The sequence below is a fragment of the Bacillus sp. z33 genome, assembly GCF_058313615.1.
The window spans coordinates 230,686-461,371 of sequence record NZ_JBZFQN010000003.1 but is presented as its reverse complement, the minus strand read 5'-3'; the positions used below and the strand labels follow the sequence as shown (position 1 = coordinate 461,371).

Annotated in this window: 198 protein-coding genes, 1 tRNA gene, 1 other RNA gene, 3 pseudogenes and 2 riboswitches (1 of these 205 cut by a window edge); of the genes and pseudogenes, 43 read left to right on the top strand and 160 right to left on the bottom strand. The window is 38.1% G+C overall.

From position 1 onward, the window contains the following. On the bottom strand, positions 1 to 31 hold the 5' portion of the coding sequence (locus AC4G3L_RS13980) for a YkuS family protein (RefSeq protein ID WP_491077586.1). 212 nt of this gene lie to the left of the window's left edge; the window shows 31 of its 243 coding nt (coding positions 1–31); it begins with the start codon at positions 29 to 31; the stop codon falls past the left edge of the window. 201 nt (positions 32 to 232) lie between these two features. Between AC4G3L_RS13980 and AC4G3L_RS13975 the strand changes: the two genes are divergently transcribed. After that, positions 233 to 511, top strand: a complete 279-nt coding sequence (locus AC4G3L_RS13975; RefSeq protein ID WP_491077739.1) for an AbrB/MazE/SpoVT family DNA-binding domain-containing protein — start codon at positions 233 to 235, stop codon at positions 509 to 511. A gap of 372 nt (positions 512 to 883) precedes the next feature. On the opposite strand, the gene AC4G3L_RS13970 is transcribed toward AC4G3L_RS13975, so the two are convergent. The 10 genes from AC4G3L_RS13970 to desA all read right to left on the bottom strand — a co-directional run bounded on the left by AC4G3L_RS13970 (position 884) and on the right by desA (position 11,475). Next, on the bottom strand, positions 884 to 2,632 hold the full coding sequence (locus tag AC4G3L_RS13970) for a glycine betaine ABC transporter substrate-binding protein (protein ID WP_491077585.1): 1,749 nt from the start codon (positions 2,630 to 2,632) through the stop codon (positions 884 to 886). Continuing rightward, entirely contained in the window at positions 2,629 to 3,837 is a 1,209-nt protein-coding gene (locus AC4G3L_RS13965) for a quaternary amine ABC transporter ATP-binding protein (RefSeq protein WP_491077584.1), read from the bottom strand. The genes AC4G3L_RS13970 and AC4G3L_RS13965 overlap by 4 nt, the downstream gene beginning before the upstream one ends. Positions 3,838 to 4,015: 178 nt before the next feature. Then, positions 4,016 to 4,930: a UDP-N-acetylmuramate dehydrogenase gene (gene murB / locus AC4G3L_RS13960; protein ID WP_491077583.1), complete on the bottom strand. Its 915-nt coding sequence runs from the start codon at positions 4,928 to 4,930 to the stop codon at positions 4,016 to 4,018. Between the two features lie 305 nt (positions 4,931 to 5,235). Further along, entirely contained in the window at positions 5,236 to 5,898 is a 663-nt protein-coding gene (locus AC4G3L_RS13955) for an amino acid ABC transporter permease (protein ID WP_491077582.1), read from the bottom strand. Positions 5,899 to 5,910: 12 nt separating this feature from the next. Beyond that, complete coding sequence (locus AC4G3L_RS13950; RefSeq protein WP_491077738.1) at positions 5,911 to 6,546, bottom strand: amino acid ABC transporter permease; 636 nt, start codon at positions 6,544 to 6,546, stop codon at positions 5,911 to 5,913. Positions 6,547 to 6,611: 65 nt separating this feature from the next. After that, positions 6,612 to 7,418, bottom strand: a complete 807-nt coding sequence (locus tag AC4G3L_RS13945; protein WP_491077581.1) for a transporter substrate-binding domain-containing protein — start codon at positions 7,416 to 7,418, stop codon at positions 6,612 to 6,614. A 15-nt stretch (positions 7,419 to 7,433) separates the two neighbouring features. Continuing rightward, on the bottom strand, positions 7,434 to 8,162 hold the full coding sequence (locus AC4G3L_RS13940; protein WP_491077737.1) for an amino acid ABC transporter ATP-binding protein: 729 nt from the start codon (positions 8,160 to 8,162) through the stop codon (positions 7,434 to 7,436). A 480-nt stretch (positions 8,163 to 8,642) separates the two neighbouring features. After that, positions 8,643 to 9,242 (bottom strand): response regulator, encoded by a 600-nt coding sequence (locus tag AC4G3L_RS13935; protein WP_491077580.1) that lies wholly within the window; start codon positions 9,240 to 9,242, stop codon positions 8,643 to 8,645. Continuing rightward, positions 9,239 to 10,372, bottom strand: a complete 1,134-nt coding sequence (locus AC4G3L_RS13930) for a sensor histidine kinase (RefSeq protein ID WP_491077579.1) — start codon at positions 10,370 to 10,372, stop codon at positions 9,239 to 9,241. Before AC4G3L_RS13930 ends, AC4G3L_RS13935 begins: the two co-directional genes overlap by 4 nt. Positions 10,373 to 10,464: 92 nt before the next feature. Next, positions 10,465 to 11,475, bottom strand: coding sequence for a Delta(5) desaturase DesA (gene desA, locus AC4G3L_RS13925; RefSeq protein WP_491077578.1), 1,011 nt, complete (start codon positions 11,473 to 11,475; stop codon positions 10,465 to 10,467). A 430-nt stretch (positions 11,476 to 11,905) separates the two neighbouring features. Here desA and rsgA point away from each other — a divergent pair, with 430 nt between their 5' ends. Both rsgA and AC4G3L_RS13915 read left to right on the top strand, forming a co-directional pair. After that, a complete protein-coding gene (gene rsgA, locus AC4G3L_RS13920) occupies positions 11,906 to 12,946 on the top strand; it encodes a ribosome small subunit-dependent GTPase A (protein ID WP_491077577.1) in 1,041 nt (346 codons plus the stop codon). Between the two features lie 528 nt (positions 12,947 to 13,474). Then, positions 13,475 to 14,119: a DUF4272 domain-containing protein gene (locus AC4G3L_RS13915; RefSeq protein ID WP_491077576.1), complete on the top strand. Its 645-nt coding sequence runs from the start codon at positions 13,475 to 13,477 to the stop codon at positions 14,117 to 14,119. 65 nt (positions 14,120 to 14,184) lie between these two features. On the opposite strand, the gene AC4G3L_RS13910 is transcribed toward AC4G3L_RS13915, so the two are convergent. The 10 genes from AC4G3L_RS13910 to AC4G3L_RS13865 all read right to left on the bottom strand — a co-directional run bounded on the left by AC4G3L_RS13910 (position 14,185) and on the right by AC4G3L_RS13865 (position 27,226). Then, on the bottom strand, positions 14,185 to 15,093 hold the full coding sequence (locus AC4G3L_RS13910) for an SDR family oxidoreductase (protein ID WP_491077575.1): 909 nt from the start codon (positions 15,091 to 15,093) through the stop codon (positions 14,185 to 14,187). A 216-nt stretch (positions 15,094 to 15,309) separates the two neighbouring features. Then, positions 15,310 to 16,566, bottom strand: coding sequence for a CYP152 family fatty-acid peroxygenase CypC (cypC, locus tag AC4G3L_RS13905; RefSeq protein ID WP_491077574.1), 1,257 nt, complete (start codon positions 16,564 to 16,566; stop codon positions 15,310 to 15,312). Between the two features lie 173 nt (positions 16,567 to 16,739). Next, a complete protein-coding gene (locus tag AC4G3L_RS13900) occupies positions 16,740 to 17,138 on the bottom strand; it encodes an acyl-CoA thioesterase (RefSeq protein WP_491077573.1) in 399 nt (132 codons plus the stop codon). An 18-nt stretch (positions 17,139 to 17,156) separates the two neighbouring features. Then, a complete protein-coding gene (locus AC4G3L_RS13895) occupies positions 17,157 to 18,317 on the bottom strand; it encodes an iron-containing alcohol dehydrogenase (protein WP_491077572.1) in 1,161 nt (386 codons plus the stop codon). A 431-nt stretch (positions 18,318 to 18,748) separates the two neighbouring features. Next, positions 18,749 to 20,206 carry an N-acetylglucosamine-specific PTS transporter subunit IIBC gene (gene nagE, locus AC4G3L_RS13890; RefSeq protein WP_491077571.1) on the bottom strand — a complete coding sequence of 486 codons (1,458 nt, stop codon included), beginning with the start codon at positions 20,204 to 20,206 and terminating at the stop codon, positions 18,749 to 18,751. 123 nt (positions 20,207 to 20,329) lie between these two features. Beyond that, the gene (locus AC4G3L_RS13885) at positions 20,330 to 20,800 is read right to left on the bottom strand and encodes a PTS sugar transporter subunit IIA (RefSeq protein WP_491077570.1); all 471 of its coding nucleotides are present in this window, start codon (positions 20,798 to 20,800) and stop codon (positions 20,330 to 20,332) included. A gap of 228 nt (positions 20,801 to 21,028) precedes the next feature. Further along, entirely contained in the window at positions 21,029 to 22,465 is a 1,437-nt protein-coding gene (locus AC4G3L_RS13880; protein ID WP_491077569.1) for a PH domain-containing protein, read from the bottom strand. Further along, positions 22,462 to 22,980 carry a PH domain-containing protein gene (locus AC4G3L_RS13875; RefSeq protein ID WP_491077568.1) on the bottom strand — a complete coding sequence of 173 codons (519 nt, stop codon included), beginning with the start codon at positions 22,978 to 22,980 and terminating at the stop codon, positions 22,462 to 22,464. The genes AC4G3L_RS13880 and AC4G3L_RS13875 overlap by 4 nt, the downstream gene beginning before the upstream one ends. 167 nt (positions 22,981 to 23,147) lie before the next feature. Further along, complete coding sequence (locus AC4G3L_RS13870; RefSeq protein ID WP_491077567.1) at positions 23,148 to 23,993, bottom strand: aldose epimerase family protein; 846 nt, start codon at positions 23,991 to 23,993, stop codon at positions 23,148 to 23,150. Positions 23,994 to 24,130: 137 nt separating this feature from the next. Then, positions 24,131 to 27,226, bottom strand: a complete 3,096-nt coding sequence (locus AC4G3L_RS13865) for an efflux RND transporter permease subunit (protein WP_491077566.1) — start codon at positions 27,224 to 27,226, stop codon at positions 24,131 to 24,133. A 110-nt stretch (positions 27,227 to 27,336) separates the two neighbouring features. Here AC4G3L_RS13865 and AC4G3L_RS13860 point away from each other — a divergent pair, with 110 nt between their 5' ends. The 3 genes from AC4G3L_RS13860 (at position 27,337) to AC4G3L_RS13850 (ending at position 29,606) form a co-directional block, all read left to right on the top strand. Next, entirely contained in the window at positions 27,337 to 28,173 is an 837-nt protein-coding gene (locus tag AC4G3L_RS13860) for a TetR/AcrR family transcriptional regulator (protein ID WP_491077565.1), read from the top strand. A 210-nt stretch (positions 28,174 to 28,383) separates the two neighbouring features. Continuing rightward, positions 28,384 to 29,016, top strand: a complete 633-nt coding sequence (locus AC4G3L_RS13855) for a YesL family protein (RefSeq protein WP_491077564.1) — start codon at positions 28,384 to 28,386, stop codon at positions 29,014 to 29,016. Positions 29,017 to 29,186: 170 nt separating this feature from the next. Then, positions 29,187 to 29,606 (top strand): hypothetical protein, encoded by a 420-nt coding sequence (locus tag AC4G3L_RS13850; protein ID WP_491077563.1) that lies wholly within the window; start codon positions 29,187 to 29,189, stop codon positions 29,604 to 29,606. A gap of 263 nt (positions 29,607 to 29,869) precedes the next feature. Here the strand turns inward: AC4G3L_RS13850 and AC4G3L_RS13845 are convergent. The 4 genes and pseudogenes from AC4G3L_RS13845 to AC4G3L_RS13830 form a co-directional block, all read right to left on the bottom strand. Next, positions 29,870 to 30,251, bottom strand: a pseudogene (locus AC4G3L_RS13845) (YciI family protein). A gap of 197 nt (positions 30,252 to 30,448) precedes the next feature. Beyond that, complete coding sequence (locus AC4G3L_RS13840) at positions 30,449 to 31,270, bottom strand: carbohydrate ABC transporter permease (protein WP_491077562.1); 822 nt, start codon at positions 31,268 to 31,270, stop codon at positions 30,449 to 30,451. A 15-nt stretch (positions 31,271 to 31,285) separates the two neighbouring features. Further along, positions 31,286 to 32,164: a carbohydrate ABC transporter permease gene (locus AC4G3L_RS13835; protein WP_491077561.1), complete on the bottom strand. Its 879-nt coding sequence runs from the start codon at positions 32,162 to 32,164 to the stop codon at positions 31,286 to 31,288. A gap of 71 nt (positions 32,165 to 32,235) precedes the next feature. Next, entirely contained in the window at positions 32,236 to 33,531 is a 1,296-nt protein-coding gene (locus tag AC4G3L_RS13830) for an extracellular solute-binding protein (RefSeq protein ID WP_491077560.1), read from the bottom strand. Positions 33,532 to 33,669: 138 nt separating this feature from the next. On the opposite strand from AC4G3L_RS13830, the gene AC4G3L_RS13825 reads away from it, so the two are divergent. The 3 genes from AC4G3L_RS13825 to AC4G3L_RS13815 all read left to right on the top strand — a co-directional run bounded on the left by AC4G3L_RS13825 (position 33,670) and on the right by AC4G3L_RS13815 (position 37,764). After that, the gene (locus tag AC4G3L_RS13825) at positions 33,670 to 34,869 is read left to right on the top strand and encodes an ROK family transcriptional regulator (RefSeq protein WP_491077559.1); all 1,200 of its coding nucleotides are present in this window, start codon (positions 33,670 to 33,672) and stop codon (positions 34,867 to 34,869) included. Between the two features lie 79 nt (positions 34,870 to 34,948). Continuing rightward, positions 34,949 to 36,553 carry a glycoside hydrolase family 43 protein gene (locus AC4G3L_RS13820; protein ID WP_491077736.1) on the top strand — a complete coding sequence of 535 codons (1,605 nt, stop codon included), beginning with the start codon at positions 34,949 to 34,951 and terminating at the stop codon, positions 36,551 to 36,553. A gap of 287 nt (positions 36,554 to 36,840) precedes the next feature. Continuing rightward, complete coding sequence (locus AC4G3L_RS13815) at positions 36,841 to 37,764, top strand: aldo/keto reductase (RefSeq protein ID WP_491077558.1); 924 nt, start codon at positions 36,841 to 36,843, stop codon at positions 37,762 to 37,764. A 278-nt stretch (positions 37,765 to 38,042) separates the two neighbouring features. On the opposite strand, the gene AC4G3L_RS13810 is transcribed toward AC4G3L_RS13815, so the two are convergent. The 10 genes from AC4G3L_RS13810 to secG form a co-directional block, all read right to left on the bottom strand. Next, positions 38,043 to 38,660 (bottom strand): hypothetical protein, encoded by a 618-nt coding sequence (locus tag AC4G3L_RS13810; RefSeq protein ID WP_491077557.1) that lies wholly within the window; start codon positions 38,658 to 38,660, stop codon positions 38,043 to 38,045. Then, entirely contained in the window at positions 38,660 to 39,244 is a 585-nt protein-coding gene (locus AC4G3L_RS13805) for a hypothetical protein (RefSeq protein ID WP_491077556.1), read from the bottom strand. The genes AC4G3L_RS13810 and AC4G3L_RS13805 overlap by 1 nt, the downstream gene beginning before the upstream one ends. A 76-nt stretch (positions 39,245 to 39,320) precedes the next feature. Next, positions 39,321 to 40,112, bottom strand: coding sequence for a hypothetical protein (locus tag AC4G3L_RS13800; protein ID WP_491077555.1), 792 nt, complete (start codon positions 40,110 to 40,112; stop codon positions 39,321 to 39,323). Positions 40,113 to 40,624: 512 nt separating this feature from the next. Further along, positions 40,625 to 40,987, bottom strand: a transfer-messenger RNA (tmRNA) gene (gene ssrA, locus AC4G3L_RS13795). Positions 40,988 to 41,124: 137 nt separating this feature from the next. Beyond that, complete coding sequence (gene smpB / locus AC4G3L_RS13790; RefSeq protein ID WP_491077554.1) at positions 41,125 to 41,589, bottom strand: SsrA-binding protein SmpB; 465 nt, start codon at positions 41,587 to 41,589, stop codon at positions 41,125 to 41,127. A gap of 66 nt (positions 41,590 to 41,655) precedes the next feature. Further along, a complete protein-coding gene (locus AC4G3L_RS13785) occupies positions 41,656 to 42,033 on the bottom strand; it encodes a RidA family protein (protein ID WP_491077553.1) in 378 nt (125 codons plus the stop codon). Between the two features lie 179 nt (positions 42,034 to 42,212). Continuing rightward, a complete protein-coding gene (locus AC4G3L_RS13780) occupies positions 42,213 to 43,595 on the bottom strand; it encodes an L-cystine transporter (protein ID WP_491077552.1) in 1,383 nt (460 codons plus the stop codon). A gap of 218 nt (positions 43,596 to 43,813) precedes the next feature. Next, on the bottom strand, positions 43,814 to 46,177 hold the full coding sequence (gene rnr, locus AC4G3L_RS13775) for a ribonuclease R (RefSeq protein ID WP_491077735.1): 2,364 nt from the start codon (positions 46,175 to 46,177) through the stop codon (positions 43,814 to 43,816). Between the two features lie 49 nt (positions 46,178 to 46,226). Then, the gene (locus tag AC4G3L_RS13770) at positions 46,227 to 46,973 is read right to left on the bottom strand and encodes an alpha/beta hydrolase (RefSeq protein WP_491077551.1); all 747 of its coding nucleotides are present in this window, start codon (positions 46,971 to 46,973) and stop codon (positions 46,227 to 46,229) included. Positions 46,974 to 47,116: 143 nt separating this feature from the next. Beyond that, the gene (secG, locus tag AC4G3L_RS13765; RefSeq protein WP_491077734.1) at positions 47,117 to 47,350 is read right to left on the bottom strand and encodes a preprotein translocase subunit SecG; all 234 of its coding nucleotides are present in this window, start codon (positions 47,348 to 47,350) and stop codon (positions 47,117 to 47,119) included. Between the two features lie 162 nt (positions 47,351 to 47,512). On the opposite strand from secG, the gene AC4G3L_RS13760 reads away from it, so the two are divergent. Further along, positions 47,513 to 48,046: a hypothetical protein gene (locus tag AC4G3L_RS13760; RefSeq protein ID WP_491077550.1), complete on the top strand. Its 534-nt coding sequence runs from the start codon at positions 47,513 to 47,515 to the stop codon at positions 48,044 to 48,046. 111 nt (positions 48,047 to 48,157) lie between these two features. Here AC4G3L_RS13760 and AC4G3L_RS13755 read toward each other — a convergent pair whose 3' ends face one another. Both AC4G3L_RS13755 and AC4G3L_RS13750 read right to left on the bottom strand, forming a co-directional pair. Continuing rightward, a complete protein-coding gene (locus AC4G3L_RS13755) occupies positions 48,158 to 48,763 on the bottom strand; it encodes a nitroreductase family protein (RefSeq protein ID WP_491077549.1) in 606 nt (201 codons plus the stop codon). 54 nt (positions 48,764 to 48,817) lie between these two features. After that, the gene (locus tag AC4G3L_RS13750) at positions 48,818 to 49,666 is read right to left on the bottom strand and encodes a VOC family protein (protein WP_491077548.1); all 849 of its coding nucleotides are present in this window, start codon (positions 49,664 to 49,666) and stop codon (positions 48,818 to 48,820) included. 176 nt (positions 49,667 to 49,842) lie between these two features. Between AC4G3L_RS13750 and AC4G3L_RS13745 the strand changes: the two genes are divergently transcribed. Further along, the gene (locus AC4G3L_RS13745; protein ID WP_491077547.1) at positions 49,843 to 50,178 is read left to right on the top strand and encodes a winged helix-turn-helix transcriptional regulator; all 336 of its coding nucleotides are present in this window, start codon (positions 49,843 to 49,845) and stop codon (positions 50,176 to 50,178) included. Between the two features lie 294 nt (positions 50,179 to 50,472). Here the strand turns inward: AC4G3L_RS13745 and AC4G3L_RS13740 are convergent, their stop codons facing one another. Continuing rightward, a complete protein-coding gene (locus AC4G3L_RS13740) occupies positions 50,473 to 52,101 on the bottom strand; it encodes an Ig-like domain-containing protein (RefSeq protein ID WP_491077546.1) in 1,629 nt (542 codons plus the stop codon). Positions 52,102 to 52,314: 213 nt separating this feature from the next. On the opposite strand from AC4G3L_RS13740, the gene putP reads away from it, so the two are divergent. The 3 genes and pseudogenes from putP (at position 52,315) to AC4G3L_RS13725 (ending at position 55,181) form a co-directional block, all read left to right on the top strand. Beyond that, positions 52,315 to 53,781, top strand: a complete 1,467-nt coding sequence (gene putP, locus AC4G3L_RS13735) for a sodium/proline symporter PutP (RefSeq protein ID WP_491077545.1) — start codon at positions 52,315 to 52,317, stop codon at positions 53,779 to 53,781. A 124-nt stretch (positions 53,782 to 53,905) separates the two neighbouring features. Next, positions 53,906 to 54,244 (top strand): annotated as a pseudogene (locus AC4G3L_RS13730) (beta/alpha barrel domain-containing protein); the annotation flags it as partial. Between the two features lie 94 nt (positions 54,245 to 54,338). Continuing rightward, positions 54,339 to 55,181 carry an aldo/keto reductase gene (locus AC4G3L_RS13725; protein WP_491077544.1) on the top strand — a complete coding sequence of 281 codons (843 nt, stop codon included), beginning with the start codon at positions 54,339 to 54,341 and terminating at the stop codon, positions 55,179 to 55,181. Positions 55,182 to 55,239: 58 nt separating this feature from the next. On the opposite strand, the gene srtB is transcribed toward AC4G3L_RS13725, so the two are convergent. Further along, on the bottom strand, positions 55,240 to 55,986 hold the full coding sequence (gene srtB, locus AC4G3L_RS13720; RefSeq protein WP_491077543.1) for a class B sortase: 747 nt from the start codon (positions 55,984 to 55,986) through the stop codon (positions 55,240 to 55,242). Between the two features lie 326 nt (positions 55,987 to 56,312). Between srtB and AC4G3L_RS13715 the strand changes: the two genes are divergently transcribed. Next, a complete protein-coding gene (locus AC4G3L_RS13715; RefSeq protein WP_491077542.1) occupies positions 56,313 to 56,879 on the top strand; it encodes an Ltp family lipoprotein in 567 nt (188 codons plus the stop codon). A gap of 116 nt (positions 56,880 to 56,995) precedes the next feature. On the opposite strand, the gene eno is transcribed toward AC4G3L_RS13715, so the two are convergent. The 9 genes from eno to AC4G3L_RS13670 form a co-directional block, all read right to left on the bottom strand. Beyond that, positions 56,996 to 58,291 carry a phosphopyruvate hydratase gene (eno, locus tag AC4G3L_RS13710; protein WP_491077541.1) on the bottom strand — a complete coding sequence of 432 codons (1,296 nt, stop codon included), beginning with the start codon at positions 58,289 to 58,291 and terminating at the stop codon, positions 56,996 to 56,998. Positions 58,292 to 58,346: 55 nt separating this feature from the next. Then, a complete protein-coding gene (gene gpmI / locus AC4G3L_RS13705; RefSeq protein WP_491077540.1) occupies positions 58,347 to 59,882 on the bottom strand; it encodes a 2,3-bisphosphoglycerate-independent phosphoglycerate mutase in 1,536 nt (511 codons plus the stop codon). Continuing rightward, positions 59,879 to 60,637 (bottom strand): triose-phosphate isomerase, encoded by a 759-nt coding sequence (tpiA, locus tag AC4G3L_RS13700; protein ID WP_491077539.1) that lies wholly within the window; start codon positions 60,635 to 60,637, stop codon positions 59,879 to 59,881. Before tpiA ends, gpmI begins: the two co-directional genes overlap by 4 nt. A 36-nt stretch (positions 60,638 to 60,673) precedes the next feature. Then, positions 60,674 to 61,858 (bottom strand): phosphoglycerate kinase, encoded by a 1,185-nt coding sequence (locus AC4G3L_RS13695; protein WP_491077538.1) that lies wholly within the window; start codon positions 61,856 to 61,858, stop codon positions 60,674 to 60,676. A 171-nt stretch (positions 61,859 to 62,029) separates the two neighbouring features. Further along, entirely contained in the window at positions 62,030 to 63,037 is a 1,008-nt protein-coding gene (gap, locus tag AC4G3L_RS13690) for a type I glyceraldehyde-3-phosphate dehydrogenase (RefSeq protein WP_491077537.1), read from the bottom strand. 59 nt (positions 63,038 to 63,096) lie between these two features. After that, complete coding sequence (locus AC4G3L_RS13685; RefSeq protein ID WP_491077536.1) at positions 63,097 to 64,128, bottom strand: sugar-binding transcriptional regulator; 1,032 nt, start codon at positions 64,126 to 64,128, stop codon at positions 63,097 to 63,099. A 143-nt stretch (positions 64,129 to 64,271) separates the two neighbouring features. Continuing rightward, on the bottom strand, positions 64,272 to 64,511 hold the full coding sequence (locus AC4G3L_RS13680; protein ID WP_491077535.1) for a glutaredoxin family protein: 240 nt from the start codon (positions 64,509 to 64,511) through the stop codon (positions 64,272 to 64,274). Between the two features lie 46 nt (positions 64,512 to 64,557). Further along, a complete protein-coding gene (rpoN, locus tag AC4G3L_RS13675) occupies positions 64,558 to 65,850 on the bottom strand; it encodes an RNA polymerase factor sigma-54 (RefSeq protein WP_491077733.1) in 1,293 nt (430 codons plus the stop codon). Between the two features lie 177 nt (positions 65,851 to 66,027). Then, positions 66,028 to 66,099 (bottom strand) — tRNA-Arg (locus AC4G3L_RS13670). Between the two features lie 250 nt (positions 66,100 to 66,349). Between AC4G3L_RS13670 and clpP the strand changes: the two genes are divergently transcribed. The 3 genes from clpP to AC4G3L_RS13655 all read left to right on the top strand — a co-directional run bounded on the left by clpP (position 66,350) and on the right by AC4G3L_RS13655 (position 71,410). Continuing rightward, positions 66,350 to 67,015: an ATP-dependent Clp endopeptidase proteolytic subunit ClpP gene (gene clpP / locus AC4G3L_RS13665; protein ID WP_491077732.1), complete on the top strand. Its 666-nt coding sequence runs from the start codon at positions 66,350 to 66,352 to the stop codon at positions 67,013 to 67,015. A 420-nt stretch (positions 67,016 to 67,435) separates the two neighbouring features. Beyond that, positions 67,436 to 68,860, top strand: coding sequence for an amino acid permease (locus AC4G3L_RS13660; protein WP_491077534.1), 1,425 nt, complete (start codon positions 67,436 to 67,438; stop codon positions 68,858 to 68,860). Positions 68,861 to 69,031: 171 nt separating this feature from the next. Next, on the top strand, positions 69,032 to 71,410 hold the full coding sequence (locus AC4G3L_RS13655; protein WP_491077533.1) for an immune inhibitor A domain-containing protein: 2,379 nt from the start codon (positions 69,032 to 69,034) through the stop codon (positions 71,408 to 71,410). A 75-nt stretch (positions 71,411 to 71,485) separates the two neighbouring features. Here AC4G3L_RS13655 and AC4G3L_RS13650 read toward each other — a convergent pair whose 3' ends face one another. From AC4G3L_RS13650 to hprK, 20 genes are all read right to left on the bottom strand, one after another. Beyond that, positions 71,486 to 71,743, bottom strand: a complete 258-nt coding sequence (locus AC4G3L_RS13650; protein WP_491077532.1) for an HPr family phosphocarrier protein — start codon at positions 71,741 to 71,743, stop codon at positions 71,486 to 71,488. Positions 71,744 to 71,790: 47 nt separating this feature from the next. Then, positions 71,791 to 72,732, bottom strand: coding sequence for a DNA-binding protein WhiA (gene whiA / locus AC4G3L_RS13645; protein WP_491077531.1), 942 nt, complete (start codon positions 72,730 to 72,732; stop codon positions 71,791 to 71,793). Between the two features lie 36 nt (positions 72,733 to 72,768). After that, complete coding sequence (locus tag AC4G3L_RS13640) at positions 72,769 to 73,764, bottom strand: gluconeogenesis factor YvcK family protein (protein WP_491077530.1); 996 nt, start codon at positions 73,762 to 73,764, stop codon at positions 72,769 to 72,771. Beyond that, positions 73,739 to 74,665 carry an RNase adapter RapZ gene (rapZ, locus tag AC4G3L_RS13635; protein ID WP_491077529.1) on the bottom strand — a complete coding sequence of 309 codons (927 nt, stop codon included), beginning with the start codon at positions 74,663 to 74,665 and terminating at the stop codon, positions 73,739 to 73,741. Before rapZ ends, AC4G3L_RS13640 begins: the two co-directional genes overlap by 26 nt. Positions 74,666 to 74,668: 3 nt before the next feature. Beyond that, a complete protein-coding gene (locus AC4G3L_RS13630) occupies positions 74,669 to 75,133 on the bottom strand; it encodes an 8-oxo-dGTP diphosphatase (RefSeq protein WP_491077528.1) in 465 nt (154 codons plus the stop codon). Positions 75,134 to 75,427: 294 nt separating this feature from the next. Further along, positions 75,428 to 76,381, bottom strand: coding sequence for a thioredoxin-disulfide reductase (gene trxB / locus AC4G3L_RS13625; protein WP_491077527.1), 954 nt, complete (start codon positions 76,379 to 76,381; stop codon positions 75,428 to 75,430). A 127-nt stretch (positions 76,382 to 76,508) separates the two neighbouring features. Continuing rightward, entirely contained in the window at positions 76,509 to 77,999 is a 1,491-nt protein-coding gene (locus AC4G3L_RS13620) for a tetratricopeptide repeat protein (protein ID WP_491077526.1), read from the bottom strand. Between the two features lie 1,153 nt (positions 78,000 to 79,152). Next, positions 79,153 to 79,821 (bottom strand): bifunctional phosphoribosyl-AMP cyclohydrolase/phosphoribosyl-ATP diphosphatase HisIE, encoded by a 669-nt coding sequence (gene hisIE / locus AC4G3L_RS13615; RefSeq protein ID WP_491077525.1) that lies wholly within the window; start codon positions 79,819 to 79,821, stop codon positions 79,153 to 79,155. Beyond that, positions 79,818 to 80,576, bottom strand: coding sequence for an imidazole glycerol phosphate synthase subunit HisF (hisF, locus tag AC4G3L_RS13610; protein ID WP_491077524.1), 759 nt, complete (start codon positions 80,574 to 80,576; stop codon positions 79,818 to 79,820). Before hisF ends, hisIE begins: the two co-directional genes overlap by 4 nt. Further along, positions 80,573 to 81,319: a 1-(5-phosphoribosyl)-5-[(5-phosphoribosylamino)methylideneamino]imidazole-4-carboxamide isomerase gene (gene hisA / locus AC4G3L_RS13605; protein ID WP_491077731.1), complete on the bottom strand. Its 747-nt coding sequence runs from the start codon at positions 81,317 to 81,319 to the stop codon at positions 80,573 to 80,575. The genes hisF and hisA overlap by 4 nt, the downstream gene beginning before the upstream one ends. After that, positions 81,319 to 81,957: an imidazole glycerol phosphate synthase subunit HisH gene (gene hisH, locus AC4G3L_RS13600; RefSeq protein ID WP_491077523.1), complete on the bottom strand. Its 639-nt coding sequence runs from the start codon at positions 81,955 to 81,957 to the stop codon at positions 81,319 to 81,321. The genes hisA and hisH overlap by 1 nt, the downstream gene beginning before the upstream one ends. 18 nt (positions 81,958 to 81,975) lie before the next feature. Further along, entirely contained in the window at positions 81,976 to 82,563 is a 588-nt protein-coding gene (gene hisB, locus AC4G3L_RS13595) for an imidazoleglycerol-phosphate dehydratase HisB (protein ID WP_491077522.1), read from the bottom strand. Further along, complete coding sequence (gene hisD / locus AC4G3L_RS13590) at positions 82,560 to 83,843, bottom strand: histidinol dehydrogenase (protein ID WP_491077521.1); 1,284 nt, start codon at positions 83,841 to 83,843, stop codon at positions 82,560 to 82,562. Before hisD ends, hisB begins: the two co-directional genes overlap by 4 nt. Positions 83,844 to 83,859: 16 nt before the next feature. Continuing rightward, complete coding sequence (hisG, locus tag AC4G3L_RS13585; protein ID WP_491077520.1) at positions 83,860 to 84,492, bottom strand: ATP phosphoribosyltransferase; 633 nt, start codon at positions 84,490 to 84,492, stop codon at positions 83,860 to 83,862. Beyond that, positions 84,492 to 85,679, bottom strand: a complete 1,188-nt coding sequence (locus AC4G3L_RS13580) for an ATP phosphoribosyltransferase regulatory subunit (protein ID WP_491077519.1) — start codon at positions 85,677 to 85,679, stop codon at positions 84,492 to 84,494. The genes hisG and AC4G3L_RS13580 overlap by 1 nt, the downstream gene beginning before the upstream one ends. Positions 85,680 to 85,873: 194 nt before the next feature. Further along, positions 85,874 to 86,404: an acyltransferase gene (locus AC4G3L_RS13575; RefSeq protein ID WP_491077518.1), complete on the bottom strand. Its 531-nt coding sequence runs from the start codon at positions 86,402 to 86,404 to the stop codon at positions 85,874 to 85,876. Then, on the bottom strand, positions 86,401 to 87,045 hold the full coding sequence (ppaX, locus tag AC4G3L_RS13570; protein WP_491077517.1) for a pyrophosphatase PpaX: 645 nt from the start codon (positions 87,043 to 87,045) through the stop codon (positions 86,401 to 86,403). Before ppaX ends, AC4G3L_RS13575 begins: the two co-directional genes overlap by 4 nt. Continuing rightward, positions 87,014 to 87,982, bottom strand: coding sequence for a nucleoside recognition domain-containing protein (locus tag AC4G3L_RS13565; protein WP_491077516.1), 969 nt, complete (start codon positions 87,980 to 87,982; stop codon positions 87,014 to 87,016). The genes ppaX and AC4G3L_RS13565 overlap by 32 nt, the downstream gene beginning before the upstream one ends. Positions 87,983 to 88,063: 81 nt before the next feature. Further along, the gene (lgt, locus tag AC4G3L_RS13560) at positions 88,064 to 88,864 is read right to left on the bottom strand and encodes a prolipoprotein diacylglyceryl transferase (RefSeq protein ID WP_491077515.1); all 801 of its coding nucleotides are present in this window, start codon (positions 88,862 to 88,864) and stop codon (positions 88,064 to 88,066) included. A gap of 21 nt (positions 88,865 to 88,885) precedes the next feature. Continuing rightward, the gene (gene hprK / locus AC4G3L_RS13555; RefSeq protein WP_491077514.1) at positions 88,886 to 89,809 is read right to left on the bottom strand and encodes an HPr(Ser) kinase/phosphatase; all 924 of its coding nucleotides are present in this window, start codon (positions 89,807 to 89,809) and stop codon (positions 88,886 to 88,888) included. Between the two features lie 146 nt (positions 89,810 to 89,955). Between hprK and nagA the strand changes: the two genes are divergently transcribed. The 3 genes from nagA to AC4G3L_RS13540 all read left to right on the top strand — a co-directional run bounded on the left by nagA (position 89,956) and on the right by AC4G3L_RS13540 (position 92,803). After that, the gene (gene nagA, locus AC4G3L_RS13550) at positions 89,956 to 91,131 is read left to right on the top strand and encodes an N-acetylglucosamine-6-phosphate deacetylase (protein WP_491077513.1); all 1,176 of its coding nucleotides are present in this window, start codon (positions 89,956 to 89,958) and stop codon (positions 91,129 to 91,131) included. 17 nt (positions 91,132 to 91,148) lie between these two features. Then, positions 91,149 to 91,877, top strand: a complete 729-nt coding sequence (gene nagB, locus AC4G3L_RS13545; protein WP_491077730.1) for a glucosamine-6-phosphate deaminase — start codon at positions 91,149 to 91,151, stop codon at positions 91,875 to 91,877. A 218-nt stretch (positions 91,878 to 92,095) separates the two neighbouring features. After that, a complete protein-coding gene (locus AC4G3L_RS13540; RefSeq protein ID WP_491077512.1) occupies positions 92,096 to 92,803 on the top strand; it encodes an N-acetylmuramoyl-L-alanine amidase in 708 nt (235 codons plus the stop codon). 48 nt (positions 92,804 to 92,851) lie between these two features. On the opposite strand, the gene AC4G3L_RS13535 is transcribed toward AC4G3L_RS13540, so the two are convergent. The 6 genes from AC4G3L_RS13535 to AC4G3L_RS13510 all read right to left on the bottom strand — a co-directional run bounded on the left by AC4G3L_RS13535 (position 92,852) and on the right by AC4G3L_RS13510 (position 100,348). Beyond that, the gene (locus tag AC4G3L_RS13535) at positions 92,852 to 93,190 is read right to left on the bottom strand and encodes a phage holin family protein (protein ID WP_491077511.1); all 339 of its coding nucleotides are present in this window, start codon (positions 93,188 to 93,190) and stop codon (positions 92,852 to 92,854) included. A gap of 14 nt (positions 93,191 to 93,204) precedes the next feature. Then, the gene (locus AC4G3L_RS13530) at positions 93,205 to 93,399 is read right to left on the bottom strand and encodes a PspC domain-containing protein (RefSeq protein WP_491077510.1); all 195 of its coding nucleotides are present in this window, start codon (positions 93,397 to 93,399) and stop codon (positions 93,205 to 93,207) included. A gap of 36 nt (positions 93,400 to 93,435) precedes the next feature. Further along, positions 93,436 to 94,536: a DUF4097 family beta strand repeat-containing protein gene (locus tag AC4G3L_RS13525; protein WP_491077509.1), complete on the bottom strand. Its 1,101-nt coding sequence runs from the start codon at positions 94,534 to 94,536 to the stop codon at positions 93,436 to 93,438. Between the two features lie 529 nt (positions 94,537 to 95,065). Further along, positions 95,066 to 97,936: an excinuclease ABC subunit UvrA gene (gene uvrA, locus AC4G3L_RS13520; protein ID WP_491077508.1), complete on the bottom strand. Its 2,871-nt coding sequence runs from the start codon at positions 97,934 to 97,936 to the stop codon at positions 95,066 to 95,068. Between the two features lie 7 nt (positions 97,937 to 97,943). Then, a complete protein-coding gene (gene uvrB / locus AC4G3L_RS13515; RefSeq protein WP_491077507.1) occupies positions 97,944 to 99,923 on the bottom strand; it encodes an excinuclease ABC subunit UvrB in 1,980 nt (659 codons plus the stop codon). Positions 99,924 to 100,120: 197 nt separating this feature from the next. Next, a complete protein-coding gene (locus AC4G3L_RS13510) occupies positions 100,121 to 100,348 on the bottom strand; it encodes a CsbA family protein (RefSeq protein WP_066106119.1) in 228 nt (75 codons plus the stop codon). A 259-nt stretch (positions 100,349 to 100,607) separates the two neighbouring features. On the opposite strand from AC4G3L_RS13510, the gene AC4G3L_RS13505 reads away from it, so the two are divergent. The 4 genes from AC4G3L_RS13505 (at position 100,608) to AC4G3L_RS13490 (ending at position 106,091) form a co-directional block, all read left to right on the top strand. After that, complete coding sequence (locus AC4G3L_RS13505; protein WP_491077506.1) at positions 100,608 to 101,894, top strand: ABC transporter substrate-binding protein; 1,287 nt, start codon at positions 100,608 to 100,610, stop codon at positions 101,892 to 101,894. 102 nt (positions 101,895 to 101,996) lie between these two features. Then, positions 101,997 to 103,292: a carbohydrate ABC transporter permease gene (locus AC4G3L_RS13500; protein ID WP_491077505.1), complete on the top strand. Its 1,296-nt coding sequence runs from the start codon at positions 101,997 to 101,999 to the stop codon at positions 103,290 to 103,292. Continuing rightward, positions 103,293 to 104,114 (top strand): carbohydrate ABC transporter permease, encoded by an 822-nt coding sequence (locus AC4G3L_RS13495; RefSeq protein WP_491077504.1) that lies wholly within the window; start codon positions 103,293 to 103,295, stop codon positions 104,112 to 104,114. A 36-nt stretch (positions 104,115 to 104,150) separates the two neighbouring features. Further along, the gene (locus AC4G3L_RS13490) at positions 104,151 to 106,091 is read left to right on the top strand and encodes a glycoside hydrolase family 15 protein (RefSeq protein ID WP_491077503.1); all 1,941 of its coding nucleotides are present in this window, start codon (positions 104,151 to 104,153) and stop codon (positions 106,089 to 106,091) included. Positions 106,092 to 106,266: 175 nt separating this feature from the next. Here the strand turns inward: AC4G3L_RS13490 and AC4G3L_RS13485 are convergent, their stop codons facing one another. Continuing rightward, entirely contained in the window at positions 106,267 to 106,446 is a 180-nt protein-coding gene (locus AC4G3L_RS13485) for a hypothetical protein (RefSeq protein ID WP_491077502.1), read from the bottom strand. After that, positions 106,406 to 106,564 (bottom strand): hypothetical protein, encoded by a 159-nt coding sequence (locus tag AC4G3L_RS13480; RefSeq protein ID WP_491077501.1) that lies wholly within the window; start codon positions 106,562 to 106,564, stop codon positions 106,406 to 106,408. The genes AC4G3L_RS13485 and AC4G3L_RS13480 overlap by 41 nt, the downstream gene beginning before the upstream one ends. Positions 106,565 to 107,208: 644 nt before the next feature. Here AC4G3L_RS13480 and AC4G3L_RS13475 point away from each other — a divergent pair. After that, entirely contained in the window at positions 107,209 to 108,153 is a 945-nt protein-coding gene (locus AC4G3L_RS13475; protein WP_491077500.1) for a cation diffusion facilitator family transporter, read from the top strand. Between the two features lie 167 nt (positions 108,154 to 108,320). Next, complete coding sequence (locus tag AC4G3L_RS13470; RefSeq protein WP_491077499.1) at positions 108,321 to 108,644, top strand: helix-turn-helix domain-containing protein; 324 nt, start codon at positions 108,321 to 108,323, stop codon at positions 108,642 to 108,644. A gap of 138 nt (positions 108,645 to 108,782) precedes the next feature. On the opposite strand, the gene AC4G3L_RS13465 is transcribed toward AC4G3L_RS13470, so the two are convergent. From AC4G3L_RS13465 to AC4G3L_RS13360, 22 genes are all read right to left on the bottom strand, one after another. Then, positions 108,783 to 108,908 carry an anti-repressor SinI family protein gene (locus tag AC4G3L_RS13465; RefSeq protein WP_491077498.1) on the bottom strand — a complete coding sequence of 42 codons (126 nt, stop codon included), beginning with the start codon at positions 108,906 to 108,908 and terminating at the stop codon, positions 108,783 to 108,785. A 34-nt stretch (positions 108,909 to 108,942) separates the two neighbouring features. Then, positions 108,943 to 109,025, bottom strand: a riboswitch (cyclic di-GMP riboswitch). Between the two features lie 129 nt (positions 109,026 to 109,154). Further along, positions 109,155 to 109,364 (bottom strand): hypothetical protein, encoded by a 210-nt coding sequence (locus tag AC4G3L_RS13460; RefSeq protein WP_491077497.1) that lies wholly within the window; start codon positions 109,362 to 109,364, stop codon positions 109,155 to 109,157. A gap of 643 nt (positions 109,365 to 110,007) precedes the next feature. Continuing rightward, complete coding sequence (locus tag AC4G3L_RS13455) at positions 110,008 to 111,183, bottom strand: PDZ domain-containing protein (RefSeq protein ID WP_491077496.1); 1,176 nt, start codon at positions 111,181 to 111,183, stop codon at positions 110,008 to 110,010. 454 nt (positions 111,184 to 111,637) lie between these two features. Beyond that, a complete protein-coding gene (locus AC4G3L_RS13450; protein ID WP_491077495.1) occupies positions 111,638 to 113,074 on the bottom strand; it encodes a S41 family peptidase in 1,437 nt (478 codons plus the stop codon). A 53-nt stretch (positions 113,075 to 113,127) separates the two neighbouring features. After that, on the bottom strand, positions 113,128 to 113,292 hold the full coding sequence (locus AC4G3L_RS13445; RefSeq protein ID WP_491077494.1) for a hypothetical protein: 165 nt from the start codon (positions 113,290 to 113,292) through the stop codon (positions 113,128 to 113,130). Between the two features lie 29 nt (positions 113,293 to 113,321). Next, positions 113,322 to 114,431, bottom strand: a complete 1,110-nt coding sequence (locus AC4G3L_RS13440) for an AimR family lysis-lysogeny pheromone receptor (RefSeq protein ID WP_491077493.1) — start codon at positions 114,429 to 114,431, stop codon at positions 113,322 to 113,324. A 224-nt stretch (positions 114,432 to 114,655) separates the two neighbouring features. Beyond that, positions 114,656 to 115,927 (bottom strand): murein hydrolase activator EnvC family protein, encoded by a 1,272-nt coding sequence (locus AC4G3L_RS13435; protein WP_491077492.1) that lies wholly within the window; start codon positions 115,925 to 115,927, stop codon positions 114,656 to 114,658. Positions 115,928 to 116,025: 98 nt separating this feature from the next. Continuing rightward, positions 116,026 to 116,919 carry a permease-like cell division protein FtsX gene (ftsX, locus tag AC4G3L_RS13430; protein WP_491077491.1) on the bottom strand — a complete coding sequence of 298 codons (894 nt, stop codon included), beginning with the start codon at positions 116,917 to 116,919 and terminating at the stop codon, positions 116,026 to 116,028. Beyond that, a complete protein-coding gene (ftsE, locus tag AC4G3L_RS13425; protein ID WP_491077729.1) occupies positions 116,909 to 117,595 on the bottom strand; it encodes a cell division ATP-binding protein FtsE in 687 nt (228 codons plus the stop codon). Before ftsE ends, ftsX begins: the two co-directional genes overlap by 11 nt. Positions 117,596 to 117,937: 342 nt before the next feature. Then, positions 117,938 to 118,312: a c-type cytochrome gene (locus AC4G3L_RS13420; RefSeq protein WP_491077490.1), complete on the bottom strand. Its 375-nt coding sequence runs from the start codon at positions 118,310 to 118,312 to the stop codon at positions 117,938 to 117,940. Positions 118,313 to 118,337: 25 nt separating this feature from the next. After that, complete coding sequence (locus AC4G3L_RS13415; protein ID WP_491077728.1) at positions 118,338 to 119,210, bottom strand: YitT family protein; 873 nt, start codon at positions 119,208 to 119,210, stop codon at positions 118,338 to 118,340. Positions 119,211 to 119,367: 157 nt separating this feature from the next. After that, positions 119,368 to 120,324 carry an ABC transporter permease gene (locus tag AC4G3L_RS13410; protein WP_491077489.1) on the bottom strand — a complete coding sequence of 319 codons (957 nt, stop codon included), beginning with the start codon at positions 120,322 to 120,324 and terminating at the stop codon, positions 119,368 to 119,370. Further along, positions 120,321 to 121,250 (bottom strand): ABC transporter ATP-binding protein, encoded by a 930-nt coding sequence (locus tag AC4G3L_RS13405; protein ID WP_491077488.1) that lies wholly within the window; start codon positions 121,248 to 121,250, stop codon positions 120,321 to 120,323. The genes AC4G3L_RS13410 and AC4G3L_RS13405 overlap by 4 nt, the downstream gene beginning before the upstream one ends. 147 nt (positions 121,251 to 121,397) lie before the next feature. After that, a protein-coding gene (gene prfB, locus AC4G3L_RS13400; RefSeq protein WP_491077487.1) for a peptide chain release factor 2 occupies positions 121,398 to 122,499 on the bottom strand; the annotation gives its coding sequence in 2 pieces (ribosomal slippage) (positions 121,398 to 122,426 and positions 122,428 to 122,499; 1,101 coding nt in all). A gap of 160 nt (positions 122,500 to 122,659) precedes the next feature. Continuing rightward, positions 122,660 to 125,164, bottom strand: a complete 2,505-nt coding sequence (gene secA, locus AC4G3L_RS13395; RefSeq protein WP_491077486.1) for a preprotein translocase subunit SecA — start codon at positions 125,162 to 125,164, stop codon at positions 122,660 to 122,662. A 593-nt stretch (positions 125,165 to 125,757) separates the two neighbouring features. After that, a complete protein-coding gene (gene hpf / locus AC4G3L_RS13390) occupies positions 125,758 to 126,309 on the bottom strand; it encodes a ribosome hibernation-promoting factor, HPF/YfiA family (protein WP_491077485.1) in 552 nt (183 codons plus the stop codon). 177 nt (positions 126,310 to 126,486) lie between these two features. Then, positions 126,487 to 126,840, bottom strand: coding sequence for a flagellar protein FliT (gene fliT, locus AC4G3L_RS13385; protein WP_491077484.1), 354 nt, complete (start codon positions 126,838 to 126,840; stop codon positions 126,487 to 126,489). Positions 126,841 to 126,909: 69 nt separating this feature from the next. Further along, complete coding sequence (locus AC4G3L_RS13380) at positions 126,910 to 127,347, bottom strand: YaaR family protein (protein WP_491077483.1); 438 nt, start codon at positions 127,345 to 127,347, stop codon at positions 126,910 to 126,912. A gap of 18 nt (positions 127,348 to 127,365) precedes the next feature. After that, positions 127,366 to 128,190 (bottom strand): flagellin N-terminal helical domain-containing protein, encoded by an 825-nt coding sequence (locus tag AC4G3L_RS13375; protein ID WP_491077482.1) that lies wholly within the window; start codon positions 128,188 to 128,190, stop codon positions 127,366 to 127,368. Positions 128,191 to 128,209: 19 nt separating this feature from the next. Next, positions 128,210 to 128,635: a flagellar export chaperone FliS gene (locus tag AC4G3L_RS13370; protein WP_491077481.1), complete on the bottom strand. Its 426-nt coding sequence runs from the start codon at positions 128,633 to 128,635 to the stop codon at positions 128,210 to 128,212. Positions 128,636 to 128,672: 37 nt separating this feature from the next. Next, positions 128,673 to 128,972: an EscU/YscU/HrcU family type III secretion system export apparatus switch protein gene (locus AC4G3L_RS13365; RefSeq protein ID WP_491077480.1), complete on the bottom strand. Its 300-nt coding sequence runs from the start codon at positions 128,970 to 128,972 to the stop codon at positions 128,673 to 128,675. Next, the gene (locus tag AC4G3L_RS13360) at positions 128,969 to 131,188 is read right to left on the bottom strand and encodes a hypothetical protein (RefSeq protein WP_491077479.1); all 2,220 of its coding nucleotides are present in this window, start codon (positions 131,186 to 131,188) and stop codon (positions 128,969 to 128,971) included. The genes AC4G3L_RS13365 and AC4G3L_RS13360 overlap by 4 nt, the downstream gene beginning before the upstream one ends. Positions 131,189 to 131,414: 226 nt before the next feature. On the opposite strand from AC4G3L_RS13360, the gene AC4G3L_RS13355 reads away from it, so the two are divergent. Further along, positions 131,415 to 131,618, top strand: coding sequence for a hypothetical protein (locus tag AC4G3L_RS13355; RefSeq protein WP_491077478.1), 204 nt, complete (start codon positions 131,415 to 131,417; stop codon positions 131,616 to 131,618). A gap of 47 nt (positions 131,619 to 131,665) precedes the next feature. Here the strand turns inward: AC4G3L_RS13355 and fliS are convergent, their stop codons facing one another. The 19 genes from fliS to AC4G3L_RS13260 form a co-directional block, all read right to left on the bottom strand. Beyond that, a complete protein-coding gene (gene fliS, locus AC4G3L_RS13350; RefSeq protein WP_491077477.1) occupies positions 131,666 to 132,067 on the bottom strand; it encodes a flagellar export chaperone FliS in 402 nt (133 codons plus the stop codon). Between the two features lie 22 nt (positions 132,068 to 132,089). Beyond that, complete coding sequence (gene fliD, locus AC4G3L_RS13345; protein WP_491077476.1) at positions 132,090 to 134,051, bottom strand: flagellar filament capping protein FliD; 1,962 nt, start codon at positions 134,049 to 134,051, stop codon at positions 132,090 to 132,092. 12 nt (positions 134,052 to 134,063) lie between these two features. After that, positions 134,064 to 134,426: a flagellar protein FlaG gene (gene flaG / locus AC4G3L_RS13340; protein ID WP_491077475.1), complete on the bottom strand. Its 363-nt coding sequence runs from the start codon at positions 134,424 to 134,426 to the stop codon at positions 134,064 to 134,066. A 130-nt stretch (positions 134,427 to 134,556) separates the two neighbouring features. Then, a complete protein-coding gene (gene hag, locus AC4G3L_RS13335) occupies positions 134,557 to 135,450 on the bottom strand; it encodes a flagellin Hag (protein ID WP_491077474.1) in 894 nt (297 codons plus the stop codon). A gap of 120 nt (positions 135,451 to 135,570) precedes the next feature. Next, positions 135,571 to 136,449 carry a flagellin Hag gene (gene hag / locus AC4G3L_RS13330; RefSeq protein WP_491077473.1) on the bottom strand — a complete coding sequence of 293 codons (879 nt, stop codon included), beginning with the start codon at positions 136,447 to 136,449 and terminating at the stop codon, positions 135,571 to 135,573. Between the two features lie 169 nt (positions 136,450 to 136,618). Beyond that, a complete protein-coding gene (locus AC4G3L_RS13325; protein WP_491077472.1) occupies positions 136,619 to 136,804 on the bottom strand; it encodes a carbon storage regulator in 186 nt (61 codons plus the stop codon). Between the two features lie 344 nt (positions 136,805 to 137,148). Further along, on the bottom strand, positions 137,149 to 137,385 hold the full coding sequence (csrA, locus tag AC4G3L_RS13320) for a carbon storage regulator CsrA (protein ID WP_491077471.1): 237 nt from the start codon (positions 137,383 to 137,385) through the stop codon (positions 137,149 to 137,151). 3 nt (positions 137,386 to 137,388) lie between these two features. Next, complete coding sequence (gene fliW / locus AC4G3L_RS13315) at positions 137,389 to 137,829, bottom strand: flagellar assembly protein FliW (RefSeq protein WP_491077470.1); 441 nt, start codon at positions 137,827 to 137,829, stop codon at positions 137,389 to 137,391. 281 nt (positions 137,830 to 138,110) lie between these two features. Continuing rightward, on the bottom strand, positions 138,111 to 138,986 hold the full coding sequence (gene flgL / locus AC4G3L_RS13310) for a flagellar hook-associated protein FlgL (RefSeq protein WP_491077469.1): 876 nt from the start codon (positions 138,984 to 138,986) through the stop codon (positions 138,111 to 138,113). Positions 138,987 to 138,997: 11 nt separating this feature from the next. Then, positions 138,998 to 140,602: a flagellar hook-associated protein FlgK gene (flgK, locus tag AC4G3L_RS13305; protein ID WP_491077468.1), complete on the bottom strand. Its 1,605-nt coding sequence runs from the start codon at positions 140,600 to 140,602 to the stop codon at positions 138,998 to 139,000. A gap of 21 nt (positions 140,603 to 140,623) precedes the next feature. Then, on the bottom strand, positions 140,624 to 141,118 hold the full coding sequence (locus AC4G3L_RS13300) for a flagellar protein FlgN (RefSeq protein WP_491077467.1): 495 nt from the start codon (positions 141,116 to 141,118) through the stop codon (positions 140,624 to 140,626). A gap of 60 nt (positions 141,119 to 141,178) precedes the next feature. Continuing rightward, positions 141,179 to 141,442 (bottom strand): flagellar biosynthesis anti-sigma factor FlgM, encoded by a 264-nt coding sequence (gene flgM, locus AC4G3L_RS13295; RefSeq protein WP_491077466.1) that lies wholly within the window; start codon positions 141,440 to 141,442, stop codon positions 141,179 to 141,181. A gap of 213 nt (positions 141,443 to 141,655) precedes the next feature. Further along, complete coding sequence (locus AC4G3L_RS13290) at positions 141,656 to 142,066, bottom strand: TIGR03826 family flagellar region protein (RefSeq protein WP_491077465.1); 411 nt, start codon at positions 142,064 to 142,066, stop codon at positions 141,656 to 141,658. Between the two features lie 66 nt (positions 142,067 to 142,132). Further along, positions 142,133 to 142,825, bottom strand: a complete 693-nt coding sequence (locus tag AC4G3L_RS13285; protein WP_491077464.1) for a ComFC family protein — start codon at positions 142,823 to 142,825, stop codon at positions 142,133 to 142,135. After that, entirely contained in the window at positions 142,822 to 144,204 is a 1,383-nt protein-coding gene (locus AC4G3L_RS13280; protein WP_491077463.1) for an ATP-dependent helicase ComFA, read from the bottom strand. The genes AC4G3L_RS13285 and AC4G3L_RS13280 overlap by 4 nt, the downstream gene beginning before the upstream one ends. A 59-nt stretch (positions 144,205 to 144,263) precedes the next feature. After that, on the bottom strand, positions 144,264 to 145,112 hold the full coding sequence (locus AC4G3L_RS13275; RefSeq protein WP_491077462.1) for a DegV family protein: 849 nt from the start codon (positions 145,110 to 145,112) through the stop codon (positions 144,264 to 144,266). 111 nt (positions 145,113 to 145,223) lie between these two features. Further along, a complete protein-coding gene (locus tag AC4G3L_RS13270; protein WP_491077461.1) occupies positions 145,224 to 145,730 on the bottom strand; it encodes a GNAT family N-acetyltransferase in 507 nt (168 codons plus the stop codon). Positions 145,731 to 145,873: 143 nt separating this feature from the next. Continuing rightward, positions 145,874 to 146,560, bottom strand: a complete 687-nt coding sequence (locus AC4G3L_RS13265) for a response regulator (RefSeq protein WP_491077460.1) — start codon at positions 146,558 to 146,560, stop codon at positions 145,874 to 145,876. Positions 146,561 to 146,677: 117 nt separating this feature from the next. Then, positions 146,678 to 147,832 carry a sensor histidine kinase gene (locus tag AC4G3L_RS13260; protein ID WP_491077459.1) on the bottom strand — a complete coding sequence of 385 codons (1,155 nt, stop codon included), beginning with the start codon at positions 147,830 to 147,832 and terminating at the stop codon, positions 146,678 to 146,680. A 310-nt stretch (positions 147,833 to 148,142) separates the two neighbouring features. Between AC4G3L_RS13260 and AC4G3L_RS13255 the strand changes: the two genes are divergently transcribed. After that, positions 148,143 to 148,775 (top strand): YigZ family protein, encoded by a 633-nt coding sequence (locus AC4G3L_RS13255; RefSeq protein ID WP_491077458.1) that lies wholly within the window; start codon positions 148,143 to 148,145, stop codon positions 148,773 to 148,775. A 557-nt stretch (positions 148,776 to 149,332) separates the two neighbouring features. Continuing rightward, on the top strand, positions 149,333 to 152,416 hold the full coding sequence (locus AC4G3L_RS13250; protein ID WP_491077457.1) for a S8 family serine peptidase: 3,084 nt from the start codon (positions 149,333 to 149,335) through the stop codon (positions 152,414 to 152,416). A 433-nt stretch (positions 152,417 to 152,849) separates the two neighbouring features. Here the strand turns inward: AC4G3L_RS13250 and AC4G3L_RS13245 are convergent, their stop codons facing one another. From AC4G3L_RS13245 to AC4G3L_RS13185, 13 genes and pseudogenes are all read right to left on the bottom strand, one after another. Next, a complete protein-coding gene (locus tag AC4G3L_RS13245; RefSeq protein ID WP_491077456.1) occupies positions 152,850 to 155,609 on the bottom strand; it encodes an SH3 domain-containing protein in 2,760 nt (919 codons plus the stop codon). 420 nt (positions 155,610 to 156,029) lie between these two features. Continuing rightward, positions 156,030 to 156,809: pseudogene (gene tagH / locus AC4G3L_RS13240) on the bottom strand (teichoic acids export ABC transporter ATP-binding subunit TagH); the annotation flags it as partial. An 18-nt stretch (positions 156,810 to 156,827) separates the two neighbouring features. Beyond that, positions 156,828 to 157,634 carry an ABC transporter permease gene (locus AC4G3L_RS13235; protein ID WP_491077455.1) on the bottom strand — a complete coding sequence of 269 codons (807 nt, stop codon included), beginning with the start codon at positions 157,632 to 157,634 and terminating at the stop codon, positions 156,828 to 156,830. 59 nt (positions 157,635 to 157,693) lie between these two features. Beyond that, positions 157,694 to 158,890, bottom strand: a complete 1,197-nt coding sequence (locus AC4G3L_RS13230) for a CDP-glycerol glycerophosphotransferase family protein (RefSeq protein ID WP_491077454.1) — start codon at positions 158,888 to 158,890, stop codon at positions 157,694 to 157,696. Next, positions 158,883 to 159,281: a glycerol-3-phosphate cytidylyltransferase gene (gene tagD / locus AC4G3L_RS13225; protein ID WP_491077453.1), complete on the bottom strand. Its 399-nt coding sequence runs from the start codon at positions 159,279 to 159,281 to the stop codon at positions 158,883 to 158,885. The genes AC4G3L_RS13230 and tagD overlap by 8 nt, the downstream gene beginning before the upstream one ends. 243 nt (positions 159,282 to 159,524) lie before the next feature. Continuing rightward, positions 159,525 to 161,846 (bottom strand): bifunctional glycosyltransferase/CDP-glycerol:glycerophosphate glycerophosphotransferase, encoded by a 2,322-nt coding sequence (locus AC4G3L_RS13220; RefSeq protein WP_491077452.1) that lies wholly within the window; start codon positions 161,844 to 161,846, stop codon positions 159,525 to 159,527. Positions 161,847 to 161,892: 46 nt separating this feature from the next. Next, positions 161,893 to 163,071 (bottom strand): CDP-glycerol glycerophosphotransferase family protein, encoded by a 1,179-nt coding sequence (locus AC4G3L_RS13215; RefSeq protein WP_491077451.1) that lies wholly within the window; start codon positions 163,069 to 163,071, stop codon positions 161,893 to 161,895. Positions 163,072 to 163,113: 42 nt separating this feature from the next. Beyond that, positions 163,114 to 164,286, bottom strand: coding sequence for a CDP-glycerol glycerophosphotransferase family protein (locus AC4G3L_RS13210; RefSeq protein ID WP_491077450.1), 1,173 nt, complete (start codon positions 164,284 to 164,286; stop codon positions 163,114 to 163,116). A 31-nt stretch (positions 164,287 to 164,317) separates the two neighbouring features. Beyond that, on the bottom strand, positions 164,318 to 165,349 hold the full coding sequence (locus AC4G3L_RS13205; RefSeq protein WP_491077449.1) for a ribitol-5-phosphate dehydrogenase: 1,032 nt from the start codon (positions 165,347 to 165,349) through the stop codon (positions 164,318 to 164,320). Next, complete coding sequence (locus AC4G3L_RS13200; protein ID WP_491077448.1) at positions 165,342 to 166,058, bottom strand: IspD/TarI family cytidylyltransferase; 717 nt, start codon at positions 166,056 to 166,058, stop codon at positions 165,342 to 165,344. Before AC4G3L_RS13200 ends, AC4G3L_RS13205 begins: the two co-directional genes overlap by 8 nt. Positions 166,059 to 166,400: 342 nt before the next feature. Further along, a complete protein-coding gene (locus AC4G3L_RS13195; protein ID WP_491077447.1) occupies positions 166,401 to 168,773 on the bottom strand; it encodes a glucosaminidase domain-containing protein in 2,373 nt (790 codons plus the stop codon). 371 nt (positions 168,774 to 169,144) lie between these two features. Beyond that, positions 169,145 to 170,320: a DHHW family protein gene (locus AC4G3L_RS13190; protein WP_491077446.1), complete on the bottom strand. Its 1,176-nt coding sequence runs from the start codon at positions 170,318 to 170,320 to the stop codon at positions 169,145 to 169,147. Positions 170,321 to 170,332: 12 nt separating this feature from the next. Beyond that, on the bottom strand, positions 170,333 to 171,751 hold the full coding sequence (locus tag AC4G3L_RS13185; RefSeq protein WP_491077445.1) for an MBOAT family O-acyltransferase: 1,419 nt from the start codon (positions 171,749 to 171,751) through the stop codon (positions 170,333 to 170,335). A gap of 355 nt (positions 171,752 to 172,106) precedes the next feature. Here AC4G3L_RS13185 and AC4G3L_RS13180 point away from each other — a divergent pair, with 355 nt between their 5' ends. After that, complete coding sequence (locus AC4G3L_RS13180; RefSeq protein WP_491077444.1) at positions 172,107 to 172,841, top strand: WecB/TagA/CpsF family glycosyltransferase; 735 nt, start codon at positions 172,107 to 172,109, stop codon at positions 172,839 to 172,841. Between the two features lie 297 nt (positions 172,842 to 173,138). Continuing rightward, complete coding sequence (locus tag AC4G3L_RS13175; RefSeq protein WP_491077443.1) at positions 173,139 to 174,212, top strand: glycosyltransferase family 4 protein; 1,074 nt, start codon at positions 173,139 to 173,141, stop codon at positions 174,210 to 174,212. Between the two features lie 216 nt (positions 174,213 to 174,428). Here the strand turns inward: AC4G3L_RS13175 and AC4G3L_RS13170 are convergent, their stop codons facing one another. From AC4G3L_RS13170 to AC4G3L_RS13160, 3 genes are all read right to left on the bottom strand, one after another. Further along, positions 174,429 to 175,442: an LCP family protein gene (locus AC4G3L_RS13170; RefSeq protein ID WP_491077442.1), complete on the bottom strand. Its 1,014-nt coding sequence runs from the start codon at positions 175,440 to 175,442 to the stop codon at positions 174,429 to 174,431. A gap of 168 nt (positions 175,443 to 175,610) precedes the next feature. After that, positions 175,611 to 176,225: a class D sortase gene (locus AC4G3L_RS13165; protein ID WP_491077441.1), complete on the bottom strand. Its 615-nt coding sequence runs from the start codon at positions 176,223 to 176,225 to the stop codon at positions 175,611 to 175,613. Further along, positions 176,222 to 177,403, bottom strand: coding sequence for a processed acidic surface protein (locus AC4G3L_RS13160; RefSeq protein ID WP_491077440.1), 1,182 nt, complete (start codon positions 177,401 to 177,403; stop codon positions 176,222 to 176,224). Before AC4G3L_RS13160 ends, AC4G3L_RS13165 begins: the two co-directional genes overlap by 4 nt. A 187-nt stretch (positions 177,404 to 177,590) precedes the next feature. Between AC4G3L_RS13160 and AC4G3L_RS13155 the strand changes: the two genes are divergently transcribed. After that, a complete protein-coding gene (locus tag AC4G3L_RS13155; protein WP_491077439.1) occupies positions 177,591 to 179,720 on the top strand; it encodes an LTA synthase family protein in 2,130 nt (709 codons plus the stop codon). A gap of 58 nt (positions 179,721 to 179,778) precedes the next feature. On the opposite strand, the gene AC4G3L_RS13150 is transcribed toward AC4G3L_RS13155, so the two are convergent. Continuing rightward, positions 179,779 to 180,810: a DUF6270 domain-containing protein gene (locus tag AC4G3L_RS13150; RefSeq protein ID WP_491077438.1), complete on the bottom strand. Its 1,032-nt coding sequence runs from the start codon at positions 180,808 to 180,810 to the stop codon at positions 179,779 to 179,781. Between the two features lie 140 nt (positions 180,811 to 180,950). Continuing rightward, positions 180,951 to 182,849: a S8 family peptidase gene (locus AC4G3L_RS13145; RefSeq protein ID WP_491077437.1), complete on the bottom strand. Its 1,899-nt coding sequence runs from the start codon at positions 182,847 to 182,849 to the stop codon at positions 180,951 to 180,953. Positions 182,850 to 183,019: 170 nt separating this feature from the next. Here AC4G3L_RS13145 and AC4G3L_RS13140 point away from each other — a divergent pair, with 170 nt between their 5' ends. The 5 genes from AC4G3L_RS13140 (at position 183,020) to tagU (ending at position 188,474) form a co-directional block, all read left to right on the top strand. Continuing rightward, a complete protein-coding gene (locus AC4G3L_RS13140; RefSeq protein WP_491077436.1) occupies positions 183,020 to 184,273 on the top strand; it encodes a C40 family peptidase in 1,254 nt (417 codons plus the stop codon). Positions 184,274 to 184,400: 127 nt separating this feature from the next. Beyond that, entirely contained in the window at positions 184,401 to 185,369 is a 969-nt protein-coding gene (locus AC4G3L_RS13135) for a glycosyltransferase family 2 protein (RefSeq protein ID WP_491077435.1), read from the top strand. After that, positions 185,335 to 185,745 (top strand): GtrA family protein, encoded by a 411-nt coding sequence (locus tag AC4G3L_RS13130; protein WP_491077434.1) that lies wholly within the window; start codon positions 185,335 to 185,337, stop codon positions 185,743 to 185,745. The genes AC4G3L_RS13135 and AC4G3L_RS13130 overlap by 35 nt, the downstream gene beginning before the upstream one ends. 40 nt (positions 185,746 to 185,785) lie before the next feature. Next, complete coding sequence (locus AC4G3L_RS13125; RefSeq protein ID WP_491077433.1) at positions 185,786 to 187,309, top strand: DUF6056 family protein; 1,524 nt, start codon at positions 185,786 to 185,788, stop codon at positions 187,307 to 187,309. A gap of 226 nt (positions 187,310 to 187,535) precedes the next feature. Then, complete coding sequence (gene tagU, locus AC4G3L_RS13120) at positions 187,536 to 188,474, top strand: polyisoprenyl-teichoic acid--peptidoglycan teichoic acid transferase TagU (RefSeq protein ID WP_491077432.1); 939 nt, start codon at positions 187,536 to 187,538, stop codon at positions 188,472 to 188,474. A 40-nt stretch (positions 188,475 to 188,514) separates the two neighbouring features. Here tagU and AC4G3L_RS13115 read toward each other — a convergent pair whose 3' ends face one another. Both AC4G3L_RS13115 and wecB read right to left on the bottom strand, forming a co-directional pair. Then, on the bottom strand, positions 188,515 to 188,676 hold the full coding sequence (locus tag AC4G3L_RS13115; RefSeq protein ID WP_491077727.1) for a YwzD family small protein: 162 nt from the start codon (positions 188,674 to 188,676) through the stop codon (positions 188,515 to 188,517). Between the two features lie 118 nt (positions 188,677 to 188,794). Further along, positions 188,795 to 189,937 (bottom strand): non-hydrolyzing UDP-N-acetylglucosamine 2-epimerase, encoded by a 1,143-nt coding sequence (gene wecB / locus AC4G3L_RS13110; RefSeq protein WP_491077431.1) that lies wholly within the window; start codon positions 189,935 to 189,937, stop codon positions 188,795 to 188,797. Positions 189,938 to 190,385: 448 nt separating this feature from the next. Here wecB and AC4G3L_RS13105 point away from each other — a divergent pair, with 448 nt between their 5' ends. Then, a complete protein-coding gene (locus tag AC4G3L_RS13105) occupies positions 190,386 to 190,706 on the top strand; it encodes a hypothetical protein (protein ID WP_491077430.1) in 321 nt (106 codons plus the stop codon). Between the two features lie 394 nt (positions 190,707 to 191,100). On the opposite strand, the gene galU (AC4G3L_RS13100) is transcribed toward AC4G3L_RS13105, so the two are convergent. Continuing rightward, positions 191,101 to 191,979 (bottom strand): UTP--glucose-1-phosphate uridylyltransferase GalU, encoded by an 879-nt coding sequence (galU, locus tag AC4G3L_RS13100; protein ID WP_491077429.1) that lies wholly within the window; start codon positions 191,977 to 191,979, stop codon positions 191,101 to 191,103. Between the two features lie 192 nt (positions 191,980 to 192,171). On the opposite strand from galU (AC4G3L_RS13100), the gene AC4G3L_RS13095 reads away from it, so the two are divergent. Next, complete coding sequence (locus tag AC4G3L_RS13095; protein WP_491077428.1) at positions 192,172 to 193,215, top strand: acyltransferase family protein; 1,044 nt, start codon at positions 192,172 to 192,174, stop codon at positions 193,213 to 193,215. A 368-nt stretch (positions 193,216 to 193,583) separates the two neighbouring features. On the opposite strand, the gene AC4G3L_RS13090 is transcribed toward AC4G3L_RS13095, so the two are convergent. Next, positions 193,584 to 199,547: a DUF4350 domain-containing protein gene (locus tag AC4G3L_RS13090; protein WP_491077427.1), complete on the bottom strand. Its 5,964-nt coding sequence runs from the start codon at positions 199,545 to 199,547 to the stop codon at positions 193,584 to 193,586. Positions 199,548 to 199,748: 201 nt separating this feature from the next. Between AC4G3L_RS13090 and AC4G3L_RS13085 the strand changes: the two genes are divergently transcribed. The 3 genes from AC4G3L_RS13085 to AC4G3L_RS13075 all read left to right on the top strand — a co-directional run bounded on the left by AC4G3L_RS13085 (position 199,749) and on the right by AC4G3L_RS13075 (position 204,760). Further along, positions 199,749 to 200,906 carry a HupE/UreJ family protein gene (locus tag AC4G3L_RS13085; protein ID WP_491077426.1) on the top strand — a complete coding sequence of 386 codons (1,158 nt, stop codon included), beginning with the start codon at positions 199,749 to 199,751 and terminating at the stop codon, positions 200,904 to 200,906. 142 nt (positions 200,907 to 201,048) lie between these two features. Beyond that, positions 201,049 to 201,138: riboswitch (cyclic di-GMP riboswitch) on the top strand. A 16-nt stretch (positions 201,139 to 201,154) separates the two neighbouring features. Further along, entirely contained in the window at positions 201,155 to 201,286 is a 132-nt protein-coding gene (locus tag AC4G3L_RS13080; protein WP_491077425.1) for a hypothetical protein, read from the top strand. A 228-nt stretch (positions 201,287 to 201,514) separates the two neighbouring features. Beyond that, positions 201,515 to 204,760, top strand: a complete 3,246-nt coding sequence (locus AC4G3L_RS13075) for an immunoglobulin-like domain-containing protein (protein ID WP_491077424.1) — start codon at positions 201,515 to 201,517, stop codon at positions 204,758 to 204,760. 252 nt (positions 204,761 to 205,012) lie between these two features. Here the strand turns inward: AC4G3L_RS13075 and AC4G3L_RS13070 are convergent, their stop codons facing one another. The 21 genes from AC4G3L_RS13070 to AC4G3L_RS12970 all read right to left on the bottom strand — a co-directional run bounded on the left by AC4G3L_RS13070 (position 205,013) and on the right by AC4G3L_RS12970 (position 230,633). After that, the gene (locus AC4G3L_RS13070; RefSeq protein WP_491077423.1) at positions 205,013 to 206,680 is read right to left on the bottom strand and encodes a hypothetical protein; all 1,668 of its coding nucleotides are present in this window, start codon (positions 206,678 to 206,680) and stop codon (positions 205,013 to 205,015) included. After that, positions 206,677 to 207,513: a hypothetical protein gene (locus AC4G3L_RS13065; RefSeq protein ID WP_491077422.1), complete on the bottom strand. Its 837-nt coding sequence runs from the start codon at positions 207,511 to 207,513 to the stop codon at positions 206,677 to 206,679. Before AC4G3L_RS13065 ends, AC4G3L_RS13070 begins: the two co-directional genes overlap by 4 nt. A 109-nt stretch (positions 207,514 to 207,622) precedes the next feature. Beyond that, positions 207,623 to 208,426, bottom strand: coding sequence for a retron St85 family RNA-directed DNA polymerase (locus tag AC4G3L_RS13060; RefSeq protein ID WP_491077726.1), 804 nt, complete (start codon positions 208,424 to 208,426; stop codon positions 207,623 to 207,625). After that, complete coding sequence (locus AC4G3L_RS13055) at positions 208,369 to 208,551, bottom strand: hypothetical protein (RefSeq protein WP_491077421.1); 183 nt, start codon at positions 208,549 to 208,551, stop codon at positions 208,369 to 208,371. The genes AC4G3L_RS13060 and AC4G3L_RS13055 overlap by 58 nt, the downstream gene beginning before the upstream one ends. A gap of 1,098 nt (positions 208,552 to 209,649) precedes the next feature. Then, positions 209,650 to 210,675 (bottom strand): UDP-glucose 4-epimerase GalE, encoded by a 1,026-nt coding sequence (gene galE, locus AC4G3L_RS13050; RefSeq protein WP_491077420.1) that lies wholly within the window; start codon positions 210,673 to 210,675, stop codon positions 209,650 to 209,652. Between the two features lie 788 nt (positions 210,676 to 211,463). Further along, positions 211,464 to 212,975, bottom strand: a complete 1,512-nt coding sequence (locus AC4G3L_RS13045) for an MATE family efflux transporter (RefSeq protein ID WP_491077419.1) — start codon at positions 212,973 to 212,975, stop codon at positions 211,464 to 211,466. A gap of 47 nt (positions 212,976 to 213,022) precedes the next feature. Continuing rightward, positions 213,023 to 214,069, bottom strand: coding sequence for a polysaccharide pyruvyl transferase family protein (locus tag AC4G3L_RS13040; protein ID WP_491077418.1), 1,047 nt, complete (start codon positions 214,067 to 214,069; stop codon positions 213,023 to 213,025). Continuing rightward, positions 214,062 to 215,090 (bottom strand): glycosyltransferase family 2 protein, encoded by a 1,029-nt coding sequence (locus AC4G3L_RS13035; protein WP_491077417.1) that lies wholly within the window; start codon positions 215,088 to 215,090, stop codon positions 214,062 to 214,064. Before AC4G3L_RS13035 ends, AC4G3L_RS13040 begins: the two co-directional genes overlap by 8 nt. Before the next feature lie 498 nt (positions 215,091 to 215,588). Continuing rightward, positions 215,589 to 217,040 (bottom strand): O-antigen polysaccharide polymerase Wzy, encoded by a 1,452-nt coding sequence (gene wzy / locus AC4G3L_RS13030; RefSeq protein WP_491077416.1) that lies wholly within the window; start codon positions 217,038 to 217,040, stop codon positions 215,589 to 215,591. Between the two features lie 121 nt (positions 217,041 to 217,161). Further along, positions 217,162 to 218,310, bottom strand: coding sequence for a glycosyltransferase family 1 protein (locus AC4G3L_RS13025; protein WP_491077415.1), 1,149 nt, complete (start codon positions 218,308 to 218,310; stop codon positions 217,162 to 217,164). A 402-nt stretch (positions 218,311 to 218,712) separates the two neighbouring features. Further along, the gene (locus AC4G3L_RS13020; RefSeq protein ID WP_491077414.1) at positions 218,713 to 219,525 is read right to left on the bottom strand and encodes a glycosyltransferase family 2 protein; all 813 of its coding nucleotides are present in this window, start codon (positions 219,523 to 219,525) and stop codon (positions 218,713 to 218,715) included. Positions 219,526 to 220,017: 492 nt separating this feature from the next. Continuing rightward, positions 220,018 to 221,007: an SDR family oxidoreductase gene (locus AC4G3L_RS13015; protein WP_491077413.1), complete on the bottom strand. Its 990-nt coding sequence runs from the start codon at positions 221,005 to 221,007 to the stop codon at positions 220,018 to 220,020. A 2-nt stretch (positions 221,008 to 221,009) separates the two neighbouring features. Further along, complete coding sequence (locus tag AC4G3L_RS13010) at positions 221,010 to 222,392, bottom strand: nucleotide sugar dehydrogenase (RefSeq protein WP_491077412.1); 1,383 nt, start codon at positions 222,390 to 222,392, stop codon at positions 221,010 to 221,012. A 17-nt stretch (positions 222,393 to 222,409) separates the two neighbouring features. Then, a complete protein-coding gene (locus tag AC4G3L_RS13005; RefSeq protein ID WP_491077411.1) occupies positions 222,410 to 223,516 on the bottom strand; it encodes a glycosyltransferase family 4 protein in 1,107 nt (368 codons plus the stop codon). Between the two features lie 23 nt (positions 223,517 to 223,539). Beyond that, positions 223,540 to 224,439 (bottom strand): SDR family oxidoreductase, encoded by a 900-nt coding sequence (locus tag AC4G3L_RS13000; protein WP_491077410.1) that lies wholly within the window; start codon positions 224,437 to 224,439, stop codon positions 223,540 to 223,542. Between the two features lie 28 nt (positions 224,440 to 224,467). Continuing rightward, positions 224,468 to 225,097 (bottom strand): sugar transferase, encoded by a 630-nt coding sequence (locus tag AC4G3L_RS12995; RefSeq protein WP_491077409.1) that lies wholly within the window; start codon positions 225,095 to 225,097, stop codon positions 224,468 to 224,470. 155 nt (positions 225,098 to 225,252) lie between these two features. Next, entirely contained in the window at positions 225,253 to 227,082 is a 1,830-nt protein-coding gene (locus tag AC4G3L_RS12990) for a polysaccharide biosynthesis protein (RefSeq protein WP_491077408.1), read from the bottom strand. Between the two features lie 57 nt (positions 227,083 to 227,139). Then, positions 227,140 to 228,015, bottom strand: a complete 876-nt coding sequence (gene galU / locus AC4G3L_RS12985; protein WP_491077407.1) for a UTP--glucose-1-phosphate uridylyltransferase GalU — start codon at positions 228,013 to 228,015, stop codon at positions 227,140 to 227,142. A gap of 338 nt (positions 228,016 to 228,353) precedes the next feature. After that, positions 228,354 to 229,118: a tyrosine-protein phosphatase gene (locus AC4G3L_RS12980; protein ID WP_491077406.1), complete on the bottom strand. Its 765-nt coding sequence runs from the start codon at positions 229,116 to 229,118 to the stop codon at positions 228,354 to 228,356. 83 nt (positions 229,119 to 229,201) lie between these two features. Next, the gene (locus AC4G3L_RS12975; RefSeq protein ID WP_491077405.1) at positions 229,202 to 229,900 is read right to left on the bottom strand and encodes a CpsD/CapB family tyrosine-protein kinase; all 699 of its coding nucleotides are present in this window, start codon (positions 229,898 to 229,900) and stop codon (positions 229,202 to 229,204) included. Then, the gene (locus AC4G3L_RS12970; protein WP_491077404.1) at positions 229,890 to 230,633 is read right to left on the bottom strand and encodes a YveK family protein; all 744 of its coding nucleotides are present in this window, start codon (positions 230,631 to 230,633) and stop codon (positions 229,890 to 229,892) included. The genes AC4G3L_RS12975 and AC4G3L_RS12970 overlap by 11 nt, the downstream gene beginning before the upstream one ends. Positions 230,634 to 230,686 lie beyond the last annotated feature (53 nt).

Genomic DNA, 230,686 nt, shown 5'->3' with positions numbered 1-230,686 from the left:
ATAAAGATTGCTCCACACCAATTTTAGCCATAACATCCACCTCCTTCTTCTGTAAATTGTCCATTTGTACGACAATTTATTCAAAGTTAAGTCGAATGATCAGCCTATAAATAACATTATATCTAACAAAGTATCTTTGTATTACAATCTTGTTAATATTTGAGCAAATCCATTTACAATTAACCAAAATAATACTATTATTCTATAAAAAGGAAAGAAGAGTGGTGTGAAGATGAAATCTACAGGGATTGTTAGAAAAGTGGACGAACTCGGAAGGATTGTACTCCCGATTGAACTAAGAAGAACTCTGGATATTAACATAAAAGACTCTATCGAGATTTTTACGGATGAAGATAAAATTATCCTACAAAAGTACACTCCAGGTAAAGCATGTGCCATTACCGGAGAAGTGAGCAATCAAAATATTTCCCTCGCCAATGGAAAACTTATATTAAGCCAGGAAGGTTTACGAATTTTAGGTTCTGAATTAAACCGAATCATGGAACGGTAAAAGACATTTTTTTCGCCTTTTACCTCGAATTCAAGAGACTTTTATACCGCCCTTATCGTCCACCAATGGAAATTCCAGGATATAAAATAAACCTTGATTCGTTAATTTAATTTGCGGATTAACTGGCAGTGCCAAAAATTGATTCTGAGGGTTTATCAATACATGAAGCATTAATAGAGTAATCAATATACTATGCCTTAAGGTCAAATAGAGTTTATTTATTAAGATAGGTATATGATGAAGCAAGTTAATCAACAAAAATGGGTCTATAGAAAGGCAAATAAAAAAAGCATGAGTTCAGTAAAATACCGTACTCATGCCTGCATTTCATCTATCTGATAAAATCCATTTAATTCTCTTTGACTATAAAAATTACTTTTCCTCTTTTTTTATCAAATCTTCAATTGAATCTATATCCATATAAGTGGGAACAACGAGTCCAAGCTTGGTTCCTTTAAGATTTGGACCCAGATCGATTAAATCTTCCTTATACTTGTCATAGAATGCCTTTGATGTAGTTGGCAGCCAGGCTGCAACCATGGCATCTGCCTTTTGGTTGGCAATCGCTGAATACATCGGGCCAATTTCCACCTGTTTTAATTCTGGATTATAACCATGCATTCTTAATACTTCACTAATAACATTTGTTGATGCAATCTCTGACTCCCACGCAACATAGACCAGACTAATATCTTGCCCATTGCCCTTCTCTGCACCTGTCAGCCATTGATCTACCTTGTTTGGATATTTTTCAATCCATTTGGAGGCTGCCTCTTTTGGTTTCATTCCCTTTTGTACATACATCATAACTTCTTCCATATCAGATGCTGTCCAGTAAAATTGATCTAGAATTTGTTCTGCTCCAGGCAGATCTTCTTCGAGGCCTTTTCGAACGATCGTATGGATGTTTTCACCCTGGCCATAGACACCCTTAGGATCATCTAGATATTTTAAATCATATGTCTGGAACATCCAGTGCGGTGTCCAACCTGTCAGGATAATTGGATTTTTAGTATCATAAGCTTTTTGAAGCTCTGCACCCATAGCAGCAGATGATCCTTCCTGTAATGTCCAATCTTCTTCGAGGCCATACACCTTCATTACTTCTTTTGTAGCAGTCATAAGTCCTGCTCCAGGCTCTATGCCTACAATCTTATAATCTACTTGATCGCCCGCATAGGCAGCATCTTTCGTACCTGTTTCTGCAGATGAAGATATCGCTATATAGGCATATCCTCCAAGAAAAACTAAAACCATTAAACTATATGCCCATTTCTTCGCTATTATTCTTTGATATGCAGGAGTTCTGAGATTTTGCGATACTCTGTCTAAAATAATCGCGATGATAACAATTGCTAGTCCAGCTTCAAAACCTTCTCCAACTGCTATTTGTGAAACAGCCCGGTATACCTCGGCACCCAATCCAGGCGCACCTACAAGGGATGCCATAACTACCATGGATAAAGATAGCATAATACTTTGGTTGATTCCTGCCATAATTGTTGAAACAGCCAATGGCAATTGGACCTTTGTGATTTTTTGCCATGTAGTGGAACCAAAGGCTTGTGAAGCTTCTATTAAATCTTTCGGAACCTCTCTGATTCCTAAATTCGTCATCCGTATCGTCGGCGCAACAGCGAAAATGAAAGACGCCACGATTCCAGGAACGACTCCAATTCCAAAGAATAGGATGGCAGGAATTAAGTAAACGAAGCCCGGCATCGTCTGCATGAAATCGAGAATTGGCATAACAATTCTCTTCACAGTATTACTTTGTGATGCCCAAATACCAATCGGGACTCCGACAATAATCGTAATCAGCACAGCTGCCAAGACTAATGCTAATGTTTGAATCATCGCATCCCATAATCCCAGATTATCAATCAGTAATAATCCTATAAACGTTAATAATGCCATGCCCCAATTATTTGTATATAAAACGAGCAGAGTAATCAGGACAATCAACACGATGGAGGGCCCTAAGCCCAGTACCTCCACACTAGTATCGATAATAGTTTGGATGACAATGGATATCCAATTAAAAAATGGTCCGCATACCTCTGTTACCCAATCAACAAAACGATCCACTCCAGCAGCTATTGGTAATTTTTCTAGGTTCATTGACTTTCCTCCTTATCATGGAGTATATCTTTGTTGCCAGCCAATGCTCCAATGACAACACCACGTACCAGTACACCCTTCAACCTGTTAGCCTCATCAACGACCGCTAAAGGGATTTGTGCATTTGCCATATCGTCGAGCAGATCAGATAGAATCGTATTTTCTAATACTTTTGGTACTTCTTTCGTCATAACTTCATCTATAGAGATTTTCTGCAGTATAGCTTCTCTTGCCTGATCGGCAGATAATGCCCCAAGCAGTGTCTGTTTGCGGTCTACGATAAATATACTGGAATATCCCCTGTCCTTCATAATTTGTAAGGCAACACGAGGTCCTCTGTCGATTGTAATACGTTCCGCCCGAGTCATAATCGTAGATGCAGTCAGAACATGCGATAAATCGATTCCTTCAATAAAACGTTCAACATAGTCATTGGCAGGATTCATCATGATTTCTTCAGGAGTTCCCACTTGAATTACCTGACCATCACGCATCAAGGCAATCCGGTCTCCTATTCTTAAAGCTTCATCCAAATCATGTGTAATAAATACAATCGTTTTTTTGTAATTATCCTGGATTTCTAGCAGTTCATCTTGCATGCTTTTGCGGATAAGAGGATCGAGGGCACTAAACGCCTCATCCATAAGAACAATATCTGTATCGCTGGCTAAAGCCCTCGCAAGCCCGACACGCTGCTGCATACCGCCACTTAATTGAGATGGATATTGATTTTCATATCCTTTAAGACCAACCACTTCAAGTGATTCCATTGCCTTTTGTTTTCGTTCCTCTTCAGGCATTTTTTGAATTTCCAATCCATACTCAGTATTCTCAAGGATCGTTTTATGAGGGAATAGGGCGAAGTTCTGAAACACCATACTAATTTTCTTTCTTCTGGTTTCACGTAATTCAGCCGGTGACATATTGACTATATTCTCATTATCAATCAAAATCTCACCGGATGTCGGGTCAATAAGACGATTTAACATCCGAATTAATGTGGATTTCCCACTCCCCGATAACCCCATTACTACGAATATTTCTCCTTCATAGATATCGAGATTTACTTTGTTAACACCAATGGTACATCCCGTTCTCTTTAAGATATCTTTTTTTGAACAACCCTGTTTCAATAGATCCATTGCAGATTGCGGAGATTTACCAAATACCTTTATGACATTTTGTATACTTATTTTTGGCTGCAAACAACCACTCCTTCTATGTATTTTATTTAGACAAAATTTAATTACCTCACTTATTACTATAACCCATTAAGGGAAAATCTAAACTTTTATGCTCTTTAATACCCTTTTTCTTATACATTGACACTAAAAAAGCCCCTCTTTTATGAGGGGCCAGACAGTCAATATATTCGAATTTTATTTATTCTTCTTCACCAATTATTTTTACTTCTGTTTCCAGGCTGACACCAAAATTAGCTTTAACTGTATCCTGCACATGTTTAATTAATGCCAGATAGTCAGTAGCCGTTGCGTTGCCAGTATTGATGATAAAACCAGCATGTTTTGTAGATACCTGAGCTCCGCCAATTTGAGCACCTTGCAGATCGCTATCCTGAATAAGTTTACCTGCAAAATAGCCAGGAGGTCGTTTAAAAACACTTCCGCATGAAGGGTATTCAAGCGGCTGCTTGGACTCCCTTAAAAATGTTAACTCATCCATTTTATCTTTAATTACGTCCACATCTCCCGGAACCGGTGCAAAACGGGCCTCAAGAACAATGTAATTATGTTTAGCTATCAAACTGCTGCGGTACGTAAGCTCCATCTCATCTTTTGTCAGTGTAAGAAGCTCACCCTTCTCATTTAATACGACAGCTGACTCAATGACCTGTGAAATTTCTCCGCCATAGGCTCCGGCATTCATATAGACCGCTCCACCGACTGAGCCAGGGATTCCGCATGCAAACTCAAGGCCAGTTAAGTTATGCTCTAAAGCAAATCTGGATACATTAATAATGGTTGCACCACTCTGGGCTATAATTTTTCCGTCTTCCATATAAATTTTATCTAAATGACTTAGAATCAGGACAATCCCTCTGATTCCGCCATCTCTAATAATTAAATTAGACCCATTTCCTAAAATGGTCAGCGGAATATCATTCTTACGGGCATATAGAATCGTATTTTGTACCTCTTCATAGGTTGTCGGCAACACTAGAAGATCAGCATTCCCACCTGTTTTAGTAAATGTATATTCACATAAAGGCTCATCCTGTTTAATATGTTCTGCCTGAATAATCTGTTGCAATTCTTCAACTGTTTTTTGTTTATTCATACTCTCAACCTTCTGAATTTTTATTTGTCGTATCTTATTATATACATGAATCATGATAGAAAATCATTGCAAATGGTTGGAAAATCATCTTCACATGATCCTGATATTTAGCCATACCATTAGTCACTATATTAACCCCAATGATTATCATACTATAAATGTAGCTGATTAAAAAACAGTATATTTTACAATCATTAAAATCCTATAAGAGGACTGTTTTCTTTAAGTATATGACAATGATTAAATCTAATGAACAAATGAAAAACAGCATCATCCTCAAGGATGATGCGGCAATCGTATTCCTTTTAAGCCCTCTTAAGCTCTAATCTTCTTGCAATCTGTGATAAACCATAATTAACTACAAAATACATAAGTGCTACGAGGATTAGGATAGGATAAATATAATTGGTGCTTTGCGCAGAAATAATCTGTCCATTATGCGTCAGTTCAGGCAGTGCGATAATAACCGCCAATGATGTATCCTTTAATAAGGAAATAAACTGACTGACAATAGGCGGAACCATATTGCGTAAGGCCTGTGGCAAAATAATATGAATGAGTGTCTGCATATAATTCAACCCTGATGAACGGGCTGCCTCTATTTGACCTTTTGGGATGGAGTTTAAACCGCTTCGGATAATTTCCGATATCATAGAAGATTCAAAAATCGTCAACGCCAGAATGGCAGCGGTCGTTACACTCATATCCAGTGACCAGCTTCTGCTAGGATCCTGTAAGCCAAAATAAACAAAGAAAATAATTAAAATTAATGGCAGATTCCTTATTGTTTCCACCAAAACCGCGACAACATTTGATAAAACCGGTATTTTAGCATAACGGATGATTCCAAGTATCCCTCCTATAAGAAAGCTGAGAATAATTGAAATAAAAGCAACCTCTAGTGTAACAAGAAAACCATCGAATAAAAATTTAAGATTATCGGGCGTATATGCTCCTGCAAAATCCATGATTACGCCTCCTTACGAACTTTTAGCCAGGTGTTTTTCTAAATACCCAACACCTAAACTGAGTGGTATGGTTAAAATCAAATAGAATATAGCAACAAAAATATAGACATCAAACACGACAAATGTATCGGAAGAAATCAAATCAGCCTGATACATTAATTCACCTCCGGCAATGACAGCCAGAATTGATGAATTTTTAACTAAATTGATAAATTGATTTCCTAATGGAGGAATTACTATTTTTATAGCCTGGGGCAAGATAACCAATCTCATAGCCTGTCCATAGGATAAACCCGAAGAACGTGCTGCCTCCAGTTGCCCTTTATGTACGGATAAGATCCCTGCTCGAATAGACTCTGCAATAAACGCAGCCGTATAAATCGTTAATGCTAGTGAACCTGCCATAAAGCCTGACATTTGTGCTCCATAGTGAAAAATAAAAGCAATAATCAATAAAGGGATATTCCGTACAAACTCTACATAGGCTGTACCAATCCAATTCAGTGGTTTGAATGGAGCAATCCTCATCACCGCGATAATCGCTCCTATCAAAAAGCTTCCCACGAGAGCCAATAGACTAATTTGTATCGTTTTGTAAAAACCGTCTAAATACGTATCTATATTATCTGCGAGTATCGAAAAATCCAGCAATTATTTCACTCCTCTTAATCAATCAGGATGAGCTTTCTGCCCATCCTGATTGGAGAAATTATTTATTTTTTAATCCATTTGTTAAAAATCTCATCATATGTTCCGTTCTCTTTAATCGTTTTAAGTGCTTTATTTAATTCATCCACTAATTCTTCATTGCCCTTTTTAACTGCAATTCCATATGGCTCTTCTGTAAATTGTCCACCAACCAATTCATAGGAAGGGTCTTCATCAACCATTCCATACAGGATAGAATCATCCGTAGTTAGAGCATCACCTTGTCCTGATTTAAGAGCAGAAAAGGCTTCAGCGTAGTTTTCATATTGAAGAACTTCTGTATCTGGTGCTTTTTCAGCGATATTAACAGCAGACGTAGAACCTTTCACCGCAAGAACTTTTGTACCTGCTTTTAAATCATCGACACTTTTGATTTTACTTCCCTTTTTAACAAGTAAGGATTGCCCTGCTTCAAAATACACATCTGTAAAGTCCACTTCTTTTTTACGTTCCTCTGTAATTGTCATTGTGGCAACAACAGCGTCAATCTTTCCATTTTGAAGAAGCGGCACCCGAGTTTTAGAGGTTACTTCCTTAAATTCGACTTTATTTTCATCTCCAAGAACCTCTTTAGCCAGTGCTTTGGCTATATCAATATCAAAGCCTTCTACTTTGCCAGTGCTTGTATTCTTTAATCCAAACAGACGAGTATCATTTTTCACGCCAAAGATGATTTTATCCTTATCCTTGATTTTATCCAGACCCTTTTCTGAGGATCCTCCTGTTGTTTCGTCATCTTTCCCGCAAGCTGCCAACATGAATACAGCTATGATGGAAATGATGGATACCTTCCAAAACTTTTTTAATGACATTCTTTTTCCCCCTTATTAATGATTTAATATACGGCTTAAAAACGTACGAGCCCTTTCTTCTTCCGGGTTCGTAAAAAATTCAGCCGGTGTAGATTCTTCTAAAATTTTCCCTTCATCCATAAAGACAATCCGATTGGCTACCTCTTTCGCAAAGCCCATTTCATGTGTAACGACAACCATCGTCATGCCTTCCTTCGCCAATGCCTTCATAACATCCAATACTTCGCCAATCATCTCAGGATCGAGAGCAGAGGTTGGTTCATCAAAGAGCATAATTTCCGGATTCATCGCCAATCCTCTCGCAATGGCTACACGTTGTTGCTGTCCACCGGAAAGCTGAGCTGGATATGCGTTCGCCTTATCCGGAATACCTACTTTTTCAAGATAGATTTTTGCAGTTTTAACGGCTTCCTCTTCAGATTTACCTAAAACCTTCATAGGAGCCAATGTGATATTTTGAAGGACGGTTTTATGCGGATACAAATAAAAATGCTGAAAAACCATTCCAATTTCACGACGGATTTTATTGATATCTGTCTTCTTATCATTGACCGAAATATCATTCACTTTTAAGGTACCGCTATTAATACTCTCCAGTCGATTAATACATCTAAGCATCGTACTTTTACCAGACCCTGAGGGACCAATTACTACTACTACTTCTCCCTTTTCAACTTGAAGATTTATATCTTTCAAAACATGAAAATCTCCAAAATACTTATTTACCTGATCAAAAACAATCAACATTCTTCCCCCTTGCCGATGCTCATCTCAATATTTTTTATTTTCAGAAATTATACGGGTTATTTAGAATTATATGTATATAAAGTTAGTCCGTCAATCAAATTAATCCAAACTTTCCATTTTTAGGGGTAATTATACATACTGTCCCTTTTAATATTTTGTTAGAATCTATATATAATATTGTTTTATTATCATGGAATACATATTTGTGTATTTCTTGTAAGTTGAGGGAATTTTCATTTCATTGAAGCTAGAAATCTGTTTCGTTCGGGTGCAGCTTGTCGTACCGGGAAGTCTCTTACTCTGAAGTGATTAAAGTGTGGGTATAATGAGGGTCTAGTGAAAATAAATTAAAAAGTAAAATAGAGCGACAAGGTAACTAAATTGTCCAATCCTATTCTACCTTTCATTCATCACATATTTTAAATTTTACTGTCAAATTATAACATTATCAATTATATTTTAAAAAAATATTCAAAATTACTTAAACCAACCCTTTTCTTTAAATCGAGAGATGGCTTCTATACGATTACTGACGTCTAATTTATCGAGAATAACAGATATATAATTACGGACTGTTCCTGTCGTTATATATAATTGTTTGGCAATTTCCTTTGTGTTTTTTCCATCCGCAATTAATCCCAAAACTTGTTGTTCGCGCTCCGTCAGAGGGTTTTCCTCCTCGTAGATTATGTCAACAAGTTCAGGTGCATAGATACGCCGTCCATCCATGATAATACGAATAGAATTAGCCAGTTCTTCACTCGGGCTATCCTTTAATAAATAACCGCGCACATCAGCTTTCCGCGCTCTCTCAAAATAACCTGCTCGCGCAAAGGTAGTTAAAATAATCACTTTACATCCTGTTTCTTTTAATTCTTCTGCGACATCTAATCCACTTTTACCAGGCATTTCAATATCCATCACGCAAATGTCAGGACGATGCTGCTTAATCATGCAGAGGGCTTCGTCTCCATTTTTCGCTTTACCGACCACCTTCATATCTGCTTCTAAATCTAATAGTGCGCCCAATGCACCGAGCAGCATTCTTTGATCTTCAGCTATTACGATTTTAATCATGCCATTACCTCCTGGTGAACAGGCTGTTCTATCAAGGGAATTCTAAAAGTTAGTTCCGTCCCTGATTCAGCTTGAATATCAAGACTCCCATTTACAAATTCAAGCCGCTCTCTCATTCCCTTTAAGCCATTTCCCTTATTCATTTCTTTTTCGACAATCCCTACTCCATTATCCTGAATGATCATCGTTACTTCAGTTGCCGTTTTTTTAATATACAATCTGCATACAGTGGCACTGCTATGCTTCACGATATTGGTGATAGCTTCCTTTAAACACATTCCTATAACATTTTCGACAAGCAGCGGAATCTTATGGAAACTTTTCTCTCCTTCAACATAAAACTCCATTTGAGCAGCCTTCAATATCTGCTTGACCCGGATTAACTCTTCTTCCAATTTGGTGCCTCTCATATCAGCCACTATTTCACGTACTTCTTTTAATGCCACTCTCGCAGTGACTTGAATATCATGCAGTTCCTGCTTAGCTTGTTCAGGATTTATTTGTATCAGTTTGCCGGCCAAGTCACTCTTCAAGCCGATTAAGGAAAGTTTCTGCCCAAGAATATCATGTAAGTCTCTGGCGATACGCTGCCGTTCCTGAAGCTTAATCAAATCTGATATTTGTTGGTGGGCATCTTTCAGCTGAGCCTCCAGCCTTTCTCTTTTATGAATACTATAGGAACTCCACGGAAGTACAATAACGCCGATTACACTTATTAAAATAAAGGGAAACTGCGAAAAAAACAGCGGATTCTGAGTAATGAAACCCCAATTAACCGTCAAAATTGTACCACTAACATGAATGCCATATAAAATAAAAAATCCTACTTTATTTTCAATATTCCCAATAAAATAAGCCAGAAAGAGTGAAAAATAAACAAAGTTGAAAATTAAAGACATGGCGATACATATTGCCATTTGGAGGCCCACCCAAAAATAAACATAGCCACCTTTTGAAATAGCTGAAACGCGATTACTCACAAAAAATAGCAGTATAAGAAGGAGACCTATAACAATCATAAACAATGATTTTGTATTAAAAATAAAATAGAAAGGAAGAATACAAAATACAAGCCAAATATAGAGATTCAGCCCTATGTTTGTTGGAAATAACTGATACAGAGCTTTCATTTGCTCTTTCCTCCCTCCAATAATTTACTCCAGCATATACCAATAAAAACAAAAAATACAGTAGATCTACTGTATTTTTTGATGTACCTTAATTATGGCTTCACTTTGCCAGAACGTGCATTTAAATCTTTAAAACTCACAAATCCCTTCCCCTTTTCGTCCCATAATCGAAAACGGATAGCTTTTAAACTTGTGGAGATTGTAATGGTCGTAGCCTCCTGTAAAGGAGCAGTCTCATTATGGACTGTTTCAAGATGATAATTTGGCACTCTTGGACTTAAATGGTGGACATGATGAAAACCTATATTCCCCGTTACCCATTGAAGTACTTTAGGAAGTTTATAATAGGAACTTCCGTCAATTGCCGCTTTTACATAATCCCAGTCCTCTTCCTCTTCAAAATACGAATCTTCAAATTGATGCTGTACATAAAACAACCAGATTCCTAAAGCCCCGGCAATAAACAGGATTGGCAATTGGATCAATAAAAATTCCTTCCATCCGATGAGCAAGCACATCGATGCATAAATGACGACGATCGATAGATTAGTAATATACATATTGATGCGTTCTTTCTTTCTAGCACCCTTACGATTAAATCGATTGGTAATTAAGAATAAATAGATTGGACCAAATCCGAACATAACAATTGGATTTCTGTACAAGCGATAGATTAATTTTTCTTTAAACGATGCCTCTTTGTATTCTTCAACCGTCATAATCCAAATATCTCCGGTTCCCCGCTTATTTAAATTACTGCTCGTCGCATGATGAATAGAGTGGCTTCTTTTCCACTGTTCATATGGAAACATAGTGATAATTCCAGTTATTGTCCCCCATATATCATTCCATTTCCTATTTTTAAAAAAGGATTGATGGCAGCAATCATGGAAGATAATAAATAATCTAATGACAAACCCGGCTGTAAGTACCGCAAAAAACAATGTTAACCAATATGATATCTCCAAGCTTTGATAGGCTGCAAACCAAAAAATCAGAAACGGCAGAAAGGTATTTAGAAGTTGTTTTATACTTGATTTGGTGTTTGCCTTTTCATAGGGAGCAATTTGTTTTCTTAAGGCTATATTTTTCTCCTTCGACATTATCTTCACCTCTAACCTATTATTTATCTTTAATGCTATACAATTAAGCGACTTCAAAACAGTCATAAACGTCAATAAGAAAACATGACAAATGTCATATAGAAACATTTTGAAAAAAATGAATAATATGTTTACAAACCGTACACACTTACACTATAGTAAATGTAATCACTTACATGAAGGAGGAATGTTTTATGAATAATCATTTTTTACAAATAGCCGATATCAATTTCATATCACAGCCCTCTGGTAAGGATGCTTAAATTCCGTATGTTTAATATGATTGAATTTGCATATATTCCATGGGCTGTGCGAAGCCCATGGTTTTTATTTGTCTGATTTGTCTATGTACAGATCTGACAAGAAGGAGACCGGCATGTTCGGTCTCCTTTTTATTTGCAATCACATACAAACATTGGAGGAATTTAAATTGAATTTAAAACAATTAGGTTGGAATCAATTTTTTGTAGATGCTTTTAAACCATATGTGAATAAAGGATATACAGCTGGCCGGATCGCCCTGGAGCATAAAGGAATGTATCGTGTTTTTTGCGAAGATGGAAATCTTTTGGCTGAAGTAACAGGAAAAATGCGACATGAAGCAAAGGAAAGTTCCGATTATCCTGCAGTCGGCGACTGGGTCGTCATCACTTCCAGAAAAGAGGAACATAAGGCTACCGTCCATGCCGTACTGCCCAGAAAAAGTAAGTTCTCAAGAAAAAAAGCTGGTGTGACTACTGAAGAACAGCTCGTTGCTACCAATATTGATACAGTGTTCCTAGTTAATGCACTAAATACCGATTTTAATTTACGCAGACTGGAACGATATTTACTAATGGCTTGGGAAAGCGGAGCAAATCCAGTCATTATTTTGAGTAAATCTGATCTATGCAATGATATTGAGCAAAAAGTTAAAGAAGTAGAAAGAATTGCTTTAGGGGTGCCTATTCATGCAATCAGTGCTGAAAAAAAAGAAGGTTTGGAGCAGTTAGACTCTTATATTCAAGATGGAAAAACGATTGCATTACTAGGTTCATCCGGTACGGGTAAATCAACATTAACCAATGTCCTGTATGGTGATTCCATTCTAGAGGTGAATTCTATTCGAGAAGACGATGATAAAGGCCGACATACAACCACACATCGAGAACTTGTACTCCTGCAAAATGGCGGAATTATCATTGATACTCCCGGTATGAGAGAATTGCAACTATGGGATGCTGATGAGGGGATCAGTCATAGTTTTACGGATATTGAAGAATTAACATTATACTGTAAATTTACGGACTGCAAACATGACAGTGAACCAGAGTGTGCTGTACAACAAGCACTATTAAATGGAACGCTGAGTAAAGAACGCTTTACCAGCTACCTAAAACTCCAACGCGAACTCGCCTACCTAAACCGAAAAGAAAACCAAAAAGCGGCCCTGGCTGAAAAGGCAAGGTGGAAAATCAAAAAGCTGAGGTGACTTGCCCAGCTCCGACAAGCATAAGGGGAAGCACGCAGGGAGGTGCACTTCCCTCCCGCAGTGACTATCCTTATGACCTCGAGGAGCTAGGAGCCGAAGCTAGACTATAGAAAAAAGCTGAGGTGACTTGCCCAGCTCCGACAAGCATAAGAGGAGGCACGCAGGGAGGGGGAAGGAACAAAGAATAAGAACGCCACATCCTGTGGTAACGTCTTTGTGACCGACATCTTTGACCTTTGATATGCAAAGAGAAGCACGCAAATTTGCGTGCTTTCTTTTTTACATTTTCTTTTTTTGTGCAGACATTAAGAGACCTTTTCTCCTTTCCTTTTTCCTTTCTACTTAACTTACTTCCTCTTTAAATTTTCCTTTTTATAAGCTCTCTTGCTAAATAAACTGCGCATACATTTCCACCATGTGCAGAACACTCAATGTTTCAACCAAAATATGTTAAAATCATCATATTGAAAATGCTCTTCTAGTCTTAAGTAAGATAAAAGTCAGGTATGGTACAGAAAGGGGATACAAATGAATAGTCCAATAGGAAGAAAAAAAAGGACAGAAAAAATGCTGAAAGATATGGGAATCCCTATAAATCATCACCTACATACATTAGAAAATGCGTGTAACCTGAGTTTAAAAGATATGGATGAAGTGATTAACCGTATCATTGCCATTACTATTGTTTCGGCTAAAGGAAGCGGCGCCCCTGATGATACGATTGATACATTCATAGAAATTTACAATGCGAAGGAATTATTTTCTCCGGATGAAAAAGATTTCATCGAGAATGAAGATCCCGATCAGGATGAATATAATACCTACTCTTGGAAAATCGAATGTAACTCTGTCCTATTATGGGCCATCAATCTGGTTCCTGACTTACCCTTTCCACATACTATTTCCGATGTAGAAACACTGTATAGCCTTGTCTTAGATTCTACGAAGGAAGACTTGTTGAAACGCGCTTTCTATCGAGACAAAAATGAAATTCTTGATGCCCTCGATATTTTGTACAGACTTCATTGGGCAATTGTTGAAACTCGTATGAACAATGATGAATTTCCAATCGAAATAAGCCCTGGTGTTGTTTATGAGAGGAGATATGCTCTAAATTGGTTGGTTAATATCCTGGATGAGGAATGGGACGATATCTCGATGAATACCATCTGACACTTTGGTATATTAGAGTGATTAACATGGGGGGTGCCATGGCTTTCATATTCGTCTCTCCTCACTTAAGAACTTACCATATCTCCTCCATTTGGATGAAGAATTTGCCCGGACATGTAGCTAGAGTCATCCGATGCTAAAAATACATAGCTGGTGGCTATTTCAAACGGCTGTCCCGCTCGCTTCATCGGTACTTCAGGAGTTCGTGTTCCAAAAGTCTTCACCTCTTCAGCTGAAAAAGAAGACGGAATCAGCGGCGTCCAAATAGGTCCGGGAGCTACGCCATTAACCCGAATTCCTTTTTTTAGTAAAGAAAGGGAAAGCGAACGCGTAAATGTGACAATTGCCCCCTTTGCAGCTGAATAATCCAATAAATTAGGATGGCCATTATAAGCAGTTACTGAGGCAGTATTTATAATGGCAGCCCCTGATTGTAAATGTGGCAGTGCAGCTTTCACCATGAAAAAATAGGAATAAATATTCGTACGAAATGTTAGATCAAGTTGTTCTTCGGTGATATCTTCAATCCGTTTTTGAACAAACTGTACAGCATGATTATTAACCAAAATATCAATCTTCCCAAATTCATCCAAACATTGGTCGATAGCGTCCACTGAACTATCCTCATGAGTCAGATTCCTGCATATAAGCAGACATTTTACCCCTAATTTCTCAATCCTTTCTTTTGTTTCCTGGGCATCCTCATGCTCATATAAATACACAATCGCAATATCGGCACCTTCCTTCGCAAAAGCATAGGCTACCGCTCTTCCTATACCAGAATCTCCTCCCGTTATGATAGCCGTCTTCCCTTTCAGCTTTCCGCTCCCTTTATAATATGGATTTTCCGAAATGGGTCTGGGGTTCATCACATATTCCAGCCCCGGATGCTGCGTTTGATGTTGAGGAGGAAAAGCAATCGGCACATCCTTACAGTACTTTTTATACCCTAAGAATTTATAGTATGGATACATCCTTCAAACCTCCCCATTTTAAACCTCTCTACTATGCGTATAGTAAAGATCTGTCCTATATGCGTCTGCATGGTTATATATTTAGTTATTTAAGTCAGCTTAGCTCCCAGAAGCAGGGGCATTCCGACAAAAAAAGACACCCATTTGGTACTGACCCCTAAAAGTTAGAGTAAAAAACTAACTTTTGGGATACAGCACCTTTAGGGCATCTTTAATTTAAATTCTTTTTACATTTTTAATGATGAATCCACTCTTTGGATAGGTGGGGATTCTAGACATATTGATGGTTAAATCCTGCTCCGGTACTTCATATTCTACCGCTTTAACTAGAAAATCAGTCGTTGCTTGCATGATCTTGACGGTTGCCCATTCCCCTGCGCACCGATGTCCTTTATCATAATCACCGCCGCCTTGTGGTATATAGCTAAACGGACTGCCTTTCCAATCTCTAAATCGCTCAACCTTGAAAGAATCCGGGTCATCCCAATGATCCGGATGATGGTTTGTTCCATATAGGTCCAAAATGACTAATGTTCCTTTTTTGAATGGATACTCATTCCAATAAAAATCTTTCCGGACCCTGGCACCTAAAAATGGAGCAAAGGGATAGAAGCGACGCACTTCCTGCACAAACATTTTATTGTAAACTTCATTATTTGTTTTCAGTATTTTACACACTTCAGGATGATTATGTATCGCCAAAGCACAGAACACGGCAAAATAACAGTTAGCTACGATTGGTCTTATGATATTAATCAGTTCAACCGCAGCTGTTTCCGAATCCAACAATACTCCATTCAGATCATGATGATAAGCTATAATGGAAAGAGCAGTACCTGGCTCTGCACTAAGCTTTCCTTCACGTACTTGTTCAATTATATCGACAATCCATTTATCAGACTTTTTGCGTGCCCTTCTTCCCTTTTGGTATCTCGGGCCCACTCCACCAATAGCATCGACTAAATCGAATAGGTCTTCCGCTCTTTTTTTAACTTCCTTCTCTTTTACAGGAACACCTGCCCACTCGCAGGCTATTCGGCACAGAACTTCTGTTGATTCTTCCAACAGGTTCACCTTTTTACTCTTTTCCCATTTAGGAATAACCGACTCCCACTGTTTCTTTGTAATTTCCTGGAGTTTGTCCAAGCTTTGATGAGTCATAATCGACATAAACATCCCTTTACGATGTCGGTGCTCTTCCCCATCCATTGTTTGCACACCGTTTTCGCCAAAAAGAGATTTTTGAATTCTCTTTGGAATTGCAGGTTTACGAATAAATCGTTCTTCATCATAGAATGCTCTTCCAGCTTCTTCTCCAGTTATGCAAATAACCTTCTGGCCAAGAAGGCGAGTCTGGAATATATCCGAGTTGAAATACTTTTGCCTGTTTAAAATAAATTCATACCCCTCAGACAATAGCGTAAGAGTGTTATCTACCGTTTTTTCACGAGGAATTTCTTTTACACTACTCATGCCAACAGCTCCTCATCTAAAATAGTCCTTAATAAGGATACCCAGCAGAAAAGTATATAAACATACTATTCACACAAGTCTTTTCCCCCGCATGAAGTTATAGAATACCAGAGATTCGAACTATCCGAACTGTGATACAAAAATAAGACTTACGTGATCTATAAGTCTTCAAATCATTTTTTCACATACATATGTCTGGATAATTCCACTTTTAAATATTGGGGAATAGGCTCTGTTTTTTGAGTTTCTAAGTTAAAATTAACATAGACAACTGTCCCTTTTGCACAAAGCTGACCATTTTGGTGGATTTCTTCATATAATTCTAAACTCGTATTTCCAATTCGTTTAACCCATGTACAAACTTCAACATTTGTACCGAAATATATTTGTCTACTATAATCTATATTCATATTTAAAATGATTAATTTCCAGTTTTGAAATGAGAGATCTGGAGTAAACAGCTTGAAGATTGGATTCCTTGCTGCTTCAAACCAAATCGGTATGGTCGTATTATTCACATGGCCTATGCCATCCGTTTCAGATACTCGCGGTTCTATCATTGTTTGATACATACGTAGCCTCCTCTCTTATTAACATGGCACCCCATTATAGGCATGCTGATAAATTTTAAAAATATCATTCTTGTTTAAAGGCAATGGACTTCTAGCCAATAACCTCGTCTGTTTGATAGCATCATCGGTCAAGTTTAACAAGGAACCTTCCTTCATTCCATATTCCCTCAATGTAACAGGCAAGCCAACATCCGCCACCACTTGCTGGAACACTTCTTTTACCGGTCGCTTGTCACCTTCCAAAATTCTTATTACATAATCCATTTTCTCCTCGCAACCGGCCTTTATGTAGTCCATTACATACGGCAGCAATACGGCGTTAGATTCCCCATGAGGCAGTTTGAATTGGCTTCCAAGTGGATAAGCAAGTGCATGGACGCCGGCTACGCCTGCATTGTAAAAGGATAAGCCAGCCAAATAGCTGCCGTGGCTCATCGCTATTCGTGCTTCTCTATCCTCTCCATTTAGAACAGCCCTCCTGATTGAATCTCCAATAAGCTTGATTGCTTGCAGGGCAATCCCATCGGTCACATCATTCGAATGGACTGAAAGATAGGATTCTACCGCATGTGTCAACGCATCAATACCCGTCGCAGCCGTAATACGCTTTGGTACAGAAACCGTCAGCTGCGGATCGACGATGGCCAGCTCAGTTAACAAATAATCATGAGCAATAACATCCTTTGTTCCATCGAGCGATAGAACGGCAATATCCGTCACCTCACTTCCAGTCCCTGAAGTAGTCGGAATTAATATTTTTTGTTTCCCCTTATGGATGATTTTTCTTGTCCCATTTAAATTCAAATAATCAGCAACGTCCCCTTCATTTTCTGAGATGACTGCCGCCAGTTTAGCTAAATCCAATACCGATCCTCCGCCGATTCCAACAATGCAATCAAAATCTCCTTCTCTTGTAAACTCGACCAATCGTTGAGCACATGCCAGCGTTGGTTCCGACTCCACATCCGTATAGATTTCAATTGTATATTTTGATTCTAACGGGGTAATAAACGGTGTAAGTAATCTTATATCCAGAAACATCTGATCCGTGATTAGCAAGACTTTTTTACTTTTCATAGATTGCAGACCTTCATCCAGTCTTTCCATTGAACCCCACCCAATAAAAGTTTGACCTGGGAATTTTATAGTGGATAACACTTTGAATGCCTCCTTTATCATTTTCTCTATGAACCGACTTTCAAGGCTAACTCCTCTTAAGAAATCTAAATCATTCTCTCTACATACTTCGTCAAAAAACGGCTGATTCCTGTTATGTTTTTACCAAATGTATAAAAGTCCCTATTTATCATTTATTTCACATACGATTTCTACTCTAATACGATACTCGTTTTTTAAAGCATGGAGTCTCAGGTCATCCCACTATTATCAACCAGCTAATAAATCAACAATGAACGTTAACAAAGTCTACTGTATAACTAAAGCAAAAAAAGCTCGTTCCATATTTTAGATTGGAAAGAGCTTATTTAAAGGCTATTTAGATGATAAACCTATGCATAGACGCCTGCAAAAAAATGAAGCGAAGGAGCCATTTTAAGATTAATCAATTTGAGATTCTACCCATGTATTTTTCACCATAAATCTATTGTTAACTAATTCTTCACTATTTTTTTCAATTCATCTGCAACAAATTGAACGTTTGTACCGACAATAATCTGCAGACTTTCCCTACCGGTTATCTTAATACCAGGTACACCGGTTGATTTAATTCTGTTCTGATCAACTCTATCCATATCTTTAACCTCTAACCTGAGGCGAGTGGCACAATTATCGATGGAGACAATATTGTCTTTTCCACCCAAACCAGTATAAATGGCAGCTGCTAAGCTGGCATATTTATTATCAATAGAGGCTGCAGCAGGTTGCATTCCATTTTCCTCACCCTCTAGTGCTTCTCCTCTTCCAGGAGTATTGAGGTTAAATTTCACAATAATGAATCGGAACAAGAAATAATAAATGACTGCAAAAATGAATCCCTGAACGATTAACATATAAGGTTGGTTTGCTAACGGTAATTGCGAGCTTAGAGTAAAATCTATTAAACCGGCACTGAATCCAAATCCCGCTGTCCAATGGAAAGTGGCTGCAATGGCAAGTGAAATTCCTGTCAGCACAGCATGGACCAAGTATAAAAGCGGAGCCGCAAACATAAAAGCAAATTCAAGTGGTTCCGTCACACCTGTAACAAATGCGGCAAATCCAGCAGCAAGCATTAAAGAAGCGACCTGCTTCTTATGTTTCGTTTTCGCCGTATGGTACATCGCCAATCCAGCAGCAGGCAATCCAAACATCATTACCGGGAAGAATCCTGCTTGATACATTCCTGTGACACCTTTCACACCCTCACCCGACCAAAATTTACCGATATCATTAATACCAGCAACTTCAAACCAGAATACAGAGTTTAACGCGTGGTGTAAACCTGTTGGAATCAATAATCGGTTAAAGAATCCGTAAAGGCCAGCCCCTGCTGCTCCCAATTTAGCGATTCCTTCCCCAAACGAAATCAATCCTGTATAAACTGGAGGCCAAATAAATAATAACAATATAGAGACAACGAGCATGGTTGCGGTTGTCATAATCGGCACCAAACGTTTGCCGCTAAAGAAAGCCAATGCATCTGGTAGCTTGACATGGCTGAACCGGTTATACATTACTGCCGCTATAATACCAGATATAATTCCAATAAATGCATTATTTTTAATTTTATCAAATCCAGGATCCACATTCTCTAACTCAATTCCCTTTAACATCGCAACTGACTCAGGTGCCAGCAAGGTCGTTACAACTAAAAAGGCGACTAAACCACTTAAAGCGGCCGAACCATCTCGATCCTTTGACATCCCTAGTGCCACACCAACTGCGAACAAAAACGGTATGCTATCAATAATTGATGAACCGGCTTTGATTAAGAAGGCTGCCAAAGGACTCTCAGCACCCCAGCCAGTCGGGTCAATCGCGTAGCCAATTCCCATCAAAACGGCAGCGGCAGGTAAAACCGCAACAGGTAGCATTAACGAACTGCCTAGTCTCTGTAAATATTTTTTCATTTTACTCCCTCCAATTCTCCTTCTTAAACAGCAAAGTGAAAGCGTTTTCTAAAAATCTTCTTCCTTAATCCTTCACACATAATAGCTGGCCTCACCCCCTTTTCGATCATATACTAATGTTATTTAAAAGGTCATAATGACTGTCTCACCTTGAATACAGGCACCTCTGCTACCAAAGGTAATTTCCTTAGCGCACTCTGTCACTATAATAGGGGTCACTATACTTTCCACACGCGTCTTCAAATATGTCCAATCTACCTCTATCAGCAATTGCCCCTCCTTTACACGTTCGCCTTCCTTTACTGCCAACTGAAAACCTTCTCCATTTAAGGCAACGGTTTCAAGGCCGATATGGATTAATACCTCAACCCCGGATTTACTGCGGATAGCAATCGCATGTTTGGTTGGAGCAATCATAATGATTTCTCCAGTAAAAGGTGCATATATATGTCCACCTGAGGGTTGAACGGCAATGCTCTCTCCCATCATTTTTTGGCTGAATACCGGGTCCGGAACCTCTTCAATTGAAATGATTGTACCGTTTAAAGGCGCTACCATATTTATTTCTTTCTTCTTAAAAAAGTCAAAAGCCATCCTTGATTTCCCCTTTCTATCTAAAGATATGATTATAGTTGATAGAATTATTCTTCTTTCTGTCCATAGAATCAAAAAGGCATGGCAGCAAAAATAACAAGTTACTCGTAACCTATCACTTTACTACCATGCCTGAAGAGTATCAGCTACATGTGATGAATATATTGTTTGTTTCTATCTTTATCGTATCACTATCTCAGTTAAAGATGTTCATTATTTTACCATTATTTATAATATTTTTTTATTACTGCTCTTTTTATACCATTCATGAAAATTCACAACGGCCTCTTTTGGGACATCCGGTAATGATGTAATGACCACTGGCTTCGAACGATTGGTAAATTCCAATGTGGCTACATCAAATTTACGTTGCAGCCATGAATATCCTATTTGGATTTGCTGGATATTCTTTCGTTTTGTTAAAAAGGTTTCTGTAACAAGACCGCCATTTCGAACCTGAATGAATGTTTCATTCTGCAAATAGCTTGTAAATTTATAATTAAGAACGCGAAGTACCAGTTCAATCACAAAAACAGCAAGGGCTGCCCATATCCACTCTTTCTTAATTATATAGAGGCCGATTATAGCAGTGATGGTCCAGTAATAGGGACGGATAAGCCTCAAACCTAATACCTTCCTGGGTAAATGAATCATATCTTCTTCAATATGATACTCTGGCAATAATTTATTTGTTAATATATAAGCTTCATGCTTCGGTAAAAAAGGATACAGTGAACTAATCTCCTGTTCCTTATTCTCTGTTTGGCCGGCACTTACGACCTTAACTTCAGCCATTCCCAAGAGGCGCTTTATTAAAGACTGTTTAATCGCAATCGCCTGAACCCTGCTTTTTTGTATAGAGAATGTAGTTCTGTTTAACACTCCTTTAGATATATAAATCCTCGAATCATCGCCTGCTATTTCATAGTTTCCATACTTGAGGACCGTTTGGATATATCCAATACCAAAAGAAAGAAGAAGGGCAATCACAGCCATTGGAACTAATAATAGTAGATGATCCATAAAATAGGAGACAATTATTTTCGTAGACTCCTCAACATTAAAAAAATCATCAATATTTGAGTAGACAGCTGCGAGAATCGGAAAAATAGCCAAAAAACTGAATGAAGTCAGGGCAGCTTTAAGATTATCTTTTTGAGTGGAGCGGAAATAAATTTGTTTTTCAACCACTTCTTCTACTGTCTCATCCACCTGATTAGAATTTTTCCTATGCACCAAATCAAGGATTCGATCTGCTTCCTCTAAACTGACAGCGGCAAAGGTCAAGGTGGAATCATCATCCGTAGTACCTGTTTCCAGTTTAATAGATGTTAAGCCCATCAGCTTATGAATAAAGTTTGTTTGGATATGGTGATCCTGAATACGCTCATACGTTGTTGTACGAATTTTTTTAACAAACACACCCTCGTGAAGTACGATTGCTTCTTCTTTCAACTCATAGGTACTTGTATACCATCTTAAGAGGATGATTATGAGGCCCCCGGCAACAAAAAGCCAGAAAGCATATCGCGCCCACACAATCCATCCAGTATCTTTATCCGCCTGTAAAATAAATAAAAAAAGGATAATAAAAAAGAGACTTTTAATTAAACTGCCTATCTCTAATAGAATCCAGGCAGGATGTTGTCTTTTGGATTGGTTCATAGCTCCTGCTCCATCCCTTTTTCATCCAGATCTTTAACCTTGGCAAAGATCGCAATTTGCTCACGTAATGCTATTGCCTGTTCAGACGGAATAGCAGGAATCGTATGATTGGTAGTCGTTGTTCCTATTTCAACATCGTAAAGCTGGTACTTCCGTAACAATGGACCTTGATGTGTCGATACATATTCTACTTTTGTCATCGGAATCACAAAGTATCTTTCGATAAAATGTCCATGCTTCAATTGAATATATTCCTCGTCTATTTCATATCTCCATGTTTTATATTTATAATAGGGTTCGAAAAGAATAGAGTAGATGGCTGAGAATAAGGTAAAAACAAGAAGCACAATTAATCCATATGTAATCCATGTCTTCCAATCATACAGTTCAGAAAGATACCATAATACTCCGAGTATAAGGAGAGTCATACCATGTCCAAGTGTATTGGACAGCCTCCAAACCCATATACTATTCTTGGATATCCTCTGTGTTGGTTCTTGAATTTGTAAATACATTTCTCCACATCCCTGCCTGTCTTTTACTATCTATACGAGAAGATAAATCATTGCATTCCAATAAACTATTTATTGCCTCTTTCCCTTATTTCGACAAAAATTCTTTTATCCCTTTCAAAAAACAAAAAACCTGGTATCTAGCTGTACCGATTTAACTTCTACTATGTTTAGCTATGCTTGATTGAAATACTGCACTTGGCCTGTAACTCTTCATGTGCAGGTAAACGAACAATGCCTTTCTTCTGATTAAATCCATCAGGAAGTCCCATCCATGGCTCAAGACATACATATTGATCCGGCTTTTCCGACCAAATAACAATGGTAGTAAAGTGGTTGCTATAGTCCACTTCAATTGTGTCTTGATTATGACTCAGTCTAGATATCCCTCCAGATACCGGATTGAATAGTTTAGCATCCTGTATAGGTATATCCTTCAGATTGTTCTCGAATGGTTTTGTTAAGCCATCCTCATTATCAACATATTGAGTTGCTGGGATTCCATAATGGGTGGTTGAATGATTCACATTAAAATATGGATGAAAGCCGGCATAGAATGGCATGGTTTCTGATGATAAATTTTTGTAAGTTTGATTAATAATTAGCTTTCCATTTTCTAATTTATACGTAAACTCAAGAGAGAAATGAAAAGGATATTGTTCAAAGGTTTCTTCATCATCCCGCAAATGTAAGGTTGCCCAATTAGAAGCTTGATTGACTACATCCCAAGCCTTATTTCGAGCAAACCCATGCTGACGCATTGTATAGGTATGTCCTTTATGTTGATATTCATTGTTTGGTAATGGACCACAGATTGGAAACAGAACCGGGTTGCCTCCGCGGATATTTTTTGTTGGATCTGCGAATGTTTCCTCCTGAAGATATAAGATTTCTTTCCCTTGGAGAGTAAGCTGAAGTAAGATACCCCCTCTTTCCGGACATAAAATTGCTCTTGAATTTGTAGCTTTTTCCGTTAGAACGATTACTTGATAACCAGCCAATATTTCCATAGCCATTGATTATTTCACTCCTTAAATAAGTTGATTGATATTTGTGAACTATAACACAATTATACAGAACTTTGATTCTTAAAAAATAAAAACCACAGTTTCATTAGCAATCTATCATGCTAAGAAACTGTGGTTTTAAAGAATTAATCTTCTACTATATCTTTACGATTTTTCTTAAATAGCTTAGATAGTACTTCATATACAATCGGTACAATCACTAATGTTAAGAGTGTCGAACTAATCAAACCGCCGATTACAGTAATAGCAAGATCTTTTGAAACAAGACCTCCGCCACCATCGCTGAGTGCCATTGGGATCATCGCACCAATCGTCGCAATGGCTGTCATTAAGATTGGGCGCAGCCTTGTTGCTCCTGCTTCAAGGATAGCTTCACGCATAGTCAATCCTTCACGTTCCATATGAATGATACGGTCAACCAATACAATGGCATTTGTCACGACAATACCAATCAACATTAACAGACCCATCATAACGGATACAGAAATCGTTTGTCCGGATAGATATAGTCCAACAAATGAACCAATTACCGCGAATGGCAAGGAGAACAGAATCGCAAATGGAGCTAATCCTTCACGGAATGTGACGACAAGGATAAAGTATACAATCGCTACAGCCGCAATCATAGCCACTCCAAGCTGTGTAAAGGTCTCAGTCATATCTGCTGCAACACCAGAAACCCCAGTCGTTACACCTTTCGGTAAATCAAGTTTATCTACTTTTTCATCTGCAGCACTTGAAGCCTTAGATACATCTTCACCAACTATTGTTCCTGATACAGTCGCATAATACTCACCCTCAGAACGAGCTAGTGTATTAAGAGTCGTTCCTTCTTCAACTTTTACAAGCTGAGATAACGGCATTGCAGTACCCTGCGCAGTCGGTATTTGTGTTTTCAGTAAATCATCCATTGACTTTGGATCAGCTTTCGCTTCACGTTGGACGATGACCTCAATATCATTGCCATCATTCTCGACTGTCGTTAATACTTCTTTTTGATCAGATGCATTTAACGCCATGACAATTTGACCAGTTGTTAAACCATATTGCAGGACATCCGCCTGATCTACTTTTAACACATGCTCTACATATGGGTCTTCGGCATCAGAAGTGACATCTTCCAATTCCTTCACTTCTCCAAGCGCGCCTTCCACTTGTTTCACAGCATCCTGCAAGTCATCCAAGTCTTTACTGTAAATCGTGTAGCTTGCTTCATTAGATGACATACCACCCATTGAAGCAAAATCCTGAAGTTTCCACTCACCGGATTGACCTAGATTAAGTAAATAATCTTCAACTTTTTCTTTTTCTTCACTGAAGTTTTCCGTTTCAGGATCAAAGATCAGGAACATTAATGCCCCTCCAGCACCGCCGCCCATAGCCATGGACGATGCCATATCAGTAGAATCGGAATCCGTTACGGATAACTGGATAACATCAATATCCTTGTGTTTCATTAATTTCTTTTCAACTTGCTCGATATTCTTTAATGTATCTTCCTCTACCTCACCTGTAGCTGGTGTGTATGTCACATACATCGATTTCTCTTCCTGAGATCCCATAAAGCTGAATCCAATTAACGGTGTTAAGGCTATTGAACCGCCTAACAAAACAACAGCGATAATAGATGTAATGACTTTATGGTTCAGTGCTTTAGCCAATACACCTTTATACCAGATTGCCAGTTTACCAACTTCTTTATGATGGCTTGCTTTTCTCTCCCCATATAGACCTTTACGGAATAAGAAGTGAGATAATGCCGGAACAATTGTAATAGCTACGATTAACGAGGCAATTAAAGCAAATGACATCGTTAAGGCGAATGGCATAAACAATTCTCCTACCATACCACCAATAAAGACCATTGGGGCAAATACGGCTATTGTCACTAATGTGGAAGATAAAACTGGCTTGAACATTTCAAGCGTTGCTTCACGTATTAGTGCCCGTCCTCTTAACTTTTCTTCTTTCAAATGCATTCTTCGATAAATATTTTCCACTACGACAATGGAGTCATCAATTACCCGCCCAATCGCCACGGTTATCGCACCAAGTGTCATAATATTTAAGGTAATATCCATCCAATTCAAGAGCAGCAAGGCCATGAGAATGGATACTGGAATAGAGATAATCGATATAATGGTAGATTTAAGATCTCGTAAGAATAACAAGATGACCAGAATTGCGATTAATCCGCCAAATAAAGCTTTTTCAATCATCGTAAATACAGAGTCCTCGATTGGTTTACCCTGATCAAGTGTGACATCTATCTTCAACCCATCGATTGTTTTTTCCTGATCGTCAATTAGGTCCTTAACAGCATTTACAACGGTTACTGTATTTGCTTCTTGTCCTTTAACAATTTGTATCGCTATCGCATCTTTTCCGTTGGTACGTGAAACAGATTCTACTTTACCAACCTTTTCGATTTTTGCAATGTCACTTAATTTTACAAACGGTGTTGGATTCTCCGCAGATGGCGTTACTGGGATCACCATATTTTTTAGGTCATCAACCGTCTTAAGTTTTCCATCTACATAAACCGCTTCCTCGCCTTCTTCAAATTCATAAAGTCCAAGCGAAAGCTCCATGTCGCTCGCCTGAATCATTTCCTTCACTTTGTCTTCAGTCAGTCCCAATTGCTTCATCTTTTCCTGATTGTAACTGAAGTTTACTTCTTCTATATGTTGACCTGTAATGGTTGCAGAAGCTACTCCATCAATTTCTTCAATTTTAGGCAGGATTGTATCTTCCACAGTTGAGGTTAAATCAACAATGTCCTCTTCCTCACTGCTGATGGATAAGGATAGAACCGGCATCATATTCATACTAATCGCCATTATGGACGGCTCTTCAGCATCCTCCGGCATTTCCACTGCATCTATGGCCGATTGCAATTCACGTTTTTTCTCATCCATATCTACCCCGTACTCATACTCTACCTGAACCTGAGATACGCTGGATGATGAATTCGAGGTAACCGCATTTACATCTTCTAGTCCCTCTATAGCCTTCTCCATCGGAATGGAGACTTCATTCATTACTTGCTCTGGAGCAGCACCAGGATACACTCCCATTACGATTAAATAGGGAATAGATATATCCGGAATAGACTCCATTTTCATTTTTGTGCCTGAATAGATTCCTGAGGCTGTGATAATGATCGTTAATAGCCATACAGCCAGTTTATTTCCTAAGACAAAATTGACTAACCCTTTCACCCTTACACCTTCCCTTTGCTAATAAGATTCTAACAATTGACTCAATTCCTACATTTATTTATAATAATGACTGGTTGGTCAGATGTCAACTAATGAACAGGGGTGTCGGCATGGTTAAAAAACACTTAATAATGGAAAAGGCTTTTGAACTTTTCGCTAAAAATGGGATTGAAGCAACATCTATTCAACAAATTACAGAAATCTGCGGAATTTCAAAAGGCGCTTTCTACCTGTCTTATAAGTCAAAGGATGAATTAGTTTTCGCATTGATTGATTACTTCCTGAGCGATATGACAGCTAATATTGAACATTCGGTCAGTAAGTCTCATTCATCTGAATCCTTACTGTATGATTTTTATTATACTATTTTTAATGCGTATCAAAGTCATTCCAACTTTGCGAAGGTTTTAATAAAAGAACAGTTTACTTCCTGCAGTACTGAGATATTTGAACAGTTATCCAAATATGAACATTTTTTGAATTCTATTATATTCTCAATAATAGATCGCCAATTTCCTGATGTGAATGATTCTATGCGGCCTGATTTGGTTTATACCATTAAAGGATTCTCTAAACTTTATGCAGAGTTATTTTTCATATCTAATTATCCTTTTGAGCTGGATCTCTTATGCAAATCTTTAGTTGAAAAAGTAACCGTTTTAGCCAATCAGGCAACCATACCTCTCATTCCAGCTGAATATCTCTCCTATACAAGTACAGAAACCCTCGTACCTTCAAAGGATGAACTGGTGAATTTGCTCACTGTAAAAAAGGATGAAATAACTGATCGAACGATTCAGCAATCATTGGAGCTTTTAATAAATGAATTGTTGAATCCTCAATATCCCGAAGCCATTATTGATGGTCTACTGAAGAATTTAAAGGAAAATTCCCACAGTAAATGGACAGCCTATTTATATGAAGCCTATTTAGATGCTCTTCAATAAAAATTAATAACTGAATTTATTCTTAAAATCCCAACCGCAGAGAATGCTTGGGATTTTTTATTTTTATAATCCAATGAATCTGCATACAAGATTTCCATATCTTCTATCTCCTCTTAAAATTCTATATATTCTCAATAATGTTTAATATAGCCTCTATATTGCAGTATAATAATAGAATAAGATGTATTCGCCAAGGAGGGATAGTGGCACTTGAAGGATTTAGGAAATGGTCTTTACACCATATTGGAATGGATTACAAGGTTTGCCTACTTAAATGTATTATGGGTTATGTTTACTTTGACCGGTGCTATTCTATTCGGTCTATACCCCTCAACCACAGCCATGTTTGCAGTGGTGAGAAAATGGCTAAGAGGACATTCTGATTTGCCGGTCTTCAGTACCTTTTGGTCTTATTATAAAAAAGACTTTTGGAAAAGTAATCATTTAGGGATCTATACATCCTTCATTATTCTGTTGATCGTAACTGATCTGTTTTATATACAAAGCGGTACAAGCAGTCTTATGCCAGGAATCCATATCCCGATTTTCGTTTGTATTCTGTTATTTATCTTTTTACTATTCTATTTGTTTCCTGTTTTCGCTCATTATGAACTGCCAGTTCGATCTATTTATAAACAGGCCTTTTTGATGATGTTAATCAGCCCTATTCAACTATTTCTGATGGTCATTTGTCTGGCGGCTTTTCTCGTTATCACCAGCATCTTTCCGGCACTGGCATTTATATTTGGATTTAGCTTTTATTCCTTTATCACTACCTGGTTAGCTTCTACCTCATTCAGACGTTTAGAAGCCAAGCAACACGCAAGTCAACAGAACAGATGAAGATACAAAGCACAAATGCTCTTTTTGAGGTAGCTTGTGCTTTCTCTATTTCTTAGTATAAAGTTCTGTAGATGATCTATTTAACTACAAAAGCAGGTTAGTGAAAAAAGACATAGATGATAAATGATCAAATAGGTATAACAAATACCATTCATAAGGGGGTGCTTTATTTGAGCAATCAAATTAAGGGAGAGAAAATAGCTATAACTTTAAAGAGAAAAATAGTAACGGCTGTTCTTAGTAGTTTATTATTTACACTTATTCTTTCAACACCTGATTGGTTTGAAGGGGATGTTTTTATAAATTTATACTATTTAAACTTTATGTTCGTCATTACTTACGGCATTATTACTTCCTCTTTTAGTGACTGGATTAGCAAGAAGCTCTCTAAAAAAGCCTATACTCGTGAAATCACTTCCTTCTTATTTCATTGTTTATTCGGATCCATTTTAGCCGTATTAAGTCTTATTTCTGCTATCTTATTCTTTATTGTTGACCGTTTACTAAAAAAGGTGGAGATTGGATGGATGTCCGTTATTATAGCCTTATCAATCGTAGTGCTAGTCTTTATTATTATGATTAATAGGTAGCTGAAATAAGCGAGTTCCGACTTAACTATTATATGTACGTAAAGGAACTACTGGGCGTTTTGATTGAACAACTGTGATAACAGGATTTTTCATCCATGAGCAATATTTAAGAAAAGAGCCATTCAAATTGTAGACATAGTCCTCATTTCAGGAATAATATCTGCAGTTTGTAATTGAAGTAAAACTCCTTATAGATAAATAGCCTCCCATACGTTTTCATGTCCGAAATTCTTGTATGATTCATTCTCTAATTAAAAATAAAATCATGAGTGTTTATTAGTTTGTTCCGGAAACTCAATTTACTTGCCGCAACTCAATTTGACCTTCCCCATGTCCTTGTGGATCCGGCATCCGCATAGCCCACTCAAAGGCTTCTTCCTTCGACCTCACATCAATTAGAATGAACCCAGCAATCAGTTCATTCGTTTCTAAAAACGGGCCATCCGTGACCACTGGATTTTCTCCTGGTTTTGGATAAGAAATACGAATCCCATTTGAACTTGGATGAAGTCCTTTAGCAATAATTCGCACGCCTGCCTTCTCTAATTCCTCATTGTATTTCGCCATGGCTTCCCTGAGCACTGGGCTTGGAAGATTTCCGGATTCCGAATTCTTCGAAGCTTTGACAATAATCATAAAAAGCATAAAATCCTCCTTTATTATTATGGAAAATCTCCTGATTGACCTATTTATAATGAAACGAACAGGTACTTCAAAATTTATCATTATAACTATTCAGTAAAACCAAAGGATATTCTTTCTAAAAAAAACAGCGGAAATATAAAAAAGCAGCTTAGACCTCGCATAAGGTTTAGGCTGCTTACGTTTACCTATTAAACTCATTACCCTTTAACTGCGCTTGCAGATAATCCTTCGACTACTTTATTACTGAAGAAAATGAAAGCAAGTAATAATGGAAGGAAACTGATAATTAATGTGGCACCAATTGCACCCCAGTCTGTCATATATTGTCCAATGAAATTCTGAATGCCAACCGTCAACGTTTTATATTTATCAGAGCTGATAAACGTGTTAACAAATACGAATTCATTCCAATTGTAAATCATATTGATGATGACGGTGGTGGACATGATAGGCATGGACATGGGCAGGATGATTCGGAAGAACATCCGATTGATTGAACTTCCATCAATAATGGCTGCCTCTTCAATTTCTCTTGGCAATGTCGTATAAAAGCCCATCAGAATCATCATCGTAATCGGTAGATTATAAGCCGTATAAGTGATAACAATGGACCATGGATTATCAATCAAATTCACATTCAAGAACATATTAAACAAGGGAATTAACGCTGAATGAATTGGAATCATTAGGCCGACCATAAACAATCCTAATACAAGCTTACTATATTTCCAATGCATTCTCGTAATCGCGAAAGTTGCCATACTTGCAAAAAGAACCGTTATTACAATAGCAACCCCTGTAATCCAAATACTATTAAAGAAGTATAACCCAATGCCCCCATCCCAAACCTTCAAATAGTTTTCCCACCTAAATTCGGAGGGAAGAGCAAATGGGGAACCTGCAAAGATCTCCTGATTACTCTTTAATGAAAACAGGAATAACCATATTATTGGAAAAATCTGAAATAACGCAACCGCTCCCAAACAAATATATAGTACAATTTTTCCGAACCGAGCCATCATGTTTCCTCCTCTCTAATATTGGATTTCATCCTTGGATGCGGTCAGTTTATTAACAATAACCGTAACAATCAAAGTAATGACGAGTAACAGGAATCCAATCGCACTCCCGTAACCAAAATTAGAGGTTGAGAAGGCCAATTTATACATATAGGAAGCCATTACTTCGCTCGATCCATTCGGACCTCCGCCAGTCATAACATAAATAAGATCGAAATACTTAAGTGAACCAACAATAGCCAGTACAACTGTAACCTTTACTACCCCCATGATTAGCGGCAGCTTGATTTTCAAGGCAATCTGCCAAGGAGTCGCGCCATCTATTCTTGCTGCTTCAATTAAAGATTCAGGGATGTTTTTCAGAGCTGCATAATAAATCAAAATATAAAATCCTGCATACTGCCATAAGATGGGGATAAAAATAGCATATAAAACAATAGACGTATCAGAAAGCCATAAAGGTGGATTTTCAACCCCCATCCAAGTCAATAGTGTATTCAATATTCCATTCGAAGGATTGAACACCTTAATCCACAACTGTGCGATAGCCACTGAAGATAATAGCATGGGAATCAAATAGATCTTTCTTAATAAATCTGCGCCTTTAATTTTGGAAGCCAGAATAAGAGAAATGGCTAAATAGATGACTAAACTTAAAGTTGAAAAGATAGCCAGTAAAATAGAATGCCAGGCACTGTCCCAAAATTTTGCATCCTGGATTGCATTGATATAGTTTTCCAAGCCAATAAACGTCATGGAGCCAATGCCATCCCAATCCATAAGCCCATAATACCCGGTTAAAATAAGTGGAATAAAAATCAGCACACTGACCAATAGCAAAGCCGGCAGAATATACATCGCTATAACCCACTTATTGGACATCACTTTATTCATAGAAACCACCTCTTCTATATGTAGGAAAAGGATTCATCAAAACCAAGATGAATCCTTTTCCCCTTATCTTATTATTCTGCAGAAAGTGCATCTTCATGTGCTTTTGTAAATTTCTCCGGCGTTGTTTCCTTGCCGAATAAAGACTGAATTTGATCTAAGTGAATCTGCGCAGCATCAGAGCTTAACTGTACATCCGCATACAGAGTAATATTGGTCGCTTTATTTAATTTACCCAATACATCCACATACATTTGCGGCAAATCTAGCTTTTCAGCATCAATTTTAGTAGCCGGTATTACGCCAGCATCCGTGACAGATTTTTCTCCCCACTGCTGAACAAAGTAAGAGACGAAATCCTTCGCTTCTTCTTTTACTTTAGAGTCTTCAGAAACAAACAATCCTACTCCAGGACCACCAACATAACTGTTCATATCCCCTTTTCCATCAACAGATGGGAAGTCGAAGAAACCAACTTGATCTTTAAATTCCTGAGGCACATCTGGGTTTGTTGTGTAGTTAGGCAAATCCCATGTAGCAATTAGATACATAGCTGCCTGACTGTTCATGAACATACTCTTTGCTTCTTCATCGGACAATCCATTGAATCCATCTACAAAACCATTTGCATCAACTAATGTTTGAACTTTTTCAGCTGCAGATACGAGTGCCGGATCTTCAAAAGAACCTGTACGGTCAATTGCACCTTTTAAGGCTTCCGTTCCGCCAATACGGTCAGCTAAGTACATATACCATAATGAACCAGTCCATTTGTCCTTATTACCAAGCGCAATAGGCTCAACTCCTTTTTTATCAAGAGTTTCCGCTACTTTTACTAAATCATCATAAGTTTTTGGAACTTCTAGCCCATTATCCTTAAAAATCTTTTTATTATAGAAAACAGAGGCAATATTAAGCTCCAGTGGAAGACCGTATGTTTTATCATCAATTTGGTAAGCTTCTGTTGTCCCCGCTACAAAGGAGTCCTTTAAATCTCCTTCAAGAATGTCATCAAGTGGCGCAAATTTTTTCCCATCTACATATGGCTGAAGGTATCCTGCTGCCCAAGTCATCCCAACATCAGGAAGTTCATTGGAAGCAGATAAAACTTTTATCTTATCCTTGTATTGTTCATTGCTTAAAACTTCAAGCTCAACCTTAACGTCCTTATGTTCCTTCTCATATTCCGCAACAATATTTTTAACAATTTCATGATGTTGTTTAGAACTGCCTTCTGGCCATAGATGCATAAACTTAATAACTTTCTTACCATCAGAGTTTGACTTTTCAGTATCCGACGAACAACCCGCTAAAACTAAAAATATGGCTAAAAACCCAACAAGAAAAGAAAACGCTTTCTTTTTGTGCATGAATAAACCCCCAAAATTTAATTTTACTTACTAGTAAACTCAAATTTAGAATATCATGGAAAACTTTGTTTGTCTACTGGATAAACAAAGTATTAGATGTTACTATTAGAATAAAAGAGTAAGAAATGAGGAAGACCAGTGAAGACGTATAATCAACAGGTTGTTAAAAAAGAGAATAAATCATTGGTCATGCAAGTAATAAAGGAATTTTCTCCTCTATCACGAACGGATGTTGCCAATAAAACCGGCCTAAATAAGGGAACAGTCTCTTCCTTGGTCTGTGAACTTATAAACGAACAGCTCGTATCAGAATCCGGTCCAGGTAAATCCAACGGTGGCAGACGGCCGGTTATGTTGTTATTCAATGAAGATGCCGGCTATTCCATCGGAATTGATATTGGAGTCAATTATATATTGGGGATCATCACCAACCTACAGGGGAAAATCTACAAAGAAAAACTTAGAAACTTTCAGGATTTAACCTATGAAGAAATAAAAACAGAACTCTATGAAATGATTGATTGTATGTTTACCTCCATTCCGGATTGCCCTTATGATGTAGTTGGAATTGGGATCGGCGTACCGGGCACTGTCGATACGAACGGAAAAATTTTAATGGCTCCAAATTTACATTGGAAAAATATCAATTTGAAAAATTTGGTTGAAAAGAGATACCAGGTACCTGTCATAGTCGAGAATGAAGCAAATTGCGGTGTATATGGCGAAAAAAAGTTCGGTATAGGAAAAGACTTCAACAACATGATATACATAAGTATTGGATTTGGGATTGGGGGTGGCTTAATCCTTAATAACCATCTTTATCAAGGTAACAATGGACTTTCAGGAGAGCTTGGCCACATGACAATCGATAGAAACGGAGAAAAATGCCGTTGCGGTGACTATGGATGCTGGGAATTATACGCATCAGAAAGAGCCTTAATCAGTCAGGCCAAAAACAAAATGGATGATCCAACCGTTACACTCGAACATCTAATAAACCTTGCAGAACATGAGGACCCTGTGGCACTTGAATTATTCAATGAAATAGGGAAATCTTTGGGAATTGGCATTAATAATATCATTAATATATTCAATCCTGACCAAGTCATTCTCGGTAATCGCCTGGCTGTCTGTGAAAAATGGCTGCATTCTTCATTAGTAGAAACGATTCAAAACCACTCTTTATCTAATCATCAAAAGGATTTACATATTCATTACTCAAGTTTAGCAAGCCGCTCATGTGCTCTCGGCGTCGCTGCTTTTTCAACCGAACATTTCTTAAACAATGATTTATTCCATCAAAGTATTCAAACCTATCCATTGGTGCATCAAAATTAGTTGCTTTCTTTTGCTGGTTCAACCTAAGCACCCACAAATTTGAAAGCGCTTATATTTTTTATATATGAAGGAGAATACAATAATGAAAATTCAAAATCCTATTTTAACTGGTTTTAATCCTGATCCATGTATTTGCAGACATGACGATGATTATTATATTGCCGTTTCTACATTTGAATGGTTCCCGGGAGTAGGTATTTATCATTCAAAAGATTTAAAAAATTGGACATTAGTCTCTCGTCCATTAAATCGTTTAAGCCAACTGAATATGATGGGTAATCCTAATTCAGGCGGTATTTGGGCTCCTGCTCTTTCCTATCATGATGGGAAGTTCTGGCTGATTTATACGGATGTGAAGGTGACTGACGGGCAGTGGAAAGACAGTCATAATTATCTCAGTACATGTGAAACCATTGATGGTGAATGGTCCGACCCCGTTCATCTAAACAGTTCAGGTTTTGACCCTTCTTTATTTCATGACGATGACGGTAAAAAATATTTTGTTAATATGGTTTGGGATCATCGCCTTGGAAACCATCCTTTCTATGGGATTGTTCTTCAGGAATATAGCGTTGAAGAGAAAAAGTTGGTTGGCAGCAAAAAGATTATTTTCAAAGGAACGGACATTAAGTTAACGGAAGCTCCCCATTTATATAAGTGGAATGGCTACTATTATCTTTTAACAGCCGAGGGTGGAACAAAATATGATCACCAGGCTACTATTGCGCGTTCGAAAACGATTGATGGCCCATATGACGTTCATCCGGAAAATCCATTGATTACATCGTTTCCATATCCAAGAAACCCATTACAAAAAGCCGGCCATGCATCCATTGTTCACACACATACTGATGAGTGGTTTTTAGTTCATTTAACCGGACGCCCTCTTCCTAAAGAGAATGAGGCATTACTGGATCCAAGAGGATATTGTCCGCTCGGCCGTGAAACAGCTATTCAACGACTAACCTGGGAAAACGATTGGCCTTATGTCGTCGGTGGTAATCAGCCTTCCCTTGAAATAGAAGGACCTAATATGGAAGAAGTAAAATGGGATAAAGATCCCGAAAAAGATGATTTTAACGATAAGACATTACATCTTAACTTCCAGACATTACGGATTCCGTTGGGAGATCATCTTTCATTGGAAGAAAAACCAGGTCACTTGCGCTTGTACGGTAAAGAATCGCTCTCTTCAAAATTTACACAGGCTTTTGTGGCGAGACGCTGGCAGCATTTTAACTTTACAGCTGAAACAAAAGTAGCTTTTCAACCGGAATCATTCCAGCAAGCTGCCGGTTTAGTAAACTATTACAATACGGAAAACTGGAGTGCTCTCCAGCTTACATGGCATGAAGAAAAAGGAAGAGTTCTAGATTTAACGGTATGTGATAATTTCACCTTTGATCGACCATTGAGAGATAATGAAATTCCTGTACCGGATGAAGTTGAATATGTTTATATACGTTCCGATGTCAAAACAAACACGTACCACTATTCTTACTCATTTGACGGGGAAACTTGGACAGAAATCCCGGTAACCTTATATTCTTATAAACTGTCTGATGATTATATCCGCGGCGGAGGATTCTTTACCGGAGCCTTTGTAGGCATGCAGTGCCAGGATACTTCAGGTGAAGGAAAACATGCAGATTTTGATTATTTTGTATATAAGATCAACGAATAATTTTATGAGCAAAATATTAAATAGGCTTTAGCTTAAAGAGGATATCCAGGTCGGATATCCTCTTTAACTATCCCTGCTAAAAGATACATTTACTTCTTCCGACTTCTAAAACAGAATAAATGTAAGGGTTCCCAAAAGTACTTTCTTCTTCATTATAGTAAAATGGAGACAGCATACAGATTATTGGCCCTTGGACGATTAGAATTAAAATTTCACCTAGGTTTAATCGGCCGCTAACTTAGATAGGTAAGATACGAGTCCTTTTAATGAATGGAGGAGGAATAATCATGAAAAAAATAAACCTTGGCAGCAGCAATTTGAGCGTTCCAGCGATTGCGGTAGGTTGTATGAGAATTGATTCTATGGACGATGACAAATTAGCTTCCCATCTTTCTTTTTGCATGGAGAATGGGTTAAATTTCTTTGATCATGCTGATATTTATGGCAAAGGGATTTGTGAAACTAAATTTGATAAGTCCCTAAAGATTGCCGGATATAACAGAGAAGATATAATCCTGCAATCTAAATGCGGAATCAAACCAGGTGCAATGTATGACTTATCGAAAGAGCATATTTTAACGTCTGTCGATGAAATATTAAAACGTCTGGAAACAGATTATCTAGATGTACTGGTTCTTCATCGCCCAGATGCTTTAGTCGAACCCGAGGAAGTCGCGGAGGCATTTGATACCCTTCTGAGCACTGGCAAAGTTCTTCATTTCGGTGTATCCAATCATAAACCGATGCAAATTGAATTATTAAAAAAATATGTAAAGCAGCCAATCATCGTCAATCAGATGCAATTTAGCATCCCCTTTTCCAGCATGATCGCTAATGGAATGGAAGTGAATATGCAAACAGAGGGTGCGGTTGATAGAGATGGCAGTGTCCTTGATTATTGCAGGTTGCATGATATCACGATTCAGGCTTGGTCACCTTTTCAGTATGGGTTCTTTGAAGGCGTCTTTATCGACAATCACGAGAAGTTTCCTGAGTTGAATCAATCTCTCCAAGAATTAGCTGAGAACTACGAAACAACGCCAACTGCCATTGCAGCAGCATGGATTTTGCGACACCCGGCAAACATTCAGTTGATTGCGGGTACCACTAACCAAAATCGGATGGCTGAAATTATAAAAGGCAGTGAAATTAAGCTCAGCCGCGAGGAATGGTATCGCCTTTATTTGAACAGCGGTCATATTTTGCCTTAAAGCTTTCGTAAAAGGACTTCTTTTCAGGTGAAAATACTGAATTATTGGTTAGCCGCTTCATAAAGTGATGAGAAATCCAGTTATGTCGATCCAGGATATCAAAATGCAAAGAAATATGATTTTAGACTTAAAAAGAATTCGCCTGCAAAAAAGATTGTAGATTAGTAGCTCTTTTTCAAATTATAAACGCTTCAGGCGAGAAGTAAGTAAAGATACCTATATAAAAAGGACAATCCAAATGGATTATCCTTTTTATATCAAAAATTATGTAATACTTTCTAGTAACTTTCTAAGATTTCATCAGTTACTTCTAGAAAGTATTCAAAAGTATCATTAGCCTTAATTAATTCATCATATAACAAATTTAATAGATTTCCATTTCCGTTATCTTCTGGATTATTCGGTCGACCTGGATTTGTATCTGAACCTGTTTGATTATCACCATCTTGAGAACCACTGGAGGATTGATCATTATCAGTATCAGTATTCTCCCCAGTACTAACATCAGTACTATTATCTAATATACTATTCCCATTATTGGTAGTTTGATTATCACCATCTTGAGAACCGCCTGATGAATTGTCATGATTGCCTTGTATATGATTCTGGGCATTATTTACTAAACCATCTTGGTTGGTACTGTCTAGAGATCCACTTGATAATTTATCATTATTAGTAGTTTGGTTTTGATCTGTATCGTTATCTTGATCTAGATTGTCTTCGTTATCTTTTCCCTCATCTTTTGATACTTCAGATGTAATCTCTTGTTCATCTTTAGAATCTTCATTTACTGAGCAAGATTTAACTAAAAATACAAGAGCTAGTAGCAATGCTACTAGCATTACTATTAATAAATTTCTCTTAGAGCCGTTAGTAGTTGATTGATTATTTTCCATTATTCTACCTCTAATTCAATGCTAGATTGAGGTTTTTCTTCTTGGTCAACTTTATTGGACTCTATGTTTGCTATTTGTTCTTCTAATTCTTTTATATAGTCTTTTTGTTCTTTATTCTTTTCTTCTAGATTAACCTGGTTGGACTCTAAGTTTTCTACCTGACCTTCTAATTCTTTTATATAGTCCTCTTGTTCTTTAGTTTCTTCTTGTTTAACCTTATTGGACTCTATTTTTTCTATTTGTTCTTCTAATTCTTTTATATAGTCTTCTTGTTTTTTATTCTTTTCTTCCTGTTTCTCTAAATCATCTTTTAAACTATCAACATTAGATTCTGATACTGCATCACTATCTTGTACCGTAGCTTCTTTTAATTTAGCGTATTCCTTATATAATTCCATATATTTGTTTACTAACTTCTGTTCATTAGTTGAATAAGCTTCTACTTTATCCTTTAAAATATTTATATTATTTTCAATATTGTCTATTGGAGCAGAATTAAATACTACGGATGATGCTATAGCAACTGATGCTATAGCCGCACTAGCAACAACCCCAATAACTGTACTAATTAAAACTTTGTTCATCTTTTTCTCCCTTTATATCCAGATTCTAAAATAAGGACTAATAAAAATTAGTCCTTATTTAGATTTTATAAAGTTTTTATTTTTCTTTTGTTATTGTTTGTACTACACCATCATTGTTAGTTACTGTAACGATAACTTTAGCTATATTTGCTTTATTTAGAGTTGAAGAATATGTTGTACCAGCTACTAATTGATTGGAATAATTTTGATTCCAAAATTCTGCACCTTTTCCATATTTGTTACCTTCAGAATCATTTAAGTATCCACTATAAATTTTACTTTTTGTTTCTACAGGGTTTCCATCAGCATCAATATACTCAATTTTAATATTTCCTTTAGATGAAAGTGATATATCTATATCTTCTTTTAGGCTGATAGTAACTTGAGCACGGTTTGCATAAAAATATGGCTTTACTGTTGCTATTTCAACTGCTTCTTGATCTTCACCTAATCCTGGTAAAGTATCTGGATCTGTCATTTTATAAGTATTAGCTTCTTGAACTGCATCATTTGACTTTATTTCTAAGTCTTCTATAGCTGCATTAGCTTTTTCTAGTTCTCCTGTAAGTCTTTTTATTTCTGCTTCCAATTCTGCTTTTTCAGATGTAGAAACATCTTCGTTATTTTCTAATTTTGCGTTTAATTCATCTATTTTTTCTTGTAATGAAGCTATTTTTACTTCTGCTTCACCTTTTAATGTATTATATTTTTCAACTAATGCTTCATCATTTTTAGCAAATGCAGCTATTTTTGATCTTAATGCTTCAATGTTGTCCATTACTTTGTTTGCCGCATCTGTATTAAACACCAATGTTCCTGCTATAGCTGTTACTCCTATCGCTCCTGCTACTGTTGCCTTCCAATTCATTTTATACTCTATCTCCTATCTTACATATTATGAAATTTGTATAATTTATTTCCATCGGAGATTATATCACTCGAAATATTAGTATATCAATATAACGATTAAAAGCCTTTTTTTTAAATTAATTGAGAATTTGGCTATAAAATTTAACTTTTACATACATCATAAAACTCATGTAAATTATAATCTTCACACAATATTTAATAAAAAAAATAACCTATAAATAGGTCACGGTTCCACTTTTTAAGGCACTCAGATCTGTACTAAATAGGATTCATATAAACCAGTGTTCAATGATATTATACTAATGTACATAATCTGTTAATTCTCTCTGTATATCTTTCAATCCATCAAATTGACGACCTTTGATAAAGAAAAAAGCTCGGTATAAACCGAGCTTTCATCGTTAAAATATATTTTATATGAAATTTAGGAATGATTTCATTGCCAGTTTGGCAAAATTATAATTAAAGCCACACACCCACACACAAATAAAAAACCACCAACATATGTATTGGTGGAGACGGTGGGAGTCGAACCCACGTCCAAAGATAACGGCACTTATGCATCTACGAGTGTAGTCGATATATTAGCAATTCGCTGTGCCTTCTGCCTATCGACAGGCGCCCGGACAGCTAGTCTGGTTGTTCTCTTCCTTCTCCCTCAGACGGTGAGATCCGGCGTAGTCCACTAAATTTGAGTCCCTTACCCTACCACATGGACAATGGAGGGAGGAACAGCTTATCGACTGTTATTAAGCAGCGAAAGCTAGGTTGTTGTTTTGTTTGCCAGTTATAGGCTTTGACGTTTTAACGAGGACGATCCCCTCGACTCGCAACATAAGCTCGAACTACCCCTGTCGAATCCGTAACGTCCCCATGATAAGAATGTGGATCGCACGAGATGAAGAAGCTTACTTTTGCGTTGCTTCTATTCAATTGTGGTACATAAGTAATTATAACATAATAAATGTGAAATTCAATTGTAAGAACTTGGTGAGAGTACCAACCTAAGCTTAACGCTGACGATCTTTAAATGCTCGTTCAATTTCACGTTTCGCTTCTTTTCTCTTCAAGTCTTCACGTTTATCATAATTCTTTTTACCCTTGCCTAAACCGATTAAAACCTTGGCAAATCCGTTCTTTAAATACAGCTTCAATGGCACAAGCGCATACCCTTGTTCTTTTGTTGCGCCGATCAATTTGCTAATTTCCTTATTGTGCAAGAGTAACTTACGAACGCGCAATGGATCATGATTGTAGCGGTTGCCCTGCTCATATGGGCTGATATGCATTCCCATTAAGAAGACTTCCCCATTAATAATCCTTGCATATGAATCCTTTAGGTTAACTCGACCATTTCGGATTGATTTAATTTCAGTCCCCTGCAAAACAATTCCTGCTTCATAGGTTTCCTCGATAAAGTAATCATGATACGCTTTTTTATTTTGACCAAGTACTTTTCCTGTACCCTTTGGCATTTAATTGCCCCCTCTCTCTGTATATGGGTTAGGTTAAAAAAGAGCCTGGCTTCGGGCTCTCTCTTATCATACTACAGCAATAGCTTCTATTTCTACAAGTCCGTCTTTAGGTAGACGCGCTACTTCCACAGCACTTCTAGCTGGAAAACTGCCGCTGAAATAAGTGGCATATACTTCATTGACTGCCGCAAAATCATTCATATCATTCAGGAATACGGTCGTCTTCACGATATGATTCAAATCAAGCCCTTCTTCTTTGAGAATAGCCTGTATGTTTTTAAATGCTTGATGTGTTTGCTCCTGTACCCCATCCTTTAATTCACCCGTTTCAGGGTTCAACCCAAGCTGTCCGGATGTATAAACAAATCCATTCACTCGAATCGCTTGTGAATATGGCCCAATCGCTGCCGGTGCATTGGATGTTTGAACCGTAATCTTACTCATTCTAGTATTCCTCCATTTCGCTGAAATCCATACCTATATAGTATTCGATTGAAACGCTTGTTATCCTTCTCTCGGAAATTGAAACATGGAGATAAACCCTTTATTCCTTTCCCGACTTAAAGCATTACGAAACAATGAAAAAGGAAGAATGCATATAGACTGCATTCCCCCTTCTCTTTTTATGCCTCAACCGAATTCATTTCAACCATTTTACCATTATACACATCTTTGTCCAATTCGCCTGTTACACGGCCAGTTACTAAGCCTGCTGTAGTTGAACCACTGACATTAAGAGCTGTTCTGCCCATATCAATCAATGGTTCTACAGAGATCAGTAACGCTGCAATACCAATTGGCAAGTTCATGCTAGATAAGACGATTAATGCGGCAAATGTAGCTCCACCGCCAACACCGGCAACACCAAATGAACTGATGGCAACTATGATGACTAGCTGAATAAGGAATCCGGGATCAAGTGGGTCCGGTGCAATCATGACAGCCAACATAGCCGGATAGATTCCTGCACATCCATTTTGACCAATGGATGCCCCTAGAGAAGCAGCAAAGTTCGCAATTCCTTCTGAGTTACCAAATTGTTTAGTTTGAGTTTCTACATTAATTGGAATGGACGCTGCACTTGAACGAGATGTAAAGGCAAATGTAAGTAAAGGACCCATTTTCTTAACATATTGCATCGGATTTAATCCAGTAAAGAATAATATAGCCAGATGAATCAGGAACATCACGATCAGCGCTACATAAGAAGCGATAACAAAGGTGGATAACTCAACAATTCCCTGAACATTTGTATTGGCAATAGTGGTCGCCATTAAGGCTAAAATACCATATGGAGTTAAGCGAAGAATCAATGTAACGATTCTCATCACAATTTTATATAGAGCATTAATAACTTTTTCGAATGTTTCAAACTCTTTTGGTGCTTTTCTTCTAACACCCATAGCTGCAATCCCAATGAACGCCGCAAAAATGACCGTTGCGATCGTAGAAGTCGGTCTTTGTCCAGTCAAATCAAGGAACGGATTTGTTGGGATGACCTGCAAAATACGTTCTGGGAAGCTCTGATTCTCTACTTGAACCATCGTTTCTTCTAACTCGGCCGAACGAGTTTGCTCTGCTTCGCCAGATTCAAGGTGGTCCGCTGATAAATCAAATGTTAAAGCACTGCCTATTCCAACAGCAGCCGCTATAGCTGTTGTTAAAATCAGAATTCCGATAATGGAGAAACTGATTTTCCCCACTCCTGCCTGTCCCTTTAAACGAATGATGGCTGATATAATCGACACAACGATCAAGGGCATAACAATCATTTTTAACAGGCTGACATACCCTGTTCCAACAATACTGTACCAGTTTTTCGTATCTGTTAGAACAGTACTGTCGCTCTTAAATGCCAATTGAAGGAATACCCCCAAAAGAATTCCCAATCCGAGACCTGTAAATACTCGTTTTGAAAAGGAAACATGTTTCTTTTGCATATAGAATAGTATACCGACTAATGCAAGCAATATAAGAATATTTATAATAACTAAAAATGTATTCATTTCAAATTCTCCCCTTTCTCAATCCATACTAAAGACATATGATATGTATTATATAAATTATAGTATCTAAAGTACAGTAATATGACTAAGTAAATGGAATTCACAAAAAATACTGTGAAAACGACCATGTCATATATACCTCAAATTTTTGAATATACTTCCTTCTCCTCCAAAAATAAAAGAGAGCTAACTTTTGTTAGCTCTCCTCTCATTAATCATTAGCGCTTTTTCTTCTTTCCGGACTTGCGCTTTGCAGCCGGTGCATTCTCAAAAAATTTCTTTTTCTTTCTCGGCCCTTTTTTATCGGAGCTTTCTCCAGGCTTGGCTTTACCCTGGCTTCCTGGTTTATGCTTGTCGCCTTTGCCTTGTGGCTTAGATGAATCTTTACGACGATTTTTACCCGGTTCTGCTCTAAAAATGCGTTTTTCACCAGATACTCGCTCACGATTGTCCTTCATTCCTACAATCTCAAAGTCAATGGCACGCTCGTCTTTATTTACATTAATGACCCTAACAGTGATCTCATCGCCAATTCTGAACACCTTGGCCGTACGTTCACCAATCATCGCGTATTGACGATCATCGAAATGATAGTAATCATCTGTCATATAGCTGACATGGACAAGACCTTCGATGGTGTTGGAAAGCTCAACGAACATCCCGAAGTTTGTGACAGATCTGATGATCCCGTCAAACTCTTCTCCCACTTTATCTTCCATGTATTCGGCTTTTTTCAAATCATCCGTTTCCCGCTCTGCATCTACTGCACGGCGTTCCATTGAAGATGTATGCTGAGCAATCTCTCCAAGCCTTTCATTCCATTTTTCCTGTGTTTCTCTGCTTAAATCACCATTGATTAAATACGTTCGAATTAAGCGATGGACAATTAAGTCTGGGTAACGGCGGATTGGTGATGTAAAGTGAGTATAATAATCTGTCGACAATCCAAAATGTCCTAAGCTTTCAGGATCATATTTCGCTTGCTGCATCGAACGAAGCATGACAGTCGATACGACCATTTCCTCCGGTTTACCTTGCACAGCTTCAATAATTTCCTGTAAAGCACGCGGATGAATGGAATTGGCTGAACCACGAACGATATAACCAAAATTCACGATAAAGTCAAAGAATTTTCTCAGCTTATCTTCATTCGGGTCTTCATGGATACGATAAATAAACGGTACATCCATCCAATGGAAATGCTCGGCTACTGTTTCGTTAGCTGCCAACATAAATTCTTCGATTAATTTTTCTGCAACAGAACGTGTACGAAGAACGACATCAGTTGGTTCTCCATTTTCATTAACGAGGATTTTAGCTTCTTTAAAATCAAAGTCAATGGCTCCTCTGCGCATTCTTTTTCCTCGAAGAATTTCGGCTAATTTTTCCATTTCTTCAAACATCGGTACAATTGGTTCATAGCGTTTGATTAATTCCTCATTTTTATCAACGAGAATTTCATTCACGTCTGAATACGTCATACGCTCCGTTGTTTTGATCACACTTTGGAATATTTCGTGAGCAACCACTGCTCCCTCTGAATCGATTTCCATTTCACAAGATAATGTTAACCGATCCACACGCGGATTCAATGAACAAATCCCATTTGATAAACGATGCGGGATCATCGGAATAACCCGATCCACCAGATAGATACTTGTCGCACGCTCAGCCGCTTCTACATCAATTGGAGATCCTTCCGTAACATAATGGGAGACATCCGCAATATGTACACCAAGCTTATAATTTCCATTTTCGAGTTTGGTTACCGTTACGGCATCATCCAAGTCTTTCGCATCCGCACCATCAATCGTCACAATTGTTTCATTTCGCAGATCACGGCGATTCACCAGATCCTTTTCATCTATGACCTCAGGTGTTTGATTGGCTTGTTCCAATGCGTCTTGCGGAAACTCCCCTGGCAATCCAAACTTATGAATAATGGATAAAATATCAACACCAGGATCATTTTTATGCCCTAAGATCGTGATGACTTCCCCTTCTGCCGACATTCTGCCTTCCGGATAGTTTGTTATTTTAACAACCACTTTATGGCCTTCAACAGCACCGTTCTTTGCCTCTTTAGGGATAAAGATATCATTGGCCATTTTTTTATCATCCGGGATCACAAAACCAATCCCTCTTGTTTCCGTGTAAGTTCCTACAACATTTTGAACACCGCGTTCGATGATTTTAACAATGGTCCCTTCCCGTCTTTGTCCTGATGATTGCGAAGAGACACGGACCATCACAATATCTCCGTGCATCGCATTGTTTAACTCATGCGGAGGAATAAAAATATCATCTATGCCTTTCTCTTCAGGAATCACAAAAGCAAATCCTTTGGCGTGACCGGAAACTTTTCCTTTCACAAGATTCATTCTCTCCGGCAGTCCATAACGGTCGGAACGAGTCCTCACGATTTGGCCATGCTCTTCCATATATACTAAAGCCTTCACAAAATCTTTGAAATCCTCGGAGTCCTCTACCCCCATTGCTGCCTCTAATTCTTGTACGGTCATGGGTTTGTAAGCTTCTTCTTTCATATAAGAATACAGCTTGTCTACATGTTGACGAATCATATCATCCACACAAACCCCTCCTTTCTTTCCTTTAACATTGATTTATATATTAATTTGCCCATTCAAGACTCTCCAAAAACGCAAAGACATCTTGATGAAGCTGATCTCGTTCTTTATCAAGTGTAATGACATGGCCTGATTCCTCATACCATTTCAAACTCTTCTGTTCTGTGTTCACAGAATTATAGATGATATTGGCGCTATCTGTATTGATCATATGATCATGACGGGCTTGAGCGACAAATAGCGGCACATCAATTTGATTCACGCGCTCCCGTACATCACTGATCAATTCCTGTAATGCCCGCAAGGTTTCCATCGGTCGTTTCTGAAAATGAGCCATTTCCAATTCTATTTGTTCCTGGCTTTTGCCTTCACGGTTTTTGTACTCACGTGCATACTCCAAAACACCTTCATACATGACTTTTTCACTTTTTATATACATAGGCGCACACATCGGTACGATACCCTTAACAGGTACAGTGTAACCTAATTTCAAGGAAAATACCCCTCCTAATGAAAGACCGGCTACTGCAATCTCTTTATGACCCATTGCCCGTAATTTATCATAGGCTCTCATGCAGTCTTTCCACCAATCAATTGGTCCATAATTGACCAATTCTTCCGGAGGTACGCCATGACCCTTATACTGCGGTGCATGACATGTATATCCCTTGCCTTCAAGATACCGGCCCAGCATTCGTACATCGGCGCTATTCCCTGTAAAACCGTGAAGCAATAAGACAGCCCGGTTTCCTCCCGCGAATGTGAATGGTTTTGGCTGTGTTATATTCATACATAAAATCTCCCTTTATTTGCTTGAACTAATACTATGTATTACTAGTTTACGACGTTAGAGTAACAAAACGCTATTAATAAGAACGATATACACATCAAAAAAGCCTGGCAAAGTGCCAGGCAATGTTTGTTTACTTCATATTACTTTGCGAAAAAAGAAACAAGAATCGTTAAAACAAAGAATAATACTGATAAAATAACAGTAGCGCGATGTAGATATAAATCAAGTCCTCTGGCCTTTTGTTTTCCAAAAAGCTGTTCAGCTCCACCGGAAATAGCACCGGATAATCCTGCACTTTTACCGGATTGGAGTAAGACCACGACAATCAAACTGATACATGTAATAACCAATAGTACGATGAGTGTAGTATGCAACACGAACAAAAACCTCCTAATTACGGTCTTATCAATACTTTCACTTTACCATAACCACCTTACTTACACAATAACTATCAAGGATGCAATAGTTAATTTCAGCGTGAGAAGGGTATAATCAAATAAAGATTTATAATTCCCACACTGGAGGGGGGCTTGGGGATGTTTACTGATTGGTTAAATAAAATAAATTATGCAAACATGGTTGGATTTATATTTGGCAGTATCATGATGTTCTTCGCATGGGGTGCCCCTTTTATAGGAGTCCTTTTACTCATCGCTGGTGTACTTTTAATCCTATCTAAACATAATGGGACGCCCTTCATCTTTTTTATGACCTATGCCTTTCATCTATATTTAATTGGTCTATTTATTTTTGAACTCTTATCTATACATTGGCTGTCTATTAGTCCATACCTCTTTATGGCCTTTTTAGCCGTATTAATCAGCTTAATTGCTTTAATTATTCGTTCAAATACCAGTACTCTCACCCTATTCTGGTTTGTGTTACATATTTTAATTCTCGCCTATGGATTTTTTGGCGGTGGCACTTTCTGGTCTTCTGTTTGGAGCCCGGAATCTATCCATGCTGTATTTAAAACATTCTACTCCGTTTTAATTGCCTTTTTCTTGGTTGGTATTTTTCTGGACCGTTTTCAAACTGAACTCAAAAGAGAGTACCAGGATCGAAATTAAATTAAAGTAAATTAAAAGACGCCCCCTTTTGAAGCGCCTCAAAAGGGTAGAGTAATCCACCTTTTGCCGGTCACTTCAAAGGGAGCGTCTTTTTACTTAGACATTATAAGATTATTTAAATACTTTTACACGATCTTCAATTGGATTAAATTGTTTCTCACCGGCTGGTGCAATTGGTTTTCCAAATGGTATTTGGGCTGCTAATTTCCAGCTTGCTGGTATATTCCAGTTTGCTTTCACTTCATCATCAATTATTGGATTATAATGTTGCAGCGTCGCCCCCAACCCTTCTGTTTCAAGAGCTGTCCAAACAACGAGTTGCAGCATACCGGAGGCTTCATTTGACCAAATCGGGAATTTATCTGCATATAAATCAAATTGAGACTGCAGGCCTTCAATGACAGCTTGATCTTCAAAGAAAAGAATGGTACCGTAGCCCGCATTGAACATATCCATTTTTTCTTGGGTGCTGGCAAAATTATCAGCAGGTACAACTTTTCTTAATGTTTCAGTTGCGATATCCCAAAACTTATTACTATGTTCCCCAAACAACACAACAACTCTTGAACTTTGGGAGTTAAAAGCAGACGGTGTATGATTTACTGCAAATTCAACAATCTCCTGCACTCTTTCTTCGGATACTACCTTTTCATTACTGATCGCATAAAGTGAACGTCTAGCCTCAATTGCTGATAAAAATCCATTTGTTTCGTTCATGATTTTATTCCTCCCCGATTTTCAATTAGAAACTCCAGTTGATACCTAGTTTATTTAGACAGATAACCGAATAGTTAAACCAAACGGATCTGGTGTTTCCCAATGGCCAGTCTCTTCTCGAACTTCAGTACCCATTTCTTTCAAACGAGAAATAACTTCTTCCCTTCGCCCATCATCTGGATAATGAATGGTGAACGCTTGGAGCCCCACGCTTTCTTTTGAAGCAGCCGGTATATTCCTGCCATTCCATACATTTAAACCAATATGATGGTGATAGCCGTCTGTGGATACAAACAATGCCTGTTCCCCATAACGCGCAACCACTTCAAACCCTAATCCCTTACAATAAAATTCTTCCGCCTGCTCAAGATTTCCAACATGCAGATGAATATGCCCCATCATCGTTTCAGCCGGAAGACCTTCCCACAACTTGTCTTCACCCGCTGCCAATACCTCTTCTATCTTCAAAGGCTCAGTAACCATATGTACCTCTTTATCTTTCCATATCCACGATGAAGATGGCCTATCAGCATAAATTTCAATTCCATTTCCATCTACGTCTTGTAAATATAGCGCTTCACTCACATGATGATCCGAAGCACCCATTGGATAATTAATCTTTGCGACATGGTGTAAAAAGCTTCCTAATTCAGTTCGTGAAGGCAACAATAAGGCGAAATGGTACAGACCGATTTTATGCGCCTCTTTTGGTATAACCTTTTCGGGTTGAATTAAGGTGAGTAATGGTGTTTTTCCATCCGCTGTTAAAACAGCCCGGTTACTCTCTTGTTTCAGGATTTTAAAACCAATAATGTTTTTGTAAAAGGCCAGTGACCTTTCCATATTAAGTACCTTTAACTCGAGACTTTTCACAAACGTATTTGTTTTCTGATGAAAGTTCATATTTTTCTCTCCCAATTGAAAAGTGATATTCAAATTTTCCAGTCCGAACGTCACTTACTTTATGTAACTAATTTTAATTTAGTAACTAACGTGTGTCAAGTAAATAAATTCCAACATAAATTATTATATGATTTTCCAATCATACGTTATAATATAGGTTATAGGGGTGAAGTCAAATGAATCAATCTCACATTTGTCCTAAGTTTGAAAAGGCCATGGAGATTCTCAGCCGCCGCTGGACAGGTTTAATTATCTATCAATTACAATCTGGTCCCCAACGTTTTTGCACGCTGGAGTCATCAATTGGCGTCAGTGGACGAGTTCTATCTGAACGGCTAAAAGACTTAGAAAAACAAGGCATCGTTAAACGTGACGTCTATCCGGAAACACCGGTCCGAATTGAATATTCCTTAACGGAAACAGGAGAATCCATGAAGCCGTTGATGCAGGCCATCGCTAAATGGGCTGATGAATGGATTGAATTAGACTCTCCAGAGAATGACCAAAAATAAATGCCGATTGCGCCAAGCGCAATCGGTTTTTGTGCCTTTTCGGATATATACCACATGAAGGTTCATTGAAACATTCCTGATTAATGAGGTTGTCTTTCATTAATAGAGTACATTAGATTTTTCCACTCAGTTTAGTACATACCTATCTTCCACTCCATGCTAAACATATAGAAGAATAAGCGACTTCCTATATCCTTATTCACTAAAACTCATAACTCCCGTTTATTAAAATATGCCTATTTATTCGCATAAAAAAAGAGAATAAGAGGATTCCCCCTTATTCTCAATCGCGTATTACTTTGTTAACTTCACTTGTGTCGCTTTACTTATATTGTTAGCTCTATCCTTAGCCGTTACGGAAAGGGTTGTACCCTTTTTCTGAGTTTTTATATTTACAGTATAAGCCCCTTTGCTGTTTGCCTTTGCACTTCCAAGCGTTTTATTATTTACTTTGACTGTAACAGTCGCATTCGCTTCTGCCTTACCCATAACAGCCTTGGTCTTAGAGGTGATTGCATTTACTTTAGGTGCAGAGGGTGCCGTTTTATCCAACACCGTAATGGTTTGTTTCGGGCTTACATTATTAGCTGGATCTTTAGCTGTAAGGGTTAATTTGGTACCAGCCTTTTGTTTCGCTATTTTAATCGTGTACTGCCCTTTTGCATTTACTTTCCCGGCCAAAGATGTCTTTCCTGCTTTAATGATAACCGTACTGCCGCCTTCAGCTTTACCGCTAACCGATGTGGATTTATCTGAAACAGAATTGGCGCTAGGCTTAGCAGGAGGAATTACATCTTTCACCGTAATATCCTTAATGTCATGTACAACTCCTGCTTGATCTTTCGCAATTACTTTCAGCTTTGTCCCCGCTGTTTGCACTTTAATTTTAATGGTATAGGTGCCCGCAGCTGCCTTAGCCTTATAGGTACCAAGTTCTTTAGAACCAGCTTTTACCGAAAGCGTGTATCCTTTTTCTACATTGCCTGTTACCGTGGTTGATTTATTCGTCACTGTCCCCGTCGTTAATACATATTTGGACATATAGGAGGATGCGATATACCCTTTCACCCCACTTGTTGTTTTAACCGGATACCAGACAAATTGATTTACTATTGTTGGATTCTTGTCGTATACCATGCTTCCGTTGATTGTTAGGATAGTGCCTTTAGCTAAAGTATTTACTTTTTTGGATGAAGTGCTTGGTCCCTCCCTCAATGTAACACTGCTGTTAGTAATCACTTTATTATTCAATTTAAACGAAGAATGTGAAGTCGTGATTGGATTGGTTAATGTATAACTCAATTTGTTAAATTTAATATTTGCATTACTGTTCGATATATAGGTAAAATCCTTCACTGTAAATGGAAAATCAGCTAGTGCTTTTCCCAAAATGATATCTTTTTTTATATTCGAAAACACCTTCTCCTGATAAGCAGAAGTATTTCTTTTTCCTGTAGCTTGATAGAGCGGACTATTTTCTGGCTTTGTACCATTATAAGCCATCACCGGAAAATACCAGTTCTCAATCACATTCCGGTCGGCACCTTTAATTTTAGGGAGGTCTGTACGGTCGTAGTTAGCATTGAGGATTTTGATGCCCTCCTCGATATTAAAATTAATATTAGTTTTCAACTCATTTTGTTCAGAGTGCTCTGGATCAGTGATCTGCATGATACCAATCCCGCCATCACTGGAGATAAGAGGTTCACCATCTTTTGCGAATTGTTTCCATCCACTTTCTGTATATGCCACTGCTTTCACCACTTCAGGAGGGATATCATATTTAATCGCAGCTTCAGTCAGCAACTTATTAATAGTCTGCTTTGGTGGATTGGAAAGAGTAGCATTTGCCGAAGTACTGGTTATAAAAAGCCCTAATACAAGTGTCAACAACAAACTGATTTTCAGCATGTATGCTTTCATTTTTTTGATCCTATCCCTTCTTAATAAATCTATATATCTAGTATCTTATAATACTACCATTTTTTCAATATTATGGTATTAATCAGAGGGTTGCGTATTAAGTGAATTATTCTAATTTTTCTGATAAAATATACCAGACTAATTTACTTCTATACTTTATGGGGATTTATAGGGGACAAATTAGAAAGATAAAGAAACCAAGGGGGCACACAGATGGATTATGCATTATTGTCTTCAGTTATTATTTACATGATTTTAATGCTTGGAATCGGATATTTTGCCTATAAAAAAACAACCAATTTATCTGATTATATGCTTGGCGGCAGGACACTGGGACCGGCTGTAACAGCTTTGAGTGCAGGAGCTGCAGATATGAGCGGTTGGCTGTTAATGGGATTACCCGGTGCCATGTACGCATCAGGTCTTAGTGCAGCATGGATTGCTCTCGGTTTAACTTTAGGTGCCTGGGCTAACTGGATTTATGTAGCCCCTAGGCTGCGTACCTATACACAAATAGCCAATGATTCCATTACGATTCCCGGTTATTTAGAGAACCGCTTTGGCGATACGTCAAAAATGCTGCGCTTAATTTCAGGACTTGTTATTCTGATATTCTTTACCTTTTATGTTTCATCCGGCATGGTCTCCGGCGGCGTACTTTTCCAAAGTACATTCGGACTTGATTACCATACTGGATTGATAGTTGTTACTCTTGTAGTAGTGGCTTACACTTTGTTTGGAGGATTTCTTGCCGTCAGCTGGACTGATTTTGTACAGGGAATTATCATGTTTATAGCATTGATTCTCGTTCCAATCGTCACTCTCATTGAAGTGGGAGGATTGGGTGAATCTATTGATACAGCACGATCTATCAACCCGGCCTTATTAGATATTTTCAGAGGAACCACGGTGCTTGGCATTCTTTCTTCCATCGCCTGGGGACTTGGTTATTTTGGCCAGCCTCATATCATTGTCCGCTTTATGGCGATTTCATCTGTTAAAGAAATTAAAAAGGCTCGTCGGATTGGTATGGGTTGGATGATTTTCTCCATTATTGGTGCAATGCTGACTGGATTTATTGGGATTACTTATTTCTCACAAAATGGCCCAACGTTAAAAAATCCAGAAACTGTCTTTATCATTTTAGGCGAAGTATTATTCCATCCAATTATCACCGGATTTTTAATCTCAGCTATTTTAGCTGCCATCATGAGTACTATTTCTTCACAACTTCTCGTTACATCCAGTTCTTTAACAGAAGATATTTACAAAGCATTCTTCAGACGCTCAGCTTCTGATAAAGAGCTTGTTTTCTTAGGAAGATTATCTGTTTTACTTGTTTCAATTGTCGCATTATTTTTATCATGGGAAAAGAACGCCACAATTCTCGATCTAGTTGGCTATGCATGGGCAGGCTTTGGATCATCATTCGGTCCGCTTATCCTGTTAAGCCTTTTCTGGAAGCGCATGAACAAATGGGGGGCATTGGCAGGTATCATTGTAGGAGCAGTCACCGTCATTGCCTGGTCAAGCTTTGGTCTCTCAGATAAGCTCTATGAAATGATTCCAGGTTTCGGAGCAAGCCTATTGGCCATTATAATTGTCAGCTTACTTACCGCTCCACCGAAGCAAGAGGTAGATACCCAATTTAAACAATATAAAAATTTAATGGAACAATAAGATTAAGCGATCCAATAGGTCCTTAACCTAAAAGCAAGATGGAGAAAAGGTACTGACCCCTTAAAATTAGTGTTTTTTTACGCAGCTATTTGACTGGTTTGAGTTCGGTATTGTACCGGACTTGTTATACAATCTCTATCAAATCCCTTATATGCCTGGCTGTATGACAATCACGGAGATGAAAAGAGCATTGGAAGCCGGTGTAGATATCGTCAAGCTATTCCCTGGCAATGCTTTTGGCCCTGGATTTGTCAAAGCCGTTAAAGCTCCTCTCCCTCAACTAAATATTATGCCAACTGGCGGTGTGGACTTGGATAATATTGAAGAATGGATTTTAAATGGCTGTGTAGCTGTGGGAGTAGGCGGCAATTTGGTGGCACCGGCTAAAACGGGTGATTTTGATAAGATTACTGAATATGCAACACAATATATCGACAAGGTTAGAGCCGCCAGGAAGAAATAGGAATTCATTATATTAACAGAGTTGATTAGTTATCCCTTATAATAATAATGAAAGAATAGTCAGAAAAACAATACGGATACAGGAGGAATCAGATATGCCAACAAATCTTAAAGACACAGTTACCTTACATAACGGCGTAGAAATGCCATGGCTCGGGTTAGGCGTTTTTAAAGTTCAAGAAGGTGAAGAAGTCGTACAATCTGTTAAAGCAGCGATTCGAAATGGATATATCAGTATTGATACAGCCGCTATTTATGGGAACGAAGAAGGCGTTGGACAAGCAATCAAAGAATCAGGTGTCCCACGCGAGGAACTATTTATTACTACGAAACTATGGAATAGTGAACAAGGATATGAATCTACCTTAAAAGCTTTTGATGAAAGCATGGAAAAACTGGGCTTAGATTATCTGGACCTTTATTTAATTCATTGGCCTGGTAAAGATAAATATAAAGAAACATGGAAAGCCTTTGAAAAGCTTTATAAAGATGGACGAGTACGTGCAATTGGCGTAAGTAACTTCCTGGTACATCACCTTGAAGATTTAATTGCTTCCGCTGAAATTAAACCAATGGTGAATCAGGTAGAATTCCATCCTCATTTAACACAGGAAGACCTGCGTGCATACTGTAAAAAAGAAGGAATCCAACTGGAAGCATGGTCTCCATTAAAACAAGGACAGCTTTTAGATAACCCGGTCCTTAAAGAAATTGCCGTGAAACACAATAAATCGGTAGCTCAGGTTATCTTGCGCTGGGACCTTCAACACGGCGTTGTAACCATTCCTAAATCAGTTAAAGAGCATCGCATTATTGAAAACTCCAATGTTTTCGACTTTGAACTCTCTTCGGAGGAAATGGACAGAATCGATCAGCTTAATCAGGACAGCCGCGCCGGCTCTCACCCTGATCAAATGACTACAGGATTTAAAGCATAAAATTTGGAGGCTGCTAAAACTAGCAGCCTCTCTTTTTATGCTAGTGTGGTTGATATCACTATTCATACGAACTCTTTTCTATCAATCTCGCATGAACGACCCTTCTACCATTTTTCATACCTTCACTGCAGGTTGAAAGCGTCATAATCTGATCATCCTTGGAAAATGGTTCTCCCTTATAGCCAAAATCGGATTGAGATTCTAATTGTTTTATGAAAGATACATACTGTTCTCCGGACTCAAACTCTGTTTGCAAATAGTCAGAACTTGGATCTGTATTATAGGTCGAAAAAACTTCCCATTTATAATAGCCTGCTTTCCCGTAATAGGTTACATATGTATGTTCATTTAAAAAGCTTTCTTCTTTATACTTATTTAAGTCATGAAACATCGTGCCATTCTTCATATTATGCCCATATAGGATGGTGTGTTGATCTTCAATATCTATCTGATTGCGATAATCCATGAAAATACTTCCCTGAATAGACGGCTCATTGTTAAAATCATGAGTTAAATAATAAGAGTTGTTACCCGCCTGCACAACCGGATAGTCAATTGCCGTTCCATCAATCGTAATCCAACCAACGGTACTTGCATTCTTCTCTTTCAACTTTGTAAAATCGATTTTCCCCTGTTTTTCCGAAATGGATATAGCCTCTTGTTTATCTAAATCCAATTGTTTCTCCAGCTTATACATTTGATATTCATCAAGTGCATATTCGGTCAGATAAAGGCCCGACCAGCAAAACACAATCAAAAGTGCTAATCCGATCAGCTTTGAGATAATTGTCCGTTTCCGTTTCATGTTCCTCAGCTCACTCGATAAAATTATTTTAATATAATTTAATTTTAATGATTGATATTTCAGAAAACAATACATAACTACTATTACATAGTAGAAATTCAGGTTACAGGAATTTAGAAGAGTTTACATATCGTTACTTTAAAAAAATTTAAGCTAAATCCCATTCATTTAAGAAATTTTTTACAACCTTTTTATATTAAAATTCATTATTTATAATAAAATCCAACTCTACCATACATATCTATATTTGTAATAAAAATAGTCGTTATTCTAAGTAAAAATATGTTAATATAATTTTCTAAGATAATTAAAAAGGAGGGTTTATAATGGGTCTAAAGGAAAAGAAGAAAAAGCCATTTTATAAAAAGTGGTGGGTTTGGTTAATTGCAATTATATTAATTATGGCAATGGGTACTTCTGATGAAGAAAGTGAAATGAGTAATACTGTTGATTCTACTGATGTAAAAGAAACAGATGTAGTTAATAACACTGAGAATGAACCAGCAGAAGAGAAACCAACTACCGAAGAAGTAGCAGATGAAGAAACAACTTTTGCAGAAGTAACTACGACTACTGAAGAAGTTAGTGTTTCGAGAGAATATCGTTCTGCATTAATAAAAGCAGAACAGTATGCTGAGACCATGCATATGTCAAAAAGTGCTATTTATGATCAACTAGTCTCTGAGTATGGAGAAAAGTTCCCTGCTGACGCAGCTCAATATGCGATTGATAATCTTGAATTTGATTGGAAAGCAAATGCACTAGAGAAAGCAAAGATTTATGCTGAGACCATGAATATGTCTAAGAGTGCTATTTATGACCAATTAGTTTCTGAGTATGGAGAAAAATTTACTGCAGAAGAAGCTCAATATGCCGTAGATAATTTGGAGTAATTTAGAGTAGCATTTTTGCTACTTTTTTTTATTTCAAAAAAGAACGCCTCCTCCCTTTAAATAAAAGGGAAAAGACGTTCCGAGAGTAATGGAAATAATGGCGTCCCATTATTTCATTATTTTTTAAGGTTGTAGAAAGATCCAAGACCTTTGTATTCAGCTAAATCGCCAAGTTCGTCTTCGATGCGAAGAAGTTGGTTGTATTTCGCGATACGGTCTGTACGGCTCATAGAACCTGTTTTGATTTGGCCAGCGTTTGTTGCTACTGCAATGTCAGCGATTGTAGAATCTTCTGTTTCACCGGAACGGTGGGATACAACTGCAGTGTAGCCAGCACGTTTTGCCATCTCGATTGCATCGAAAGTTTCAGTTAAAGTACCGATTTGGTTAACTTTAATTAGGATAGAGTTAGCGATACCTTTTTCGATACCTTCAGCAAGCTTTTTAGTGTTTGTAACGAACAAGTCATCACCAACAAGTTGTACACGATCGCCAATGCGCTCAGTTAACAATTTGTGGCCGTCCCAGTCGTTTTCGTCTAGTCCATCTTCAATAGAGATGATTGGGAATTCATTGATTAATTCTTCATAGAAGTTAACCATTTCTTCAGAAGAAAGACCATTGCGTCCTTCGCCTGCTAGATCATATTTCTTCGTTTCTTTGTTGAAGAACTCAGAAGAAGCTACGTCCATTGCAAGATAGATATCTTTACCAGCTTCGTAGCCAGCTTTAGTGATTGCTTCGATAATTACTTCAAGAGCTTCACGGTTAGAACCAAGGTTTGGAGCGAATCCGCCTTCGTCACCTACAGCAGTGTTTAAGCCTTTATCATGAAGAACTTTTTTCAAGCTGTGGAATACTTCAGCACCCATACGGATTGCTTCTTTGAAAGTTGGAGCTCCAACAGGCATAATCATGAATTCTTGGAAGTCAACATTGTTATCAGCGTGAGAACCACCGTTGATGATGTTCATCATAGGAGTTGGAAGCTGTTTCGTGTTGAATCCGCCAAGGTAGCGGTATAAAGGAATGTTTAGGTAATCAGCAGCAGCAATTGCAGCAGCCATGGAAACACCAAGAATAGCGTTTGCTCCTAATTTTCCTTTGTTTTCAGTTCCATCAAGATCGATCATCGCTTTATCGATTCCAGCTTGATCTAGAACATGCATACCGATGATTTGTTCAGCAATGATATTGTTTACGTTATCTACTGCTTTTTGTACACCTTTTCCAAGGTAACGATCTTTATCGCCATCACGAAGTTCTACTGCTTCGTATTCACCAGTGGAAGCACCACTTGGTACCATTGCACGGCCGAATGCGCCAGATTCTGTTTCAATTTCTACTTCAACTGTTGGGTTACCACGGGAGTCTAATACTTCACGTGCATAAACGTCAATAATAATTGGCATTAAATTTTCTCTCCTTTTGTTTGGAAAATATAGTACATTTTATAGTTTGTTCAATTTACTTTTGAATTAAAGATTTTCCTGTCATTTCTTCCGGTTGCTCAACATGCAATAGATCTAGCATAGTCGGAGCTAAGTCACCTAGAATTCCACCCTCACGGAGTGTTACCTCTTTATCTGTGACAATCACTGGAACAGGATTTGTTGTATGTGCTGTCATCGGATCTCCCAATGGAGTGATTACCTCATCAGCATTACCATGGTCAGCTGTAATGATGGCTTTTCCACCCATAGATAGGATTTTATCGACGATTTTTCCAAGGCATTCATCTACAGTCTCAATTGCTTTGATTGTAGGCTCAAGCATTCCGGAGTGCCCGACCATATCAGGGTTAGCAAAGTTAAGAATGATAGCATGATGATTATCTTCATCCAATTCCTTTAAGAGGGCTTCAGTCACTTCATAAGCGCTCATTTCAGGTTGAAGGTCATACGTGGCAACCTTTGGAGAATCAATCAAAATACGTTTCTCACCTGGGAATTCAGATTCACGTCCACCACTCATAAAGAAGGTAACGTGTGGGAATTTTTCGGTTTCAGCAATACGTAGCTGTTTTAAGTTATTTTGTGCTAAGACTTCACCTATTGTGTTATCCAGATTTGTTGGTTTGAATGCAACATATCCTTTAACGGTTTCACTAAAGTGAGTCAAGCAAACGAAATACAAATCTTTTGGTAATCCTGGGCCTCTGTCAAAGCCGCGGAAATCTTCATTTGTAAATACGTTTGAAATTTGGATGGCACGGTCAGGACGGAAATTATAGAAAATGACAGAGTCATTATCTTGAATTTTCGCTATTGGCTGTCCATCATCTTTCGTAATAACAGATGGCAGAACGAACTCATCGAAAATCCCATTACGGTAAGAATCTTCTACTACTTCCATAGCGGAAGAATAGGCAGGTCCTTCACCATATGTCATGGAATCATATGTTTTTTCTACACGATCCCAGCGTTTATCGCGATCCATGGAATAATAACGTCCTGAAATAGTCGCGAATTGGCCGACACCTGTTTCTTTAAAAACATTTTCAGTTTGTTGGATGTATTTTTCAGCAGTTTGAGGACCAACATCTCGTCCATCCAAAATACCGTGTACATAAACATTTGTGAAGTTATGCTTGGCACACAAGCGAAGTAAAGCAAATAAATGCTCAATATGGCTGTGTACTCCACCATCAGATAATAAACCCATTAAGTGAAGAGCCGTATTGTTTTCTTTCGCATGCTGAATTGCACCTAAGAATGTTTCATTTTTTTCAAATTCACCTTCGCGAATCGCAAGGTTTACTCGAGTTAAGCTTTGGTAAACAATTCGGCCTGCACCGATATTCAAATGGCCAACCTCTGAGTTACCCATTTGTCCTTCCGGCAAACCAACTGCTAAGCCACTCGCTGTCAGGAAATTATGTGGATACTCTGCCCAATAACGGTCAAAGTTTGGCTTGTTAGCCTGTGCCACAGCATTTCCCTGTGTTACTTCTCTGGATCCAAATCCATCGAGAATGATTAATGCTACTGGTTTCTTACTCATTTAGAAACAGCCTCCAATAGTCCTAAGAAAGAAGTTGGTTCAAGGCTTGCTCCGCCAACTAAAGCACCATCGATATTATCTTCGGAAAGATATTCTTTGATGTTTTCAGGTTTAACAGAACCGCCATATTGAATCCGAATTGCCTCTGCCACGTTAGTTGAAAAGCTTTCAGCGATTGTTTGACGGATGTGACCGCAAACTTCATCTGCGTCAGCTGCTGTGGAAGATTTACCTGTACCAATTGCCCAGATTGGTTCATAAGCAATAACTGTTTTCTTAGCTTGTTCTTCTGTAAGGCCCTGAAATGCCTTATTAATTTGATCAGCTACAAGAGCTTTCGTTTCACCAGCTTCACGCTGCTCCAATGTTTCCCCACAACACACGATAGGAATCAAATTGTGTTTAAAAGCAGCTAATGTTTTCTGGTTAACTGACTCATCTGTTTCATTGAACATTTCACGACGTTCGGAATGTCCAATTACACAATAGTCTACCCCTAAATCTGAAAGTGCTTCCGGACTTACTTCGCCCGTAAATGCGCCACTTTCTTTAAAGTGCATATTTTGTCCACCGACCTTAAGATCAGTTCCTGTTGTTGCTTTAACAAGTGATTCTAGAAATAGTGGAGAAGAACACACAACCGCATCCACTTTTTCTGGAGAAGGAATGGAACCTTTAACTTCCTCTACGAATTGTAAAGCTTCGCTAACCGTTTTATTCATCTTCCAGTTTCCTGCGATAATTGGTTTACGCATTTTCCTCATCCTCCTATATGTGTCCGTATAATGTTTTTACTTATCGTTTAAAGCTACAACACCTGGAAGTTCTTTACCTTCCATGAACTCTAAGGAAGCACCGCCGCCAGTAGAGATGTGACTCATTTTATCTGCTAGGTTGAATTTTTCAACTGCTGCAGCTGAATCTCCGCCACCAATTACGGAATATGTATTCTCCGCATTTGCAAGTGCTTCAGCTACTGCTTTTGTACCGCCCGCGAATTTATCAAATTCGAATACACCCATTGGTCCATTCCAGATCACGAGTTTGGAATTTTTAATAGTGTCTTCGTATAATTTGGCTGTTTTCGGACCGATATCAAGCGCTTGCCAATCAGCTGGGATCGCATCAATATCAACGACTTTAGATTCTGTATCAGGTGAGAATTCCTTAGCAATGACCGCATCCACCGGCATCAAGAAATTAACACCTTTTTCTTTTGCTTTATCGATGAAGGACTTAGCCAATTCGATTTTATCTTCTTCCAATAAAGATTGGCCAATTTCATAACCTTGAGCTTTGATGAACGTATAAGCCAGTCCACCGCCAATGATTAGGTTGTCCACTTTATCAAGAAGATTATCAATTACACCGATTTTATCTTTTACTTTTGCTCCACCAATAATTGCTGTGAATGGACGTTCTGGTTTAGTAAGAGCTTTTCCAAGCACTTCTAATTCTTTTTCCATTAGCAATCCAGCAACAGCAGGAATGTGTTTCGCAATTCCTTCAGTGGAAGCATGCGCACGGTGAGCCGCACCGAATGCATCATTTACGTAGACATCTGCAAGATCTGCAAATGCTTTTGCCAATTCTGCATCGTTCTTTTCTTCACCAGGATAGAAACGTACGTTTTCCAGAAGAAGTACATCGCCATCTTTCATCTGCCCGATTTCAGCTTGTACTGCTTCTCCGTATGCTTCGTCTGTTTTTTTAACATCTTTGCCAAGTAATTCGCTTAAACGCGCAGCAACAGGAGTTAAGCGTAATTCTTCTTTTACTGCACCTTTCGGGCGACCCAAATGGCTGGCAAGAATTACTTTTGCGCCTTTTTCAACTAAAAGTTGAATAGTCGGTAAAGCTGCACGAATTCTTGTGTCATCTGTTACTTTGCCATCTTGCATTGGTACGTTGAAGTCAACGCGGCAAAATACTCTTTTGCCTTGTACATCAATGTCTTTAATCGATTTTTTGTTCATTTAAATGAACCTCCTTTAAAATAAGGGACCAGCTAAAGACTTAATCAGGTCTGCCCAAACTCTGATTAATTGCCGTTCATATAAAACAAGAGGAAAGGGGAATCTTCCCCTCTCCCCCCTGAATCACTTTCATTATACCTTTAAAATTAGTTTCCAACTACTTCCAAAGGATTAAAGACCTTTTTTAGCAATGTAAGCTGCAAGGTCAACAACACGATTGGAGTAACCAGTTTCGTTATCGTACCAAGAAAGTACTTTAACCATGTTGCCTTCCATAACCATTGTGGAAAGAGCATCAATAGTAGAAGATTGAGTAGTTCCATTGTAGTCACGAGATACTAATGGAAGTTCGCTGTACTCAAGAATTCCTTTTAATTCACCTTCAGCAGCTGCTTTCAATGCTGCATTGATTTCTTCTGCAGTTGCTTCTTTTTCTAGTTCAGCAACAAGGTCAACAACAGAAACGTTTGGAGTTGGTACACGCATAGCCATACCGTTCAATTTACCTTTCAACTCAGGCAATACTAGAGCAACAGCTTTAGCAGCACCAGTAGTTGTAGGGATCATGCTTTCTGCAGCAGCACGAGCACGACGGTAGTCTTTGTGTGGCAAGTCTAAGATTTGTTGGTCATTTGTATAAGAATGAATTGTAGTCATCATTCCGCGTTTGATACCGAAGTTATCGTTCAATACTTTTGCAAATGGAGCCAAGCAGTTTGTTGTACAAGATGCATTAGAAATAACATCATGTTTAGCTGCGTCATATTTATCTTCGTTAACACCCATAACGATTGTGATATCTTCATCAGATGCAGGTGCAGAGATGATAACTTTTTTAGCGCCAGCTTCAATGTGTTTTGCAGCATCTGCGCGTTTAGTGAAACGTCCAGTAGATTCTACAACGATATCTACTCCAAGATCTCCCCAACCTAGTTGAGCTGGATCTCTTTCAGCAAGAACTTTTACACGTTGTCCAGCTACTACCAAGTAGTCTCCGTCAACTGTTACATCTTGATCTAAAGTTCCATGAACTGAGTCATATTTTAAAAGATGCGCAAGCATTTTTGCATCAGTTAAATCGTTAACTGCAACCACTTCTACTTCCGGATTATTTAACGCCGCACGGAATACGATACGTCCAATTCTACCAAAACCATTAATACCTAATTTTACTGCCATTAGAAGGTTCCTCCTTTTGGAATCTTAGAAATAGATTTTAAATTATATTCAAAAGGGTTTTATCCCTTAAGTAACTGAATTGCCGCACCTTCATCCGTAATTAAGATCGGTTTTTTAGGTGCCATTTTGATATAGGCTTTTATTGCCTTTGCTTTTGAGGCTCCACCGGCAACTGCGATTACATGTTCCGCATTAGCCAGATCATCTAATTGAAGGCCGATTGTATGGACTTTTTGTATTATGTTGCCATCTTCATCGTAATAATATCCAAATGCTTCTCCAATTGCTTTTTTATCACTCAAAACCTGGAGACTTTCATCGGATGATTTCCTTCTTTCAGCCATTGTTTTGGCCTCGCCTATACCATGAAGTACAATATTGGCTGATTTCAACAAATTCAACACTTCTTGTATAGCCGGTTCACTGGTTAGCGTATTGTATGCCGCTTCACTCAGATTGTCCGGTACATAAAGCACACGATATCGTGAATGCATCTTTTCAGCCATTTGTTCGCAAACTGTATTAGCCTGATACTGAACGCCTATACCAAGACCGCCTCTGGCTGGTACAAACAAAATATCATCTACATCGGGAAGCTCTGAAACATCAGGTAACATTCTGCCTATTGCAGCCATTGTTGTGCCACCTGTGACAGCAATAATATTTTTACCCGCAAGGAGACTTTTCATACGCGATGCACCGGCGCGCCCAAGCTCATCAATAACCCACGGGGATTGGTCATTATCACCGTTAACGATGATAATTTTCTCCAAGTTAAGCTTTTCCTGTAATAGGCGTTCCATATCATCTATACCCGATAATTGCCTTATTACACCACCAAGGTGATCCAGAACCTCTTCACCTTCTTTGGTAACCGTCATTCCTGAGCTCGCAATGAGGATGAGCTTTTGATCTTTTAAAAATTCTACCTCACTGCGTAAAATCCGTTCAGTAATATTCAATGTCAGCGATAAGCTCCGTCTGCCAACCGGTTGCAAGGTGCGAATAGTCCTTAGGATATTGTATCTTTTTTGCATGACCTCAAATATATCCGGAATTAATTTTCTCTGTAAATGGAGCAATCCATCCATATCCTTCAAACTCCTTTAATATACTTTGGTCATTTTCTGTCCTAGCGAGACTTTTAATGTCCCTTTATATGTAAAAAATAGCTCCTGATGTAACTCCATTCTATCAGGAGTTTCGAACAGTTGCAAGAATGTAAATGTGAACATCACGTTAAATAGTGACGAAACTCATCTATATCTATATGACCATATTGAATAACTTCCCCATTTAGCTCGATTACAGGAATCATGAGTCCATATTGCTCCAGTAAATTGTCATCTGAATAGATATCGAATTCCAGAAGCGTAAACGTTATTTCTCTTTGCATAAACTTTAAAAGATCCTTTGCCTCATCACATAGTGGGCAATTTTTTTTGGTATAAAAATGAATGATTGGTACACTCACTCTCTTCCCCCCTGCTCCTTCTTATTTTCTACCTGTACAAAATAATTTATTCATTAAGCTCATAGCGTTTTCGTTTTGAGGAGGATGGAATATGAAGCTGATTGCGATACTTCGCGATTGTCCTCCTTGAGATAAGGATCCCCAAAAATTGTTTAAGTTCCTTTGCAATAGACTCATCAGACAAGGGAGATGTTTTTTGCTCCGCTTTTATTAACCGAACTATGTGTTGTTTTACTTGTTCTGATGATGTATCTTCCATTTGATCAGTCGAAATACTGCTCGTAAAAAACATTTTCATTTCAAATGATCCGAAGGGAGTTTCCACTATTTTATCTCTAATCGCTCTGCTAACTGTTGACTCATGTACATGGATCATTTTAGCAATTTGCTTCAGAGTTAACGGCTTCACAGTCTCGCTCTTTCCAGTTTTAAAGAAGGTAGGTTGCCTTTCAACAATGGCATGTGTAACGCGGTATATAGTTTCTGCTCTTTGATTGATTGATTTTTTAAGCCAGTTTAGCTCTGATCTCTTTTGATCCATGTATTTCTTAGTTAATTCATCATTTCCCGTATCAAACGATGAAGTGAATTCATTTGTTTTTACTGTTCTCATGGATAAAACTTTAATTACAGGCAAACCTTCTGAAAAGGTTACACTTACATCTTGTATCGCATATTGAGGTCTGCCCCTATGAAGGTACGAACATGGTTTAGGAGTATATTTCTGTATCTGATCAAAGACCGATTGAATATCCATAACTGTCACCCCAACCAGTTTGGCAAGTTCTTTCCACTTACGATTCACCAGCAACTCGAAATAATCATTCAGGACTTTTTCCAGGAATGGATTTTTAATTTGTTCACGTTTCGCCTGCAATAACAGACATTCATTTAGGCTATGTGCCCCTACCCCTGCAGGCTCCATTGCTTGCAAAACAGATAAAGCAACCTCCCATTCCGCCTTCTTGATCTCCATGAAGGATCGTGCTTCCTCAAAAGCTATACATAAATAACCATTTTCATCAATATTGTCGATTAAAAATAGTAAGACTCTCTCTTCTTTGTCCGTTAAGACTTTAAATGGAATTTGTCCCTGTAAATAGGATTTTAATGAGACGGTTTCATCACTGATTTGATCGATCCATATTGAATTATATTGATTTCTCCCAGCAGTTTGTGGATACTCTTCTGCAATTTCTATTAATGGATTTTCAAGCGCTTTTCCATCTATATAGGCAGCTAACTCAATTGCCGGATATTGAAGCAAAGCAATCGCCTGATTTAATTCCGGTGTCATCGTCAGTTTCTGTCTTTGGTGCTGATTCAAACCAATCTCCACGTTCAAATCCCCGCCTTCCAAAACTCATAAAACCGCTTATATTAATAGTAGTAAAGAGAAAGTCACGAGGCAAGAAAAAAATGGGTAATATTACAAATTATTGAATACTTAATAAATAAAAAATGTCCCTGTGCTGAATGTTGTACAGTACAGGGACATTTCCTACAATATTATATACGCCCTCGGAGGGAATCGAACCCCCATCGTAAGAACCGGAATCTTATGTTCTATCCATTAAACTACGAGGGCAAAATGATAGCCTACAAAATTATATTATAAGGAAGTAAAAGTCTTTTTGCAAGAATAATTCCTTAGGTTTACATACCTTTATGTTGGGTAAGATGGATATCAGGGATTATTTTACTTCTATGCATAAATTAATCAGCTGCAAATATCATTCAAACTGTGTACTGCCAAGCAGATAAATAAGACATTAACCATAATAAAAAAACATATAGTAAAAGTAAGCGTCTTTTGTTTGACCTTTATTGACCATAAAGTGTATGATAAAGTCAAAGCTAAATGTGTTAATTATTTTTTTACATATAAGGAGGAGAAATATATGAATTTAATTCCTACAGTTATTGAACAAACGAATCGCGGGGAACGAGCATACGATATTTATTCACGTTTATTAAAAGACCGTATCATCATGCTTGGAAGTGCCATTGACGACAATGTTGCCAACTCTATCGTTGCCCAATTATTGTTCCTTGAAACTGAAAACCCAGAGAAAGATATTTACCTTTACATCAACAGCCCAGGCGGAAGCATCACGGCAGGTATGGCGATCTACGATACAATGCAATACATCAAACCACAAGTTTCAACTATTTGTATCGGTATGGCAGCATCCATGGGTGCCTTCCTTCTTGCAGCCGGTGAAAAAGGGAAACGTTTTATCTTACCAAACAGTGAAGTAATGATTCATCAACCACTTGGAGGAGCACAAGGACAAGCAACTGAGATTGAAATTGCAGCTAAACGCATCCTGTTTATGCGTGAACGCTTAAATAAAATTTTGGCTGAACGTACTGGCCAAGACCTTGAAACAATTGCCCGTGATACAGAGCGTGATAACTTTATGACAGCTGAGCGTGCACTTGAGTATGGATTAGTTGATAAAATCATCACACGCAGTGTAACCGAAGAAAACAAAAAATAATAATTGACTAAGAGCTGTCGAGATAATCGGCAGCTTTTTAGTTTACTCCATCCTAATTTTAGCAATAAAATTGGGAATCTCCTGTTTCTTGTATACGATAATAAAGAATCCTCTCCCCCTTTCATTTAATTTTCAGTAGATACACACTCATTTTAGCACTCTAATTGTTTATCACTTTACCAAAGTAAAGGTTTGGTGTTAAGATAGTACCATTATTTAATACATACCAAATAAATAAGAGTTTTTGTAATGAGAATCTACGAACTATGTATGTATGACCATCAACCGATTAACTAACCTTCATATCCAATAGATAAATTGGGTATAGGTTTATAACGGTGTCCTGGAGTAACGTCCTATATATGTTTTTCAGGGTCTGCATGGTAAAACCTATCTTGAAAACAAAAGGAGTCATTCATCATGAATAATAAAAAATGGGGATTTTGGATTTTAACTATGTTTGTAGTCGGCAATATGGTTGGTGGAGGAATTTTTATGCTGCCGGCAAACCTGGCCGGTGTTTCTAGTCCGATCGGAGCCACTATGGCATGGATTTTAACAGGAGCAGGCGTCTTAATGATTGCACTGGTATTCGGAAATTTAGCTGTTAGGAAGCCCGAATTAAAAACAGGACCGCAAAGTTATGCACAAGCTATGTTTAGCTCACCTAAGAAAGGTAAAATTGCGGGCTACAGTATTGCCTGGGGGTATTGGGCTGCTAACTGGGCTGCCACGGCATCGGTTATTATTTCTTTTGCCGGATATTTATCAACCTTCTTCCCAATCATGCAGAGCCAGTACATCTTGTTTTCAAGCGGCAATTTAGATCTGGAATTAGGGAGATTTTTAAATTTTGCAGTTTGTACCGTTATGCTATGGGGGATTCACTTTATCCTATGCAAAAGCTTCGATAGTGCAGGAAAAATGAATTTGATGGCAACCATCGCAAAAGTACTCGGATTTGCCCTTTTTATTATCGTAACTATATTTATCTTTGATTCTGCTAATTTAATGAATGGTAAAGAATTTGTAGATGCTTCTGGCACTTCCTATTCTTTAGGTGGACAAGTCAATAACGCAGCTATTGCCACTCTTTGGGCCTTTATCGGAGTAGAAGCAGCTGTTATGTTATCGAATCGGGCAAAGTCTCAGACGGATGTTAAAAAAGCAACCATTACGGGTCTGATTATCGCTATTGCCATCTATATTGGTATAACATTGTTAACAATGGGGGCACTGTCACAAGAGGAATTGCTACAATCACAAAAACCCCTTGTTGATGCTCTGCAAGCTGCAATTGGATCAAGTGGCGCTTATATCTTAGGCTTCCTTGCGTTGATTTCATTATTTGGTTCAACTGTCGGATGGATTGTTGTCAGTTCAGAAGTTCCATATCAGGCAGCTAAATCAAATCTGTTCCCAGCGTTTTTCGGTAAAACAAATAAAAAGGGAAGCCCAGTCAACTCATTGACCATTACGAACCTTTTAACACAATTCTTCCTATTTTCCACTATTTCCGGGACGATTATGGAAGCCTACGATTTTGCAATGGTCGTTGCTACTTTAGCGTATTTGATTCCGTATTTTGTTAGTGTGGTATACCAAGTGAAGCTTATTTTGACCGGAGAAACCTACATCGGGATGAAAAGATCTCGGATTGTAGATGGCATCATTTCAATTTTGGCTCTTGTTTATACGGTATGGGTTATTAAAACCGGAACAGCAGATTTGAAAACTTTCTCTCTCGGAATCGGATTATTCGTCCTGGGACTTGTTCTCTATCCTTTACTAATGAAAAACAAGAAATCAAGAAAACTTACTAGTAATTTAGCAAAAGATCGTTAATCGGCAGACCATTCCACCCTTTTTAAAAAGGGTGGTTTTTTTTATGTCTAAATACCTACCCCCTCCTTTCATTCTAATCCAAATTTACTATTTTTATCTATAAAAGAGGTTTTTTACAGAATAGTTAGAATATATAAAATGTTAATAAAACATAATTGAGGAGGAAACAATTTGCGAGGAAAATCTTTTTTGGCGTCAGCCTTCGCTGCCGCTTTAACATTCAGTGCATTTGCACCAGCCACATCAGCAACTCAAATTTCGACAACAGTTGGTACCTCTTCAGGAAGTGAACATGCTTCCGTCTCCTATTCAGGAAGTCCTATTGATCTCAGCGTTGCGAATGAAGAACGATTAATCGCTATGCTGAAAAAAGAAGGCACGATTAAGAAAAATGCTACCGATCAAGAAGCGAAGACTCAGCTAAAAAAGTATTTAAAGAAAAAGGAAGACAGCATTAAAAAGGACTCATCCAAAAAATTTGATAAACAAATCAAAGCATGGCAAAAGAAATTTAACAAGAAGAAAAAAGGCAAACATCCTGGCAAAGGATCCAATCCTCATAATGGTGTGGTTCAACCAGTAAAAGAAGAAAAATACAGAGGGGCTGTACAAAAAGATAAAGTTCTCGTTTTAATGATTGAATTTCCTGATTACGCTGGGAATAATGTCAGACCAGAAGATACAGACATGTATTACAAAGAATATACCAAGGATCATTATCAACAAATGATTTTTGGAAAAAGAGGCTACACAGGCCCTAATGGTGAAAACTTAATTTCCATGAAACAATATTATGAACAACAGTCGGGTGGCAGCTATACAGTAGATGGGGAAGTGGCTGGTTGGTATACGGCCAAAAAACCTGCGGCTGAATACGGCGCAAATTATCCAACCCCTGATGGAAGTGACAAAGATGCACGCAGTCTTGTAAAAGAAGCACTTGAAGCTGCCGCGCTTGATCCAAACGTCGATCTTTCTGAATATGACCAAGAGGATCGTTATGATTTAGATGGAGATGGCAATAAACGTGAACCAGATGGGCTAGTCGATCATTTAATGGTCGTTCACTCTGCTGTAGGTGAAGAAGCTGGTGGCGGTACTCTTGGAGGAGATGCAATCTGGTCTCATCGTTGGAATCTGGGAGGCGTATTCCCTATCAAGAATACAGAAACAGACGTTCCTAACTGGAATGGGCAATTGGCTGCTTACGATTACACCATTGAGCCAATTGATGGAGCAGCCGGGGTATTTGCACATGAATTCGGTCATGATTTAGGCTTACCGGATGAGTATGATACTCAGTATTCAGGCTCAGGTGAGGCCATCGGCTATTGGTCAATCATGGCAAGCGGCAGCTGGGCAGGTAAAGTTGCAGGAGCAGAACCAACTGGTTTCAGCCCTTATGCGAAAGAATATTTGCAAGAGAGCCAAGGAGGAAATTGGCTGAATTATGAAGAGGTCGATGTCGATGATCTGACACGACGCGGCTCACAGTTCCTTCTCGACCAAGCCAATACAAAAGGAAAGAACCAGGACGCTCTCAAAGTGAACTTACCGGATAAGAAAACCACTGTTAATACACCTTATAGCGGGAAGTACGAGTATTATAGTGGAAAAGGTAATAATCTAAGCAACTCATTGGTTACTACTCTAGATTTAACAAATAAGTCATCTGCACAATTATCATTCAAGACATGGTACCAAATTGAACAGGATTGGGATTATGCATCTATTCAAGTACGTGAACAAGGGCAAACGAATTGGTCAGGAATACCAGGCAATTTAACCACTGCTACCAATCCTAACGGACAAAATCCAGGTAATGGGATAACTGGTAATTCAAATGGCTGGGTGGATGGTACATTTGATTTAACTGCTTATGCCGGTAAAAAAATTGAATTGCGATTTAATTACTGGACGGATGTAGCAGCTATTGAAACAGGCTTTTTTGTAGATGATATTACGATTACTGCCAATGGCCAGGAAATTGTAAAAGATAACGCCGACACAACAACCTCTGCCTTTACATTAGATGGTTTCACTAAAAACGAAGGCTTCTATACAAGCGAGCATTACTATATGGTTGAATGGCGGAATCACAAGGGTGTTGATTTAGGACTCGCTCATATAAAACGCGGAAACAGCTTGATGGAATATGATGGTGGATTAGTCGTTTGGTATGTGGATGACAGCTATTCGGATAACTGGACTGGAATCCATCCAGGCGAAGGTTTTCTCGGTGTAGTTGATGCTGATCAGGGAACACTGAAGTGGAGTGATAAATCCTTGGCTGCAACTCGATACCAAATTCATGATGCAGCATTTAGATTAGATAAAACGGATAAAATGTATCTTGATTACAAGAGTGTAAATGGTCTAACATTGTCCGATTTTGATACTAAAGCATATACAATATTTGATGACAGCAGGGACTATTCAAATCCAGCTAAACCGGATGCAGGCCGTAATATTCCTGAATATGGCGTGAAAATCAAATTAACAGGACAAAGTAAGGACCGTACCGTTGGCAAAATTGTGATAAGTAAATAAACCATAAAAAGAGGGGGCTTCTGGTAAGCCCCCTCTTTCCTTTTGAGAGTCATGGTTCGGTTTTTGGCCTATGATTTAATTCGTGCCTGTCATGAATGCTTCTAAAATTTGCACTGCTTCTTCTTCATCATGCCCATCTGCTACCAGGGTTATGGTTTTGCCTGAATTGATTGCCAAGCTCATTAACCCCATGATACTTTTTACATTAACTTTTTTTTCTCCATCAATAATAGATATCTCAGATGAAAAACGACTTGCCTCTTGGACAAATTGTGCAGCCGGACGTGCCTGTAAACCTGTTTTTAACCGGACAGTTACTTCTTTTTCAACCACAGCCATTTCCTCCCCATATTTAGTTATTTATATAAATAATAAAGCTCTTATTTAGATTCACCGGTTCGCAGCCTTTCGGCGATTTCGTCAATTTTACGAAGACGATGATTAATACCAGATTTACTTATTTTATCGCCGGAGACCATTTCTCCCAGTTCTTTTAAGGTTACGTCCTGATATTCGACACGCAGCCTGGCAATTTCACGTAACTTATCCGGCAAAATATCAAGACCCACAGTATTTTCAATATATCGTATATTTTCAACCTGGCGCAGTGAAGCGCTGATTGTTTTATTCAAATTCGCAGTTTCACAATTAACAAGCCGATTAACAGAATTTCGCATATCTCTTACAATACGAATATCCTCAAATTTCATGAGTGCAATATGCCCTCCAATAATATTCAGGAATTCAGATATTTTCTCTGCTTCCTTCAAATAGGTGATAAATCCTTTTTTTCTTTCCAGCGTTTTGCTTTTTAATCCGAATGAGTTCATCAACTCACACAAAGAATCATTATGGTCTTTATATAATGACGATATTTCCAAATGATAGGAAGACGTTTCTGGATTATTAACAGACCCGCCTGCAAGGAAGGCCCCACGTAAATAGGAACGTTTACAGCATTTCTTATGAATAAGCTCTTCTGATATATCATAGACAATGTTGAAACCATTTTCGATGATATTCAAATCTGTAAGTACTACCTTTGCTTTTTCAGAAAATCGTACAATATAGACATTGTTCTTTTTTAGTTTCATCTTTTTACGAACGAGCAAATCAACCTGGAGGCTATAAAGCTTTTTTAATAAAGTATAGATTCTCCGGGCAATAGCTGCATTTTCTGTTTGAACATCCACAATTAGATGACGATTGGAAAAGGATAAGGATCCGTTCATCCGGATTAACGCCGATAACTCTGATCGTGCGCAGCAATCTTTGACTTCTAAATTGGTTAGCTCTTTTTTTGTTTCCGACGCAAACGACATCCCTTTTTACACCTCAATCCCTTTACAACTTGCACGTTATTCATTCACATTGACTGCCTCTGAATCCCTTTTTTCTTTCAATAAATCGTAGATAATAGACGCCACGACAACCGTATCATGTCTGATTCGGTTATTTTGAATGGTTACGATATTATCCTTAATTACCTGTAATCCCATTTGTTCGAGTCTATTTATATCAAAGATAACCGGCTGGGCATACTCTTCTTTGTATTTTAATTTTAGATGTACCGGGATATCCTCTTTATTGACTAAAATAGTATCAATACATGATTCACCTAAATGCTCATTGATAACTCTCATATGGTCACTTGCCGTATAATTCAGGGTTTCCCCGGCCTGAGTCATCAAGTTGCAGATATATACTTTAGAGGCTTTAGAATTCGCAATTTCAGTGGCTATGGATGGCACAACTAAATTAGGCAATATACTTGTATAAAGGCTACCTGGTCCCATCAAAATTAAATCTGCCTGCCTGATCGCTTGAATCGTTTCCTTAGGCGGCTCAATAGAATCCGGACTGACAAATACCCGCTTGATTCGTTTTCCGGAGTATGGGATTTTTGATTCCCCGGAAACAATCGTTCCATCCTCAAGTTCTGCATGCAGGATGACACTTTGGTTCGCAGAAGGCAGCACCTGTCCTTTTACATTCAAAACCTTGCTCATTTCCTGTATAGCATGTACAAAATCACCCGTAATAGAGGTCATCGCTGCCAGTATCAAATTCCCAAGAGCATGACCTGATAATTGTTCAGATCCCGTGAATCGATGCTGAAACATTTGCTCGATTAATGGCTCCACATCAGACATAGCTGCCAAAACATTGCGTATATCACCTGGTGGAGGGATATCAAGTTCCTCTCTCAGCCTGCCGGAACTACCGCCATCATCAGCCACCGTCACGATGGCTGTAATATCAAGCGGATAGATTTTCAGACCTCTTAAGAGTACTGGGAGACCAGATCCTCCACCAATGATAACAACCCTAGGTTGTGCTGATCTGGATGTCATCTGCACGTACCTTCCTTTTATCAATATCACGATGCGTTACACTGGTGTGGTACTCATTTTTATATCGATTATTCAGATATTCAGCCAATGTCACGGAACGATGCTGCCCTCCTGTGCATCCAACAGCGAGAATTAATTGAGCTTTTCCCTCTCTTTTATATTGAGGAATCATAAAATCAAGCAAATCCACCCATTTTTCAATAAATTTCTGGGTTTCACTCCATTTCATCACGTATGTGGAAACTTCTTTATCCAGCCCTGTTTGCGGCCGCATCGCTTCTATATAAAATGGATTTGGAAGGAATCTCACATCAAAAACTAAATCTGCATCAATCGGAATGCCATGTTTAAAGCCAAATGACAACACATTAATCGTAAATTCCACACGTTGGTTAACAGAAAATTGTTCGGAAATTTTCTCGCGAAGCTCCCTCGGCTTATAGTTAGATGTATTATAGATGGTCTGAGCCCGCCCTTTTAATTCTTCCAGTAAATCCCTCTCAAGCTTAATCCCCTCCAGTGGCAACCCTGACGGAGCCAACGGATGTGTTCGCCGTGTTTCCTTATATCTTCTCACTAAAACTGAATCATCAGCATCCAGGAACAAGATTTCTGGTACAAATTTAGAGGAATCGTTGAGGTCATCCAATGCTTTGAACAGGTGTTCAAAAAATTCCCTGCCTCTTAAATCCATCACTAATGCCACTTTATTCATCTTTTTACCTGAATCATTCATAAGCTCAAGAAATTTAGGGAGAAGTGTTGGAGGGAGGTTATCTACACAAAAGAAACCCAAATCCTCAAAGCTCTGTATGGCAACCGTCTTACCGGCACCCGACATACCTGTAATTATAACCAGCCGACTCTCTGTTGCTGCAGTTACGACTTTCTTTTCTTCCATTATTTATTCCCCGTTTCTTTCCAACTTGTAATCAAGTAAGGTGAAATCCTCTGTATATTTAAAAGTTCCTATTAGTAAACCTTTGCCATTCATCATATGATCTAATATTTTGCGATCTCCTTCTGCCATCGGCAACGCCAGAATATCGTTTAATTGATGCCATTTTAGAATGCCTTCATCATTCTCCTGAAACGCTTCTCCTTCAAATGCATAAGCACGAAAAGTAAACAGCATCCATTCATGAACGATTTCGTCATCCTTTAAGTTAACCATGGTGAAAATGCCTTTTAACTCAGGGCACTTAATCTTTAAATTAGTTTCTTCAAAGAATTCACGAATGACAGAGTCATGTATCGATTCTCCAGATTCCATTTTACCGCCGGGTGCTACCCACCAGTTTCTTCTAGGCTTCTGAAGCATAAGGGCGTGACCATCAACCATTAACATACAATTGGTTACTCTTTGCAAACTATTTCACCTCAGTTGTACAGCACAAATTAAATAGACTTATCCTTATTATACTATTTTAGATGTGCATGAACAATGTAAGCTAATCGTCGTTATTTTCAAAAACGTACTACAAATTTTTCGACATTTAACAAAAAAAGCGGCATAGGTTTTAATAACCTATGCCATAAAAGTATATAAAAGGGGGTCAATTTCTTATTTTCATTCTACCCCATTTGTATTGCACTTTGATTACAGCCAAATTAAGTAATAATGACGTAAATGTAAATTTATTACTTATCTTCCGGCCAATCTTTATTGAGCTTCTGCTTTTAACTGATCCATCAATTCTTCCACATAATGCTGAGCTGATTGAGCAGCTATGCTACCATCACCGGTAGCTGTAACAATTTGTCGTAAATTCTTTTCACGAACATCTCCCGCTGCAAATATACCCGGGATTTTTGTTTCCATACGGTCATTCGTTTCAATGTATCCTGCTTGATTCGTAATCCCGATACTTTGGAATGGTTTCGTTAATGGCAGCATTCCAATATAAATGAATACTCCATCTGCCGGATATTCACGCTCAGATCCATCGACCGTGGATATAAGTGTAACGCCGCCAACCTTGCCATCTTTTTCATTAATGGTTTTCAACGTAGAATTCCAAATGAAATCTACTTTCTCATTCTCAAAAGCACGCTGTTGCAGTATTTTCTGTGCACGAAGCTCATCTCTGCGGTGTACGATGGTCACTTTAGAAGCAAAACGTGTTAAGTAAACACCTTCTTCAACAGCAGAATCGCCACCACCAATAACAACAAGTTCTTTATTTTTAAAGAAAGCTCCGTCACAAACTGCACAATAGGATACACCGCGCCCGCCAAGCTCTTTTTCACCCGGTACGCCTATTTTTTTATATTCAGCACCGGTAGCGATAATAATTGTACGTGTTTTATATTGCTTTGAACCTGCATCAATGGTCTTATATTCTTTCCCATCAGTTATTTCTTTCACTTCACCGTAAGCATATTCAGCACCAAATTTTTTCGCGTGTTCGAACATTTTAGTTGATAAATCCGGTCCCAAAATGGTTTCATACCCAGGATAATTTTCCACTTCCTCTGTATTCGCCATTTGCCCGCCTGGAATTCCTCTTTCCAGCATTAAAGTGGAAAGATTGGCTCTGGATGCATATACGGCTGCTGTCATACCTGCAGGCCCCGCTCCAATAATAATCACATCATAGATTTTTTCCTCAGACATTATGAAACACTCCTCCATCACGAACATCTATTAATAGGACTTGTAACCTCTGTTACATCCATCTCACTTCACGTATTATCCTCGAACTAATCGTATTAAACTATACATCTGTGGTCCAAAAATTTGCTCATTGCAACAAGTCTGCTACAAGCTTTACATACTTGGAAAGTGTAGAAATGGATACACCATAACGTTCAGCCACTACTTTTTGCGCTTCCTTCTCTCCGCGCAGCTTGTGCCACTCATAATCAATGGCTGCTGACCAAGCTAGCGGATTAGAAAATTGAATACCATTTTCTTGCCCTTCTGCATATACAGAAAACCATAACAAATAGAGACCGGCTTCAATCAGCTTCACAGGCTGATAGATCCTGTATAAGGTATCAGCCACTTCTGCCGCAAAAAATGGATGGTCCTCCGGAAATTCAATATGTTTTTTATAAGCCAGTTCCATAGAACTGAATCGTTTGTTAGCTAGATACGAGGCATGGACCTTGATTTTTTGAAATTCTCCGGAATGATTGGCTAGAAAGAGACCAAATAATCTTTCCTCCACATACTCACTTTCCATCTTTTTAATAATGGAAGGAGTATGCACCTCAAATCCAGACTCCTCATCATCAGCCATTTCACCCCAAGGCTCAAGCCCTTCTTTATCTGGACTGTATTCGACCACTTTAGCCCAGGCCTGCTCTGCGACTCTATTCTGCCCAATTTGATAAGCAGATTTACTGAGCCAGTAATAGAAAGTACCGTCTCCTTCGTAGCCCCTCTTTTGCAATTGACGAAGCCACATAAAGGCTTCCTCATAATAACCTGTCAGCGCAAAGGTCGCCCCTAATTTCAGACGATGCTCTTCCAAAATAGGCCGAACTTTCTTAAGGACTGTAAAAACTTCGTCCAGTTTTTCCTGATTCATCTGGTAATGATGAAAGACCATCCCATTGCACATGGCATGTAAATTACCGGGGTTCTTTTCAAGTACACGATTAAGCGTTACAAAGGCCTCGTCTGTTTTACCGACATAAAAATAAGCCAGTGCCAAGTTGTTATAGGCCGACCAAAACTCCGGATATAGCTCTATCAACTCTTCAATTTTCTCAACGGCCTTCACAAAATTACCTGCTTCCAGCAATTCGCGTGCAACCTCCTGCCGCATCATCAAATCGTCCTGAAGCTCCAAGGTCTCTTCCGTTTCATCCGTCTCGAAAGTGATTAAATCCAAAAGATCTTCTGCATCCTCGCTGAATTCACCAAACTCGTCTTTATTTAAATATTCATTAGCATGCTTATAGGCCTCTTTAAATAAACCCATATGAGCAAAGTTATTCGCAAGGAAATAATGGCACTCCGTCATAAACGGATCCAACTCCTGCAGAATATTCTCAAGCAGCTCATTCGAATATTGATATTCACCTAATTCCGTACAAATAACAGCCAACTGGCAAGCAATCATCGGCTCACCCGGCTCCAACTGTAGCGCACGGTTCATATATTTCTTAGCTCTATATAATTCCCTTCGCTGGAAAGCTTTAATTCCTTTTGTAAAATAGAACTCTCCCGTGGGGTTAAAAGAAACAACTTTTGCCATCTTAGTCAAATTAGTATTATTCCCCATCTAGTCCTCCAAACACCTATACTTTAACCCTACAATTATACCATATTAAGAGAATTATAGGAAGAAAAGCGGAAGGGCCTCGCCCAGGAGCGAGGAGCATAAGACAGAGGCTCGAAGGGGATGTTTTTCCCCCGTAGAGGCTATGCTTATGTCCTGAGCTCCTAGGCCCTGAAGCTAGATCGGAAGAAAAGCGGAGGCGCCTGGTCAGGCCCGACAAGCATAAGGAGAGGCTCGGAGGGAGGCGTTCTCCCCTCCCGCAGTGGCTATCCTTATGACTCGAGGGACTAGGAGCCGCAGCTGGATTTCAGGAAAAGCGGAAGGTCTCTGTTAAGGAACGAAGACTAAATGCGCCACGTCCTGTGGCAACGTCTTCATGACCTACATCCTGTAGGCCCGCAAGGAGCATAAGACAGAGGCTCGGAGGGAATATTTTTCCCCCGTAGAGGCTATGTTTATGTCCTGAGCTCCTAGGCCCTGAAGCTAGATCGGAAGAAAAGCGGAGGCGACTTTTCAAGGAACAAAGACTAAGAACGCCACATCGTGTGGCAACGCCTTTGTGACCTACATCCTGTAGGCCTCCGACAAGCATAAGGAGAAGCACGGAGGGAGGCGTTCTCCCCTCCCGCAGTGGCTATCCTTATGACTCGAGGGATTAGGAGCAGAAACTGCATCAATAGAAAAGTTTCTTACACCTATGCTACACCTTTTCCACACCTTTGATGCACTCTTACCTCGATATAGGTGTGCCATAGCTGCGGCATGGGTGTTTTCCTTCACCTTTCACTCACCTTTGATGCACCTTTACCCCGGTATAGGTACGGTATAGCTGTGGCATAGGTGGTTTCCTTCACCTTTCGCTCACCTTTGATGCACCTTTACCTTGTATAGGTGCGGTATAGCTGTGGTATAGGTGCGGTATAGCTGTGGCATAGGTGGTTTCCTTCACCTTTCACTCACCTTTGATGCACCTTTACCCCGGTATAGGTGCGGTATAGCTGTGGCATAGGTGGTTTCCTTCACCTTTCACTCACCTTTGACCCACCTTTACCCTGGTATAGGTGTGCTATAGATGCGTCATAGGTGCAGCAAAGCGTATCCATCCCATCACAGTTCACACTCCACTCTAAACAAATAAAAAACTCAAAAGGCGCTTTCACCCTTTTGAGTCATTTTTATCGTCTTTCTGTTTAGTAAGATGGCGGTCACGGAGATTTTTTTGAATTTCAGAGAATGGCAGATTCTGTTCTTTTAAGAGGACAAGGACATGAAAGAATAAATCGGATACTTCCCATTTCAATTCTTCCGAGTCTCGGTTCTTGGCAGCGATAATGACTTCGGCTGCTTCTTCGCCTACTTTTTTAAGAATCTTGTCTACCCCTTCTTCAAATAAATAGGTTGTATAGGAACCTTCTGGGCGCTCTTCTTCACGTTCTGCAATGATTTTTTCAAGTTCAAACAAAAAGTCTTCCTTCTCGCTGGTAGGTTGAATCGGTTCTTTTTCAGCCCGATATAACGATTCAGTAAAACAACTTATCGTACCCGTGTGACAAGCTGGCCCAGCAGGCTTGACCAATACAACCAATGAATCCTGGTCGCAATCATAGCGGATTTCCCGGACGACTTGAATATTTCCGCTTGTTTCCCCTTTATACCAAAGCTGCTGGCGGGAACGGCTGTAAAACCAGGTTTCTCCTGTTTGAATCGTTTTCTCTAATGATTCCTTATTCATATAAGCCAATGTCAGGACTTCTTTTGTTTTTTCATCCTGAACAACGGCTGGCACTAAGCCATTCACATCAAATTGAATTTGCTCTATATTCATCTCACAAGCACTCCTTGTTCTCGCAGTTTGCGTTTCACTTCTTGTACGCTTGTTTCTTTATAATGGAATATGGAGGCTGCCAAGGCTGCATCCGCTTTTCCATCTGTAAAAACTTCCACAAAATCATCCTTGCTTCCCGCTCCACCGGACGCAATCACGGGGACAGTAACAGCTTCACTAATTGCTTTTGTTAATTCAATATGAAATCCGCTTTTTTCTCCGTCCCGGTCCATACTTGTCAATAGAATTTCACCGGCACCGAGCGCTACGGCTTGTTTAGCCCAATCAACCGCATTTAATTCGGTAGCTTTACGACCGCCATGCGTGTAGACTCGAAAACCTTCCATATCGATATCATACTTTGCATCAATCGCCAGAACGATACACTGGTTTCCAAAATAGGTGGCACCCTCGGCAATCAGCTCGGGATGAAGCACTGCTGCTGTATTCAGAGATACTTTATCGGCACCGGCGCGCAAGATGGTCCTCATATCAGCAACCGAGTTAATTCCGCCACCGACTGTAAAGGGGATACTCAGGACAGAAGCAGCTTCCCGAACCACTTCAACCATCGTTTTCCTTCCTTCATGGGATGCCGAAATGTCCAGGAATACCAATTCATCTGCGCCTTGGTCATCATACATTTTAGCTAATTCAACCGGATCACCTGCATCCTGCAGCCCGAGGAACTGAATGCCCTTCACGACCCGCCCCTCTTTTACATCCAAACAGGGAATGATTCTCTTTGTTATCATTTGAATTCACCCGCCTTTGCTAAAGCTTGCGGCAAGGTAAAGCGATTTTCATAGAGAGCCTTCCCGATGATCACTCCTTCAATCCCAGACGATTGATAAGCTTTTAATGAAACGATATCCTCAAGCTGGCTCATTCCGCCTGATGCGATTATATGCTTTCCAGTTTCACGCGCTAATTCGGCTGTTTCTTTTACACTTGGCCCACTCAACATACCGTCATTGGCGATATCCGTAAAAATGAACCACTCTGCTCCTTTATCAGCAAAATACTTCCCTAAATCAACAACCGTCCACTCACTGGTTTTTAACCAGCCATCCGTTGCAACTTTACCGCTTTTCCCGTCCAATCCAATCGCAATCCGCCTAGGATATTTCCGAATCATCTCTGTTGCAAATTCAGGCTCCCGTACAGCCACGCTGCCAAGAATGACACGGGGAATTCCATTTTCCAAATAGCGGGCTACCTGTTTCTCATTCCGAATTCCGCCTCCTACTTGGATAGACACACCCTTTAATTCTCGGGCTGCTTTCAGCACATGTTGTTCGTTTACCGGGTTCCCATCTTTGGCACCATCCAAATCAACCATATGAATCCATTCGGCTCCCATATCAGCAAAAGACTTAGCCATATCAAACGGCGAATCTCCATAAACGGTTTCCTGTCCATAATCTCCCTGCAGAAGGCGAACACATTTACCGCCCCTCATATCAATTGCCGGATAGATTGTAAAATCCGCACTCATCATGAACGCACCGCCTTCTCCGTTACCAGTTTGATGAAATTCTCAAGCAAGCTTTTCCCCATTTGACCGCTTTTCTCTGGGTGAAATTGCATCCCCATCACGTTCCCTTTTCCTACAATTCCAGGTACCTCGACATCATACATGGCAGATGCCATTAATTCTGCGGGATCCTTTATTTGTGCATAAAAGGAATGGACGAAATAGACATAATCCTCTTCTAACCCCTCTACCAAGGGATGCTCCTGCTTAAATTGCAGCTTATTCCATCCCATATGAGGAACTTTATAGGTCTTACCTGTTTGATCGATCCCTGTAAATTTCGCAATATGTCCGTCTAGAAAGTGAAGCCCTTCAGAGAAACCATGTTCCTCACTGCTTTCAAACAAGAGCTGCATCCCTAAACAAATGCCAAGCAGCGGTCTCCCGCTTTCCACATATTCTTTTAAGAACCCGTCTAATCTTTGCTCCTTCAAAGCTGTCATAGCATCACGAAAGGCACCAACGCCGGGCAATATTAACCCATCACACGGAGCCAACACAGCTGGATCACTGCTTATCACAGTATCAGCTCCAAGCCTGTCGAGCGCATTGTAAACACTGAATAAATTTCCCATTCCATAATCAACGATACCAATCAAAATGCCAATCCTCCCTCTTTAAAGCATTCCTTTTGTCGAAGGAATTCCTTTTACTCTTGAATCATGTGAGGTCGCTTCATCCAAGGCACGGCCAAGCGCTTTAAAAATTGCTTCCACAATATGATGGGAGTTTCGGCCATAATGCACAATGACATGAAGATTCATCTTCGCCTCAATCGCAAGCTTCCATAAAAATTCGTGTACCAATTCCGTATCAAAGGCTCCAATCATAGGTGCCGGAATGTCTGCTCTAAATTCAAGATGAGGACGATTACTTAAGTCAACAACGACCTGTGCCAGCGCTTCATCCATCGGTACAAATGCATTTCCGTATCGCTTAATTCCTCTTTTATCTCCAAGAGCTTGACTCAGAGCCTGTCCTAAACAAATACCGATATCCTCTGTCGTATGATGCCCATCCACTTCGATATCGCCATCAGCGTCAACACGCAGGTCGAAGTGGCCATGTTTGGCAAACAGGTCCAACATATGTGAGAGAAAGGGTATGCCGGTTGAAAGCTCTGTCTTGCCTTCACCGTCAAGACCAAAAGCTAGCCTGATATTCGTTTCATTTGTTTTTCTTTCTATTTCTGCTGCTCGTTTCATTGACCTTCCTCCTTTAGAATGAATCTTGACTCAATGGCCCGTGCATGAGCCTCCAATCCTTCCAATCTGGCAAAAGCAGCAATCTTGGTAGCATTGGCTTCAAAATCTTGTTGACTGTACATAATTAAGCTCGTTTTCTTTTGAAAATCATCCACATTTAAAGGACTTGAAAAACGGGCTGTTCCGTTTGTAGGAAGCACGTGGTTGGGACCTGCAAAATAATCGCCAACCGGTTCGGAACTATATTTACCGATAAAAATAGCACCTGCATGCCGAATCGCACCCGCCACATTCATCGCATCCGCTGTTTGAATTTCTAAATGTTCGGGGGCCAATTCATTCACAGCCTCAATGGCCTCATTCATTGTGTTTGCCACGTAAATACCGCCAAAATTGTTCCAGGAAGCGAGGGCAATTTCTTTGCGCGGCAATAAGAGTAATTGTCTCTCCACTTCGGCTTTAACCTTACGCGCCAATGTGTGGCTCGTTGTAATCAGCACACTGCATGCCCGTTCATCATGTTCAGCCTGTGATAGCAAATCAGCTGCAACATGGCTAGCCTCCGCCGTTTCATCGGCAAGTACCGTTATTTCACTTGGGCCGGCTATCATATCAATATCTACATCGCCATATACTTCCCTTTTGGCCAGAGCAACATAAATATTGCCGGGACCCGTAATTTTATCTACTTTTCCAATAGATTCAGTTCCGTAAGCAAGGGCACCAATTGCTTGGGCTCCACCTACTTTATAAATCTCTGTGATACCTGCTATGCGGGCTGCAGCAAGCACGGAATCAGGCAATTTCCCTTCCTGCCCAGGTGGTGAAACCATCACAATCCGCTTTACACCTGCTACTTTTGCTGGAATAGCGTTCATTAACACCGAAGATGGATAGGCAGCTGTACCGCCTGGAACATAGATGCCGACCGAATCAAGCGGTGTGCGCCTTAATCCAAGCATAGTCCCAGTAACAGACATATCAATCCATGAATTTTGCACTTGTTTTTCATGATAGCTTCGTAGATTAGCAGCAGCTTCAGTCATGATTGAAATCATCTCAGGCGGCAGACCGGCGATTGCCAGTTCAATTTCATCTTTTGTCACTCTAAGAGAATCCAATTCTGCATGATCAAACTTTTTGGTGTAGGAAAATAAAGCCTGATCTCCCAGATCATTTACATCCTGTAAGATTTGCCGAACTACTTGCCTTTGAGCATCACTTCCGCCATCTACCGTTCGTTTCAGCGATATTCCGTTCGTCAATGATTTTATTTCCATGCTTTTACCCCTCCAGTTATTCTTTGGGCTGCAAAACTGTTCCCAATCGAGTGACCATCTCAGCAATCACTTTCTCCTTCATTCGATAACTGACCGGATTGGCAATAAATCTTGAGGTTACATCTTGAATAATGGCATACTCTACCAGACCATTTTCGCGCAAGGTTTGTCCGGTCGACACAATATCGACGATTCGATCAGCAAGACCAATCATAGGTGCCAGCTCGATTGAACCATTTAACTTAATAATTTCCACCTGTTCACCCTGTTCGCGGAAATATTGCGAAGCGATGTTGGGGTATTTACTGGCAATCTTAGGAGCAACCTTGCTCATCTCCGTATTCGGCAGACCTGCCACTGCTAAATAGCAGTCGCTGATCTTTAAATCAAGCAATTCGTATACGTCACGCGCTTCTTCCATAAGTACGTCTTTTCCGGCAATACCCACATCAGCCACACCATACTCCACATAGGTTGGAACATCCATCGGCTTTGCCAGGATAAAGCGGAGATTTTCATTTTTTACATTGATAATCAGCTTTCTTGTATCGTCAAAGTCAGAAGGAATCTGGTAATCTGCCTTTCTAAGTAATTCCACGGCTTCATCCAATATTCGTCCTTTGGGCATAGCAATCGTTAATGGGTCCATTATCCTTCCTCCTCCGATCCATCGATTATGTCAATCATAAACTCAATATTCGAAAAATTATCCGTAAACTTATTTACATCTTTCAATCCATTCACATTTTGCAATACGACTCGTTGACCGGATTTTCTCATCCTCGCAGCCGTTTTCATCGCCCTTAATTGCTGGGAAGGATGATAAATGATACAAATGGGTTCTTCTTCCATTATCACTGAGTCAACCGTTTCCAGGATGCGATCTAATCGCAAACCGAATCCTGTAGCAGGAGCGTCCGTTCCAAACTGTTTATATAGCTCGTTATATCGCCCACCATTTCCAATTGGAAAGCCTACATTCTCCCCAAAAACTTCGAACAAAATACCGGTATAGTAGTCCATATGGCTAACAAGTGATAAATCGTACGTAATCATTTCAGCCTGATCGTTTAATTGGAGAATATCGGCTAGTTTTTTCAGCTCCTGTACAGCACGCTGACCCATTGGACGGTCTGTTAGTTCTTCAGCCAATTCCAGAATCTCATCTCCTCCTTTTAAATCAAGGAATCGATACAAGATTTCTCGTTCCTTTAAGGAAATCGGCATTTGATTGACATACTCCCTGAAGCCTACATAATTTTTCTCAAACAGAAATTTTCTCATTACTCCTGCCGTTTCTTCACAGCCTCCAAAATGGAGAAGTAAATCCTGTACAAATCCAATATGGCCAATCGTAATATGATAGCGTTCCAATCCCGCAGATTTTAATACAGAGGATAGCAGAGAAAGCACTTCAGCATCTGCTGACAATGTCCTATCCCCAACTAATTCAATCCCAAATTGCTCAAATTCAGCCGGACGTCCGCCTTCCTTCTCCTGAGCTCTGAACACATTTGCGCTATAGGCAAGCCTCATGGGATTACCTTCCTTTAGCAAATGGGAAGAGGCAACCCTGGCAATAGGCGAAGTCATATCAGGACGCAATACTAAACTATGACCATCTTTATCTAATAACTTGAATAATTGAAGGTCGCGAATAGCTGATACCTTCCCAACAGTCTCATAATATTCAAGTGATGAAGTTTCTAAAAAACGATATCCGTATTGGATGGTTTCGTCCATCATTCTTTGTTTGATTGAATGCTTTAATTTAAATAAATCCGGCAATGTGTCACGCATTCCCAGTGGCTTTTCAAACATAAATAGATTTGGCATATATAACAGTCCTTTATCGTAATTTTTCCAAATACTTTAGTTCGCTAATATGCTAATAAGATGAAGTTAGGTTAAAGTGTATCGCTCCTTCCAAAAATTTTCAAGTCATTTGGATGGTATGCTCCATGTTTGCGTCAATAGTCCTAGAGGAGCAGGTAGTAAAAAAACCCCACTCACAAAGGAACGGGGTTACTCTATTGATGAAAGAACGTATCTTCTTGTATTCTTTTTTGCATTTCTTCAGCACTGTAGATGACTTTCATTGGATTACCTCCTACAAAAGCCCCTGCCGGAACATCCTTATGGACAAGTGTACCAGCCGAAACAATCGCACCATTCCCTATTTCAATTCCAGGCAGTAAGGTGGAATTAGCTCCAATCAGTACTTCGTCGCCAATGATTACATTCCCTAAACGATATTCGTTTATTAAGTATTCATGAGCCAAAATGGTTGTATTATACCCAATCACCGTGTTACGTCCAACCGAAATTTTTTCAGGAAACATGACATCGAGCATGACCATCAAGGCGAAGGATGTCTTGTTACCTACCTTCATCCCCAGGAAATTCCGATAAAGCCAATTCTTCATGCCCAGAAACGGCGTATACCTGGCAAGCTGTATAACAACAAAATTCCGAACAACCTTCCAAAAGGGAACTGTCTTATATACATACCATAGGGAATTGCCATCCCCTTTTACCGGATAACGTGTTGTTCTTCTCATTGCTTTAAGATCGTTAAGAGATCACGCATATTTTCAAGCATATAATCCGGATTAAATTGCTCGAGATATTCTCTTCCCTTGATCGTCCAGGCAACTCCAGCTGTCTTCGTTCCCGCATTTTTCCCTGCCAAAATATCATGACTATTATCCCCAACCATGATCGTTTCTGCTGGTACTGAACCAATCATGTCCAATGCCAACAGAATTGGCTCCGGATCGGGCTTTGGCATTTTAACGTCATCAAGTGTCACAACCACATCAAAGAAAGTGTCAAGGCGACTTTTAACCAAGCCCATTTTTACCGCATTACGCATCTTCGTTGTCACGATACCGACTTTATAGCCACTTTTTTTAAGCAAATCAATCGTGTCATACACACCTTCATACTCACGAACAAGTAAGTCATGATTAGCAAAATTATGTTCGCGGTAAAAGGCCATCATCTCATCTTTACGCTCAGGATCCAGGCCGCCAAATGTTTCAGCCAGGGATGGCCCTATAAATGGATAGACATCTTCCCGAGAATATTGACCAGGATAATAATGATCAAATGTATGTAAAAAGGAAGCAATAATTAATTCATTCGTATCAATTAATGTCCCATCTAAATCAAATAGTAATGTTGTGATTTTCTGCTCCACTCTGTTCTTCCTTCCTTTTTCTTAATTCTACTTTGTTCCAAACATACGCAATGATAACGGCTAATAAAATGGCTGTCACTAGACGGATTAGCAGCAACGGCAGAACCGGTACGCCTAGAGGGATAAAAATAACCGTATCTTCAACCACCGCATGACAGGCAATCAAAAATATAAAAGCAATCGTGATGTCTTTTTTACTAACACCATCCTCACGGACTGCATCAAGCATAACGCCTGCCCCGTAAGCCAGACCAATCACAAGGCCCGCTACCAATGTCATGGATGTGTTTTCTTTCATCCCTAGCATTCTTGTGACTGGCTTCATCCAATTTGAGAATTTGTTCAGCCAATTCAAGTCCTTCATAATCTGGATAACTAACATCAACGGAATGACAATAATCGCCAGCTTGATGGTTCCATAAGCTGCTTTTTCCAGGGCCATCAACAAAATCGGGAGTAACCCGGAAACCGCTTCTTCATTACCGCTGATGCCATAATAAATTCTCTCTGAACCGCCCTGCCAAAACAAGTGAATGGCAAATGCCGAAAATAAAGCGAGCCCTATTCGGGTAAGAAGAACCACCCATAGTTTAACACCCACCTTTAAAGCAACACCGGTTTCAATGAAAAGATTATGGGAAAAAGAAAGCATAACGGCAATGATAAAGACTTCCTTAACAGTTAAAGAATCCAAAGCCAAAATACCGCCAATTCCGGCATACAGGTTTAAAAAGTTCCCCAGTACCAATGGAATCGCTGCATCCCCGGGAAGTCCAATCAACTCCATAACAGGGCTTATCAAATGAATAATCCAGGGCAATATCGGTGTATATTGAAGAATGGTTATAAAAAACGTGACAGGAAAGATAATTTTCCCGAGCATCCAAGTGGTTCGTAAGCCCGCCAATAAACCTTTTGATACAGTCTCTTTTTTCAAACATCCCACCCCTTAGTTGTTCTCGATGGACAACTTGCAGATAAGTGAATTTCTAAAGATGCGGTTCATTAGCCATCAGTATTATAGATCTAAATATTTTTTCTCGGAATAACCCATTTTCCGTCTCAGGATAAACAGAATGATTCCCCCAATAATAAGGGTTAAAGACATAATTTGTGCCATCCGTAAATCGCCAAATAGCATGAGGCTATCCGTTCTCAATCCTTCAATAAAGAAGCGTCCGATTGAATACCATATAACATAAGTCAGGAACATTTCACCCTGACGTAAATTAACTCTTCGCAGCAGAAGCAATATACCAAAACCAATGATATTCCACAGGGATTCGTACAAGAATGTTGGATGATGGTAGGCTCCCTGAATATACATTTGATCAATGATAAAGTCCGGGAGCATTAAATTCTCAAGAAACTGACGGCTGACTTCTCCGCCAAATGCTTCCTGATTAATGAAATTCCCCCATCTTCCAATCGCCTGCCCGAGGATAAGAGACGGAGCTGCGATATCAGCCATTTTCCAGAAGGAGATATTTCTGGAACGAGCGAAGACAATGGTTGTAATAACTGCCCCAATTAAGGCCCCATGAATAGCTATTCCGCCATTCCATATTTTATAAATATCACTGAGGTGATCTTTATAATAGGACCACTCAAAAATCACATAATATATACGTGCACTAATAATAGAAATCGGGACTGCATAGATCAGAAGGTCAACAAATAAGTCTTTGTCCAATCCGCGGCGTTCAGACTCACGCATGGCAAGCCATAGCCCAAGGAAAACACCCGCCCCAATAATAATTCCATACCAGTAGATCTGTATGGAACCGATATGTATGGCAACACGATCAATCGTATTCATTTATCCTTACACCTACTCCAATTATTTTTCGTTTCCAATAGCTTCATTTAATTTTTCTGTAAATTGCTGAGCAGTATTTACTCCCATTCGTTTCAGACGGAAATTCATGGCCGCTACTTCAATGATAACCGCAATATTACGGCCTGGACGAACAGGTATATTCATCCGTGTAATATCCGTATCAATAATCCGGACTTTTTCTTCTTCCAAGCCCAGTCTGTCATAATTTTTTTGCTGATCCCATATCTCCAAATTAATGACAAGGGAAATTCTTTTGTGACTCCTGACTGCACCCGCACCAAAGAGAGTCATAACATTGATGATACCTACGCCTCTTATTTCTAAAAGATGTTCAATTAATTCAGGCGAATTTCCGACTAAAGTATCGTCATCTTCCTGACGAATTTCCACACAGTCATCGGCAACTAGACGATGGCCTCTTTTTACAAGTTCAAGGGCAGTTTCACTTTTTCCGACGCCGCTTTTTCCGGTAATCATGACACCAACACCATATATATCAACCAAAACGCCATGAACAGCAGTTGTCGGAGCCAGCTTGCTTTCAAGAAAATTAGTCAATCGACTGGAAAATCTGGTTGTTTTCATGGTTGTTCGCAAAACTGGAACAGATACTGCTTCAGAAGCCATCAGCAGCTCCTTGGGCACCTCTAAACCACGCGTTATAACAATACATGGCGTAATATCACTGCATAGCATTTGCATTCTTGAAGTTCTTTCTCCACTGGCTAACTTAGAAAAAAAGGATAGCTCAGTCATCCCAAGGATTTGAATACGATCAGCCGGGTAATAATCAAAATATCCAGCAATTTCTAAACCAGGTCTGGAAAGATCGCTCGTTGTGATGGGTCTATTTATGCCTTCCTCACCACAAATCAATTCAAGCTGGAATTCCTTAATGAGGTCGATTGTTCTTACTTTTGCCAAAAATTTCACTCCCTGAATTATTGATAATAATGTGCCTTCATTTTAACATTATTTCCTACATAACCATACAATAACAATAATATAATTCTGGTTTTTCTAAAAAATTATAGTACGATTAGGTTAAGTACAACTAGCCTGGGAGTTGAATGAAAATGTCACTATTAATACAGCATGCAACGATATACCAAGAGAACGCTATCCTCCAAAATGGGTATATACTAATAAAAAATAATCAAATCAGTGAAGTTGGCTTTATGGAAAATTCACCACAACACGCTGATGAAGTCCTCAATTTAAAAGAGGGGCAAATTGTTTTACCTGGCTTTATTGATATCCATATTCATGGAGTCGCTGGAGCTGATGCGATGGACGGTACAGAAGAAGCATTGCGCGTAATGGTTAATGAGCTTCCCAAAGAGGGAACCACATCTTTTTTAGCCACAACAATGACTCAAAGCCCATCCAATATCAATAATGCATTACAAGCGATTCATCGCTTTAAGGATAATGGGAATCCTACTGGAGAAACAGAATTGCTGGGGGTACATTTAGAGGGTCCCTTCATAAGTCCATCAAAAGCAGGGGCACAGCCATTACATCACATAATCGACCCTCAAGTGAATTTATTTTCGGAGTGGAATGAAACATCAGGGCATGCGATTAAACTTGTCACTCTTGCACCTGAACAGCCTGGTTCAAGCGAATTAATCGAGCACCTGCACAAATCCGCCATTATTTGTTCCCTCGGTCATACAAACGCTACCTATCATCAAGCAACAGAAGCCATTGAACAGGGAGTTTCACACGCTACACACCTATTTAATCAAATGACCGGATTGCACCATCGTGATGTTGGTGCTGCTGGAGCAGCCCTACTGCATGAACAGGTATATACGGAAATGATTGCAGACGGGATACATGTATCACCTGAAATGGTTAAACTTGCCATCCAAGTTAAAGGCCTGGAGAAGACAATCCTAATTACAGATGCTATGCGGGCAAAAGGAATGGCCGATGGACAATATGAATTGGGTGGACAAGAAGTAACGGTTAAGGGCAGCGAAGCACGTCTCGCAGATGGTACGTTGGCAGGCAGTATTCTCAAAATGAACGAGGCGATTAAAAATGTATGTGATTTTACAGGATATACACTGCAACAAGTTGTCCAGATGGCATCTGCCAATCCAGCCAAACAGCTGAAAATATACGATCGAAAAGGAAGCATTGCCGTTGGAAAGGATGCAGATCTTGTTATCCTAAACCCAAATTTTGATGTATCCGCTACAATCTGCCGTGGCAAAATAGCTTATAGAGGTGAATAAGAATGACTCAAACAAACATGAAAGTAATAAAAGTGGACAACTATGAAGAGTTAAGCCACCTGGCTTCAGAAATAGTTATCGGAAAAATAAAACAAAAACCGAATGCGGTGCTTGGTCTCGCTACTGGAAGCACCCCGCTTGGTCTCTATAAAAATCTGATTGAGGACCATCAAAAAAACGGGACAAGCTATCAACACATCCACTCTGTAAATTTAGATGAATATATTGGACTTTCAAAAGATAATCCAAATAGCTATCACTCCTATATGTTGCAAAATTTATTTCAATATCTCGATATCCCCTATAATCATATTCATCTGCCGCATGGGGAATCAGATGATTTCATCAAGGAATGCGAGCGATATGAAAATATTATTGAAGAACTTGGCCATGTAGATTTACAAATACTCGGAATTGGAGGAAATGGCCATATCGGTTTTAACGAACCCGGGACCTCGTTTACGAGTAAAACACATATCATTGATCTAAAAGAAAGTACGCGTCAGGCTAATGCCCGCTTTTTCAATCATATTGATGATGTTCCAAAACAAGCCATTACGATGGGGATTTCTACTATTTTGAAAAGCAAAGAGATCGTATTATTAGCTTCCGGTGAAGCAAAAGCTGAAGCAACTTACAAACTGATTAAAGGTGATGTAACGGAACAATTGCCTGCAAGTGCTCTAAAGAATCATCCAGCTGTAACCGTAATTGTGGACCAAGCAGCCGCTTCCTTGCTTGTTTAACTTCCACTAACTTCTTGTAATAGGGAGGAAATTTAACTCTTGATAACGGGAACCTTTCCCTATTCTCATGGTATTAGTGACGAACTTCTTATTCGTTAAGAAAAACCGAAGTCTATGAACACAAAAATCATGCACCTTTTTAACAATAAATAGCCCTAAAATGGTCCATTTAGATAGCTTGTCTCATATTATGCTAGTAAAGGACAAGGGGGCATCCAATGTTGAAGATTATGATTGATGCGGGCCACGGCTATAAAACACCAGGAAAATCATCTCCGGATGGCATGGAAGAATATGAGTTTAATCGCGCTGTAGCCCAATATGTAAAAGATTTATTAACCGACTATCAGGCAAATACCTTTTTCGCCCATTCAGACTTAACCGATGTCCCACTAGCGGATAGAACCAAGCAGGCCAATTCAGTCGGTGCAAATTTATATCTATCGATCCATGCCAACGCTGCCGGAAACGGTGGATGGCATGAAGCAGAGGGAATTGAAACATATATTGATACATCCAAGCCTGCAGAAGCCTTCTCATTGGCTTCAAAAATCCAAAAGAAATTGATTGCTTCAACTGGCTTACATAATCGGGGAGTGAAAACAGCAGATTTTCATGTGTTACGCGAAACCAAGATGACAGCTGTGCTCGTTGAATGCGGATTTATGACAAATAAAAATGAAAGCAAGCTGCTTAAAACCGAATACTACCGTAAAATATGTGCAAAAGCGATAGCTGAAGCCATTATTTCTCACTATTCAATAAAAAAGAAAGCACTTCTTCCTGCCAAACAATCGGATCAGGAAAAAACACTTTACAAGGTTCAGCTTGGAGCCTTTGTGGACAGGCAGCATGCAACAAATTTAGCTGCACAGCTAAAGCGACTTGGGTTTGACACTACCATCATTGCCGAAAAACAAGAATAAAAAAACCTGAAGCCTCATAGGGGTTACCTAGAGGCTTCAGGTTCTTTTTTATTCCATTACACTTTCCATCACAGTATTGACTAATGAAAGAATAATGGATACCAGGAAGGTTAGCCAGAAACCATTGATATCAAATGCGCTTCCCATTGCTGCATCTGTAATCTTCAACACGATTGTATTGATAAAAAGCAGAAATATCCCCAGTGTAATAATCGTTATAGGTAGCGTTAAGATGGTTACAATCGGTTTGACAATAACATTAAAGATAGATAACACAATGGCTGCAAGAATTGCCGCACCAAATCCACTCACATAAACGCCTTCAAATACCTGTGTCAGCAATACAAAAACCACTGCATTGATAAGTATTTTTACAATCCAATTCATACATCTATCTCCTCCTATTCTTCTCTAGGCATAATATAACTAAGAATTGTGTAAGGAATAATCAGCAAAAAACTGGTTGGGATGAGCCCGATTACAAATAGGATACGCAAAAGAGTTGATTTAATACCAAAATATTGTGCAAGCCCTCCAAGAACACCCAATAACATCTTATCTGATCTTAAACGGACAAATTGCTTTTTTTCTTTCAAAACATCCGGCAGCTCCTTTAATTTTCTACTTATTGATTAATGTTTGATTTTAATATTTCCGGCTCTTGATTCAGCCAGAATATGAATAGATTGCTCATATTCGCCTTCAGATTGGAAACGCAGCATCTTTTGAACTACATCACTTTTTTCCTCAATAACATGAATCCCCTTGAGGTCAATATTAAAACTGCCCAGATTAGATTTTAACTCTCCATTACAGCCAGTGTTTGCAGGAATTTGAAGATTAATGCTTCCTGCTGACGCCTTAGCTCGGATGGTTTCTCCATATCGGCCGGTTTGTTCACATTGAATGCTTCCATTAATCGTTTGCAGATCTCCTTTTCGGAATCCACCCTGGATTTGAATCGCCCCATTTATCGTTTCAACTTCCAATTCGCCAACATCAAATCCTTTAATATTTACAACACCATTAACCGTTTCAAATTCTGCTTCCCGTGCATTAAAATCAGAAAACTGGATTTGCCCGTTGCCTGTTTTGGTCTTAATCGTATCAACTTTAACATTTTCTCCGACAATCGTTCCATTAAATAAACGTATTTTCAATTCCTCATAGCGTGAATTCGGCACTCGAATAATCGCCTGTAATTTGATCGATTTATCCTGCACAGCAAATCGGAGTCTACCATCTTCTAATGAATAGGTTACTTCTTTAAGAAATTTTTTCCTTGCTTCTTCCGTATCATCAGTTCTGTACACTTTAGCATGACATTCAATCGTGATTTCTTGCTTATCCCACGGGAGGAATTTCACACTGCCGTTCGCCAAATCTACATCTATTTTTCGTAAAGGTGCATGATCCTGATGATAAATATGCTCAATCTCTACAGCAGAGCCAAAATTTAAGTCAAAATCTACATCTTTAATTTTTTTCACTACATCATCTACGATTCCCAATAATTTATCCATAGTAGAGGAAGATTTTTTGGATTGAGTTCCCTTATTTTCCGAGTGATCTGAATTCGCAACTGTTGCTAATTCACTGGTCTCGGTCTTCTGTTCAGCTTCTTTAATAAGCTTATCTTTCTTCTCTATCTGCTCAAGCAATAAGAGCGCTTCATCTGCGTTAAGCAATCCTTCTTTTACCATTTCCAAAATGCGTTTTTTCTCTTGATTCATTAAGACCAGCTCCCTTTACATGGTATGTACCTGTTAACCTTTTAAAAATTTTAATACCTAGATGACATTCCAAATCCAGTACGATAACGAATTAATCCGAAGAGAACATAGCAAGTATAGCTGCGATAGGCAAAGATCCTTAACTTCTAATTAGAAATATGCTGAGTTAAAAATACAAAAAATACACTATTGCCTATGACGAAAGGAAATAAATTTGAAAACAAAGCCTACTTTAGCATGTCTTTTAAACTCAAGATCCTACCCAGTAAAAAAACAACCTTCGTAAGATGAGAAAAGGCTGATATAGCAAATAAGCAGCTTTCATAGATACGAGCACTTCTCCTATTCATACGTATAGAAAAAAAGAAAGTTTCTATAATTCAAGAAATACATAACTCGATTCATACATAGTTGGTCTAAAATTAGTACCCGGAAGAGATACATAGGCATCAACCAGGCAAACTAGTGCATAAGCTGTGGTCTTGATCCTTTTTAGCAGAATGCAGGATATGGGGAAAAAGCAAGCCGTCTATCGGGAGGCTTGCTTTTCCAATACTTTATTCTTCATGCGGTCTCGGTCACGTTCGAGTATAGGTTTTAAATATTTACCTGTATAGGATTCAGGTGTCTCTGCAATGACTTCCGGTGTACCGGTAGCCAGAATGGTTCCACCTTTTTCTCCGCCCTCCGGACCAAGATCGATTAAATAATCGGCCGCTTTAATGACATCTAAATTATGCTCAATCACAAGTACTGTATCACCATTATCAACCAGGCGCTGCAACACGACTAACAGACGCGAAATATCATCGACATGCAGCCCTGTTGTCGGCTCATCCAAAATATACAGAGATCGGCCATTGGAACGGCGGTGCAGCTCACTGGCAAGCTTCACGCGCTGCGCTTCTCCACCAGATAATGTCGTTGCTGGCTGCCCCATCTTAATATAGCCCAGCCCAACATCATAAATCGTTTGTATTTTCCGCTTGATCTTTGGATGGTTCTCAAAAAACTGAAGTGCTTCCTCTACGGTCATATCTAAAATATCAGAAATGTTCTTCCCTTTATAGGTTACTTCCAAAGTTTCCCGATTATACCGTTTTCCGTGGCAAATTTCACAAGGAACATAAACATCCGGCAGGAAATGCATTTCTATTCTTATAATGCCATCTCCGCGGCATGCTTCACATCGTCCGCCTTTAATATTAAAACTGAAGCGGCCTTTCTTATATCCACGGACTTTTGCTTCATTTGTGGATGCAAACACATCCCGGATATCATCGAATACACCTGTATAGGTCGCCGGATTGGAACGTGGTGTTCGCCCGATAGGGGATTGGTCGATATCAATCACTTTCTCCAGTTCTTCCACACCTTTTATCTCACGGAACTTTCCAGGTCTCGCTTTTGCCCTGTTCAGCTTTTGAGCCAATGCTTTATGAAGGATCTCATTCACCAATGTACTCTTCCCTGAACCGGAAACACCCGTAACGGCTACAAATGTTCCAAGCGGAAAGGATACATTTACATTTTTAAGGTTATTTTCTTTAGCACCCTTGATTTCCAGTAATCGTCCATCACCCTGTCTGCGTTCCAAAGGAAGTGGAATGAATTTTTCACCGGATAAATATTGGCCGGTTAACGAATTGGCATCAGCAATCACTTCTTCAGGAGTTCCCACTGATACAATCTCACCGCCGTGCGCACCGGCACCGGGACCGACATCTATTAAATAATCCGCTGCCAGCATCGTATCCTCATCATGTTCAACGACAATGAGCGTATTCCCAATATCACGCATACTTTTCAGTGTAGAAATCAAGCGATCATTATCACGTTGATGAAGACCAATGGAAGGTTCATCCAGAATGTATAAAACACCTGTTAATCGCGAGCCAATCTGTGTAGCGAGTCTGATCCGCTGCGCTTCTCCTCCGGACAAAGTGCCTGCTGTCCGGTTTAATGTCAGATACTCCAAGCCAACATTAATCAAAAAGCCCATTCTTTCTTTTATTTCTCGGAAAATCAAACGCGCGATACTCATATCTTTCTCGGATAGCTTCAAATTTCCAAAGAACTCGTTAGCGTCCTGGATTGAAAGCGCCGTTATCTCTCCAATATGATGTCCGTCAACCAAAACGGCCATGCTTTCCTTCTTCAGGCGATATCCTTTGCAGGTCGGACATGGCTGCTCCGCCATATATTTTTCCATTTGATCGCGTATATAATCGGAATTTGTTTCTTTGAACCGGCGTTCTACATTAGCCAAAACACCTTCAAACTCCACTCTGTTTTCCCGTATTTGGCCGAAATCATTCTCGTAACGGAAATAAATCTTCTCCCCCTTGGAGCCCTTCAGAATTTTATTTAGTTGGCTTTCCGGCAATTGAGAGACAGGTATATCCATATCTATGCCATAGTGATCAGCAACACATTCAAGCAATTTTGGATAATATTGCGAACTGGTTGGTTCCCATGGAGCAATTGCATGCTCTCTCAATGTTAATTCAGGGTTGGGAATAACAGCATCGGGATCCACTTTTACTTTATGGCCCAGCCCATCACATGTAGGGCAGGCTCCAAATGGACTATTGAATGAAAACATACGCGGTTCCAATTCTCCGATTGAAAAGCCGCAATATGGACAGGCATGATGCTCACTGAAAAGCAATTCTTCCTCGCCAATCACATCAATAAGGACCTTTCCGTCACCTAAACGAAGCGCAGACTCAAGAGAATCAGCTATACGAGCATTGATTCCCTCTTTCACGACAACCCGGTCAATGACTACTTCGATGGTATGTTTCTTATTTTTATCCAAACGTATATCATCATCCAGGTCATACATTTCCCCATTTACACGGACACGAACATACCCTTGCTTTTTAATATCTTCAAGCATTTTAACGTGGGTTCCTTTTCGGCCTGACACGATAGGAGCAAGAATCTGCATTTTTGTTCGTTCAGGATAAGACATAATTCTGTCGACCATTTGTTCAATGGTCTGGGAGGTAATTTCAATTCCATGTACAGGGCATACCGGTTTACCTACTCTTGCATACAGTAAACGCATATAATCATAAATTTCTGTCACCGTTGCTACCGTCGAGCGCGGATTACGGCTGGTCGTTTTTTGGTCAATGGATATCGCCGGAGATAATCCTTCGATTAAATCAACATCCGGTTTATCCATTTGTCCAAGGAACTGGCGCGCATAGGCGGAAAGTGATTCCACATAACGGCGCTGCCCTTCTGCATAGATTGTGTCAAAAGCCAGGGAGGACTTCCCGGAACCGGATAAACCGGTCAGCACAACCAGTTTATCGCGGGGGATTGTCACATCAATATCTTTCAGATTATTGGTCCTGGCCCCTTTTATTACAATTTTATCAAGTGCCATCCTATGTTCATCCTTCCACTTTCAACTCTAAAATTAGATCTCTAAGTTCAGCAGCCCGTTCAAAATCAAGTGCTTTGGCTGCTTCTTTCATTTCTTTTTCCATATTAGCTATTACTTTTTGGCGTTCTTTCTTGGACAGTTTCTCAAATTTATTTGCAGCTTTCTCTTCTTCGCCATCATCCGTTATATGAGTGGCTCGAATGATATCACGGATATCCTTCTGAATCGTCTTAGGAACGATGCCATGTTCCCTGTTGTACTCTTCCTGAATGGCACGGCGTCGTTTCGTTTCTGAAATCGCGATTTCCATGGAATTCGTCATTTTATCTGCATACAAAATAACATGACCGTTTGAATTACGAGCTGCCCGTCCGACCGTTTGAATGAGTGATCGTTCGGAACGCAGGAAACCTTCCTTATCCGCATCAAGAATCGCTACAAGTGAGACCTCTGGAATATCAATCCCTTCACGCAGCAGATTAATTCCAATCAACACATCATATTTTCCAAGACGCAGGTCTCTGATAATCTCAATCCGTTCCAGTGTTTTAATCTCTGAATGCAAATATTGAACCTTGATACCCAGTTCTTTTAAATAATCAGTTAAATCCTCAGACATTTTCTTAGTCAGTGTAGTAATCAGGACACGCTCATTCTTTGTGATTCTCTCGTTGATTTCCCCTAATAGGTCATCAATTTGACCTTCAATCGGACGAACGTCAATAGTTGGATCCAACAGCCCTGTTGGACGAATAATTTGCTGAACCATTTCGGGTGAATGCTCTTGTTCATAAGGTCCCGGTGTAGCAGATACATAGACAATTTGGTTGACATGTTCTTCAAACTCCTGAAATTGCAAAGGCCGGTTATCCATTGCCGATGGCAGTCGGAAACCGTGATTAACAAGCACCTCTTTACGGGCGCGGTCTCCATTATACATTCCGCGAACCTGCGGGATTGTAACATGGGACTCATCAATCACCATTAAGAAATCCTTAGGGAAATAGTCAATAAGGGTGTAGGGGGTAGAACCCGGCGGCCTCAATGTCAGATGACGGGAGTAGTTCTCAATCCCTGAACAAAAGCCCATTTCTCTCATCATTTCAAGATCATAGCGCGTTCTTTGTTCCAAGCGCTGTGCTTCGAGAAGTTTGCCTTCACCTCTTAAAAAAGTAAGCTGCTCTTCCAATTCTTTCTCGATATTTTGAATGGCGATTTTCATTTTTTCTTCTCGTGTAACGAAGTGGGATGCCGGGAAGATAGCTACATGGTCTCTTTCTCCAATAATTTCACCAGTCAATGCATCGACTTCTCTGATCCGGTCCACTTCATCGCCAAAAAATTCAACGCGTACACAGTGCTCATCTTTTGAAACAGGGAAAATCTCTACTACATCTCCTCTTACCCGAAATGCCCCGCGTTGAAAATTAATATCATTTCGTTCATATTGTATATCAACCAGTTTACGCAACAGCTGGTTCCGTTCCAGTTCCATGCCTTTTCGAATGGATAAAACCATTTCCCCATATTCTTCTGGAGAACCCAAGCCGTAAATACAGGAGACACTGGCAATAATAATGACATCCTTCCGTTCAAATAATGCGGATGTCGCAGAGTGCCGCAGTTTATCGATTTCATCATTAATGCTGGCGTCCTTCTCTATAAAGGTATCAGTCTGAGGGACATACGCTTCAGGTTGATAATAATCATAGTAACTGACAAAGTACTCCACGGCATTATTCGGGAAGAATTCTTTGAATTCACTGTACAGCTGTCCGGCAAGCGTCTTATTATGAGCAATGATAAGAGTGGGCTTATTAATCTCTTTAATCACGTTCGAAATCGTGAACGTTTTTCCTGTTCCTGTAGCGCCAAGCAGCGTTTGATGCTTAACGCCATTATTAATTCCATTCACCAGCTCTTTAATTGCGGCTGGCTGGTCTCCTTGAGGAGTATACTTGGAAACCAATTCGAATTGTTTACTCACACAAAAGCCCCCTTCATCATTTCTATCTCAATTCTCGTTTTATTGGATAACAATATTTTACCACAACCACCTATAATCAAACCAACAAAAAGCGAACAAATATTCCCCTTTTTTATCCTCATGTAGTATCATTTATGCCCATCCTACAAAAAAATAAAAGAGTCTCCCTTAATAATACGGAAGACTCAGTCTCTCATTTATGCACTTTTAGGTGTTCTTTTTATCATACGCTGGGAATACCAATACCCAGCCGTTAATGAAAATGCATCAATTATAATCAGAGGCCATGATGATGTATAGCCTTTATACGCTGAAGCAGCAATCAGAGCAACTGTTAAACACAAACCGACTATACAGCTATAGGTCACTCTTGAAAAAAGAACAACTAATAATCCTGGAGCTAAAAGAGCTATTAAAATCTTCATCTATGGTCTCACCTACTTCCTCTGGAATAACACTTTCTATTTCCGATTATTCTATCCAGCTACAAATATATTACATTTCTTTTGATTAATCCAGTAAGAAACCCAGGTTTTTCTATCTAGCCCGGATTGCCACCTGTATAACCGAAGACGCATAGGGACTTAGTAACAAAAGTTGAAATTTATACCAAAATTAGGTTTCGATAACCAGATCTAAAGGAATCTATATAGAAGTAGTTACCAATTAAATAGGAGGGGAAATATGAAAATTAAAAAATGGTTATCCTTCTCTACCGCTGCTTTAGTAGGGATTGCTTTAACAGCATGCTCGGATACCGAAGAAACCTCTACCGATAAGAAAGAATCCAACAAAAAGGTAGTCGAAATTACATATGCCAGAGGAGCCGATACAACCGGCAGTACCGAAAAACTAATCGAGGCGTTCCAGAAAAAGCATCCCAACATCAAAGTAAACTACCAAGAAATGCCAAACAGTTCAACCCAACAGCATGACCAATATGTAACCACGTTCAGTAGTAAAAGCACTGAAATTGATGTATTTGATGCAGATGTCGTTTGGCCGGCAGAATTCGCCCAGGCAAACTACGCTATGGAATTAGACCGTTTTATTGACCAAGATAAAATTAATCTTGATGATTATTTCGCTGGTACGGTCGAAGCAGGAAAATTTGAGGGCAAGCAATGGGCTATGCCAAAATACTCTGATGCGGGCATTCTCTTTTATCGAACAGACCTAATTAAGGAAGCTCCGAAAACATGGGATGAGCTAATTGAAATGGCTAAAGAAGGAAACGGCAAAGAAGGAACCAGCTCAGGCTTTGTCTTTCAAGCTAAACAATATGAAGGTATTGTAGTTAACGCCATGGAATTCATTGCTGCGTACGGAGGGAAAATTATTGATGAAAACAATGAAGTCGTAATTAATAGTCCGGAGGCCAAAAAAGGTCTGAGTAAAATGATCGAAATCGCCAATGCGGATTTCATGCCAAATAATATTTTAACCTTCACTGAGACCGAAACAGAGTCTGCTTTTAATGAAGGGCAAACCGTCTTTGCACGGAATTGGCCCTATATGGCTAAGACAGCTGCTGATAAAGCTACATCAAAGGTAGCCGACAACTTTGCATTCACCTCACTGCCTGCCGGTGATTCTGGCTCTGCTTCGACACTTGGAGGCTATATGGCCATGATTAACCGTTATACAGATCATCCAAAAGAGGCATGGGAATTTGTAAAATTCATGACAGGTGAAGAGGGACAAAAGATTTCAGCTACGGAAGGCGGACGCGCTCCTACCATAAAAGCATTGTATGAGGACAAGGAAATCCAGGAGGCAGCCCCTGTTTTCAAAGAAAAATCTTTTGTAGAAACATTGGAAAATGCCGTGCCAAGACCTGTTACTCCTAACTATCAAAAAATATCAGATATCCTTCAAATTGAAATTTCCAAAGCATTGACCAAAGACATCACAGTCGATCAAGCCATTGAAAATATGGAATCAAAAATGAAGGCTGCACTGAATGAATAGAATACCAGTCTGATAGGTAACGCCAATGGGAGGAGATGGGCACAAAAAGCTTATCTCCTGTTTTTTAGCTCTGGAAAATCTCAGCCTGAAAGGAGTAATGATATGAAAAAGAAATTTTCCCTATCCGAACGGCAATTAGGGTATGCCATGATTATTCCCTCTCTTATTCTCATCGCTATTGTCGTGCTTTATCCAATAGCCATGTCCTTTTGGAACAGCATGTTTGATTATCGATTAAATAATCCAGCTAAATCGGTACGAATGTTATCTGCTCAGATTGACCTTGAAAGATATGCAAATGATTATTATTTTCTCCAAAAGAACCTTGACGAATTGGAGAGCGACAACTCTAGCCGGTGGGCTCAAACAATCGAAAAAAACCACACGAAATTATTAAAAGAGTCGGATATTAAAAAGAAATACGAATATGTGGAAGAAAAGGTAGCAAACTTTGAACCCATTAAAGAGAAAGATGAAAAATATGCAAAGATTGATAAGAATACAGCGGAAGCCTATCAAAAAGATTTAGCCTCTATATCCTCTGAATTAAAATCAATTAAAGGAGATCAGGCAGAATTCGCCAAGGAAACGGCAGCATTGTCTTCCTCAGTTTCTGAATCCATTCTGAAGGAGAACTTCGTTGGTTTAAGTAATTACGGGAAATACCTCTCGGATGGGCGAATGTGGAAATCCTTATCCAATACTCTCATTTTCACCGTTGTGACTGTTTTTTTTGAATTGGTGTTGGGACTGGCGATTGCCTTGTTAATCAATCGGGCATTCTTCGGCAGGGGGATTGTCAGAGCCGTTGTTTTAATTCCCTGGGCGATTCCGACAGCTGTATCAGCGATGATGTGGATGTTTCTTTATGATGGCCAATCCGGTATCATCGCCCACTTGTTTGAAGAGCTTCATCTTATATCAAATGCAGGAGACTTATTGAGTACAGGCGTGGGTGCAATGGCCTCCGTTATCTTAACAGATATATGGAAAACGACTCCCTACATGGCTTTACTGCTATTAGCCGGTTTGCAAACGATTCCGGGGGATATCTACGAGGCCGCTTCAGTTGATGGAGCAAGCAAGTGGTATCAATTCAGAAGAATAACATTGCCTTTATTAAAATCCAGTATTCTAGTAGCCTTATTATTCCGTACATTAGATGCATTCAGGGTATTTGACCTCATTTTCGTCTTAACAGGAGGCGGTCCTGCGAATTCAACAGAAGTCATTACCATTTATGCGTATAAAACTCTATTCGCCCAACAGAATTTTGGTGAAGGCTCCGTCCTTTCAATCATCGTATTTGTTTCAGTGGCGTTGATCAGCCTGATTTACATTAAATTTATTGGTTCTGATCTTTTTGGAGATCGCATAAAAGGAAAGGGGGAAAATTAAATGAAGCATGCAAAAAAGATACTTTTCTATTTATTAATTGCTCTCTTCATTTTTATTGTCATGTTCCCATTTCTATGGGTCTTTCTTACATCCTTAAAAGAACCGGGAGAAATTTTCGCCTCCTATAAATGGTGGTCCAAAAACCCTTCCCTTAACTCCTATGAATCTGCCTTAACTTCAAGGCCGCTTCTCGTTTATATGAAAAATAGTTTAATAGTTTCCTCCGTTACCACCATTATTGCGATTGCGTTTGCATCCTTTGCCGCTTATGCGTTAACACGTTTACCGATTAAAGGAAAGGGTATAATATTTGCTGTAATACTAGCATCATCGATGTTTCCGCATATCGCAATTATTTCACCAATCTATAACTTTGTAACGGCTTTTAATTTACGTAACACGTATACAGGATTGGTGATTCCCTATATTACATTTAGTTTGCCTTTGGCTATTTGGCTTTTATCTACATTCTTCCAGAAGATACCAAAGGACCTTGAAGAATCAGCTAAAATGGATGGTGCTACACCGTTTCAGACATTCAGAAAAATTATTTTTCCACTGGCTGCACCAGGTGTGTTTACGACAGCCATCCTTGTATTTATCGCAGCATGGAACGAATATTTATTTGCCTTAACAATTAATTCAAAAGAAGCAGCACGAACTGTACCGGTAGGGATATCCCTTTATCAAAGTGACTATACCATTCCATGGGGTGATATTACAGCAGCTACTGTCATCGTCACGATCCCAATTGTCATATTGGTGTTAATTTTCCAAAGAAAAATCGTGTCTGGATTGACATCAGGATCAGTGAAGGGATAACACTCTTGTTCTGTTTCAACATGGAGGGGAAATTAGATGGAAAAGAAACCATATATTACGGAAGCAATAATTGGAAATTCCAGCATGCTGGTATCTTTAACAAAAGATGGACAGGCGCAAAGAATCACGTGGCCGAATATCGACTTTCCCCAGCATCTAAATCTATTTTATACAGGTATTCGCGGCATTGAAGGCTCGGTAAAGACCTTCTTCCTTCATGAGAATGTTTGGAATCGTCAACAAGCTTATATTGACCGTACAAATATTTTAGAAACCATCTCTACGCTCGGAGGTTCTGGCTTATCGATCAGACAGATGGATTTCGTGTTACCAAATAAAGATGTCTTTGTACGGCACTTTACATTCAAAAACCTTTCAGAACGCCCACAAAATCTAAGTTTCGTGATTTACAGCGATTTTATGATTGATGAAAAAAGACGCTACCAAACAGTTAAGTTTGATGAAAATACAGATAGCTTTATTCATTATCACAGAGAATATGGCTTTGCGGTTGGCTCTACTCATAACGTCAATAGATTTCAATGCGGGGCTACATTTAAGGAATTAAATGACGGTTATCTACCCGGAAAAAGAATAGCCAATAAATCATCTTGCGGGATTGAATACGCACCGCTTTCTCTTAACCCAAACGAGGAAAAATCGATCACACTTTATATTGCAGCAGGCAGTGGCTCAAAAAAAGCAATTGATGTCTTAAAGGATGCTAAACAGGTCTCCTTTGAGGAACATCTACAGGAGACTTTGCACTACTGGTATGATTATCTAGATCAAGCTAAGCCAGTCGAGATTAAAGACAAACGTACGAAGAAAATATATGAACGTTCTTTGCTTATGTTTCATTTAATGAACAATAAAAATGGCGGTTTTATCGCTGCTCCAGAAGTAGATGAGGAGTATGCCTTTTCAGGAGGATATTCCTATTGCTGGGGCCGTGATGCTGCCTATACGGCTACAGCTTATGCTCGTGCAGGCTATCATAAACAAGTCAAAGAGTTTTATAGATTTGCCAAAACTCTTCAGGATGAAGATGGAAAATGGGATCAACGTCACTATTTAGATGGACATATAGCTCCTGCCTGGGGAATGCAAATAGATGAAACAGGTTCTATTTTGTGGGGACTTCATCAATTTCACGAAATGACCGGTGATGAAGAGTTTATGGTTGAAATGTGGCCCGTTATTGAGAAGGGCGCCGATTTTCTCACCCGATTTATTGACCCTATCACCCATCTTCCATTGCCAAGTATGGATATTTGGGAAAAAAGGGAGGCTGAACACTTTTATTCAGCTGCAGCTGTGTATGGAGGACTTATGGGCTCTGCTGCTTTTGCCGAAAGATTAGGTCATCCTGAAAAAGCAATTCTCTATCGAAATACAGCAGCAGCGATGAAAAAGACGATTCTGCAGATCGGTTACAACGAGACAAATGAAGCCTTTTTCCGCGCTTTTCATTTAAGGCTTGATGAACCGGCTTATTTAAATAAAAAAGCACAGGGCAAAGATGTATCGAAGGAGTATGACTCCAAAGGGTACCCCATCTATCGTCAGGTAAGAGATGATGTGATTGATATATGTCTGCTTGGCCTTCAGGTACCATTCAATATGATTGATGCCAATGATCCAAAAATGAAGCAGACGGCTGCAACCATCGACAGGCTGTGCCGCTCCAAAATCATTGGAGGGGTTGAACGTTTCCCTGGAGATATCTATATAAGTGGTGACCCTTGGATTATAGCTACCTTATGGCTTGCAATTTATTATATAAAAATCAATAAACAGCTGGAAGCTAAGAAATTATTTAATTGGGTAGTCGATCATGCCACTGATTTAGATCTTCTCGCTGAGCAAATTGACAAAATTACGGGCCGCCCTGCCTGGGTATTGCCACTTACCTGGTCACATGCCATGTTCATTTTAACGGTATTAGAAATGAAAGAGAATGGCATGGAAGTATAAGGGACCTTGTGGATAAGTAGGTTTTTCCACAACCTTATACCCGGTTATCACAATTTCTTTTAAATTTGATAGAGGCAAATCCACTTTTCCCTGTGGATAAATAATTTACACTACATCTTTTGGAAGAACTAAAAGGATCTTCAGGCTAATGATTAGCCTGAAGATCCTTTTCTTTTTAGATGTGAATATTAAATCCTGAATTTCTGAACAGCTTGTGCAAGCGCTTCTGCCCGTTTAGATAAATTTTGGAAGGTGCAGCTATTTTACCGACAATAGCAGATTGTTCCTCAAAGGCAGCCGTAATCTTTTCGATATTACTGGATGATTGTATAGAAATGGCGCTCAGCTGCTCCATGGGTACTATCCATCCTTTGCAGGGATTCTGAAATAATGGTTTTCTCTTTTGCGGCTAGTTCAGAGGCAGGTTTCGAACTCTTCGGAACGTTCGCCACATGATCAGTAATTACCTGCATACCCTCCGAAGGATTCGCAACCCCTTTGTTCATGTGGGCATAATGCTGATTTTGATTTAATTGGACTAATGTTGATTATTCAGATCCTTATATACTTCATTTTCATAATACTATTTTCTATATAATTCAAAAAGACTACTTGTTAAAGCTTACTTCCATCCTCGCTCGGAAATAATTGCTGTACTGATTTATAATCCTCCAAAAAGAACTGTTTACTGACAAGTGTTTAGGTAATTCTTATAAGAACATAAGCAGTCATCCATCGATTAAGTTTAAATTCAAATGGTTCTTTATACTGAAACATCACTGATTTATAATCAGAATGCCTCTTATCATTGATTTTAAAAAGGAAATTAAAGGTAAAAGGCATGCTGTTGAACATATTAATAGTTTTAAGTTGACCTTAAACAGGATTTTAAAATAAAATTATTTAGATAAATCAAAAAATATTTGAAATAAACCTATTTTTAAATCGATATACACTAAATCAACCCAGGCTCTTAAAGCAAATTAGATTTTTAGTTTACGGTAAATATTTATAAAAGAGGGTACATATCATATAAGCATGGGGGTTAAAACGATCTCAGAATATCTATATACAAGTAGAAGACAATAATAAAGCAGTGGATTTGGAGGTGCTTACGATGTCAGAACAACAATCCCATCACCATGGGCACAATCATAGTCATAACCATGGAAGCGGGGGTCATCACCATCATCATGCAAATAAAAAAGCACTTGCCATTAGCCTTGGGTTCATTTTCGTCTTTATGATTATAGAAGTCATCGGCGGTATTTGGACTAATAGTCTTGCTCTTCTTTCCGATGCAGGCCATATGCTCAGTGATGCAGCTGCTCTGGGATTAAGTTTATTTGCCTTTACATTTTCTGAGAAGGCGGCTGATTATTCCAAAACCTATGGCTATAAACGCTTTGAAATATTGGCTGCATTTATTAATGGCCTAACATTAGTCATCATTGCCTTCATTATCTATTGGGAAGCCATTGAACGCTTTAAAGAACCGCCTGAGGTCAGTGCAAACATGCTTTGGATTGCTATAATCGGGTTGATCGTCAATTTAATAGTGGCCTGGATTTTGCTGAAGGGAGATACAGAGGAGAATCTGAATATGCGCGGAGCTTTTCTTCATGTATTAGGCGATTTGCTCGGTTCAGTAGGCGCGATTCTTGCTGGTATTTTAATTATTCTGTTCGGCTGGAATATGGCAGATCCAATCGCCAGCATCATCGTCGCAACCCTTGTCTTAGTAAGCGGCTGGCGTATATTGAAGGATTCCTATCATATATTAATGGAAGGTGCTCCAGCCGGTATCAATATAGAGCAGGTACGAGAAAGCCTCATGGGCATAGAGGGTGTCCTAGATATACATGATTTGCACGTTTGGACCATAACATCAGGGTTTCCAGCTCTTAGCTGCCATGTAGTCGTGGAGAAAGAAATAGACCGAGATCTAATCCTTGTTCAATTGCAAAAACGGTTAATCAACAATCATCAGATTGAACATTGTACGTTTCAAATCGAAGGACAGCATATAATAAAGAATATTCAGCATGGAACATGTAATTAGTACTTAAATAAGGATTTTCACCCTTATAGGAAGTCATATTTTAGCCATTTTTTTGAATCAAATTCCAAAAGCATTTGTATGTGAAGGTTCTAACTATTATAATAAATTTAATGGGCGCGGCTAAATTTACATAATTTGTACTTTTTCATTCAGAAAGGGAATATAAAATGATAGGTGATCGTGTAAAAAAAATTAGAAAAGAAAAAAAGTTGTCTATGACGGAATTGGCAGAGAAAGCGGGAGTAGCAAAATCCTATTTAAGCTCGCTCGAGAGAAACATCCAAGTTAATCCGTCTGTCCAATTCCTTGAAAAGATAGCAGCTGTTCTTAATATACCGCTTGATGCTCTTTTACATGATGAACCAGACATGAATAATCTTGATGAAGACTGGGCTCAGTTAGTAAAAGAAGCAATGAAATCAGGTGTATCTAAGGATCAGTTTAAGGAATTTATTGAATTTAATAAGTGGCGCATTAATAAAGAAGAGTAGAAATGTTACAGTAATGGGTTCATATTAGGCTTAAATCATCACTTACAACACCTGTAAGTGATTTCTTTTAGAACGAAATCAAAATAAATACCCCGATCGCTATCACTATAATCGAGGCAGCCCTTTCCCTATTCATTTTCATTCCTCTTTTTTTCCTTCTCTCTCTAAAAAATCCCTGATATCTTCTTTACTAAACCCTAATTTTCGGGCAATCAATATCAGTTCGACCCAATCCTGATCCAATTCAGCACTTACTGTATTCACCAATTTGATTCCCCCTAAAATACTCTCTTGTATTTCAGGCAATCCAGCCATCATAGTTAATACCTTAGACCTGTGACTTTGCGTCCTTATTTTTCAATAAGTTTGCCTTTTTCTGTTAGCTATAAATCAGTATACTATCTTTTGACCTATTTTATTGACACTATTTGTAATTTATTAATAAATACCTAATTATATTTTCCTTCATTTTTCTACAAATATAGGTAAAAAGAATCACTATGCCGTGTTTTAATAGGTTTTTTGTGTCGTAAATAAATGAAATTTGTCGTTTTGAGCTTGATATTTCTCATAGTAGATTTGTTTATTGGCGGAATACTCGACTGCCCTTAGCACCTGTTGCTTGGTTAAATCGTTGCCACAGGAAGGGCAAAGCCACTCTCCCATATCACAGCTACTATAAGAAGCTCGATAACAAAGATAGCAATTTTTGCGATACATAAAATCCCCCCTTCTTTTTGTTCTCTTTTAAGAACATGTATTTCAAAAAAATATTACCTTTCTATCGTTCCTGTTAAACAAAATTAGTATATACATGAATTTCCATCTCTTTCGCACTGCAAAAGACCTACTTACTGTTCTTTTTTAAGAACATCTTACTATTATTATACTATTCAGTCAAATATAAAAGGAAACCTTTTTTAAAGAGAGTAGCCTGATGTACCTGGACCTGTTCTTTAATTGCTACAATGTACCCTTTTTATATGACTATCCCGATGTAAATGAAAAAATCCTCTCACAAAGAGAGAATCCAGACTGTAGACAAAGTCCTTATTATAAGAACCTTGTCTGCTATTTTTTTATGCGGTTCTCCCCTATTCTGCAGCAAATAGGACAGTTCCTTATATATCAAAGAATAATTCAATTTCAACAGCCAGGAAAAGACAAACAAAAGATTAAAAGAAGAACGAGAAAGAGGATAAAATGAATACATCCTATTGAAGATGAGGGAAAATAACGATCAAGAGTATCCCACATATGAATTTAACGAGATTAAGAGAAATAAAGTACTCTTTTCAATCTCTAATAAGAAGGAGGTCACAGGTATATACCTGTGACCTCCCTTTTGGATATTAGCAGACTTCTACCTCTTCCACTCATTGTCCACCATCAATATACCAAGCTCATGATGGTCACCCTCGTACAAGGCATTTTGAACAAGCCTGATTTGCTCATTCGTATCGTAGACTTCGAGTTTACAATGGGCACGATTGGATTGTAATGCTTTATACAGATCATCAGAACTGAAAACCTGTTGACCATTCACCCGGGTCAAACGCTCACCCGCTTTTAATCCCATCCGTTCAGCTGGAGATTCCGGTAGGACACCTAAGATCACTAGTCCTTTTTTCCCCGATGTGAAGTAAGGATTTAATTGACTTTCATTCTTTTTATACACAAAGTGTATAACTTCCCTGCCAATAATCGCAATGATTACAGCTGCTAAACTGCTAATGGGATACCACTTTCCAACTACACCTTGAACCAACACAACGAAACCAAGAATAGCTACATGAGTCCCAATCTTTCCAACCACATTGCCCATCAAATTACTTTTCACTTTAAAGGAGAACCCTATAAAAAATGGGACTAGAATGGGGCTCCAATCTGTTCCGTCAAAAGTAAAGACGGGCCAGAAGTCTCCGGGTACTTCTAGGATTCCATTGGGAATAAATAACAAGACCGGCACGAGCCAAACTCTTTTCGTTCTTTGCGCTCCAATAAAGAGCCCACGTTTCCCTTTTTCAACTGTTGGAGATACTTGAATGGCTCCTCTATTCCTAATTAAAAACCCCTCTGTCATTAACAGCAAACCTGTTAAAACAGCTATTGAGGGATAGATTGCCTGCTCAAATGAAAAATACTTATTACTCAATATACCGTCAAATCCCGTTCCAAATAAAATATAGATAACGAGAAAGGCCAGTCCAACTGTATACGCTGGGGAAAGAAATCTGATTTGCACGCTTAAACTTATCAGTAACATAAGGATGCCTACTAATAAAATAAAATCAAATGGAACATTTAAGCCAATCAGCCCAGTAATAATGGAGAGAATAAGTCCCCAGACTATACTTGGTACAATATATTCCTTCATTTCTATCATAGGATCTTCCACACGGACATGAAACAGTTTTCTCTCCTGTTTGACCCTCATGGAGCCGAGTATATAAGTAAGTATGAATCCAACATAAAAAAGCGGGTGTAAAAACAATTCCCCTATACCTTTAGCTATTTCAATTATCCACGTTTCCCACAAATTAATCACCAACCTTGTATACACTTACTTAATATTCTATCAAATCCCCCCTTTCTTTCCTATCATTCTTTTATGATTGTTATAAGTAAATAGCCAGCGTATGAGTTTAATCGACTAAATTCTCCATTTTCATACAAATATCCCCTGTTACGTAAGATGGCTGTTAATGTCTGAATATCAACTGAATGGACGGGATAATAACAGTATTTGCAACATGTACGTTATAGTTCATATACATGGTCGTTCTAATCACAGGTCTTTTACTGCTCATGCCCCTACTGCTTGAATAGCTGATGAAAAAAGCAAAAAGTGAAGGCATATCCCCTCACTTTTGATGGTTCCTTTATTAGAAGTATTGAAATACAAAGTCTGAGTATGACTTATTATACAAAAGCCCCCTTAAGAAAGACCTTTTTTAATTATCTGCTCTCTTGTGCACTTGAGAAAACCAGCCTTACTGTTGTGCTAACCAGCTTAATCCAGTTTGCAGCTGTCGATCATTTTTTTCATCCTTGATCATTTTTACGATCGTTTGCTGAAGCTTGGCTGCCTGATCCCGATCAACCTCACCGGTTACCGGAAGTTTATGGATTCGCTGAAAGGCTTGGACAGCTTTTTCTGTCTTACTGCTAAAATAACCATCTGTACGTCCAGGGGCGTACCCTGCTCCATCCAACATCTGCTGTAGAGTCTTAACCTGCTTATTATTCATATCCTTACGCAGTGTTTCCGTAACAACCAGAGGCTGCAAAGCATAATAGCTATCTTGCTGCACGGACATCGTTGGCTTAATGCCTTGTTTATGAATCCACTCCCCTTTTGGTGTGAGCCATTTATAAAAGGTCAGCTTAATCGTGCTTCCATCACCCAGTGAAACTGGCTGCTGAACGGTCCCTTTTCCAAATGTTTTTTCACCAATCAGCGGATATCCTTCTGCTTCCTGCATGGCGCCGGCAAATATTTCAGAAGCTGATGCGCTTCCTTTATTAATAAGTACAGCAATCGGATACTCTTTCTCTTCTTTTAGTGTAGAGAAGAATTTATTCTTCTTCCCATTTCTCTCCTGAATTTGAATATAAGGATGCTCATTCGTAACAAACTCCTTCAGAACTTCCTGGACACTTGTCAACAGTCCACCAGGATTTCCCCGCACATCAATTAGCAATCCATCTATCCCGTCCTCTTCCATATCTTTAAGCCCGACAAGAAAATCGTCTGCTGTCTGTTCACTGAATGAGGTAATTTGGATATACCCTATGTTTTTATCTCTTACTTTTTTTAGAGCCGTATGGACTGTTTCAATTGGGATTTCATCACGCTCTACTAAAAAGGTAATCGGAGTATCATTACCGCTTCTTTTAATGTCAATTGTTACTTTAGTACCGACTTTACCACGGATTAAGGATACGACATCATAAAGCTCCATTCCTTTAACTTCCTTGCCGCCAATACGGATAATCTCATCACCGGGTTTAATTCCAGTTCGCTCCGCCGGAGAATTTTTAAATGGCGACACAATGATAAATCTTCCATCCATCAAACTGATTTCAGCTCCAATTCCCTGAAAACTGGAATCCAAAGTTTGCTGAAACTGAGAGGATGTTTCTTCATCCATATACACCGAATATGGATCATTCAACTCGCTAAGCATCCCTTTAATGGCCCCTTCAGTCAGTTGCTGTTCATCTATACGCTCTACGTAATTAGAAGTAATAATATCATAAGCTTGTTTTACTTTTTCTAGCTGGGGCCATGAATCAGCTTGATTCTCTTTTTGATCCTTCGATTCCAGCGATTGCTCCAACGTCTCATACTTCCACCAAAAAAAAGCCAATGTCACAACTAATAGAACAATGACTACAACAAAAGGCCAGTACCTCTTACTATTCATATATCTCTCCTTCCGATTTTTAAAATTCACCCAATAAAAAAGCACTGCACATATCAATGTGCAATGCATAGGTCTACTATATACAGTATGAATGGCTTGTACATAGTATGATTATTATTATCGATCAATTTGCGGACTGGCGCACCTGGAGCAATCGGTCCTGGATCATGAGCAAATACTGCAGAACTGCCAAAAGCGTAGTCAGTATCATAACGCAATCAACAATCCCGCCATTCGCTTCATCAACCTATTCCCCTCCCAATCTTTGTTTATATCTATGTACATTCTCAGAGTTTAATAGTTGAAGATATAAATAGTTCGAGTTGGATATAAAAACATCCTTGGCTACTTGCAATAACGTATCATTATTGGAGGCTATACTATAAAAAAACAACTGATCAGATGTCAAATATCCATTCTCTCTTTTAAGCTCTTCCAATATATGTACAGCCTCTTCCGCTCGTCCTGTCACAATGTAACGATGGGCCTTTTCAGCATCATCATCTGGCACCGAGTCTATATCGACTCCCCAATAAGAATTCAAAAAGTCCATGGTTTTCATCATATATTTCATTCTTGTATGCTTCGTATCGGAGGGCAACGAACTCACAGTGGCCATTGATTTTTTGATCCAGTATCTTGCCGCCTCATAATTTTCAAACAAAAAGGATTCTCCCATTGTATGAAAGAAAGCGGAATAAATAACCGGAAAATAAACCTCCAGTTCACGCCTTTCGAGGACTTCCAGGCATTTTTCTCTGCAAAGATCTATTTTATTCATATATAAATAAGTTAGAACTTCTATTTCAGCTAATCGGATAGAATAGGATTCACGCAAATAATCATTATCCATTAACTCAACCATTGGCGCTACGACGTGCCTAACCTTATGGAATGGTTCGTATAATCCAGTCTCACTGATTCCATATAAGTGAATAATCAAGGAAAGGATAAGTGTCTCATTATTTGTATTTTTCACTTTGAAGATGGCGTCAATTAAGTCCGTTCCTGTTAACAGTCCTTCTTTCTGTTTACTAAAGATGGTATATATAGCGATCCATGTTCTCATTTCGGGATGATCAAGTTCTTTCTCAGACTGGAGGAGAGATTCTACTTCTTTCATATCTCCCTGCATCATAAAATATTCAAGTAAGATATGAGGTTTTATGGCATTCCTGCATTTCATATATAATTCTTTCAGAAAATCCTTCTGTTTTACATAGTTAGTCGGGAATAAGTCATTCAGAGAAAAGATCATACTATGTATATCAATTTTGTCAGGATCATAGAATTCTTTTTGTTTACTAATAAAATCAGTAAACTGCTGCTGATCGTCCTTGATTAAATAATCCTTCAAAATTATACCCTCCATGCCACACCTCACATGTTGTAAAAATTTATCGTATAATACAAATTTTAGCAGTTGATGTCTAAATAGTATATATTATTTATTCTCCAAAATTTGGGGTAAACCGACATTTTTCATGTATTTCACCATTTTCTAAAATAATGGAGGCCTGCCATGACAAAAAAAAACGCAGTTCAGAGGAGAACTGCGTTACTTGCTTATTTAATTCCGGCTTACATACCGCTTAAATAGTTAAGCGGGTCGACAGCATTGGTTTTAGAGGCTGTCCATGGACCCACGTATAATTCAAAATGTAAATGCTGTCCATAAGAGTGTCCTGTATTGCCCATTAGCCCAATTTGTTGGCCTTTGCTTACTGTAGCACCCTCAGAAACATTTCTGGATCTCAGATGAGCATAAACAGTTGTGTAAACTTGCCCATCAATATAGTGAGAGATATAAATGACATTTCCATAAGAGCTGGAGAAAGAAGATCTTGTTACGACACCAGCTGCAGAGGCTACGACAGGAACTGTTCCAGACTTGGCAATATCAATTCCATTATGGTTTTTACCCCATCTTCCTCCAAATCCAGAGGATACATACCCTGCTGCGGGGCGCATAAATTTGCCAGCTGTAACGGCCGGGGCAGCTACTGTAGGACCGCTTCCGCTTCCACTGCTACTACTACTGCCTGTGCTTGCAGCGACCTTGTTAGCTTCTGCTGCCTGACGATCCTTTTCTTGCTGAATCGCTTTTTTTACAGCTTCTGCTTGGCTCGCCAACAATTGATTTTCCTCTTCAAGGCTTAGTTTTTCTTCTTCAAGTTCAGCCTGTTCAGATTTCAAAATAGCCATCAATTTATTTTTTTCGATCTTTTGGCCATCAAGTTTTTCATTGATTGTTACAAGCTCATTTTTCATTGCATTTAATTTGCTAAGCTTGTCTTCAACTTCTTCTTTCTTGGAAACCAATTCAGCTCTATCTTTTTCCTGTTGGTCTAAGATGTCTTTATCCGCTTCCATAATCGTGCTTATAGCACCAACACGTTCGACAAATTCACCAAAACTGCTGGCTCCAAACACAACTTCTAAATAGTTTACTCCCCCGCCATTTATCTGGTAGGACCGAGCACGCTCTTTCAAGATCTCATTACGAGCTTCGATTCGCTCCTCGGTTTCTTTGATGCTATCTTTCAAACTAGTAATTTTCTCTTGTGTTGTTGTAATTTGGCTATTTTTCTCTTTAATTTTTTCTTGTGTTTCAGTGATCGATTTTTGTAACTTACTAAGTTCTGTTTTTACTTCAGCTTTTTGAGATTCAATCTTATTGATTTTACTGTCTGCTTCTGAAATATTGGATTCAACGGCTGATTTCTTTTCTTGGATGTTATTCTTCTTCTGTTGTAAAGAATCAACAGATGCTGCCTGGACACTGCCTCCGCCATATAGGCTGGCAAAACCCAACACAAGTACTGTGCTTAATGCAACAATAGTCTTCTTCACTTGACTTTCCCCTTTCAAACCTAGGTAACACAATTGTCTATTCTCTGTATGTAACCCCCTAGTGACAGGGGGCGCAATTGTTTTATAAAAAGATAGAATTATATTTTCAAAAACTTACGAACTGACATTAAGCTTCCCCAAACCCCAATCATAGCCCCAAAAAGGACAATCAGCAGGGAAACCTGGAAAATAAACGGAGTATATGGGAGTAAATCCATATAATCAACGGTTAATGCAGAGGCGAAATTGTCATAAAGGTATTTATATCCTACAGCAATGAGCGTTATCGGTATAATAGACCCCATTACGCCGAGCCATAAACCTTCTAGGAAAAACGGCCAACGGATAAAACCATTTGTTGCTCCGACTAATCTCATAATCTCAATTTCACGTCTTCTCGCAAAGATGGTGATTTTAATTGTATTGGATATCAGGAACATCGCCGTCAACAGCAAGGCTATAATTAAGACAATCCCAACATTCCTGGACGTATCAACAATAGTAAACATTTTTTCTACGAAGCCTTGTCCATATTTGACAATCTCCACAGATTCCATTTTTTCTGCTTTTTCAGCAACTTTTACGACATCATCAGGGAGATGAGTTTTCAAGATGTAAACATCATTCAGTGGATTATCCTGCTCAAAGAGTTTAAAGGCGCTCCCCTGATCCCCCATAGTCTCTATTAAATTGTTTAATTCATCAGATTTTGGGGAAAAAGTAACAGATTCAACTTCATCTAATGTTTTTAATTTGCTTTCAAGCTGGTTTCTCTGTTCTTCCGTAGCCGTACGATCCACATGCACACGGACTTCAACATTGCTCTCAATGCTTGAAGCAAAGTTATTTAAATTCATCATAATAACAACGAATACACCAACTAAAGATAGTGTAACGGTTACGGCACTGACAGATGCAAATGTCATCCAGCCGTTTCTGCCTATATTTTTAAAGCTTTCCTTAACATGGCGGAAGAAGGTTCTAAAGTTCATAACCGTATTCTCCCTTCTGTTCATCACGTACAATATGTCCATTCTCTATCGCAATAACTCTATGCTGCAATGTATTTACAATCTCTTTATTATGAGTTGCCATTACAATAGTAGTACCAAGCTTATTAATTTCCTCAAAAATCTTCATGATTTCCCATGATGTTTCCGGATCAAGGTTACCAGTCGGCTCATCCGCAATCACAAGCTTTGGTGAGCGGACAATGGAACGGGCAATAGCGACCCTTTGTTGCTCTCCTCCGGATAATTCGGTTGGTATCATACGTACCTTATGCTTTAAACCGACCAAATCAAGTACGTCCATTACCTTTTTCTTAATAGCCTGAGGTCTTTCTTCTGTAACTTCCAAAGCAAATGCTACATTTTCATAGACTGTAAGATTATTCAACAGTTTGAAATCCTGGAAGACCACTCCGATATCTCTTCTTAAATGAGGTACCTTGGAATTTTTGATGTTAGCAATATTTCTGCCATTGATCATGATGGTACCGCTTGTCGGTTTTTCTTCACGGTACATCATTTTTATAAATGTAGACTTTCCGGCGCCGCTTGTCCCCACAACGTAAACAAATTCTCCTGATTTGATTTTTACATTAAGGCCTTTGACTGCTGAAACGCCATTAGGGTATATCTTTTGAACATCAATCATTTCTATCATGTCGTTTTCACCTTTTTCTACCTTCATGTTGTGTAATGTACCTATATTTTTATCGACTGTTGTCGTATTTTCTTGTTTTTTGATGGATTAATCCAGCTTTTGTCCCGGATTTATTATAACATCAGAAAATGTCAGAAAAACCACGGTAATATTACAATTATATTTCAACTATATTACTTTTTTTGTAAGATACCGTAAATATAGTCAGAATAACACTTATAGACCTTTTCTCATTAATAGACCCTTGAAATATAGGTCTATTTACCTAAATTCTTTAAATAGTAGGCAAAGAGAAACCGGTAAGATTATCTCCTCCGGTTTGCATATTAACTATTTAAAATATCATTGCTTACTCATTAGCCATTCCGCTACTTTTTGGGCTTCATCCTCTGCTATCAAATCTGCCAGCATAGCAAGTGCTCCATCATTAATAATGGATTCTATTTGTTGCACGGATAATCTTTCTTCTATTGAAGTCAATTCAGGACCAACACGCCCTTCCAGGGTGTCACCATGACAATTCGAGCATTTTTGTTCATAAATCTTTGCAGCTTCACTTCCATCATTCGCAATAGAAGCAGAAGATGGTGATACAGGTTCATCTTGCCCAGCATCCGAATCAGTTGTACAACCAACAAGGGCAATCATAACAACTGCTATACCAAAATGCAAATAGTTCTTCAGAGAAGTCCCCTCCCAATTTAAGGAATCAACCATTGTTTGCCCTTATCAATAGCTCGAATTAGGCTCTTTTAAAACCTTCTCCCAGTACCTCGGCAGCATCCATAACGACTACAAATGCTTGCTTATCAATCTGCTGAACCACTTGTTTCAATTTTGTGAATTCGGTCTGGTCGACCACACACATTAATACGGGCCGTTCATTTTCTGTATAACCGCCCTGTGCGGACAATCTTGTAACCCCACGGTTGACCTCTTCCAAAATGGCTCTTCTTACTTCCGTCTCTTGATTGGTAATAATCATAACCGTTTTTGATCGATTAATGCCGACCTGAACCAAATCGATTGTCTTGCTGGTCGCATATAATCCTATTAGAGCATAAAGCCCTTGCTCGATATCAAATACAATACTGGCAGCCAATACGATTAATCCATCGATGAAAGCGACACAGGTTCCTAAAGATAGCCCGGTGTATTTATTAATAATTTGTGCTGCCAAATCGGTACCGCCGGTTGAAGCTTTACCAAGGAACACAATCCCAAGTCCCAAACCGACACCAATTCCGCCAAACAAGGCTCCCAATAAAGGATCTTGAGTCCATGGAGACCAATCACTGGTCATAAATACAACAAAGGGGAAAAAGATTGTGCCTACTGCTGTTTTTATTCCAAAATGCTTGCCCAGCAATATAACTCCAGCTATAAAAAGCGGAATATTAAAGGCCCATTGAACAAAGGCAGGCTCCCATCCAAATAAATTATACGTAATCGTACTGATTCCGCTGACACCGCCTGATGCCACTTTAGTTGGCAGTAAAAACTGATTAAAGGAGATGGCGACGATAGCAGAACCTATTAAAACAAATAAATAATCTTGGATGCGATGCAAGAAGGGATGCGATTCCTTCTTAACGTTTCTATTTTTCTTCACGATTCCAGATGCCTCCATCTAAACATTTAGTAAAACATATTCATTCTATACGATATTTCGACATGAAACAATGAAAGGCAATAGGAGATGAAAAAGTCAGACAATAATATTCCACAAAAGACACAGAAAAAAGGCACCCTTAAAGGGCACCTTTGATCAATTAAATCGAAATATCTCTCTTCTTAAAAACAAAAAATGTAATCGCGATAAACAGTAAGTAATAAGCAGCCAGCACACCCAGTGAGAGACCAACAGTTGCACCCTCGAACATAGGAGCTGCTTCCATAATATATCTTCTCAAGTCTAAGTGAGGGAATAAAACAAATTTCAGCCATTCATATCGTTCAACCAGGGAAGTGATTAACATATTCACAGTTGAAGAAGCAAACAGGATGAAAACAGACACACCGACTGCGATTGCCTGGCTTTTAAACAATGTACTCAACATAAAGGCAATCGTGATAATAATAAGGAAACCGGGAATCCAATATAGCATCAACTCAAAAAAGTAAGGACCTGCTTCTAATGTTTTCACTCCATCAAAACTTGCAGGGTCAATCATCTTGTCTGTGAAGGATGCTGATCCAAAGAACATGAGCCCGACGAGGTATCCTACACCAATTAATACAACAACCATCGTACTAGCATATAATAAGGATGTTATATATTTAGAGAGGAGAATCTTCCAGCGCCGATGAGGACGGATTAATAATTGTTTAATCGTTCCATCAGAGAATTCCGCGGAAACGGATGCACTGCATATGATGACAGCAAACAGGGTGACAAATGAAGCGATAGATGTAACCCAGTTCACCATAAATGTCCAGCTTGTTTCTTGATTAGGATTGATACCCGTGTCCAATAACGCCTGGCTGCGTGCAATATCTTCTTTAATCCATTCTTTATCTTCATCCGCAATATTCGGATCATCAAGCTCTGCTTGCTGTGATTGGATATTATTCTCCTCAGCTGTTCTCCAATCTTCTGTCCCTTCATTAATGAATGTCTTTACAAGAATGGCACTTCCTATAATGGCAACAATCAAAAAGCCTATAAAAATATACGAAGATACTTTAGAGAATATCTTCATCCATTCATTCCTGATTAGTGAAATCATACTCGCACCTCCTCTTGCTTCGTAATCTCGAAGAATCGGTCTTCGAGCGTTTTCTTCACGACATTAATTTCAAAAACATCTACTCCTGCTTCATTTAACTGTCGATTCACTTTGGCAACATCTTCACGAGTTGCCTGGATCGCAATCATCTTTTCATCCTGTTTCACAATGTCCAGATTGAAAAATTGCTCTCTGATTACTTTGGCAGCTGTCAATACATTGCTGATGGAAAAGACCACTTCTCTTAAATCCTCTTCTTTTTCTTCTACCCTGTTATTCTCAATATGTATAAGCTTACCTTTCTCAATAACAGCAAAGCGGTCACACATTAATTGCATCTCGGATAATAAATGAGAGGAAATTAACACGCCTATCCCTTCCTGGGCTAATTCGTGTAAATAGTCACGGAATTCTCGTATACCTTGTGGGTCTAATCCATTTGTCGGCTCATCGAGGATTAATAATTGTGGACGATGCAATACAGCCTGCGCAACACCCAGACGCTGCCGCATTCCTAATGAATACGTCTTCACTTTCTTATCCAGGGCATGGTCAAGCTTTACTAAGCGAGCGACCTCATCAATGCGCTCTTTTGTGATTTTTTCTTTAGCCATTCGTGCGTAATGCACCATATTCTTGCGGCCGCTCATATACTTGTAAAACTCAGGATTCTCTACAATCGCTCCTAAATCATGCATAGCTCCTTCAAAATCCTTATCCAAATCATGACCGTTAATCATAACATGTCCATTCGATCGATTGATCAGACTGGCTATCATTCGAATAATGGTCGTTTTACCAGCACCATTGGGACCAAGCAAACCAAAAATTTCACCTTTTTTAACGCTGAAACTCACATCATCAACAATGGTCGTACTACCTATCTTTTTCGATAGTGACTTCACTTCAAGAGCTATCCCATTCATACTTTCACTCCTTTTCAAAATTACATCTATAATCATAACGCATAAATTGGATAAAAGTTACAGAATTTACACAAAATTTATAAAATATTGAAAAAAGGACCAGCTAGTATATAGCTGATCCATTAATGGAGTGGCCTCTAAATTCAATTAAGATAATTTTGAACGTAAATAAGAATCGATAAACATATCGAGGTCTCCATCCATGACTGCCTGGATGTTCCCAGTTTCGGCACTGGTACGATGATCTTTTACCATGGAATAGGGATGGAATACATAGGAGCGAATCTGGCTTCCCCAGCCAATTTCCTTTTGTTCGCCACGAATCTCCAATAACTCAGCTTCCTGCTGCTCAATCTCAAGCTGGTAAAGCTTGGATTTCAGCATTTTCATAGCTGTTTCACGGTTCTTGATTTGAGAGCGCTCTGTTTGGCAGCTCACCACTGTATTAGTTGGTAAGTGGGTGATCCGAACGGCGGAATCGGTTGTATTGATATGCTGACCACCCGCTCCACTTGCACGGTACGTATCAACTTTTAAATCTTCTGTACGGATTTCGATGTTAATCTCATCATTAAATTCAGGCATGACTTCACAGGAAACGAAGGAAGTATGGCGGCGGCCTGAGGAATCAAACGGCGAGATACGCACAAGACGGTGTACGCCTTTTTCCGCTTTTAAATATCCATAGGCATTATGGCCTCTAATTCCAAGTGTCACACTTTTTACGCCCGCTTCATCACCAGGCAGATAATCAAGAGTTTCAACTTTGAAGCCTTTCTTTTCAGCCCATCTTGTATACATACGCAGTAATAGGGAAGCCCAGTCCTGAGATTCCGTTCCGCCTGCACCTGGATGGAGCTCTAATATAGCATTATTTTTATCATATTCTTCACTCAGCAACAATTGAAGTTCGAATGCATTCAATCTCTCAGAAAGCTCCTTAAGCTCGCTCTCCAATTCTTCCTGAAGATCAGCTTCTGGCTCTTCCTTGATTAATTCGAAGGTCAAATCGAGATTTTCGTATGACTCAACTAACGTATTAAATTCGTTCACTTGTTCCTTTAACCCATTTGCTTCATTAATGATTCCTTGTGCTTTCGCTTGATTATTCCAAAATTCAGGTTCGGACATGATTTCATCCAATTCCATGATTCGGGCTTCTTTTTCTTCGAGGTCAAAGAGACCCCCTAAAGTCCGCCAAGCGTTTGGCTGTTTTTTCTAACTCATTACGTATTTCTGCTATTTCCATTTACGTTCACCTCATCTATTTTTACAAAGCACTTGTTCCTAACAATTAAATCCTCTATTCAGGAAAAAGAGAGCCGGCCTAACCTAAAAGCCGTCCCTCTCTATTTACCATATCCTTATTATACGCGTCAATGTCATGTAAAGATACTTGAAAGCATTCCTTATCTTCCATGGCAATTCTTATATTTTTTTCCGCTTCCGCATGGACACGGTGCATTGCGTCCAACGGATTCTTCATTGCGTTTTGGTTTTTTCTTGACTGTCTCGCCTTCATCACTCTTCGGATTAACAGCCTGACCTTTCACTACTTCTTCACGTTCCAAATTATTGCGGACCTCTGCTTTCATGATGTATTTGGCCACATCGTCTTCAATAGCAGAGATCATTGCCTCAAACATCGCATATCCTTCTTGCTGATATTCATTCAGTGGATTAATTTGAGCATACGCACGTAAATGGATCCCTTGTCTCAATTGATCCATTGTATCAATATGATCCATCCACTTACTGTCTACAGCGCGCAGTACGATAACTTTTTCGAATTCACGCATTTGCTCAGAAGAAAGTTCCTCTTCCTTCTCATTGTATTTTTCGATGATTTTATCATAAATCAATTCGATTAACTCTTCACCATCAAGCTCTTTTAATTCCTCAGCATTAAAAGTACCTTCAGGTAAAAGATTTGCATAGACATAATCTAAGAGTCCTTCAATATTCCAGCCTTCACTTTCTACATCTGGCGCAAACGCATAAACATTACGCGTTAGAGATGAGCGAATCATCGTCTCAACGATTTCACGCAGATTCTCACTTGAAAGTACATCGAAACGCTGCTTATAAATAATCTCACGTTGTTGACGAAGCACATCATCATATTCAAGCAATTGTTTACGGGCATCGTAGTTATTTCCTTCAACCCGTTTTTGCGCAGATTCAACCGCTTTGGATACCATTTTACTTTGAATTGGCTGGTCATCATCCATACCAAGGCGAGACATCATGTTCTTAATATTGTCAGACCCGAAACGGCGCATCAATTCATCCTCTAGTGAAAGGTAGAATTGCGTAACCCCTGGATCTCCCTGACGTCCGGAACGACCACGAAGCTGGTTATCAATACGGCGGCTTTCGTGTCGCTCCGTACCAATAACAGCAAGACCGCCCACTTCTTTCACACCTTCACCAAGCTTGATATCCGTACCACGGCCGGCCATATTCGTAGCAATCGTAACGGCACCCGGCTGTCCGGCATCCAGGATAATATTCCCTTCGCGTTCATGCTGCTTCGCATTCAGGACACTATGCGGAATCCCTTTTTTCTTCAATAATTCAGACACATATTCACTCGTTTCAATCGCAACCGTACCAACAAGAACTGGCTGGCCTTTCGCGTGGCGTTCCGCAATATCTTCAACGACTGCTTTAAATTTCCCTTCCATGGAGGAAAAAATTAAGTCTGCACGGTCATCACGCACGATGTCCTGATTCGTAGGAATCGCAATGACATACATATTATAAATATTACGGAATTCCTCTTCCTCTGTCTTCGCCGTACCGGTCATACCGGAAAGCTTTTCATACATACGGAAGTAGTTTTGGAATGTAATGGTCGCAAGTGTCATGCTTTCGTTTTGGATATCCAGGCCTTCCTTGGCTTCAATAGCTTGATGGAGGCCATCGCTATAACGTCGCCCTTTCATCAGACGGCCGGTAAATTGGTCAACGATAATGATCTCGCCATCTTGAACCACATAATCTACATCCAAATGCATGGAAGCATGCGCTTTTAACGCCTGGTTAATATGATGATTCAAGGCAACATGACTGATTTCGAATAGGTTATCAATACCGAACGCCTTTTCAGCTCGGCTCATCCCTTCTTCAGTCAGCTGTACACCCTTTGTCTTTTCGTCGTATGTGTAATCTTTATCTTTCGTTAACGTACGGACAAAAGCATTGGCCTGCATATACAGCTGTGTTGATTTTTGAGCAGATCCAGAAATAATCAATGGGGTACGCGCTTCATCAATCAAAATGGAGTCAACCTCATCGATCACCGCATAGTGAAGCGGACGTTGTACCATCTGCTCCTTATAAAGCACCATATTGTCACGCAAATAATCAAAACCAAATTCGTTATTTGTACCGTATGTGATATCGGCATTATACGCTTCCTGTTTCTCTTCACGGCTCATCCCAGTAAGATTTAAGCCAACAGATAATCCAAGGAAATTAAACAATTGTCCCATTTCAGTCGCGTCACGGCTGGCCAAGTATTCATTGACGGTAATAACATGTACGCCCTTACCCGTGATCGCATTTAAGTATACAGGCATAGTGGAAGTCAGCGTTTTACCTTCCCCTGTTTTCATCTCTGAGATATTACCTTCATGGAGGGCAATCCCCCCCATTAATTGAACATGGAATGGATACAAACCAAGAACGCGGCGTGATGCCTCTCTGACTACTGCAAATGCTTCCGGCAACAGGTCATCCAGCTGCTCTCCATTCGCATAGCGTTCCTGGAATTCCGCTGTTTTGGCTGTCAGTTCTTCATCAGATAAACTTTCCATAGATGATGCCAATGCTTCGATTTTATTTGCAGCCTTATTCAGGCGTTTAAGTTCAGATTTATTAGGGTCAAACAATTTATTCAAAATCCCCATTAAGCAGTCTCTCCTCTTATTCGTAAAGGGTTCAATAGACCCTAGAATGAATATAGATTTATGATCGTCCAAATTTTAATTTTCACATTAATAGTACCACTTACAAATGGACAAAACAACAGAAGGAGTAAGTGTCCACCTGATATTTTTGGGTTATTTTACCTCAAAAATACACTTCAAGTTATAATTGAGCCTTAAAAACAAGGAGCGGAAGTTGGTTTAAAGGAACGAATCCCAGAAAAATGATCTGAAGATAGACTGAATTTGGATGAAATCAGGGGTGAACCAAGAAGAGAACGACTGACATAAACTAAACAGCCTTAAACTTTAAAATTAAGATTGGTTTTAACAATTAGAAAGAGATTAAGCCAGTTATGGAGCGGTACGGGGTATAGATCAGCAGATTTTATGAGTGAGATTGGAGACATTCGAGCGAAATATTCAGCAATACGCATAGCGCAATAATAAGGCGAAAAAGGTTAGTAGATTGATAGAATCGCATTTCAGCAAAAAAGTCGTGTGCCCACCCTCTATTAAATAGGGTATTAAAAAGCAGTTCCCATAACAGGAACTGCTCTCTATCAGGCATAAAATTAATTATGCGCTTCGATTAGACCGTATTTGCCATCTTTACGTTTGTAAACGATATGAGTGCCGTCTGTTTCTGCATCTGTATAGATGAAGAAATTATGGCCAAGCATGTCCATTTGAAGAATAGCTTCTTCGCTGTCCATCGGTTTAAGATCAAAGCGTTTTACACGCACAACTTCTAATTTATCTTCATCTTCTTGCTCAGCGCCGCTGATATCTCCAGCTGGAAAAGTGAATAATTCCTTACCACTTTCACGGGAACGACGGTTCACTTTAGTTTTATATTTACGAATTTGTCTTTCCAATTTATCGTTAATTAAATCGATACCTGCATACATGTCTGCATTTGTTTCCTCTGCGCGTAGAACCAAGTTAGGTAGCGGAATAGTGATTTCAACTTTAGTTGTTTTATCGTTGTACACTTTCAAATTTACATGTACGTTCGCATCAGGTGTTTCTGTAAAGTATCTTTCTAATTTTCCGATTTTTTTCTCTAGATATTCTCTGATTGCTGGAGTTACCTCAATGTTTTCACCACGAATGTTATAATTCATAAGTGAGTCCTCCCTTTCTACTCTATAACTATTATATTCTACAATCCCTAAAAAAATCCTGCTTATCTCGACAAATTCTTTATTTTGAAATATTCAGCTTTTTCAGGAATTTATATATAGTATACCCTATCTACTAATAAAAAATCACTATTTCTCATGATAATTCAGTTAAGGTAATCATTTCCTCTTATCGTAATAAACTCCATCCGTCATCATCGCCTCATAAGGATTCGCATATTTTTGATTATGCTGTTTTTGTTCTTTTACCATTTTAAGATCCCGTGCTACTTCCATTCTTCGTTTAGCCATTAATTTAGTCAGTTCATCATTCAGCTTCACACATAACCCGCCGATTTTTTTTTCCTCGTCTGTAAAAGGCGGCTGTATATCCTTCTGCAAATTTCCACGGATTATAATGATTTCATCCAGTTTGCTCATTGCCATCTCACGGTCTTTTTCCCAGCTCACATCACTTAATACTTCAATTGCTTCCTTTGATACCAAATAATATTCCCGCAGCGCATTCATCATAAACCGAGCCCCTCCGTCCTTCATTTAAAAAAAGCCCTGACTTTTCGGAAAGCCAAGGCCAAATAACCATCATGTATAAATATTGATCAGCATGCCTTGAATTTCTCCAATCATGCTTAATAAACGTATGCTTTTATCTTCCTTATCGAGGACTTCATTAGTGAGGTCGACCAGCTTTTTGTCCACTTCTTTTACAAGCTTATATACTTTTGCTGACCCACGCTGATTAAAGCCGCGGTGCTCCTCTAATTGCAGTCCATTTTTCACGGCATCATCCAGGAAGTCCTTCACAAGTTTTTTATATTTACGCAAATGATCAATCGACTGAGTTTCACCAAGCCTGTTGCCCTGCTCCTCAATCTCCTGCATTTTACGTGTCAGCCGTTCAAGAGTCAGATCACTGCGCCGCGTTCCGATCACTTCCTTAAAGGACACGGAATCTTTCGCTATCTCTTCTCGGGAACCGGCCTTTTGCAAACCCGTCCTGCCTACACGTTGTACCTCCATGAGATCACCTCAACCCAATTACTTCAATAATTGTAGCACACCTTGCGGAAGTTGATTGGCTTGTGCCAACATCGCCTGTGCTGCCTGATTTAGAATGGTATTCTTTGTGAATTCTGTCATCTCAAGAGCCATATCTACATCACGAATCCTCGATTCTGCTGAAGTGACGTTCTCGCTCATCGTTTGTAAATTCGTAATCGTATGCTCCAATCGATTCTGCATGGCACCTAAATTGGATCGTTCAGCAGAGACTGTTGCGATTGCTGCATCAATTTTTGAAATCGCCTCATTCGCTGCTTCAGCAGTTTTAACATTCAATGGCGTAGCCCCGGAACCTAATCCAAGTTTGTCCGCACTCATTTGCTGAATCGTTAATTCAATTGTTTGACCCGCATTGGCGCCTATCTGAAAACTAAATGAATCATTACTTCCATCTAATAATTTCGCACTATTAAACTCTGTCGTCTCACTTACACGATCAATTTCTTTCGTTAATTGATTATATTCCTCCTGGATTGCATTTCGATCTTCATCTGTATACGTCCCATTCGCACTTTGCACAGTCAATTCACGCATACGCTGCAGCATTTCATGAACAGAGGACAAGGAGCCTTCTGCTGTCTGAATGAGAGATACCCCATCCAAAGCATTTCGTTCCGCCATATTTAAGCCACGGATTTGCGAACGCATTTTCTCAGAAATAGCAAGGCCGGCTGCATCATCCGACGCTTTATTAATACGTAGTCCGGATGATAATTTTTCTAAATTTTTATTTGTATTTGCTGTATTGGCAGAAAGATTGCGATAGGCATTTAAGGCAGAAATATTATGATTAATTTTCATGGAAATGCTCCCTCTATTATTAGATTTTTTTCCTCATTACACTATTTTCATAGGCCGATACTTTCTTGGTGAAGGAATCAGCCTTTAGATTATTTTTCAATTGCATCGCTTCATTCCAGGCTGTGGAAAGCGTTTCGACGATCTTTATTAGACAAGAAATACTGTCCGTATTTTTGGTCATGTTCACCCTGATGAGTTCTTCAGCCAAAAAATTATAGATGGTGTCTAAATTCTCTGCAATCAGACCCGCCTCATAGCGCAGTCCAATGCCAAGGCGATGAACGATGTCTCCAGCCTTTTGCAGACTTTGATTAGCTTGAAACAATTCGCTTCCTTCAATCTGACGGGTAGCATCATATAAACAGGTTACGAGTCCTTCATACAATAAGGCCGTTAATTCCTGAGATGATTTTTGTACGATTAGTTCTTCTGTTAAAAATTCCACTCACTGAACCCCCTCTACTAATTACTATATCGACGTTCTATTTGTATTGTTGATCGAGCTCCTCCAATAAAAGGAGTATTTCGGCAATCACGGCATACAGCTGAGGAGGGATTGAATCGCCAAGGTCGATGTCCAATAGATGGCTGACCAGTGACTCATCCTCCTGCAGATGGATATCGCTTTTCTTCGCCATTTCAATAATCTTTCTGGCTACTTCTCCGGTTCCCTGCGCGACGAGCTGCGGGGCCTGTCCATTTTGTTCATCATAGCGGATGACGGCAGCGGTCGGGCCATTCACTTTTTTACGATTCAGTTGATTGAAATATTGCTGTCTCATATCGTTATGTCATACCCCTTCTTCTTAAAGGTGGATGGAGCAGATGGGCTCGTTTCTCTTTCAGAAGCCTTCATTCCCACAGTCATCGGTTTAAACTGAACAGAGCCAATGGAGTAGCCAATCTCCTTGAACCGTTCCAAGGAGGAATCCGTTATACGGGTCATGGATTGCTGCAAATCATCCATGTCACTTTTAAAGGTAAGAAACAAATTTCGATTGTTCGCTGTCAATGAAATCCCAATCTCGCCAAGCCGTTTAGTTTCCATCACAAAATAAAGACTGCAGTTTTCCCAATCAATTTGATCCTTATCAGATTGCGAATTTACAAATACCTTTACATTCTCCACTTCCTTATGAAGCAAAAGTGGAAGCTGCAGGGCCAAGTTTTGCATCCCGGTAGTAGAGTCAGACTTAGCAAGAAGCTGCTGACCCGTTAAATTTTGGACGGCCTGCTCCACTTGCTGAGTCAGCTTTGGAGTGAGCTGGTCTGATTGCAATAATGAAAGCAAAGAGGATTTAACAGTCTGCGGTATATCCGGCTGTTTACCGCTCAAGACGGATTTTGCTACATCATGTTCATTCATCATTCCCATTTTTCGAATCAGCTCCAACACATTCCTCCCCGACTGCTCTGGCTTTGCACTTTGGGTAAATACATCCTCATCCAGGATACTCGTCATGCCTGCTACGAAATGCTTGACTTTGACATCCGACGGTTTAAATAATAAGCCCTCAACTGATGTCTTGACTTCCTTCACAATCTGGTTGGCATCTGTTAGTTTCCCATTCATAAGCAGAGCCTTTGCTTCCTGTAAACGGCTGCTCGCCTGCATAAGCTTCTTCTCCGTAGACATATCGGTATAAAGCATGAATTCACCTTTTAGGATGGCTTGATCCAGCTGTTTAATTGTCGATTCCAACACCTGTTTAACCTGAGGCTGCTTTTGCTCCATCATTTTAATAGACTGATCGAGATTCTTCGTAATCTCTCTTTTGATATGTTTAAAATCAATCGTAAGCTGAGAGAGCTTTTTACTAATCTCTGTAACAATCACATCTTTTGAAGAGAGATTTAATCCCTGTATGGCCTGATTGATTACATTCTGTTCAGATTCTGATAGAGAAATAGCTTGTTTCCCTTCCATTATTTGCGGATTACCCTCCTGTAAAGTGGTTAACGCCGTCATGAGTTCCTTACGCGCTGTTAATTCCCTGCCCTTGGAAGCGAGCTCTGTTACCTTTTCGATTGAGGCGGTAAAATGCTTCACACCTTCGAGTCGTTTGGCAGAATCACTATTCAAGAATTCTGTCGTTTTAGCTAATACGGTAACCATGGAAGAATCCTTTTGAACGCTTTTCATTAGATTAACAACTTCCTTGCCTTCCGCAGATAACTCCATATTTCCAAGGTTTGCTGTTCCCTTGCTTTGTTCAATCCTGCTGAGTGTTTGAATTATGGATTCTTTGCCTGCCTGCAGAGATTTTAAGATAGTGCTTTTTTCTGCAAGGGAAAGATCCGGTGATTCCTTTAGAAACTTCATCACCTGCTCAGAGATTTTAGAAAAATCTGTTTGTGATAGGATGGCTCCTTTTAAATCCTGAATTGTAGTGACTGGCACCTGACTAGAAGGCGTGATGGCTTTCGTTATTACAGGGATTTCTCTGCCAATCTCACTGACCAATTTCCCAAGTGATTGACCATGTAAAGCAGAATGGATTGCTTTTAATTCAGGTAATCGTACCTCTAATCGACGATCTGCCAAGGCCGTAATAGTCGCTAATTTCTGCTCTGCCGTCCCACCCTCTGTGCTCATAAAGTGCTGGATAGTCTGGATACGTTCCTTAGAAAGGGAGTACCCTTTATCCTGTAGGATTTGCGCAGCCTGGCGAACCTCTTTAACAGAAGGATCCACTCCGGCTGCTTTCAGAATCTCTTCTACCTTCGTAGGAGCCTGTCCTACTACTGGCGATTGACTTGTTGATAGGGATTTAACCGTTAATTGGTCGTTATCAATGGCCGTAATCTCCACTTGCACTTTGTTTTGTGCCGGAACACCATTTTCAAACGTGACGTTCATCTCTTTTCCTTTTATCGAAACGACAGCCGTATTGGCAGATATCCGTTCTTTAATCGTGACAGACTGAATCTGCCCAACCGTATATGAATTGCTTTTTCCATTTATGCTTTGCCCAGAATGGAATGCTTGTATCTGCATCACTTTCACTCTCCGTCCAATATATCCTTACTCCTTTTATCGGTAGATTACGTTCAAACATTAGCTAATGTTGAGCAACCAGACTTAATTTTCTATATTAAATTCGTTAAAGAGAACAAAAAGTTCCTAATAAATAACAAAAAAGCTTGTTTTTTTAAAATAAATAGGTCATAATAACTATAGATGAAATTACATAAAATGGTTTTCAATGAGAAGAGGACGAGAAATGAAAATGGATAAAGGTATTCATGTACTGAATGCCATGCTGATTGGTTTGATTTTTTTTAATATCTATTCATACATAATTGGAAGTTTAGCAGGATTGAATTTAATAGTACTTGGATCTGTCCAAATTTTCATGATTGCCTTTATGAATGGTGTCCATGACTGGTGGATCACCCATATAGAAGATGAAGATATATTTAATTAAATAGCAAAGGGCCGAAAGATTAATCTTTCGGCCCTTCCTTTATAAAATTAAGCCTGCCCACTCGAAGTGTATTGCTTTTGGCGGTTGAGCTGGATCGCCTGCTTCCATGTATCACGGAAGTCCACTACCAACCCCTCCACCTCATCCAAAATGGCCGGATCATTTTTCGTATTCGCTTCAACCAATCGAGTGTAGATATAGTCATACATCGTCATCATATGATGAGAGATTGCCATGTCCATATTTAATGTAATTCGCAGTTCACTAATGATCGTTTGGGCTTTCAGGAGATTTTCATGTCTCACTTGGATTTGTTTGGATTCCATTCCTACCCTGGCTGCTTTAATAAATTTCAGGCAGCCATTATAGAGCATGAGCGTCAGTTCCCCTGGGGAAGCTGTATTCACAGTATTTGATTGATAAGCCTGATATGGATTTTGTATGGCCATTTATTCGTACACTCCTTTTTTATTAACCAGTCGCAAACATGGATGATAAATATCCAGATTGGCTGTTCGCCTGTTGAATTGCTTTTTCCATGGCGGTAAATTGTTTGTAGTAGCGATCCTCTACTTGGATCAGCCGGTCCTCAAATCGGCTGATTCGGTCCTCAATGTTCGTTAAATCTCTGCCCATCGTAAACGTAGCATTTGTCGATAACGAAGTACCCGCTCTTGTCTTCAGCTGGTCGGTCGCTGCGGAAATATTGGTTTGTAGCTTTGAGAGAATTCCACCCTCTGAAGCAAATAATGCCTCCACACTTTCAGGATCTTCTTCCAATGCCTGCCTTAATTTCGTTTCATTGATTTCGAGTTTACCGCCTGCCAGATAATCGGAAGTAGTCGAGATTCCAATGCTGCTTAATTGCTTATACAAACCGGTAGAAGAGGAAATCGAATTAGAAAAACTGGAACGCATATTGTTTAAAACGCCTGTCAAAATGGAATCATTTTTTAAAAGACCAGCCTTCGCTATTTTGTCCCATTTCTCAACCTCATTCTCACTCAAACTATCACGTTCTTCATCTGACAAAGGAAGATAATTACGATTACGTTCCTCACTGACTTTCCCTTTAATCCCAGCAATCAGTTCGTTATATTTATCCACAAAGCCTTTTATATTGTCATACACTTTAGAGGAATCGTTGTTGATGCCGACAGTTACTTCTTGATCAAATGTAGTTTTGAGCGTAAATGTAACACCATTCATGGTGAAGGTATTGCCTGGCCGTTCAGTCTCTAAGCCATTAATGGTGAATTTAGCATTAGACCCTGCTTGAACAGTGGCTCCCGTCAGTTGAAGGGAACGTGCCAATGATGAGTCACCTACTTGAATTGCCTTGTCCCCGGCAAAATCACCTGTTTCTTTCCTTGTAATCGAAATTTTATCTGTATGAGAATCATAGAACATGGTCAGTCCGAGCTTTGACGAATTCACTTTATTCATCACCGTATCGAGTGATTGATCAGCTGTAATGAAGAATGTCTCACTCATCTCCCCACTGGAGGTTGTGGTCTTCATATCCATTGCCGTATATTTTTGTGTATATTCAGCCTCTATTTCGACAGCTTCACTGGCAGCTGAGTTAAGAGTTACTTTGCCTGTATTGAAATCGACCGTACCTGATAATGAGCCAACACTAAAACTCCCAGTCTCTCCAACCACAACAGATGACCCGCCAATCTTCAGGTTTAATGAATCTTTGTTTATGGCTCCTTTAGATAGTTGAAAGCTTGTAGCATCTTTAGCTACAGTGAGCTTTTCCACCTTTTTATCCGTTACATAGTTGACTTCGATGGCTGACCCTGAAGCTGGAATAGTATCGTTGAATGTAATAACTCCATCAGACCCAATTGCGTAATTTTCTTTCCCATCTTTCGAATATTGATCCAGAACCTTACCGGCCACTTTAACTTGTACCTGATCACCTTTAAGATTCACTCCACTTGGTATGTTAAGTTCTATAGTTGACCCTTTGGGTGTAAACTTTTCTGTCTCAACAACTCCAGGAACGTTCTCCCATGTGAGGGCAGAAGCAAAATTTCCCGCCATGGAATCCAACGACTTACTGGTATCTATTTTGCCAGTAGCACCGGACAATCCTGTCGTTGTAAGAGAAGCTGCTTTTGCCAATTGAGTGACTTTAGATAAAGAATAACTGGTTGCACTGGCTCCGGATGTAGCGGTCGCAGTAACCATTGCTTCATTTGTACTGCTTGTTGTTTTGGAACGATAAGACGAACTTAGCTTCATGTTTAGTACTTCTTGTCGAAAATTTGTTAACAGCGTATTGATGGAACGATAGTCATCTCGCTTCCATTCAAGTGTCTGTTTATTTTGCTTTAATTTATCTATCGGCATTCTCTCAGCCTGCATCAGCTGTTTAACCATCGTATCCGTATCTATGCCACTAGCTAAACCTGAAATACGCATTCTCTCACATCCTTAAACTTTTCTATCTACAAACAAAGCCATGTTTTCCACCATAGCTGCATACATATCAAGCATCTTCCTTGAAGGAATTTCACGCAGCACATTGCCTGTTGAATCATCAACCACGGTCACATAATATTCATTGAGATCCTCGTGAAGTTCAAATTTCAAGGACGCATGCATGGGTCCTATAAATCTATTCATCGCTTCCGTCGTTTCAGTTAACTTCTCTTTCATTTGTACATCTGTCATAGGTGACTGTTCTTGTTGAGGAATAACGTTCTGAATCAAAGCCTGCTCTTTAATAGGACCAGCACTTTTAGTAAGCAACTGTGCAGCCAAATGACCAACATCAGCCGAAACACCATTCACCATCTCGCACCTCCAACTATTCAGTTCACTGTTATTAGGTATATCGGTAGGAATGGGAAGGTTTTAAGAGAAAAGAATAATTAATGAGGAATATAAAAAAAAAGGAACCCGAAAGGTCCCTTTTAAATAAAGATTAACGTAACAATTGAAGTACGTTTTGTGGTTGTTGGTTAGCTTGAGCCAACATTGCTTGTGATGCTTGTGAAAGGATAGAATTTTTAGTTTGTTCCATCATTTCTTTCGCCATATCAACATCACGGATACGAGATTCCGCAGCTGTTAAGTTTTCGGAAGAAGTATCTAGGTTATTAATTGTGTGTTCTAGACGGTTTTGATTTGCCCCTAGTTTAGAACGCTCAGCTGAAACTATTTTGATTGCACCATCAATAGTTTCTATGGCTGCTGTCGCATTAGTAGACGATTTAATGTCAATACCTTCAGTAGTTTGAGCAGCTGAAAATGTAACAGGTGTAGGATCTGCATCTGGATCTGCTTTTGTTAGGTTTGTACCCGTGCCCACTCTTAATGTGTTAGCGTCCATAGCGGAAATCTCTAATGTCATCGTTTGCTCTTTATTAGCACCAATTTGGAATGAGAGAGAAGCTGCACCATCTCCATTCAATAACTTTTTTGTATTGAATTCTGTATTATTTGCAATACGAGTAATCTCTTTTGCCAATTCATTCACTTCTTTTTGCAGTTCTCCACGATCTTCGACTGTATTTGTATCATTTGAAGATTGTACTGCTAGCTCACGCATGCGTTGAAGAATGTCAGTGGTTTCGCTTAGAGCACCTTCAGCTGTTTGAATTAAAGAAATACCATCTTGAGCATTTGCAGATGCTTGATCTAACCCACGTACTTGCGCTCGCATTTTCTCTGAAATAGCCAAACCTGCTGCATCATCAGCTGCACTGTTAATACGTTGTCCTGAAGATAATTTCTCCATTGATTTAGCTTGTGCATTTGTTGCTGCACCCATCTGACGGTGTGTGTTTAACGCTGTAATATTGTGATTGATAATCATTTAATTTTCCTCCTTGGAATGTTTAGGTGGACTTCCTTTTCCACTAATCTCCTATATTAATATAAAAACTTGCATTACAAGAAAGAGATCTCTCTATATAATCCAAGTTTTTCTACCTAATTAACGTAGTAATTGAAGTACGTTTTGTGGTTGTTGATTGGCTTGGGCCAACATAGCTTGAGCTGCTTGAGAAAGAATAGAATTTTTAGTTTGATTCATCATTTCTTTTGCCATATCAACATCACGAATACGAGATTCCGCAGCTGTTAGGTTTTCAGAAGATGTACTCAAATTATTAATAGTGTGTTCTAAGCGGTTTTGATTTGCACCAAGTTTAGAACGCTCCCCTGAAACATTCCCAATTGCAGTATCTATTGTATCTATAGCAGCTGTTGCTTTAGCAGACGTCTCAATATTAATGCCTTTAGCTACAACCGCGTCACCCCCAGCAACAGTTGCTGCTGCTGCAGTTAAATCTGTTGTATCATGTACTCCTAGTGATCTTGCATCCATAGGATCTATGGTTAGTGACATTGTTTGACCTTTATTAGCTCCAATCTGGAATGTTAGTGAGCTGGCACCTCGACCATCAAGCAACTTTTGAGTATTAAATTCTGTATTATTAGCAATACGAGTAATTTCTTTTGCTAATTCATCTACCTCTTTTTGTAATTCTCCACGGTCAGTAGCTGTATTAGTATCGTTTGATGATTGTACTGCTAACTCACGCATCCGTTGTAAAATATCATGAGTTTCACTTAATGCACCTTCAGCTGTTTGAATTAAAGAAATACCATCTTGAGCATTTGCAGATGCCTGATCTAACCCACGTACTTGCGCACGCATTTTTTCAGAAATTGCTAAGCCTGCTGCATCATCAGCTGCACTGTTAATACGTTGTCCAGAAGATAATTTCTCCATTGATTTAGCTTGTGCATTTGTTGCTGCACCCATCTGACGGTGTGTGTTTAACGCTGTAATATTGTGATTGATAATCATTTAATTTTCCTCCTTGGAATGTTTAGGTGGACTTCCTTTTCCACCTGTTACTTTTAAATTTATATATTAATAGAAACGGCCCCATTGCCTAGGATGGGGGCTTCCAGTAATAACGAGCTGAAAAAAGACGAGCGGTTCTGACCCGAGATGCTTCCCTGCATCCTTAAAATCAGTGCCGCTCGTCCGTGAGCAAATTGTTTTGTTGATTATCTAGTAGTTCCCCACGCGTAATCTTTACGTGTTTGGGGGCGTCAATCGCTAAACGAAGGTGTCCATCTTCACTTTTAACGACCTTTACGGTGATGTCATCACCGATTTTAATATATTCACCAGGTCTTCTGCCAAGTACTAGCATAGTTGTGGCCCTCCTCCTTGAGAAAAGTGATCAGTGTAAGACCCTCATAGAGAACATGATCGTTCTTATGTTGAAAGTACACATACATATAAGTAAACATCCGCATCCTGCGATGATGTAATAAAAATACTTACTCGTCCTGAGTATTCAGTATGAATTTTTCAGGTTTGTTTCTCTTACATAATCTATATCGGAACCTTATACGAACATTTAATAGTTTTAATAAAAAAATTAAATTTTATATTAAAAAACAGAACCCATAATAGATTTCATTTTTTTGAATGATCTCAACATCTGAACTCACACTATCAATCCCCTAATCAGATGAATTCAAGCACTAACTATCAGCTGTTCGTTCTGTTCTTCGAATTAGTAATCAAATCCCCTATATTAACCGTAATCTCTGATGCTTCTACATTTTCATGCTGGATTTCTTCAAATAATTCCTTCCGATAGACGTCGACTTGCTTTGGTGCTTTAATGCCCAGTTTGACCTGATCGCCTTGGACAGAAATAACCGTGATTTCAATATCGGAACCAACTAAAATGGATTCATCTTTTTTCCTTGATAGAATAAGCATGCTTTACTCCCCCTTGCTTTCTACCATTGGAAATAAAGGTGTTCTCGTTTGATAGTTTGTTTGATTGAGAATGATTTGCTTCCCTTTGCCGTTCTTTGTATCGATAATCAGTGGAGCCTGAAGATTAATCGTTGAATCTTCAAATGGGTCCTTTGCTGTCACAATCGTAAACACTGTTATCTGTTCTTTTGTTACTCCTAATGATTCTACGATCTCATCATCCAATTTAAATTCATAAGCTGGATATGTTAAAAACGGACTTGTGACCACAAAAGCCAGATTGGATGTTGTGGCAGATTGAAGCACAAAGAAGGATTGATCATCTGTTAAACGAAGAAGCACAAATTTCTTCTCGTACGGGAAACCGGGAATGCCCTCATCAAATGTGATGATCTCTTTTTCCTCGATTACTTGCTCACCATGATATTTTGTTGTCAGCTTCACTCTTCTTCACCTCTATTTATTTATTTCAAATGGATGTTGATTGGCTATAAAAAATTTAAAAGATCGAACTTGTTTCATATAATTGCTTATACTACCTGGAATATAATTGATATCTGTTAATCAATCGATTGATTAATACGCGTGATTTGATAACCAAGCTGTACCGATGTTGAATTCATTCGCAATTGGAAAATCGGCATAGAATCTCATCCTTTTCCCAAACATAAAAAAAGAGCAGACCCAATTGGCCAAAGGGCGCTTCTTGAGTCAACTCCTCTTTTTTAACGCAAGAAATCAAGCAGGCTTGGCTGAATGATGCTGGCTCCCATTTGCAAGGCAGCTTTGTGCACACTTTCCTGCGTAATAAAATCTGTATAAACCTTTTCCATGTCTACATCTTCGTTTTCACTTAGCACCTTTTTGGCCAATACTTCCTGGTTATCAATTCTTGATTCCAATAGTTCGAGGCGATTGTAGCGGGCACCAAGGTCGGAACGTTCTGCTGAAAAAGTCGTGACTAAACGATCGAATTTCTCCAGTAAAGAGTCGAGATTCATATCTTCATCGGATAATTTGTTCTCAATGTCTCCAATTGTATCAAACAGTTCCTGACTGAATAATTGAGAAGAGTCTGCATTTGCCTTTAATTGAATCCCTCTTGATACTTCTACCAAATAAGGCTCATTTCCGGAACTTACTTCAATTCCGTTTTCGCCACTTTTAACAGGCGCTGTATTCACACTCGTTCCGTTGAAAATATAACGGCCGGCAACCTGCGTATTTGCGACGGAAACTAAATCCTCTTTCAGCTGAGAAATTTCCTTTTGGATAGCTTCCCGGTCTTCTGTTTGGTTTGTATCATTTTTTGCCTGCAGCATTAATTCGCGAATCCGCTGAAAACTTTTATTCCCCTGATCCATAGAAGCTTCCGAGTTGTCCATCCAAAGATAGACCTCGGATAAATTACGCTTATATTGCTCGACTTCTTTCAGGCTTGTCCGGTAATACATTCCCTTTTGAGCTACAACGGGATCATCGGAGGCTTTCGTGATCTTCTTACCGCTTGACAGCTGTTCCAGATAGCCCGCCATGGATCCATAGCTTTTATTAATATTCCGTAAAGAATTGGCTGCTACCATACTTTGCGTGACTCTCATTTTCTATTCACCTACCTGCCACCGACGCCAAGGCCGTTGATTATTTTATCAAGACATTCATCCAACATCGTAATCATTCGAGCCGATGCATTATACGCCTGCTGAAACTGAACCATATTTGTCATTTCTTCATCCAATGAGACAGCACTGACAGATGAGCGTCTGTCACTGACATTCTGCAGCAAGGTCGTGCTGTTCTCGGATAAACGATGCGCCTGCTCCGTTTTAACGGCCATGCTTCCAATCACGCTTTGCAAATAGGCGCCTAAATACTCTTTTTCAGCATTGGCAGAAGGGTCCGTCAATGCGTCTTTATAATTGAACTTTTCATAAAAGACATTAGCCAGTTTTAAGACATGGCTGGCATCCCCATCATTTGGAGTGGCAAGTGATGCATTTGCAATATAATCGTAGCTTCCCTGTATTTCTTTAGAAATTTGAATACGGCCGGCAAAACCTTTGACGTTCTGAGGTTCAGCATTATTTTCATCAACAAAGAACAAAATATCTTCATTAAAATCTTCTGCCTTCGCAGTTGGATCATTCTCCAAAGCTGATTTCCAGGCTGCAAGTTCCTTTGCACTTAAGCCTTCCTTATGAACCTTATTAAACTCAGTTGCAAAGGTATACGCCATATGGTCAAGTTCTTTGAGCATATCTGGCAAATCACCAATCTGCTTCCCATCCGCGTTCATATATCCATAGGTTTGAAGTAGAGAGAGCAGCTTGCCTTCAGAAGTAAAGATGGCTGTAGGAACTTCATTCCCGCCAATTTGCACCGTATCAACCGCTCCATCCTCACCATTATAGGTAAGAGTAATGGGATTAACCGTAGTGGAATCCACCAGTGTCATCGGTTCAGCCGTGCCATTGTTCAGCTTGATCACGGCAGTTCCTATTGCTTGCGCCTGTGAATTCCCGCCGTTTTTTACATAATCGACTTTAATATTCATCATGGAGGAAAGCTCATCAATTAACAGATCACGCGAATCATATAAATCATTCGGTAAGTACCCATGCGGTTCAATCGCTGCGATTTGTTTATTGAGGTTGTCGATGCTTTCCATCAAGCCATTGGCCTTTTCAACTGTCACACTCAATTCATTCTTCAAATCGGAACGGACCATATTTAAGGAACCATTCAAATAGGTGAACGTATCTGCCAGGGCAATCCCCCGTTCGCGAACAACTGCCTTCCCACCGGAGTTAACAGAGTTTATGGCCAGATCCTGCAAGGACTGCCAGAATGAATCGATGGAATCAGCTAAACCTGTTCCCTCCAACTCATTCATTACATCCTCTATTTTACTTAACCCTTCCGCTTTTCCATTCCAAAACCCGAGCTTTGTACTTTCACTTCTATATTGGACATCCAAGAAGCTTTCACGAATCCTCTGGATAGAACCCGCTTTAACACCAGTGCCTAATTGACCGGGTATTTCTTCGCGGTTCATCGAAGGATTTGGAAAGGCTGTTTCCGTTGTCATATTAACCCGCTGGCGTGAGTATCCGAGAGTATTGGCATTGGCAACATTTTGACCCACTACATTTAAAGCAGCTTGATGAGTCGTCAGTCCGCGCCTGGCTGTTTCTAACCCGTGAAAGGTTGATGTCATAAAAGCTCCTCCATTTTCGTTTCAGGCCTTCGAATCAAATAGCGATTGGCTTTGTTTTCTCCCACCCTCTGAATCCTGCGGCCTTTCATATGTATAGTTCTCCGTCTCTGGTAACATAAGATTTAAATTTAAATTCACGAATTGCAGAGATTGATAGATTAACTGCTGGTTTAATTCATTTCGTTCTTTTAAACGTGTAACCTCAGCTCTCAATTCGGTTCCCAAATTATTCAGTTCAGCTTGCTCCATTTCATTAGCATATTGGATACACTCTGATAAAGAGGCGGAACCTTGATAGACGCCCTTTTTTTCAAGAAAGGCATGTACGTCATCCTGCCGAACCTTTTCTAACCTTTCAATCGCAACAACTAACTTTCTTTCCCGAACCAGCAGGCTGCTTAATGGTTTTAACTCTTCAGCCTTGATTGCTTCTGTTTTTTCCTGAGCCATTCTATTCAGTTCCCTGTGCAGATCAATGAGCTGCCGCAGTGTTTGAATAATCGATAGAGCTGACATTTGTACGTTCACCCCATATAAAAAAAGAAAGCCAGTACAAACCTCATACTGGCCTCAGGTTTATTTTTGTGAATAAAAATTGAATACGCTTTTTGCTGTCTCATTGACATTCATTTGATAGGTGCCGTTCTCAATCTGCATTTTAATTTCGTCTATTTTAGCTTGACGCTCAACCGTTACACTCGATATATTCTGCATTTCTTTCGCTTGACTGGAGATTTCCACTTTATCGGCAAGCTGAGAAGGCTTCATGGAGGTATCGGCTTTATTGACTGCCTTTTGGTATGGGTTTACGCCGTATTGATTAATCTGGTTAATTTTCATTTTGCGTTCCTCACTTTCCTTCCGTCACATTAGCTTCTAGGGATGATTGATTGTATACAATCTGATGAACAGATTGTATCGTCAGCCCTTCTTGCATCTCTATTATTAATATCGACAACAAAGATGATTTGTTTACTAATCCATTAAGAAAATTATGACATAGAGAAAAGCATTATTCAAAATTGATTAGCCAGGTCTAAATACTTATTTTCACTAAGATTTGCGGTAATAGGTCATTTGGTGCGCACGTTCTTCTATCTCTTTGTGGAGTGTCTCATCCCGTTCATGCTGCTCAAGGTCGGCACGCAAATCTTCCGTGCAGCGTACACAAAACCGGCCTTCCCGAATTAAGGACCCGCAATACTCACACGTATAGCCCAAATTGGGATTGGACGTGATTCTCAGCTTCCCGCTTTTGATAAATCTCATTAACAAAGACTCATCCACACCTGTTGCTTTTACCACCTGAACAATTGTTGCTGTGCGATTTTCACGTTTACGGATATATTGGTAAACATCATTATAGATAGCTTCTTCTTTTTTATAACAAATCTCGCATACATCCCTGAATTGATTTTTCACGAACAGGGCTTGGCATTTCGGACAATTAGATAGTTCATTCATCAAACGTTTCCTCCTCATAAGCAAGGTTATAGTTTACTTATCGGATTTTTATTAAAAAAATGAAGGCTACCGTGCGATTGTCAAAGAAATCACGGTCCTTGCACCTGCCTCCTTTAAAATGATACCGGCATGCCTCAGGGTTGAGCCTGTTGTATAAATATCATCAAGCACAAGAATGGTTTTGTCCTGAAAAGATGAGGCTTCAGGATGGATACCAAAAACCTGTTCCGTATGGATGCGCTCATACCGGCTCTTTTTCGACTGCTTTTCTCCATGTACACGAATCAGCCCGCAGGTCAGAGGAATCCCGGCCATTACACCCATCGCTTCAGCCTGGTTAAACCCACGTTCATATATGCGTTCGTCACTTAGCGGAATGGGAATCACAACGTCTGCTTGCGGCGCTTTTTTACGCAGTTCATTGCTGAATAAGCGAACCAACTCATAGTCTCCGCGATATTTAAAGCGGGCAATGACGTCCTTCATAAATGAATTATAGGTATATAAGGAAACATTATAATCAAGCGCGCGGCTGTACAATGGGTCTATCAGCCACTGCTCACAATCTGGGCATCTGACCCCCTCCTGGAGTGGCTTACAGCAAATCTCACATGTACTCCCCTGGATGGGTGTAAGCATGGAACGACACGTTGTACAGAGTAAATCAGCCTCCTCTAAAAAGAAGATATTCGCCCAGCCTGCACTCTCCTGAATGGGGCTGTGGCAATAGAGACAAATAGAAGATTGAAAAATGGTCAATCCACTAACCCCCTTTTGACGGCTTCTTTATTCATTTGGTTAATTTGCTGAATGGCATCAAGCATGGCATTCGTTTTTCCATAATGAAAATATATACAATCACCATGTGGGTGGTCTTTACTTCTGCCAACCCGTCCGGCAATTTGAACGAGTGCTGACTCCGTAAAGATATCCTCCTCTGCTCCAACAACCGCCACATTCAATTTAGGAATCGTCACACCTCTTTCCAAAATCGTAGTTGTCAGCAAGCCCTGAATCTCACCCCTACGCAGCTGTATGATTTTATCTTTTCGTTCAGGATCCTCCGCGTGGACAGATAGGATGGCTGGCATATAGCTTTGAAAAAGAGGAAGTGACTTTTCCATTAACACGATATTCGGGAAGAAAATAAGAAAGGGCAATTTGCTTTCAATGGCTTGTTTCAGCCAATTGGCCAAAGGTTTGGGAAGTTTATTTTTCTGAATAGAAGAAGACCAGTTTCCAATCCATTTCATAGAGGGAACTGGGATGGGGTGTCTGTGAAAGCGGGCCGGGAGCAGAATTCCGTTTCGTTCACCATGTTGAAATTCACGCTGCCAGCGTTTGGATGGAGTGGCGGTCAAATAAATGACAGCAGCATCTTTTTTACAGGCCTTTTTCACGGCGTAATGGAGATGTGGATCAAAGGAATAGGGGAAAGCATCTACTTCATCAATAATCATCACATCAAAAGCCTCCGCATAGCGCATCAGCTGATGGGTGGTCGATAAAACAAATGGAGCAAAAAGCTGTTTTTGCTCACTATCCCCATAAAGGGCTGCAATCGGAATATTCGGGAATACGGCACGGAGCCTTGGAGCAAGCTCCAGAATGACATCCGTGCGGGGAGTAGCCAGGCAAACTCGTTTTCCTGAATAAAGAGCTTCTTCAACACCGGCGAAAATCATCTCGGTTTTGCCGGCTCCGCAGACTGCCCAGATGAGCAAATCTAAATTGCCCCGTACAGCTTCCGTTATTTTATCTGAAGCTTCTTTTTGAGATGAGGAGAGTTCTCCATTCCAGTTTAGTCGGGCTGTTTCAGGATTCCACGAAGGCATATCGCCCTTCCAACCATAAAGAGTAGAGCAGGAGCTGATTCTGCCCATCATAATGCAATAACGGCAATAAAGGCAGTCTTCACCACATACACTGTGGGGGAATGTTGCAAACAAGCGAGAATCCGCATTTCCGCAACGTCTGCAAACGCCTTGTTCAATTCCTTTAACAGAGTAGATGTGTTCATTCGTATGCAGGTGATCCTTCAATTCTTTTGGGATTTCAGTGATGAGGAGCTCTTTGCCAACGAGGAGCTGCTGCAGAGTAATCGCAGAGGATGATGGGGTGAGTCTGGATGCTTTCAAATGGAAAACCTCCTTTAAAAGTAAAGGGTCAGCCATACAGCCGACCCAAATGAGGATTGTTAGTTATATCGTTTTGCCCAGCCAAGTCCGAAAGCTCCCTGGCCCAAGTGGGTAGCGATAACGGCACCAAAATAGCTGAGGCTGAATTCGGCTTCCGGGAACTTCGCTTTCAGTTCATTCAACATTTCAGCCGCTTCTTCTTCACTATTCCCATGAATTAAAACAGCTTGAAGAGGCTCACCCTTTTGATACTCAATCTCAAAGAGCTCAACGATTCGTTTAAGCGCCTTTTTCTTCGTACGGATTTTTTCAAAAGGGACAATGACCTTGTTTTCGAAATGAAGGATTGGCTTTACTTGAAGCAAGCTGCCAATTATAGCTGCAGCACCATTTAAGCGGCCGCCCCTTTGTAAGTTTGAAAGATCGTCTACCATGAAGTAAGCATTAGAGGAATCGCGGAGTTCATGTAAGCGTGCAATGATCTCCTCAGGATGCTTGCCTTCCTTTGCCATTTTGGCTGCTTCAAGAACAAACAGTCCCATAATCATGCAGGTGATTTCGGAATCAAAAGCATAGACTTTGATGTCATCAACCATTTCTCCAGCTGTAATCGCCCCTTGATAGGTTCCGCTGATTCCGCTCGATAAATGGATCGTGACAACAGCGTCATAATCTTTAGCAAGCTCTTCAAACTTTTCAATGAATTTACCCGTTGACGGCTGAGAGGTCGTTGGGAGCTTGTCCAAGCGTTGCACCATCTCATAAAAATCAGAAGCAGTTAACTCATTCTCTTCCTGATAGACTTCATCTCCAAATGCTACACTCAATGGAATCATATGTATGTCATACTGCATACGCAGGTCTTTAGGTATATAAGCTGTACTATCTGTAATTATTGCAGTTCTCATTATTTGAAAACCTTCCTTGTTATTAAGATTTTCCTCTATTTATATTCTTCATTTTAAATGATTATCCTTCGATTTGCATTATATTGTTTGAAATGCTACTTTTTAGATTATTCAAACCACTATTTTCTTGCCAAGAATCAGCAAATCTTTTTTCACTCCATCAAGTTCAGCAACACCAGGAAAATTCCCCCATTCTTCAAATCCATACTTCTTAAAAAGGCGAATACTTGGTTCATTATGGGCAAAAATAAATCCGAGTAATGTTTCAATCCCCAAGCTCGGCGCCCGCTTAATGGCATACTCCAAAAAGTGAGCTCCAACCCCTTTATACCGGTAAGAATGGTCCATATAAATACTGATTTCTGCGGTCGCTTGATAAGCAGGCCGTCCATAAAAATCCTGAAAGCTGAGCCATCCCATGATCGTACCGTCCTCTTCCATTACCCATAAAGGCCTTTTTTCAGAGGTATGATTCAGGAACCAATCTAAACGGCTTTCTACATCCACTATTTCTATATCGGCTGTTACCATTCTACTTTGAATCGTGGAATTATAAATTTCGACGATTCGAACTAAATCTTCTTGATTAGCATCTCTAATTTTATATGGAATATCCACAGTTTCCCCCTCCTAACTTGAGAAAAAACGATATCAAATGATAAACAGTATGGTAAATCACTCAAAGGATTCCCTATCAATTACCAATCCATAATGAACAAAAAAGCACCAACCAAATGGTCAGTGCCATAATCTTTATTCTATTATACTCTAACTTCAACCCAGCCGTTTTTGATTGCATATACAACAGCCTGGGTACGGTCGTTTACATTCATTTTTTGCAGGATGTTACTTACATGGTTTTTAACCGTCTTTTCGCTAATAAACAGAGTCTCACCGATTCCTCGATTACTTTTGCCATCAGCCAGTAATTGAAGGACCTCACATTCACGGCGTGTTAACAAATGCAATGGACGACGAATTTCTACATTCATGATATTATCACCATTTGTTGCCTCATCTGTTGCCAGTCTGCGGTAATCACGCACCAAATTATGAGTAACCTTCGGATGCAAATAGGAACCCCCATCTGCTACGACTTTAACAGCTTCGATTAGGGCATCAGCATCCATTTCCTTTAATAAATAGCCGCGTGCTCCTGTTTTTAAAGCATGGGTTACATAGTTTTCATCGTCATGGATCGACAGCATAATCACGCGAGAATCCGGGAATTTTTCAATCAGCTGCCCGGTTGCTTCAACACCATTCACCTTTGGCATATTGATATCCATAATCACTACATCCGGATGATGTGTATCCATAATGGAAATAGCCTCGCTGCCATCGTCCCCTTCAGCGATTACGGAGAAAGAAGATTCAAAATCCAGAATCCGTTTAACCCCTTCTCGAAATAATTGATGATCATCTATGATTGCAATTGTCGTTGTCATTATTTTCCTCCCCTATTACTCTTACAGTAGTAGTCGTTATCTCTATTATATTCTTGACTACATTCAAACTACAAACATTTACCAGAAATATAACTATAAAACTATTTTAATGAACATTTACATATTAACCGATGCTTTTAGTGGGATTTGAATATAGACTAAAGTACCTCCACCCACGCTGGATTGAATGGTCATTTCTCCTTCAAGCGTCTCAATGCGCTCATTCATACCCATAATTCCAAAGGACTCATCCTTTTGTTTATGCGGTTCAAAGCCACGCCCATTATCCCGTACAGTTAATGTCCCTTTATCGTTCAAAAGTTCGAGCTTCACCTGAATAAGACTGGCATTTGCATGTTTAATTGCATTCTGGACCGCTTCCTGGGCAAGTCGGAATAAAGCCACTTCATAATTCGGCTCCAGCCTCTTTTCCTGTCCGTAAATCTGAAATTTAAATTCAACACTCGGATTGTAGTCGCCGATTGTTTGCAAATATTTACGCAAAGTCGGAATCAATCCAAGGTCATCCAAAGCCATGGGGCGCAGGTCATATATAATTCGCCTGACTTCAGCCAGGGCACTGCGAACCATTTGTTTCAAAGATTTAATCTCCAGCAAGGCTTCTTCCGGGCCGCGCTCCCGAAAAATTCGTTCTGTCAAATCGGAACGAACCATCACATTGGCAAGCATTTGAGCAGGTCCATCATGAATTTCACGGGAAAGTTTTTTCCGCTCTGCTTCCTGTGCCTCAATGATTTTAAAGCCAAAGTCCTGTTTCTGTTTATACATATCAAGAACCTCTGACATATCCCGCAAATCACTCGTTAGATAATGCAGGACAACGGTAATCTGGGATACAAGATTCTCAGCCCGATCAATCGTTTCCTTAAGGTTAATCAGCCTTCTTTCAAGATCATCCCGACGTTTTCGAAGCTGTTTTTCCAGCTCCCTGTTCATCGTCAAATCGACTTGGAACGTATGGGCCTGTTCATAGGCAGTCCGCACCTGCTCCTCTGTGAATTCCTTGAAACGCGATGAAACTTCTGACAAACGTTTACGGGAATCACGAGCTTTCTGTTCCAATTCATCCCCATCGTCTATAACCTTAAGTACCATTGTTCGAACAGATCCCAATTCAGAAGAAAGTTGATCAAACTCATGCTGGCAGTGTTCACCTATTTCATATATTTCTCCCTTACTATTATCTACGGTACTGATCATATGATTGAGGATGCTGTCGAGTCCCTTCCCATCCAGCTTAGGTACCCGCATTGTACTTTACCTCCTGTTATGGTGCAAAAAGAATCCATTACTTCATCTATTCCAATTTCATAATAAAAGAGTTCATTCGTCATGAACTTCCCTTATGGGTATAACTGATTATTTTGGGTAAAGTTCATCTATGATGGAAGTTAAATACTGCATAATAGTTAAATTATAGCACGCTTTCCATTATTTTTTTACTCTTAACTATATTACATCTATATCACAACCAAATTATTCTTCTGTAATAAAAGGTGTTTTAGGAACAAAAGAATAAAGTATACTAGAATGGATATAGAAAGAAAGGCGGCAGTTTTAGATGCTGAATTCATATAAAACGGTAAAAGGATATGGAGAATCGCAACAAATCATCCAAAAGTCGCGCTTTATCGCTTATGTAAGCCGTGTAGAATCAGAGGAAGAGGCCATACAATTTATTCAATCGATCAAGAAAAAACATTGGGATGCGACCCATAATTGTTCAGCTTATATGATTGGTGAAAACGACCTCATTCAAAAAGCAAATGATGATGGAGAACCAAGCGGTACAGCAGGCGTCCCCATTCTTGAAGTCATTAAGAAAAAAGGGCTGAAAGATACCGTAGTAGTCGTCACACGTTATTTCGGCGGAATTAAACTCGGGGCCGGAGGACTAATCCGTGCTTACGGAAGCACGGCTTCAGAAGGAATTAATGCAACCGGCGTGGTGGAAAGAAGATTAATGCGTGTCATGAAATCCACCTTCGACTATACCCTCCTCGGGAAAATCGAAAATGAACTTCGCAACTCGCACTATTCCATTAAAGAAATTCACTACCTCGAAAAAGTCTTGATCGATTCCTTTGCAGAAGAAGACGCAAAGCAGGCCTTCATTGATTGGATGACGGATTTATCCAACGGCCAGGCATTGATCGAGGAAGGCGACATGTTGTATCTGGAGCATGATGTTTGATTAGGATTTGATTCCCCCCCTTCTTTGACAGAATATTTCCAAGAAAATTTGAGTTCATCGACAAGATACAGCAATTTTCAAAATGAAGATTTGGTAAGATGAATGAAAACATTGGACAAAGAAGGGGTAATTTATAAAGTGAGTCTACCAGGTTCTACTCATTCTCATGGTTCTTCTTACCTGTCTACGGCCTTATCTGCAGAGGCTCACGTAAAAGATTCGATTCTGTTTCTGTTTCAACTAAAACCCCCATTAACATCTTCCGCATAGAATCTTCAACCTGCAACCTCAAGAAAAGCTCGGTAAATTAAAAAATAAGGTGAGTTTCTAGCAATCCGATGATTTGTTTAAAATACTTATAATTTCACTCCTGTCACTCATCCTCAATGGTCCGTAAGTTACTCCAAAACCAATTTTTAAAGAGAAACTCCCATAATAAGAACTGATGCCAAAGGTTCATAGAATACCTTTTAAAAATAGTTAAATATTACTAGTTTCATAGCCGATATATCCCATAGGGAATTATTGTGAGAATTCATTTAAAATAGGGGGACATAATGAGAATTTCATTAATCAAAAGAATGGGTGCATTTATTTTATTTCTGTTTTGTTTTACAGTTTTCAATGCCACTGCAGACGCTACGGAAACAGTGCAAAAACAGAGCACCAAGAATGGTATAAAATTATTCAGTACCGTAGATAAGGAAGAATACACAGAGCAAGAGTTAATTGTTAAGTTTAAATCTGTCCTTTCCAAGGAAGATCGTGAGCAAATCATCCATAGTATTAAAGGCACTGAGCTCTCCTACTCTGATATAGGGAATTATTCTTTAGTCTCTATAACTAAGAACTCCAACCTAGCTACTATGGCCAAAAAGCTTTCTAATCATAAATCTGTTCAATTGGTCGAACCTAATATATTATACAAACAAACTTATACACCAAAAGACAAGCATTATAAAAACCAATGGTATTTACCAAAGATCAATATGCCAAAAGCATGGGACAAATCAAAAGGATCCTCCTCAATTACAGTGGCTGTTATTGATGGTGGGGTACAGACGAGTCACCCAGATCTCAAAGGGAAAATTACAAAACAAAAGAATATTGTCTACAACAACACCAAGATAACTCCAGATAATCATGGTACTCACGTGGCTGGTATCATCGCCGCATCCCAGAATACAATCGGAATATCAGGTATAGCTCCGAATGTTAAAATCATGCCGGTCCAAGTTTTTAATGGACAATACGCAGATGCTTATAGTATAGGTGATGGGATTATATATGCCGTTGATAATGGAGCAAAAGTATTGAACTTAAGTCTTGGAAGCTATTATTACAGTTCATATATTGACTATGCAGTTGAATACGCACATAAAAAAGGGGCCGTTATTGTTGCAGCAGCGGGTAATGATGATACCTATTATGAGTCTTACCCAGCTGCATTAAATCATGTGTTAGCAGTCAGTTCTACTAATAAAAATGACAGAATATCCAACTTTTCTAATTATGGAAACTATATAAACTATTCCGCCCCGGGTGAAGAGATTTATTCTACCATTGCAGGCAGTTCTTATAAAAATATGGATGGAACTTCGATGGCCGCTCCAGTTGTAAGTGGAGTTGCAGCTCTGATTCTTTCTAAAAACCCTTGGCTTACACCAGATCACGTCGAAGGTATTATGAATAAATCTGTCAAAGACCTTGGTTCGAAAGGCTGGGACAATTTTTATGGGTATGGACGAATTGATGGGAGCAAAGCGTTGTCAAATACGCTTGGCCAGTTATCAGCCATAAGCACGAACGCAACATTCTCTGCTACAGGGAAAAATAAACATACTATCTCTCTCAGTTCATATGGTACGTCAAAAATATCTATCTATGTGAAAGATTCAAAAGGGAAAGTCGTTCGAAATTTAGTTTCTAACAAATCGTGGAGCTGGGGAAAAGTCTCCACATCGTGGGATGGGAAGACAGGCTCATATAGCTATGCCAAAACAGGAAAATATACGATTGTTGCAAGAGCAACTAAAGGCAGCACGAACCTTTATAAAACAAAAACCGTGACAGTTAAGGATAAAGTAGCCCCAACCGTCACCAGTAAAACAGCAAATTTTTCACATAAAATTGCTAAAAGTATAAAAGTCCCTTATGTACTCAACAAAGATTCGAAAGTGACTGTTAAAGTCTTAGATAGTGCAGGAAAAACAGTTGATACGATTATGAATAATAAAACCATCAAGGGTGGCAAGCAATCAATCACCTGGGATGGGAAAAACTCAAAAAACCAAACAGTTAAAGATGGAAATTATAAACTTTCCTTCGAAACCGTCTCTCTTACGAAAGTTAAAGGAAACACAGTTAAATCCACTATTACGGTTGATACGACCCTTAATGGTACGCTGAATAATGTGGCTGCCACATTTAAAGCAACAGAGAAAAATAAACACAATGCAACCTTTATATCTAAAGAAAAGCTATATATGACTGTTTCTATTTTGAATAGCAAAGGCTCTAAAGTAAAAACACTGGTTACTAACAAGCTGTATAATCCTTCAACCATCCAACATGAGTGGAATGGAACAGATAGTAAGAATAAGCTTGTTGCCGAAGGAAATTATGTATTCCAGTACGAATTAAAAGACCTTACCGGCAATAAAAAAACGATTAAGAGCAAATCCTTTAAACTCGAAGATCACCGACTTAATTTTATCAGTGGCAAGGGAGCAAAAGATATCACTGGAAACACAAACGTTGCAATTCCATATACACTCACTAAAACTTCCACTGTTTCAATCACTATTTATAAAGGTTCAACATTAATCCATACAATCCTCACAAATGAGAACCAGAATGAGGGTATTTATGAATTCTGGTGGAATGGAACCAATTCTAATGGTGAGTTTATTGCCGATGGGGTCTATACCTACAAAATCATCGCAACAGACAAGTATAGAAATAGTGCAATATACAGTGCAAATCTTAATGTAAATCGCCAAGTTATTAAAATAGAGTATCCGCAGCAGGTCCAAAATAAATCTACAGATTATTATGGAACAGACATTGAAGTCTTCTATAAACTTTCTGATTCCGCTGCCGTCACGATCGAAATTTATGACAGTAATAACTCTCTAGTTAAGACGGTTAGCAAAAATGTAAAAACAGAGGCAGGAATTCAAAAATTCATATGGGACGGAAAAAGTAACAGCGGAGTCTATTGGGAGGACGACTGGGATACCTATTTTTACGGACCTCTCACTTACGTTATTAAAGCTAAAACAGAGATGGGTAAAGAAACAAAAGCAAGCGGCTCTATTTTAAGTAATTATGATGATGAGTATCCAGTGTGGATTCAAAGTGTAGATACTCATAATACTGGTATTGATGTAGTCACAAACGTAACAAAAGAAACAGAGATGCAGTTAACCGTTTATGATTATAACTCGGGAAACCTCAATAATTATTATGACCGACAATCATATACATTCAAAGTAGGGGAAAACAAATTGAACTACCTTGTACCTGACAATCTGTTTGATGATTATACATATGCCGACTTAGTGTATGTATTGTCCTTTAAAGATGAACTGGGTAATATTTATGACTACTCCTATAATGAATGGTACTACAACTATTAATTAGATTAGTTAGATTTCACTGATCAAACTAAAGAGTTTGGTTAGCCTTCTCTTTAATGGAGTAGCACAATTATCTGCCTATTCACTATTAGATAGTAATCAACGCTCCTATATAACCTGATTAAAAAAATAGACATAAACGCACCCAAATGGTTGCTTTATGTCTATTTTGTTCCTACGTATGAAACATCCCTTAGTGAATTACAACTTCTTCAATCATTCCAAAGTCTCCATATTCAAGCTATATTCCAACCTATTTCTCATATAAGATTGCATAAGCAAGTGAATACCAAATGTCAGGTAATTAATCCAGCAGTCATATGAATGAGAAGCACAATTTCTAGAGTTAAAGGCTATGCATATAGGGGATAATGCAAATACCTCCTATCCAAATAAAAAAAGTTGCCGAGACTATCGACAACTTTTAAAGATATTATTTATTTAATTCCAGCGTTAGATAAGTAGAGGATACCCAACCTTTTGTTCCATTTGATAATTTAACGTTATACCATGACCCACTTTTAACTGGATTTTTATTTGAATCTACCACAAGCTCAACATATTCATGATTAGGCAGAGATCCCACTATAGCGGCTGTCGTACTCGCTGATGCCCGGACATTCAAAGTGGTAGCACCATTAACTCGGGCTAGATTTTTCACAGTCATATACTGATTATAGGTACTTAAGCTAACCGTATTCGTATAATATGTTTTACCATTAAAGCTAACTGTTAGCCAGTAATCGTTCCATTTCTCGAGAAGGTTGAAGGTGTCACCTTTTTTAATCGTTGCTGCCACAGTCGCTGAACTGCTCTTTGAACTCCTTAGACTAATAGAAGAATTGGCAACAGCAATCGTACCTGCAGGAAATACATCCTTGCCGCTTGGATAGCTAGGTTTAGCCGGTATCGACGTATTTGGACTTTGACCGACTGCCCCCTCACTGCTATATGTCAAAATGTTGGTCATATGCTTGGCAATCTTATTTCCCCAATCGGAATCACTGGCATAGTAAAAGTTCATTCCTTTACTTAAATCAGTGATTCGATTTCCATTGGCATCCTTAATCGTATACCCAAGAGTCGCACCCTTGTACTTCCAGTTGGATGGATTTAAATAGGTGGCTTTCATTTCTTGTGCGATAAAGGCAATATTGTCATCAATGGATGCAAATTTTACTGAGCCCACAAATGGTGCAATATCATAAGATCCAAAACCAAACAAATTATTTTTTGCCAAAGAAATTGTTGATTTTCCGTAATTACTTTCATGTATGGCGTGGGCTGCTAAATATAAGGCATTTACACCATATTTATTAGCCACATCGATAAATACGGACCCTTTATTAAATAGGACACTATTACTGGATGTAGCATATTTTGCGATATACGCATTAATTTGTGCAGCCGTAACGGAGGATTTCGTCCGTAAATCCAGATGTAAATAGGAATCTGTATTCGTTTCATAAGAGTTCATTTTATCGTAATTATCTTTTGTAATTAGGTATTCTCCTGATACGTAGCCTGTTACTCCCCCAAACGTCACTTGGTACCAGCCGTTACTCGTTTTATAGGTTGATTTTACCTGTGTATATTTAGGGATTGATCCGACTTTAGGCGAAGATGTCGAATCGGCAGCACGAATATTCAATTGATCAATCGATACATATGTTGTTTCAGTAATCGCAGAACCGCTCGGCACGTTTGTTTGATTGTCACTGTTATTATTATTATTATTGTTATTGTTATTGTTATTATTATTTGAACCATTAGTATTGTTATTGCCTGCGCTGCTAGTGTACTTAACCAAATAAGCGCCACTTACCCAACCGGTTTTGCCATTGTAGCTCACTTTATACCAATCCTCTGATTTTGCTGTAGCCGTAACAACCGTATTTACAGGGATTGTGTCCAATTTCGTACCAGTAGCGGATGCTGTCTGACGTAAAATCAGATTTGCCGTAGTCTTGAACTCCGTAGCCGTAATCACCGTTTCTGAGGATATTACCGTTTTTGAGAATTTAGCCATATTGATATAACCCGTTTTACCACCATAGGTTGTTTTATACCAATCTCCGATTCTATAACTTGTCGTTATTTTAGCCCCTTTTGGAATAGCAACCAATGTACCGTGCTTTTCCCCAGCAAAGGAATATAAGTAAGTCGCCTCATTTGCCGTATAGGAGGTACTCGTAACATTCGCTGCCGACACCTTACTTACAGATCCGGATTGAATAAAATAGTTTTTCCCTTTGTAAGATACTCTATACCACGTTTCTCCGACACTATTAATGACCATTTGTGTAGATGTAAATATATTATTTTTTGGTATAGAGTGATCCGCTGCCTTACTTGTATTAGGAGCGCTATATAAGGAGCTAGTGGCCTTCGTATTATAGTAAGTGGTACTTGTAGTCGTATATTGATTGTACTCATTTAGATATGATTTGCTGACCCAACCTGTCTTACCACCGTAAGAGACCTTATACCAGGTTCCAGTTTTAGCTGTAGCAGTGATAACTTTATTCTTTGGTATAGTTACCAGTTTGGTTCCGCTCGCAGATGCTGTGGACCTCATGTTTAAATTGGCTGTCGTTTTGAATTTAGTTGCTTTAATCGTTTCAGTTTTTGTAGCCGTTGTAGTTGAAGTACTTGTTTTCTTAGTAACCTTTATATAATTAGAGCTCACATATCCAGTCTTCGTTCCGTATTTCACTTTATACCAGCTTCCGCTTTTTGATAGATAGGAGACTGTTTTTCCTTTTGGTATGGTCGTTAAGACTGCCGCTTTGGTTGAAGCCGTTTTGCGTAAATTCACGTTTGCCGTCGCAGTATATACAGATGTACTTGTGGTGGAAGAAACAGTTGCACTTGTAGTTGTCACTTTTTTCAAATAGCTGGAGCTGACATATCCGGTCTTCGTTCCGTATTTCACTTTATACCAGGTACCGCTTTTAGATATGTATGTGACCTGTTTCCCCTTTGGAATCGTTGTGATTTTTTGTGAGCTTGCGTTTGCTGATTTTCGCATATTCAAATTAGCAGTCGTTTTATAGTAGGTTTCAGCAGCAGCATGCACTTGTTTTCCCGTAAAAATTTCTGTCGGTACAAGTCCATTTCCAAAAACTAAACCAGTTGACAAAAGAACAGATGTTGCCATGACCTTAAGCGGCCCCTTATTACTTTTATTCATTGAGATTCTCCTTTTAGTAAACAAAGTGTCGAACAAAATAACTATATTTATATAATATTATTTTTTTAAATTAATGGAATAAAAAATATATAATTCTTATATTAATATATTATTAGAAACGATAATATTTATATATTAAATTGATTTAAATTAGGAAATACATAACTATAAAGTTATATTACAATAGAGAACAATGCCATTACAATTTAGAAAAACAGTAGTCTTCACTAAGCCTTCTTTCACTTACATATAGACTTACCTCTTATATCGTCATTGATATACAACATTTCAATACCAATCTCTATTTTTATTTTAATTGAAACTAAACCTATGGTTATTTAGAACTCAAAAAGGCTATCATCCCATGATGATAGCCTTGTAAATTTTCCCGATATCTTATTTTGATGTAATCGTCATGCTGCTTTGTTTTTTCATAGCAGCTTCTCTAAATTCTTTTTGCTGAGCTGCAGTCATCGCTCTGTATTCTTTCAGGAACTTTTCATATTTTGGCACGACATCTTCTACTGTACCAAAGTCCTTTATTTCTCCATATTCCAGCCAAAGAGCTTTATTACAAAAATCCTTAATTTGCCCAATTGCATGACTGACGAAGAAAATAGTTTTTCCCTGATCGCGGAAACTGTACATTTTCTTTTTCGATTTCTCGGCAAAAGCCTGGTCTCCCACGGATAAAGCTTCATCAATGATCAGAATATCGGGGTCCACAGTTACAGAAATCGCAAAACCAAGTCTTGATTTCATCCCGCTGGAATATTTTTTAACAGGCTGATCGATGAATTTGCCGATATCCGCAAATTCAATGATTTCCGGCTCTAATTCCTTAATCTGTTTCTTATTGAATCCTAGCATTAAGCACTTCAATTCAATATTTTCCCGGCCTGTCAGCTGGTTATTCAAACCAGAAGCAATCGCAATCAATGAAGTTTGTCCAACTGTCTCGACCGAACCCATCGTAGGAGGGACAACACCAGCAATAATATTGGATAAAGTTGATTTACCTGATCCATTAACCCCAATCAGTCCAATAACATCTCCTTTACTGGCTGTAAAACTTATATCCTGAAGCGCATAGAAATCCTCACCATATCCTCCCGGCAAAATAATATCCAGTAGTTTTTCTGAGGTTTTGCTATGCATTCTGTATCTTTTATAAACATTTTTTACAATAACTGTATTCATAGTAGACCTCACTCCATTTTACAAATAATCGACAAAATGATTTCTAAATTTCAAATGAAGCACTGATCCAATCATGAGTAATACAATCGTTACTCCCCAAAAATATAAGGTATAGTATGAATGCTCAATGAAATACCACGATTGACCCAGCATCGCTGCACGATACCCTTCCACTAAATAAGTAAGTGGATTAAATTTTATAATCATTTGTAAAAATCCAGGCAAACTGTTTGATACCCACAAGATAGGGGTTAAATAAATCAGCATTCTCATAATAGCTTGGACAATCATCGTTACATCACGAACAATGGTAGCCAGTGTGGATGTTACGAGCGTAACGGCAAAAAATAGGATCATCGCTGCAGCCATAAAATAAGGCAACTGCAAATAATAAACAGATATAGGAAATCCGCCAAACTGCAAAATGATGGATACAAGTATCACGATAACAATATGCTGATAAAATTTCGACATAATAACATAAGACGGAATCGCACTCATAGGAAAACTCATTTTAGAAATAAAATTAATTCTCGTATAAATCGATTTTGTTCCATCCATGATGGCAGGATTGGCAAAGAACCAAAGGGAAATACCGGATAACATCCAGAAGATAAACGGCACGTCTCCAATTTCTCTGCCTCCCCGGATTCCCATACCGAATACGACCCAGTAAACTCCAATTTGAATCAAGGGATTTAAGAATTCCCACATAATTCCTAAATAGTTGTTGTTATTTGCACTCTTTAATTCAAATACAGACAATCGTCTGATTAAATAAAATGAACGTATTTGTTCTTGTATGACCGTAAACATAGACTTCATAAATTTTGAATATCCTTCCCCACTATTTTAAGACAGATACATGTATTGCAAAGAGTCTATTACAGCGCTCTCTGTTTGGATAGTATTGTTTTTTCATCAAATAAATATGAAATTAAGTTCTCGCTTGAATGACCTTTTGAATACTTATTCCATTTATTCGCATACTCTTCAATCATGTCCATATTAAAACTGTTCTCTTTAATGAGGTCAATAATCGCCTCTGTATTGTTTACTACTGGTCCTGGGACCATGTTTTCGTATTGATCCCATAATCCTCTGTCTCTTGTATACTCGTCTAAATCATACGCAAAGAATATCATCGGTTTCTTTAATAAAGAAAATTCGTATGAGATAGATGAGTAATCGGTTATTAAAATGTCAGCAACCACCAGTAATTCATTAATATCGCACTCTGGCGAAGAATAATTCAGGACAAACCTAGGATAGACTTTAGTAAAATCCGGAATATCCTTAATGGCTGGATGCAAGCGTAATATAACGACATACTCGTCATGTAATTCTTCATATAATTTTTTTAAATCTAATTCTAACTGGAATTTATTTAATTCATTATCGCGATAAGTCGGTGCATATAAAATTACTTTTTTATCCCAAAGTAATTTATTTTTCTTGGTCAAACGATTGAATACATTTTCTTTCTCGTTTTGATTATAAAAAAAGTCAGTTCGGGGGATACCAGTTCTAAGGATATTTTCTCCCTTTAAATTAAATGCATTCATGAAGTAAGTGCCCATAATGTCAGAACCAACTACTACTTTGTTAAAGCGTTTATAGACATCCATGAAGCGTTTGACTGCTTGATCTGATCTGTTTTGAACAGAAGCATCCTCTAAGCCAAATTTCTTGATAGCTCCCGATGCATGCCATAACTGAATGCATTCCACTTCCGGTCTGAATTCAGTAGATGCCAAAAAACCAAAATAATTATCAACCAATATATAACGCGATGTAGCTAAATGATAAACAGATTGGATGAAATCAATAGGGTTTTTAGTTTCAATTAAAACGATCCTGGCATCTTCATATTGCTGAAATCTCTTATAACTTGAGCCCTTACATAAAAAAACCACGTCAAAAGAAACATGCTTTCGACGCATTTCCTCATAAACATACTGAGTGTTATCACCAAAAGAGACAACAAAGGTTACTTTATTTTTAACAGGAAATAGATTGAAAATATTAAAAATGATTTTAAAAACGAACAAATATATCTGAATAATTAGCTCTTTACCCATTTTTCACCTTGAATAAATCTTTTTTTATTTGGGATGTGGAAATACCAATTGTTCTCGGTAAATATACGACCTGACAGTGCTCTTTTAGAAAGTCAAAATGCCCATCCCAATCATCTCCCATAACAAAAACATCTATATCATGTTCTTTAATGTCTTTAATCTTCTGTTCCCAGTTTTCTTCAGGAATCACTTCATCCACAAATTCAATGGATTCCAGAATCATTTTTCTATTTTCATAGCTATGATAAGCCTTTTTATTTTTCTCTTTATTGAATTCATCAGTGGATAAGCCCACTACTAAATAATCGCCCATTTCTTTGGCTCTTCGTAAAATATTGATATGACCGACATGCAACAAGTCAAAGGTGCCGTACGTAATAATCTTTTTCATTTCTACATCTCCTTACCTAGTTCATTAGCAAACTGGTAACTGACCAAAAAACGGAGCAACTTATAATCATATTAAAAACCTATTGTTAATTATATAACTCTTGTATCGAACTTTCAAACCTGTGTCGAATACACTCTAAATTATAACGTATCCATGGACTATTTGTAACATAAACTTAATGCATCATACCATTTACACGGATAGTTTTCATCTCACAAAAAAAGGAAATCATGACCTGTTCGATCATGATTTCTTAATTGGCTTTATAAATGTTTCAACAAAACGTTTAGACGCTTGTCCATCAAAATCTTCAAAGAATCGTTCTTTAAAAGCTTTAACCTTTTGGATGTCAAAGAAATCTTGATGAATCAGAGATATCACTTGTTCCGTTTTCTCTGCAAGAGGTCCTGGAATAAATTCTTTGTACTCATAGTAGAACCCTCTATCCTCCAGATAATCCTCCAAATCGTACGCAAAGAAAATCATCGGTCTTTCAAGCAGTGCATATTCAAAAATAACGGAGGAATAATCACTGATCAATATATCTGTAATAGAAAGAACGTTATTAATATCATTTTTACTTAAATTTAATACGAAATCCTCGGCTTCTTTCGGAATGTCAATCCCTTTAGTGACAGATGGATGGAGCTTTAGTATTAATACGTACTCATCAGAAAGCTCTTTCGCCATTTTCTTTAGATCCAGTTGGATATTGAAGCTGGCACGCTTTCCTGGACCTCCTCTAAAGGTTGGAGCATACGTAATGATTTTCTTATTACGCAAAGCGGGATAAACCGCTGTATATTTTTGCTTAATATATTCAATTCCTTCTTTATCAAAAAACGCATCTGTTCTCGGAAGTCCGATTGGATATACATTTTCTTTAGATATATTAAAGGCTTCCGCATAATGCGGGATGATTTCCTTACTTGTCACGGCCACTTTCGTATAGGAGCCATGAGCCTGGTTTTCGAATTCTCTCGTGTTGCTCTCTCGATAACCTACTGCACTATGTCCAAATTTCTTAAAGGCCCCTGCTGCATGCCAGGTTTGAATAACCTCTGTTCTTTTTCTGACCTTTAGTTTATATAATGGACGGTAATAGTCATCCAAAATGACATATTTCGAAGTCGCAATGTCATAATATAATTTTGCGAAATCCTTACAGGACCTTTTCTTTTTAAAATGCCCTACGACTTTATAGCCAGGTCTCGTCTCAGCGATTTCATTATAAATATACTCAAAAGAGTCCTGAAGTCTTGGCATTTTATTTGTGGCAAATGTAATTTTATTTTGCAGTGGCAAAAATCCGCATAACGGAAAAACAATGCGTCTTACCGCTGCAGTTTTTACTTTGGTTCTAAACCTTTTGTATTTTCTTTTATACACATACATCTGAATAGGGAGTAAGCTGCTCTTCTCTCCAGCTTTTTTTGCCACCTTGAATGTTTGTTTAAAAGCAGGAGCTTCTAATAATCTAGATTCCGTTTTAAACGATGTCTTTTTTAAGGCAATATCCAAACATTCCTGATAACTTCTTCTCGCAGAAGTTCCCATTAAATCAAAACGATTTACCAGGTTTTTAAAAATAACCGTATGAAGGGATGGAATTTCATTAAACAGTTCTTTATCCAGACCCTTTAGCCACTCATTAAAAATTTCAAAGGTTTGAACCGCGATCTCGTTATCTCTGCTATCCACGGCATTACGGATAGCCGGCCATATATCTGCAGAAACCAAACGATTATAATAATATTTCTTAACTTGGAAACGCGCCACTTCATTCTCAATATATTGATCCCATAGAGGATCAGAAATAGACATACTCTTCATAATGTCTTTTAGCACACTGACTGAATTGACACGTACTGTTTGTGATAAAGATAAATTATCTTCATCTTCTCTGGAACGGTAATTATAAATCACTTTATCAACTGTATAAATATCACTGCCCGCTCGTAAGTATGCTTCAATTACAAACGGTTGATCTTCTGTCACTTTTATTCCTGCCGGGAATGAAATGTCCTGAACAATGTCACGACGATAAAGTTTATTGCAGGGACCTAAAGAATAGAGTAATTCCTGATTAGCAACTAAATTCTTCTCACCCTCGTCATACACTCCATTATTGTAATGACTTCCGATATACCAAGTCTCTGTTTTGTTAAAACTCAGGGATGCACCCAGCACAAGAGCAGACTTTTTGGCAAGAGCAGCTTCATACATACTTTCCAATGCATCATTCGGCAGTATATCATCTGAGTCCACAAAACTAATAAACTCTCCCCGCGAGATTTTCAAACCATTATTGCGGGCTGCTCCTGGACCAGAATTCTCTTGCTTCACGAAAATAATGTTGGGATATCTCCGGCTGTATTCTTCAATAATCTCTGGGCTGCGATCAGATGAGCCATCATCTACCATGATGATTTCTATTGGTGACAGGGTTTGATTGACTAATGAATCTAATGTTTCTTCTAAGTATTCTTCAACATTGTATACGGGTGTAATAACACTTACTTTAATATTTTGATTATTTACACCCTCTATTTGTTTAGTATCCATATTGACTTTAACCCCTCTTAGTAGTTGTTTTCTATTTTAATATTCCTCATTTTAATAAATCGACAACTCGCCTGCTGGATTTTCCATCGATATCATCAAAAAAGTATTCTCTAAACGCCTTCAGCCTATCAGTATGAAAACGACTGTTTTTTATCGTATGAATCAATTCTTCCTCAGTTCTAACTAGAGGACCGGGTATAAAGGATTGGTAGTCATAATAAAAGTCTCTTTCTGAAGTATATTCTTCCATATCAGGCGCATAGAAAATCATGGGTTTATCCAATAATGCAAATTCAAAGCACACAGATGAATAGTCGGTAATCAAAAGATCTGTAATCAATAATAAATCATTGATTTCACTATAGAATGAGAAATCATAAAAAAAAGAACTATACATAAGCGGTATTTCCCATTTTTCCTTAACAAATGGGTGAATCTTAAATAAAAATATATATTCATCATGAAATGCTTGATGGATTTTATCTAAATTTAAGTATTCTAATGGGTAATAAGCAGACTGTTGCCCTGGCCCTCGAAAGGTTGGTGCAAATAAAATAACCTTTTTATCTTTAAGAAAAGGAAACTGTTCATAAAGCTCATTTCTCTTTTTCGTTTTATATTCCTGATCAAAGAATATATCCGTTCTGGGTATACCCGTAGCGATCACTTTACTTTCATCAATTCCAAATCCTTCAGCATAATGCTTTGCGACATTTTTGGAGCTGACTATCGCCTTTGTATAGTTTTTATGATTTAAGGAATCGGGATTAGGGCCTCCCGGCAAACCGACACGACTGAATCCAAATTTTTTAAAGGCTCCAACCGCATGCCAAAGCTGAATCAACTCAGCTCCCTCTCTGATTTTCAATGGATACACCATTGGATAAAAATCATCAAGTATGATGTATTTCGATGTAGCTAAATGATAGGCCAGCTCCAAAATTTCCTTGCAGGTTTTCTTGGCTGCTGTCCCTTCTTTTAACATATATCGGTAAGTGAAATCTCTATTTTGCCTTTGTAATTCATCAAATACAAAACGAAAATTACCTTCCATTTTGGTGCGGCTATCGGAAGCAAACAATATTTTCTTTGCATTGATTGGTAAAAGGCAAAACAGTCGATAAGCAAACCTGAATACATAGGTAGAGAAAAAGCGATTAAAAATTCTTCCCTTATTTTCTTTTATTTTTGCTGCTATTCTTAGAGGTGAATTTATTTTGTCCATACAGATCACTCACTTTTGTCTATAAAACTAACATATAATAGCCTATTTTTCTTCACTCATTAATAAGTGATTTACAATTCTTTCACTGGCTTTTCCATCTGTATAATCAAAGAACTCCCGCTGAAATTCCTCAATTTGATTGATATGGTAGTCTTTATCTTTAATCCAATTAACCAACGGTAACGTTTCTGTAAAAAATGGTCCGGGTATAAAATCAAGATACGGATAATAAAAATCTCTTTCTTCTAAATACTCCTCTAAATCATTGGCTATAAAAGCAATCGGACGCTTCAATAGACTATAGTCAAAGATTACAGAAGAATAGTCTGTAATTAACATGTCTGCTAAAACCAATAACTCTTGAATAGTATATCCCTTTTTGATATGCAGTACGAAATCACTATGATTTTCAATGCCACTTAAATGTAACTTCATATAAGGATGCAAATGAATAATTAGAATATACTCATCACCCAGATTATTTCGCATTAACTCTAAATCCATAGGCAAAGCAAATTCTTCCTGATAATGACTCTTACCACGAAATGTAGGAGCATATAGAATTATTTTTTTCCCTTGGAACTGTGGATATTGCTGATAAAACCGATTCCTAAGGCTTTCATGTTCCTCGTGGTTATAAAAATAATCTGTTCTGGGTACTCCTAAAGGATATATTTGTTCTTCGGGCATATGAAAGGCTTCTGCATAAGCTGAAATCACTTTTGCTGAACTGACATAAACCCTGGAATAATTAGAGTGTACTTTAACTGTTTTTAAATAATCTTCACTTGGTCCAAATTTCTTGCCAATTGTACTCCAGCCAAACTTCTTAAAAGCTCCGGCAGCATGCCAAAGCTGAATAATTTCAGAACCTTCCCGTGGCTTCACCACGTAAATAGGAAAATAAAAATCATCTACAATAAAAAAGCGAGATGTAGCCAAATGAAAACTGGCTCGAATAAGATGGAAAAAATAAGATACTTTCCCTTTAGGAGAGCTATCAAATCTTTTAGCCAATACATAACACTTTTTTTGCCCACCATTTTTGTCTATTTCATTTGCTATATGGGATAAATTCCCTTCCAGTTCGTTGGAACGGTAGGTAGCAATTGTTACTTTATTAGGATTAACTTTCAAAAAAAGGGAAGACAAAGTATAAGCAAGTTGAATACTATACTTTGTTAATAACGTCGGTATCATCTTCAACTTCTTCATAATTTGTCTTCCTGCCTTCCGATATTCAAAATTATATTTTCCATTCCATTACGGTTTTTCCCCAAGAGGACGTCAAATCCTTCTCGAATGCAGATAAGATATCCCCAATCGTTTTGACCTCTTGTACATCACCGACTAAGGTTCCTAAATATTCTACAACGTCCGGGTTTTCTTTGAGGAAGTTAACAGTTTTCACAAAATCTTCACGTCCGCTGCGACTGCTTCCTATTAACGTAATCCCTTTTTCTAAAACCATTCTGGTATTCACTTCAACTGGGAACTCGGAAACTCCCATTAAAGAGATAGAACCTTCCGGGTGAAGGTGTTCAATCATCTGATCAATGGCATACTGGCTTCCCTTCCCGCCAACACATTCAAATGCATGGTCAATTCTCAAATCTTCCGGAATTTCATCAATTGTATAAACTTCATCTACAAAGGAGAAGTTGTCCAATTTATAGCCCGTTTTACCGAAGATAATTACTTTGCAGTCTTTATACATTTTTTTCAGGAATAGAGTCGTAATGAACCCAAGGTTTCCATCTCCCCATACGCCAAATACATTGCGGCGTTTATGAGATCGACTATCAAATCGGGATAAGACATGAGTTGTAATGGTCATCAATTCTGTAAATGCGACGACATACGGGTCAATTCCTTCCGGTAATTCAACGATCCGGTCACGTCCCATAAAGACATAATCCTGCATAAATCCATCGTAGCCGCTTGAACGGAATTTGCTGGAACGCAGATAGTTCTCACCAATTACTTCATCTTTTTCAATCGGTGTATTAGGCACCATCACGACCATCGTTCCGTTTTTAAACTCGCCTTTTGGATCATAGACTACTTTACCTATCGCTTCATGAATTAAGGCCATTGGTAGCTTTTTCGCCATAGCTTCCTTTCCGCGGGTACCCGTATAGTAACGTTGGTCGGCAGCACAAATGGATAGGTGAGTTGGCCTTACGACAACGGAATCTTTATCATCTTTTAAAGAACGATCCGTATACGAAACTTCAAATTGCCTTGGCGAAACAAGCCTATATACTTGATTAATCATTGTTTATCCGCCCCTGTATAATAGCATTAGCAACTTTCAAATCATATGGTGTAGTAACCTTTATATTAAATACTTCACCCTTAACGAGTCTGACTTTTTCACCTTTTAGAGCACAAATTTTACAAGCATCAGTTAAAATACGCTTTTGCTCATCTGTTAAAGAGGTATAGTGTTCAGTCAGTTTTTTGATATTAAAGCTTTGTGGAGTTTGCCCCTGAAACATCGTATCACGAACAGGGATATCTGAAATGGTTTCTCCATCTTCAGATTGAATGATCGTATCTATTGCTTCAATTACTGTATCAACCGCACCATATTTAAGACTGGCATCAATATTCTCTTCAATAATCCGATGCGTCAGAAACGGGCGTACGGAATCGTGAGTAATGATGACATCATCATCATTAACTCCAAAAGTCTGCTCTATATAGCGAATACCACTCATAATAGATTCATTACGGTCTTTACCGCCTTGTACAACGATGATGCTGTCATTTTGTCCAATAAATTTTCTGATGATATCTTTCGTATGATTAATCCATTCTTTAGGTGTAACGACTAAAATTTTATCAAAGCGATCATTTAGCATAAATTTCTCTATGGTATGAATGATGATTGGTTTATTATTTAAAGGTAAATACTGTTTAGGCATATTCGTATTACCCATACGAGTGCCTTTACCACCTGCTAATATTTCTGCATAAATCATTACCTTACCCCATTTCTTTTTAATTCAAATATATGATAAAAAAGATTAAAATTCACCATTAAACTACATTATAAAAATCCATGTAAACTATACACTTTTTCTTATACCTTTTCAAGTATGTCTCTGCCAGCTCCAAGAAATCGGACATACCTATGAATCCTATATAATTACCATATCATATAACGTATCTCTTTTAACATGCATAAGAATAATTAGCTATTACCAAGGCTGTTAAACAATAGCAATGTTCTAAATAAAAACCTCCAAAACCGTTATCGCCATGCTGAAAATATAGCAGGTGAACTAACTAGTTTTGGAGGTTTTAAGCTTCATATGAAAATACTACTTTGCTTTATAAACAGGTACATCATAAAGCAAGTTATATTGTGTTAAGCTTGCGTACATTTCAGCCATTTTTCTTGTTTGTTTGACAGCCCAACCAATATCAGATGCATATTGGTGAGTAGCATAACCATACTTAACCATTGCATCCGGATTCCATCTCATTTTATATAGAGTGTTTTGGCCGGCATGTATATAGTTCTTTGATACAAATGCCGCGCCGCCTATGATGGCTTTTTCTACTGTCGTCCACCCCTGCTTATACGCATACTCTGCACCTTTATTAGTAGCATCTCCATCAAAAGCTCCAATGCCGTATACATTGTACACTGTAACGCCATTATACTTTATCCCTTTTGCCAATGAACTAGTTCCATTTCCGGTTTCCAATAATGAATGGCTGATTAAATATACTTCATTAATATTATGAGTCTTAGCAGCCTTTATAAAGGAGGAGGCCTTTCCAGCTAATACTCCTCTGCCCTTCAAAATTGTATTGTTAACTTCTGTCACATTGGTTCCTGCAGGAGAAGACAGAACTAAGAATTGATAAAAGCTAGTGGAAGCCGCGGAGAAATTTTTGGGATCCAAATAATAACGCACCTGCTCAGCAGTTGCATCGAAAAAACCAGGATCTGATGCTCTATCTAAGGAGGTTATAAAATTTCTATATTTCGATAAGACCCCGGTAGTATCTGTTTGTGGCGGAGGATTTTTTTGTTTCATCTGCATTGCTACTGCTTGATCTAAGGTAATGGAATATTGACTAATCTGTTCATTACTTACATCAACCTTACGTATATAAACATTTTGAAACTTACCATTTACCGTAATTCCAGAAACATACCAATTTGGACTGTAATCATAATATTTCAGTATGGTCCCTTTATTATATTTTCGCAGGACTTTAGAGTTGGTTGATGGTAATTGATAAACATTTACAGGAGATCCCACTGTGATTCCCTGTAAAACTGCTGATTGTCTATCCGTTTGCTCAATATCTGCTTTATGAATGTAAATGGTAGTTGCTTTTCCATTTACCGTTATCGTTGATTTATACCAATTAGTCGTGTAATCGTAATATTTTAAAATCGTACCTGAAGCATATTTTCTTAATACCTTCGCATCTCTCGAAGGAGCAGAATACACATTTGTGGGTTCTTTCAGCGCAATTCCCTCAGCTCTTGCCGGGTTACTAACAGGCTGCTCTATATCACTTTTCTTAATATAAATAGTCGTCCATTTCCCATTAACAGTGATATTTGAACGATACCAACCTGTGGTATAGCTATAATATTTTAAAACGGTCCCTGCCGGATACGTCCTGAGTACCTTCCCACCTGTTGAAGGAGAACTATACATATTTGTAGGGTTTTTAACCGCAACTCCCTCACCTCTTACTGGGTTTGTTGTCGGAAGTTCTATATCCTTTTTATTAATATAAATCGTTGTCCATTTTCCGTTAACCGTAATATTGGATTTATACCACTCTGAAGTAAAGGTATAGAACTTCAAAACCGTACCGGAAGCATACGTTCTAAGAACTTTACCGTGAGTGGATGGTGAAGCATACATGTTAGTAGGATTTTTTAGAGTAACTCCTTCACCCTTTACCGGATTGTCCGTAGCTTGATCAATATCTTCCTTATTTATATAAATTTTAGTGAATGTACCATCAACAGTAATATTAGACCAATACCATTCAGACGAATAAGTATAAAATTTGAGAACTGTACCTTTTGAATACGTTCTAAGAACTTTGGCACTTTTAGATGGAGAGGCGTATACGTTTGTAGAATTCAAAGTGACACCCTCGTAGACCACAGAACTAACACCTGCAGGAACATTACCTTCCTCATTTCCCTGCTGTTCTTCTTCCATTATGGGTTCTTGTTCTATAAAGAGTTGATCCTCGGCAAATTGGTTGTCCTCCATATCAGAAGGGATTCCTTCTCCAGGGACTTCATTAGAAGGAAGTTGATCAGCAATAGGTTCTTCAACTTGTGTTTCTTCTTGTGATTCTTCTTCCTCTATTTCTTGAATAGGTAGTTTAATATGTAGCTTCTCTACATAACCTTTCCATATTTCATTCTTTTCCGGAATACTATATTCAACAAGAACAAAGCTTCTATCTTCACTTATAACAGTAACCTCAGTATTGTTTTTCAACTGAGTTAGAATCTCGCTCTCCTGATTATTTTCCTTATAAAGATTAATAGTATCGCTTTCGTCTTCAGTAAATACTAGAGCTGTCACTTCCTTAGTATCATCAGGTATCTCTTCTGTTACTAAGGCATGCGACTGATAAGGCATTACTGAAATCATAAGACACAGAATAACTAAAATTACAGTTATTTTTTTTATGACAGTCATTATATCTCCTTCATTTGAATCTCTCAGGTTGAAAATTTAGTCTTGGCTGTATGCAATTGAGACTTTATATCCTATTCTATTTATAAACCCTCCTATTCTGTTTTTTCTTTTTATTTCTAAAAATGGATATAAAAGGCAACAAGGGCACAAAAAGACACGTTGATATTCTAACAAACTATTAAAATAAGACGCTACACTTTCATGAAATTTAACAACAAATGGAAGGAAAAGTACAAATTATAATAAAAATAGCTCATTATACACAATGGAATACAACGCAGTAAAGCTGAATTCGGAGATTTTTAAATAAACACAAAAGAAGCCGAGCGTTAGCTCAAGCTTCTTTTGTGTTTATACGATTTATATAAACCTTAAAAATTTAAAAATTGAGGGGTAATAAGAATCGAATTAATGTTATGGACAAATACCACTGCATCAATTTCATTCTTAACGATATAGTCCTTAACAGTCATATTCTTATAGTGCCTTAAATCTAAAACTCTGGTTTCCTCAAAATGAAAAGGGAAAAATTGAATCATGGCATTTGCATAAGAATCCTTAAGAATTAATACCTTCTTGCCATTATGCACGTTCGGATTTCGAATAATTCCTTCCGGGACATCTCCAGAAAAATAACTAACATAACGATTCGTATATACATCTTCTTTTTTCAGCACCTCTTCATTAAAAAGAGGTTGATTACTTTTACCTCTATAAGATATTTCAAGTGGTTTTTCTTCTACTTTTTTCTCCACTATCGTAATCGTGTCTACTTTAGATACATTGCTCTTGCCGACTTTCCTCGCTTCAGAGCCATAAAAAGGCGTAGTGTCCTCTCTCCATTTATAGGCTGACATAGGTAAAGGTTGTCCAATATCAGGCAAGTGAGCGTTCATATTATCAACAATTTCACTATAAGCATAATAGGCTGCCTTTGGCTTCCAGTGATGGTCCGTATAAAAATACATGTCTTCTTCACCCATATGCGGCTGAATAGCTAATCTCAAATCAAGGAAATTTACATCACCAGAAAACCCTTTGGATAATTCATCAGACAGTTTATTAGCGTTGCTCTCTATATAATCCGGCAATTGATGCTCCATCATTGTCGTCTTATTAGGAGCTAATGCAAAATAGACAGGTATGCCTTTTTCCTTTAAATCAGCAGAGAAGTCATTAATCTTTGTATTAACAAGCTTGATGGATTCATCTGTTTTTTTAGGTGCCAACGCGCTAATCATATATCCATCACGATTAATATAAACATCCTTAAAGAGGCGCTGTCCAAAAACATGATGACTTACAAATGAATTAGTTTCTATCCATTGATTACGTAAAGGAAATTGATCATTATAGTAATCATCAAACCTGCTGAAATATTCACCAGAGGTAACAGTCTCTACATTTAAATCAGGTCGCTTCTCCAAAGTCCTTCCTTCCATTTCTGAGCTTTTACGATCCTCATCAATCAAAGACCATATACCAAAAATAAAAATAGAGCACAAGAAGAATATAGCTATAAAATATCGGTTTATTTTTTTTGCCATGTGATTACTCCTTTAAAAGCGGAAATAAATAAAAGGATTAAACGTATTCGAAACAACATAGGTAACGGATAGAACAAATATAGCCACATAATAGACAGCAGATACAGTTTCTCTGCCACCAATCATCATTTTAGACGATGACACTGTTACTTTTTCTCTTAGTAAATTAAGGATAGGTGTCGCTGCTATAATAGCTAGTAAAATAATGATGCCATATTCAAAACTATAATATTTCGCCTGAAGATCCCATAGGCCAGTACCATTAAAGCCAAACATGGTCTGTATATAAGCAAATGCATAATCAAAAGTCTCTGATCGGAAGAAAACCCAACCGATTAATACGACAACCAATGCGTATAGATGTTGCAGGAATGTCGGGATTCTTTTTAATAAACCTCCAAGGAATGCTCTCTCCATCATAATAAATAAACCATAATATAATCCCCAAGCTATAAAAGTCCAGCTCGCCCCATGCCATAATCCTGTGGCAAACCATACAATCAAAAGGTTCCTGTAAGTAAGTAGATTTCCTTTTCTATTACCACCCAATGGAATATAAAGATAATCTCTAAACCAAGATCCTAAAGAAATATGCCACCTTCTCCAAAATTCAGCAATGGACTTTGAAATGTATGGATAGTTGAAATTCTCCAGGAATTCAAATCCAAACATTTTCCCTAAACCAATCGCCATATCAGAGTAACCCGAGAAGTCAAAATATATTTGGAGTGAATAAGCAATGATTCCAATCCAAGCCAGACCCGTTGACATCTCTGAAGGATGGAGCGCAAAAATTTGGTCAGCTACTAATCCACAGTTATTGGCAAGCAGCATTTTTTTTGCGAGACCAATAATGAATCGTTTTACGCCTTCAGAAAATTTATCGAAGTTTTCAAATCGTACTTTAATTTGATCTGCCACAGTTTGATAGCGCACAATTGGACCGGCAATCAATTGTGGAAACAAAGAAATATAAAGGGCCATATTTAGAGGGTTTTTCTGCACATCCCCGTCCCTCCGGTAAACATCTATTACATAACTCATAGCCTGGAATGTAAAGAAAGATATACCGATTGGTAATGGTATAGTTGGGATTGAAATCGAAGTATGGAGTATTCCATTTATACTATCAACCAGGAAGTTCGAATATTTAAAAACTCCCAATAATAAAAGGTTGGATACAACCATAATCCCTAATATCCATTTAACTTGCGTCTTTTTGTCTCTTTTAGCGTCTACAAATAGTCCAAAAAAGTAATTCATTATAATAGATATAATCATAACGATTACAAATCTTGGTTCACCCCAAGCATAGAATAATAAACTTGCCGCCAGCAGCACGATATTCTTAAGTCCTGGTCGAACCATAAAGTATAGAACTAAAACAATTGGTAGGAATAAGAATAAAAAAACAGTCGAACTAAATAACATGTGCTTCCCTCTCTTTGCCTTCACAATAAATATAAAAACCAAAAAAATCATATCATATACGCGGGGAATAATATACACTTTTATACTTATATGTTATTTATTTCTAGTTTTCTCCTTCTATGAACATCAGATTGGCTCTCTCTTAAGTTTCCTTGATTATCTCCGTAGTAAAGACGCCGAATCACTGAAATTCAAGGCCAGTCTAGAGTTATGATTCCCCGAATCTACTTAAAAAATAGGAATACAACGAGGTTTTTCCTATTTACCACCTTAATGATTTATATTGAAATTTCCTTTATAATCTTTTGTAAAGGAAATTAAAAAATGGATTACTTTTAGAAGGGCAGACATACTCATGAAAAAGAATGTTATTTATATAGAAGGTATACCTTTTTACTCATCGACGATGGAAGATTTTATTCACTCGGAGATAAAGACGCGGATTGATGCAGAGGAAAAAACTTTTATCGTTACCGCCAATCCGGAGATTGTCGAATATGCACGCAATCATAAAGATTACCGTAAGATCATTATGCAAGCTGACTATATCACACCCGATGGCGTTGGGATTATTATGGCATCAAAAATCCTCAACACACCATTAAAAGAGAGAATAGCCGGCTATGATATGATGCTTGAATTTTTTAAGATGAATACCAAGCGGCCTTTGCGCATATATATGCTTGGAGCTGAAGCTGATGTAATTGAAATTTGCGCCGAAAAAGTCAAACAATCCTACCCAAATGTTGAACTGGTTGGATATCACAATGGCTTTTTTGATATAGAGGACGATCAATTTGCCGAGGAAATTAGTGCTTTAAAACCAGATCTCATTTTACTTGGCATGGGTTTTCCACGTCAGGAAAATTGGATCAACAAACATTACGATAAATTTGATAAAGGACTCTTCATTGGTATTGGAGGCAGTTTCGATGTTTTTTCCGGCAAACTGAAAAGAGCACCGGAAATTTGGATTAAGATGAATCTTGAATGGCTGTACAGGCTGTTCAAGCAGCCAAGCCGTTGGAAACGAATGCTGGTCCTTCCGTTATTCCTATTAAGAGTTTTAAAACATAAATTTCTTAAATGAGATGAAAGGGAATCCTATTTCCTTTCTCTTTGTTGTATTAATTTTTTCCATATCCTTCATCATTGTTTTAAAAGTATAACTAGTTATAGAGCTTTTATAGTTACATATTTTGTAAAATAATGAGGAAGAAATTAAATTTTAGTAGAGGTTTTGACGTAAACCGTATATAATTGATACTTGAGATTGATATATTTATACAACTATTTCAATCTACTAACCTATATACTCCGATTTGGTTTAAAGATACTCGCAAAAGGGTACTTTTATTCAGACTTATAAGAATAGAGGGTGGAAATTTTGTTAATTGCAGCTTTTATAGTTGCCGTATGCCTGACCGTACTCATCACCCCATTTGTTATTAAACTAGCTCATAAAATAGGAGCTACTGATGCTCCCAACAATAGAAAAGTGCACATGAAAGTAATGCCAAGCATGGGCGGATTGGCTATATTCCTAAGTTTTATTATGACACTCCCGATTTTTTCACCGGAAATAGCCCGATCAGATACATTTTCGGCCATCTTTTTCGGTGCAGCAGTCATCTTGATTCTCGGCATATTTGATGACATTTATGAATTGAATGCAAAAGTGAAGTTACTGGGGCAAATTGCTGCTGCTTTAACCATAGTCATTGTCGGCGATATCCAGCTCAACTATATTAATACACCATTTGGGGATACGATTGAATTTGGCTTTATGGCAATACCGATCACAGTCATTTGGATTGTTGGCATCACAAATGCCATAAACTTGATTGACGGATTAGATGGATTGGCAGCAGGTGTTTCAACTATAGCACTACTGACCATCTCCGGAATGGCAATCTTTAGAATCGGCGATATATTCGTGGCTATGATTGCTTTAATTCTGGCTGGAAGTACCTTAGGGTTTTTGAGATTTAATTTCTTCCCGGCTAAGATATTCATGGGAGATACAGGGGCGATGTTCCTTGGTTTCATGATATCCGTACTATCCCTCTTAGGATTTAAAAATGTTACTGTGATTTCCTTGATTATACCGATTGTGATTTTAGGTGTACCTATTTCAGATACATTCTTTGCCATCGTACGCAGGTTTTTGCAGAAGAAACCACTACATGCACCAGATAAGTCTCATTTGCATCACTGCTTATTGCGTGTAGGCTATTCTCACAGGACAACGGTTCTGATGATTTATGCGATGGCTGCCGTCTTTGGACTGGCTGCTTTCATCTTTAGTATGGCCACTTTCTGGGGCGGAGTATTCGTTATTTTCATTCTGCTAATCTTACTAGAGCTGCTGGTTGAACGAATTGGTCTTCTTGGTGAAAACCACAGACCATTGCATAAGCTTTTAGCATTACGTACAACTGATTCAAAAGAAAGACCCTGATAGGAATTGTTAAGCCGCCATTTAATAAATGGCGGCTTTTTTAATAGGAATTTAATCTACCTCTATCTTCACTTTTTATTTCAATTAAACTCAGTTAAGAACTATCATGCTTTGATCTCGCCTAATAGTACCAGCCTTACACAGATACCAATCTTCTCTCTATAAATGCTAAAACCCCGAATTCTATTTAAGAATTCGGGGTTTAGCCATTCATCTTCATTCAACTATTACTGAACCATTGGGAATCGATTCTGTTTCTGAAGTCTCTTTATAATCAAGATGTTGCTGGAGCTCCTGTTTCATATTTTCCAGGGCTTGCTCGTCCAATTGATAATAATACGTACCGCCAATGTAAGAATCCTGACCTTCCAAATTTATGGATTCGATTTGGAGATTAGATGCTGCCAGTATATAGCTCGTAAAACTCTTCATTTCTTTAAAGGTCATATTGGTCTTCATATTTTTACCGATACCTTCAATCACATCGGCATATTTCGTAATCGATCCGGCCGAAGCTGCTTTATCAATAATAGCGGTAAGAATCTCCTGCTGACGTTTCCCTCGCTCAATATCACTGTCTTTCTTCCTTGTTCTGGCTAAAGCCAATGCCTCTTCTCCATTTAAGGTTTGCATTCCTTTTTCAAGAGTAATGGCACCTTGTTGATCACTTGAGTTTTGCTCAGTGAATGTATAAGGCACTTCGACATCGATCCCGTCCAAAGCATCAACTACATCCACAAACGCATTAAAATTCATTTTTACATAGTAGTCTACGGGAATATCCAGTAATTCTTCAACTGTATCAATTGTATATTTAACACCGCCATATGCATGAGCATGTGTAATTTTTGAATAATCTTCTTTTCCAGGAATATATACATAGGAATCACGCGGTATACTTAATAATTTAACGGTTTTGTCTTTATCATTAAATGTAGCAAGCATAAGCGCATCCGTTCTGGATCCTTTTTCATTATTACGCACACTGCTATCATCCACACCCATAAATAACACGGATACATTATCTTTAGCAGGATTTACATTCCGTCCATCATTTGCAAAGTTTTCATCAAATGATTCGGAAAGGACGTTTTGAGCCTTCACATATAAATAACCTGCATAACCACTAGCGACTAAAACAACAATAAGGATTGGTAATAAGATAACTGCTGCGATACGTTTCTTATTTTTCCTCCTGCGCCTCACCTTGCGCATTTGCCTATTTTGCATTGGTTTTCTCCTTTTATATATATTAAAAAATAGAAGTCATTTTTGAGTCATACATCATTTTACCCTTTTTCTTAAATTCCGTAAATCAAAATTTAATCCTGAAAAAAGGTTGAAACTCTTTATTCAGTTAAATTAACAAAAAAAGACACTGGAATAAAGAATTTCATTCTAGTGTCTTTCCATTTTTATCAAGTTCGCTGACAGTATATAACGCTGAGGTGCATCGCCAATATAATCAAACGGATAACAGGTAGTTACGGTTAAAACAGGACGTGACTTAGGCACAATAACAGTCCGGTCATCAGCATCGACAATGCGAACACCGAAGACTTTATAGGTAAATGTTCCAGCTACTGTCTTTACAATTAATTCATCGTCTTTACCAATCTGTCCAAGTTTACGAAATACCGTATCACGATGCCCCGAAAGAACTGAATTGTCTTTCATTCCAGGCAGGACACTATCTGCATAATGTCCTACACCTTTTTCCAATTCGTCCTCATCTGTTCCCTCAATGATAGGAAGTTGAGCTGAGATTTTTGGGATAATCAATTCACCGAATTCTTCACCCTGTTTTGGATATACTTTATATAAGTCCTCCGATGAGTCTTTTTCTTCAGTTGTGTTCATCGGTGCAGCCACAGGTTCAGGTGCAGCCTCAGTTACTTTCAAATCAGGTGTTTTAGCCGTGATGAGAGGCAGACCATTCTTAATGATCACACTTATACCTACTATGATGAGCAGGCCGGCTATAAGCGCCATTACTCTTCTTTTAGAAATCATGCAGCATCCTTATTTTTTCGACGGAACAGTACCATTCCAACGCCTGCCACTAAGATTCCTAAGCCCATCCATACACCTTCAGTATAATTTCCGGCTGTATTTGGCAATTTACCTCCGTTAATTGTTTTACCTGTTTTATTCTCCACCTCAGTTTTAGGTACAGTTTTTACCGGTACAGTTTTTACTGGAACTTTCTTTACTGGTGCAGTAACTTGATCAATTAAATCAGACCCAAACATGTCAGCTGTAATAATCATATCTGCAAGAAATTCCCCTTGCTTGCTGTAAAACTCAATTAACAAATCTGCACCATTCGTGGACTCTAGAACCATAAGTTCTTCTATAGTAATGGCTTTCTTATTGCCATCTTTCGTTAAATAAAATTTTGCTTCCATTTGGTAAATGTCCAAAACGTCATTAAATAAATCAATAATTTCTTTCATTTGTGCCTCAGTTAATTCTGATGCGCTTTCAAAATCAGGCAGATTATCCGCACGTTCTTCTAATTCTAAGAGTTTCTCCTCAAGTGCTGGATCTTCAAAATCTACAGTTGAAAGATGTTTCTCTATATTCTCTAATTCTTGCCTATCAATGCCGAATTGAGCAAGCATCTCTAACAGGGCATCCATAAACATATAACCCAACACTGCTTCTTCAAGATCCTCAAGGTATTTATAGTTGGACAGGCTATCTCCATTACTGGATAACATCTTATTTAACTCATCCAAAGTCATTTCGTAATCTGCAAGCCATTGTTTCAAGGATTCATCTGTGATCTCAGTTCCCTCAAAATCTTCTAGGCTTAATGCATGTTTTAAAATATTAATATAAACATAATATTCCTCTATTGATTTAGATTGATCATACCCATCTTGGTAAGCCAATTCTTCCATCAATTCTTCTTTACTGGAAAATCCATTTGTTTCAATAAGAGCATTGAGATTATCACCAGTAATTTTATCACCCAATGCTATTTTTAATTCCTCAGTTGAGTTATAATCGGAATATTCTTTACCTAAATATGTAAGTATGAGTTCTTTTAATGTGTCAGGTGAAATCCCTTCTGTTTCAGCAAACTTATTAAAATCTTCTTCATTCATTGCAGCAAAACCTACTACTGGATTCAATACTGTAAATAACAACAGACAAGCGACTAGAGACAAGGCTAAACGTTTCATTTTTTCCCCCTTAAAAGTAATGTTACAAAATTATTACATTCCAAATTTAGTATAATATGTTTTAGTAAATTTTTCCACAAAATTTCAAAAAAAGAGAAAATCATGTATTATTATGATGATATGGCTTAGAATAGCTAGAGAAACATTCAAGATATAATACTATTTGCCTAAAGGAGGCAATGAAACTTTGTTAGAGACACGAAAGCAGCTACATTCATCCGTAAATAAAAAGAAAATAATAAAAGCCTCTTCTATTTGGCTTTCTATTATTACTGTATGTTTTGTATTTCTCTTACCTTTATTGGTAATGATTATTTGCGAAACAATGGTCAGGAATGAATTAAATTTATACACGCTTGGTGAATTTTTTGATTTGAAGCCAAAAGCTTTCCTATTAAACTACCTGATTTATTTTGCCGTAATAAATTTATTTTATATACTTCCACGAAAACTTTATTACTTTACTTCTCTATTAATAAGCGGTTTATTTATTCTCTTTACATTTGCCAATCAAATGAAACTTGAGTTACGAAATAGTCCCATCATGCTTTCTGATTTAAGCCTTATTAATGAGTTACAGGGTTTAGATAATCTAGAAATACCTTGGAAGCCTATTATTTTGGGAGTTAGCATTCTTATAGCCGGGATCCTAATGATCTTTTTCTTACCAAAAGGAAAAGAACTTTGGATCTCTAAGACTCTATTATTTGCGGGTTCAATCGTTTTCCTACTTATATTATGGAATGAGAAACCAATTTCTCCAATGGCAAAGGCAGATCTTTGGTACACGCGCTGGCGTCCAGAGCTCGGAATCAGCGAAAATGGGTTAATAGGTAATTTCACTCTATTTGCTAAAAAGGCACAAATCAAGCCGCCTGAAGGTTATTCTGAGGCAAAAATTCAAGAACTTGCAGATAAATACCAACCCGAAACTGCGAAACAAACACTTGAAGAAAGCGAACAACCAAATGTGATCTATATTATGAGTGAAGCTTTTGTTGACCCGTATATTTGGGGTGAGCAATATTTCACTGAAGATCCCACGCCTAACTTCAGAAAAGCTTTCCAGGAATCCATGCATGGTTTTATGTATTCACCTGAGTATGGCGGAGGAACAGCAAATGTCGAATTTGAGGCGGTAACAGGTTTAAGCAGACAATTCCTCCCAGGAGACGATGTAGCATATAATCAATATTTAAATAAATCGATTCCATCCGTTGCATGGGAATTTAATGAAGCAGGGTATCAGACTACAGCTATCCATGCTTTTAAGAATTGGTATTATCAGCGGTCTTCTGTTTATAAAAATCTGGGTTTCGATCGCTTTATATCCGGTGACTTCATGAATCTTGATTTCCCATTTGACAGTGGGAAAGGATATCCATCCGATAGACATATGACTGATTCTATCTTGAAAATTGTAAAGGAAAATGATAACCCATCCTTTATCCATTCAGTAGGACTTGAAGCTCATATGCCATATCCTCGAACAAAAAGTGGTTCACCTTTTCTGGATAAGACAAAAATGAATCTGGACACTTATGAAACATTTGGTACGTATGTGAACAAATTAAACAGCGTGGACAAAGAATTGGGCAGAATGCTAGGGGAATTGAAAGAACTGGAAAGACCAACGATTGTAGTTTTTTGGGGTGACCATTTCCCAGGGTTTACGCCATTTGACACTGTGTATGGAAAAAGCGGTTTAAATTTTTCAACCAGTTTAAATGGAAGCTACGAGGACTGGATGAAACTTCATAGTGTCCCTTACTTCATTTGGAACAGCAAAGAAAATACACCACTGGAAAAAGACGTAACACCAAATATGTTCAGCCAAATTGTTACAGATATGGCCCATATAGAGGGGAATGCGATTACAAACTTGTTGACTCAAGTTGCAGAGAGCGGAAACTCCTACTTCCCATATAAGCAGTTTACAAAGGAAATGGGCATTTATACAAATGAGATGATGGATTTACAAATGCTTCAATATGACATCCTTCACGGTAAAAGATATTTTATGGAGACAAGCTTGGCAACAAAAGATAATCCTGATTATCTTGTCGGCTGGACAGAGGATCCAAAAGTCAGCATAACTAAAAGTGATGGAGAAATTTTGATTCATGCAGAGGGAATTCCTAAGTACGCCAAGCTATTTAATGAATCCGATGATGAGCTAGAGATTACTTGGGTAGAATCAGATGAGGGTACCTCGACTTTTAAGGTCAAGGGAAGTCCAAAAAAGGTTTATTTTGAAGTACAGGATGATCGGAAATCAACCCTACTGAAGACAAAGAAATTTTCAGTAAACGAATAAACAAACGCCCCTCTAATTTATATGGAGGGGCGTTTGTTATACATTCATATACATTTATTTATATCCCATTTTTCAATGCGATTTTTAACTTTCTTTTTAGGTAGGTAATCATAGATGCCTTTTTGTACTTTTCTAGCTCTTCTTGATTTTCTCCCATAGCCAGCTTAATCTTTTCTTGTAAGCCCAATGACCGTTTCTGTTCATCTAATAGCTTTTGGTTTAACTGTTCGTATCTTTCCATCAAATCATCATACTGGTTAAAGATTTCCGATAAAATTTTATTCATCAGATGACTTTCAACTTCGTTTGCACATACAATTTGGTGCAATCGCAATAAAAATTTATGATAATAATCCTCTGTGTAGTGAACATAAAAAGGTCCCCATGGATGTTCATTATATGTGTGATATGGTTTATCATTGATTTCAATAACCGACACAGGATGATGATCTATTACATATTGATCCAGCTCATCCCAGTACTGATTTAAAAGTTGCACATTTTCTTTTTTGACACGTCCACTCGTTGCAAAATCAACCAATGAACCACTATCGTTTAAAAGGGAAACATTTCTTGCCTTATGAATAATGATCTGACATTCCGGCAATTTCTCTTTTAAAAAGGCGAATAACTGATCTACACTCTTTTTCCACGTTAGTAAATATTCTTCCTTATGATCTAAAATCGTAAGTTTCTTTAGTGAACCCTGCTCCTTTAATCCTTTATAGTAAGGTGTTTTCCATAACTTCCAACGATTATCCGTAATATATTGGTCTGAATCCAAAGAAATGACCCCAAAGTGAATATCAGCGAAAAAATCAATAATCAAATAGGTTGGTTGCAGTTTAACTAAATCGGTAAGGAAACTCTTTGAAAAGTCTGTTTCTACATTCCATTTATCATAGTTATTTAAATCACCAATATCATCCTTGGTATAGTTAAATGGACGAGACATCAAGCTGATGATAGAAGCTTGATTTTGCGTCAGAATACAATCATAAAACTCTTTATATCTTGGATTGAACTTTGAATTAAAATTGTCCCTCGTCGCACAGCTACCCAGAACTGCAACTTTTATATTCTCCACCATACTTCGGCTCCTTTTAACACTACTCAATAGATACCTTTAATTATAAATAAAATATATGGATAATAACTATATAAATTTCTGTATATCGTCATTATCCGAACTGCAATGAACCTCATACATCTAAAAAAACGACAAAGATGTTACTTCCTAACCGTCAACCGATATGAACTTACATTCCCGGCTGCATCCGTCAAATAAACTCTCATAACTGTATTTAATTTTTGCTTTTTGACCGAAACGGAGAAGATGCCGGAGTTATTCGCTTTTCCTTTTCCAATCACTTTATTGTTTACTTTTATGGTAATGTTAGCATTCGGCTCAGTTGACCCTTTTACCTTTGTTGAGCTGGGAGTGAATTTATTGATATTGATTAATTTAGGTGCCGTTTTATCTTTCACAACCGTTTTCAGTGCAGGACTCTTATTCCCTGCTTTATCAGCTGCTTGAATATATAGAACAGATCCTGCCTTTTGAGCTGCCTTCATAGTGATTTTAAAATTACCTGCACTGTTTGTATTCCCTGAGGCCAATTGAACATTTCCTTTGCGAACAGTAACTTTAGCACCAACTTCTGCTTTTCCTTGAACGATTTTGCTGTTGTCTCCTATACTCGTCATTTTGATAGCAGGAGGTGGTGTAGTATCTTTTATCTTCCTCTTAACAGGCCAACTCTCATTCCCTTTTTCATCTACTAATTTAATAGAAACAATCGTATCACCCTTTTGTAGAGGAATACTGATCAGCTGATTAAATCCTCGATCTGAAGTGATCTGCTTTTCAATTCTTGTATTTCCAATCACAATAACTTTACCTTTAAATGCTTCTTTGTACTGAATACGAATCGTTTTATCTTTATCGGTTAGTTGACTGACCACCGGGGTCGCAAGCAAACGGTATTTCAGAGCATTCGCCACATTGACTCTGCCAGCTCCATAACTGGTGTCCTTCCCCTTCGCCCCAAGGTCATTCGCCGTAGATGTCAATCGATAAGCCACCTGTTCATTTGTTAATTTAGGCTCCTTTGATAAAATCAATGCAGCTGCCCCGGCTACAATCGGAGAAGCCATTGAGGTTCCACTCATTGCCCCATATTTATTATTAGGCAAAGTAGACGTAATTTCTGAACCGGGTGCTGAAAGGTCTATCGTTGTCCCATAATTGGAGAAATACGACTTTTTATCAAACTGAGTCGTAGAACTAACAGATAACACATTTTGCAAAGCTGCCGGGAAGGATGGTCTAGTAGTCTGATCATTTCCGGCTGCCGCTATAATCAGAACGCCCTTTTTATACGCGGCCTGTACAGCATCATTTAATGCCTTGGAGCTTTCATACATCCCAAGGCTCATATTAATAACGTCTGCTCCGGACTTCACTGCGTATTGGATCCCTTTAATGATATCGGACGTATAGGCTACATCATTTACAAATACATTAATCGGCATCACTTTCACACTGGGTGCTACCCCTGAACCACCTATTTTATTATTCCCAACAGCGGCAATCAGGCCGGCTACATGCGTACCATGTTCCCCGGCAGGCATCTTTTTATTGGAATTTGCCACAATATCAAATGGTTTAATAATGTTGGGAGAAAGATCCGGATGCTTTGAATCAATCCCATTATCTATTACAGCCACGATTGTTTGATGAGAACCTTTTGTCGTATCCCATGCTTGCCCTGATTGAATGGCAGTATGATGCCATTGATTCTTAAGTAATGGGTCATTAAGCAGGGCATCCAGAGTCACTTTATAATCAGGTTCAGCATAAAGAACTCCCGGATTCTTCTTTAACTCCTTCAAAAAGGAAGACATCGATTTGTTTTTTGGCTTCTCGACTGTCATAAGATTGGTTTTCTTTTCGAGCATTGAACTGCCGTATTTAAGAAATCGATTCACCAACTTAGATTGACTCACCTTTATAATGACCCGGTCAGTTGTCTCTTTGCTATTTTTCGAGTTTGGTATAGCTGCTTCGACAGGAGTTAACGATCCCAACAAAATGATAATGCTCAGCGCCGCGATAAATCTCTTCATTCTATTTCTCCACTCACTTTCCCAGATGTATATTTAGACCCAATATTACCATTTTTTTCTACATAGTCATATAGTTCTTTTCATTCAATACCAAAGAAACACGTTTCAACATTATTTTTCCTGTGTTACTATATTATAGGAGATGTTTTTTTAATAAGGGGGAGTTCTATTTGAAATCAAAAGCTGCCGCATTTGCTGCCGTAGCCATTCTTTCAGTCGCATATGCTGGATCTGCTTCTGCCGATTCTAATACATACACAATAAAAAAAGGGGATACCTTGTCGGCCATTGCCAATAAAAGCGGAACAACCGTTGCAGCACTTAAACAATTAAATGGTCTAAAATCCGACATGATTTATCCAAACAAAGTATTAAAGATAAAATCGACTACTGCTACCAAAACTGTAACAACAAACAAAAGTAAACAAAATACTGCTCAGACAAGCTCTGCTAAAACCTATAAAGTCGTTTCAGGAGATAGTCTGTCAAAAATAGCAGCCAAGCATAAAATATCGATTAGCAATCTAATAGAGTGGAATAATTTAAAGAGTACGCTCATTTATCCGAATCAGGTGCTTAAAGTTTCAAAAACAGCAGGGGGTACTGTTAAACCAGTAGTCACTTCGCCTAAGCCTTCATCCAGTACAGTCTATGTTGTGAAGAGCGGAGATTCTCTAAGTGTTATTGGCAAAAAATACGGATTAACAGTTGCTAAGATAAAATCCCTTAACAGCCTTAAATCAGATACGATTTATGTCGGACAGAAACTAAAATTGACAGGTGCAGCTGCCGCAGCTCCCACACCAGCCAAACAGCCGAATCCATCTAAATCTCCGACATCCACCACAACATACACGGTAAAGAGCGGAGATTCACTGAGCCGGATCGGACAGCAGAATGGAATAACGGTTGCTAAATTAAAGTCCCTTAACAATCTTAAATCAGACATGATCTATGTAGGGCAAAAGCTGAAGCTATCAGGATCTGCTGCAAGCAAACCAACAGTACCAAAACAAGAAGGTATTGGACGGGATGATTCAACAAGTGTGATCGGCAATTCCAATTTCACCGCCAAGCTGATTAATGAAAGCAAAAAGGTTATGGGAACGAGATATGTCTTTGGTGGGACTACCCCATCAGGATTTGACTGCAGCGGTTTTATTTATTATGTATTTAATAAAGCGGGTTATGATATTAACCGCCTTACAGCCGCAGGTTATTATGACCGTTCTTATTACGTCAATACTCCCAAGCCAGGTGATTTAGTATTTTTTGAGAATACCTATAAAGCGGGTATCTCACATTTAGGCATCTATATAGGCAATAACGAATTCATTAACGCGGACAATAGCGGCGTGAGAATCGTAAGCTTAAGCAATTCCTATTACAAGAAGCATTTTTCGAGCTTTAAGAGATTCTATTAAAAAAAAATCCAGCCAAACTTGGCTGGATTTTTTTTATTCTTATCGAATCCTGAGTGCTTTAAAATTTGAAGTTAGTTCGCTATATGATAAACTCTAAAAGTTATTTAATAGTTACGGAGGGTATTATATGAAGATAATAACTATCTTAGTACCGGCTTATAATGAAGAAGAAGTTTTACATCAATTATATGATCGTGTCAGTCATGTCATGGATAGCATCAAAGATTATGAATTTGAATTACTTTTTATTAATGACGGAAGCAAAGATAATACCTTGGATATTATTAAAATTCTCCAAGAAATGGATCCTAGGGTTTCATTTGTAGACTTGTCCAGAAACTATGGGAAAGAAACGGCTATGATAGCAGGATTTGACTATGCCAAGGGTGATGCTGTTATTATATTGGATGCAGATTTACAGCATCCGCCTGAGTCTATTCCCGAAATGATAAAGTATTGGGAACGAGGGTATGATGATGTTTATGCAAAACGCATGAAAAGAGAAGGGGAAAATTGGTTAAAGAAATTCACATCGAAGAAATACTATGAGTTACTTCAAAAAACCACCAAAATACCTGTTTTAGCAGATGCCGGTGATTTCCGCTTACTGGATAGAAGATGTGTGAATGCAATAATACAAATGAGAGAATCTCAGCGATATACAAAAGGAATGTATAGTTGGGTTGGTTTCAAAAAGAAAGAAATTGAATTTGAAGCGGCTCCCAGAGCAGGCGGAGAAACTAAGTGGAATTATATGGCCCTTATTGAATTGGCCTTAGAAGGTATTACATCATTTACAATTTTTCCATTACGGTTATCCAGTCTCTTCGGATTCACCATATCTATTCTTTCCTTCTTTTATTTAATTTTTATTATAGTCCAAACTGTATTTTTCGGCACAGATACTAGTGGGTATCCCTCTTTGATGGCAGTTGTTTTATTTTTAGGAGGTATTCAACTTATCTCTTTAGGTATTATAGGTGAGTACCTAGGAAGAGTTTTCAACGAAACCAAAAACCGTCCCTTGTATTTTGTACAAGAATATAATAATGAGTATGTGAATGTTTATGAAAAAACTCGACAAAAGAATCTATAGTATAATCATGTATTTAATAATGGGGGTTCTAACAACTCTCGTTAATATTGTTACCTATTGGGTCTCAGCCGAAATATATTCCATTGATTACCGCATAGCAACCACTATTGCATGGATTGCAGCTGTTTTATTCGCCTATTTCACTAATAAACACTATGTATTTGAAAGCAAGACTGATAATTTCAAGGATACATTTAGAGAGCTTGTATTATTCTTCGGATTTAGATTCCTTTCGTTTTTAATGGATTTAGCAGCAATGATTGCTCTCGTAGACGGATTAGCGATGGGTGGTACTTGGGCTAAAATATGGTCCAATGTAGTTGTATTAATTGCAAATTATATATTCAGTAAATTTTTCATTTTCAAAAAGAAATAGCGCTCCTTCTATCTTGGAGTTTGAAAGGAAATGTGACACTTTGACTAATGCAGAAATAAAGAGGAAGAAACAGTTTGAAATCTTTTATACTATTTTTGTCTTTTTAGTATATTTTTATCTTGCTTACAGGACTCCACTTACTCATGATGATTGGACTTGGGGTACATCAGATGGGATAAGCAGGCTGGAAAATTGGTTTAAAGATTATAATGGCAGATATATGGGGAATTTATTTGAATTATTTTTAACACGGATATACTGGCTTAGATTTTTAATAATGGCCGCATTCGCAACAGCCTTAGTAATCATTCCGGTTAAATTATCTACTAACAAAACTCTATTCGGTTATCTTTTAAGTTTCACCTTATTTATAAGTATTCCAGTAAATATTTTTGCCCAAACATACGCTTGGGTGGCAGGGTTTTCTAACTATATCCCTTCTTTAGTATGCGTATTAATCTATTTATTCCTAGTAAAAAATGTTTTTGAAGAGGAAGTTCCCAACTATAATAATCGGCTAATCATCCCTATCATCCTACTAGGAATCATGACGCAGCTTTTTGTAGAGCATGTAACGATTTATGCGTTTATTTTAGCGGTCACTGTAATTGCTTTTACTTATATTAAGTTTAAGAGGTTCTTTGCGATTCACTGGGCTTTTCTTATCTCCACAATAATCGGCGCTATCATGATGTTTACCAATGGAGCCTACGCGAAAATATTTAGCGGATCAGATACATATAGATCGGTAGATACGGCTGAAAATATGGGTTTATTCGAAAAAATCTATACAGTATTTACGGAGAAAATGTATCCTCTGTTATTCATGAACAACAAAATAATGAATATCATTATTTCAATTATCTGTATCAGTATTATTGTTAGAGCGATTAAAAATAGTACGACATACAAAAAATGGATTACTAATACTCTACTTGTCATTTTTGTTTTGTATCCTTTATATCCCTTTGTAGTAGTAAATGATTTTGGAGTAAAGTTATTTAACGATTATACGAATGTATTTGAAGCAGCTTTTGGGCTTATATTCTACTTCAGTATATTAATTACTATATTACTCTTTATAGATATGAAAAAAGTTAAATATAAGAGTACATTTTATTTATTATCTGCAGGCTTAATTGCTGCACCGCTAGTTTTTGTTCATCCTTTTGGTCCGAGGAATTTCCTTGCTTCCTATACATTCTTTGTATTATTGGCAGTTGAAATGGGAAGCTATATAGTAGCAAACAAATTTAAATTTGACTATATAAATAAGATTCTAGCAGTGACATGTCTATTATTTGTCATGCTTTATAGCTATGCGCTTACAATGAACCACCATGTCAATAATGAACGTATTGATTATATAAATGAAAAATTAGAGGAAAATCCCAACCAAGAAATTGCTTTAACCAGGCTGCCTTATGAAAGATTTCTTCAAGTAAGTACTCCTCTAATCCCTGGATACCAGTATTCAACGTTTAAAGAATACCATGGATTCCCGGATCATATTAATCTTAAGATCATTCCTTATGAAGAGTGGAAAGACCTTAAGGACAAATAATTAAATTATGAATTTACCAAAAAACGGACACTTGTAAAAGGTCCGTTTTTTGGTTTATATTTTACAATAATTACACTCAACTTCTATAATATAAATTTATATAGTAGTATATTTGTTAAAGAATAGTATTCAAGTGCTTACTAAATGTAATTTTATTGTCTAAATCATTCAGAAATATTATATAATATAAATAGATTGTAATATTTTGTAGAAAACGAGGAACAGTATGCGCTCAGACAGAAATCAAAAGAAAAAGATGAAAACATGGAAGAAAGTAGTTTTAGGGATTATAGGGTTATTTGTTTTAGTTGGCGGTGTATTTACCTTTATGGTATATCGTTCTTTCGATACTGCCTTAGAAGCCATGCACAATCCTACTAATCGGGAAGGCTCCAAAAAAAGAATAGAGAAAGTCAGCCTGAAGGATAAGACTCCTTTTTCTGTGCTTCTATTGGGTGTAGATGAAAGAGAAGGCGATAAGGGACGCTCTGATACAATGATTGTCCTGACGGTGAATCCGATTCTGGAATCCGTCAAAATGGTAAGTATTCCTCGGGATACAAGAACCGAAATTGTCGGAAAAGGAATGGATGATAAAATCAACCATGCGTATGCTTTTGGCGGTGCGGAAATGTCTATGGATACTGTAGAGAACTTCCTTGATATCCCGATTGATTATTATGTACAAGTGAACATGGAAGGATTTAAAGATATCGTTGATGCTGTAGGCGGTGTCACAGTTGTCAACGATCTTGACTTTACTGCTGATGGTCATCACTTTGCAGAGGGCACCCTTAATTTGGATGGTAAACAGGCCTTGGCCTACTCACGAATGAGGTACGAGGATCCACGCGGAGATTTCGGACGCCAATTAAGACAAAGACAGATTATCCAAGCAGTCCTTAACGAAGGAGCAAGCCTCTCTTCTCTAACCCGCTTTGATGGGATTTTCAATGCACTGGGTGATAATGTGAAGACTGATTTATCTTTCTCTCAAATGGTCAGCATCCAGCGTAATTATAAGGAAGCAGCCAAGTCATTAGAACAGATTCAGCTTGAAGGGCAAGGGACAAAAATCGATAGAGTCTACTATTATCTTCCTTCTGATGAATCTTTGACAAGCCTTAAGGATACATTAAAAACACATTTACAAGTAAATAAATAAAGGAAAACGGATTAAGCTTTTATGAGCTTAATCCGTTTTCTTATTTATAGATATTCTTAATTTCAGATTTTATCTCTTCGATGAATTCATGTGCAGTTAATGTTGCATCTGTTGTTCCGCGATCATAGACATTTTTAATCAAGTCCATAAACGCTCTTGTATGAGTTTCATCATTTCCTCTGTACTTTAGTTCATTCGTCATTCTCACTTTTCCCTCCAAAACTATTACCTCATTATACAAATTTTTCTATTTGTTGTATATACCTATAAACTTTTTGACACAGAACAGTAATATGACAGAAACATTCACCTAAACCGATTTACATAAAATCTACCGGTCTTTCGTTTCTTTCTTTTTTATAATAAAGAATAGCCTCGACTATACGCCTAGATGCTTCCCCATCTCCATACGGATTGGATGCTTTAGCCATATCATCATGTGCTTTTTTATCTGATAGTAGCTCATTTGCCATATTGAATATAACATCCTCTTCCGTACCAGCAAGCTTCAAGGTTCCCGCTTCTATTCCTTCCGGGCGTTCTGTCGTATCTCTTAATACCAGTACAGGAACCCCGAGTGACGGAGCTTCTTCCTGAACGCCGCCTGAATCAGTCAGAATTAAATAAGACCGTGACGCAAAATTATGGAAATCTATTACGTCCAAAGGTTCAATTAAATGAATACGAGGATGGTCTCCCAATAGTTCAGCAGCCAGCTCGCGAACGACAGGGTTTAAATGAACCGGATAAACAACCTGAATATCCTGGTGAACTTCGATCAAATGCTTAATCGCTTTGAACATATTGCGCATTGGCTGACCAAGGTTTTCCCGACGATGAGCCGTCATTAAGACGAGTCGGTCACTTCCCAATTTAGTTAATACAGGATGGGAATACGTTTCTTTAACTGTTGTTTTCAAAGCGTCAATGGCAGTATTTCCGGTAATAAAAATAGAATCTTCCGGTTTATTTTCATTTAACAAATTGAGTTTAGACTGATAGGTAGGCGAAAAATGTAAATCACTTATGACTCCGGTGAGCTGGCGATTCATTTCCTCAGGATAAGGAGAGTACTTATTATGTGTTCGCAAGCCCGCTTCCACATGCCCGACCGGGATGGAATGATAGAACGCTGCCAGACTTGCTACGAAAGTCGTTGTTGTATCCCCATGAACAAGTACGATATCCGGCTTAACACCCGCCATAACTTCGTGCAATCCTTCAAGCGCACGGGTCGTGATCCCTGCCAATGTTTGTTTGTCTCTCATAATATTTAAATCATAATCCGGTTTAATATCAAAAATATCAAGCACCTGATCAAGCATTTGACGATGCTGGGCTGTTACCGCAACAATCGGTTCGATTTGCTCTGGGTACTTCTCCAATTCTTTAACTAAGGGAGCCATTTTAATCGCTTCTGGCCTTGTACCAAAAACAGTCATAACTTTTATTTTTTGAGCCATCAGAACTCTCCTTTATCTACAAACAATATACACTGAACTTCAAATTAGTTTAGTCCATATACCTTATAGTAACAAGTAAGCTACATATGAACAAAGAAATTGTTGAATAAAACAGTTATTTTTTCTTTCTATATTATCCACAAAAGCACAAAATACTCCAGCATTTAAATAAACTTCCGCTAATCTCTAATACCCTAATTCTTCATAAGTATCCCAGGGTTTTACAGGGTCTTTTCACAGATTTTAGTGTAAAGAAAACTGTCTGTTTAGTCTTCCAGTTTAGTTAGCTTCTCTATTAATGGACATTATCAATCTGCTGAAATAACATCCCTATCTTCCTACAATCACTATATCGAACACCCCCTCTCCCAGCCCAAAAAACTTGCTGAAGTACCTTTAAAGTTTCTTTGGTACGTGTTAATATTTGGTAAAATAGAAGAGGTGAGTTATGAAGCGGAATTGGATTACCGGGATGTTTGCTGTTCTTTGTTTTGGCTTTTTGGTCTTTGGAAATCGTTATTATCATGGGAAAATAGAGGAGACACGCGAAAAAGCGGACATGCAATATACGGAGGATCTGGCAAATAGGAGCCTGGCTGAAGCCAAACTTGAGAAGGAAAGGCAATCCATAAATGCCCCACAGCAAAAAAAGTTACAAGAGGCGCATAAGGCGATCAAAAAAGTGTATGATGATTCGAAGCATAAAAGCAGCGAGCTTAAGGGAATATTACAAGACCTCACTCCTCTAACTAATCAAAATAACTACTAATCTACTAAGACTGAAACTGTTCAGTCTCTTTTTCTGCAGGAAATTACCCCTCTTTCTACCTATATAAAGGACAAAAGGATTATTTTACTAGCAGAGGGGTATTATACATATCATATACTGAATGAAATGAGGTGTAAGAATGATACTCCTAAAACGTTATTGGTATGAAAGCAGATTGAAGTACCTTATCAATAAAGTAGATTCCTGTACTGATCCCAACATGAAAAAAGATTTGAATAAAAAAATCTATTCTTTACATCTCCAGCTTAATGAATTGGAGCAACAGTATACACTAGGCAACCAAGGAAACGAAAATTTCAATCAATGATAAACCATCCATAAAAGGAGTAGAATCCAGAACACTTGGTCATTCTACTCCAGATCAATACTCTCTCTATCTTCTCTCCGACTCTAGCAATCGATCCAGGTACCGTAATACGTCTTCCCGTAACTCTTCATTCTTTAACGCAAAATCAATTGTCGTTTTAATAAAGCCAAGCTTATCACCGACATCGTATCGTTCACCTTCAAACTCATAAGCATAGACACGCTGGATTTGATTGAGCTTTTGGATAGCATCCGTTAATTGAATTTCACCACCTGCTCCGATTTCCATTTCACCAAGAAAATTGAATATTTCAGGCTTGAAAATATACCGTCCAATAATGGCCAGATTAGAGGGTGCTGTTCCTTTCGCTGGCTTTTCTACAAAGCTGCCTACCATATGACAACGCCCATCCACCTGAATCGGATCGATAATGCCATACCGATCTGTTTCTTCTTCAGGGACAGATTTAATTCCAATAACCGATGAATCAAGCTCGTTGAACTGTTCGATTAATTGGAGTAAGCACGGCTTATCATGGACGACAATATCGTCTCCAAGCAGCACAGCAAACGGCTCTTCCCCAATAAAATTACGCGCACACCAAATGGCGTGACCGAGGCCTTTAGGTTCCTTTTGACGGATATAATGAATGTTGGCAAGCTCGGATGCTTTTTGTACCTCTTCCAACAAATCAAATTTATGTTTCTCCCTTAGATTCTGCTCCAATTCATAGGCGTGATCAAAATGATCCTCAATCGCTCTCTTCCCCTTACCCGTCACGATGATGATGTCCTCAATTCCAGATGCAACGGCTTCTTCTACTATGTATTGAATGGTCGGTTTATTAACAATTGGCAGCATTTCTTTTGGCATAGCCTTCGTTGCCGGTAAGAACCTTGTTCCAAGGCCTGCTGCAGGTATGATTGCTTTCGTGATTTTTTTCATAGGAATCCCCTTTACCTTCATTTTCAATCATTCTAATAACTAATACCTATCAAAATAATAAAACTCGTCTAATAAATAGGTATCAAAATACAACTTAATATTACTTAAGTTGTATTTTTCCATTTTTTACTTCATAACGACACCTATGAATGATAAAATAATATAGAAATTTAATGATTAGGTGGTTGAATCGTGATTAAAGAATGGAATTTATTGCGCGTAATTGCTTGTCTAAGTATCGTTTTCTTACATTGTATGACTCAAACCGGAAACAATATTGGCTATCCTGAGATAACAAACTATCACTTTTATAGGTTGCTATTATGTTATGCCACTCCAACATTTATCGTTTTATCGGAGATTATTTTGGCTAATAAGTATCCATCTAAACTTCCGCAAAACTTTTGGTTGAAAAGAATTAAGTTTATTTTCATTCCTTATATAGCCTTCGCTATTATTGATGCATTTGTAATGGTATATTTAAATCCAAATATAGACCTTTCACAAAAAATCATTAATAATGCTGTATTCGGAAGATATGAAGGATATTTTATTCTGATTATTTTTCAGTTTTATATACTTCATTATATTGTAACGAAGTTTAAGATTTCCATGATTTGGATGATTCCACTAAGTATTTATTTAATGTCATTTTACTTAGATATTTTAAGGTTAAACCCAGAGCTTTCAGCACAGTATGGTATTACGATAAACATACCATTTCTTGCTTGGTTTGCTTACTTCACAATTGCATATGCGGTGGGTAAAAATTATGAAATTGTTTCAGATATTTTAGTAAAATATAGATGGTTAACAGTTCTTCTGTTTTTTATCTCTATAGGTATTATGCATATCTCCTATCAATCTGGAAATACCACCGTTTCATCTAAAAGATTCGATTTACTGTTATTTGTTATAGTTACAAGTGCACTAATCCTGGCTTGGGGTCAAAAAATACCTAATTATCGAATTATCAATATAATTAGCAATTACTCCTTTGGAATTTATTTAACTCATTGGCAGGTTCAACAATTTATAGCACCACATATCGCTGCTTACTTTAATCATACATCAACAAGAGTATTAGCTTTATTTTTTGTTACCTTGCTAATCAGTATGATTCTAATCAAACTAATTTCTCTCTTACCTTTTGGTTCTTATATTATAGGTCAATTGAAAAAAACATCACCTAAACAACGGACCAATAATCAATCGGTCACACCTCTTGTAAGCTAGAAATAGAGTTCGTAATTTTAACAAGACATTTCAGCATTATAAATTAATAGTTTCTATAAACTTTCTAAAGGCTGCTGGAATAACTTTCAGCAGTCTATTTATTACTCGCGGGTAGAAGGTTTATATATGGCTGGAAAATATTCCTCTAATGTGCTTTTCATATCCTTCAATAAAGATTTTAATATTATGTTCTACCGCTACCGGTATAGAGGTTTTTCTAATTCTTTCATACATATCCCCTTTGCCTAAATTATCATTCATTCTATATAACTAATACGCTACTTTTCATTCTATTCCTTTAAATAAAGAAAAAACATCCTGCTCGGGACCGATATTCAGGTACGAGCAGGATGTTCACGTCTATCCGATTATTTCAGTCTTACATTGGTTACCTTACTTTTGTTCTTCGCAGCATCGGTTGCGGTGACGGTTAAAACAATCCCTTTTTTGTAATTGATGCGTGCTTTGAAATAGCCTTTTGTATTCGCTTTGGTGACAGCTATTACTTGGTTTTTGTATTTCACGGTAATAGTTGCACCTGGCTCAGCCATTCCAGATAGCTGCTTTTGGAAGGAATAAGCCGGATACAATTTTGGCGCAGCCGGTGGTGTAGTGTCCTTCACTTTAACCGTTAGAGATTGGCTTTTATTCTTAGCAGCATCGGTAGCCCAGATGGTCACCGTAGTTCCTGCTTTTTGTTTGGATATGGACAGCTTAAATTGGCCTTTTTTGTCCGCTTTGGTTGTCCATGTTTTCTTGCCGACCTTGACGGATACCGTTGAACCGACTTCAGCATATCCTTTAAGCTTGGTCGTTTTGTCTGTGATGGTTGTTTTGAGCTTTGGCTTAACAGGTGCCGTTGCATCCGCAACCTTTACTTTTGTTACAGAACTGCTATTGCCAGCTGAGTCAGTAGCTGTGACTCCCAGTTCTGTACCCGCTTTTTGTTTCGAAATTTTGACTGAGTACTTACCATCTTTAGCTGCGGTGGCAGAACCTAATTTTTGAGTAACTTTATAAACTGTAACTTTGGAATTTGGCTCTGCTTTCCCGGTCACAGTAATTGATTGGTCTGTCACTCGGTTAACGCTTGGTTTAGCAGGTGCGGTGACATCTAAAACAGTGACTTTCGTTTCTGCACTTATGTTTTTCGCATCATCTGTCGCTGTAACAATCAAAACAGCTCCAGCTTTTTGAGCTGTAATCTTGATACTGAACTTTCCATTTTGATCGGCTTTACCAGTCCATATCAATTTACCGGCTTTAACCGTAACTGTCGATCCCTCTTCCGCTTTGCCGGTTAGGTATTCGGACTTGTCCGTAACCTTATCAACAACTGGTTTAGCTGGAGCTGTTCCATCTAGGACTGTTTTAGTGAGGACAGAACTTTCTCTGTCTCCAACCTTAGAAATAATATTCAGCACTGTTCCCGCTTTTTGCGGTGTAATTTCAACGGTGAAGTTTCCTTTATCGTCCGTTATTGCCTGCCCAATAATGGTATTCCCGACTTTAACGATAATCGTGCTGCCCGCTTCTGCCTTACCAGTTATTTTTTTCGTATCATCTTTAATTTCTTCATTCATAACCGGAGCTTCAGGCGGTGCATCTGCTGTCTTTTTCAACTCTTTCGTATCCCGTACACGGATCCGTTTACCGTCAGCAAAATCACCAGTTAACCCAACTGCTTCGAGGGTATCTCCTTTTTTCAAGGAAGGTACTTTCACTTTTTCACCCTGATTTTCGATATACCCATCTGTAAAGACGAGAATATCTCCGGATCCATCATTAATGACATAGGATCTTTCATCATACTTCGATACAACTTGACCAGTTACTTTTACAAGTAAGCCTTGATTTTCATCCATGCCGGCTTCTTTTGTTGTCAGGACTTTTGGCGCGACTGGATCAGCTGTGCCTGTTTTAATCACGTCCAGCGTAAAGGCATCAAACTCAATTTCTTTATTGTTATCAAAGGTTTTGATATGCCCATAGATACGAACCTGATCTCCAAGCTTCAGACTTCCATCCGGCACTTCATTGAAGGCCATAATTCCGCCAGATTCATCCTGAACATAGAAGGCATCAAAGAAAGTTCCCGCTGCGGTTGTGACCGTTCCTTCAATGACTGCACTCTCTCCATCAGCCAGCTGCCTTGCTTCTTTAACCGATGTGACTTTCGTTTCACGGTCTGCCAGCCAGTTAATCGAATTAAGGGCCATTTCATCATTGCCCTTTGGATTATAGGATTCATCGAGCTGTTTATCGTTCGCAAAGTTACTGCCGGCAACGATGATTCTTCCTTCTCCAATTGTTTCAGATGCAATCATCGGAATCGCTGAGCCACCTGTTTCATCCGAAACGGCATCATACACATACGTTTCATTCTTCGCGTTTTTCTGGAAGGTCGTATCATTACCGGAAACAAGGACACTTACTGTATCTGAGTTCACCAATGGCTTATGTCCAACACCCTCCAGACTGGAACCGCTGTAATACTCAATCGTTGCAACACGGTCTGTGACCAGACTGTTTACCAGACCCGGATGCAAGCGAATCGCAAATGGGGAGACGGCCGGATCTGTCCAGAAGTTCCCTGTCTTCGATAAGTCATTCGTTTGGTCATCACTTACCCGAATCGTCGCACCGATTTCCGTAAGCAAGTCATTGCTTCTGGTTGAACCGCTGCTATTATTACTTTTCGCAGCCAGGAATAAGGAGCCTCCCGCAGTGACAAAGTCCTTCACGGCCACTCGTTCCTCTGCAGTCAAGCTGCTTGCTGGATGTGTCATCACTAGAACTGACACTCCCTTCAACACTTCCGCTGTTAGAGGAGTTTTATTTTCCTCTACCTTATAGCCCTCATTTTGAATCAATCTCGTAAACGCTTTGAAATTGTCTTTATAGGAGCCGCCATCTGTTGAGGTATTCTCATTTTTATGAGAAGCATCAATTAAGACGGTTTTACCGAGAGCATCTTTTACTTTTACATTCAATACATATTGGTTATCCTCTGCATTGTCGCCCTCCGGTGTATCAACCACGACAATAATTTTATGATCACCGCTCGTTTTGCTTGTCCAAACGGCAGAAACCGTTGTAGCTGTTTTACCAGCTAATTTAGAGATAGGCGCCGTGCCAATCAGATTGGCTTCACTCACTTCATCTTCGTAAAATTTAACCGTTAAGTCAGTTAAATCATCTGTACCAAGATTGCTGATACCAGCTGAAAGATTCGTTGGGTTGCCTGTGATTGCCACTCCATCTGTCAGTTCAGCCCCGCTGATCCGAACATCTACTTCTTTCTCTTCAGACCAAATCGGTGCACTGTAAACTTGTTCGCCATCTTTTTGCGTGACTTTGACAATAAACCATTGCTGTCCGCCTTTAATGCTTACTTCAGGGTTCCATTTAAATGATTTACCGGATGGCTTGTGAGTATCAATCACTTTCCCGCCATTTGTCATTAATTCCACTTTTTCAATCTCATCATTCGATACATATTTCGCATCAAGATAATCATACTCAGCTATTGAGTTATTCTCTGCCACCGTATCTGAGCCGGAGATATCAAATTTCAGTGTATCTCCTTCTACGATCGATCCCATATACCTTCCGTTTGCTAATACATCAAGCGTAAAGTTCGGATCCTCTGTCATGTAGACACGCATTTTACTCATCGCATTAAGCAAAGAATCATTCGTGTTTTCATCTGCAACGATAACAGTCCGTTGCATCGTCTTGCCCCATGATGCATCATGGTTGTCCTCACCATAAGTTGGTGCAATATGCCATCCTAAATCGAGGGCAGTGAAATATTTCTTTTCAGCATTTGCATAGGAATAATGCCCTGATCCATTACCGACTTCAAACATCGTAAATAACTTATCGACATTTTTATCATATGGCGTAAAGTTATTAAACGCATTGGCCGACATATCCGGGTGGTTAAACTGTGCCGCGATATCATCATAAGTCAGGATCCATGCATAATATTGGCTGAGTGTTTGATATTGCTTGCTGTTTATATTTCGGTCGATAAAGTTTTCCGTTCCAAATACATTGGAATGTCCCCATGTAGTGGAGGTCATTTCAAAGGCCGGGAAAACCGTAAACTCATCTTTGGAATATTTCTTGGCAACATCTTTTGTTAACTGCCAATCTGTTCCGCCTTTACGTTCCTGCATTCCTTTACGTTCTTCTGTATCCTGGCCAAGTAAAGCCGAATCAATATCATGAGAATGATCAGAGAAGGCAAAGTAATCATAGCCATACTTGATGGCAGCTTGAACCGCTTCTTCCGGAGAACCCGCTCCATCATGGGAAATATTCGTATGGTTATGTGTGGTGCCACGGTAATGATTGCCCCCGGTAAATACTTTCGTAATCGTAAAGGACCACTCATATTCCGATTGATTCCCTTTTTTATCTGCAGCTGTCACCTTGATTTTATGAACACCAAGGGATAGTTCACCCGCTGGAGTATATTGAAAAGCTTCCTTATTAAATACACCTTCAACAGCCTGTCCATCAATGGTCATTTTAACAGTTGCTTCATCAACGCCACTTGGGTCCTTCAGTTGAACCGAAATGGTCGGTTGTTTAGATTCCGTTTTGGATTCATTGACAGGACTCTCGTCAGAAATTACAGGTCCCGCTTCATCTTTCACAAGCTTTACGCTATGTGGTTCAGTAGCTGAACCGCTAATTTTCGTCGCACTTTGATTTTTTACTTCTATATAATAATCAAAGCCTGCCTGCGGAACATCACTGGCTGGAATCGTATAGCTGTATTGCTGTTCCGTTCCCTTGACCAATTCTTTTTGCACATATTCTGATGAGCCACTTGCTTTGTAATAAAGAACTGCCGAATCAGCACCGGCAATTTGTGCAGAAATCGTGACATCTGTTTCTGTATACGCCTCTTTAAGTGCCTCGTGTTTTAAGGTAAGCGGATAATAGACTGCTAAATCTTCTTTATTTCTTGGATACAATTGATAGCCTGAAGTGTACGGCGATTTGGATGCATATTGTCCTAAAATACCAGTTACTTCATAATTACCTGCCTTTATATCTGTGCCCAATGTAATTTGAGTCTTTGCCATAATCCGAAGAGTGATGCTTTTTCCATCCTCATCAGATAACGTTACATTGGCTGGAAGAGCTTCTGGAAGTGTGGAAATATTCCCTTTCACTTTAACCAGCATTCCTTCAAGTGGCTCAGCTTTCTCATAGTTTGCCAAATCAGCAATCGCCATTTCAGCCGGAGCCGGAACATCCGCTTGCCCAATAACTTCAACCGTCGGAGAAACCAATTCGGTTAAACCATTATAAAATAAAATTTGGCCAAGTACTTTTACTATGTCCCCTTTTTTCACCTGTACATTGCCTGTATATCCAAATATGTTAATTCCGCCCGTTTCATCCTGTATGTAAAAACTGCTCTTGTTGTTATCTAAGATTTGATCATCAACTGTAACGACACCTTCGATTAAATATTTCGTACCTACATTCGTCGGAGATCCAGTTGAACTTTGTAATTTGCGGATTTCCCCGATTTTAGTCACTGTCGTCGGGTCAGCCGGCACCTCAGGTTCATCAGGTGTACCTGGCTCTTCCCCTGTACCTGAACCATCTTCTATTGGTGAAGAACTATTTTGCGGATTCGGTTTTACTTTCATAAAATCTTTCGCATTGTCTTCTGTGTCCCAACCATTGCCTTTGCCCACTCCAGCACTTGCCGGATCTGAGCCATCGTTGGCCATACGCTCTACACTATCCGTATTGGATGGCGGTGTTGTTGGACCTGAACCAAGGAACTGTTTGGCAGTCGTTCCAAACCCAACAAAATCCATAACTGCTGCATCGTCTTTATTTGAAATAGCCGTCTTTCCATTTACCAATGCAACATGTCCATTTGTTCCAGACAGATTGAAACTGGAAGGTGTTGTTACATCAGCTGTTGGCAAAGCAACACCATTCCCCGCACCTGCTGCTGCCTCGATTAAATAATATCCATGGGCTTTAATGGTCCCAGTCAGTACTTGAAGACCTGAAAAAGGTTTCGTTCCGTCGTTCGTAGCTGCTGCATATTGAACAGACCAATCCTCGAGGCTGATATCTTTGTCTGTTGGATTATACAATTCGATAAAATCATTCAGATATGGAGCTCCATTATTTCCTCCTCCCCCATATACTTCACTGATCACGACATGATCAGCGACACGTGTCGATTCCTCGGCATGTGCGATACCACTTATAAAAGGCGGTAAGAAAGCGTTTACAATTAGCATCATAGATAACACTAATCCAAGCCATTTCTTTCTCCTTTTCACACAAACTCCCCCAATTTTCTACATAATAGTGTTGCTTATCTATCATAGCAAATTTCCTATTTATTAAATATATATTTTCCAAAAATAACATAATATTAACATTTTTATATAAATTAGTTAAAAATATCTTTACATTTGTCCCAGAGTTTTTAATGATAGATTTGTAGAACAAACAACAATCCAGGGAGGATTTGACACATCTTGACGAAAAAGAAGAGAAAACTACCTATTTCTATATGGCTTACCGGTATTATGATAGTCATTCTTTCCACACTAACTTTTCAAGGTATTTCGTATGCGCATCCATTAAGCGCTGCCTATACATCCCTAACGATTTCAGAAGAAGAATCTACGTTAATCTATTCCATCGACACCTTATCGATCATTGAAGGTCTCGGGGGAGATACAAATAAAGATGATGCATTGAATACAGAAGAAGTGAAGGAGATCTCTCACCGCCTAGAGGAATGGATTGAACATGGCCTATTACTCGAAGCAGATGGGGAACCTCAATCACCTGAACTGCAAGATTTAGTAATCGAAATTAAAAATGATACGGAGGTCGCCACCCTAACCTTCACCTTACCAGGATTAAAAGAAGGCCAATCGATCGAGTTCTCGGACGGCATTTATTTAGAAGGCAGCAATGCCAAGTATTACACCAACTTTGTCAGTATTACCTATGACAACCAAAGCTATGAGAGTGCACTGCAGGGCAAACAGAATAGGGAAGTGATGATGCTGCTGGCTCCCGGACAGCAGGAACAATCAGATCAAACAGCGACTGAGACAATTGCAACAGAACCCAAAAGCAATGTCAGCTGGCTCTCCTTCCTCAAGCTTGGGATGGAGCATATCCTGACTGGGTATGACCATTTATTATTCTTATTTGTATTATTAATCAGACGCCAAAGCCTGAAGCAATATATTGCACTGGTCACCGCCTTTACAGTGGCACACAGTATCACCTTAACGTTAGCTGTACTCGGAATCGCCGATCTGCCATCGCGATTTGTCGAAGCGATGATTGCCTTGAGTATTTGCTATGTAGCAATCGAAAATATAGTTAGAAAACATATCTCAAAACGCTGGTTGTTAACCTTCTTATTCGGATTAATTCATGGAATGGGATTTGCCAATATCTTAAAGGATATGGATATCTCAAAAGAGGGATTGGTTACGGCGCTGATCAGCTTTAATGTAGGAATTGAAATTGTACAGGTCATCATCGTGATTCTCTTATTGCCGCTACTCATTTGGTACCAAAAGAAAGACTTCTACCGAAACGTGATGGTCACGGGATCCATTCTTACCTTTATGATGGGGGCCTATTGGCTGATTGAAAGGATTATATCATAGAAGACTTAGGATATCGGTTCCAATGGAGCTGATATCTTTTTATTTGTCAATAAGAATAAGAAAATTCTTATAGTTATTTTTTGACAAAATGCGACTTTGGTCCCTGTTATCTATATAATACATTTTGTACCATTATACTATACGCTAAAAACGGCAAAGCCAGCGAAAACTGGTGACGCAAAACAAAAGGGACTAAGGCTTAACTCATGCTAATTCAGCCAGAGTTACCAAAACGAGGAGGCACAAAATTGAATTACTATCAAACTCCTGAGGAAATGTACAGAAAAAGAAAAATCAGAAAAAACGTAACCTATACGGTCTTAATAGTAGGAGCTGTTGGGATTATCTTAGGCATACAAATATTACTCTATAATATGTAAAAAGAATGGAGCAAAGGTTCCATTCTTTTTATGTCCAGCAATTCCTTACATAATCTATGTAAAATCGACTTTAATGTAAGGTTGGCCCTCATTTTAATAATCATACTATCTTCTTTACCAGGAGTTTGATCCCCACCTTATAACTTTCCAAAATTTGATAGTACTCCTTCTGTTTCAATGGTATAATTTGGTGTATTTACATTATATTTGGATTAGGAGAAGTGTATCATGACAAACAAACAATCAACTTTTTTCTCTACTATCATTCTACTAGTATTACTAGTTTTAGGAGGAGCCCCAACATTAGCTAATTCGGCTGGTGACACAGTTAAACCAGCCATTACTGGTATGACTAACAAGACTATCTATATAGGATCTTCATTTAACTCGTTAACTGGTATTACTGCTAAAGACAATGTCGATGGCAATATAACAAAGAATATTAAAGTATTGGGAACAGTCAACACCAAAAAAGCGGGTTCCTATAAACTTACCTACTCTGTTTCTGATAAAGCAATGAACAAAACTACTGTAACTCGCACTGTAACTGTAAAAAAGGATAGTATCAAGCCCTCCATTTCCGGTGCTTCCAATAAGTCTATCTACGTTGATTCTTCTTTTAAACCATTAGAAGGTGTAACCGCTAAAGATAATATCGATGGCAATCTCACAAAGAATATTAAAGTTTCTGGATCCGTCAACACCAAAAAAGCGGGTTCCTATAAACTTACCTACTCTGTTTCTGATAAAGCAAAAAACAAAACTACTGTAACTCGCACTGTAACTGTAAAAAAGGATAGCACCAAGCCTACCATTTCCGGTGCTTCCAATAAGTCTATCTACGTTGGTTCTTCTTTTAGACCATTAGACGGTGTGATTGCAAAAGACAATATTGATGGCAATCTCACAAAGAATATTAAAGTTTCTGGATCGGTCAACACTAAAAAAGCGGGTTCCTATAAACTTACCTATTCTGTTTCCGATAAAGCCAAAAACAAAACTACTGTAACTCGCTCGATTACTGTAAAAAAAGATAGCATCAAGCCTACCATTTCTGGGGCTACTAATAAATCTATCTACGTTGGTTTTTCTTTTAAACCATTAGAAGGTATTACAGCAAAGGATAATCTCGACGGGACTATCACCAAGAATATTAAAGTTTCCGGTTCGGTCAACACTAGAAAAGCGGGTTCCTATAAACTTACTTACTCAGTTTTAGATAAAGCAAAAAATAAAACTACCGTTACACGCACGATTACTGTTAAGAACGATATAACTAAGCCATCCATATCTGGGGCTACTAATAAATCTATTAATATAGGTTCTACTTTTAACCCACTAACTGGAGTAACCGCAAAGGATAATATCGATGGTAATATCACCAAGAATATTAAAGTTTCTGGGTCAGTCAATGTGAAAAAAGCTGGGGATTATAAACTTACTTATACGGTTTCTGACAAGGCAAAAAATACAACAACCATTTATCGTACCATAAAGGTTATTGATATTGTTAAGCCAGTCATTACTGGTGCTACAGATATGCAACTACATGTTGGAGAGACATTCAATATACTAGAAGGAATTTCTGCTACCGATAATAACGATGGTAATATAACTTCTAAAATTAAAGTTGATGGTTCGGTTAATGTAAACAAAGCTGGATCTTATACATTAACCTATTCCGTTACTGACCAATCTGGAAATAAAGGATTTATAAGTCGCAAAATAGTAGTTAAGGATGATGAAAGTCCAGTTCTACTTGGTATTCAAAATATCGAGATCCCTTTTGGGCAGAAGTTTGATCCATTAGCCGGTATTTCTGCTTCTGATAATAGTGATGGTGACCTTACTTCTTCAATCCAAGTAAATGGGGCGGTGAATAGCAATAAAGTTGGGTCTTATGAATTAACTTATTCAGTGACTGACCAATCCGGAAATAAAGTATCTATCCAACGGAAAATATCAGTTATCGATAAGGTTATGCCAGTGCTTCTTGGTATTCAAAATATCGAGGTTTCTTTTGGGCAGAAGTTTGATCCATTAGCTGGCATTTCCGCTTCTGACAATAGTGATGGTGACCTTACTTCTTCAATTGAAGTAAATGGATCGGTGAATAGCAATAAAGTTGGGTCTTACGAATTAACTTATTCAGTGACTGACCATTCCGGAAATAAAGTATTGATTCAACGGAAAATATCAGTTATCGATAAGATTAAACCTGTGTTACTTGGTGTTCAAAATATCGAGATTCCTTTTGGACAGAAGTTTGATCCATTAGCTGGTATTACCGCTTCTGATAATAGTGATAGTGACCTTACTTCTTCAATCCAAGTAACTGGATCGGTGAATAGCAATAAAGTTGGATCTTATGAATTAACTTATTCAGTGACTGACCAATCTGGAAATAAAGTATCGATTCAACGGAAAATATCAGTTATCGATAAGATTAAACCTGTGTTACTTGGTGTTCAAAATATCGAGATTCCTTTTGGACAGAAGTTCAATCCATTAGCCGGTATTTCTGCTTCTGATAATAGTGATGGTGACCTTACTTCTTCAATTCTTGTTAAAGGAACTGTCAATATTAATGAAGCTGGAACCTATGAATTAACTTATTTAGTATCAGATCAATCTGGAAATACTGCTTCTACTAAGCGGGTAGTAACCATAATAGATAAAATTAAACCAGTCATTACAGGTGTATCCGATATAACAATCGGTTTGTACACTGAATTTAACTTACTAGATGGTGTTCATGCATCTGATAATAACGATGGTGAACTCACATTTAATATTTTGACTAATGGATCGGTTGATACTCAAAAAGAAGGACAATACATCATTACGTATAAGGTTACCGATACTGCAGGAAACTCTACAGAAGTTGCCAGAATTATAACCGTACAAAAAATTCCAGCAACCGATATTTATATTATTGCTCCAGATACATTAAAAACTGGTATAACTCAGCAATTAGAAGCTATAGTTGCACCGCAGGATGCTACTAATCAACAAATCACTTGGCATAGTAGCGATGAATCTATCGCAACGATTGGTGAAGATGGGGTTCTAAAGACAATTTCTGAAGGTACAGTAATCATTACGGCAACCGCAGATGGAGTCAGTACTTTTAAAATAATCACTATTTCAGATCGTCCAAACCTATATCTTTATAAATCAGGATCAACGACTATTAATAATGTAATTAAGAGCCTTTCAATTAGCATGTATAATCAAGAATCCATTGAGAGTGTATTCATCGAGAAAGTCGAAATTTATGAAAACGACCTGCTGTTTGCATCCCATTCTGCTGAAGCGCTACAAAACTCTGGTATAAATACTGATATGGCACCATACACAAACTGGGGAATCAGCATAAGCTTTAAGCTGGGAATATGGGCAAACCAAAGCAAAGTTATTGTCACAGTTAGGACAGAAAACGGTAAAACTTATGAGTATGGACTTAATATATAGAAGCCCTAATCCAATCTTATTTGAACATCCAACTGAAATTGCTTTAACTTTTTTCAATAACAAATAAAAAAGTATCGATAAAGTCAGTAATTGCCGACGACTTTATTGATACTTTTTTCAAAACTATACATATACCTTGTTTAAATTAACTTTATAGAAAATAAAAATACTTTAAAAAGTAAACTAGTATCAAGTACTGGAAGGATGCTACCCAACTCCATCACTCTTTTGACTAATAAAGGCTTATGTAATCTATAACTGAAGCCCTCCAAGTTCTTTCTCACGTTCTAATCGAAGTTTTTTCCAAAAAGCTACTCGATTTTTCCGAAGGGATTTAGGGGCATCTATGTCTTTTTCAATACGATCCCATTCTACTCGGGCGGCACGAGTTTCTAAAAATTGCTTTTCGATTGATAGTTTTTTCATTGAAGCTACATCCCCTCCATACATTGAATAACCAATAAATTCTGGTAGATTCCTATTCATCGAATAAAACACAACACACGTTCGATACCTTGCTTGATCTTCTTCAATTACCCAACCTACCGGCCAGCCACTTCCTGAATGGAGAACATTTTGCTTTTCTCCTAAGAAGTCAACTAATGCTTCAAGCAAAGTTAACTTATCTTTATTACCATTTCTCAACCACACTAGACTATAAACACTGCCAAGTGTGCCAATAGTTAGATTGTAATCTCTCATTCCCCAATTTTCTCCGTTTATGATTGCTGTCGTTAAATCTAGTAAATACTGATTAAACTCTGATAATGCTAGTTTCCTTTTATCAATCATCTCTGATAATTTTAGCAAATAGGGAGCTGTTTCTTCTTTTGATAACTTAGCTGGTACCTTTAAGTCATCTTCATTAACAGCTATTGCATTAGGATTAAGAAACAGGTAGTCATTTCCCGTTTGATTATTCATAAATCTCTTTGCCTGGTTTCTTAGTTTCCAATCTAAATTATCAATTTTGACAGACGACATTTCTCTTACTTCAGAATCATAAGAGTGTTGAACATATCTCTTCATAATAGAAACAGAGTCTAAACCTTCCTTTCGAATTAGTTCTTTTATTTTAGTTGTATCTTTCGTTTCATAATAATCCCTAAGGATATGATGAATTTCTTGCACAACACTGAATGAATTTTTGTAGTACTCCTTATATAAATCTAAACAGATCTTAGCCGCCTCAACATTATGAATGCTTTGAAGATTACTGAAGCTTTTAAACCCATACCAAAACTCTCTCCCTTCTTGTTCAGGAGTCATTTCAGCTTTCGAAAGGATGGTCTCTCGCAGGCCTCCAGCTTGATGGGTGCTGTCTCTCTCTTTTACTAAAATCTCAGAAAACGTTAGATATTGATAATTTCCCAAATAGAGACTGAGCTTCGATTTCATCCAAGCAGTTATAAAAATGGCGCAATCTCCCAAAAACCGTTCATCTAACTTGTGTAAAGTCAAGGCTATACGGTTTACTATATGCATCTGCTGAGCTGTGTTAGCTTCGATGGCCAGCATACGAGTGTAGATGTAAAGGCGAAGCTCTAATGGTAAAAAACTAATTTCCCTAGATAAATTAATCGAAAATCTACCATGATAATAGGGAATGATAGTTGTATCTACTAATTGCTTAAGTTCAGTGTTACAACCGATTCGTTCGCTATATAAATCACTACACGATCTACATAGCGCATCTTGGGCATCTATTATCTTTTTATCCATCAAGAGATAATATTTGAGTTTATGATTTATAAGGGTGTACTCAATCTTAGCAAATAGGTCAACTACTTCATCAAAATGACTTTCAGTAAGGTCAAATGATTTATAGAAAAGGTGTTTATTATAGTAGGTCTCATCCATTAATGGAAGATGAGATACTCTTTCGCTAATAGCATTGAAGAAATTCTGTCTGGGAATCATTTTAATTTTCCTCTCAATTGTCTTAAAAACTCATCCATAACCATGTCCTTATTCATACTACTAATCAAAAAAACCTTTTCTTTTGAGACATTCTTTTCTAATTTATATTTAGCTGCATGAGAGGCTTGGGAGGTAAGAAATAAATAATAATCAAACATTCCAGGATCATGTGTCAACTCAACCGCCGAGTACTGTCGAATATGTAGGAAATTATACTTTTGAATAATTTCCTCTATATGTTCCTCACTCCAAAGATTTTCAAGAAAAATAGCAATACGTTTCTCTAACAATAATTCCTTCAAACGAACATCTAAATCATTCTCATAAAGCTTTAGCAACCGATTGATTTTCTCTTTTTCCTCAGCTGTATAATCTGACTCTCTCTTTGTAGAGTATAAAGTTTTCTCGTTTCTTTTATTTATTTCGTCCCAATCTGACTTTCCTACCATGACCATTTCTTTATTAGCTAATTTATGATAGACATGCTGCTGGCCCGTCAATAAACAGTGCAGCCAAGTATGGACAGGCTTTTCAATGTATTTTATTTTTGCATTTTTATGATTAAAAGAATTAAAAGTGTCCTTCCATGTATCATACCAACATAAAAGAGCCTTAAATAGATAAATGAGTCCATCTTCCCTGCTAAAAGCTTCCTTTTTTACCCGATTAAGATAATCGCTTTTAGTATCCCGAAATGTTTTACGTGCTAAAATATCCAAGATAGCCCCGCCCGTTCCTTGATCCAGCATAAATTCTACAGCTTTAAACATTTGCTCTTGTTCTTTGGGAAACGCTTTCATATAACTGCAAAATAACCCTTCTTGAGTCTCCAAAAGTATTCACTCCCTCTGGTCAGAGAAATAAGTGATCCTCTTGGCCAACAATTATTATAAAAAAAATTTCGTTCCACATTAAAGACTCAAATCACAATAAAAAAACCGATTAATGAATGTACGAAGAAAAATGATTATTATATCGATCTTCGTATAATTTATCTATATATTTTGTTAGAAGCTTAAGAGTTTTTGGATCAACCATTTTTAAATAGGAAATCCATCCAACAATTTTTAAATATAAATTCTTTCTTTCCTTACCAGAAAGAGCCCTGCTATTCTTATAAGTATATATCATACTCCTTAACTGGCGGTACTTTGCCCGACCAATACGAACCTCTTGTTCATCATTAATAATTAAACCAGTTACTTTCCTTTTCAACCCTGGTTTTGTTATCCGCGTTTTTTCTTTATTGATTTTATACCCTTCACTGCTAATAATGGTTCTTAAGATAATGAGTGCTTGATTTAGAACATTTATATCATTTCCTGATAGGGTAGTATCATCTGCATAACGTGTATACGTAAGTCCATGCTTTTTTGCATAACCATGAATCCGCTTGTCAAGCCTATAATTTACTACGTTCGACAAAGCTGGGGATGATACAGCCCCTTGTGGAAGTGAATCATTTAATGTACATAGTTCTGTTAGAAGTTTCGCTTTATTGGAGTCATGTGTTAATCTTCTAAAAAACTGGAATACTTTTTCAGATGAGATATTTGTAAAAAAGTCTTCTATATCAACACAAAGCAAATAAAGGTTATCTTGATGCGGCGCTATATTTGTTGTTAGTCGCACTCCCAGTTGATATGACGTACAACATTCGTGAACAGATGATTTAGATACCACCTCGTTTAAAATCCATCTTTGATAATACCGTAATACTTTACTAGGACTATATAAAGTTCGAATTTTCCCATTTCTCTTATTAACTTGTATTTGTCGATAATGATACCTTTTTTTTGAACCACATCATTCAATAAAGGATAACGTGTATTTAGGAATTTAGAGAATCCAAATTTTTTATTGCTATCCAAACTAACCCAACCTCCCAGCCATACTCTTAAGGCAAAAAAAAAGAGCCACCCTTCACATTTTGTACGGAAGTACAACAAGGCAGAAGCCTTCAAGTGTGGAGGCGTTAGCCTTCCGGGCGATAGCCCTCATGACATAATTTCCAACTTCAGTAGCGAAACACTACCGGAATGCTAAAGGAATGGACTCTCTATCCTACTACAATACCACTGTTTACCAGTTTTTGATACATAAATTTCTGGAATTATTTACGGAGTAACAACAATGTTAAAATATTCGAAGTGCTTAAAACTAGGAAACGGAGAAACGCATCAATTATTTCGATGAATAACCATGAGGATTATTCTTATGCCAATTACAAGCATCAGTAATTATCTTAACATTCTTCGCTTTCTCTGACGAAGCAATTAAGACAGCAGGATCCCCTGATCTTCTTTCTTTTACTTCTATTTGTATTGGATGATTTGATAAATGTCTCATTACATTAACTTCTTTGACAGAGTATCCGTTATCCAAGTTAAAGGTATTGCTTGTGTTTCCTTTTCTTAAGTATTCTAATGCTAAATAATGCGCGAATGCGAAAGAAAAGCATGGAATGCATTGGACGACTTTATGGGGCTTAAAAAACTTCCATGCAGGCGATTCTTACTTTTGCTGCCATGAACTTGTAGAAGATGGCCAATTGGACTTGGAAAAGCCCCAAAATGGTCTAAAAAATAGATGAGGGTAGGTCTATCCCACATGTAAAAGCCAAAAAATAAAGAAGGAATCCAGTAATCGGCCCCTATTGGGCTATTCTGAATTCCTTTTGTCTACAATCCGAAAGAATGGAACAATGGTTCTATTCTTTTTATATTATTCATTCATCTTATCATTTAATGTAAGAAGAGCCTTTCTTCTAAAAAGCCATGTTTACATACATATTTTATACTCTAGACACCTAATCGTTCTATACCCCAACCTATACCGCCTAAAAGTAGATTTACATATAAACCATCAGCTATATTAAGATAATTTACTTATGTATTTGTGAAAAAAGAGTAAATGATTTTTATGAATTTCTAACATGGCATTTAATTTACTTTCTCTTAATAGCATATCTATTTCCTGATTTTAATTTCATAACCGTTCGGATTCTTTTCCTGCCATCTCCAAGAATCCATACACATTTCTTCAATTCCTCTTTCAGCCGCCCATCCTAGTTCCATTTTAGCCTTTGAAGGGTCTGCATAACAAATAGCAACGTCTCCTGGTCTTTTATCTACGATACGATAAGGAACTTGTCTGCCTGATGCCTTCTCAAATGCTTTAACCATTTCAAGTACACTATATCCATTACCTGTTCCTAGATTATAAGCTTCTACTCCATTACTTGACATTACCTTCTCTAGTGCTTTTAAATGTCCCATAGCCAAATCAACAACATGGATATAGTCCCTTACACCTGTCCCATCTACAGTTGGATAATCATTTCCATATACCTGTAATTCTTTCAATTTCCCAACTGCCACTTGAGTGATATATGGCATAAGATTGTTAGGAATACCGTTTGGATCCTCTCCGATTAAACCACTCTCATGTGCCCCTATCGGATTAAAATAACGCAATAAAGCAATGCTCCATGATGGGTCTGAAACATATAAATCTCTCAAAATTTCTTCAATCATTAACTTTGTGCGGCCATAAGGATTTGTTGCACCTAGTGGAAAATCCTCAGATATGGGTACTTGATCTGGAAATCCATAAACAGTTGCAGATGAACTAAATACAAGGTTTTTAACGCCATACTTGTTCATCACATCGCAGAGAATCAATGTTCCAGAAATATTATTGTGGTAGTAATGCAGGGGAATAGATACGGATTCTCCGACTGCCTTTAAACCCGCAAAATGGATAACTGCATCAATTTGATTTTTTAGAAAGATTTCCTCGACACTATCCCGGTTAAGAAGATCAATTTCATAAAATTTAAACTCTTTATCTGTAACTTCTTTCAATCTAATAAGTGATTCGAGTTTACTATTTGAGTAGTTATCTACAATAATAATATCCTGACCGACATTCAAGAGCTCAATACATGTATGGCTGCCGATATAACCGGCTCCTCCAGTAATTAAGATAGCCACCTTTTAATATACCTCCTTATAATCTATGTTTTATTATCAATAAGCATCAGGTTAGATTAAACAATATTTTCGACTACAGATGAATATTGGATTTATTACGTTCAGTCTTAGATGTTATTCAGGCGAAATTTCCCTTTGCATGGAGTGAAAGGAATACTCTATTTTTAATATTACAAAAAGGAAATGACCTTTGGAAAACGACCGTCGCAACTATCCGATGGGCAAAATCATCAAGAGGGAAAGAAAGACAAGGGTATTATTCCTGCAAGTGGTAGCCGATATTGCCTATTGCAATTACCTTATCAGACTGAAAAACTACACTCAAACTCCATCTATTAATATGTTTATCAATTGCTTGTGCATTAAAAATGAAACCAAAAAATCTTTTCGAAAAAGTGGTAGAACAGTATAGGAATATGGGGGGATGGCTGCTGTACTAAGCTTTCTCTATAACAGCTGATCGTATATGTCTACCCTGTTTGGTGAAATCACTCTTTATGAAGCCAGGGCAAAGCGGGCAGTAAAAGCAACTTCTAATCTGACTTGCAATCATCACCCCAGAGAAACATTCCACGGACTCATAAATACATTCATTTAAGCCCCTCACCCCGAATAATCAGCAAAAGAGGCTATGTTAGACTAATTCTTCCTACGTAGTGACTAGATACATTCTTCGCAATCACTGGTTCACAACTATCAGCTGACTCGTTCTCTTCATAATACTTTTCCATGGATTGAACAACATTCATGACCACTTTAGTTAAATTGACTTTTTTATCTTAATATTACTATTTTTTAAGATGCACTTTTCCGATAATATTCTTAACTAATTGCTTTTCCTCATTATTTATCAAGAAGATATAACTAAATACTATATACCCTAATGAAGTGATTAAACAAGTTACTAACAAATCAATCCAACTTTCTATACTATAAAAGTGCTGGATAACTAGGCATAAGATTATTACAAATCCACTTCCCAATATTGGTTGAAAAATGCCTTTAAAATAAATGTAATAAGGTTGATTTGTAACGTAAGAACAATATAAAGGTGTAAATATCAGATTTTTAAAAGTCAATCCAACAGCACCAGCAATGACTATTCCATAAAGATCTAAACCAAAAGGCCCAGAAAGTAAAATACCCAAAATTAAGTTTAATAAGCCTGTTGCTATTGTTATTATTGCTGGGAATTTCAACTTATTCACAGCAGTGAATATATGATTTAAAGGCATTACACTTAATGTAAAGATCAAATAAGCTGAGTTTAGAATTAATAACCACTTATATTTCTCATAATCGATACCTAACCATACAGTTAAAATTGCGCTACCTAATCCACACATTAGTGCAGCTGGCAAGGCTACAAGCAAACCATTTAATTTAACCGCTCTATTTGAATATTGTATTAATAATTTTAAATTTTTCTTAGCATAATGTGTAATAATAATCGGTGCAAAAACACTAGCAGAAATACCAGCAAGGTTTCTCAAAAGTAAAGGAAGTTGCAAAATTGCTGCATATATCCCTGCTTGATTAGGTCCTAAAATAATATTGGCTATTAGTAGATCTATTGATAGGAAGAGAAGAACTCCAATCTGCCCTATAGAATTCCACATCCCAGCACTTAATAATTCCTTTAATTTATTCATCTGGAAATCTTTAATGCTTATTTCTAAAGAAGGTAACAGTTTTCTAAAAAATACGACCCCTAATATAAAGGACAAAATACCAGCTAGCATTGCCCCAAGGTTTACATACCAGATTTTTGGAGTGAGTATTGTTAACAAAAGAAAGATAATTATAGATTTAATAATTGCGTTAATTGCTTGAATCCCTTTTGTTATATACAATTTATTAACACTAAAAGGAGCTGCATTAAAAACAGCCCCTATATAGGTAAGTATTAGTAAAAAGCCACTTATTAAAATTGAAACTCTAACATCAAAAATTAAGTAACTTGGAATATTTATAAAACTCTCTATCTTCAAGGATAATAAAACAAAGATTAACAATAATAACCCCGAGGATATAATAGAAGCAAAAAGATATGTGTTAAAGTAACTCTGTGCAAGAGAGTAATTCTTCTGCTGAATAGCTAGTGTAAAAAAACGTGCAATAACTGAGCTTAAGGCAACTGTTATGACAGAAAGAATATTAATAAAGTTCTGTGTAATAGGAATAAATCCGTATGCTTCGGCCCCAATATTATTAATAATATAAGGTGTCATCCAAAGGGAAATCATTGCAGAGAGTACAAATGTTAAAAGTGAGGCCAGTAAATTATACATTAATTTCATTTCGATCACCTTTATTTGCTTTCTTTAATCAACAATAATTATTTACATTATTGAAGTGCCATTCTTAATTCTTGGAAATTTAAATCCTTATAGTTCATTTCGGAATTTGATATAGGTTCTAGAACATGTATTATTTCCTCTAAATTAAAATTTTTAAAAACTTTAATATGATTATATTCTTGTAACCAAGCCTCATACACTCCTGAAATTTTTCCATTCGAATTATCTAACGCAATACAAGGTGTACCTGTTATTGCGCAAAAAATCATACCATGTAAACGATCAGTAATAACTAGTTTAGATTTCTTAAAAGAAGCCCATATATTTTCCAATTCTTTTTCTCGCTCACTTATACTCATATTATTCTTGTTTATATGTGTATCATGGAATCTTACTTTATCATTTTTTTCCAGATAACTTATTAAGGCTTCTTCTTCCTTAATTGATAGTTTTTTTTCTTTATCCTCTCTCATACAAAGAGTGATTCCCTTTCTTTCTAATTCTGGTGATTTTAAATCTAAAGATAATACTATATCCGGAACAAAAATAACCTTATTGTTAAATTTCTCTTTATATAATTTTAGAGAATTCACTTCACGTGCGGATAATGTTAATTTTTTATGATTACCATAAATCTTAGTTGATTTTTTAAAAGCTTCCTTTCCATAAATTGAATTAGAAAAATCAATTGTTTGAGGAAACGATATTATTTTATTTTTCGGAAATTGCTTTATTACAAATTGCCTACAATATTCAATATCATCGTACATATCGCCAGTATTCCCTCCACCTACAATCGTAATAATATCTTGTGGAGTACATATTTTCTTTAGCGATTTCATATTTGTAAAGGTTTTACTTATTGGAAAATCGATTACTTCGTAGTCTGGGTAATTGTCTTTTAGAAATTTTGTTTGCGCATATGTTATAGCAACATCACCCAAATTCCCATAATCAGCAGCAAGTGCGACAACAATTTTTTTCTTTTCTCTTTCCACACTAAAGTTAAACGAGTTTTCACTACTTAGTAGATATTTAATATAAAGTTTCATTCTAATTATAGATTTTTTATTGAAAGAAATTATTTTAATCAACCCTCTTTTTAATCTTTTGGTTAGTAGCATAAAATAAGAAAAGTATATTAAAAAGTCTCAATTTCACAAGATTTACTATTACCTTATCTTTCGTAGTTTGGGGATCAAATGAGTTAATAATATACTTTGCAAAAGGATCATTAAATACCTTTATGATTTGAATTCTTTTCTGCGACCTTGTTAAGTTACTTGCCCCACTTAACGATTTTATTGTTGTTTTAAGATTATTGAAACCAATGGAAGCTATAACCGTTTCAACGAGTTTTGGTTCATGTCCCCATGTTAATAGTAACTCTTTCAAAGCCCTAAGACCCTTTTTCTTAATTTCAAAGAAATCTTTATAAAACTTTGTTCCTAAGGTAATCCTAGGACGCTGAATATAATGTATAAGAGGCTCATCAAGAAATACGATCTTTTCACTTTTAGATAAGACTGGGGAATTAAAAACGATATCTTCTACTAATGATAACCCCTTTGTGAATTTAAAATCATTACTTTTTAAAAACTTAAGATTATACATTTTATTCCATGCATATCCCAAATTGCCAATAAAGTCCTTTTCCAGATGAATACTTTTTAATTCCTCTTTACTATATACGCCTGAATTATGCGTACGAACTATAGACTTTAATAACGATTCCTTTTCATCAACATAATCAACAAAAAAGCCCCATATAATGATATTGGAATTACTCGATTGTGCTCCTTCTAGGGCTTTTTCAACCATATTTAATTCAACATAGTCATCACCATCTATAAAAATAATAAAATCACCTGTCGCAACATTCATTCCGGCATTTCTAGCATCTGATAGGCCACCGTTTTCTTTATGAATCACTTTTATCCTATTATCTATCTTTTCATATTCATTACATATTTCAGCGGAAGTATCCGGAGACCCATCATTTACTAATATTATTTCAAGATTTTTATACGTCTGATTGATTATTGAATCAATACATTTATTAATATAATTCTCTACATTATATATCGGTACAACAATCGAGACCTTGTTTACCATATAAAAACACCTCGTCTATACCACATTAAATATTGCTCTGCTCATATAAATCAAGTAACACATTCGACTTCTTTTACTGTATTTTTTGAACAAAAGCTTGAACTTTAAATAGGTTTTTCTTAATAATGCTTTTTTATATCCTTTTCATTATATTAATTTTACTAATCCCTTATAAAGAGACACTTCATTATTATCAGTAATTTATATCTTGCACCCCTGTACAAAGTGTTATTATTACTAGGGTTTCAACTACTAATGACTCCTTTATTACAGAACTATAATCCTCCTGGCGATATAAAGAACAAACAAATAAACCTGCACTTTTCATATATTTGTATGAATTTTAACTATAACCTAAAATACTCATTTAATTCAGAGAGATCATGATGATATAGACGTATAACTCTTTATCTAAATCGCCTTGCCATAGAACATATAAATGAAATTTATAAGCTTCTTTTCTGAATAAACAAGTGAAATTCAAATTAAACTTTACTGTTAAAGTTTCTTATTGGCTGTTTTCTTAAGTGAGCTATAAACAATCATAATAGCTATTATAGGTAAAATAATCGAATATACTTCTTTTCTTACACCTAGATACAACGAGGATCTTGCCATAGTTATAAACAGATATAATGCGATTGCAGAAAATGCATTTTTATACCTTATTATTTTCCCTCTAAGCATATTATTACTTAGTAACTTGAATATAAACCAGCCCATCACAAACATGAATACTATTCCAAACCAACCGAAGTTATAGTATGATTCTGCTAGTATTGAAAAACCAGGACCATAGCTCATATTCTTCGCTTCCATTAACCAACCACTGAGATGAGCATATTCTGTAAATGAATGGCCTCCTAATAATATTGATGGTATAACTGCTAAGAACGAAGCTAAATAGGACTGACCAAATTTAAAAGAATAATTCTCTGGGATTAAATCATAAGTTAAAAGCCAAGGCTGCATAGACCCACCTAGTTCACCGATTATATTAATATACAAATTATCTTGGTACATGACTTGTAAAACCTCAAAAAAGTCTCCAAGTGTTTTGTATTCAGTGCTACGAAAGTTTTGAATTACAGGCAATAGAGAAAAAATCATTAGTAATCCTACGAATAAAGTGATTTTATCTCTTCTTGTAAATTTCCTGATTTCCGAGTTCCATATGAAAATTAAAACACATAGTAATGCCATCGCACCACTTCGTCCACCTATAATAAAAATACCCATAATTACAAGTAAGAGAAATACCATAAATATATTTCTAATTAATTTATTTGATTTATATATTACTAATAACAAAATTATTGATGTTACAAACAACATATCCAGAGATTCAATCACATTAGTAGTCGCTGAAGTATCTGTTTTTTCGTATATTGATCCATATCCATACTTAATAGAGCTCATCAAATTTGAAATCAAACTGTTTAAATAAATGGGCGTGGATAAAATAAACATTAACCAAGCAACTATTTTTACTGCGTTGTATAGAACAATATCATCTTGTTTTAATTCAGTTTTTTCTATCGTTGTAGATATACTATCTTTTTTAATTGCAATAAGTGCTCCTAATAGCATAAAACATGTGCCCACACAAAAAAACAAACAGTATAGCAGTACATCTTCTGGTGGGTAAATACGCAATAAATTAAATTTCTCATACTCAATTCCCATTGAAAATAAAAAAGGTTGTCCAAAAGAAAATAAGTAATAGCTCAAAAAAAACATTGTATAAGGATTAATATGTGTTTCTTTTATTTTTTTGAAGGTTATTATCCCACAAAATAATACGATATTTCCTAACCAGGAGTACAACCCTAATCGAATTTCATAGGGTAGATATAAAACATAAATTACTAGACTACATGATATTACAAACAACGTCAGCATTATGTTCAAAAAAAAGCATTTATTGAAATTATTAGAAAGTTTTCTCATAAAGTGTAACTCACTTTCTTTAATGGATCGAAATGTTTTACTGGCTTTTCTCTTTCTAAAAAACATCTTAATAACAACAGTGACAAAGTAATTCTCTAATCAGAGAAATCTATAAATATTCTTACTCTATATCATATACATTCATTAATTTCTTTGTGCTATCCTTAATAATATATCCTCGTTCCGATAGTCGGGCATATATCTCAATATTTGAGAATTTATCTTTACCCTTTGCACCATCTAAAATTGCACTAATCCAATTATTAATGCTCTCGGATAAATTGATTCTTTTAATCATTCCTAGCTCGAAATCTACTTCATCAGTAATATTTTCAGAGATCACAGCCACAATATTACTTGCTTGAGACTCAACTAACGTTACTGGGAAACCTTCATACAATGAAGGCATTAAAAGTACATCAAATGCTCCCATTAAGACTGGAACATCATCTCTAGACCCCAAAAACACAACATAATCCTCAAGTTTTTTTGAAACGACTAAATTCTTTATTTCTCCAATTAAATCACCAGTACCTACAAAAACCATTTTAAACAGAATTCCTCTATTTTTCATTTCTTCTGCAATTTTTACCATAAAGGCATGATTTTTGGCAGTCCTGAAACTACCAACATTACCGATTATTAATTCACCTTTTTTATAACCTATCTCCGCTTTACATCTAGCTACTTGTTCCTTTTTTCTACTTATAAAACTATCTATTTGAATGGCGTTAGGAAAAACCTCACCTTCTGGATTAAAATCACGACCATACAAATATTTTCCTGCATCAATACCACAGGCAAGTTTTTGAGTTGCACTAATTTTAATAAAAGCTCTCATTAACATTTTATATATACTATATTTAAAATTATTTATATTGGTTGTTGAAGTACTGTGGGCATGACAGATTCTAATCGGTATCCCAATTAATTTAGCACTTAATAACGGAAATCCAGAATTAAATAAGGTATGCGAATGTATAGCATAATATGGACCATATTTTTCATTAACTTTCTTCAAGTTTTTAATATAGTTATATAACCCAGCTTCCTTTAAACTCGGTATATGTATTATTTTTCCGCCCAATTTTTTAATTTCATCATCGTACTCTCCGTCTTCTTTAGAGTATGAAATAAAATCAAACTGAATAACTGACTTATCTATTTCTCTATATAAATTCATTACCATTGTTTCAGCCCCGCCACGATTCATCTTCCCCGTAATTTGTAACACTCTCTTAACAGGGTTTGATTCTGTTCTATTACCCAAAAATATACCTCCGTCCTTCTACTACACATCCATCAACAACATTCTCAAAAGTATTTATTATTTGGTGCAAAATATTATATTATCTAGAAGCAAATTTTGAAAGATAAAACTATTAAAATTATGGTATGTGAACTACTTTTATTTTCATTCGTACACAAGGGTTGAATAGTGATACTTTTCTACCAGAATATCACTTTCCCCTTTATAAAAGTACGACGAGTAATCTCTGTATTCCCATAATGAGATAATCATATCCATTGTTATATACTATCTTAATTGTAAGATGCTTATAAAAGACACCTTATAAAAAAGGGGTGTATAATTCGCAACAAACAAATGTAGGAAGGAACGCCCCTCCTACATGAAAAATTGTTTTTTATTAAATTGTTCTAAGTAAAATTATTATTTTCTTTTATATTGATATTTGCGATAAATATCGACTAAAAAAAATGGAGTAATACTCTTAAAAAGGAAATTTATTGTAGCGGGTATATACCAATGAAATGGGTATTGTAACATTTTATATCCTAATATAGTTGTTTTAAATGCATTAAAACGGACTATAAATGTTCTTCTTCTAATAGCAGATGAATCCTCCCTTACATAGTATAACGCTTCAGTTATATTCCGACCTATAAATCCTTCTTTGAAAAATCTGAACCAAAGATCTTTATCTTGTGACCTTTTGGTCCTTTCAGATACCGTATATCCACCTAAGTGGTCATATACACTTTTATATGTCATAATAGTTGCATGATTAAAAGGTATTTTATTTTTCAATGTATATTTATCTGGAGATTCAATACTGTATAAAATGTTTTGTAATCCATTTTCATTGAAACGCTGCATAGATGTTCCTACCAGATCAACCGCTTTATTCTTTTTTAGGTAATCAACTTGTTTTTCAAACCTTTGAGGATGAGATAAATCGTCGCCATCCATTCGTGCAACATATTTACCTGTTACATACTTCAAACAATGGTTTAAACTATATGCTAGTCTAGAGTTCCTATTATTTTTTAAAATAATGAATTTATCTGGATATAAGTTTTTGTATTCTAATAATATTTTATAGGTATTATCAGTTGAACAATCATCACATATAATAAATTCCCAATTTTTATATGTCTGTTCTAAAATCGAATCTATTGCTGGTCTAATAGTATCTGAACAATTATATACTCCCATTATGATAGATACCTTATCTTCACCCATTATTAAATTCCTTTCTCTCGTACGAATAAAAAAATTCCTTTTTAATCCTGTAATCTATCCATTCAAACTTATACTTTTATAGTCCAAATACCTAATAACCATCAGACTACATAGAACTCTGTCTTTCTCATTAGTCTTCAATTATAAGCTTTTAATGACTTCTTCCAGAGCGTTAAGAGGTGAATGTGCAAATACCACATCTTTTCCATCCCTCCGAAATTATTTATGCATGATACGAAAATCCATAACTAATTTCGATTTTTCCGGGTGAGTTCGAACTAGAATCAATCACAAATTTTAACCCATACACTGAAAGTCTAGTTTCTTTGATATTGGAGTGCAAACTCTCCGAATCAATTCCTCTACTACGACCAATACTTTAAGTTCATTCCGAATATTGTGAATGTACTCTTGTAAATAGACATAGCGCCTTTGCATACTTAATAGCTTCAGTCTTGTCCTCTAATAGTTGAACATTATTTGATCTTTTTATTAATTGCAATCATTTCTTAAATTATCCTTATACCATTCAATAGCTTCTTGTATTCCTAATTCAAAACTCCAATCAGGGCTATACCCTAACATTTCCCTTGCCTTACTAATATCAGCATTGCTATGCTTAATATCACCTTTACGATCAGGTCCGAATATCGGCTGAATATCTTTTCCTAATGCATTTAACAAATGGGTATAGATATCAATTAAAACCTCTCTCCCACCAAAGGCAATATTATAAGCCTGTCCTGCCGCTTCATGAGATGCATTACAAGCTTTTAAGTTTGCTTCAATTACATTCTCTATGTAAGTAAAATCTCTACTCTGGTTTCCATCACCATTAATAGTTGGTTGCTCATCATTAAGTAACTGTTTAATAAATTTTGGAATTACTGCTGCATAAGCACCATTAGGATCTTGTCTTCTACCAAATACATTAAAATAACGCATACCATAAGTATCAAGTCCATATAATTTTGTATAGAGTTTTCCGTACTCTTCATCTACTTTTTTGGTAAGTGCATATGGTGATAATACATTGCCCTCTCTTCCCTCTTTTTTAGGAAGATTGGGCTCATCACCATACACTGAAGAACTAGAAGCATAGACAAATTTCTTTACACCACTTTGCCTTGCAGCTTCCATCATATTTAAAGTACCTTTTATGTTTACATCTTCGTAAAATAAAGGCATCTCAATGCTTCTTGGAACACTCCCCCATGCAGCTTGATTTAAAACATAATCAATTCCTTCACAAGCTTTCATACATGTTTCAAGATCACGAATATCTCCTTCGATAAACTCGTAATTAGGATTATCTATAAACTCATTCACATTCCCCTTTTTTCCAGTTGAAAAATTATCCAGACCTCTAACTTTATAGCCTAATTTAAGTATAGCTTCTACTAAGTTAGAGCCAATAAAACCGGCTGATCCTGTAACCAAAAATTTACTTCCTTCTGGAAACTTTATATTTTCATATCCCATTTTTATAACCTCCAATAAGCAAATCCTTTATCCTCTGCTTCTTTTCTATTAAATACTCCTTTAAGGTCCATCAATACACAATCTTTTCTATTAATATCTCTATCAAACTCAGAGGTTGCAGCTACTTCATTCGCTACTTCCGAATTAATATACCCAGTTGTTCCAAACATCATTTTTAAATCTTCCAATTGAATTGCTTTAAATTCATCGTGTGGAACAGCAAAAATTACTGCATCCAACTCTTTTATATTTTCTACTTCACAAAGATTAATTTTATATTCATGCCATAGATCTTCTTTGTCTGCCTGAGGATCTACAACTTTAACGTCTACCCCATACTCTTCTAATTCTTTGATTACATCCACTACTTTTGTATTTCGAACATCAGGACAGTTCTCTTTGAACGTAACACCAAAAATAGCTACCTTTGCACCATTTATTTGTTTGTTCGCCTTAATCATTTTCTTTACTGTACTTTCAGCAACGTATTTACCCATATCGTCATTGATTTTTCTTCCTGAAAGAATAATCTGGGAATGGTAACCCATTTGCTCTGCTTTATACGTAAGGTAGTATGGATCAACCCCTATACAGTGACCACCAACCAGACCTGGAGAAAAATTCAGAAAGTTCCACTTTGTCCCAGCTGCTTCAAGTACTGCTTTTGTATCAATTTCCATTTTATCAAAAATGATAGAAAGTTCATTCATGAAAGCAATATTAATATCACGTTGTGAATTTTCTATAACCTTTGCAGCTTCAGCCACTTTAATGCTTGCTGCTTTATGCACGCCCGCTTCAACAACTAATTCATATACCTTTGCAACAGTATCTAAGGTTTCTTCATCTTGGCCTGACACAACTTTTATAATAGTCTCTAGTCTATGAACTTTATCACCGGGGTTAATCCTTTCTGGCGAATAACCAACTTTAAAGTCTACACCACATTTTAACCCCGATTCTTTTTCTAAAATGGGAACACAGATTTCCTCAGTTACACCAGGGTAAACTGTAGATTCAAAGACAACTATTGAACCTTTAGTCAAATTTCTACCTAAAGTGCGACTTGCTGATTCAACGGGTGTCAAGTCAGGTGTGTGATCATCTTTTACCGGTGTAGGCACGGCAACAATATGAAACTTTGCTTCTCTAAGTCTTGCTTCATCTGAGGTGAACTCAACTTTTGTATTCTTAATTACTTCATTTCCCACTTCTTTTGTAGGATCTATGCCGTTTTTATAAAGCTCAATTTTTTGTTTATTTAGATCAAAGCCAATCACATCAACCTTCTTTGCGAAAGCAACAGCGATTGGCATCCCTACATAGCCAAGCCCAACTAATGAAATTTTCTCTTCTCTATTAACAATCTTCTCATATAGGTTCATATTGAATTCTCCTTTATTTATAGTCCCATTGTCTGGATAATTGTTTGGTTAACAACCTTAACATCATATTTTCCTCTAGCAATCTTCTCGCTTTCTTGCCCCATGTTTTTGCATATCTCAGGATTAGATATTAAGTATTCCATCTTATTCACTAACCCTTTGATATCCTTGACCTTTACTAAATATCCATTTAATCCTTCAATAACTGTCTCTCTGCAACCGGGAGCATCACTCGTGATGATTGACCTCCCCATTGCCATGGCTTCTAATACCGTTTTTGGCGTACCTTCATGATAAGATGGTAATATATAGGTGCTGCATTGAGAGATAAATGGTCTCACATCAGCTTGTTCCCCAAAATACTCAATAACACCATTTTCTATATAGGGCTTTAACTCATCTGAGTTTAAGGCAGAAGGATTACTGTCAAATGGCCCTACTAGTAAACAACGAACCTTAGGGTATTTATTTTTAATTTCTCTACATGCTTCTAAATATTCCAGTATCCCTTTATCTTTAATAAGTCTACCAATATAGAGAAATGCTGGTTCTTCCGGAAATTGTGTTGGTTTAAATTTTTCAAGATTAACTCCCGAACCATTAATTATTACAGTCTTATTATCTTTTACTAAACCATTTTGAATAAACTCATTTTTATCATCTTGATTCTGAAAGAATACTTTCTTGCTACATTTGCAAGCAGCCCAGTATTCTACTTTCATTATTGTTTTTACTATTTTATTTTTAAAGCCTTCTCCTCTAAATATTGAGCCAAGTCCAGCTATCAAAGGGTAAACTTCAGAAATGCCATTTAACTTTGCAGCTACTCCTCCATAAACAACCGTTTTTGCTTGATATGCGAATACTTTATCGGGTCTCTCCTTTTTCATGAATGTATAAAGAAACCTTAAAGTTTTTAAATCTTTGAGTGGACTCAAACCATTTCGTTCAACATATAACTGCCTGTAATCAATATTGTATCCTTTGAATTTTTCTTTCCAATCCTCTTCAGGCTCAGATCCCAAAGCAATGACGGTATGACCATTTTTGATAAAATCTTTCATCATATCCATCCGAAACCAAAACAATGATGATGTATGACTTGAAAGTATAGCTATTTTCATAACAATGCTCCTACTCATTTTAACTAAGTTCTATTTCTCTCCAGATACTCTTGAACTTCTATTTGTATTCCTTTTTCAAAAGACATGGGATTATAACCAAAATTACTAGTTGCTTTATCGTGGGAATAATTTCTGTTTTCCCCCATTCTCTGAACTCTCTCTATATAATCAATTCTTCCTAAAGTCATGGTTTTAATAACCCTTGACATCAACACTCCTAAGCTCAAAGGTACGCTAATAAAGACTGTCTTTTTATTAAGTTCTTCACTTATTACTTTGAAAGCATCAATCATTTTAATTGGTCTTTCACCTGAAAGATCATAAGCCTTGCCATCTGTTTCTTCTGGAGATATTAATACGGTAAAAAATGCCTTTCCTAAGTCTCTTGCATTTACTGGTTGTATTAAACTATTTCCACCATTGATAACAGGCACAACTCTAAGTTTGTCTACCATCTTAATAAACTTACTCATATTACGGTCACAAAGGTCTCCATAGATCATCGATGGTCTCAGTATTGTAATATTTGTCTTACACTTAGTGTCGCTTTTAAGTTCCTCAATTTCCTGCTCGATTTTCTTATATCCTTCAGAGGCATACTTAAATTCAGAGTAAATTCCTGTGGTGTGTACCAATATAGCCCTTTTAACTTTATTCTTAATAGCAGATCGAACAATCACTGGGGAATGGTGAATATTATAGATATGCATAACTGTATCAACACCATTCATCACCCTATCAATAAAGTCTGGTTCATCTAAATCCCCTACAACTTTTTCTATATTTAAGCCACTGTTATCTAAGATAGAAGTATTTGATGTTCCCCTAACAATACAGCGAATACATCCTTCATAATTATTATTAATAAGTTCTTGTAAAAAGTATCTACCCGTATGACCAGTAATTCCTGTGACTAAAAGCATTCTAACACCTCAATTGCCCTATTTACTTTCATGAAGAGCTAGACTCCTTGCTACTAGCCACTTCCCTCTTAACTCCTGTTCCACCTTCAACAACCCCGTCACTTTTCACTACACTAACGATGGTTCCAAAAAAACACTTAACATCCATCCAGAAACTAATCTTTTCAACATACTCGCCATCTAACTTTGCCTTTACATCAATTGGAAGCTCATCACGTCCATTAATTTGCGCCCAACCAGTCAGCCCGGGTGGAACATTATTTGCACCAAATTTATCACGTTCAGCAATCAAATCATATTGATTCCACAGTGCGGGCCGTGGTCCGATAATACTCATTTGTCCAACAAAGATGTTCCAAATTTGAGGTAACTCATCTAGAGAAGTCTTTCTCATAAACTTTCCTATTTTAGTAATGTATTGTTCTGGATTTGCTAACAAATGAGTCGGAGTGTCCTTAGGTGTATCTATCTTCATTGTACGAAACTTCAAAATATTGAAATACTTCTTGTTAAGTCCTACACGTTTTTGCTTAAACAGAACTGGCCCTCTTGATTCAATTTTAATAGCAATAATTAGGATTAAAAAAATCGGTGATAGGACTATAAGCCCTATTAAAGAAAGAATGATATCTATCAGTCTTTTAATTTTCATATACATACATGTAACCCTCCTTGAATAACTATTTAGTAGATAGGGCCCAAACCAATCTACTTCTTATTCCCATCTCAGAAGGGATGAGACAATTTCGTCAACTAGTATCTAATTATTTCGTTAGATAGTGCATAAAACAACGCTACCTTTCCAACTAATTCCTAACCACCAATCACTAACGACTGCTTATCACTAAATTTTGTATTAGCAATCCCCACTAAAGTGTCTTTCATCTCAATCGAATCCTTATCAAGAAGCGTCTCAATGACCTCATAAAGCTCATGTTTCTTCATCGGCTCTGCCTTCCCAATAAAGATTTTCGGAAATACTTGATTATTTTGGATTTCATTTTCATTAAGTAACTCTTCATACATCTTTTCACCTGGTCTTAAACCAGAGAATTGTATTCCAATTTCATCTACTGAATAACCTGAGAGAGTGATCAGATTTTTAGCCAAATCGACAATTTTAACAGGTTCCCCCATATCAAGTACAAATATTTCTCCTCCACGAGCCAATGCCCCCGCTTGTATCACAAGCCTTGAAGCTTCCGGAATCGTCATAAAGTATCTTGTAATATCAGGATGTGTAACTGTTATAGGACCACCAGCTTGAATCTGTTTCTTAAACAGTGGAATAACGCTCCCGCGACTACCCAGCACATTTCCAAACCGTACCGCAACAAACTTCGTCTTGCTTTCTTTCGCCAAGTTCTGAATAATCATTTCAGCAAAACGCTTTGTTGCCCCCATTACATTAGGGGGATTTACCGCCTTGTCAGTTGAAATCATTACAAACGTACCAACACCAAACGTATCTGCTGCTTCTGCTACATTTCGAGTACCAAACACATTATTTTTTACAGCTTCTCTCGGGTTATATTCCATCATTGGCACATGCTTATGTGCTGCCGCATGATAGACAACATCTGGCTTGTATTGATCCATTATTTCAAAAATCCTGTTTCGATCCTGGATGTCTGCAATAATTGGAATGATTTCAATCGAATCACTATATTGTTTCCGCAATTCCATATCAATTAAATAAATGCTATTTTCTCCATGACCTAGTAAAAGAAGTTTACCTGGCGTAAACTTGCATATCTGACGGCAAATTTCTGAACCGATTGAACCCCCAGCCCCGGTTACCAGTATCGTCTTTCCTTCCACATATTCAGAAATACTACTAATATCGAGCTTAATCGGTTCGCGACCCAATAAATCCTCAACTTCCACGTCTCTAAATTGTGTAACAGAGACATTACCGGACATAATCTCTTCAATCATTGGCATAATCTGAACCTTTGCCATCGTTTTAGAGCATTCTTCATAAATTCGTTTTATCTCACCCTTTGACAAGGATGGAATCGCTATAATGATAACTTCGATCTCATGTAAGGCAACTGCCATTGGAATAAAAGCTGTATCGCCTGCTACTGTTAATCCATGAAATTGGAGTCTTTGTTTATATGGATCATCGTCAATAAAGGCTACAGGTACTAAATCAGTATCCACCTTTTGAAGCAGTTGTCTTGCTACCATAGTTCCTGCTGCACCAGCCCCGATAATTAACGTTCGCTTCTTTTCACTATCTTGGGTGTTTATATAACGATCTCTGAATACCCTCCAAGAGAACCGTGAACCGCCAATCAGGAGGATATGAAGCATCCAGGTAATCCCCAATGCTCGTACATAAACATCTTGAAAAATAATCAATTGAACGATCGCAGTTGTTAAAATCGTTAATGTCACAGCTTTTACAATTGAAACTAACTCTCGTACACTCGCATATGCCCATGCCTTGTTATAAAGTTTATAAATAAATGCATATAGATGATGGCTGATTAACAGAGCCAAAGCGGTTATTAATAAGGTTTCCATTTTGAAAATATCCAAATATGGGTGGAGGACAAGGTAACTGCAATAGATAGCCGTTAGCACGATAATGGAGTCTACTAGTATCAAAGTGGTCAACCTTTTACGGTATGTCATGTTCTAACACCTCTCCTCTAAAAAAGACCGGCACATGTCCGGTCTATCTCCAAATATTTATTTTTTTATGATATTTAATTTCTCTTCCATGAATCGTAATAAGTCATTTCGCAAGGAAGCATCCTGAAGCGCAAACTCAATCGATGTTTCAATAAAGCCTAATTTTTCGCCGACATCGTATCGTTTCCCATCAAAATCATAAGCAAATACCCGCTGAATTTCATTCAGCTTCTGAATCGCATCTGTCAACTGTATTTCTCCGCCAGCTCCAATATTTTGCTCACCAAGGAATGTGAAAATTTCCGGACGTAGTATGTATCTTCCCATGATGGCTAAATCAGATGGCGCTGTTCCTTTTTCCGGTTTTTCCACAAAACTCTTCACCTGATAGCGTCGTCCGTTTTGCTCAATGGGATCAATAATTCCGTATCGATTGGTATCTTCCATCGGTACATGCTGCACCCCTATAATAGAAGAAAATGTTTTATCATATTCATCCATTAACTGACGCAGGCATGGTTTATCTGCCTGGACAATATCATCACCAAGTAAAACAGCGAATGGTTCGTTGCCAATAAAATTACGTGCACACCAGATAGCATGACCCAGTCCTTTAGGTTCTTTTTGACGGATATAATGGATATCGACCTTGGAAGGAGCTTGTACTTTTTCGAGAAGATCAAACTTACCCTTTTCCATCAAGTTATTCTCTAAATCATACGCATGATCGAAATGGTCCTCGATGGATCTCTTTCCTTTACCGGTCACGATAATGATATCCTCTATCCCAGATTCAATTGCTTCTTCTACAATATATTGAATCGTCGGTTTATCAACAATCGGCAGCATTTCCTTTGGCATCGCTTTTGTGGCCGGCAAGAATCGTGTTCCAAGTCCGGCAGCGGGAATAATCGCTTTTCTTACTTTTTGCAAGTGTGAACCTCCTCCAAAATTTTGTCCAACGTGTATTTTTTAGGTATAAATTATCGACTTTCCAAACTAACCATTAAAATGTTAGACATTTATATTAGGTTAGTTAATAATTAAGAATGGGAGTAATATAACGAATTGTCCTATTACCCATACAAATTTATATACAAAAAATAATCAGACTTTTAATTTTACATATTATTAAAAACGGGCATCTAACCCCTCCTCACACCATCCTATTGATGACTATTTGCATCTAAGGAAGCTTTTCCTACCTCCCACAGCATGGCCGAGTGTCTCCCTTGATAAAGGTTAGGAGGCATCACCTACATGATCTATCATTAAAAAAGCCCTAAAAACTTACGCTGTCTGACTGGCTGCGGCATTTCTCTCATGATTGCCTGCCCGCTAATGAGTAACTCTGCATTCTCTTCGAAATAATAGATTTGGTCTAATCCGAACTGTTTTTCCAGTTCATCCAATGCTTGATTCATCCAAAACTGTCTGGTTGAGACATTATGTGCATCAGATGCGACAAAATGGATTAAATTTGATGCTAGTAAATCTATTGATACTTTCTTGATTTTCTTGCCAAACTTACCGGCGATACTGCCGCATGTCAGCTGGGTACTGACACCTCTCTGAACAAAGTCATAGAGAAGATTTGGATTTTCGACAATGGCCATATTCCGTTCAGGATGAACTAAAATTGGGTTGATTCCTTTTTGCTGCAGTTCAAAAAATAAAGTATGGGCGTACCTGGGTATATGATTTGAAGGAAATTCAATTAAGAGATAAGAGGAATTGTTTACGGTTTGTATAAAGCCCTGCTCCATATCCTCGAGCAATTCACCATACACCCTGACCTCCTGGCCGGGCAGGACCGTTAATGGAATCTGGCTTTTTTCCAACTGTTCATTTAATCGTTCAACCTCGGGTATTAAATTCAATCTCGTATTTTCGTATGCACCATTTTTATGATGTGGGGTTGCAATGATCGTGTCGATTCCTTCACTGACGGCAAGCCTAGCCATATTCATCGAATCTTCCAAACTCTGTGCACCATCATCCAAACCTGGCAAGATGTGACTATGTATGTCAATCATTTTGTCACGCAACCCCTCACTGTATTTTTTACAATCAATGAATCTATCTTACTTACTTTTAAAGGGAAAGTCTAGGTATTTATCTATTTTTTACCGTAATAATAATACGTATTGTCCTTCATTTTCTTGTTATTGAGAACAGCACCCAGGATTTTAGCCCCAGTATTCAATAATAGTTCTTTTGTTTTGATCGCATCCTCAACCTGTGTCCGTCCGCTGCTCACTACCAGCACGACTCCCTGGCAAAGATTCGCAATGATTTGCGCATCCGTTACGGCTGTAACCGGCGGAGTATCAATAATAATGATATCAAACTCTTCTTTTGCCTTGTTAATCAATTCTGTCATCGCTCTTGATGACAATAACTCAGCCGGATTCGGCGGCAGTGGTCCGCTTGTCAGTACATGCAACCCTAAAGGTTCAACAATCTGTAAGGCCTTTTCAAACTCGATTTGCTTTGTCAATACACTTGTTAATCCCAGGCTGTTCGTAAATGAGAACGTATAATGCGAAGAAGGTTTACGCAGGTCAGAATCTATGAATAACGTCCTTTTTCCCTGCTGGGCGAATACAACGGCAATATTGGCAGCAGTTGTTGATTTCCCCTCTGTTGGGCCTGATGATGTAATCATAATCGTTTGCATTTCTTCGTCTATAAAGGAGAATTGGATATTCGTCCTTAATGTCCGAAATTGTTCTGAAATCGGTGATTTGGGTTCCAAATAGGTCACAAGCTTCCGTTGATTGCTGTTCCCAAGCTGTTTTTTATTCTTACGCGCCACGCTGTTCACCTCTTCCTGATCTCTTCGCTCTTGCCCTTGCTTCCATTTGCACATTGCTTTCTTCAATGACACCAATCACGCCAATAACAGGTAAATCTAAAATTCGTTCAATATCCTGCTCGGTTTTGATCGTATTATCGAAATACTCCATCAAGAAGGAAATCCCTACACCAATCATTAAACCGACGACCATCGCAATCGCTATATTAAGAAGTGGCTGCGGTTTAATCGGTGAAGCATTGTCTGAAACGGTTGCCTTTGCAAGGATGCTGACATTGTCGACATTCATAATATCGACGATTTCTTCTTTGAAAATTTCCGCTGTCGTATTCGCTATTTTTGCAGCCATATGTGGATCCTCGTCTGTAACAGATACATTTACTACTTGAGATTCCTGTTCGCTGGCTACTGTTATTTTAGTTGTGAGCTCACTCGCGGAAAGGTTCAAATCTAATTCCTCAATGACCTTATCCAATATAACCGGGCTCTTCATAATGACATTGTATGTTTCGATGAGTTGCAGATTCGTTTGAACCATGTTTTGACTATATAATGATTCTTCACTCTTTGTTTGATTAACAAGCAGCTGTGTAGAAGATTGATAGATTGGAGTCAAAATAAAAAAGCTGGTTACTCCGCTTATCAAAACTGCTAAAACTGTAATCAAAATGATGAACCATGCACGTTTTTTTAAGGTTTCAAACAAATCCTTCAAGCTGATAGTTTCTTCCATTTCATCCTCCGATTAACATAATATTAAACATTATACAATAAAACGACAAAAAT

What these genes read in the sequence shown, in the direction of transcription:
- AC4G3L_RS13975 (WP_491077739.1), top strand. Translation starts at nt 233, where the DNA reads ATGAAATCTACAGGGATTGTTAGAAAAGTGGACGAACTCGGAAGGATT.
- AC4G3L_RS13970 (WP_491077585.1), bottom strand. Translation starts at nt 2,632, where the DNA reads ATGAACCTAGAAAAATTACCAATAGCTGCTGGAGTGGATCGTTTTGTT.
- murB (WP_491077583.1), bottom strand. Translation starts at nt 4,930, where the DNA reads ATGAATAAACAAAAAACAGTTGAAGAATTGCAACAGATTATTCAGGCA.
- AC4G3L_RS13955 (WP_491077582.1), bottom strand. Translation starts at nt 5,898, where the DNA reads ATGGATTTTGCAGGAGCATATACGCCCGATAATCTTAAATTTTTATTC.
- AC4G3L_RS13945 (WP_491077581.1), bottom strand. Translation starts at nt 7,418, where the DNA reads ATGTCATTAAAAAAGTTTTGGAAGGTATCCATCATTTCCATCATAGCT.
- AC4G3L_RS13935 (WP_491077580.1), bottom strand. Translation starts at nt 9,242, where the DNA reads ATGATTAAAATCGTAATAGCTGAAGATCAAAGAATGCTGCTCGGTGCA.
- AC4G3L_RS13930 (WP_491077579.1), bottom strand. Translation starts at nt 10,372, where the DNA reads ATGAAAGCTCTGTATCAGTTATTTCCAACAAACATAGGGCTGAATCTC.
- desA (WP_491077578.1), bottom strand. Translation starts at nt 11,475, where the DNA reads ATGTCGAAGGAGAAAAATATAGCCTTAAGAAAACAAATTGCTCCCTAT.
- AC4G3L_RS13915 (WP_491077576.1), top strand. Translation starts at nt 13,475, where the DNA reads ATGAATAGTCCAATAGGAAGAAAAAAAAGGACAGAAAAAATGCTGAAA.
- AC4G3L_RS13910 (WP_491077575.1), bottom strand. Translation starts at nt 15,093, where the DNA reads ATGTATCCATACTATAAATTCTTAGGGTATAAAAAGTACTGTAAGGAT.
- cypC (WP_491077574.1), bottom strand. Translation starts at nt 16,566, where the DNA reads ATGAGTAGTGTAAAAGAAATTCCTCGTGAAAAAACGGTAGATAACACT.
- AC4G3L_RS13900 (WP_491077573.1), bottom strand. Translation starts at nt 17,138, where the DNA reads ATGTATCAAACAATGATAGAACCGCGAGTATCTGAAACGGATGGCATA.
- AC4G3L_RS13895 (WP_491077572.1), bottom strand. Translation starts at nt 18,317, where the DNA reads ATGATAAAGGAGGCATTCAAAGTGTTATCCACTATAAAATTCCCAGGT.
- nagE (WP_491077571.1), bottom strand. Translation starts at nt 20,206, where the DNA reads ATGAAAAAATATTTACAGAGACTAGGCAGTTCGTTAATGCTACCTGTT.
- AC4G3L_RS13885 (WP_491077570.1), bottom strand. Translation starts at nt 20,800, where the DNA reads ATGGCTTTTGACTTTTTTAAGAAGAAAGAAATAAATATGGTAGCGCCT.
- AC4G3L_RS13880 (WP_491077569.1), bottom strand. Translation starts at nt 22,465, where the DNA reads ATGAACCAATCCAAAAGACAACATCCTGCCTGGATTCTATTAGAGATA.
- AC4G3L_RS13875 (WP_491077568.1), bottom strand. Translation starts at nt 22,980, where the DNA reads ATGTATTTACAAATTCAAGAACCAACACAGAGGATATCCAAGAATAGT.
- AC4G3L_RS13870 (WP_491077567.1), bottom strand. Translation starts at nt 23,993, where the DNA reads ATGGCTATGGAAATATTGGCTGGTTATCAAGTAATCGTTCTAACGGAA.
- AC4G3L_RS13860 (WP_491077565.1), top strand. Translation starts at nt 27,337, where the DNA reads ATGGTTAAAAAACACTTAATAATGGAAAAGGCTTTTGAACTTTTCGCT.
- AC4G3L_RS13840 (WP_491077562.1), bottom strand. Translation starts at nt 31,270, where the DNA reads ATGGCTCGGTTCGGAAAAATTGTACTATATATTTGTTTGGGAGCGGTT.
- AC4G3L_RS13835 (WP_491077561.1), bottom strand. Translation starts at nt 32,164, where the DNA reads ATGAATAAAGTGATGTCCAATAAGTGGGTTATAGCGATGTATATTCTG.
- AC4G3L_RS13830 (WP_491077560.1), bottom strand. Translation starts at nt 33,531, where the DNA reads ATGCACAAAAAGAAAGCGTTTTCTTTTCTTGTTGGGTTTTTAGCCATA.
- AC4G3L_RS13815 (WP_491077558.1), top strand. Translation starts at nt 36,841, where the DNA reads ATGAAAAAAATAAACCTTGGCAGCAGCAATTTGAGCGTTCCAGCGATT.
- AC4G3L_RS13810 (WP_491077557.1), bottom strand. Translation starts at nt 38,660, where the DNA reads ATGGAAAATAATCAATCAACTACTAACGGCTCTAAGAGAAATTTATTA.
- AC4G3L_RS13805 (WP_491077556.1), bottom strand. Translation starts at nt 39,244, where the DNA reads ATGAACAAAGTTTTAATTAGTACAGTTATTGGGGTTGTTGCTAGTGCG.
- AC4G3L_RS13800 (WP_491077555.1), bottom strand. Translation starts at nt 40,112, where the DNA reads ATGAATTGGAAGGCAACAGTAGCAGGAGCGATAGGAGTAACAGCTATA.
- smpB (WP_491077554.1), bottom strand. Translation starts at nt 41,589, where the DNA reads ATGCCAAAGGGTACAGGAAAAGTACTTGGTCAAAATAAAAAAGCGTAT.
- AC4G3L_RS13785 (WP_491077553.1), bottom strand. Translation starts at nt 42,033, where the DNA reads ATGAGTAAGATTACGGTTCAAACATCCAATGCACCGGCAGCGATTGGG.
- AC4G3L_RS13780 (WP_491077552.1), bottom strand. Translation starts at nt 43,595, where the DNA reads ATGAATACATTTTTAGTTATTATAAATATTCTTATATTGCTTGCATTA.
- rnr (WP_491077735.1), bottom strand. Translation starts at nt 46,177, where the DNA reads ATGATTCGTCAACATGTAGACAAGCTGTATTCTTATATGAAAGAAGAA.
- AC4G3L_RS13770 (WP_491077551.1), bottom strand. Translation starts at nt 46,973, where the DNA reads ATGAATATAACACAGCCAAAACCATTCACATTCGCGGGAGGAAACCGG.
- AC4G3L_RS13760 (WP_491077550.1), top strand. Translation starts at nt 47,513, where the DNA reads ATGTTTACTGATTGGTTAAATAAAATAAATTATGCAAACATGGTTGGA.
- AC4G3L_RS13755 (WP_491077549.1), bottom strand. Translation starts at nt 48,763, where the DNA reads ATGAACGAAACAAATGGATTTTTATCAGCAATTGAGGCTAGACGTTCA.
- AC4G3L_RS13750 (WP_491077548.1), bottom strand. Translation starts at nt 49,666, where the DNA reads ATGAACTTTCATCAGAAAACAAATACGTTTGTGAAAAGTCTCGAGTTA.
- AC4G3L_RS13745 (WP_491077547.1), top strand. Translation starts at nt 49,843, where the DNA reads ATGAATCAATCTCACATTTGTCCTAAGTTTGAAAAGGCCATGGAGATT.
- AC4G3L_RS13740 (WP_491077546.1), bottom strand. Translation starts at nt 52,101, where the DNA reads ATGAAAGCATACATGCTGAAAATCAGTTTGTTGTTGACACTTGTATTA.
- putP (WP_491077545.1), top strand. Translation starts at nt 52,315, where the DNA reads ATGGATTATGCATTATTGTCTTCAGTTATTATTTACATGATTTTAATG.
- AC4G3L_RS13725 (WP_491077544.1), top strand. Translation starts at nt 54,339, where the DNA reads ATGCCAACAAATCTTAAAGACACAGTTACCTTACATAACGGCGTAGAA.
- srtB (WP_491077543.1), bottom strand. Translation starts at nt 55,986, where the DNA reads ATGAAACGGAAACGGACAATTATCTCAAAGCTGATCGGATTAGCACTT.
- AC4G3L_RS13715 (WP_491077542.1), top strand. Translation starts at nt 56,313, where the DNA reads ATGGGTCTAAAGGAAAAGAAGAAAAAGCCATTTTATAAAAAGTGGTGG.
- eno (WP_491077541.1), bottom strand. Translation starts at nt 58,291, where the DNA reads ATGCCAATTATTATTGACGTTTATGCACGTGAAGTATTAGACTCCCGT.
- gpmI (WP_491077540.1), bottom strand. Translation starts at nt 59,882, where the DNA reads ATGAGTAAGAAACCAGTAGCATTAATCATTCTCGATGGATTTGGATCC.
- tpiA (WP_491077539.1), bottom strand. Translation starts at nt 60,637, where the DNA reads ATGCGTAAACCAATTATCGCAGGAAACTGGAAGATGAATAAAACGGTT.
- AC4G3L_RS13695 (WP_491077538.1), bottom strand. Translation starts at nt 61,858, where the DNA reads ATGAACAAAAAATCGATTAAAGACATTGATGTACAAGGCAAAAGAGTA.
- gap (WP_491077537.1), bottom strand. Translation starts at nt 63,037, where the DNA reads ATGGCAGTAAAATTAGGTATTAATGGTTTTGGTAGAATTGGACGTATC.
- AC4G3L_RS13685 (WP_491077536.1), bottom strand. Translation starts at nt 64,128, where the DNA reads ATGGATGGATTGCTCCATTTACAGAGAAAATTAATTCCGGATATATTT.
- AC4G3L_RS13660 (WP_491077534.1), top strand. Translation starts at nt 67,436, where the DNA reads ATGAATAATAAAAAATGGGGATTTTGGATTTTAACTATGTTTGTAGTC.
- whiA (WP_491077531.1), bottom strand. Translation starts at nt 72,732, where the DNA reads ATGTCGTTTGCGTCGGAAACAAAAAAAGAGCTAACCAATTTAGAAGTC.
- AC4G3L_RS13640 (WP_491077530.1), bottom strand. Translation starts at nt 73,764, where the DNA reads ATGACATCCAGATCAGCACAACCTAGGGTTGTTATCATTGGTGGAGGA.
- rapZ (WP_491077529.1), bottom strand. Translation starts at nt 74,665, where the DNA reads ATGGAAGAAAAGAAAGTCGTAACTGCAGCAACAGAGAGTCGGCTGGTT.
- trxB (WP_491077527.1), bottom strand. Translation starts at nt 76,381, where the DNA reads ATGTCTGAGGAAAAAATCTATGATGTGATTATTATTGGAGCGGGGCCT.
- AC4G3L_RS13620 (WP_491077526.1), bottom strand. Translation starts at nt 77,999, where the DNA reads ATGGGGAATAATACTAATTTGACTAAGATGGCAAAAGTTGTTTCTTTT.
- hisIE (WP_491077525.1), bottom strand. Translation starts at nt 79,821, where the DNA reads ATGAATATAGAGCAAATTCAATTTGATGTGAATGGCTTAGTGCCAGCC.
- hisF (WP_491077524.1), bottom strand. Translation starts at nt 80,576, where the DNA reads ATGATAACAAAGAGAATCATTCCCTGTTTGGATGTAAAAGAGGGGCGG.
- hisA (WP_491077731.1), bottom strand. Translation starts at nt 81,319, where the DNA reads ATGAGTGCGGATTTTACAATCTATCCGGCAATTGATATGAGGGGCGGT.
- hisB (WP_491077522.1), bottom strand. Translation starts at nt 82,563, where the DNA reads ATGAAACGAGCAGCAGAAATAGAAAGAAAAACAAATGAAACGAATATC.
- hisD (WP_491077521.1), bottom strand. Translation starts at nt 83,843, where the DNA reads ATGGAAATAAAATCATTGACGAACGGAATATCGCTGAAACGAACGGTA.
- hisG (WP_491077520.1), bottom strand. Translation starts at nt 84,492, where the DNA reads ATGGACCCATTAACGATTGCTATGCCCAAAGGACGAATATTGGATGAA.
- AC4G3L_RS13580 (WP_491077519.1), bottom strand. Translation starts at nt 85,679, where the DNA reads ATGCCAAATCTATTTATGTTTGAAAAGCCACTGGGAATGCGTGACACA.
- AC4G3L_RS13575 (WP_491077518.1), bottom strand. Translation starts at nt 86,404, where the DNA reads ATGAGAAGAACAACACGTTATCCGGTAAAAGGGGATGGCAATTCCCTA.
- lgt (WP_491077515.1), bottom strand. Translation starts at nt 88,864, where the DNA reads ATGAATACGATTGATCGTGTTGCCATACATATCGGTTCCATACAGATC.
- nagA (WP_491077513.1), top strand. Translation starts at nt 89,956, where the DNA reads ATGAAAATGTCACTATTAATACAGCATGCAACGATATACCAAGAGAAC.
- nagB (WP_491077730.1), top strand. Translation starts at nt 91,149, where the DNA reads ATGAAAGTAATAAAAGTGGACAACTATGAAGAGTTAAGCCACCTGGCT.
- AC4G3L_RS13540 (WP_491077512.1), top strand. Translation starts at nt 92,096, where the DNA reads ATGTTGAAGATTATGATTGATGCGGGCCACGGCTATAAAACACCAGGA.
- AC4G3L_RS13535 (WP_491077511.1), bottom strand. Translation starts at nt 93,190, where the DNA reads ATGAATTGGATTGTAAAAATACTTATCAATGCAGTGGTTTTTGTATTG.
- AC4G3L_RS13525 (WP_491077509.1), bottom strand. Translation starts at nt 94,536, where the DNA reads ATGAATCAAGAGAAAAAACGCATTTTGGAAATGGTAAAAGAAGGATTG.
- uvrA (WP_491077508.1), bottom strand. Translation starts at nt 97,936, where the DNA reads ATGGCACTTGATAAAATTGTAATAAAAGGGGCCAGGACCAATAATCTG.
- AC4G3L_RS13510 (WP_066106119.1), bottom strand. Translation starts at nt 100,348, where the DNA reads ATGAAGATTTTAATAGCTCTTTTAGCTCCAGGATTATTAGTTGTTCTT.
- AC4G3L_RS13505 (WP_491077506.1), top strand. Translation starts at nt 100,608, where the DNA reads ATGAAAATTAAAAAATGGTTATCCTTCTCTACCGCTGCTTTAGTAGGG.
- AC4G3L_RS13500 (WP_491077505.1), top strand. Translation starts at nt 101,997, where the DNA reads ATGAAAAAGAAATTTTCCCTATCCGAACGGCAATTAGGGTATGCCATG.
- AC4G3L_RS13495 (WP_491077504.1), top strand. Translation starts at nt 103,293, where the DNA reads ATGAAGCATGCAAAAAAGATACTTTTCTATTTATTAATTGCTCTCTTC.
- AC4G3L_RS13490 (WP_491077503.1), top strand. Translation starts at nt 104,151, where the DNA reads ATGGAAAAGAAACCATATATTACGGAAGCAATAATTGGAAATTCCAGC.
- AC4G3L_RS13485 (WP_491077502.1), bottom strand. Translation starts at nt 106,446, where the DNA reads ATGGAGCAGCTGAGCGCCATTTCTATACAATCATCCAGTAATATCGAA.
- AC4G3L_RS13480 (WP_491077501.1), bottom strand. Translation starts at nt 106,564, where the DNA reads ATGCAGGTAATTACTGATCATGTGGCGAACGTTCCGAAGAGTTCGAAA.
- AC4G3L_RS13475 (WP_491077500.1), top strand. Translation starts at nt 107,209, where the DNA reads ATGTCAGAACAACAATCCCATCACCATGGGCACAATCATAGTCATAAC.
- AC4G3L_RS13470 (WP_491077499.1), top strand. Translation starts at nt 108,321, where the DNA reads ATGATAGGTGATCGTGTAAAAAAAATTAGAAAAGAAAAAAAGTTGTCT.
- AC4G3L_RS13460 (WP_491077497.1), bottom strand. Translation starts at nt 109,364, where the DNA reads ATGTATCGCAAAAATTGCTATCTTTGTTATCGAGCTTCTTATAGTAGC.
- AC4G3L_RS13450 (WP_491077495.1), bottom strand. Translation starts at nt 113,074, where the DNA reads ATGAATAGTAAGAGGTACTGGCCTTTTGTTGTAGTCATTGTTCTATTA.
- ftsX (WP_491077491.1), bottom strand. Translation starts at nt 116,919, where the DNA reads ATGAACTTTAGAACCTTCTTCCGCCATGTTAAGGAAAGCTTTAAAAAT.
- ftsE (WP_491077729.1), bottom strand. Translation starts at nt 117,595, where the DNA reads ATGATAGAAATGATTGATGTTCAAAAGATATACCCTAATGGCGTTTCA.
- AC4G3L_RS13420 (WP_491077490.1), bottom strand. Translation starts at nt 118,312, where the DNA reads ATGGTTGATTCCTTAAATTGGGAGGGGACTTCTCTGAAGAACTATTTG.
- AC4G3L_RS13410 (WP_491077489.1), bottom strand. Translation starts at nt 120,324, where the DNA reads ATGATTTCACTAATCAGGAATGAATGGATGAAGATATTCTCTAAAGTA.
- AC4G3L_RS13405 (WP_491077488.1), bottom strand. Translation starts at nt 121,250, where the DNA reads ATGAATGGGATAGCTCTTGAAGTGAAGTCACTATCGAAAAAGATAGGT.
- secA (WP_491077486.1), bottom strand. Translation starts at nt 125,164, where the DNA reads ATGGGGATTTTGAATAAATTGTTTGACCCTAATAAATCTGAACTTAAA.
- hpf (WP_491077485.1), bottom strand. Translation starts at nt 126,309, where the DNA reads ATGAATTATAACATTCGTGGTGAAAACATTGAGGTAACTCCAGCAATC.
- fliT (WP_491077484.1), bottom strand. Translation starts at nt 126,840, where the DNA reads ATGATGAATGCGCTGCGGGAATATTATTTGGTATCAAAGGAAGCAATT.
- AC4G3L_RS13380 (WP_491077483.1), bottom strand. Translation starts at nt 127,347, where the DNA reads ATGGAGGTACAACGTGTAGGCAGGACGGGTTTGCAAAAGGCCGGTTCC.
- AC4G3L_RS13375 (WP_491077482.1), bottom strand. Translation starts at nt 128,190, where the DNA reads ATGAAAATTAATCATAATATTTCTGCCTTAAATGCCTATCGCAATCTT.
- AC4G3L_RS13365 (WP_491077480.1), bottom strand. Translation starts at nt 128,972, where the DNA reads ATGAGACAGCAATATTTCAATCAACTGAATCGTAAAAAAGTGAATGGC.
- AC4G3L_RS13360 (WP_491077479.1), bottom strand. Translation starts at nt 131,188, where the DNA reads ATGCAGATACAAGCATTCCATTCTGGGCAAAGCATAAATGGAAAAAGC.
- AC4G3L_RS13355 (WP_491077478.1), top strand. Translation starts at nt 131,415, where the DNA reads ATGAAAATGGATAAAGGTATTCATGTACTGAATGCCATGCTGATTGGT.
- fliS (WP_491077477.1), bottom strand. Translation starts at nt 132,067, where the DNA reads ATGGCCATACAAAATCCATATCAGGCTTATCAATCAAATACTGTGAAT.
- fliD (WP_491077476.1), bottom strand. Translation starts at nt 134,051, where the DNA reads ATGCGTATTTCAGGTTTAGCTAGTGGCATAGATACGGATACGATGGTT.
- flaG (WP_491077475.1), bottom strand. Translation starts at nt 134,426, where the DNA reads ATGGTGAATGGTGTTTCGGCTGATGTTGGTCATTTGGCTGCACAGTTG.
- hag (WP_491077474.1), bottom strand. Translation starts at nt 135,450, where the DNA reads ATGATTATCAATCACAATATTACAGCGTTAAACACACACCGTCAGATG.
- hag (WP_491077473.1), bottom strand. Translation starts at nt 136,449, where the DNA reads ATGATTATCAATCACAATATTACAGCGTTAAACACACACCGTCAGATG.
- AC4G3L_RS13325 (WP_491077472.1), bottom strand. Translation starts at nt 136,804, where the DNA reads ATGCTAGTACTTGGCAGAAGACCTGGTGAATATATTAAAATCGGTGAT.
- csrA (WP_491077471.1), bottom strand. Translation starts at nt 137,385, where the DNA reads ATGCTTATTCTATCAAGGAAAAAAGATGAATCCATTTTAGTTGGTTCC.
- flgL (WP_491077469.1), bottom strand. Translation starts at nt 138,986, where the DNA reads ATGAGAGTCACGCAAAGTATGGTAGCAGCCAATTCTTTACGGAATATT.
- flgK (WP_491077468.1), bottom strand. Translation starts at nt 140,602, where the DNA reads ATGACATCAACCTTTCACGGGTTAGAAACAGCCAGGCGCGGACTGACG.
- AC4G3L_RS13300 (WP_491077467.1), bottom strand. Translation starts at nt 141,118, where the DNA reads ATGTCAGCTCTATCGATTATTCAAACACTGCGGCAGCTCATTGATCTG.
- flgM (WP_491077466.1), bottom strand. Translation starts at nt 141,442, where the DNA reads ATGAAAATTAACCAGATTAATCAATACGGCGTAAACCCATACCAAAAG.
- AC4G3L_RS13290 (WP_491077465.1), bottom strand. Translation starts at nt 142,066, where the DNA reads ATGAATGAACTATCTAATTGTCCGAAATGCCAAGCCCTGTTCGTGAAA.
- AC4G3L_RS13275 (WP_491077462.1), bottom strand. Translation starts at nt 145,112, where the DNA reads ATGAGAACTGCAATAATTACAGATAGTACAGCTTATATACCTAAAGAC.
- AC4G3L_RS13265 (WP_491077460.1), bottom strand. Translation starts at nt 146,560, where the DNA reads ATGACAACGACAATTGCAATCATAGATGATCATCAATTATTTCGAGAA.
- AC4G3L_RS13260 (WP_491077459.1), bottom strand. Translation starts at nt 147,832, where the DNA reads ATGCGGGTACCTAAGCTGGATGGGAAGGGACTCGACAGCATCCTCAAT.
- AC4G3L_RS13255 (WP_491077458.1), top strand. Translation starts at nt 148,143, where the DNA reads ATGCTGAATTCATATAAAACGGTAAAAGGATATGGAGAATCGCAACAA.
- AC4G3L_RS13250 (WP_491077457.1), top strand. Translation starts at nt 149,333, where the DNA reads ATGAGAATTTCATTAATCAAAAGAATGGGTGCATTTATTTTATTTCTG.
- AC4G3L_RS13245 (WP_491077456.1), bottom strand. Translation starts at nt 155,609, where the DNA reads ATGAATAAAAGTAATAAGGGGCCGCTTAAGGTCATGGCAACATCTGTT.
- AC4G3L_RS13235 (WP_491077455.1), bottom strand. Translation starts at nt 157,634, where the DNA reads ATGAAGTCTATGTTTACGGTCATACAAGAACAAATACGTTCATTTTAT.
- AC4G3L_RS13230 (WP_491077454.1), bottom strand. Translation starts at nt 158,890, where the DNA reads ATGGGTAAAGAGCTAATTATTCAGATATATTTGTTCGTTTTTAAAATC.
- tagD (WP_491077453.1), bottom strand. Translation starts at nt 159,281, where the DNA reads ATGAAAAAGATTATTACGTACGGCACCTTTGACTTGTTGCATGTCGGT.
- AC4G3L_RS13220 (WP_491077452.1), bottom strand. Translation starts at nt 161,846, where the DNA reads ATGGATACTAAACAAATAGAGGGTGTAAATAATCAAAATATTAAAGTA.
- AC4G3L_RS13215 (WP_491077451.1), bottom strand. Translation starts at nt 163,071, where the DNA reads ATGGACAAAATAAATTCACCTCTAAGAATAGCAGCAAAAATAAAAGAA.
- AC4G3L_RS13210 (WP_491077450.1), bottom strand. Translation starts at nt 164,286, where the DNA reads ATGAAGAAGTTGAAGATGATACCGACGTTATTAACAAAGTATAGTATT.
- AC4G3L_RS13205 (WP_491077449.1), bottom strand. Translation starts at nt 165,349, where the DNA reads ATGATTAATCAAGTATATAGGCTTGTTTCGCCAAGGCAATTTGAAGTT.
- AC4G3L_RS13200 (WP_491077448.1), bottom strand. Translation starts at nt 166,058, where the DNA reads ATGATTTATGCAGAAATATTAGCAGGTGGTAAAGGCACTCGTATGGGT.
- AC4G3L_RS13195 (WP_491077447.1), bottom strand. Translation starts at nt 168,773, where the DNA reads ATGACTGTCATAAAAAAAATAACTGTAATTTTAGTTATTCTGTGTCTT.
- AC4G3L_RS13190 (WP_491077446.1), bottom strand. Translation starts at nt 170,320, where the DNA reads ATGGCAAAAAAAATAAACCGATATTTTATAGCTATATTCTTCTTGTGC.
- AC4G3L_RS13185 (WP_491077445.1), bottom strand. Translation starts at nt 171,751, where the DNA reads ATGTTATTTAGTTCGACTGTTTTTTTATTCTTATTCCTACCAATTGTT.
- AC4G3L_RS13180 (WP_491077444.1), top strand. Translation starts at nt 172,107, where the DNA reads ATGAAAAAGAATGTTATTTATATAGAAGGTATACCTTTTTACTCATCG.
- AC4G3L_RS13170 (WP_491077442.1), bottom strand. Translation starts at nt 175,442, where the DNA reads ATGCAAAATAGGCAAATGCGCAAGGTGAGGCGCAGGAGGAAAAATAAG.
- AC4G3L_RS13165 (WP_491077441.1), bottom strand. Translation starts at nt 176,225, where the DNA reads ATGATTTCTAAAAGAAGAGTAATGGCGCTTATAGCCGGCCTGCTCATC.
- AC4G3L_RS13160 (WP_491077440.1), bottom strand. Translation starts at nt 177,403, where the DNA reads ATGAAACGTTTAGCCTTGTCTCTAGTCGCTTGTCTGTTGTTATTTACA.
- AC4G3L_RS13150 (WP_491077438.1), bottom strand. Translation starts at nt 180,810, where the DNA reads ATGGTGGAGAATATAAAAGTTGCAGTTCTGGGTAGCTGTGCGACGAGG.
- AC4G3L_RS13145 (WP_491077437.1), bottom strand. Translation starts at nt 182,849, where the DNA reads ATGAAGAGATTTATCGCGGCGCTGAGCATTATCATTTTGTTGGGATCG.
- AC4G3L_RS13135 (WP_491077435.1), top strand. Translation starts at nt 184,401, where the DNA reads ATGAAGATAATAACTATCTTAGTACCGGCTTATAATGAAGAAGAAGTT.
- AC4G3L_RS13130 (WP_491077434.1), top strand. Translation starts at nt 185,335, where the DNA reads ATGTTTATGAAAAAACTCGACAAAAGAATCTATAGTATAATCATGTAT.
- tagU (WP_491077432.1), top strand. Translation starts at nt 187,536, where the DNA reads ATGCGCTCAGACAGAAATCAAAAGAAAAAGATGAAAACATGGAAGAAA.
- AC4G3L_RS13115 (WP_491077727.1), bottom strand. Translation starts at nt 188,676, where the DNA reads ATGACGAATGAACTAAAGTACAGAGGAAATGATGAAACTCATACAAGA.
- wecB (WP_491077431.1), bottom strand. Translation starts at nt 189,937, where the DNA reads ATGGCTCAAAAAATAAAAGTTATGACTGTTTTTGGTACAAGGCCAGAA.
- AC4G3L_RS13105 (WP_491077430.1), top strand. Translation starts at nt 190,386, where the DNA reads ATGAAGCGGAATTGGATTACCGGGATGTTTGCTGTTCTTTGTTTTGGC.
- galU (WP_491077429.1), bottom strand. Translation starts at nt 191,979, where the DNA reads ATGAAAAAAATCACGAAAGCAATCATACCTGCAGCAGGCCTTGGAACA.
- AC4G3L_RS13075 (WP_491077424.1), top strand. Translation starts at nt 201,515, where the DNA reads ATGACAAACAAACAATCAACTTTTTTCTCTACTATCATTCTACTAGTA.
- AC4G3L_RS13070 (WP_491077423.1), bottom strand. Translation starts at nt 206,680, where the DNA reads ATGATTCCCAGACAGAATTTCTTCAATGCTATTAGCGAAAGAGTATCT.
- AC4G3L_RS13045 (WP_491077419.1), bottom strand. Translation starts at nt 212,975, where the DNA reads ATGAAATTAATGTATAATTTACTGGCCTCACTTTTAACATTTGTACTC.
- AC4G3L_RS13035 (WP_491077417.1), bottom strand. Translation starts at nt 215,090, where the DNA reads ATGGTAAACAAGGTCTCGATTGTTGTACCGATATATAATGTAGAGAAT.
- wzy (WP_491077416.1), bottom strand. Translation starts at nt 217,040, where the DNA reads ATGAGAAAACTTTCTAATAATTTCAATAAATGCTTTTTTTTGAACATA.
- AC4G3L_RS13020 (WP_491077414.1), bottom strand. Translation starts at nt 219,525, where the DNA reads ATGGGTGAAGATAAGGTATCTATCATAATGGGAGTATATAATTGTTCA.
- AC4G3L_RS13015 (WP_491077413.1), bottom strand. Translation starts at nt 221,007, where the DNA reads ATGGGATATGAAAATATAAAGTTTCCAGAAGGAAGTAAATTTTTGGTT.
- AC4G3L_RS13010 (WP_491077412.1), bottom strand. Translation starts at nt 222,392, where the DNA reads ATGAACCTATATGAGAAGATTGTTAATAGAGAAGAGAAAATTTCATTA.
- AC4G3L_RS13005 (WP_491077411.1), bottom strand. Translation starts at nt 223,516, where the DNA reads ATGAAAATAGCTATACTTTCAAGTCATACATCATCATTGTTTTGGTTT.
- AC4G3L_RS13000 (WP_491077410.1), bottom strand. Translation starts at nt 224,439, where the DNA reads ATGCTTTTAGTCACAGGAATTACTGGTCATACGGGTAGATACTTTTTA.
- AC4G3L_RS12995 (WP_491077409.1), bottom strand. Translation starts at nt 225,097, where the DNA reads ATGTATATGAAAATTAAAAGACTGATAGATATCATTCTTTCTTTAATA.
- AC4G3L_RS12990 (WP_491077408.1), bottom strand. Translation starts at nt 227,082, where the DNA reads ATGACATACCGTAAAAGGTTGACCACTTTGATACTAGTAGACTCCATT.
- AC4G3L_RS12980 (WP_491077406.1), bottom strand. Translation starts at nt 229,118, where the DNA reads ATGATTGACATACATAGTCACATCTTGCCAGGTTTGGATGATGGTGCA.
- AC4G3L_RS12970 (WP_491077404.1), bottom strand. Translation starts at nt 230,633, where the DNA reads ATGGAAGAAACTATCAGCTTGAAGGATTTGTTTGAAACCTTAAAAAAA.